A 223,687-nucleotide genomic window follows, 5' to 3' on the forward strand; every position below is an offset into this window, starting at 1 on the left:
CTATCTGTCGGCGCCGCTGTGGTTCATGTTCCTGGCGCTGTCCACTGCGCTGCAGGTGGTGCATACCCTGATGGAACCGCAGTACTTCCTGCAGCCGCGCCAGCTGTTCCCGGTGTGGCCGCAGTGGCGCCCGGAACTGGCGATAGCCTTGTTCTCCACCACCCTGGTGCTGCTGTTCCTGCCTAAGCTGCTCAGCATCGTGCTGATCTGGGCCAAGGGCGCGAAAGAATACGGCGGCGCTTTCCGGTTGCTGATTTCGATGCTGATGGAAATGCTGTTCTCGGTGCTGCTGGCGCCGGTGCGCATGCTGTTCCATACCGTGTTCGTGGTCAGCGCGTTCCTTGGCTGGGAAGTGGTGTGGAATTCACCGCAGCGCGATGACGACGATACCCCCTGGGGCGAAGCGTTCAAACGCCACGGCTCGCAAATGTTGCTGGGCCTGGTGTGGGCCGGCGGCATGGCCTGGCTGGATCTGCGTTTCCTGTGGTGGTTATCGCCGATCGTGTTCTCGCTGATCCTGTCGCCGTTCGTTTCGGTGCTGTCGAGCCGGGCGACCCTGGGCATGAAGAGCAAGCGCGCCAAGCTGTTCTTGATCCCGGAAGAATACTCGCCGCCGCGTGAGCTGCTGGCGACGGAAGAGTATCTGCAGCTTAACCGCGAACGCGCCTTGGCCAACGGTTTTATGCATGCGGTGGTCAACCCGTCCTTCAATGCGCTGTCCGCCGCATTGGCGACGGCGCGCCACCACCTGCGCGCGACGATTGAACGCAACCGCGAAGAGCGGGTGAAGGAAGCGTTGGCGCTGGGGCCGGAGAAACTGGTGAAAGGCAAACGCCTGGAGCTGTTGAGCGACCCGGTGGCGCTGTCGCGCCTGCACCAGCGCGTCTGGCTGCAGCCGGAAGGCGCCGCCTGGCGTGAATATTATCAACGGTTGCCGCATAACCCGCTGGCGCATCCGGTGGGGCAGCGTTAACCGCTGGATCCGCAGTTGCGAAAGGGGATGCGCATGGCGCGTCCCCTTTTTTTCGCCCATTGCTTACGTATCGCCGACCAAGCGCCGGCCTAAAAGCATGCTAAAATCCGCCTGAGGCGTTGTTTATTCCGAACAACCCAGGCAAAGAGTCAATGTGGTGAAGCTCCCTTTTCTCATGCGTTTCCCGTTGCTGGTGGCCGGCGTGATGGCCTTATCCGGCTGCGGCAGCATCGTCAGCCGCACCGTGCCCGGCGCCGGGCACGGCCATCAATATTATCCCGGCGTGCAGTGGGATCTGCGCGATAGCCCGTGGCGTTATATCACGGTGATAGACGTGCCGCTGTCGATGGTGGTGGATACCTTTATGCTGCCGTTTGACGCGCAGCATGGCCCTTATGAATAAGGCACATCAGCGCGTGGCGAACACCACCAATTGGTAATCTTTTTGGCCGCTGCGAAAGGGCGCCAGCGCCGTCATGCCGAGGCCTTGCACATGCGCCGCCAGCGAGTGGGGGTTATCGTCGTCGATAAACAGCGCGCCGGCGTCAAATTCGCCGCAGGTATGCGCCCTGACGGCGGCATACAGCTGCTTCAGCACGCCCTTGCCGCGCCAGGCGCGATCGAGGCACACCGGGCCATACATAAACACCCGCTGCTCGCTGAGCGGCGCGCCGTTGAAAGACAGGCCGGCCAGCGTCGCCAGCATGGCGTCCACCACCGGCGGGCGCGGCCGCGCGTCGGTGGACATCAGGCAGACAAAGCCCGCCAGCCGCTCAGCCGCCGTCGCCACCAGAATGCCCAGCCGCTGATTGATGTGCGCCAGCTGCGCCTCGTCCATGCGCGAGACGATGAATCCCTGCCGCTTTTGGGCGTCGCTGAGGTTCTCCGGCACGTTTTGCGCCTGCAGCTGCAGAATAGCGGGGTAGTCTGCAGGGCGCGCCAGGCGAACGGCTATCGAGGCTTGGCCGCAGGGGCTCACCTTTCGTCCCATTCGTCGGCGGCGGCCTGGCCTTCCTCGGTGTCCAGCGGCGGTTCGAGCTGGAAGTCGCCTTCCTCCCACTCGTACAGGGTGTTTTCATCGATCCATTCGGCGGTGATCTCCACTTCGTCGTAGTCACCGTCAAAAATTGCCTGGGCCGCCGCACCGCTGCGCAGCGTCAGGCACTCAACCGACTCGCCTTCCTCTTCGAAGAATTCCGCCTGCCACATGATGTCGCCTTCCTGCATCACGTATTTTTGCAGGTTGAACTGCTGTGGCACCGGCGGTTCGTCGTCATTGCCGCCTTCGGCGAACTCAATAAACTCTTCGCGTGCCGCTTCGATGGCTTCTTCCAGGGTTGCATACAGGCTCATGTTCGCCTCCGTTAACAATGAGGGGATAGGGCAGTGTCATGTCAAACATCAGCATTAATTGTTGCCTCACTCGCTCAGGATGCAAATTTTTTTGTTGTCCGTTTTGCGACGACGATTGTCCGCTAAACGGGAGAAGGGGGCGGCGGTGCGGGAAATAATGGCTTTATCGTTCAGCTACAGCCAGGAGACTCTCATGTTAATCGACCCTTCCGTCAAATATCGCCCGTTCCCGCCGGTGGCGCTGCCAGATCGGCAATGGCCGGGGCATACTCTGCAGCGGGCGCCGCGCTGGTGTTCCAGCGATTTGCGCGATGGCAATCAGGCGCTGGCGGAGCCGATGGACAATGTCCGCAAGCGCCAGTTTTATCAATTGCTGCTGCAATGCGGCTTTAAAGAGATTGAAGTGGCTTTCCCGTCGGCGTCGCAAACGGATTTCGATTTCGTGCGCGCGCTGATCGACGAACGGCTGATCCCGGACGACGTCAGCATTCAGGTGCTGACCCAGTCGCGTGACGATCTGATCGATCGCACCTTCGAGGCGCTGCAGGGCGCCCCTCGCGCCATCGTGCATCTGTATAACGCCACCGCCCCGATGTTCCGCGACATCGTGTTTCGCCAGGACAAGGCCGCCACCGTGGCGCTGGCGGTGAACGGCGCGCGGCGCATTCGCCAGCTGTGCGAACTGCAGCCGGAAACGGCCTGGACCTTTGAATATTCGCCGGAAACCTTCTGTTTTACCGAGCTGGAGTTCGCGCTGGAAATTTGCGAGGCGGTGGCCGACGTCTGGCAACCCGGGCCGCAGCGGCCGATGATCGTCAACTTGCCGGCGACGGTGGAGGTCAGCACCCCTAATGTGTATGCCGATCAGATCGAATGGTTCTGTCGCCGCTTCAGCCGGCGCAGCCAGGTGACGATCAGCGTGCACCCGCACAACGACCGCGGCACCGGGGTCGCCTGCGCCGAGCTGGCGCTGCTGGCGGGCGCCGATCGGGTGGAAGGCTGCCTGTTCGGCAACGGCGAGCGTACCGGCAATGTCGATCTGGTCACGCTGGCGCTGAATTTGTATACCCAGGGGGTGGCGCCGGGATTGGATTTCAGCCGTTTGAAACAGGTGGTCGAGGTGGTGGAACAGTGCAATCAGCTGCCGGTGCACCCGCGCCATCCTTATGCCGGCGAGCTGGTGTTCACCGCATTTTCCGGATCGCATCAGGATGCTATCAAGAAGGGCTTTCAGGCGCAGCAACAGCGGCGGGACGGGCTGTGGCAGGTGCCGTATTTGCCGCTCGATCCGGCAGACGTCGGCTGCAGCTATGAAGCGGTGATCCGGGTCAACAGCCAGTCAGGCAAAAGCGGCGCCGCCTGGCTGCTGGAGCAAAATCACGGTCTGTCGCTGCCGCGCGGGCTGCAAATCGATTTCAGCAAGGTGGTGCAACAGGCCACCGACGGCAGCGGCAAGGAGATGACCACGGCGGAGGTATGGCGGCTGTTTCGCGACACCTACGGCCTGGTGGACCTGCCGCGGCTGCAGCTGCTGAGCTATCAAACGGAAAGCCATGGCGTAGAGGCTTACAGCTTCAGCGCCCGGGTGCTGCGGCAGGGGGAGCAGTTGCGGCTGCTGGGCGTTGGCAACGGGCTGCTTTCCAGCGCGGTTGACGCGCTGCGCCAGCAGTTTGGCCTGAGTCTGGCGATAGAAGATTATCACGAGCATACGCTGGGGCATCAGAGCAGCAGCCGTGCGGTCACCTATATTCGCTGCACCCTGGCGCACGGCGAAGCGGCCTATGGCGTCGGCATTGACGTCGACTCCGCCAGCGCTTCGCTACAGGCGCTGTTCAACGTTGCCGGTCGCTATCTTGAGGCATCTTGCTGAAGTATTCGCTGGGCGCGACGCCCAGCATACGACGAAACATGGCGCTGAAGGCGCTGGGGCTGTCGTAGCCGAGATCCAGCGCCACCTCCAGCACCGAATGCCCGGCCGCCAGGGCATTCAGCGCCGCCAGCAGCCGGGCGCGGCGCACCCAGTCGCTAAAGCGCAGGCCGGTTTCCCGCTGGAAACGCCGTGACAGGGTACGGCCGCTGACGTTGAGATGAGCAGCGGCCTGCTCCAACGCCCAGGGCTGCGCCAGCGATTGCTGCATATGCCGGCACAGCGCCAGCAGGGGCGCGTCGCGCGGTTCCGGCAAATGCAGCGGCAGGATGGGCAACACCCGTAACTCGTCGAGGATCAGCTCCATCACCCGTTCCTCCCTGCCACCCGGCGGATAGCCCGGTGCAATCTCCATCGAGCAGATAATCAGCTCGCGCAGCAGCGGGGATATCTGCACCACCTGGCACTGCGCCGGCAGATCGGCCCGCGCCAGCGGATCGATAAACAACGTCCTGGCCGCCACCTTGCCGGTAATGCGCAGGCTATGCACCACCTGAGCCGGCAGCCAGACGCCGCGCCCGGGAGGCACCACCCAACTGCCCAGACGGGTATTGACCTGCACCACGCCGCTGAGGCTGTGTATCAACTGCGCGCAGTTATGGTAGTGATCGGGTTCGAAATCACCGTGCAGGTAATCCCTGGCAAGCGGCCGGACCGGCTGATTGGCAGGCAGAAAGTCGTGGTACAACAGCATCTTCAGGCTGCTCCTGCTGGAGAGAACGATAAGGCAGCATGCCATGGCGCATCATTTCGCACCAGCCTGTGGCGCCAGGCGCGCCGCATTTCTTGTCAGGTGATCAGTTTGCGCGGAGTTATAAGCTGTCGCAGCTCTTTTGCCTGGGATTGCCCCGTATGGCAACGCCCCATGGCCTATCCTCAAACGGAGATAATCATGTCGACCGAGAAAGCGGTATTGCGCGTTGCGCGTCCCAGCGATCGCCTGGCGGAGATCGCCGCCATGTATTGCCGGGGGCTGGGGTTCGAGATCCTGGGCGAGTTTGTCGATCATCAGGGTTTTGACGGGGTAATGATAGGCCACCCACAGCATGCCTATCATCTGGAGTTTACCCATCACCGCGGTGTGCAAGTGAGGCAGGCGCCGACGCAGGATCACCTGCTGGTGTTCTATCTGCCGGAAGACGACGCCTGGCAGGCGGGGTGCCGGCGGATGCTGGCGGCGGGTTTTCGCCAGGTTGAGGCCTATAACCCCTATTGGGATCGGCTCGGGCGGACATTCGAAGATCTGGACGGTTACCGGGTGGTGCTGCAGCGTCAGGTATGGCGGCAATAAAAAAGCCGGCGCATCAGGCGCCGGCTGAAAGGTAAAAGCTTCGCGTCGGTCAGGCGCTGGTGGCCGGTTTCTGCTCGCTCTTGGTCTGGGTATTTGCCAGCATGCGGCGCACCGGCACGATCAGGACGATCAGCACGGCGGCGCAGATTAACAGCGCAATTGAGCAGCGGGCGAACAGATCCGGCAGCATGTCCAGCTGGTCAGCCTTGACGTGCCCGCCGATCAGGCCGGCCGCCAGGTTGCCCAACGCGCTGGCGCAGAACCACAGGCCCATCATCTGGCCGCGCATTCTTTCCGGCGCCAGCAGGGTCATGGTCGCCAGGCCGATAGGGCTCAGGCACAGCTCGCCCAGCGTCAGCATCAGAATACTGCCGACCAACCACAGCGGCGATACGCCGGCGCCGCCGTTGCTCAGCACGTTCTGCGCGGCCAGCATCATCAGGCCGAAGCCGGCGGCGGCGAACAGAATGCCGATAACGAATTTGGTGATGCTGCTCAGGCGTACCTTGTTGCGCGCCAGCGCCGGCCATGCCCAGCTGAATACCGGCGCCAGCAGGATGATGAACAGGGCGTTGATCGACTGGAACCACACCGCCGGGATCTCGAAGTCACCGATCATGCGGTTGGTATAGTCGTTGGCGAACAGGTTGAACGAGGTCGGTTTCTGTTCAAACGCCGACCAGAAGAAGGCGGCGGAAATCAGCAGGATAAAGCACACCAGCAGGCGCGCGCGTTCCTTGCGGCTCAGGCCGGCAAACACGAACAGGTAGATGAAGTACAGGGTAACCGACGCGGCGATCACGTACACCAGCACGCTGGCGACTTCGACCGGATTAATGACGATCACGCCCTGTGCGATCAGGGTGATAATCACCGCCACGCCGACCGCCAGCGCCAGTAGCCAGGCGCCAACGCCGTTTTTCTTGGCGACCGGGCTGTTCCAGGTGGAGTCCAGACCCACTTCGCGGTCGTAGCGCTTCATTGCCGGCACCGCAAATACGCGGAAGATCACCAGCGCCACCAGCATCCCGATACCGCCGATGCCGAAGCCCCAGTGCCAGCCGTGCGATTTAATCAGCCAGCCGGAAATCAGCGGCGCAATGAACGAGCCCATGTTGATGCCCATGTAGAACAGCGAGAAGCCGCCGTCACGGCGCGCATCGCCCTTCTTGTACAGGGTACCGACCATCACCGAGATGCAGGTCTTGAACAGGCCGGAGCCGAGCACGATGAACATCAGCCCGATAAAGAACAGGTTGTTGCCCATCACGGCGGACAGGGCGATCGACAGGTGGCCGAGGGCGATCAGGATCGAACCGTACCACACCGCTTTGCGCTGGCCGAGCCAGTTATCCGCCAGCCAGCCGCCCGGCAGCGCGGCCAGGTACATGCTGCCGGCGAAGATGCCGACGATCGCCGAAGCGTTTTCGCGCGCCAGCCCCATGCCGCCGTCATAGACGGTGGCCGCCATAAACAGGATCAGTAACGGTCGAATGCCGTAAAACGAGAATCGCTCCCACATTTCGGTGAAAAACAGCGAGCCAAGCGGATAAGGGTGGCCGAAGAAGGTCCGGCTTTCTTGTTTATTAACAGAGGATTGCATAACGTCTTCCCAATAAAGTGCGCCGCATGGCTGCGGCAGATACTGTGGTATGTATGTGTATTTAAGCAAGGTGATCCACCCAATGCGGATTACCCGACAAAACCTCAGCCGCAGCGCCCGTAAACCGTGGAAAGCGCGCCGGCCATTTTTTCACTTAGCCGATGTTTTACATCTGGCGTGATATTATTTAACCATTTGATAACTGGATGATGGTTTTGTCTAGTCCCTGTATCCCATTTTTTAGATGAAAAGTCGACAAACATCTACTTTCTTGGTTTTTACGTTGGTTATGACAGGAATATGATTGACAGCGGCTTTTATGCGCTAAAGGTTAATTAACCTTTTATAAACAAAGCGTTGTGCTAAGATTTTTCTTAATGGAAGGGGAAGGCGCCGTCCGGCGGGAAGCATTACTAAAAGTAGGGTAAACGGCGCGTTGCCCCGCTCAAGGCAAAAAACTGGCGATAAATTGGGCTATCGCTCTTCCTGCAGGGTGTCTTCACGCGTTCGCGCCGGCCGGCGCTGCAGGCACCACCACGAATACGCGGCATTGAACAACACCACCAGCGCGGTGACGCAGAATACCGCCCGGAAACCGTAGCTGGCGGAGACCGCGGCGCCGAGCAACGGGCCGCTGACGTTGCCGACGTCGCGGAACGATTGGTTATAGCTGAAGATACGCCCGGCGACCTGATTGGTGCAGTTGTATATCAGCAACGTCTGAACCGCCGGCAGCAACGCGCCGTCGGCGGCGCCCAGCAGGAAACGCAATACGCCCAATTGCCAGGGCGTTTGCACGAAGGCCATCGGGATCAGCAGCAGCACCGATACGATCAGCATAAACACCAGGATGCGCTCAGGCCCGATGTGATCGCCCAATTTACCCAGCCGCGGTGCGCTCATCAGCGCCGCCACGCCGGGCACCGACGCGATCAGGCCGCTGATAAACGCCAGGTTGTGAGTGTCGCCGGCCAGGTCACGCACATACAGCGTCAGGATTGGCGCGATAGAACCGGTAGCAACCTGGATAATCAGGGTAGTGACGAACAGGCTGAGGATCAGCTTTGGGCTTTTCAGCGAAGCGAAAACCTGCCGCGCGTGCAGCATGTCTTTTTTCTGTACCGGGGTGAACTGCTCTTTAACGCACAGCAGCGTCAGTACAAAGCAGGCGAACAGCACGGCGGCGGTGATATAGAACACCGGGCGCAGGCCGTACTGGTCGGCCAACAGCCCGCCGATCAGCGGGCCAATCAGCGCGCCGCTGACGCCGCCGGTGGACAGGGTGCCCAGCGCCCAACCGCTGCGATTGCGCGGCACCTGGGTAGCGATCAGCGCGTTGGCGTTGGGGATAAAGCCGCCGAGCAGCCCCAGGACGGCGCGCAAAGCGAGGAACTGCCAGATATTCTGCGCCATGCCCATCAGCGCCATCACGATGGCCATGCCCAGCGCCGAGCGCAGCAGCATCAGTTTGCGGCCGCGCCGGTCCGCCAGCCCGCCCCAGAAGGGCGAGGCAATCGCCGAAAACAGAAAGGTGATGCTGAACACCAGGCCGGACCACATGTTCAGCGCCTGGTGGCCGGTAACGCCCAGCGCCTCCACGTACAGCGGCAGGAACGGCATGATCAGGCTGAAGGCGGCGCCGGTGAGGAAACACCCCAGCCAGGTGACGAAAAGATTGCGTTTCCAGTTAACAGGTTCCGATACCGGGGCCATAAATTACCGTTGCCGAGTGGGTGGCGCGCTTTGCCCGTGGGCGCAAAAGGGGGCAAAAGGGGGCAAAGCGTGAAGGTTAGCCTGATAAGTATGCGCCTTAACGGCGGGGACGGCAATTGCAGAGCGGCGTTTTACGGGGAAATGAAATAAAGTTTTAAAAATAAGTAATTAGCGAAATTCCGCGCTTAACGCGCGGAATTTATGGAATTTTATAATCCAGCCAGGGCGTCGAACCCCTCGGCGGTAGTGGTGGCGCTGAAGTCTGTCACCTCGTAATGCGCCACGGCGTTAAACGGATCTTCGGCCAGAATGGCGTCCAGCCGCGTGCGCTCAATGCCTTTGGCCAGTATCACGCCGCCGGTGCGCGGATTCTTGCGGCCGGAGGCGACGAAGGTGCCCTCCTGAAAATATTTCTTCAGCCAGGCAATGTGCCCCTCGAGGTGGCTGTCGACTTCGGCGATAGGGCGGTGATAGGTCAGGCTTACAATATACATAACGGCTCCCGGGTTAGCGGCAAAGGTTTTAACATCCCACCCTTACCGCCGATACTCAAGCCCCGCTTAGCAAAAAACCCGCCGGCCGGCGGGTTTGGGGTCAGTACAGCGAAGGCTCGCCTTCCGGGCGGGTCTTGAAGCGGCGGTGCAGCCACATGTACTGATCTGGCGCCATCAGGATCTCTTTCTCCACCACCTTGTTCATAAAGGCGGCGGCCTCAAGCTCGTTATCCAGCGGGAAGTTCTCTACCGCCGGCTGCATAATCAGCTCATAGCCCTGGCCTTCCGGCAGGCGGCGCGGGGTGAAAGGAATGATCGCCGGTTTGCCCATCCGCACCAGCACGTAGCTGCCGGTGGTGGTGGCGGCTTTCTCCACGGCGAACAGCGGGGCGAATACGCTGCTGCGCGGGCCATAGTCATGGTCCGGCGCATACCAGATGATGTCACCCTGCTTCAGGGCGCGGATCATGCCTTTCACGTCTTTGCGGTCCAGCATCGATTTGTTGGAACGCATGCGGCCCCAGGTTTGCAGCCAGTCCATCAGCTTGTTGTCGTGCGGGCGATAAACGCCGATACCCGGGTTATGGATGCCAAAGATGCGGGCGCCCAGCTCAAGCGTCAGAAAATGCAGGCCAATCAGCAGCACACCCTGGTGGTTGTCCCGCGCTTTTTGGATGTGCTCCAATCCGCTGACCTTGAACCAGCGCTCAATGCGCCAGTTTGGCCAGAACCAGGCCATGCCGGTTTCAAACAGCCCCATGCCGACGGATTCAAAATTTTTCACCACCAGCGCATCGCGCTCGGCCTGCGGCATGTCGGGGAAACACAGCGTCAGGTTGCGCTGGGCAATGGCCACCCGGCGCTTCAAAAAGCGCATCGAGAACCGCCCGAGCGAGGTGCCTAGCCGGTAGATAATCGGGTAGGGCAGCAATACCAACAGGTAAAGCAAACCGATACCGAACCAGGTGAGCCAGTAGCGCGGATGTAATAAAGAGCGATTGAAAGAGGGAACGTGAGTCATGTTTTCTCAGTTTAAAAGCAATCATTTAACGATAATAACAGAGTCATACGGCGGCCTGGAAATCGGAGGAGTCCAGCTGCGCGCTTCTTTTTCTGCCGTTTATTGTCAGCTATTGTGGCATTTTTCTCGGTAAACGGGAAAATACAGCGCATTAAAATATAATTTTTCGTGATGAATACCGGCCAGGGATTGGCAGCGCTGCCTGGATAGACGGCATTCAACGACAGGATTATGATAGCAGGATAATGATTAGGAGGGGGTCATGTTGGCGTCATGGTCAAGCGCGGGCCTGTTGGTCCTGGGGGCGTTGTTGGGCTGCCTGGGCGCGCATCTGCAATGGAATCCGCTGTTGGCGTTCGCCGGCGGCATGCTGCTGCTCGGCATGGTGATTTCCGGCTTTACCGAATGCGAAGGCGGGCGCTGAACGCCCACCTTGGCCAACCTTAGCGGCTGTTGAACAGGCCTTTCACCACGTGGGGCTCAGAGCGCCAGTACTGCGGCGGAGCATTGACCTTGTCGCCCAGCCTGGCCGCCGCGTGCCACGGCCAGCGCGGGTCATAGAGAATGCCGCGCGCCAGCGCCACCATGTCCGCCTGGCCGGTGGCGATTATCGCCTCCGCCTGCTCCGGCTCGGTAATCAGGCCGACGGCGATGGTTGGCAAGCCGGTCTCTCTTTTGATCGCTTCGGCGAACGGCACCTGGTAATTGGGGCCAACCGGAATTTTTTGCTGAGGCGACATACCGCCGCTGGAGACGTGAATATAGTCGCAGCCCAGTTCTTTCAGCGCTTTGCTCAACTCAATTGACTGCGCCAGATCCCAGCCGCCCGCGACCCAATCGCTGGCGGAAATGCGCACGCCAACCGCCTTGCCGGCCGGAAACGCCGCGCGAACGTCGCTAAAAATTTCCAGCAGCAATCGCATGCGGTTTTGCAACGAACCGCCGTATTGATCGCTGCGCTGATTGGCCAACGGCGAGAGGAATTGATGCAACAGATAGCCGTGCGCGCCATGCAGCTCAATCAGCGCAAAGCCCAGACGGTCGGCGCGCTTCGCCGCCGCGACGAACTGCGCTTTCAACTGGGCTATCTGATCCAGGCTCATCGCCTGCGGCGTTTCGTCATGTTCACCGAACGGCAGCGAAGAGGCGGACAGCGTCTGCCAGCCGCCGTGGGCCGCGCCTAACTGCGCGCCGCCCTCCCAGGGCACCGCGCAGGCGGCTTTGCGCCCTGCATGGGCGAGTTGAATGCCTAGCGGCAGGGTAGCGTGCTTTGTCACGGCCTGAACCACGTTCGCCAGCGCCTGTTCGGTTGCGTCGTCCCACAGGCCGAGATCGTTGGGCGTGATGCGCCCTTCGGGCGAGACGGCGGTCGCTTCGACGATCAGCAGCCCGGCGCCGGACAACGCCAGATGACCGAGGTGGATGCTGTGCCAATCGGTGGCCTTGCCGCCGTCGGCGGAATATTGGCACATCGGCGCGATGACAATGCGGTTGGGCAAGGTGAGCGGCCCCAGGGCTATAGGGGTAAACAGTTGACTCATGGCGTTCTCCTGAACCGTGATAAATCGATAGCGAGCTATCATTAGGCTTATCGGGATTTGTGAGCCCCGTCAAGTTTCCGCCGGCAATGCCGCACGTCCGGCTAATGCTGCACAGCGGATTATTTTCCGGTATGATGTGCGCCGCGCGCGGGCCAAGCGCCTGTGCGCGGTAAAATCAGTCACCTCCGAAAGACAGGAAAGTACACCATGCCAGTGTTACATAACCGAATTTCCAATGAGGAACTGAAGGCGCGCATGCTGGCCGAAACCGAGCCGCGCACCACAGTTTCTTTTTATAAATACTTCAGCATCGACGATCCGCAAGCCTTCCGCGACAGCCTCTATATTCAGTTCGACAAGCTGAAGGTGTTCGGCCGCATTTACGTGGCGAAAGAAGGCATCAACGCGCAGATCAGCGTGCCGCAGAACAATTTCGACGCCTTCAGGACCGCGCTGTTTGCTGCGCATCCGGCGTTGGATCAGGTGCGTTTGAATATTGCGCTGGAAGACGACGGCAAATCCTTCTGGGTGCTGCGCCTGAAGGTGCGCGATCGCATCGTGGCCGACGGCATCGATGATGAAAGCTTTAACCCGGCGAACGTGGGTGAATATCTGCAGGCCGATCGCGTCAATGCGATGATCGACGACCCGGATACGCTGTTTGTCGACATGCGCAACCACTACGAATATGAAGTCGGCCACTTCGAAAATGCCATTGAGGTGCCTTCAGACACCTTCCGCGATCAGCTGCCGATGGCGGTGGAGATGTTGCAGGACAGCAAAGACAAAAACATCGTCATGTACTGCACCGGCGGCATTCGTTGTGAAAAAGCCAGCGCCTACATGCTGCATAACGGCTTTAAAAACGTCTACCACGTGGAAGGCGGGATTATCGAATATGCGCGCAAGGCGAAAGAGCAGGGGCTGCCGCTGAAGTTTGTCGGCAAAAACTTTGTGTTCGATGAGCGTATGGGTGAGCGGATCTCGGATGACGTGATCGCCAACTGCCACCAGTGCGGCGCGCCGTGCGATACCCACACCAACTGCAAGAACGACGGGTGTCACCTGCTGTTTATTCAGTGCCCGAGCTGCGCCGCCAAGTTTGAAGGCTGCTGCAGCGAGATCTGCCGCGAAGAGCTGAAACTGCCGCGCGAAGAGCAGCGTGCGCGCCGCGCCGGCCGCGAGAACGGCATCAAAATCTTCAATAAGTCGAAAGGGCTGCTGCAGACCACGATGCACATTCCGGCACCGGAAGAAGAAGGCCCAGCGGGCTGAGCCTGATGAGAGCGCGGCGAACGCCGCGCTTTTTTATTACTTCTCGCGTACGCCTTCCACGGAGATGATCAGCTCCACGTCCTGAGACGCCGGGCCCAGATCGGTAGTGATACCGAAGTCTTTCAGCTTGATCTTGCCGTTGGCTTCAAAGCCGGCGCGGTAACCGCCCCACGGATCGTTGCCCTGACCAATCAGCTTGGCGTCCAGCGTGACCGGTTTGGTAACGCCGTTCAGCGTCAGGTTGCCGACTACCGCATAGCCTTCACCGTTCTTCTTCACCTCGGTGGATTCAAACTTGGCCTGTTTGTTCTTCTCAACGTTGAGGAATTCTGCGCTGCGCAGGTGTTTATCACGCTCGGCGTGGTTGGTATCGACGCTGGCGGTGTTGATGGTCACTTCCACCTTGTCCTTGGACGGGTCTTTTTCATCGAAGGAGAAGCCGCCGTCAAAGTCTTTGAAGCTGCCGTACAGCCAGCTGTAACCCAGGTGCTGGATGCGGAATTCGATAAAGGCGTGCTGCCCCTGTTTATCAATCTTGTAGTTCGCCGCCAGTGCGGAACCGGCGCTCAGCAGCAGGGCGCCTGCGGTCAGGCCCAATACGGTCTTTTTCAACATAGCAATCTCCATAAATCCAAAGGTTAATCGGCGCTGCTACCCAGCATCCGTTTCAAAGTCACATCACGGTCGACAAAGTGATGTTTAAGCGCGGCCAATCCGTGCAGTATAGAAAGCACTACGACGGCCCAGGCCAGATAAAGATGAATAGCGCCGGCGGTGTCGGCCTGTTCCGCCATGCCGCTGACGGTGGCTGGCACGTCAAACCAGCCGAATACGCTGATCGGCTGGCCGTCGGCGGTGGAGATCAGGTAACCGCTGATCAGAATGCTGAACAGCACCACATACAGCGCCAGGTGAGCCAGAATGGCGCTGACGCGCGTAAAACGGCTATAGCTGGCCAACGGCTTGGGCGGCGGCGAAACGAAGCGCCAAATCACCCGCACCAGCATGACGATGAACAGCAGGGTGCCGATGCTTTTATGGATCTCGGGCGCCTGGTGATACCAGACGTCGTAATAACCCAGCGTCACCATCCACAGACCGAGGGCGAACATGCCGTACACCGTCAACGCCACCAGCCAGTGGATCAACACTGACAGATGGCCGAAGCGGTCGGCGGTATTTTTCCAACGCATCATGTTTCCTTACTTTCTTCATTTTCTGGCAGCAATAGTTAAACATTAGGAAACACAAAATCAATAATAAATTTTACTATGTTACTACTTTAAAATATTGGTCAGCGGTTTTGCTGGAGGCGGGCGGAGTTAGTCAGTTAAATCGTTGGAGTTAGTATTATTCATAAAAAAACGGAATGTTCATTACCTGTTGAAATAACAGCTAATTATTTATTATTGTCAGCTTTTGTCATTTTAGGTAAATACGCTTTCGGCGTTAAGCATAATGCCGGTAGCAGGAGTTATCGGTTATTTCAAGCAGAACGAAAATATATCAGGGCATTTGCCGCAGATGGCTGCGCGCTAATTTGCTGCGGAGCGCCGCCGGAGTGAAGAAGTCTTGCCGCTCCAGGGTTACAGCATAAAGAAGAAATAGACGTCCAGCGCCAACAGTATCAGCCACAGGCAGAGGTACAGCACCAGATGTTCACGCACGTTGTTGACGATCGCCGCCAGTATTCTGTTTAACATGTCCAACCGCCTGAGGATAAGGGCCCCAGATTATAGTCTTTTTGCCGCCGGCTTTAATAGCTCGGCAGCTCGCGGGGAAAACAACGGGCGAAAAAAAGCCCGCTTTGCAGCAGGCTTGCGCTTTATGCCGTCAGCATGGGCTGCGACGTTGTGCCGACCTGCGTGCCTGGCGGGTAGAAGTAGCGCAGCACGTTATAGAGTGAATAGAACTCCAGCCGGTTGCGGGCGTTAATTTTTTCCGTGATATGGCGTTTGTGCACGTAAACCGTGTGCGAGCTGATCTGCAGCTTTTTGGCAATGCGGTAGTTAGGCATTTCCGCCATCCAGTATTTCATCACCGTCAGCTCTTGCGGGCTGAACAGCGAATGTTCAACGCCGGTTTCCACCTGCGGCAGCGGATTTTCCCGCAGAGTGCGGAGCGTGGTGGGCAGAATACTCTTATTGAACAGGAAGGCGTTATCCGAGATGCGCATTGGCGTCTCGCTGTACGGGTACGGGGTATCCAGGTAGATAAAGGATAGCGCCGATTGGCTGGCCGTCATAAACGTCTGCAGCTGCTCGTCATCTTCGCTATAGCGGCACTGGTTGGTCAGATTCACCAGTATGTGGCTTGGCTGGAAGCTGTCGAGTAGCGGCATGGCGTACTCTATGTTCTGGCAGCACTTCACCGTCGTGAAACCATTATCAGCAAAATAGCTGGCGATACCGACCCGGGTGAAGCAGCATTCGTCCACGACAAGCAGTTTCATGGTGACATCCTTGTTGATGGTGCTAAAGCCGATACGGCATATCACCTGTAAAATAGGGCTTACACCGGAGGGGATCAATTCGGAAATTCGACAGGCGAATATAAGAAATTTCCGTCATCACATTTTTTACTTGATATATAAAAGGGTTAGCAGGTTAATTAATTGTAAATCGACATCACAACTGCCCGCCAGGCTGCAAGGTTCGAGGCGGGACCCGCTGAAAGGTTAGCTAAATCGCTTCAGACCGAAGGGGGCGACGTCTACCGGCGGTGCTTTACCTTGGGCGAACAGTGCAGCCACTTCGCCCAGCGCGCTGGCGAATTTGAAACCGTGACCGCTCAGGCCGGTGATGACCATCAGATTATCGCATTCCGGTAGGGTATCGATAATGAAATCTTCGTCTGGACTCATATCATAACTGCATGCTTCACCGTGTAAACATACACCTACACCCGGCAGGAACTGACGCAGGAAATTGAAGACCTCGGTGCCGTCGCTGGCATAGCTGCCAAAAGGCTTCCTCTGCTCCGGCGCATCCATCGGCTGGCCGCCGTCGTGTTTGCCCAACTTGAGGCCGTCGTTATCCGCCGGAAAGCCATAATAGTGCGTGCCGTCCTGCGCTTCGACGGTAAACGCCGGGAAGCGGTTGTTGGTGCTGTAGCGGCCATCCGCCTGATGCCAGGAAAATACCTTGCGCAGCGGCGTGACCGGCATGTGCGGCAGCAGGGCTTTCACCCAGGTTCCCGCCGTCACCACCGCTTTGCGGCCGCAGAAGCGGCCTTCGCCGGTAACCACTTCGACGCCGCCTTCCACGGGTTCCACCGCGCTGACCGGGCAATTGAACAGTTGGCTGCACCCGGCTTCGTTGGTGAGTCTGATCAGGCTGGCCACCGCCTGTTCCGAACGCAGGAAACCGGCGTCCGGCTCAAACACGCCGAGGTAGTCCGCCGGCACATTGAATTCAGGCCAGCGCTGGTTAATTTGCTCGGCGCTGAGGTTCTGCGTGTTCAGGCGAAATTTCTGTGCGCTTTGTTGCGCATTGCCGATGAATTCGGACCGTTGCGGCCCCAGGTTCAGCACGCCGCAGGGTTGAAACAGCTCTTCACCGGTCTTCTGCATCAGCGCGTTCCACAGCGCCTGAGCGCGCAGCGCCAGAGGGACATATTTTTCACCTTCACCATAGGCGTGCCGAATGATGCGAGTGTCGCCGTGGTGACTGCCGTTACGGTGCGGCGGCATGGCGCTATCGATCATCAGTACCTTCAGGCCGGCCTGCGAGGCATAGTAGCCTGCCGCCGCGCCCACTGAACCGCTGCCCACGACAATCAAGTCATATTCCACGTGCCATACCCTCTCTGATAGATGTTGTTTATCGCGTTATGATAAAAGGTTGGGGGCGACAATGCATCCGTTGTGCGGCCTGTAGGCAAAGAAAAAGGCGCCGGAGATGATCGCGGCGCCTCGGGGGTTTTGGCGTGGTGAATTAGTGCTTTCTTCTATCAAGGTCCTGGTAATCCGTAGCTTCAATCTTGGCGATGCCGGCTTCTAATATGTTGATTAATTGCCGTGCGACATCTGTGGTGAGCCAAAGCGTTCTGTCTACTTGGGCTTCTTCGGGCGTTTGGTCTAGTGAAGACAGGTAATGAAGGCGTATCATCATGGCGTCATAAACGTCGACAGTACTGATATCCCAGCCAACAAGCGGATGTGTCTGAATTACTTCATCATTTCTGTCCATAAAGACCCCTTATTGAGTAGTGACTACCTTGAGTAACTAACGAGGATCAATGCGGCTCATCATCATGCGAGCAATTACAGTATACGCATCTGCTTTCATCGTTGGGGGTTTTCCCACCTTTTTTGCAAAATAAATATTTAGTTGAGCAATTATTCAACAGTCTTACCTGCGAATACGGGAATGATTCAGAATCGCTGGCTTATTCAGCCGAGGGGGGACGGCGGGGCGCTATGCAGGCGCTTTTCCAATTCTTCCGCCAAATGGGCAAAATGTTTTTGCGTTTCAGCGTCGCGATTCTGGTTTTGCGACTCCAGCTTCAGGCTGTGGATCAACAGCTGATTGGCTTTGTCATCCAGGCCAAACGCCAGATAAGAGAACGCCACTTCCAGTACGCTCAGACGCCGCTTTTGATCGGCAATCAGCGCCAGCAATTCGCCAAAGGTCATTGCTTCTTCGGTTTTCACCTTGTCCGGGGCCATGCTTACTACCTCCTGTCAAAACATTCAGTACAGACCAGATGCGGATTTATTCCAGACTAAGGGTAATAGATGAACGGGTGGGGCGCCAGAAACAAAAAAGCCGGAGAGCGACCCCCGGCAAAAACAGCATTGCAGTATTATTCCGCGCTGAACCACTCGTCGGCGCTTTCCCAGGTTTCCTGGAGTATTTCTTCGATCAGATCCCGGTCGGTTTTCGCGCCGCCCAGTACCGAAAGCCCGTTGGCGCCGGCATAACGCACCTGAACGCTGGTGCCCGGAAACTGGCGGTTCACCCTTTTGCTCAGTTCACCGGTCAGCGCCTCAATGGCGCCAGACGGCAACGGCTTGGTTTTATCTACAGTGACTTCAACACGCATAATTGCCCCCGAAGCGATTTACTGGTTATTTATACAGTTAACCATCAGCGGGAGCAATAGGCAGCATTAAAAAAAGATTGTCAGTCCTTCAGCGACCAACTCAGGGTTTCGCCGGCCAGGAACGGAATGACAGATTCACCGCCCAGGGCTATCTCTTCCGGCTGGGTAGTTGGCACGCGCTGCAGCTCGATAATCTCTTCATTGACCGGCAGGCCGTAGAAGCGCGGGCCGTTCAGCGAACAGAAGGCTTCCAGATGTTCCAGCGCGCCCAGTTGGTCAAACACGGTGGCGTAGGCCGGTATGGCATTCGGTGCGTTGAAAACGCCGGCGCAGCCGCAGCTGGACTCTTTACGGTGTTTGGCGTGCGGCGCCGAGTCGGTGCCGAGGAAGAAGCGATCCGAACCGCTGGCGACCGCTTTGCGCAGGGCTTCCTGATGAGTATTGCGCTTAAGGATTGGCAAGCAGAACAGGTGTGGGCGAATACCGCCAACCAGCATATGGTTGCGGTTGAACATCAGGTGCTGCGGCGTGATGGTAGCGCCGAGGAAACGATTGCCTTCCTGCACGTACTGAGCCGCCTCTTGGGTGGTGATGTGTTCGAAGACGATTTTCAGCTCCGGAAACTGCCGGCGGATCGGCTCCATGACCTGGTCGATAAAGCGCGCCTCGCGATCGAAGATATCGACGTGAGCGTCAGTCACTTCGCCGTGGATCAGCAGCGGCATGCCGATTTTCTGCATCTGTTCGAACAGCGGGTAAATGCCTTTCACGTCGCTCACGCCATGGCTGGAGTTGGTGGTGGCGTTGGCCGGATACAGTTTGGCGGCGGTAAACACACCTTGTTCAAAGCCGCTGACCAGCTCATTGGCGGAGAGGGAGTTGGTCAGGTAGCAGGTCATCAGCGGGGTGAAGTTATGGCCCTGCGGAACCGCAGCCAAAATGCGCTCGCGGTAGGCGCGCGCGGCGGCCACGGTGGTGATTGGCGGAGCCAGGTTCGGCATCACGATCGCCCGGCCAAACACCTGACTGGTATAGGGCACTACCGTTTTCAGCATCTCGTCGTCACGCAGATGGATATGCCAGTCGTCAGGGCGGCGAATTTTCAGGGCTTGAAGTTGTGCGGTCATGTTGCATGGGCTCCGGCGGTCAGAAAACGTCTAAGTAAAAGCGAATAATGGGGGTTATTCACGCCGGGGTGTAAGGATAAGCGGAAAGCGCGCGCGATGCATCTGTTTGTTGCCGGCAAGTTGAAATCAATCGGCTATCGGGCGCATAGTGGCAGGGACTTTAATCATCCGGGGGAGAAACCACCGGAGAAGGGTCTTTATCATCATCTGGAAAGGGAGAAAGCAATGGAAGTACGCGTTATCGCCACCCTGCAGGCGAAGCCCGAATTTTTGTCCGCCGTCAGCGAGGCGGTGCACGAGATCATCGAACCAAGCCGCCAAGAGTTGGGCAACCTGCAGTACGATCTGCATCGCGATCTGGAAAAACCGGGCACCTTCGTCTTCTTCGAACGTTGGGCCAGCAGTGAGGCGCTTGATAAGCATAGTGCGACCGCGCATTTCCAACGCTTTGTCGGCCAGGTCGATGGCAAGCTGGACGTGCTGGATATCAAGAAGCTGAAGAAAATCGCCTGATCGCCGCGTTTTCAGGCCAGAAAAAACCCGCCGATTGGCGGGTTTTTTTATCGCGAGGTTAACTTACTCGTTGACCGGCTGCGGTTTGGTGGCCGGGGCCGTAGCCTGGTTCACCGCCGCATGGCCGCCGGCTGAGCCTTTACCTTCGAAGTTGAAGGAAGGGCGCTGCCAGTCGCTGTGCTTGCGTTCTTCCGGCACATAGGCCGGTGCAGGAGCTTTGGTCATCGGTGCCGTAGCGATGTGCTTATACAGCACGTTCTGAACGGTTTTCACCGGAACAGGCTGTTGGATCGCCGGAGCGGGTTCGGCAACGACCGGGGCCGCCACCTCTTCTTGCTCTGGGGCCGCTTCAGCTTCCGCTGTAGGCTCAACGGCCACCGGGGTTTCTTCCGCCACTATTTCAGCTTCAACGGCAGGCGCCGCCTCAACCGTCGCAGGCTCTTCCGCCGCTGCGGCCACCGGGGCTTCTTCCACTGGCGCCGGCGCTTCTGCTGCTGCAGGTGCCGCTTCAGCTGCGATGACGGTAGTGTCTTCCTCTACGGCTGCGGTTTCAGCCTCCACTTCCACAACGGTTTCTTCAACCGGCTGGCTGGCAATGACCGGCGCCGCTGGGGCTTCAACCTTGGCCTCAGCCTCTTCCGCTTCAACCGGCAGCTGTTCAGCCGCGGCGGTGATGACCGGCGCTGCGACAGCGACGGCTTCCGGCGCCATCAGGTTATCGGCGGCGATCTCGGCGGCTTCGGCCTGAACGTCTGCCGCTTCTTCCACCTGTGCGCTCTGTGCAACCGGGTAGCTTACCCAGACTTTGCCCGATGCCATTTCCGGTGAAGCGAAAGCCCCGGCCAACGGCATTGGCGACTGCAGCGGGTAACGCTCATCGCGGTAGCGGCGACGGCGCTGGCCGCTGACGCGCAGGTGGCGCGGCGAGCGGCGCGAGCGGCGTGGCATGCCGTTTTCGCCATTAGCGCGGTTTTCACCCTGGGCATCATCTTCCGCCTGGGCGGCAACGCTTTCCGGCAGCAGTTTAACGCTGTCTTCGGCCGCAGCCGGCTTAACGTCTTCGAGCTTGGCGATCGGTGCTTTCGGTGCCAGCAGCTCTTCCGCTGCGCGGTGCAGTTCTTCTTCTGCAGACAGCACGCGAACTTTCTGCGTCAGAGGGCGGCGTTGGCGACGCTGCATGTTCTGCTGCTGACGTTCTTCCTGTTCCTCATCGCTCTCGACGGCAACGTCGGCGCTTTCCAGCGCTTTCACTTCCTGTTGAGCCTGACGTTTCTCTTCCTGGCGGCGACGCTGGCGTTCTGCGCGCTGCTCACGGCGTTGCTGCTGCTCTTCGCGCTGTGCTTTAGCGGCTTCTTCCGACACCGCCTCTTCGACAACCGGCGCATTTTGCTGCTGGTTGCGGCGGTTGCGGCGCTGTTCCTCACGAGACTCGCGGCTTTCGCGGCCTTCGCGGTTGTCGCGCGGCTCGCGATTATCGCGGTTGTCGCGTTCGCCACGGTTGTCACGGCCTTCACCGCGCTCTTTGCGCTCACCGCGTTCCGGGCGATCGTTGCGTTCGCTACGCTCACCGCGCTCGCCGCGTTCTTTACGGCCGGTGCCCTGACGGCGCTGGCCGCGGCGATCCTGACGGCGGTTTTCACCGGTGTTTTCCGCCTTCGGCGCTTCGGCCGGTTTGGCTTCTACGGCGGCAGGCTGCTCTTCAGCGGCGAACAACGACTTCAGGCCACCGAACAGACGGCCCAACAGGCCCGGCTTGGCGGCGACCGGCGCAGCGGCCTTGGCGGCAGAGGCGGCCGGTTTGGCGGCGGCGGGTTCTTCAGACGGCGGCGGCACGTCGGCAGCCAGAGAGAAGGAAGCCAGAGCCGGTTGTTCTGGGCGTTTGCGCTCCATCGGCGCATCTTCCAGCGGTTGAGCCATTTCTTCTTCATGCAGCTTCGGCAGCAGGTAGCTGAGGGTAGGGGTTTCTTCACCTTTGCGCACGCGCAGTACCGAGTAATGCGGGGTCTGCATTTGATCGTTCGGCACGATGACGGCTTTCACGCCACCCTGACGTTTTTCGATCGCGCTGACCGATTCACGTTTTTCGTTCAGCAGGTAAGAGGCAACCTGAACCGGCACGATGGCGTGAACTTCTTTGGTGTTTTCCTTCAGCGCTTCTTCTTCGATCAGACGCAGGATGGACAACGCCAGCGATTCGTTATCACGAATGGTGCCGGTGCCGTTACAGCGCGGGCAGACGTGATGGCTGGATTCGCCCAGCGACGGGCTGAGGCGCTGACGCGACATCTCAAGCAGGCCGAAGCGGGAAATGCGGCCGATCTGAATGCGCGCACGGTCTTGACGCACGGCGTCGCGCAGGCGGTTTTCGACTTCGCGCTGGTGGCGTACCGGGGTCATATCGATAAAGTCGATGACGATCAGGCCGCCGAGGTCGCGCAGGCGCAGCTGACGGGCGATCTCGTCCGCCGCTTCCAGGTTGGTGTTAAACGCCGTTTCTTCGATATCGCCGCCGCGGGTCGCGCGGGCGGAGTTGATGTCGATGGCGGTCAGCGCTTCGGTGCTGTCGATGACAATCGAACCGCCGGAAGGCAGACGCACTTCACGCTGGAAGGCCGATTCGATTTGCGATTCGATCTGGTAATGGCTGAACAGCGGGATTTCACCGCTGTACAATTTGATTTTGCTGCTGAAATCCGGGCGGCCCAGCGCAGCGATGTGCTCTTTGGCCAGATCGAGAACCTTCGGGTTGTCGATCAGGATTTCGCCGATGTCCGGGCGCAGGTAATCGCGGAATGCGCGCACGATAACGTTGCTTTCCTGGTGGATCAGGAACGGAGCAGGGCGGCCTTCGGCGGCTTTCTTGATCGCTTCCCAGTGCTTGAGGCGGAAGGACAGATCCCACTGCAGCGCATCGGCGGATTTACCGACGCCCGCGGTGCGAACGATCAGGCCCATGCCGTCCGGCAGTTGCAGCGAGGAAAGCGCTTCTTTCAGTTCGGTGCGGTCGTCACCCTCGATGCGGCGGGAAATGCCACCGGCGCGCGGGTTGTTCGGCATCAACACCAGGTAACTGCCGGCCAGGCTGATGAAGGTGGTCAAGGCGGCGCCTTTGTTGCCACGTTCTTCTTTGTCTACCTGGACGATGACTTCCTGGCCTTCGCGCAGCACATCTTTGATGTTCGGGCGGCCATGGGAGGAATAGTTACTTGGGAAGTATTCGCGGGCGATTTCTTTAAGAGGGAGGAAACCATGTCGTTCTGCGCCGTAGTCCACGAACGCTGCTTCAAGACTTGGTTCAATGCGGGTGATTTTGCCTTTGTAAATATTCGCTTTTTTCTGTTCATGACCCGGGCTTTCAATGTCCAAATCATACAGCCGCTGTCCATCTACGAGGGCAACACGCAACTCTTCCTGCTGAGTCGCGTTAATCAACATTCTTTTCATCTTAACTTACTCGTTATTTTTACATTATCGACAAAGCTGCGGGCAAAATAACCTCATGGCCGGATTAAAACCGAAAACCCCGTGTCTTCTCGCAAAGCCGTCAACCTCACGGTTGTCGCCTGCATAGGGGCGCATTATCTCGGTAAGCCTGCATTTCTTTGTGAAAGGCAGCGCTTTTGACTTAGGGAATAGCTTCTGATTTACGTCGACAGATCTGATTCCATTTGCCGGCCAAGCTGCAACCCGCAGCCCGCTAATTGTTTGATTTCGCATTACGTCTTACGCCATTGCTGCGTTTTTGCGCGATCAGACAAACTTTATAATTCCACCGTTTTCCCTGTTTAACGAGAATCAACGCGGAAAGTGACTGCATTATTCCACTGCTGATACCGTTATAGCAAGGTGACTTTTCCTTAACTGCGGTAGAAATCGCAAACGTTCAAACCGGCTTGCTGCCTTATTGTCCGCTGGGGTTTCGCCCGCCGTCAGAGAGACAGTTAAGCACAGAAAAAGATGTGGCGCTATTAACGCGCTCTATTTAGAATCCCGCTCCATGAAAACGAACAATCCGGCAGTACAATTAATCACGATTTCTGACGACGAAGCCGGTCAGAGAATCGACAACTTTCTGCTCGCTCGCCTGAAAGGCGTGCCAAAGAGCATGATTTACCGCATCGTGCGCAAAGGCGAGGTGCGGGTCAATAAAGGGCGCATCAAGGCCGAATACAAGCTGGCTGCGGGCGACGTGGTGCGCGTGCCGCCGGTGCGCGTGGCCGAGCGCGAAGAGGCGCCGGTGTCCGCCAAGCTGGACAAGGTGGCCGCGCTGGCCGATTGCATTCTGTATGAAGACGATCACCTGCTGATCCTCAACAAGCCCTCGGGCACCGCAGTGCACGGCGGCAGCGGCCTGAGCTTCGGCGTGATCGAAGGGCTGCGCGCGCTGCGGCCCGAAGCCCGTTTCCTGGAGCTGGTGCACCGCCTGGACCGCGATACCTCCGGCGTATTGTTGGTGGCGAAGAAGCGCTCGGCGCTGCGTTCGCTGCACGAACAGCTGCGGATGAAGGGCATGCAGAAGGATTACCTGGCGCTGGTGCGCGGCCAGTGGCAATCCCACTGCAAGGCGGTGCAGGCGCCGCTGCTGAAAAACATTTTGCAGAGCGGCGAACGCATCGTGCGCGTCAACAGCGAAGGCAAGCCGTCGGAAACGCGCTTCAAGGTGGAAGAGCGCTATGAATTCGCCACGCTGGTCAAGGCCAGCCCGATCACCGGGCGTACCCACCAGATCCGCGTGCATACGCTGCACGCCGGGCACCCGATCGCTTTCGACGATCGCTATGGCGATCGCGAATTCGACCGGCAGCTGGCGGGCACCGGCCTGAAACGCCTGTTCCTGCACGCCGCGGCGCTGCGCTTTGAACATCCGGCCACCGGCGAAACCCTGCGCATCGAAGCGCCGATGGACGAAGAGCTGCGCCATTGCCTGCAGGTGTTGCGCCAGCAGGCAACTCAATAAGCCGGATCACGCCAGCGGGTTGAGGCCTTCCGCCCGCAGCATGTCCAGCAGCGCTATCAGCGGCAGGCCAACCAGCGCGTTCGGGTCGCGGCCTTCCAGCTTTTCAAACAACGCAATGCCCAATCCTTCGCTCTTAAAGCTGCCCGCGCAGTTCAGCGGCTGCTCCAGCCGCACGTAGGCGCCGATCTCCGCCTCGCTCAGCGTGCGGAAATGCACGTGGAACGGTTCGCACAGCGCCTGCAGGTGCCGGCTGCGGCCGTTGTACAGCGCCAGGCCGGTATAAAAGGTGACGGTCTGGCCGCTGGCCCGGCGCAGCTGCGCGCAGGCGCCTTCTGCGCTGTGCGGTTTGCCGGTGATTTTTCCGTCGAGCACGCAGACCTGATCGGAGCCGATAATCAGATGATCGGGGTAGGCGATGGCCAGCGCCTGGGCCTTCGCCGCCGCCAGCCGCAGCACCAGGGCTTCGGCGGTTTCATCGGCCAGCGGGGTTTCATCCACCTCCGGCGCTGCGCAGATAAAGGGCAGGTGCAGCTTTTCCAGCAGCATTTTCCGGTAGGGTGACGTCGAGGCTAACAGCAATCTCTGCATAATTTTTTTCGCAAACCATAGCGTAAATAGGTTGGGCATTTTAAACTGTCGGCCGCTGTGGAAGCGAATATTGGTGAAAGGTGCCGTTTTGCGGCCTTTTTCTTTGACTCTATGTCGTTACAAAGTTAATATGCGCGCCCTATGCAAAAGGTAAAATTACCCTTGACCATTGATGCGGTACGTACCGCTCAGCGTCGCCTGGATTATGCAGGCGTCTATACCCCTGAGCAGGTTACACGTGTCGCCGCCTCCGTGGTCAGTGTGGACAGTGATGTCGATGCGTCGTTGTCGTTTAATATCGATAACCAACGCCTCGCGGTGATAACAGGGCATGCGGACGTCGCGGTAACGCTGATGTGCCAACGCTGTGGCATCCCGTTTGAGCACCATGTTCACACAACATATTGTTTTAGCCCGGTCGTCACTGATGAGCAGGCTGAGGCATTACCGGAAGCGTACGAACCGATCGAAGTCGACGAGTTTGGCGAAGTCGATCTGTTGGCAATGATTGAAGACGAAATTATTCTTTCACTGCCTGTCGTTCCGGTACATGAATCTGAACACTGTGAAGTGTCCGAAGCGGACATGGTATTTGGCAAACTGCCTGCAGAGGCCGAGAAACCGAATCCATTTGCCGTATTAGCCAGTTTAAAGCGTAAGTAATTGAGGAGTAAGGTCCATGGCCGTACAACAGAATAAACCAACCCGTTCCAAACGTGGCATGCGTCGTTCACACGATGCGTTGACCACCACCACTTTGTCTGTAGATGCGACTTCTGGTGAAACTCATCGTCGTCACCACATCACTGCCGACGGTTTCTACCGCGGTCGCAAGGTTATCGGCTAAGTAGCGGTACCTTGACTCGTCTAACCCTGGCGTTAGATGCAATGGGCGGGGACTTCGGTCCCTGCGTCACAGTGCCTGCTTCATTGCAGGCACTGGCCTCTAATTTACAGCTTCATCTCCTGCTGGTCGGCGATCCCGACGCAATCTCCCCCTTACTTGCCAAAGCCGATCCGGTTCTTCTGGAGCGTCTGCAAGTCGTGCCCGCCGAGTCAGTGATTGCCGGCGACGCCAAACCTTCACAAGCGATACGCGCCAGCCGCGGAACCTCCATGCGCATTGCGCTGGAGCTTATCAACGGCGGAAAAGCGCAGGGCTGCGTCAGCGCAGGCAATACCGGCGCTTTGATGGGCCTGGCCAAGCTGTTGATCAAGCCGTTGGAAGGCATTGAGCGCCCGGCGTTGATGACGGTGATACCGAATCAGCAGCGCGGCAAAACCGTGGTGCTGGATTTAGGCGCCAACGTCGAGTGCGACAGCACTATGCTGGTGCAGTTTGCGGTGATGGGCGCGGTGATGGCGGAGGAAGTGGTCGGCATCGCGCAACCCCGTGTGGCGCTGCTGAATATTGGCGAAGAAGAAACCAAAGGCCTGGATAATATCCGCGAAGCGGCCGCCGTGCTGAAAAATACGCCGGCAATCAACTATATCGGCTACCTGGAAGGCAACGATCTGCTTACCGGCAAAACCGATGTGATGGTTTGCGACGGCTTTGTGGGTAACGTCACCCTGAAGACCATGGAAGGTGTGGTAAGAGTGTTCTTATCGCTGCTGAAATCCTCCGGAGACGGCGGCAAGCAGGCGTGGTGGTTGAAATTGTTGGGCCGTTGGCTGCAAAAACGGGTGGTAAAGCGCTTCGGCCACCTGAACCCCGACCAGTATAATGGCGCATGTCTGTTAGGATTGCGCAGCACCGTAATCAAGAGCCACGGCGCTGCAAACCCTCACGCGTTTGCAGTCGCAATCGAACAGGCTGTGCAGGCGGTGCAGCGGCAAGTCCCCGAAAGGATTGCTGCGCGCCTTGAGGCTGTATTACCTAAGAGTGACTGATCGTACATGTATACAAAGATTCTCGGTACGGGGAGTTATTTACCCGTACAAGTGCGCACCAATGCTGATCTGGAAAAAATGGTGGATACCTCTGACGAGTGGATCGTCACGCGTACCGGTATCCGTGAACGCCGTATCGCTGCCGCAGATGAAAACGTAGCGACGATGGGCTTCCATGCGGCTGAAAAAGCGCTGGAAATGGCGGGTGTGGCTAAAGAAGACATCGGGCTGATCGTGGTGGCGACCACCACCTCGACTCACGCGTTCCCAAGCGCCGCTTGCCTGGTGCAGCAGATGCTGGGCATCAAGGACTGTGCGGCGTTCGATCTGGCCGCGGCCTGCGCCGGTTTTACCTACGCGCTCAGCGTAGCCGATCAGTATGTGAAAAACGGCGCGGTGAAGCATGCGCTGGTGATCGGCGCGGACGTGCTCTCGCGCACCCTGGATCCTGAAGATCGCGGCACTATCATCCTGTTTGGCGATGGTGCGGGCGCGGTGCTGTTGGGCGCTTCCGAAGAGCCGGGCATCATGTCGACCCATTTGCACGCCGATGGCAGCTACGGCGGCCTGCTGACCCTGCCGTTCAAAGATCGCCAGGATCAGGACAAGCCGGCCTATGTCACCATGGCGGGCAACGAAGTATTCAAAGTTGCGGTTACCGAACTGGCGCACATCGTTGATGAAACGCTGCAGGCCAACGATATGGACCGCAGCGCGCTGGACTGGCTGGTGCCGCATCAGGCCAACCTGCGCATCATCAGCGCAACGGCGAAAAAATTGGGCATGGGCATGGATAAAGTGGTGGTGACGCTCGACCGTCACGGCAACACCTCAGCGGCCTCTGTCCCGGCAGCGCTCGATGAAGCGGTGCGCGATGGGCGAATTCAGCGCGGCCACCTGGTGCTGCTGGAAGCCTTTGGCGGCGGCTTTACCTGGGGCTCGGCGCTGGTTCGTTTCTGATTTGACAGGAAGAGAAAATGACGCAATTTGCTTTTGTATTCCCAGGCCAGGGGTCTCAGGCCCTTGGCATGCTGGCCGAGCTGGCCGCGCAGTTCCCGATCGTCGAAGAAACCTTCGGCGAAGCTTCCGCCGCCCTGGGTTACGACCTGTGGCAGCTGGTGCAGCAAGGCCCGGCGGAAGAGCTGAACAAAACCTGGCAGACGCAGCCGGCATTGCTGGCCGCCTCCGTGGCTATCTTCCGCGTATGGCAGCAGCAGGGCGGTAAAACCCCGGCGCTGATGGCCGGCCACAGCCTGGGCGAATATTCGGCGCTGGTGTGCGCCGGCGTGCTGGACTTCAAGGCGGCGATCCGCCTGGTTGAGCTGCGCGGCAAGCTGATGCAGGAAGCGGTGCCGGAAGGTACCGGCGCCATGTACGCCATTATCGGCCTGGACAACGCCGCCATCGCCAAAGCCTGCGAAGAGTCGGCCCAGGGCCAGGTGGTTTCTCCGGTCAACTTCAACTCGCCGGGCCAGGTGGTGATCGCCGGCAACAAAGAAGCGGTTGAACGCGCGGGCGCAGCCTGTAAAGCCGCCGGCGCCAAGCGCGCGCTGCCGCTGCCGGTGAGCGTGCCTTCGCACTGTGCGCTGATGAAGCCGGCCGCCGACAAACTGGCCGTGGCGCTGCAAGACGTGACCTTCAGCGCGCCGCAGGTGCCGGTAGTGAATAACGTCGACGTGCGTACCGAAACCGATCCTGAAGCGATCCGCAGCGCGCTGGTGCGTCAGCTGTACAGCCCGGTGCGTTGGACCGAGAGCGTAGAATTTATCGCAGCGCAGGGCGTGACGTCGCTGCTGGAGGTTGGTCCGGGCAAGGTTCTGACCGGCCTGACTAAACGTATTGTTGACACCCTGACGGCGGCGGCGGTAAATGATCCTGCCAGTCTGTCGGCGGCGCTTGAACAATAAGAGGAAAATGATGAGCTTCGAAGGAAAAGTTGTTCTGGTCACCGGCGCAAGCCGCGGTATTGGCCGGGCTATTGCTGAAACGTTTGTGGCACGCGGCGCCAAAGTGATCGGTACCGCCACCAGTGAAAGCGGTGCTGAGGCTATCAGCGGCTATCTGGGCGCAAACGGCAAAGGGTTTATGTTGAACGTTGTTGATGCTCAATCTATCGACAGCGTGCTGGCATCTATTCGTGCTGAATTTGGCGAAATCGACATTTTAGTGAATAATGCCGGTATTACGCGTGATAACCTGCTGATGCGTATGAAGGACGACGAGTGGGCCGATATCCTGGACACCAATCTGACTTCCGTATTCCGTCTGTCAAAAGCGGTAATGCGCGCTATGATGAAAAAGCGGTTTGGCCGTATCATCACCATCGGTTCCGTTGTCGGCACCATGGGGAACGCAGGGCAGGCTAACTACGCGGCGGCTAAAGCCGGTCTGATTGGTTTTAGCAAGTCTTTGGCACGTGAAGTCGCTTCACGTGGCATTACGGTCAACGTCGTGGCACCTGGCTTTATTGAGACGGACATGACACGGGCGTTGACAGATGATCAACGTGCAGGCATTTTGTCATCAGTTCCAGCCAACCGGCTGGGCGATGCTAAAGAAATCGCCAGCGCTGTTGCATTTTTAGCCTCTGATGAGGCTGGCTACATCACCGGTGAAACGTTACATGTCAATGGCGGCATGTACATGATTTAAAAAATGCGAAAACTATTTGCGTTATTTGGGGTAAAAACCGCAAAATAGCGTAAAATCGTGGTTTGACCAGCCGGGATTTAGTTGCATCTTTTTCAACATTTTATACACTACGAAAACCATCGCGAAAGCGAGTTTTGATAGGAAATTTAAGAGTATGAGCACTATCGAAGAACGCGTTAAGAAAATCATTGTTGAGCAACTGGGTGTTAAACAGGAAGAAGTTTTAAATAACGCTTCTTTCGTTGAAGATCTGGGCGCTGATTCTCTTGACACCGTTGAGCTGGTAATGGCACTGGAAGAAGAATTCGACACCGAGATTCCAGACGAAGAAGCTGAGAAAATCACTACTGTTCAGGCAGCTATTGATTTCATCAACGCTAGCCAGCAGTAAGAGAACATATCTAGGCGGTCATTCGACCGCCTAAGTTTTTTCTATCCCTAGTGTCATATTTTTCCCTCCTTGGAGGACAAACGTGTCTAAGCGTCGAGTAGTTGTGACCGGACTGGGCATGTTGTCTCCTGTCGGCAATACGGTAGAGTCCACATGGAACGCTCTTCTTGCCGGTCAGAGTGGCATCAGCCTGATCGACCATTTCGATACCACTGCCTATGCGACCAAGTTTGCAGGCCTGGTAAAGAACTTTAATTCAGAGGATTTCATCTCCCGCAAAGATGCGCGCAAGATGGACGCCTTTATCCAGTACGGTATCGCTGCCGGCATGCAAGCCATGCAGGATGCCGGGCTGGACATCACCGAGGCTAACGCCAGCCGCATTGGCGCCGCTATCGGCTCCGGCATTGGCGGCCTGGGTTTGATTGAAGAAAACCACAGTTCACTGGTTAACGGTGGCCCACGGAAAATCAGTCCGTTCTTCGTGCCATCCACCATAGTGAACATGATTGCAGGCCACCTGACAATCATGTACGGCATGCGTGGCCCAAGCATCTCCATCGCCACCGCCTGTACCTCAGGTGTGCATAACATCGGCCACGCGGCGCGTATCATTGCTTACAATGACGCAGACGTGATGCTGGCCGGCGGGGCAGAGAAAGCCAGCACCCCATTGGGCGTCGGCGGCTTCGGCGCAGCGCGCGCGCTGTCCACCCGCAACGAAAACCCGCAGGCGGCCAGCCGACCTTGGGACAAAGACCGTGACGGTTTCGTGCTGGGCGACGGCGCCGGCATGATGGTGCTGGAAGAGTACGAGCACGCCAAGAAACGCGGCGCGAAGATCTACGCCGAAGTGGTCGGTTTTGGTATGAGCAGCGATGCCTACCACATGACCTCGCCACCGGAAAACGGCGCAGGCGCTGCGCTGGCGATGGAGAACGCCTTGCTTGACGCTGGCGTGACCACGTCACAAATCGGTTACATCAACGCGCACGGCACTTCTACGCCGGCCGGGGATCAGGCCGAAGCGCAGGCGGTGAAATCTGTCTTCGGCAGCGATGCGCAACGCGTGATGGTCAGCTCGACCAAATCGATGACCGGCCACCTGTTGGGCGCGGCGGGCGCGATTGAATCGATCTTCACCGTACTGGCGCTGCGCGATCAGGCGGTACCGCCAACCATCAACCTGGATAACCCGGATGAAGGTTGCGATCTGGACTTCGTGCCACATGAAGCGCGTCAGGTGAGCGACATGCAGTACACGCTGTGTAACTCCTTTGGCTTCGGCGGCACCAACGGTTCCCTGATTTTCCGCAGAGTGTAACTCGCGCTGTGGATAGCTGACGAAAAGCCCGGTTTTTTAACCGGGCTTTTTTACGCCCGCCGTTTGGCCGCCGGTGGGGCTGCGTATCGTCTCGCCGCCTGCTATCCTGCGAGCGTAATGAAATAAGCCGGCAACAGGAGGAAGCATGTACTGGATTAACGGACAACGCCACGATGCGCTGGCGCCGAGCGATCGCGGCCTGCAGTTCGGCGACGGCTGTTTCACCACTGCCCGGGTTATCGACGGTAAAATCGATCTGCTGCCCTGGCACATCGAGCGTTTGCAGCAGGCGGCGCAGCGCCTCATGCTGCCTGCCATCGACTGGGCGGCCTGCGAACAAGAGATGACGCATGCGGCAGAATCTATCCCGCTCGGCGTGGTCAAAGCGATACTGACGCGGGGCAGCGGCGGGCGCGGCTATGGCCCGGCCGGGTGTGAAAACCCCACGCGCATCGTTTCGCGCAGCGGCTATCCGGCGCATTATCTGCAATGGCGCGAGCAGGGCATCAGCCTGGCGCTCAGCCCGGTGCCGTTGGCGCGCAACCCGCTGCTGGCGGGCCTGAAGCACCTTAACCGGCTTGAGCAGGTGCTGATCCGCGCGCATCTTGACCAGACGGCCGCCGACGAGGCGCTGGTGCTTGACACTGCCGGTATGCTGGTGGAATGCTGTGCGGCTAATTTGTTCTGGCGCAAGGGAAAAGCGGTATTTACGCCGGACCTTAGCCAGGCGGGCGTCGCCGGGCTGATGCGGCGGCGGGTGATCGCGTTGTTGGCGGGGACTGAATACCGTCTGCATTACGTCAGCGAACCGCCGGATACGCTGGCCGGCGCCGACGAGGTGCTGGTCAGCAACGCGCTGATGCCGCTGCTGCCGGTCAACGCCGCGCATTTATGGCGCTACCGTTCGCGGCAACTGTATGATTTTTTACGTCCACACTGTTAACCATGGCTGATTGATGAAGAAAAGAAAGCTGAAGATCCTGTCCATTATTGTTGTCCTGGCATTGGCCCTGCTGTTCTGGGGTTACCAGAAGGTCGAACGCTTCGCCGATACGCCGTTGGCCATTCAGCAGGAAACGATATTCAAACTGCCGGCCGGCACCGGGCGCGTGGCGCTGGAAGGGTTGTTGGTGCGCGACAAGCTTATTCGCAACGGCATGTGGTTCCCGCTGTTGCTGCGGATAGAGCCGGAGCTGGCGGAATTCAAGGCCGGCACCTACCGTTTTACCCCGGGCATGACGGTACGCCAGATGCTGAAGCTGCTGGCCAGCGGCAAAGAAGCCCAGTTTAACGCGCGCTTTATCGAAGGCTCGCGCCTGCGCGACTGGCTGCAGGTGCTGCAGCAGTCCAAATATCTGAAACATACCCTGGCGGGCAAGAGCGAGGCGGAGATTGCCGCGGCGCTGGGCATGCCCGAAGGCGCCCACCCGGAAGGGCAGCTGTATCCGGATACCTATCTGTATACCGCCGGCATGAGCGATATCGCCTTGCTGAAGCGCGCGCACCTGCGGATGGAAAAAACGCTGCAGGCCGCCTGGGATGAGCGCGACACCAGCCTGCCGTATAAAACGCCGGAAGAGCTGCTGACCATGGCCTCGATCGTCGAGAAAGAAACCGCGGTGCCGGAAGAGCGCAGCAAGGTGGCCTCGGTGTTTGTCAACCGGCTGCGCATCGGCATGCGCCTGCAGACCGATCCGACGGTGATTTACGGCATGGGTGACAGCTATAATGGCAACATCACCCGCAAGGATCTGGAAACCGCCACGGCCTACAATACCTATGTGATCGCCGGCCTGCCGCCAACGCCGATCGCCATGCCGGGAGAGGCCTCGTTGAAAGCCGCCGCCAATCCGGCCAAGACGCCTTATCTGTATTTTGTCGCCGACGGCAAGGGCGGGCACGCCTTCACCACCAATCTGGCGAGCCATAACCAGGCGGTGCGCGCCTACCGCCAGGTGCTAAAGGAAAAGAATGAAAAGTAAATTCGTGGTTATCGAAGGACTGGAAGGCGCGGGCAAAACCACCGCGCGCGACACCGTGGTCAACGTGCTGCGCGAATATGGCGTCGAGGATATCGTCTTCACCCGCGAGCCGGGCGGCACGCCATTGGCGGAGAAGCTGCGCGATTTGTTCAAGCGGGGCATCGACGGCGAGCTGCCGACCATCAAGGCGGAAGTGCTGATGCTATACGCCGCCCGGGTGCAGCTGGTGGAAACCGTCATCAAGCCGGCGTTGGCGCGCGGCGCCTGGGTGGTCGGCGATCGTCACGATCTGTCGTCACAGGCTTATCAGGGCGGCGGGCGCGGCGTGGATCCGCAGCTGATGACTTCGCTGCGCGATACCGTGCTGGGAAGTTTCCGCCCGGACTTGACGCTTTATCTGGATCTGCCGCCGAGAGTCGGTCTGCAGCGCGCGCGCGCGCGCGGCGAGCTGGACCGCATCGAGCAAGAGGCGCTGCCGTTCTTCGAGCGCACGCGCGAGCGCTATTTGGCGCTGGCGGCGCAGGACGACGCTATCGTTACCCTTGACGCTTCGCAACCGCTGGAGCAGGTAACGGCCGCCATTCGCGCCAGCGTGCGCCAGTGGCTGCAACAGCAGGAAGGCGCGTAATGAACTGGTACCCGTGGTTGAACGGCCCTTATCGCCAATTGGTTGGGCAGTACGCCACCGGCCGCGGCCACCATGCGCTGCTGTTGCATGCCGCCGCCGGCAATGGCGACGATGCGCTGGCCTACGGCCTGAGCCGTTGGCTAATCTGCCAGCGGCGCAACGGTGAAAAGAGCTGCGGCGAATGCCACAGCTGCCGGCTGATGCTGGCGGGCAATCATCCTGATTACCACGTACTGGCGCCGGAAAAGGGTAAAAGCAGCCTGGGGATCGAGCCGATTCGTCAGGTGATTGAAACGCTTTATTCCCACGCCCAACAGGGCGGCGCCAAGGTGATTTGGTTGGCGCAGGCGGAGCTGCTGACCGAAGCGGCGGCCAATGCGCTGCTAAAAACGCTGGAAGAACCGCCGGAGAAAACCTATTTCCTGCTCGGTTGCCGCGAACCGTCACGCCTGTTGGCGACGTTGCGCAGCCGTTGCCTGTACTGGCATCTGGCCAGCCCGGACGAGCAGCTTGGTCTGCAGTGGTTGAACCGCCAAACGCCGGGCGATCCGGTCGACCATCTTACCGCGTTGCGCCTGCATGACGGTGCGCCGATCGCCGCCGAGCGCTTGTTGCAGCCGGAGCGCTGGCAGCAGCGCAGTGCCCTGTGCGCGGCGCTGAGCGCCGCACTGCCGCAGCATGACATGCTGTCGTTGTTGCCGGTGCTGAACCATGAAGACGTCGCTGAACGCCTGCACTGGCTGTGCGCATTGCTGGTGGACGCCATGAAATGGCAGCAGGGCGCACAGGGCTACGCGCTCAATCAGGACCAACAGCCGTTGGTGCATCAGCTGGCCAGCCGGCTGAGCAGCAGCTCGCTGCAGCAAATCGTGCAGCAATGGCTGACCTGCCGCCATCAGCTGCTCAGCGTGGTTGGCGTCAACCGCGAGCTGCTGCTGACCGAACAATTACTGGGCTGGGAGCAGATGTTGGGCGCTGCCGGCTATTCACATCCTCATTCGCTGTAACGTCAAAGAGTTAAAAAATTATGTTGTTAGTCGATTCTCATTGCCACCTTGACGGTCTGGATTATCAAGACCTGCACCAAAACGTCGACGATGCGCTGGCCAAGGCCAAAGCGCGCGATGTCGGTTACGTGCTGGCGGTCGCCACTACGCTGCCGGGCTACCAGGCCATGACCCAGCTGATTGGCGCGCGCGAAGACGTCGCCTTCTCCTGCGGCGTGCATCCGCTGAACATCGAGGAGGGCTACGACTACGCCGAACTGCGCCGCCTGGCGGCGGATGAGCGGGTGGTGGCGCTGGGGGAAACCGGTCTGGATTACTTTTATCAGAAGGACAACCTCGAGCTGCAGCAGGCGTCGTTCCGCGAACATATCCGCATTGGCCGCGATCTGAATAAACCGGTGATCGTGCACACTCGCGATGCGCGTGAAGATACGCTGGCGATCCTCCGCGAGGAGAACGCGCAGGACTGCGGCGGCGTGTTGCACTGTTTTACCGAAGACCGCGCTACCGCCGAGGCGCTGCTGGATCTGGGTTTCTACATTTCTTTCTCCGGTATCCTGACCTTCCGCAATGCCGAACAGCTGCGCGAGGTGGCGCGCTATGTGCCGCTGGATCGCATCCTGGTGGAAACCGACTCGCCTTATCTGGCGCCGGTGCCGCACCGCGGCAAAGAAAACCAACCCGCCTACGTGCGCGATGTGGCTGAATACATGGCGGTATTGAAGGGCGTCAGCCTGGAAAGCCTGGCCGAAGCCACCACCGCCAATTTTTCACGCTTATTTCACATCGAACTCTGATCTTTGGCCTAGGCTTAGCGGGAGTCACCGCGGGCTGAATTTTTTTTAAGCTCGTAATTAATCGATGAAACGCGTAATGTTCCCCGCCGTTTCAGGGAATGTGGCGAGCGTTTTTTCGCCTGTTTTGACAAAAAACAGGCGATTTAAGAAAATTTGCCGCCTTCGTTCATTGAAACGTGATTGCCATCAAACATTGTGCGGGGTATTTATTTTACTCTGCGTAATAAATTCAAGGGGTGCTCAGACACCCTGAATTGCAGGGGTTTTTCTCCCCCCCTTGCAACGCGAACAATCGCGAGAAGTAGCAAAGCATTATTACTCAGGAGCACACTCAACTATGTTCAAGAACGCATTTGCAAACCTGCAAAAAGTAGGTAAATCGCTAATGCTGCCGGTGTCCGTATTGCCTATCGCAGGTATCCTGCTGGGCGTCGGTTCCGCCAACTTTAGCTGGCTACCTGCGGTAGTCTCCCACGTGATGGCGGAAGCGGGCGGGTCTGTTTTCGCCAACATGCCGTTAATCTTCGCGATCGGCGTTGCCCTCGGCTTCACGAATAACGACGGCGTTTCCGCGCTGGCGGCGGTGGTGGCTTACGGCATCATGGTGAAAACCATGGCGGTGGTAGCACCGCTGGTGCTGCATCTGCCTGCCGAAGAGATCGCGGCCAAACACCTGGCGGATACCGGCGTGCTCGGGGGGATTATCTCCGGCGCCATCGCCGCCTACATGTTTAACCGCTTCTTCCGCATTCAGTTGCCGGAATACCTGGGCTTCTTTGCCGGTAAGCGTTTCGTGCCGATCATCTCCGGTCTGGCGGCAATCGTTCTGGGCGTAGTGTTGTCCTTCATCTGGCCGCCGATTGGGACGGCTATCCAGACCTTCTCACAGTGGGCGGCTTATCAGAACCCGGTAGTGGCCTTCGGCATCTACGGCGTGGTTGAGCGTGCGCTGGTGCCGTTCGGTCTGCACCACATCTGGAACGTCCCTTTCCAGATGCAGATTGGCGAGTTCACCAACGCGGCGGGCCAGGTGTTCCACGGCGACATCCCACGCTACATGGCGGGTGACCCGACCGCGGGCAAACTGTCCGGCGGCTTCCTGTTCAAAATGTACGGTCTGCCTGCTGCCGCTATCGCCATCTGGCATTCGGCCAAGCCGGAAAACCGCGCTAAAGTCGGCGGTATCATGATCTCCGCGGCGTTGACCTCGTTCCTGACCGGGATCACCGAACCGATTGAATTCTCCTTCATGTTCGTTGCGCCGATCCTGTATGCGATCCACGCCATCCTGGCCGGCCTGGCATTCCCAATCTGTATCCTGTTGGGCATGCGTGACGGCACCAGCTTCTCGCATGGTTTGATCGACTTTATCGTCCTGAGCGGCAACAGCAGCAAAATCTGGCTGTTCCCTATCGTCGGCATCATCTACGGTCTGGTGTACTACACCATCTTCCGCGTGCTGATCGCCAAGCTGGATCTGAAAACGCCAGGCCGTGAAGACACCGCTTCCGAGCAGGTGGCGCAGGGCGGTTCCGAAATGTCCGCAGCTTTGGTTCAGGCCTTCGGCGGTAAAGAAAACATCACCAACCTGGATGCTTGCATCACCCGTCTGCGCGTCAGCGTGGCCGACGTATCCAAGGTTGACCAGGCTGGCCTGAAGAAACTGGGCGCAGCCGGCGTTGTGGTTGCAGGCTCTGGCGTGCAGGCCATCTTCGGCACCAAATCTGACAACCTGAAAACCGATATGGACGAATACATCCGTAATCATTGATTCAGGCAGGGGAGTTTCAAGGGAGGCGAAAGCCTCCCTTTTTTATGGCCGTGAGGCTACTTCGCGGTAGGCTTTTGCAAGAACTGCTCGAACACCGCCAGGGTGTCGTCAGAGATATGGTGCTCAATCCCCTCGCTGTCCAGTTCTGCCGTTTCCGTCGGCACGCCCAGACAAATCAGCAGATCGACCACAATCCGGTGACGGCGGCGCACCTTCTGCGCCAGCATTTCGCCTTCTTCGGTCAGAAACACCCCGCGGTAGGGGCGTGACTCCACCAGGCCGGCGCTTTTCAGCCGCGCGATGTTTTTAATTGCCGTCGGGTGGGAAACGCCAAAGCGACGAGCGATATCGGTGGTTCTGGCTTCGCGGGTGGTTTGCAGCAGGTCGGCAATCAGCTCGACGTAATCTTCGATCAACGCATTGGACTGCGCTTCACGGGCGCGGGTAAAACGCAGCGCGTGCTCTGCTTCGTCCGGCATGTCGGCGAAGGTGGGGCGTTCGGCGTTATCTGGCGCGCTTGTTACCATGGTGAGGCGTCCTTTAAGCATAAAATCTGTCGGCTCTCGCTTGCGAGAGGTTTGCCCTAAGTTAGTCCAAAGAGCACACATTATCAATTCGATACCCCGCAATCTGGTATTCAGAAATATCTATACACAAAGCCACTTTATTTTGCCTGTTGCATAAAGTGTAGCCGATGCTACATTGCCTGTAGAGCAGGTGGAAAAATAACCAGTAAAAGATTGAGGGTAAATCATGCGAGATGCGGCGACCACCACATCGTTAACCGAACGAACCAACCTGGCTATCGGCGCAGCCCTTGCCGGGCGCAAGCGCGGCGCCTTTACGCCGCTGCTGTTCGCCGGGCCGGCGGTGATTGCTTCTATCGCCTACATGGATCCCGGCAACTTCGCCACCAATATTCAGGCCGGCGCCAAGTACGGCTACAGCCTGCTGTGGGTGGTGGTGATGGCTAACCTGATCGCCATGCTGTTTCAGGCACTGTCGGCCAAGCTCGGCATCGTCACCAATCGCAATCTGGCCGAGATGTGCCGTGACCAGTTTTCGCGTCCGGTGGTGATCGGCATGTGGCTGCTCAGTGAAGTGGCGGCGATGGCTACCGATCTGGCGGAGTTCCTCGGCGGGGCCATCGCGTTGGCGTTGCTGTTCCATATGCCGCTGCTGGCGGGCATGGGCGTGACGGCGGTGATCACCTATGCGCTGCTGATGGTGGAGAAAAAGGGTTTCCGCCCGGTAGAGCTGATGATCGGCGGGCTGGTGGGCGTTATCGCGCTGTGCTACCTGGTTGAAATGTTCATCGTGCCGGTGGATTGGAAAGCGGCGGGTATCGGCATGGTAACGCCGCAGCTGCCGGATGCGCAGGCGCTGACCATTGCGGTCGGCATTATCGGCGCCACCGTGATGCCGCACGCGATTTTTCTGCACTCGGGCCTGACCCAGCATCGCAGCCCGGCAAGCGACAGCGGTGAGCGGCGCAAGCTGCTGCGTTTTTCCAATATCGAAGTGATTATCGCGTTGGCTGTCGCCGGGCTGGTCAACATCGCCATGGTGATCATGGCCTCAAGCGCCTTCCACGCCGGCAACAGCGACGTTGCCGAGATAGGCACCGCCTACCATACCCTGACGCCGCTGTTCGGCGTAGCCGCCGCCGGGATCTTCCTGGCTTCCCTGATCGCCTCCGGCATTTCCAGCTCGGTGGTGGGCACCATGGCGGGGCAGATGATCATGCAGGGCTTTGTCGGTTTCCGCATTCCGGTCTGGGTGCGCCGGCTGGTGACCATGGTGCCGGCGTTTATCGTGGTGGCGATGGGGGTCAACGCCACCGACGCCCTGGTCTACAGCCAGGTGGTGCTGAGCCTGGCGCTGCCGGCGCCGATGATTGCGCTGGTGATGTTCACCCGCCGCCGCGACATCATGGGCGAGTTCGCCAACGGCCGATGGACCAGCCTGGCGGCCATCGTCGGCACCGTGGTCATAGTGCTGCTCAACATGGTGCTGCTGCTGCAAACCTTCGGCGTGGCGATCCCGGGTTTGGGGTGAGCAGGCGGGTGGCTATTGCCCGACCGGTTTACCGGCAAACAGCCGGCTGATGAAATCGACAAACACCCGAATTTTATGGCTTTGATCCCGCAGGCGTGGATAAAGAATGTTGACCGGCGCTCCCGCAGGCGCCCAATCCTGTAATACCAGCTCCAGTTCGCCCGCCTGAAGGTAGTTTTCCAGCGTGCAATCCAACAGGTAAACCAACCCGAGATGATTTTTGGCAACCTCACACAGCGAATGGGAATGATTGAAGCTCAGCAACGGGCTGGGCGGTAGGCGATAACGCTGTTCATCGCGAATGAACTGCCAGTCATCCGCCGCCGTCTCGCCTGAACGAATAAAACCTAACCGCTGATGTTCCAGCAGCTGTTCCGGATGTTCTGGGCGGCCAAAGCGGGCAAAATATTCGGGTGAAGCACAGCACAGGTAGCGTGGCAGAAACAGCTGGCGGCTGACCATGTCCGGTATATTGCCGGCGCCGATGCGGATAAACACGTCGGCGCGATCTTCCGTCGGATTGACCAGCCGATCGCTGACCGAAACGCTGAGCTGGAGCTGCGGATATTGCGCCAGAAATGCCGGCAGCGCGGGGGCGATGTGCATACTGCTGAGCATCGAGGCTATCTCTACCCGCAGTGGGCCGCGCGGTTGTTCAAACTCTCCCGACATATCGTTTTTCAGCCGATCGAACTGTTGCAGTATCTCCTGCGCCGAGCGGTAGCAACGTTCACCTGCGCTGGTCAGGGAGAAGCGTCGGGTAGAGCGTTTGAACAGGGGTTGCTGAAACTGCTTTTCAAGCTGATTGATGCTGTAGGTTACGCTGGCCGGAGAAAGCCCCATCTTGATCGCCGCCTGGCTGAATCCCTTCATTTCCACCACCTGGCAGAAAACCCGCAGGGCATGCAGTTCGTTCATGGTTGGCGACGTCCATTATTTAAATTATTAAAAGAGTATTTTTAAACTTGCCCGCTGTCAATAAAGTCAGCCGTTGGATAAATTAATTTCAGCGTTTTTATTAATTTGGAATCGCCCGCTATTACGATTAATTAAGTAACTTCAATGAAGGGTATTTATATGAAAAAGCTAATCACTATATTGTTATTGTTGGGGCCAGGCTTGCTTGGCCAGGTTTTGGCAGCGGAAAACCATGCGGCACAACAAAGTTACCGGGTTTCTGCAGATGCGGGCGTCGCCGCCGAACAAAAGGCGGTCTATGACCTGATAAACAGCTACCAGACTGCGCTGAATGCCGGCGACACCAAAACTATCCTGTCGCTGTTCGCGAAAGAAAGTTACTCACAATGGAACGATAAGCCGACGGCGGACAGCAACGAGAAACGCCGGCAGCAATATGACGATTTATTTAAGAATGAGAAGTTTGAAACCGAATTCGCCTATGACAGCGTTAGCGTAAACGGCAATATGGCCTACGTTCGCACGCATCATCATCGCGGGGCAACGGTTACCAGAATAAGCGACGGTGCTACCCTGATAGATTTAAATCGTGAGGTGTTTGTATTGGAAAAACATCAGGGAGGATGGAAAATCGTAGTTTATACCTTCAATGCTAATCCGATTCAGGGTGTGAGCTGAGTGATTAAAATAAAGACCGCCGCGGCGGTCCTTATTTTAATAGTCACCACGCAGCGACTAGAGGTTGCCCACGCCGCCGTCCATCTGCAGTTCGGCGCCGACCATAAAGGCGGATTCGTCCGAAGCTAAAAACACCGCCGCCTTGGCCAGCTCCAGTGCGGTGCCCATGCGGCCGATCGGCACCAGCGCGTGGATCTGATCGCGCAGCGCCTGTTCATCGCTGTCCGCCAGGCCCAGCTTGCCGAGCGCCGGGGTTTCGGTCGGGCCTGGGCTCAGGCCGTTGACCCGAATGCCGCGCGGATGCAGCTCGCCGGAAAGCGTTCTGGCCAGCGACAGCAGCCCGGCTTTGCTGGCGGCATAGGCGCTGCTTTGCGGCAGGCCGATATGGGCGCTGACGGACCCGCACAAAATGATCGAAGCCGGGTTGGCCAACAGCGGCAGCAGCGCCTGGATCAGGAAAAACGGTCCTTTAAGGTTGATGTCCATCAGCCGCTGATAGCTCTGCTCGTCCCACTCCTGCAGCGAGCGGTGCGTTACGTCGCCGGCGTTGACGTAGAGCGCATCCAGCCGCGGCCACAGGGCGCCGAGCTGCTGCGCCAGGCTGTGCTGTTGCGCAATCTCGCCGGCGTCGCTGTGCAGCAACAACGCCGCTGGCCCCAGCGCCTTGCCGGCGGCGGCCAGCCCGTTCCGGCTACGGCCGGTGATCGCTACCGTCGCGCCTTCGGCGATAAACTGGCGTGCGGTTTCCAGGCCGATGCCGCTGGTGCCGCCGGTGATCAATGCGTATTTGCCTTTCAGTCGTGACATAACCCGTTCCTCAATGCTGTTGGTAACGCCATTATTTGCGCTATAGTTTCCTTTGCATAGTAGGCACCTTTTGGATACTAAAGACCGAGGCGGGATGAAATGACGATGCAAGCGCCGTTGCCGGCGAAAAATATTTTAGCGCGGCTGCCCAGCGCTGGCGGGCCTTGCCCGATGGTGGATTTTGTCAACCTGATATCGGGTAAGTGGGCGATACCTATCCTCTATAGGATGATACTGATCGACAACCCGGTGCGTTTCAGCGAGCTGCAGCGCGCGGTGGCGCCGATCGCGCAAAAAGAACTGACGCGGCAGCTGCGCCAATTTGAGCAGCGCGGGTTGGTCACGCGCCAGGTGTTCCCCGAAGTGCCGCCGCGGGTGGAGTATCAGATTACGCCGTTGGGTAAAACGCTGCGGCCGACGCTGGATTCCCTGGCCGAATGGATGCGCCTGAACGCGCCGCAGCTGATTGGCGATTAGTCGCCGATGCCCGGCGGATTGATGGTCGAGCTTTCGACCTTTTCATCCTGTTCGCCCCAGCGATCCAGCACCCTGGCGTATTCGCCGCTGACGATCACGCCGTTAATGGCGGCGTTGATGGCCTTCACCAAGCCATTGTCCTTTTTGGTGGTCACCGCTACGTAGGCGACGCTTGGGCCGATGCCGACCATTTTGGTCTTGCCGGTCAACGCCGCTTTGTATGCGCCGGTGGAGTGGGGGCCAAAGAAGGCGTCGGTGCGGCCGGACTGGATGCTCAGGTTGGCGGCGGCGTCGTCGGTGACGTAGATAGGTTGAACAGGGGGCAGGCCGTTCGCGCGGTTCTGCCGATCCCAGCCGAGCAGGATGTTCTCCTGATTGGTGCCGGAGCCGACGATGATGCGCAGCCCGGCGACGTCTTGCGGCCGGTTGATCGCGGTGATTTTGCTGGTGGATTTTACGTAGAAGCCCAGCGTGTCTACCCGATAGGTGGCGAAATCGAATTTGGTTTTACGCAGCTTGGTGACGGCAATATTAAAAATAGCCGCATCATATTTGCCGGAGGTGATGCCCAGGGGCCAATCCTCCCAGGAGGTCGGCACCAGGTTCAGCTCCAGCCCCAGGCTGTCGGCCACCAGCCGCGCGATATCCGGATCGCTGCCGATCAGCGTCTTGTTGTCCTCGGCGAACAGCGCCAGCGGCGGGGAGTTCTCGGAAGCTACCGCCACGGTGAATTTGCCGGGCACGGCAAAATGATATCCCGCCGGGATCAGCGCGGCGGCGGCGGGGTTTTTCGCCGCACGTACCGGCTGCTGGTTGGCCTGCAGGTCGATGGTGGCCTGCGGGGCCGCCAGAGCGCCGCCGCCGTAAAGCAGCGCGCCCAGCGCCAGGGTTCTGAGTTGCATGATGCCCTCTATCCTTTGTTAATCATGGGGTTACTATTGGCGGCGGCCGGGCGCAAGTAAAGCAACAATAGTGGATAACCAAAGTGAAAAAAATCAGATGATTGGCATTGGCGGCGGGCGAGGCTGAGCGATTCTGCATCATTCGACGCGGAAAGTGCGCAATCAGGTTGAAAGCAGTAGAATTTGTCACTCATACTGCGTACAGCAAATTGTGTCGAACAAGGAACGCCAGATGGCCGAAGAAACGATTTTCAGTAAAATTATCCGCCGCGAAATCCCTGCTGATGTGGTTTACCAGGACGAACTGGTCACCGCTTTCCGCGATATCTCACCTCAGGCTCCAACCCACATTTTGATCGTGCCGAACGTGCTGATCCCTACCGTCAATGACGTGAGCGTCGAGCATGAGGCTGCGCTGGGCCGCATGATCACCGCCGCCGCGAAGATTGCCGAACAGGAAGGCGTGGCCGAAGACGGCTACCGCTTGATCATTAACTGCAATCGCCATGCCGGCCAGGAGGTCTATCATATTCATATGCATCTGGTCGGCGGCCGTTCACTGGGCCCGCTGCTGTCACGTTAATCGAGGAAAACCATGCGCTATAGCAAAACCCTGCGTTGTCTGATGGCGCTGGCCTTGCCCGCCGTGTTACTGATGGGCTGCAGTTCGCCGCCCGGCATTGCGGTGAACGAAGGGCAAACGGTAGTGATGGATTCGTCGGTGCTCACCGCGGGCATTTTGGCTGATACCCCCTCGCTTTCCACCGCTTCGGGGCAGATGATGGCCGCCTCGGTGCTCAGCAACAGCCAAACGACGCCGGTGACCGTGCATTACCGCTTCTATTGGTACAACGCGCAGGGGCTGGATATCCGCCCCTTCGAAGAACCGCGAGAGGTTGTCGTCGCCCCGGGGGCGGAGGTCAAGATTTACTCGCTCAACGGCAACCTGGATGCTAAACGCGCGCGTCTGTATCTGTTCTTGTAAGCTCTTGCCTGGTTTGGAGAGGAAAAATGAAAAAGTATATGTGGGTGGCGCTGGCCGCTTTAACCTTAAGCGGATGCTTGTCGCGCCCGTCTGAGCCGGAACAGCCGCAGCCGCCGGTTACCGTCGAGCCTGTTACGCCGCCGCCGACGGTGGAGCAACCGCAACCGCCGACCAGCGAGCCGGTGCCGCAGCCGCCAAAAATCCAGCAGCTTGACTGGCTGGGCAGCGTACAACCGCTGGTGAGTCAGATGTTGAAGGCCGACGGCGTGACCGCCGGCAGCGTGCTGCTGCTGGACAGCGTAAAGAACAACACCAACGGTTCGCTGCAGACGGCGAAGGCGACTTCCGCGCTGCATAAGGCGCTGGCGTCCAATACCACCTTCAGCGTGGTGCCGGAAGCGCAGCTGGCGAGCGCCAGGCAGACGCTGGGCCTGTCTTCGGATGACAGCTTCGGCTCGCGCAGCAAGGCCATTGGCCTGGCGCGTATCGTGAGCGCGCAGTACGTGCTGTACAGCGACGTCAGCGGCGACGTGAAATCGCCAACGCTGGATATGCAACTGATGCTGGTGCAAACCGGTGAAATCGTCTGGTCAGGCAATGGCGCCGTTAAACGCTGAGGCCGGGCTGCGACAATTGATGGAACACAGGCTGCCGGCGGTGAATACCGCCGGTTGTCGTTTCAGCCCGGTGCAGGGGCTGACCGGCGAAAGCTGGCGCATCGACGGTGAGGGCGTTCGGCTGCTGGCGCGCCAGCAAAGCGCCGAAAAATACGCCCTGGGCGTCAGCCGCAAGCGCGAGGCGCGGCTGTTGCGCCGCTGTGGAAAAGGGTTGGGGCCACAGGTTTTAGCGCAAAATAATCAATGGATTATCCTCGAATGGCTTGTAGGTGACGTCGTCACAATTGACGCATTCGAGGCCCTGAATCAGCGCGGTGAACTGGCGGCGATGGTAGCGGCGTTGCACCAACGGCCGCTCAGCGGCTACCGGTTGAACCTGCAGCGCCAGTTCGCCGATTACTGGCAGCGGTTGGACAGACGCCGCCTGACCCCGGCCTGGCTGCGTTGGCAGCGGCATTTTATGCGGGCGGAGCCGCCCGCGCCGCTGCAGCTGGCGCCGCTGCATATGGATATTCACCCGGGCAATCTGATCGCCGGCCCCGCCGGGCTGCGGCTGATCGACTGGGAATATGCCGCAGATGGCGACGTGGCGTTGGATATCGCCGCGCTGTTTCGCAGCAATGGCTGGGCAGGGGCGCAGCAGCGGCGTTTTCTGCAGGACTATGCGCAGCGCGGTTACCCTGACGTGGGCCGCCTGCACGCTCAGGTGCAACGCTGGCTGCCGTGGGTGGACTACCTGATGTTGATGTGGTTCGAGGTACGTTGGCGGCAAAGCGGCAACGCCGAATTTTTACGCTGGGGCGCGGCGCTGCGCCGGCGTTTTTGTTTATCATCCCCATGTTCTGAATGAATATAATGAAGTGAGGTGGCCGTGGGCCCAGTAATGCTAGATGTCGCCAGCTATGAGCTGGATGCCGAAGAACGTGAGATTTTACAGCACCCGCTGGTCGGCGGGCTGATCCTGTTTACCCGTAACTTCCACGACGCGGAACAGCTGCGCGAACTGGTGCGCCAGATCCGCGCGGCATCGCACGATCGGCTGGTCGTGGCGGTGGATCAAGAGGGCGGGCGCGTGCAGCGTTTCCGCGAAGGCTTTACCCGCCTGCCGGCGGCGCAGTCGTTCGCCGCGCTGAACGACGCGCAGGAAGGCGGCCGCCTGGCGCAGGAGGCCGGCTGGCTGATGGCGGCGGAAATGATCGCGCAGGACATCGATATCAGCTTTGCACCGGTGCTGGATATCGGCCACGGCAGCGCCGCGATTGGCGAACGCGCGTTCCACAGCGATCCGCAGCAGGCGCTGGCGATGGCCGAGCGGTTTATCCAGGGCATGCACAGCGCCGGGATGAAAACCACCGGTAAACATTTCCCGGGGCATGGCGCGGTCAGCGCCGACTCGCACAAGGAAACCCCGCGCGATCCGCGGCCGCTGGCGCAGATCCGCGAGCACGACATGGCGATTTTCCGTGAGTTGATCAACCGCCAGTTGCTGGACGCGGTGATGCCGGCGCACGTCATCTATACTGAAGCGGACCCGCGCCCGGCCAGCGGCTCACCCTACTGGCTGAAGCAGATTCTGCGGCAAGAACTGGGCTTTGACGGCGTGATTTTCTCCGACGATCTGTCGATGGAAGGGGCGGCGATCATGGGCAGCTATGCCGAACGCGGCCAGGCGGCGCTGGACGCCGGCTGCGATATGATCCTGGTGTGCAACAATCGCGCCGGTGCGGTGAGCGTGTTGGATAACCTGTCCCCGGTCAAAGCGGAGAAGGTTAAGCGGTTATATCATCGCGGTCAGTTCACCCGTCAGGAGCTGCGCGATTCCGAGCGGTGGCAGCAGGCGCACCGGGCGCTGAGCGCACTGAGCGAACGCTGGGAGGAGCACAAGCAGCGTTTCCAGGGGTGAATCCACAGCGCCGCGACGCGGCGCAGAGCAGAAATGATGAGGGTTTGCGTGCGCAACCCTCAGCTTATTGCGAGGATCCACATGATTATCTATTTGCACGGCTTCGATTCCACCAGCCCCGGCAATCATGAAAAGGTGTTACAGCTGCAGTTCATCGATCCGGACGTGCGTTTTATCAGCTACAGCACCCGGCATCCGCGCCACGACATGCAGCATCTGTTGAAAGAGGTGGACAAGGCGGTGCAGCAGGAGGGGGATAGCCATCCGCTGATCTGCGGGGTGGGGCTCGGTGGCTTCTGGGCCGAGCGTATCGGCTTTTTGTGCGGCATTCGCCAGGCTATCTTCAACCCTAACCTGTACCCCGAAGAGCATATGCACGGCAAGATAGACCGGCCGGAGGAGTATCGCGATATCGCCACCAAGTGCGTCGAGGACTTCCGCGAGAAAAACCGCGATCGTTGCCTGGTGGTGCTGTCGCGCCATGATGAAGTGTTGGACAGCCGGCGCAGCGCTGCGTTGCTGCATCATTATTATGAAATCGTCTGGGATGAGCAGCAGACCCACAAGTTCAAAAACATCTCGCCGCATCTGCAGCGCATCAAGGCGTTCAAGAGCCTGGGTTAACAGTTTTATAACGCCGGCGTGGGCCGCAATTATTGCTTTTATCGGCAATAAACTGCGGCTTTTGTTCGCCATGCGGCAGAATTATGGTGGGCAATCGGCAGAATGCGAAACTGTGACTCAGCGCTAACTATTTGAATCGCAATCCCCAAAAATACCCCCAGTCCACCCTTTAACCAAAAAAATTTGATGTACGTCAATTTTGGTATGACCAAATAACCTCACATGCTATTCTGGCTGCAGACAGCAGGTTTATTTTACGCGAACCCTATGTATTCTAAGGATATTGTTTCTTTACCCTTGGATAACAATTGGTTCACATTTAGGGGGTTATTTTGACAACGCCAAAGAAAAAAATCGTCATTGTCGGCGGCGGCGCCGGCGGCCTGGAGCTGGCGACCAGCCTGGGGCGCAAGCTCGGCCGCAAGAACAAAGCGGAAATCACCTTGGTGGACCGCAACCACAGCCACCTGTGGAAACCGCTGCTGCACGAAGTCGCCACCGGTTCCCTCGACGACGGTGTGGACGCGCTAAGCTATCTGGCGCATGCGCGCAACCATCACTTCAGCTTCCAGCTGGGTTCGCTGACCAACATCAATCGCGAGACGCAAACGCTGCAGCTGGCGCAAATCTGCGACGAGCAGGGCGGCGAACTGGTGCCGGCGCGCGAACTGCCTTACGACATCCTGGTGATGGCGCTGGGCAGCACGTCGAACGACTTTGGTACGCCGGGCGTGAAGGAAAACTGCATCTTCCTGGACAACCCGCATCAGGCGCGCCGTTTCCACAACGAAATGCTTAACCTGTTCCTCAAGTTCTCGGCGCAGCCGGGGCAGAAAGAACGGGTGAACATCGCCATCGTCGGCGGCGGCGCTACCGGCGTTGAGCTGTCGGCAGAGCTGCATAACGCGGTGAAACAGCTGCACAGCTACGGTTTTGAAGGCCTGGACAACAGCGCGCTGAACGTGACGCTGGTCGAAGCCGGTGAACGCATTCTGCCGGCGCTGCCGCCGCGCATTTCCGCCGCGGCGCACCAGGAGCTGAACAAGCTCGGCGTGCGGGTGCTGACCAACACCATGGTCACCAGCGCCGACGCCAAGGGCCTGAACACCAAGGGCGGCGAGTTTATCGACGCCGATCTGATGGTATGGGCGGCCGGCATCAAAGCGCCGGACTTTATGAAGGACATCGGCGGGTTGGAAACCAACCGCATCAACCAACTGGTGGTTGAACCGACCTTGCAGAGCACGCGGGATCCGAACATTTTCGCTATCGGCGACTGCGCCTCCTGCCCGAAAGAGGGCGGCGGTTTTGTGCCGCCGCGCGCTCAGTCGGCGCACCAGATGGCCTCACGCTGCTTCACCAACATTCTGGCGCTGATGAACGGCCAGACGCTGAAGCCTTACGTGTACAAAGACCACGGTTCGCTGGTGTCGCTTTCCCGCTTCAGCACCGTCGGCAGCCTGATGGGCAACCTGATGCGCGGTTCGATGATGGTCGAAGGGCGCATTGCGCGCTTCGTCTACATCTCGCTGTACCGCATGCACCAGGTGGCGCTGCACGGCTATATCAAAACCGGCCTGATGATGCTGGTGGGCGGCATTAACCGGGTGATCCGCCCGCGCCTGAAAATGCACTAAAACGCACTGCGCCACACCAACCCACGCCGGTTCGCCCGCGTGGGTTTTTTATTTCCCGCCTCTGCGAGAATGGCGGCGGTAGCGGCTTTGGCCGGCAGCAAAGGTGGGGCGTATGGGTAAAATTCTTAAGATTCCTCCTAAACAACGGCAGACTGCCCGGTTTCCAGCATTTTTGGTCCCCTTGTCTTATTGCGGGGTTTCGGAACATTGTGCAGACTTTACCTCGTTTACAGACGGCGCGTCGCGCACGCCGTAAACCGGGATGCCACATGCCGCCGATACGCAAAATAATAAGCGTGGTGCAATGTTGGTAGCGTCCCCCGGGATAAAATGCGTGGTAACACTTTCAGGAGGTTTCCTGTGAACAAGTCAATGTTAGCCGGTGTTGGGATTGGTATCGCTGCCGCTCTGGGGATCGCCGCGGTAGCTAGCCTGGACGTCTTTTCTTCCGGCCCGCAGTTCGCGCAGGTTCTGGCCGCAACGCCGATTAAAGAAACCATCAAGACGCCGCGTCAGGAGTGTCGCAACGTCACAGTGACGCACCGTGCGCCGGTGCAGGATGAAAACCGTATCGCCGGTTCGGTGCTGGGCGCGGTAGCCGGCGGTGTGATTGGCCACCAGTTCGGTGGCGGCCGCGGCCGCGATGTCGCCACCGTGGTTGGCGCGTTGGGCGGCGGCTATGCCGGCAACCAGGTGCAGGGCGCGATGCAAAACAACGACGTGCGCACCAGCACGCAGCAGCGTTGCAGAACGGTCTACGACAAGTCGCAGAAAATGCTGGGTTATGACGTGACTTACAAAATCGGCAATCAGCAGGGCAAAATCCGTATGGATCACGATCCCGGCACTCAGATCCCGCTGGATAAAAGCGGCCAACTGGTGCTGAATAAAGCCTGATTGCAGAGCTGAGAATTAAACCCGCGGATAGTGTTAGTTCTGATCGTTTAACCCGGTTAAGCGAGCGGCGTTAACATTAACGCGGGTTTCTGCTTTTTTGTTCCCGGCAAAGCGCGCGCAGCCTAATGTATGCGTGCGATTTCACCGGCCGTAACTTCAAAAATGCCGCCATGTTTGTTATATTATTGTGCAATATGAGCGCGATGTTATGGCGCTGAGCCACATCGGCAAACCCGAGATTTTCGTCTCTTAGAGATAACGACATGTTAGATTTTCGCTTTCCGACAGCGTTGCAAATGGTCCTTAGCGTCGCCGTAGCTGAGAAGCAGGGCGTGCGCTCAACCAGCGCCATCCTCGCAGCCGGTCTGGAAGCCAACCCCAGCTTTATCCGCAAACTGATGGTGCCGTTGACCAAAGACGGCATTATCGTCTCCACCCTGGGCCGTAACGGTTCGATTCACCTCGGCCGCCCGGCGGATCAGATCACCCTGCGCGACATCTATCTGGCGGTGATCGACGACAAACGCATCTGGGCTGCGCGCCCTGAAGTGCCGGCCCGTTGCCTGGTGAGCGCTAACGCCTGCTGGTATTTCAAGTCAGTGGTGAACGAAGCGGAGCAGGCATCGCTCGAGGTGCTGGCGCGCCATACCGTGGCCGATTCGCTGGCCGAACTGGAGCGGGGCGACAAGCGCGCCTGTGCGGAATACGCCGCGGCTCAAGAGGCGGAAGCCGCCGCCAAATAATCTGTGGGCATCGCGCAAAGAAAAAGGTCGGGTATTAACCCGACCTTTTTGCATTTCAGCGGGCGATTACGCCGGCCGTTGCTGTGCTTTGCGCGCAACCATGCGCCGCAACGTGACGTAGAACACCGGCGTCAGGAACAGCCCGAACAGCGTCACGCCCAACATGCCGGAGAACACCGTAATGCCGGTAACGCCGCGCACTTCCGCGCCGGCGCCATGCCCCAGGATCAGCGGTATGGTACCGGCGATAAAGGCGATGGAGGTCATCACTATCGGGCGTAAACGCAGGCGGCAGGCTTCCAGCGCCGCTTCGACGATACCTTTGCCCTGCATTTCCAGCTCGCGGGCGAACTCGACGATCAGGATGGCGTTCTTACAGGCCAACCCCATCAGCACCACCAGCCCAACCTGCACAAACACGTTGTTGTCGCCGCCGGTCAGCCACACGCCGAACAGCGCCGAAAGCATGGTCATCGGCACGATCAGGATCACCGCCAACGGCAGCGTCCAGCTTTCATACAGCGCCGCCAGCGCCAGAAACGCCAGCAGCACCGCCACCGGGAACACCACCAACGCCGCGTTGCCCTGGGTCGACTGCTGGTAGCTCAGATCGGTCCACTGAATGTTCATGCCGTTTGGCAGCAGTTTGCCGGCCATCTGCGTCAGTGCGCTCATCGCCTGTGAAGAGGACAGCACGCGCGGATCGGCATCGCCAATCAGGTCCGCCGCCGGGAAGCCGTTATAGCGGATCACCGGATCGGGGCCGTAGGTGGTGCCGATGCTGACCATGCTGCCGATCGGCACCATTTCGCCTTTATCATTACGGGTGCGCAGGTTGGCGATGTCCTCGACGCTGTCGCGGAACTGGCCGTCGGCCTGCGCCATCACCTTCCAGGTGCGGCCGTAGCGGTTGAAGTCGTTGATGTAGGACGAACCCAGGTAAGTCTGCAGGGTGCTGAACAGCGCGTTGAGCGGCACCCCCTGCGCCTTGGCCTTGTCGCGATCGATCTTTGCATCCAGCTGCGGCACGTTGGCCTGATAAGACGAGATCGGGAACCCCATGCCCGGCGTCTGCATGATGGCGCCAGACAGAGTATTGACTGCCGTTTGCAGCGCACCGTAGCCCAGGCCGGCGCGGTCCTGCACGTACAGCGAGTAACCGGATCCCTGGCCGATGCCGAGGATCGGCGGCGGCATGATCGAGAAGGCGAAGCCTTCCTGGATCTGCGAAATGCGCGCGTTGATCTCGGCGTTGATTTGCGCCGCGCTGCGGGTACGGGTGCTCAGCGATTCCAACGCGAAAAATACCGTGCCGGTATTCGGCGTGTTGGTGAACTGCAGCGCGTTCAGGCCCGGGAAGGCCACCGCATCCGTAACGCCCTCGACGCTCAGGCCGATGGCGCTCATTTTGCGGATCACCGCATCGGTGCGCTCCAGCGACGCGCCTTCCGGCATCTTGACGCCGCCGATCAGGTACAGCTTATCCTGGGTGGGGATAAAGCCGCCCGGCACGGTTTTGAACATCACGCCGGCGGCGCACAGCAGCAGCAGATACACCGCGAATACCGCGCCGCGGCGGCCCAGCACGCGGGAAACTCCGCGCTGGTAGCGCTGGGAGCTGCTGGCGAAGAAGCGGTTGAACGGGCGGAACAACCAGCCGAACAGCCGATCGATCAGGCGCGTCGGCACATCTTTCGGCGCGCCGTGCGGCTTCAGCAGCAGGGCGGCCAGCGCCGGCGACAGGGTCAGCGAGTTGATGGCGGAGATCACCGTCGAAATGGCGATGGTGACGGCGAACTGCTTGTAGAATTGGCCGGTGACGCCGGACAGGAACGCCATCGGCACGAACACCGCGCACAGCACCACGGCGATGGCGATAATCGGCCCGGAGACCTCGCGCATCGCCTGATGCGCCGCCGCCAGCGGCGATAGCCCTTCTTCGATATTGCGTTCGACGTTTTCCACCACCACGATGGCGTCGTCCACCACGATACCGATCGCCAACACCAGTCCGAACAGGCTCAGCGTATTGAGCGAGAACCCGAGCAGGTACAGCGCGGCGAAGGTGCCGACGATGGAAATAGGCACCGCCAGCAGTGGGATGATCGAGGCGCGCCAGGTTTGCAGGAACAGAATCACCACCAGCACCACCAGGATCACCGCTTCGAGCAGGGTATCCACCACTGCGCGGATCGAATCGCGCACGAATACCGTGGGATCATAAGGGGATTTCCAGCTCATGCCGTCCGGGAAACGGGTGGCCAGTTCTGCCATCTTGCCGCGCACTGCATCCGACAGCGCGATGGCGTTGGCGCCCGGCGCCTGGAAAATACCGATGCCTACCGCATCCTTGTTGTTGAGCTGGGCGCGCAGCGCGTAACTGCCGGAGCCCATTTCGATGCGCGCCACGTCGCGCAGCCGCACTATCTCGCCGTTGTCGCCGCTCTTGAGGATGATATCGCCGAACTCCTCCTCGGTCTGCAGGCGGCCCCGCGCGTTGATCGACAGCAGATAATCACTGCGGGTCGGCATAGGTTCGGCGCCCAGCTGGCCGGCGGAAACCTGTACGTTCTGTTCCTGCATGGCGCTGACCACGTCGGAAGCGGTCAGCCCGCGTGCTGCGACTTTGTTCGGATCCAGCCAAATGCGCATCGCATACTCGCCGGCGCCGAAGATCTGCACCTGGCCGACGCCCGGCAGGCGAGCCAGCTCATCCTTGACCTTCAGGGTGGCGTAGTTGCGCAGATACAGCGAATCATACTTGCCGGAAGGCGACACCAGGTGCACCACCAGCGTCAGCGCCGGCGATTGCTTTTGGGTGGTGATGCCCTGGCGGCGCACGTCTTCCGGCAGGCGCGCCTCGGCCTGCGCCACGCGGTTTTGCACCTGCACCTGTGCCTGATCGGGATCGGTGCCCGGGCGGAAGGTCACGGTGGTCACCAGTACGCCGTCGGAACCGGCCACCGATTTCATGTACATCATGTTTTCGACGCCGTTGATCGCTTCTTCCAGCGGCGTGGCCACCGTTTCAGCGATCTCCTTCGGGTTGGCGCCCGGGTATTCGGCGCGCACCTGCACGCTGGGCGGTACCACGTCCGGGTACTCGCTGATGGGCAGCAGCGGGATGGCGATCACCCCACCGACAAAAATCAGGATCGACAGGACCGCGGCGAAAATCGGCCGGTCGATGAAAAAACGGGAAAAGTCCATGGGTCAGGGTTCTCTGCTGGAGGCTTAGTTGAGTGCGGCGGTATTGGCGGCCATGGCGACGGTTTTCGCATCGACCGGCATGCCCGGCATAAATACCTTCTGCATGCCGTCGACGATCACCCGATCGCCCGCAGACAGCCCTTTTTGTACGATGCGCAGCCCTTCGGCCACGCGGCCCACCTGGATATCGCGGCGCTGCGCTTTGCCGTCTTTATCGACGATGTACACGAACTTGCGGTCCTGGTCGGTCATCACCGATTTGTCGTCAATCAACATGGCGTTGAACGCGGCGCTGCCGGGCATCTGTACCCGAGCGAACAACCCCGGCGTGAAGCGGCGCTCGGGATTGTCGAGCAGGGCGCGCATGCGGATGGTGCCGGTACCGGCGTTCAGCTGGTTGTCGGTAAAGTCCACCAGGCCCTGATGCGGATAACCGTCTTCACCCACCAGCCCAACCTTTACCGGCAGCCGGGCAGTGCGTTGGCCTTGTTGCTGGTAGCGCAGGAAGGTGGCTTCGTCCACGTCGAAGTAAACGTAGACCTTGTCGAGCGACACCAGCGTGGTGAGCACGCTGGCGCTGTCGCCGGCGGTCACCAGGTTGCCGGCGGTGATCATCGCGCGGCTGGCGCGGCCATCGATGGGGGCGATTACCCGGGTAAAGTCCAGATTCAACTGCGCCATATCGAGCTGCGCCTGGGCGGCCATGACATTGCTCTGCGCCTGCGCGGCGGAGGAGCGGCGCTGTTCCCATACCTCTCTGGAGATGGCCTGAGAACCTATCAGCTTCTCGGTGCGCGAGGATTCGCTGCGCGCCAATGCGGCCTGATTGCGCGCCAGCACCAGCTGCGCCTGCGCTTGTTCACGGGCGGCGCGGTAGGTGCGATCGTCGATGGTGAACAGCACCTGGCCTTTTTTCACCTCGTCGCCTTCGGTGTAATTGACCCGGTCGATATAGCCGGAAACCCGCGGCCGCAGCTGCACGCTCTGCACCGCTTCGATCCGGCCGTTGAAAGCGTCCCATTGGCTGATCGGTTTGATCACCACATTTGCTGCGCTGACCGCCGGCGGCGGCGGGGCGGCGTTATGGGCCACGCTGTTGTCGCACCCGGCGAGCAGCGCGACCAGCAGCGCCACCCCTGAAAGGCGCTGGCCCAGAACGGCGGCGCGCACGCGGCCGCTGGCGTTGAACAATGAGTTTGGCTGGCTTGGCATTATTTTTATTTCCGATAAGTAAGCGAAGGCAGGCCATACACCCGGCCCTGTTATCCGGGTAACGTCCCTGGCCTGCGTTCGGCGGCAGAGCGGCTGCATCGGTCTTCGTCGCAGCGTTTAGGTTTTGAAACATATTGCTGTCACATTAATGTATCAATATCGGTTACATTAATTGGATGAATTATAGAAGCGGCCATTCATTAAATGCAATAATAAAAATTGCATTTAATGTGAAACTGCTGCAACGTATGTGCATTGGGCAGCGGGCATACCTGCCGGCAAGATGGGAGCGTCACCATGAACACTACGGGTTTTATTACTGATTTGATCGAGTGGATTGACAACAATCTGGAAGAGAAGCTGGATATCAACAGGGTGGCGGACCGCGCAGGCTACTCCAAATGGCACCTGCAGCGCATGTTCAAACGCCAGACCGGCTATGCGTTAGGGGAGTACATCCGCATGCAGAAGCTGAAGGTATCTGCTGAGCGGTTGGCCAACAGCGGCGAGCCGATTGTCAGCGTGGCGATCTCGCTGGGTTTCGATTCGCAACAGTCGTTTAACCGCAGCTTCAAACGCCAGTTCGGCCAAACGCCGGGCGACTGGCGCCGCGCATTGGCGCGGCCGCAGGCGGTAATGGGGCGAACCCATCACTGAGCGGTGGATTGCGGACAACAAAAAAGCCTGAACTTTCGCTCAGGCTTTCTCTTTAAAATATGGCGGTGAGGGAGGGCTTGATTCGCTGCGCTCACCCTGCGGGCCGCCTTTGGCGGTCCAAAACGCAATGCGTTTTGTCGAACCCTGTCGAGGCTTCTCACCCCTCCCGGTCGGTGCGCTATGCAAACGAAAAAGCCTGAACTTTCGCTCAGGCTTTCTCTTTAGAATATGGCGGTGAGGGAGGGCTTGATTCGCTGCGCTCACCCTGCGGGCCGCCTTTGGCGGTCCAAAACGCAATGCGTTTTGTCGAACCCTGTCGAGGCTTCTCACCCCTCCCGGTCGGTGCGCTATGCAAACGAAAAAGCCTGAACTTTCGCTCAGGCTTTCTCTTTAAAATATGGCGGTGAGGGAGGGCTTGATTCGCTGCGCTCACCCTGCGGGCCGCCTTTGGCGGTCCAAAACGCAATGCGTTTTGTCGAACCCTGTCGAGGCTTCTCACCCCTCCCGGTCAGTGCATTATGCAAATGAAAAAGCCTGAACTTTCGCTCAGGCTTTCTCTTTAGAATATGGCGGTGAGGGAGGGGTTCGAACCCTCGATACACTTTCGCGTATACACACTTTCCAGGCGTGCTCCTTCAGCCACTCAGACACCTCACCGTATTTTTCCGTTGCGAACTCATCGCTGCAACGGGGCGCTACTATAGGGAGTGAGGGCGATCCGGTCAAGCATAATTTCTGCGTTTCGCTGCGTCCGCTCAAGCCGTGTTCAGATTGTAGAAAACTGCGGCGTACCGCGCGGTGGCGGCAGAAGAAAGCGATAAAAAACCGGGGGTTCCGCGTGCCGCAAACGACAAAAAAAAGCCTGGACGTGAATCCAGGCTTTCTCTTTAGAATATGGCGGTGAGAGAGGGCTTGATTCGCTGCGCTCACCCTGCGGGCCGCCGTTGGCGGTCCAAAACGCAGTGCGTTTTGTCGAACCCTGTCGAGGCTTCTCACCCCTCTCTTTCGGAGCGTCATGCAAAAAAAAAGCCTGGACGCGGATCCAGGCTTTCTCTTTAGAATATGGCGGTGAGAGAGGGCTTGATTCGCTGCGCTCACCCTGCGGGCCGCCGTTGGCGGTCCAAAACGCAGTGCGTTTTGTCGAACCCTGTCGAGGCTTCTCACCCCTCTCTTTCGGAGCGTCATGCAAAAAAAAAGCCTGGACGCGAATCCAGGCTTTCTCTTTAGAATATGGCGGTGAGAGAGGGGTTCGAACCCTCGATACACTTTCGCGTATACACACTTTCCAGGCGTGCTCCTTCAGCCACTCAGACACCTCACCGTTTTGTCGTCGATAACGCTTTGCGCTGTCGACGGGCGCTAATGTAGGAGAATCTGATCCCAGCGTCAACCCCCTTATGACATTCACATGACCGTTTAGCCAAACTTGCAGCAATTTGCTGATTTACCGAACGATAACCCGCCGTTTATCGCCGGCGGATGAGGGCGTCACGCCGCGCAATCTCATTTCAGGTTAATATTTGAGCGTGAATGCATTGAGTAGCTCAATATATCGCCGGTAAGGTTTTCCTCGCTGGGGTTATATGCATTAATACTGGATTATTAGTCAGATGTGTCGCTAAATGAAAAGGTGTCGGCGCGGCGACTTTGGCAAGGAATATCACATCGCCGCGCAGATTGCCGGGCCATGCGCCGGCGATAACTCAGACAGGGACTGACCTATTAAATAATAATGCCGTAGAGGTTTATTTTGACTCCTTCAGACTCCATGCCGGCGCCCAAGCCGCGCCATGCCATCCCCCCGGGCGCCGGGGCGTTGTTCTTCATCCAGATTTTCGCCACCCTCGGTTTCGCCGTGCTGTATTCCACCTTGGTGCTCTACGCCACCAAGCGGCTGGGGTTCAGCGAAAGCAACGCCAACGCCATGATGGGCGTGTTCGGTGCCTTCAACTATGGTCTGCATATGTTTGGCGGTTACCTCGGCGGCCGCTTCCTGAGCAACCGTAACCTGTTTGTGCTGGGCATGGTGCTGCAGGTGATCGGCTGCGCGCTGATCGCCGTAGCGGGCGTCTGGGGTCTGTACTGGGGGCTGGCGATGTTTCTCACCGGCAGCGGCCTGAACGTTACCTGCATTAATATGATGCTCACCCAGCGTTTCAAACCGGATGACGATCGGCGCGAGTCCGCTTTCCTGTGGAACTACGCCGGCATGAACCTCGGCTTCTTCGTCGGCTTCACCGTGGCCGGCTATTTCCAGTTGAGCGAAAACTACCGCGCGCTGTTCCTGTTTGCCACTTTGGGCAACGCAGCGGCGATTATCGTCGCCGTCAGCCGTTGGCGCATTCTGGTGGACCTCAATACGCCGTTGCACGACGCCAGCCGCGCGCAATACCGTTGGCGCATGTTGGTCGGCCTGGCGGTGCTGGTGGCGCTGGTGCCGATTATTCGTGTGATGCTTACCCACGCCGAATTCAGCGGTCATTTCGTGATTGGCCTCGGTGCGCTGATCTTCCTGATGCTGTGCGCGGTGACGCTGCGCCATCATCCGCGCGGCGAACGCCGCAGAATGACCGCCTACCTGATCCTGGCGCTGGGCGCGTTGGTGTTCTGGACGCTGTATCAGTTAGCGCCGATGGGCCTGATGCTGTTCTCAGAACACAATATCGACCTTAACGTTTACGGCATGCGGGTGGCGCCGCAGTGGCTGCAGAATATCAACACGCTGGTGATCGTGGTGGGCGGCCCGCTGCTGGCCTGGTGGTTCAACCGCCTGCGCGCCCGCGGCTGCAATATCGACATTCCAATGCAGTTTTCCGGTTCGCTGTTCTGCATCGGGCTGGGCATGCTGGTGCTGCCGTTGGGCATCAGCCTGGCCGGCGGCGACGGGCTGGTGGCGTTTAAATGGATCGTTATCAGTTACGTGCTGCAAAGCATCGGCGAGCTGATGCTCTCCCCAATCGGTTACGCGATGATCGGCAAGCTGGCGCCGCCGCGTTATCAGGGCGTGATGATGGGCTGCTGGATGATGGTAACCGGCGTGGCGTCGGTATTGGCAGGCTACGTCTCCGGCCTGATGCCGGAAAACAGCGGCAGCACTCCGCTGCAAACCAACCCGGGCTACAGCGAGGTATTCAGTGCGCTGGGTTGGGGAGCGGCGGGCGTCGGCGTAGTGATGCTGATTTTGATCCCGCTGCTGCGGCGGCTGATCCGGCGCGACGAGCCGGTCGGCGCCTGAATATAGCGCCCTGAACAACAGCCCCACTGGTCGGGGCTGTTTTCATTTTGGGCTTTATCACTTGCATCTGCCGCCGAATCGCGGAAGTCTTGAGGAAAACAGATAAAAAAACAGACGGGAGCAAGCGGTATGAACATCATTTACTACCATCCATTATTCAACGCCCAGGAATGGCTGTCCGGCATCAGGCAGCGCCTGCCGCAGGCCAATATCCGCGAGTGGCAGCCCGGCGACGACGGGGAAGCGGACTACGCGCTGGTGTGGCGCCCGCCACACCAGATGTTGGCCAACCGCCGCCAGCTGAAAGGGGTATTCGCTCTCGGCGCCGGCGTCGACGCCATTCTCGAGCAGGAGCGCCGGCACCCCGGCACGCTGCCGGCCGGCGTGCCGCTGCTGCGCTTGGAAGATACCGGCATGTCGCAGCAAATGCAGGAATATGCCATGAGCTATGTTTTGCGCTATTTCCGCCGCTTCGATGAATACCAACTGTTGCAGCAGCAGCAGGAGTGGCGGCCGCTCGATCCTCACTCACTGGACGAGTTCACCATCGGCATTCTCGGCGCCGGCGTGCTGGGCCAGAGCGTGGCGCGCAAGCTGACGGCATTCGGCTTTCGGGTGCGCTGTTGGAGCCGCAGCGCCAAGCAGATCGACGGCGTGCAGAGCTTTGCCGGCGAGGCGCAGCGCGGGGCCTTCCTAAACGGCGTTAAATTGCTGATCAACCTGTTGCCGAATACGCCGGAAACCGCCGGTATCCTCAATGGCCGCTTGTTCGCGCAGCTGGCGCCGGGCGCTTATCTGATCAACATCGCCCGCGGCGCGCACCTGGTGGAAGACGATCTGCTGCAGGCGCTGGAGCAGGGGCAGCTCAGCGCCGCCACGCTGGACGTGTTCGCCCATGAGCCGCTGCCGCAGAGCCATGCGTTCTGGCGTCATCCGCGTGTCACCATTACCCCGCATATTGCTGCCATCACCTTGCCGCAGCAGGCAATGGATCAGATTGCCGCCAACATTCGCGCGCTGGAGGCAGGGCAGCCGCCGGCGGGCGTCGTCGACCGGCAACTTGGTTACTGATCCTTCAGCCTGCGCGAGGTTACTGCTAAGCTGAAACTATCACCGCGCCCGTTCCGCACTTGCCCGGGCGGGCCGTCAGGAAGGAGAAAGAATGTACCCCGTTGATTTGCACATGCACACCGTCGCCAGCACCCATGCCTACAGCACGCTGCACGATTACATCACCGAAGCCCATCAGAAGGGTATCAAGCTGTTCGCCATCACCGATCATGGGCCGGACATGGCCGATGCGCCGCACTACTGGCACTTTATGAACATGCACGTATGGCCGCGCCTGGTGGACGGCGTGGGGATCCTGCGCGGCATCGAGGCCAACATCAAAAACCTGCAGGGCGACATCGACTGCACCGGCCCGATGCTGAACGCCATCGACGTGATCATCGCCGGTTTCCACGAGCCGGTGTTTGCACCGCAGGATAAGGCCGCCCATACCGAAGCGATGATCGCCGCGATGGCGCAGGGCGATGTGCACATCATCAGCCACCCGGGCAACCCGCGCTATCCGATCGATATCGCCGCCGTGGCCGCCGCAGCCGCTAAATACGAGGTGGCGCTGGAGCTGAACAACTCGTCGTTCACTCACTCGCGCAAGGGCAGCGAAGCCAACTGCCGGGCGATTGCCGCCGCGGTGCGCGATGCCGGCGGCTGGTTGGCACTGGGGTCGGATTCACACATCGCCTTTTCGCTGGGCGGTTTTGAACACTGCGAGCGCATCATCAAAGAGGTTGAATTCCCGCAGGAACGCATTCTCAACGTCAGCCCGCGGCGTCTGTTGGACTTTCTCGAGCGCCGCGGCAAGCCGGCGATTGCGGAATTGGCCGATTTGTGACATCGTCCCGGCAAATTTTCCGGATTGTATAAGGCGTTATCATGAATGAATTTTCCGTCGTTTGCCGCGTGCTGGGTACGCTGTTCTACCGCCAGCCGCAGGATCCGCTGCTGGTGCCGCTGTTCACCCTGATCCAGGAGGGCAAGCTGAAGCAGCACTGGCCGCTGGAGCAGGATGACCTGCTGACCCGTTTGCAGCAGGGCTGCGACGTCAACCAGCTGTCCGGCGACTTCAACGCGATGTTTGTCGGCAGCGAGTGCAGCGTGTCGCCGTTCCGCTCCGACTATGTCGAAGGGGCGAGCGAAGCGGAAGTGCGCACCTTCCTGCAGCAGCGCGGCATGCCGTTGGGCGAGGCGCCGGCCGATCACTTCGGTTCGCTGCTGCTGGCCGCTTCCTGGCTGGAAGACCAGTCGCAGGAAGACGAAGCGCAGGCGCAGACTGCCCTGTTTGACGAGTATCTGCTGCCGTGGTGCGGCCGCTTCCTCGGCAAGGTGGAAGCGCATTCAACCACCGGTTTTTACCGCACGTTGGCGCTGTTGGCTCGCGAAGCCATTCAGGCGATGCGCGACGAACTGGCTGAATACGAACAGGATGAGGGCGAAGAGCCGGGCGAAGAAGCCTGATCCCTTCCTCAATAACGGGCCGTGGCGGCCCGTCATTGCATTCTCCCCGCGCTAAACACAGGTTTGCATCCCCCATACGTAAACTGACAAAAAATCCCCTAATCTGACGCATTATCGGCGATCTGGCTGTGCCTGCGCGCCTCGTTTTCTCACGCAAGGGGTAGATGATGAAAAATAACTGGATGCAGCAGATTCAATCGATGATTGGGCAAAAGGCCGGTTCCGAAGGCATCGGCAAGCTGCTGGCCCCGACCGCGCTCGGTGGCTTGGTTGGCGTGCTGCTGGCGAACAAGTCTTCGCGCAAGCTGGTGGGCAAGTTCGGCAAGAATGCGCTGATCGTCGGCGGCAGCGCGGCGGTTGGGGCGGTGTTGTGGAACAAATACAAGCAGCGCGTCAAGGAAGCCCATCAGGACGAGCCGCAGTTCGGCCTGCAAACCACCCCGGTGGATCTGCGCGCCCGGCGGCTGGTGCAGGCGCTGGTGTTCGCCGCCAAGAGCGACGGCCATATCGATGCGGACGAAAAGCGCGCCATCGATCACAGCCTGGAGCAGTTGCAGGTGGGCGCAGAGGCGCAGGCCTGGGTGCAAGAGGCTATCGACCAGCCGCTGAACCCGGATTTGATCGCCCAGAGCGTAAAAAATGAAGACGAAGCGCTCGAGGTTTATTACCTCAGCTGTATGGTGATCGACGTCGATCACTTTATGGAACGCGGCTATCTCGACGGGCTGGCGCAGTCGCTGAAGATCCCGGCAGACGTCAAGCAGGGTATCGAAAACGACGTCAACGAGAAAAAACGCGAGCTGGCATAGCGCCGCTTGGCAAGCCGGGGGGAATCGTGTCACTCTTGCCTTATCAATGTAAGCGGATGATTTGGCAATGATGACACCCCCTAAGGCGGAAAAACGCCCTTACCCCATCACCATTCACGGCGACACGCGCGTGGACGATTATTACTGGCTGCGCGACGACGAACGCGCAGACCGGCAGGTGCTGGACTACCTGCAGGCGGAAAACGCCTTTACCGATGCAACGCTGAAGCCGCAGCAGGCGCTGCGTGAAACCCTGTATGAAGAAATGGTGGCGCGCATTCCCCAGCAGGAGCATTCGGTTCCTTACGTCAGGCATGGCTTCCGCTACCAGACCCGCTATGAGCCGGGCAACGAATACGCGCTTTATGTGCGCCAGCCGGAGACCGAGAGCGAGCGGTGGGAGACACTGCTCGACGGCAACCAGCGCGCCGAAAAAAGCGAGTTCTATACCCTCGGCGGTTTGGACGTCAGCCCCGATAACCAAAAGCTGGCGGTGGCGGAAGATTTTTTGTCGCGCCGCCAGTACGACATCCGCTTCAAGGATCTGAGCGACGACAGCTGGGCCGATGAAGTGCTGGAAAACACCTCCGGCAGTTTCGAATGGGCCAACGATTCCGCCACGGTGTATTACGTGCGCAAGCACGCCAAAACGCTGTTGCCTTATCAGGTCTATCGCCACCGGGTGGGCACCGATCCGCAACAGGACGAACTGATCTACGAAGAGCAGGACGACACCTTCTACGTCGGGTTGGAAAAGACCACCTCGGAACGTTTTATCCTGATCCACCTCAGCAGCACCACCACCTCGGAAATCCTGCTGCTGGACGCCGACTGCGCCGACAGCCGCCCGCAGATGTTCGTGCCGCGCCGCAAGGATCATGAATACGCTATCGATCATTACCACCGGCATTTCTATATCCGCTCCAACAAAGACGGCAAAAACTTTGGTCTGTACCAGAGCGAACAGGCGGACGAGGCGCAGTGGCAAAGGCTGATCGCTCCGCGCGCAGAGGTGATGCTCGAGGGCTTCAGCCTGTTCCGCGACTGGCTGGTGGTGGAGGAGCGCAGCGAAGGCCTGACCCTGCTGCGCCAGATCCACTGGCAGAGCGGTGAAGAGAAACGCATCGCCTTCGACGACCCGACGTATACCACCTGGCTGGCGTACAACCCGGAGCCGGAAACCGCGCTGCTGCGCTATGGCTATTCGTCGATGACCACCCCGAGCACGCTGTATGAACTCAATTTGGACAGCGGCGAACGGGTGATGCTCAAACAGCAGGAAGTGAAGAATTTCACCCCGGAAAACTACCGCAGCGAGCGGGTGTGGGTGAAAGCGCGCGACGGCGTCGAGGTGCCGGTTTCGCTGGTTTATCGCCAGGACAGTTTCCGGCATGGCGGCAACTCGCTGATGGTCTATGGCTACGGCTCTTACGGCAGCAGCATGGATCCGGCATTCAGCGCCAGCCGCCTGAGCCTGCTGGATCGCGGCTTCGTGTTTGCCCTGGCGCACATTCGCGGCGGCGGTGAGCTGGGCCAGCTGTGGTACGAAGACGGCAAGCTGTTCAACAAGCAAAACACCTTCAACGATTTTATCGACGTGACCGAAACGCTGATTGCGCAGGGCTACGGCGACGCTAAACGGGTATTCGCCATGGGCGGCAGCGCCGGCGGCCTGCTGATGGGGGCGGTGATCAACCAAGCGCCGCAGCTGTACCACGGCGTGGTGGCGCAGGTGCCGTTCGTCGACGTGGTGACCACCATGCTGGACGAGTCGATCCCGCTGACCACCGGCGAGTACGACGAGTGGGGCAACCCGAACGAGCAGGCGTATTACGATTACATCAAGCAGTACAGCCCTTACGATCAAGTGAAGGCGCAAGACTACCCGCATATGCTGGTGACTACCGGGCTGCACGACTCGCAGGTGCAGTATTGGGAACCGGCCAAATGGGTGGCGAAGCTGCGCGAGCTGAAAACCGACGATCGTCAGCTGCTGCTGTATACCGATATGGATTCCGGCCACGGCGGCAAGTCCGGGCGCTTCAAGGCCTATGAGGATATTGCGCTGGAGTACGCCTTCATCCTGGCGCTGGCGGAGTAATGCGGAGCGGGCGGCCGCTCCGCCCGCTGTTTTAACCGATCAGGTAGTATTTCAGCGTGTGTTTCATGTCTGGGCTGAGATCCTCGATGGATTTCAGCATCCAGCGCAGATAGCCGGGATCTTCCTGCGCAATGCGATCGATTTCCTGCCCGCGGTATTTGCCGAATTTGAACTTCTTCAGCAGCACCGGTTGTTCGGTGATCTGCACCATTTGCGCCGGCGTCCAGCCCGAATCTTTCATGATGCGCTGCAGCAGCGCGGCGGTGACGTAACAGTCATACAGCGCGCGGTGTGGGTACAGGGTGGCGTCATCCGGTAACTGCACGTCCAGATCCAGCGCATAGCGCAGATACTGGTTGCCGTATTTGATGTCCGGGTACAGGGTGCGCGCCAGCTTGAGGGTGCAAATCCAGGCGCCGTTCATTTCCGGCAGCACGCCGCGATCGAAGGCCGCGTTGTGCGCAACATAGTAGGGGCTGCCATGGTAGCGGCCGATCGCCACCGCGATGCGCGGCTTGCCTTCCACCATTTTCTCGGTGATGTGATGGATAGCCATCGCCTCGATGCCAATGGGCCGGTCCGGGCTGACCAGATCGCTCATCGGGTTGGCGATGTGCCCGTCGATCAGATCGACGGACGCCACTTCCACCACGCCGCCGTCCAGCCCGCAGGTTTCGGTATCTATTACGCGTAAAGTCATGGTTTCCTCAGAGTTGCCGCAGGCATTCAGCTTAACCGGCGGCAGCGGCCGTGCCAACCCTTGGCGCGCAGAAGGCGATTTCAGGCAATAAAAAACCCGCCTCGGCGGGTTTAACTACGGATGGAAGGACGTTTACTCACCAGAGGGATGCGCTTTTTTGGCGCGTTTATCTGCACGTTTCTCAGCTGGGGTTTTCAACGGCTTCTTCTTCGCATTTTTTTTGCTATCCATTCCCTTACTCATGATGGCCTCTCAGTTACCTATGGTTGGGTGGGTTGCTCACCCATTAACCACCTTAGGCGGGCGGGATGCAAGCAACAAAGCATGAGTTTTGGTTAACGGATTGTTTGCTTGGATAATTTTGTTTTGTTGTGAACGGGTGTCAAAAACCAATATTATGTTATAATATAACAATTAATCAGCCGGAGAGCGCAATGACAGTCATGACGTTACTAAACCCGCAACAGCTGCTGGCGATGCCGGAGTCGGACTATATGAACCCGGAACAGCGGGCATTTTTCCGCCAAATATTGCTGGGCGAACGGCAAAATCTGCTGCTGCATATCGATGCGCTGCGGCAGGATATCGACGGCGGCGAGGCCTCCGGCGACGAAGCGGACAAGGCGGCGCGCGAAGAGGAACTGCGCCTGCTGTTTCGCCAGTTGGATCGGGAAAGCCGCCTGCTGCCGAAGATCGATAGGGCGCTGGCGCGTTTGCAAAATGGCGAATACGGCTACTGCCGGGAAACCGGCGAACCTATTGGCCTGGCGCGGCTGCTGCTGCGGCCGACCGCCGAGCTGAGCATCGAGGCGAAAACCGCGCAGGAAATGCGTGAACCGCATATGCGTAAAGGCGGGTAAGGCATTACGAGCCTGAGGCCGTCAAGAGGCGCGTTCGCGTACCTTAACCGGGGATTTTACGGGCAAGTCGTATTCATTTTGAGCAAACGCGCGCAGAGTTATTGGCGAGCGCTTGAGTTTTCGGGTTTTACCGTTGACCTGGTGGGCCGCTTCGGCTTTGATGAAAGCACGACCCACAGAGAGACGGAAGCGCCATGGAACAATTACGAGGTTTGTACCCGCCGTTAGCAGCATATGACAGCGGTTGGCTGGACACTGGGGATGGCCACCGGATCTACTGGGAGCTGAGCGGCAATCCGAATGGGAAACCGGCGGTATTCATTCATGGAGGGCCGGGCGGTGGCATTTCCCCTTACCATCGTCAACTGTTCGATCCGGAGCGCTACAAAGTGCTGCTGTTCGACCAGCGCGGCTGCGGCCGTTCCAAACCGCACGCTAGCCTGGACAACAACACGACCTGGCATCTGGTGCAGGATATCGAACGCCTGCGCGAAATGGCCGGTGTGGATCAATGGCTGGTGTTCGGCGGCTCTTGGGGGTCCACGCTGGCGCTGGCCTATGCGCAAACCCATCCGCAGCGCGTGAGCGAAATGGTATTGCGCGGCATCTTCACCCTGCGCAAGCAGGAACTGCACTGGTACTATCAGGATGGCGCTTCGCGCTTCTTCCCGGAGAAATGGGAGCGGGTGCTGTCGATTCTGTCCGAAGACGAACGAAAGGACGTGATCGCCGCCTATCGCCGGCGGCTGACCGCGGAAGATCTGCAGGTGCAGCTGGAAGCGGCGAAGCTATGGAGCGTGTGGGAAGGGGAAACCGTGACCCTGTTGCCGAGCGCTGAATCCGCCTCGTTTGGCGAGGATGACTTCGCGCTGGCGTTCGCCCGCATCGAGAATCACTACTTCACCCACCTCGGTTTCCTGGACAGCGACGACCAGCTGCTGCGCGACGTGCCGCTGATCCGCCATATACCGGCGGTGATCATCCACGGCCGTTACGACATGGCCTGCCAGGTGCAAAACGCCTGGGATTTGGCCAAGGCCTGGCCGGAAGCGGAACTGCGTATCGTGGAAGGGGCGGGCCACTCGTTCGACGAGCCCGGCATTCTGCACCAACTGATGCTCGCCACCGACCGGTTCGCCGGCAAGTGATGCCAAAGCCCGCCGCACCGGCGGGCTTTTTATTTGCTGGGTAATTCAAACATCGCCTTCCCGTTTTAGCCGCGCGCGAGTAATAAAATTTCGCACGATAATGTTGGTCTCGGCGCGCCGGGTGGCGAGGGCGATGCGCGTGGTTGGCGCATCTCCCGCGATCTTGCGGTAGACAACCCCAGCGATGGCTACCTGCGACATCGATCCCGGAACCAACGTCACCCCTAAAGCCGCTGCGACAAGATTCAAGGTTGAGGCTATTTGAGGGGCCGTTTGCCCCATGATCGGCTCAATATTCACGGCGCGGAAAGCATTCATGATCGTGTCGAACAGCGTCGGCCCAAGCTGGCGGGGGAACAGCAGTAAAGGATCGTTTGCCAGCTCCGTCAGTGCCACGGCGTCTGAACCGGCATGGGGATGCGATATAGGCAGGGCCACCATCATTGACTCTTCGGAAAGCGGGCTGAGCTGCAGATCATCGAATCCCACCGCTCCGGGCCTGATGAACACGACGTCAAGCGTCCCCGCATGCAGGCTTTCTATAAGGCGAGTCGTATTGGCTTCTTCAAGGCGGAGCACCACCTCGGGATATTTCTGACGAAAAGAGCGTATGGCGTTCGGTACCACCGGGTTAAATGCCGATGATGCGGTAAAACCAATATTCAGCCCGCCGGTTTCGCCGCGCGCAGCCCGCCGTGCGGCCAGGATCCCGCCTTCTGCAAGTGATGGAATAATTTTCACTGCTTCAAGAAACGCCAGGCCGGCGGCGGTCAGCTCTGCGCCATGAGGCACGCGATAAAACAGCATGGCGCCGACTTCTCGCTCAAGCCCTTTAATTTGCTGGCTCAGTGGGGATTGGCCAATGCCGACCTTCACGGCAGCGCGCGTAAAATTTTTTTCCTCTGCAACCGCGAGGAAATAGCGGATATGTCGGAGTTCCATCTCCAGATCTTAAACCACTGAAGAACGCTCGTCCAATGTGTTGGATGTCTGATAAGGCGCGAGCCATAGTGAGGTATCGGAACAACGAGGAGAGGCGACATGGCGATTCAGATGCAGCCCACAGCTTCATGGCTGTTCACGCCGGCAACGCGGCCTGACCGCTTTGCAAAAGCGGCGGAGGCGGGGGCGGATGTGCTGGTTATCGATCTGGAGGATGCTGTCGCTGCTGCGGATAAGGGAAGAGCGCGGCTGGCCGCCTTCGATTATCTGGCCGAAAACAGCGATCCCGGCATAATTCGCGCTTTGCGGATCAATGCTCTCGATACTCAACACGGCGTTTCGGATATGGCGCTTTTGTTATCCGGTACGAACGCCCCTGATTTTTTGGTTCTGCCTAAAGCCGAAAGCGCAGCGCACATTCAGATAGTGGAAAAACTGTTGGCCGAAGCGAAGGTGTCATCCCGGCTGGTCGCGCTGATTGAAAGCGCACGCGGGCTCGCCGCCGTCGAGCAGATTGCTGCGGCCTCCCCACGCCTGTATGGATTGCTGTTTGGCGCAGCCGATATGGCCGCCGATCTCGGCACTGCCATGCAGTGGGAGCCATTGGCCCATGCTCGCGGGAAGTTGATAGCGGCCTGTGCCATGGCGGGTATTGCCGCGATTGATAGCCCCTGGTTTGATATTCAGGATGTTGCAGGTTTGCAGGCTGAGACCGCACGCGCTGTAGCCTTTGGTTTTGTTGCCAAGGCGGCGATCCATCCTTCGCAGATTAAGGTAATCAATACGGCGTTGACGCCTTCCGAAGAAGAGCTTGGCAGGGCGTTGGCCATTCTTGCCGAAAGTAAAAAAGGCGTCGGCGTCCTCGATGGGCTGATGGTTGACGAAGCCATGGCCAGAAAGGCCAAGCGAGTTATTGCGGCCAGGCGCTTTTAACCGATAGCGCAGTGCAGTTCCTCTTAATGACGGGAGATATTCATATGGAAACAAGACTTTTGGCTTATAAGAACCTCGGCGAGCGCCGATTTCGTGAAACATCGGGCCTTTACTGGGAAGACTTCACGCCAGGTGACGTTTACGAGCATCGGCCAGGTCGCACCATCCTGGATACCGACAACGTTTGGTTCACCTTGCTGTCCATGAACGTGCAACAGGTGCATTTCGATCGGGAGTATGCCGAGAAAACCGAATGGAAACAGCTGCTGGTGGACTCAACCTTTACGCTTGCCTTGTTAACCGGGATGAGTGTGCGGACAGTATCAGCCAAAGTGGTCGCTAATCTCGGCTGGGATAAGGTGAAGGCGATGCACCCGGTGTTTGCCGGCGATACGCTTTATGCCGAAAGCACCATCCTGAGTAAGCGGGAAAGCAAAAGCCGGCCTACTCAAGGCATTGTCACCGTATTGACGCGCGGCATAAACCAAAAGGGGGAGGAAGTGATGAGCTTTGAGCGCACGATGTTGGTCTATCGGCGGGGGCACTCGCCCGAAGCGGCGGCGAACTATTAAATCTTGGGCCCGTGCCTTGCAGTTTACAGGGCCTTGCCATCCAGTATCAAACCCGCTTCCCGGAGAGTCATTGCAGATGAACCTTATTCAATCTCACCTATCTCGCGCCAAACCTTTGGAAGGGATGTTAATCGTTTCAATCGAGCAAGCTTTGGCGGCACCGCTGTGCACCAGCCGTTTGGTTGAGATGGGCGCTCGCGTCATTAAAATTGAGCGGTACGAAGGGGATTTCGCGCGCGGCTACGATCAGGCCGTTCACGGCGAGTCATCCTATTTTCTTTGGACTAACCATGGCAAAGAATCCATGGTGCTCGATTTCAAGCAGGCAGATGACGCTGCTTTGCTTGAGGCGATGCTGGCCAAGGCCGATGTTTTCGTTCAGAACCTGGCGCCAGGAGCGCTCGCTCGTGCGGGTTTTGACAGTGAATCATTGCGCCGGCGATACGCGCATTTAATCACTTGCGACATCACGGGATACGGCGAGAATGGCGCAGTCAGCGCCTTGAAGGCATATGACCTGTTGGTGCAATGCGAAAGCGGCCTCGCCGGCATCAGCGGCGCTCCCGAAGGGGCTGGAAGAATTGGCGTGTCTATCTGCGACATTGGCGCAGGAATGAACGCGGCCATCGGCGTGCTGTCCGCCATTGTGCTGCGTGAACGAACGGGGCAGGGATCCGGTATTTCCGTGTCGTTGTTCGACGGCGCCGCCGACTGGATGACGGTTCCTTATTTGCATGAGGTTTACGGGCAGGGAGCGCCAACGCGGCAGGGGTTAAAACATCCATCCATTGCGCCTTACGGTGCATATACCACCAGCGATGGCAAAGACATCGTGATCAGCATCCAGAATCAACGCGAATGGCAGCAATTTTGCGAAACGTTTTTGGAGCAAACGCGCATTGCGGCGGATACGCGGTTCATCTCCAACAGCGAACGCGTTCGTCATCGAGCGGCGCTCGACGAGATCATCAGCCAGACCTTTGCTTCTTTGCCTATGGACCGCGCCATTCAAAGGCTTGCCCAGGCGAATATCGCTTTCGGACAGGTTCGCTCGGTCGCGGAGATGGCGCATCATCCCGCGCTGCGGAAATGGCCGATGGCGGTAGGTGCGGAGGATATTGAAATGGTTGCTCCGCCTGTAAGGGCTCCCTGGGATGAGGAGCGTTTTAAACGGGCACCAACGTTGGGTGAGCATACCCTCAGGTTGCGTCAGGAGTTTCTAGCGGCATCGGTGAAGATTCAAAAGGAGAAATAAGCGCAAGTAAAAATCGTTATTTATTCGGTTATCGCTAAAACAGTATCTCCTTTGGCTGAGTGAATTTCATACCTGAAGAAAATACGGGCTAATATATGCCTTTTTAAGCTATTTGCTGTGGAGCTGATGTTAATCATCTTTATGATATTAACGCTATCCCTGTGGTTGCAGATACGTCGTGCTTGATAAGGATGTAATGAATAAGTGAAGAGGATGAGTTATGTTAAGCATAAACGTCATTGTTTTGATATTCATACTCGCATCAATCGCGTTAGGATACATTTTTAAGATAAACATAGGCGTTATTTCCATTGTATTTTCGTATCTGGCTTGCAACGCAGCAGGGATTTCAGGCAAGGGAGTGGTGTCCCTTTGGCCGCTGGATTTGTTTTTCATTTTACTGTCAGTGACTTTCTTTTATGGCTTTCCTCTTGCTAACGGGACTCTGTCATTGATTGCGGAAAAAATAGTTTATAAAACCCAGAGCAGGCCCTGGGCAATTCCTATTGTATTATACTTTTGCGTGGTCATATTTTCTGGAGTTGGGCCGGGGCACTACGCAGCATTTGCATTTATATCACCATTGGTCATGATAATTTCATCGCAGATAAAAATGCATAAAATGCTAGCGGCTATTATTGTATACAGTGGCGCCTGTGCGGGCGGTTTCAATCCCTTTACGCTGGGTGGCCGCGTAACTCACGCTTTGATTGCGAATGCCGGCTATACGCCAGAAATGGCCATGCGGTACACTATGGCGGTATCGCGCAATACTTTTATTGCCCACACCGTCGTGTTTTTTTTGGCTTACTTCATATTTAAAGGGTACAAAATCAGGCCGTCAGAAAACATGCTCCCGCCAGAGCGTCTGGCGAAAAAACAAAAGATGACACTGCTATTGGTTTGCATCGTATTCATCCTGGTCATAGTTCCGGCGGTTCTGTTGGCCATCGATCCTGCCAATAGCTATATTAAAATGTCAGTTAAATTTCTCGATCCCGCGTTTCTGTCTTTTGTCGGCATCGTTCTTTGTTTGTTATTCAAAGCTGGGAATGAAAGGGATGCGATGAAGAATATCCCATGGGACATCATAATGATGATTTGCGGGCTGGGAATGTTGATAGAGTTGGCGATAAAGCTGGGAACGATGGATATTTTATCTGGTTGGATTAACACGCTAAATGCAGATAAAGATAGCCATTTTATTGTGTACGTTGTGGGTATTATTTCATCCATCATGGCGCTTTTTTCCTCTACGATGGGCGCCGTTATGCCTACGATATATCCTATCATTCCAAAAGTTAACAGCACACATACTGAGTTGTTATTTTCAGTCGTTACCGTATTTGCCACCTTTACGGGATATTCGCCTTTCTCAACCGGGGGAGCGTTGGTGTTGGCCGGGGTAAGCGAAGATAAAGAGAGGAAAAAATTATTCGTTCAATTGATGCTTCTTCCGATAACCACCATTATCCTGGCGATTATATTGGTTACGTGTGGAGTGATTTATTGAAATCAGGGAGTGCTTTCCGCCAAGGGGGCCGTTTTTAGCGTACCCTATCGGCACTGGATCCCTAGGCGGTCAAATTATCAACCGCCATGCCTGATGGGGCTGCCCCTTGCGGAAGTTACTTGGATTTTGGCTCGTACGGCAGGCGTGAATACTTGTGCGATTCGACGCGATAGTGCGCCAGGCGTTCACGGAAATAGTCGCGCAGGTGGGCCGGCTGCTCGCGTTCCACCACTTCCGGGATCACCGGCATGTTATAGCGCTCTTTGAACGCCACGCCAGAGGCGGCGAGATCCACGTTCACCTTGTCCATCTCTTCTTTGGAAAGTTCTGCCAGATTGTAACCCACCTTATGCTCCTTACCGTTGCCGCATTGAATCTGCGCAGAAGGTAATGCACCGGGCGGCGCTTGGCAAGCCCGATGCGCCGATGCAATAGTGACTCTGCTGCTTTAACGGTTATTTAACGCCGCCATGGCAATGTGATTTATTTATTTTCTTAAATAAGAATGATTCGCTTTTTGATTAAATATAAAGATGAAAATAGTTATCATAATAATTTGAATGAATAATTAATTTATATTTAACTTGTTGATATTTATGTTGTTTTTTGCTTGTTTGAATTTAATGTAAATAAGGTGTTTTTATTTTTAATTCATCAGGGCATAATGCGGAAAAATTAAATTCACGACCTGCAAAATAAAAGGAATCATTATGCTGACGCAAGAAATGACCAAGAAGCTGAATGAGCAACTGAACCTGGAGTTCTATTCGGCCAACATGTACCTGCAAATGAGCGCATGGTGCAGCGACAAAGGCTTTGAAGGCGCCGCGGCATTCCTTAAAGAACATTCTCAGGAAGAGATGCAACACATGCAGCGTCTGTTCGACTACCTGAGCGACACTGGTGCTCTGCCCCTGCTGGGCTCCATCGCCGCGCCGCCGGTTGAGTTTGAATCCCTGGCGGACGTGTTCCAGCAGACTTACGAGCACGAGCAGCTGATCACGCGCCAGATCAACGAACTGGCGCACGCCGCCATGACCGCGCATGACTACTCCACTTTCAACTTCCTGCAGTGGTATGTTGCCGAACAGCATGAAGAAGAGAAGCTGTTTAAATCTGTGCTGGACAAGCTGGCGCTGGTGGGCACCAGCGGCAAAGGCCTGTTCTTCATCGACAAAGATCTGAAGAAAATGGGCGCCGCCGGCGAAAACGGCAACGGCCAGGGCTAATCGATTTTTTGAAACCGCGCGTTGGGCTTATTGCCTGGCGCGCGGTTTTTTTATGCCTTGCGTTTATCGCGGTTATACAGCGATACGTGCTGCCCGATCGCAAAATGCCAGTGATGTGCTCGACTTGCCAGGGGACGGTCGTTATCATTTGACCCGATACGCTACAGGGAAGGTAGAAAGTCAAAGCAGCGAGTTAGCTAATTAACTCCGTTCTTCTGTTTACCCGTGGCGCAATCATTTGCGATGGGTTGGGGCCGCTGATACATCGCTTTGGCTGTTGGCCTTAATCCTTATTACCCTCGATCTTTGCTTTTAAGGGATACCACTGTGATCGGTAAAATTCGTTCCTCATATCGCCTGCTTTCCACCGTTTTCGTGCTGTTTGTCGGCCTTTCTTCACAACAGGCGCTGGCGCACGCGCACCTGAAGGTGGAGACACCCGCGGCCAATGCCACCGTCAGCCCGGCGCCAAAAGCGCTGACGCTCAGCTTCTCTGAGGGCATCGAGCCTAACTTCAGCGGCATCAAGATCACCGGCCCGGATAACGCCCCGGTGAAAACCGGCAAACTGAAGCTCGATCCAAACAACAACACCCAGGTTAATCTGCCGATCGAAGCCGAGCTGCGCGCGGGCAAATATAGCGTCAGCTGGCACGTCGTGTCGGTCGACGGCCATAAAACCAAAGGCCAGTACAGCTTCACCGTCAACTAATCGATGAGTCTGGCGACCCTGTTCGTTCTGTGTCGCTTGGTGCACTTTGCGGCGGTGATGCTGATGTTTGGCGTCAGCCTGTTCACCGCCTTATTGTCGCCGCAGCGCCTTTCCCCGTATCTCACCCGTGACATGCGTCCTTTGCTGGTCTCCTGCACCTGGCTCGCCGGGCTTTCCGCCGTGGCGCTGTTGGCCGTTCAGGCCGGGCAAATGGGCGAGGGCTGGGAGGATACCTGGCGGCTGGATGTCTGGTGGGCGGTGCTCGGCACCACCTTCGGCGAAGTGTGGCGCTGGCATCTGGCCTTATCACTGTTGGCGCTGCTGAGCTTGCTGTTGCCGGAACCGCGGCGCGTGCAATCGCTGGTGCTGTGCTCCATGCTGTTGCTGGTGAGCATGGCGTTTATCGGCCATGCGGCGATGCATGGGGGGGCGCTTGGCATACTGCATCGGGCCAACCATGCGCTACATCTGCTGGCCGCCGGTTATTGGTTCGGCAGCCTGCCGCCGCTGCTGGTTTGCCTGCGTTATCTGCAACAACCCCAGTGGCGCCATGACGCCATCACCACCCTGATTCGTTTTTCGCGCTGGGGCCACCTGGCGGTGGCGGTGGTGATTGTTACCGGTGTGGTCAATAGCCTGATCATTCTCGGCAGTTGGCCGTTCGACATGGCTTCGCCTTACCAGCGCTTGCTGCTGATCAAAACCGCGCTGGTGGCGCTGATGGTGATGGTGGCGCTGGCCAACCGTTATGCCATCGTTCCGGCGATGAGCGCTGTACCCAAACTGGCGCAGCGGGGATTGGTGCTGGCCTGCTGTATTGAAGTGGGGCTGGGCGGGGCGGTGCTGTTGTTGGTCAGTTTATTCGCAACCTATGCGCCGGTGTGAGATTACGGCTTGCCGGATGGCGGTAAACTGCGGGAAAATCGAGTCAAATAGCAACCTTAAGGCCATCCTATGAAATCGGCATTACTTGGCATTACGCTGCTGGCAACCGCGACCGGCGCGCTGGCGGCAGACAAACTGGTTAACATCACCAAGCTGGAATACGGCAAACAGTGGGCGTTTACCAAAGAAGAAGTGACGCTGCAGTGCCGCAGCGGCGGCGCGCTGTTTGTGCTCAACAACAGCACCCTGATGCAGTACCCGCTCAACCAGGCCGCTGAGGCGCAGGTGAAAGCCGGGCAGCAGCGCGCTCAGCCGCTGGAGGTGATCCTGCTGGATGACGCCGCCAACCCCGGCCATAAAATGAGCCTGACGCCGTTCCGCGAACGCGCCGAGAAGCTGTGCGCCGAGTAACCGCTTATCTGCCAAGAGCTTGCCGGAAAATATGTTTTATCGGGTAGCGATTCCGTCATGACATCATCGCCTAACCGGCCGGCGGCTGGCAAAAATAGCGCGGTAGGCTACTCTTAAAGTGCACGGCTGAACAAGCCCTGCATTAAATGCCAACTTTTAGCGCACGGCTCTCTCCCAAGAGCCATTTCCCTAGACCGAATATAGGAATCGTATTCGGTCTTTTTTTAACTAGTTGATTTATAAATATAAAATTCTTTCATCTCGAAATTTCTCGAATTTCTCTCGAATTTTGATATTCGGTCTTTTACAGCATTACGTACTCTTTCCCCCTCGTATTAAGGTATTTCAGCGTCATCATCTCTGAAGTATGCCCCAGTAATTTCTGCGCAAATTCCCTTCCTCGGTCTTTCTCATATAACCGCCCGGCCAGGCTACGGATTTCGTGAAATGTCGGCGGGTTTTCCTCAAACTCCAATCCTGAAGCTTTTCGCGCAGCCACAAATTTTTTAGTCAGTCCGTCTGGGTGTAAGGATCCGTCAGGGCTGTTTTTCCTGATACCGGCACTGAGCATGAATTCTGTTGTGCTGACCAGCCGGCAGCGATCGATCACTACGCCCAACTGCAGACCCACGCATTGCAGTTCAAGATCGAGGGGCAGCGAGACCATGGCACCTGTCTTGCCTTGCTCCACCTGAAGGCGGCCGTCTACGACATGGTCAAATCGCATCTGTGTCAAATCTTCGCGCCGTTGCCCGGTGACCAGCGCCAGATCCATTGCCAAAGAAAACCACGGTGGCATCGCATTTGCAGTTTCTCGTATGGAGGTGTATTGCACTAACTCCAACCGCTCACGCTTAACCACCACTTTTGCGGCACGCGTGGGTGTAACGGGGTTATTCTCGATATGTCCTTCCACAATTGCCTCTCTAAAAATGTCAGATAGAACGGAACGCATGGTAGCTGCCATCGTTTGTTTATTTTGGGCAACCCAGAACTCTAGAAATTCAGCAACGTGACGCGTCGTAATTTTTGACAACACCATACTTCCCATTTCTTCGTTTATGGTTGCTATCTGTCCCTTACGGACTTTATAAGTATTCTCGGCCAGCTTTCGACGCTTAAAAATGACATCGTAACGTTCGAGCCATAATTTTAGGGTGTATTCGTGGCTACCCTTTATCTTGTCCAAAAGTAAAACAGGGGAGTAATTTTCTTCAATGTAATGATTGGCCTCGATCGCCTGTGCAATGGCATCTCGGCGTGCTATTTGCCCTAATGATATTTCTTTTTTTGTAACTGGATTACGCCAGTAGAATGAGCGGCAATTTCGGCGATATGTGAGATTTTTTGGTAATTTCATGTCATATCCTCCTTTTCGCCGTGTCATTAATTATTTTCTCCATAAACGCAGCACGTGCTGGTGCGGCGCTTCGCGCTTCTTTTATTTTTTTGCCCAGACGTAGATCATGCGGATCTATGTAAATAGTTCCTGGCGTCAATCGGTATTCCCGCCCGTGTTTTTCGGCCGCTGGATAAAAGTTGCCATTTCTGGCCCAACGCTGCAACGTTTGCAATGTTGGCTTCTTTCCGGGATAGGTCTCATTGCACCATTCCCATAACGTCAGTTTTGTGCTCATTGGTCATACCTCAAACGATACAACCGACCAGCATATTAACGTGCTGGTCGGTATGGTTTTGATTTTTTAAAATCAGTTAGCGAACTTGCAGAGAGCGAGGGCCGGTTTCAAGATGCGCACCTGTGATTTCAGTGCCAGCCAAGATCGCTTTTTTCAGTTCATCTTTTTTCACTTTGCTAACCACTTCTGTATAAGACTCAACGTACTCGTCTGGCAGTAGTTCTTCGTCATCGACAACCAGTGATTGAGAACCTTTGCGGGCGGTGAATGTGTTCATATCAGTTTTAATAGTGTCTGAACCTGACGTGAGCAGGCATTCCAAGATGTATTTTTTAAGTAGGCCAGCCTGGTTCTCCCAACTCTTTTTACGGGTCGCGAGGCGCTTGGACTCTGCATCACAAACATTTGCCTGCCCCTCAAAGCCGCGCACAACGGCTATTGTCGCGTCCAACTTGTCACCGATCATTCCCTCAAGCCCTTCGAGGGTGTCTTTGATCATTTCTGGGGTAAGTTCGCCGTCTTCGGCTAGTGCCTGCAGCTTTTTCATCTCAAATGCTAAATCTATGGTTCTGGTGCTCATGCTTCTTTCTCCTCTTCAAATTTAGCCAGGCATTCCGCTTTAATTTCTTCCAATCGTGTCAGGCGGCTCTCAAGATATTTAACATGCCCGGTATCACCGACGGCTTTGGCACTTTTAATATGAGTGCCAATAACACGCGTCAGTGAAGAACTTATTTTGGTTACCTCATTACTGGTGACAGCACTGCGCATTGTTTCAGTATTAGCTTTGAACCTTTCATCCAATTCCTTGCGGAGTCGAACAGAGTCTTCTGCTTTATCACTGGCATTTTTAATACTGTGCTCATATGCGTTTTCTTGTGAATATTCGGTGTCATCGAACATCCCCAAATAAACGTCAGCGCTAAAGCCGAGTGATGAAAGTGCTTTGGTTGTGGCATCGGTGAGGCTTTTTTTACTTGGCTCATCGTCAACACTCAGACCGAACTTACTGGCATAGAGGTATTTGGTATGGCCATAGGCAATGATCTCCCCACGAACCCCGTTATGGACGTACCAAAGCATGATTTTCATTGTGTGGTTGAGTGACGTCATGATCTTACCGTCGCCATCACGCATGACTTTCTTACCTGTTTCACGGCCAGCACTATCAACCACGGCCTCCATGAGTGGAATGCCGGGGTCAAATCTTTCATCAAGCACATCAACGCCCCAGCCAATACCGAATGGGCCAAAGATCTCTGTAGCTCGCATGTATTGGTAAGTTGGTCGGATGCTGGTGATAGTACGAGTGATATTACCTTTGCCATCAAGCGTGTCTTTTCGCTTGGTTCTGGCTGGATCTGTCCGTTGGACTCGTTTCCAAATGTCGAGATTTTTAGCTGCATCACCTTCTTTAGAAGCAAGTTCTTTTTCCAAGGCTGCGGCGCGGGTTTCGAAATCGTCCGCTGGTACGGTAACGCAAAGTGTAACGCTGCGAGCGTTACTAAAAATGCAGTTGATCGGATCACTTTCATTCGTGGGTTTGCTGATGCGCTTATTCGGGTGGGGTGGTTGGTGGTGGAGGGGGAGACTCTCATATTTCCTAATTTCGAACGCCATAACGGAAATTCTTCAAAGAAACGTGCACTTACAAATGACCGCGTTACAAAAATGCGCGAAATGAAACGCGGTAGTAACTCAGGTGGTAATCACTCATGCCTTGAACCAAGTGCAGGCTTAGGTGGAATAGCTGACCACTTACCGAAAGGAAAAACCACCTGCGTGGAGATTTCCTCGTTGAACAGCAAAGTACTGGAAGAAAAGGGGCACCGTGTTGTTAATGCCGATTTCATCCAGTGGGCTGAGCATGGTGGATGCTTCGATCGGATAGTTATGAACCCTCCATTCAGTGATGGCCGTGCTCTGGCACATGTGAACGCTGCCGCGACTCTCACGAAAGCGGGTAGCCGATTGGTGGCAATTCTTCCTGTAGGGATGAAAGGGAAGGATATATTGCCCGGTTGGGATATTGAATGGTCGGAAGAGATCAGCAATGAGTTTGCTGGAACAAGTATTTCAGTGGTTATTTTGATGGCGGAGAAACTATTATTTTAAATGGCGACTTGAATATCTGATAAAGTAAATAGCTCTTGAAATGCATATTCAAAAATCTGCCGGCTTATAAAGTGCTGACTTGTAATGCTACCTTTTTTAATGTAATTGTTTTTGGTGGAATTTATTCGGTTATCATCCCGACTATTCCACTATCGTGAAAATTTATCATATATAACATTTTATTAAAGGAGTATGGGAATGAAAAACTCAATAACAGACCTAATGAACCATCAGTTCATGATGCTTGAAACGCTAACTGATCCATCCTTGAAGGGTGAAGAACTACAGGAAGCAGTTATGCGTGCTAAAGCAGTATCAGATGTTGCGGGAACTATGATCGCAACTTACCGAGTAGCCCTTGATGCCCAGAGGGCCGTGTATGACGGATATGCCGGCCGGGTACCGAAAGTATTGGGGATTGAAGAATGAGTCAGCAATATACGGATGCTCAGTACTTATTCCTAGATATGCATTGTAAAGGGAAAACATTTAAAGAGATTACAGAGCTATTCAATCATCGATTTGAAACGAATAAAAGCGTTGGCACATTAAGTGGAGTTATTCGTCATCGTGGGTTAAATCGCTATGTTGTCAAAGAGTCTCGATACAGTGACGTGCAATTAACTTTTCTCTTTGTAAACCGTAGCATTGGATGGCCTGCGTTAACTGAACTCTTTAATAAAGAGTTCGGCACAAAGAAATCTGTTCATGCAATCAAGGAGCAGATGGCAGGACGAGGATGGAACCAAAAATGTAGGTCAGGCACCGGAAAAGGGCTGAAATATATTTATGCTAATGGTAAACGGATGCGCCTCGACGTTTACGTGTGGGAGTGTGTCAATGGTCCCCTTCCAATAGGGTATGGAGTTATTCACCTTGATAATGATGTGCAGAATAATCAACTAGATAACCTTCGTGCGGCACCTCTTAGTATCAAGTCTCTTTACGTGCAAGCAGGCTATGCCGATGCACCTAAAGCGCTAGCCCCAGCACTGTATGCGACAGTTATGCTACGTTCGCAAATAGGCAAGATGAAGGGGGGTAAGAAGTAACCAGATACAGGCCCGGGGGATTCCCGGGCATACCCTAGCATTACGAACCGACGATGCATAGGAATGTGATGTTTTCTCACATAGTCACTGTTGCAAATTCATCCATTTGAGGTGACGAAACCTGTTTTTTGTTTGACAAAACCGTTGTTATGGGTGACATTTCAACCGTAGTGCATGACATATTGAGTTTTTGATTTGTCAGTTAACCCTAGGGGCAAGAATGAACATTGACAACGAGGACATCGTAGCCCTCATTGAGGCATCGTTAGATGCTAACTACAGCGAAGTCAGAAGCGTCAGCAATCGAATTGCAAAATCGATTAGTGAGTACGACCTGGACATGGCTAAAAAAATCAAGTCCATACTTCGTAGAAAAGGCGTGCCCTTACGTAGCTCTGGCTATGTTGAAAGTATACCTGTAGACCCAAAATCAAGGATGCCTTTGGTTGAAGAGGTTCAATGGCCAGTTTCACCATTGTTTCTTGATAAAAATGAACAAGATGTTTTTAGTGCATTTATTGAAAGTGTAAAGCATCAGGACAAGCTAATTGAAAATGGCTTATCTAGCCGTTTGAGTCTACTTTTGTCTGGTCCACCTGGAACAGGCAAAACTTTAGTTGCTGGACATATTGCTGCACAATTGAATAAACCTTTATATATGGTTAGGTTGGACTCTGTCATTTCATCATTACTAGGTGATACGGCTAAGAATTTAAGGCAAATCTTTGACTTTGTACCGTCTAAAAACGGGGTGTTGTTCTTAGATGAAGTTGATGCGGTGGCAAAGTTACGTGATGATACGCATGAAGTCGGCGAGCTGAAGCGAGTTGTCAATACATTAATCCAAGGGCTGGATTCATTAGATGATAATGCGGTGGTTATTGCCGCTACTAATCATTCCAGCTTGCTAGATCCTGCTATTTGGCGGCGCTTTCCATTCAAGATAAAGTTTGGTCTGCCTGATATAGATGTTCGCAGTGTATTATGGGACCACTTTTTGTTTCAGGATAACGGTGATGCCAGTACGAATAAAGCACTAGCATCCATATCAAATGGCCTTAGTGGTGCCGATATAGAAAATATAAGTCTGGCTGCTAGAAGGAAAAGTGTTCTTGATAATATTGAGATCAATATACCTTCAGTCATTCAGGCTATAATGAAGAGTGACAATGATAATACAGCACTTCCGAATGTTGGTGGTTTAAATCTCATCGAGAAGAAACGTATGGTGGAGCTTCTTCACCATGAACATAATTTTAGCCAGGCTGATATAGCAAGGTTTTTAAATGTAAGCAGGCAAACCGTATCCGGTTATCTTAAGGAGTGATTTTCTATGGCTAACAATTCAATATCACCATTATTAAACCCTATTGTTTCTTTGCTTAAAGAACCAGTTCCCTCAACAGTTACTGGGGGAGGGAAGAATAGAGCAAGTATTGTTCATTCTCGGTTGGCACTACAAAGGGTTAAGTTAGTTAGTGATCTTGGTAGTATAAAACAGAAAGCCAGTCGAATTGTTAGCCATGCAGGAAAAACACATTTGGTTGTCCGAATGTTTGACGACTCTAATGCACCATCGTGGACTCCCGGTGATATATTTAACATGGGTACACAGAGTCGTATTGTTGCACCATCCTACGATGGCTACTTAGTAGAAATGCCCCTGGCATCAATAGATAACTTGATCACTAAAATCACTAAGGCGAAAAGTATTAGTGAAGAAGTAGATATTTCTAGAGTTGAGTCTGTTAGCGTCTTTGATGGTGTTGATGCTCTAAGAAACAAAGAGATTGGCAGCCTTTTTGATGAATCGCAAAGTAATGGCGTTTTTCAGTTTAACTTATGGCTCCTTCCTTTTTACGATATAAAAGCAAGGGAGTCAGTAATTAATTCGTTGTTGTCGCTATATGATGAGGGTGTCATAGCATTGGGTTTCCCTGAGTTTGACCTTAATAAAGGTAACGATGACTCTGTTAAAATTGTAAAAAGTGGTAAGTTACTCGGCCCATCATTAATTAGTGCTATTAAAAAATATAAACGTGAAGGACATTCCTCATTTTCCATTATTGTGGACAGTGAGGCGGACATGATGAGAATCATAGCTTCTGGGGCGGTCTACAGAGTAGAGCCTGTATCGCATGTAAAAGCGAATGAAGCCCCTCCAGGGGTTGGCGCAGAACCAACACCGCAAAACCTCAAAAATAAAAATTTACCTACAGTTGTTATAGTCGATGGGGGATGCTCTGCACCATCGTATTTACCTTTAAATGTACAATCGGTAAGGCCACTAGTTTCTGATTTTGATGCAGATAAAGCACATGGAAATCAAGTCACGTCATTAGTTTGCCATGGATATGCGTGGAATAATAACTTATCCCTACCTGAAGTTGATTGTAATTTTATCAGCGTCCAAGCAATTAATAAGGTCGGTGTGAAAAGGCAACCTACTGCTGACCAATTTATTACATATTTAAGAAGTGTTGCGGAGGAAACTAAAGGGATTGCAAGTGTATGGAATTTATCTTTTAATGAGTCTAGTCCTACAGCTGCTACCGGTGAAATTAGTTATCTTGGCCATGAAATAGGTAAGATTGCAAGGGAGTATAATATTCTTCCAGTTATTTCAATTGGTAATGTTTCTGCTAATAATAATAGTCGATTATGCCCGCCAGCAGACTGTGAAGCTGCATTGACTGTGAGTGGCCGAGTTGCTAACGGCGAAGGGAAACCTCATGGACCATGTCCTTTGAGTCTGAAAGGCCCAGCCCCCGCTGGAATGAAAAAACCAGAGCTTTCGTGGTTTTCTGACCTTAGAATGATTGGCGGGGTAAGAAGAACCGGTACTAGTTATAGCGCTCCATTAATATCATCAGTTGCAGCGCACACTTTTAAAAACTTAAAAAATCCTACGCCTGATTTGGTTCGAGCTCTACTCATAAATAAAAGTGGAAAAATCGATCATGATTCACATTTAGGGTGGGGGACTCCTTGGGATGACGATTCATTACCCTGGTTGTGTCAGCCTGGCACGGTAACTCTAACGTGGACATCAAAACTTAGAGCTGGATTTGCTTATTATTGGAATGATATACCACTACCCCCTGAAATGATTGTTAATGGTTTGTTGGCTGGTAGTATTTCACTGACTGCAATATTGAATCCTGTTGTTTCTGAAATGGCAGGAGAGAATTACTTTTCTACAAGGCTGGAGTGTGCATTACAAGCTATCGATAAAAATGATGAAAACTCCAAAGTAAAAAACCTTCTAGGAACGATGAGAGAATCGAAAGAAAAGGAAACTTCGTCTCGGAAAGATTTAGCAAAATGGAGTCCCGTGAGACATCATGCGAAAGAATTTAGTAGAACGAACATTGATAATCACTCATTGAGACTCTATGCAAGGATTTATGCACGAGACTTGTATCAATTTGACATGGAGACACATCGTGATTTGGATGAGCAAGAAGTTTCCTTTGTTTTAACATTCAGAAGCGATGATGAAAACTCGGGTATATATAATTCCATGACTCAAAAACTTGGCGCATTTGTTGAGAGTGCTGTGATTAATCAAAACATTGAAGTTAATCTTTAAGGTGGAATTTAAGTCATGTGAGAAAGTTTCTTGTAAAGAGATAAGTTTCTCACATGACTGTTTTTTACAAAATATCAAAAATATTCATTTCTTAATTTTTAAATAATATTTATCCTCAACTGTTGTTTAATATATATCATGGAGGTCAGGCTTAGACTGGACCCTATTATGGGTATTTTTTCTTATAAGAGGTTGTTATGAAGGAAGAATTCACTTATGTGTTACCAGTCGAATTACCTGTAGATGGATGTACCCTCGTTTATACGAAAAATCGAGTAGTCATAGCGGTAGAGGTGCTTAGACCTGACCAGTTTGTTTGTACAATACCCGGATTTATTGAGTTGGCGGAATCAGTAGGATATCGGGTTACACCGCCTAAAATCAGTAATGACTACCTTAGAAATATGTTATAATCAGTAAGTCGGATTGAACACCCGACGCCCTGAATCAGCACTGCTGTGTCATCAATCTGAGGTTAGATATGACACAGTTATCGTTTATTAAAACCCGTCATGACACACTGACTCCGGCCACTGCCGAAGTTAGGGATTTTCTACATAACAAGGTTAAGATCGGCGCAGTGCTATCAGCCGATTTTAAACGCGTACGCAATCCCAGATTCCACCGCAAATACTTTTCACTTTTGAATCTTGGTTTCGAATATTGGACGCCTACCGGCGGCACAATATCCCCTGAAGAGAAAAGCCTTATCCGTGGTTATGTCCGCCATCTTGCTGAGTTTGCCGGTCATGGCGAGACGTTGAATAGTTTGGCAAAAGGCTACCTGCGAAAAGTAGCAGCCCAGCGGGCTGATCGTGTGACGTTGCTCAAATCGTTCGATGCATTTCGTCGGTGGGCAACGATAGAGGCGGGGTACTACACCGAGCAGGTCATGCCGAACGGGGTGATCGTCAGAGAACCCACTTCAATATCTTTTGCCAGTATGGACGATACCGAGTTCGCCGAGCTGTATAAGCAGACACTCAATGTCCTGTGGCAATTCATCCTTAATAAAACTTTCACATCACCGACTGCTGCTGAAAATGCTGCTTCTCAGTTAATGGAGTATGCGGCATGAGCAAATTAACTCAAGAGGCTAAGGGCCGAGATTGCCAAGTTCGTCTCCCCGGTATTTGTAATTTCAACCCAGAAACCACAGTACTTGCACATTTCAAAATACCTGGCACATGTGGCACTGCTATTAAACCACCAGATTCGCAAGGCGCATGGGCTTGCAATGCATGCCACGATGAAATCGATCGCCGTACACGCCATATTGATAAGGAAACCGTTCGCTTGTGCCATGCAGAAGGCGTAATGCGCACACAATATATTTTGATCTCCGAGGGAAAATTATGAGGCTCAAATACGCTCTGACCATCGCAGATCCGAAATCAGCGCAGATTGTTGCATATCAGGCCCGGTCAACAGGAGACAGTCATCTAACTAAAATCGACGTGTTGACTGCATTGGGAATGACTCAAGCACGACATCGGGGTGGGTTATGTTTACTTTATGCCAAATATACTAAAGATGCCGGTGCGGGGAAAACAGCGTTAATGGAGCTAACAAAATATGCACAATCGCAGGCCCGAAAATATGTGGGTAAAATTTCCGGTAGGCGCGGTGGTGTTGTCGTTAGGACATTAGCCATGTTGGCATTGGAGGAGTATTGCCGGACTGCTGATACCCCCGGCGCGAAATGCCGATGCGGTGGTAGTGGGGAAGTTTGCGATCGGAAAGAAACCGAGCGTACAGGCAGGCTGGTGATCATACCCTGCAAAAAATGCCATGGCACTGGGCTGAAACCTATATCCCAAACTCGCGCACATCATTCCATCGTTGCTTTGGTTCCTGGTGTGTCGAGGGCCACGTGGTATCGAGTCTGGTCACGCTATTACGAAGCACTATTGGCGTGGTGTTATTCCCAAGAGTCGATCGCAGAGGCTGAATATCAGCGGATCACCGGCCTGTCTGAATTAAATAAAGAAACCATTGCAAAATGAGAAAATTTGCCCTAAATTGACACCCATAGTGGGAGATTAATACTCTCGACACTGAAATGTTCATTAAACCCGCAGATTAGCGGGTTTTTTTATGGGCATTTGTAAAGATAGGCATTATTCATTGTGTGGTTTTATGTTGCTGTTTTAGAATCCGGCACCTTGGCCCTTTAGCTCAGTTGGTTAGAGCAATCGACTCATAATCGACAGGTCACTGGTTCAAGTCCAGTAAGGGCCACCAACCGCCATTAGCTCAGCAGGAAGAGCAACGACCATTAAGTTGTAGGTACGGGGTTCGAGACCTCGATGGCGGACCAATGCGGGCATCGTATAATGGCTATTACCTCAGCCTTCCAAGCTGATGATGTGGGTTCGATTCCCACTGCCCGCTCCAGAAAAAGCTTTTCAGCCTGCGAAGATGGGATTACCCGGAGTGGCTGGAAAGCGCATCAGAAGGGCGCATTTAGTTTTGATACGCACTATCGAACCCTTTGGTGGGGAGCTTCTAAGTGCGTCCCTCGATGTGAAGTGACTGCTGGGAAAGACCGGCACCCAATCCAAGCCCTGGCATCCGCCGGGGCTTTTTACTTTCTGATACCCGGAGTCGGGCAATGAATAACCAACACCTACCGCCGGGATTCCTGGAGGCTACTTTGCTGTGGATGAAAACTAATGCACCCGCACTTTATGGTTCATTCGCGGCATTCGGCATGGCGACTTTGCTGACATTACGTGATGGCAAATCGTGGCTAGATGCATTTTATGCCGGTGCTATTTGTCTGCTGATTTCCCTTGGCGTAATCAATTCCTTGGAGCTTTTCGGGATGAGTCAAGACAACGCGCTGCTAATTGGAATCGCGATCGGCGGGATCGGCGTGGAACGCTGCCTGGCAATTCTCCGCGCTTTCTCAAGCATGAAAACCAATATTCCGATGGACGAAAAGGATAAATCGAAAAATGACCATTAATTTTCGTTTTAGTAAGCGCAGTGAGGGAAATCTTGAAGGGGTTAATCCTGCGCTAGTGGCCGTTGTGCGTCGATCGCTCGAGCTATCTCCCATTGACTTCGGTATTACGGAAGGACTCCGGAGTCGTGAGCGACAAAAACAAATGGTTGCTGCAGGTGCTAGCCAAACGATGAACAGTCGCCACCTGACCGGCCATGCGGTAGACGTGGTGGTATATCTCGGCAGCAATATCAGTTGGGAATGGAAATATTACGAGCAGATCGCTGCTGCATTTAAACAAGCTGGCAAAGAACTGGGGACGGCGATCGAGTGGGGTGGCGATTGGAAAACCCTGAAAGATGGTCCGCACTTCCAGCTTACCTTCAGAGATTACCCAGCATGAGTGGTTGGCTGAACAGGCTGGCGCAGGGAGGATTGCTGCTGCTGTTAGTGGTAGCAATTTGCCTCGGCGGTTAACCATATTGGTCAGCCCTACAGCCTGCAGCAGGATCAGGTTTGCGAATTAACCCGGGTGGCACTGCGCGATCATGTGTCGCCGGTCAGCCAGATATTGGCGAAGGCGATAAAATTCTTATCCGCTGTTTGCCCTGGGCTGCGTCTGATTGTTTCATACGCTGACAAAGACCAGAATCACCATGGTGGGATATACCAGGCGACAAACTGGATCTACGAAGGATTGTTCGGTGAGGTACGTTGGGCGCCTTCATCATTAAAGGGAAAAAGGTTCATCCCCGAAGTGTTGCTGCTAAGGGTGTGAAGCAAAGCATTGAAGCTGTTCGGCAGTATATGGATCCCAATGCACAAGAATTCAAAACGTCAGGAAAACACAAATACCTGATGCCCCTCGACAAGAAAATGCAAAAAATCCTTATCCCTCGCCATAAGCCCTATCCAAAAAGGACGTAACCATGGATAAGCCGACGCTCGACAAAATCGAAGCATTGGCAGGGCGTGGATTGACGGAGCAGCAGATCGCCGATGCATTGGGGATCGACATTGAAAAAATACGCAGGGATAAAACAGAAATTTCGGCCTACCGTTCGGCAATTCGCCGTGGTAAGGCAAAAGGGATTGCTGACTTATCGAATGCGCTTTTTATCAAAGCCAAGAAAGGCGACACGCGAGCCATGATTTTCTTGCTGGAGCATCTAAAACCGAAAGCGTGAAAAAATTATGAGTAAACCGGATTGGGCGGCAATTGCGCGAGAATACCGTGCCGGCCAGTTGTCGATCCGGGCGCTGGCTGAAAAGTATGGAATAAGTGATACAGCCATTCGCAAAAAGGCTAAAGCAGATAATTGGCCTAAGCCTGACAAAGTTCGCAAAGACGGTTCGCAAAAAGGGAGTGCGAACCTGCGAACCAACACGCTAAAAAAAACACAGCATAAAATTGAATCCCAATTGCCTGAGCAATCTGAACCAGAGAGTGAATTTCAGTTCAATCCATCAGACTACGGGCTTTCAGAGCAGCAGGCGTTATTCGTTCACTGGTTTCTGATTAAAAAAAACCGTGTCGATGCATACCGACAAGCTGGGTACAAATGCCAGGGCAGTAGCGTCTATCCAGCTGCCAGTCAGGTATATCGAAATATTAATGTCCAACGGGCAATTCGGGACGGTTTGGAACGCCAACAAAAACGATATGGGGCTGAGCTGGATGAAATAGTTCACCAACTGGTTTCTATATCTCGGGCGGATCCGAATGACCTCGTTCAATTTCGGCGGGTTAATTGCCGTTATTGCTGGGGTGAAAACCACCTTTATCAGTGGCGAGACATAGGTGAGTTCGATAAGGCTGCGGAGAAAGCATCCAGTGACGGGAAACCTGAACCGGAATATGGAGGCTTGGGATTTGTTGAAAATCTCGATCCTAACCCTGACTGTCCGATTTGTTGTGGAGAGGGTGAGGGCCACACATTCATTTCTGATACGCGAAATCATGTCGGCAGTGATGCTCGCTGGCTCTACGCCGGTATAAAACAGACCCAACACGGAATTCAGGTAATGACAGCAGATCAGGATGCTGCCCGGCGAAACCTGATCCAATTGCTTACTGCTCAACGTGCTGGCGGATCACCGGGTGACCGGCCACCTGCCAATAGCTATACATCCGATGATTACCGTGCTGCCGCTTCGTCACTCGACGATGAATTTGGGGATCTGGACTAATGAGAATACTCGAATGGGAGGATCTCGATTTTCCTGCGCGGGTAGCCTTGAAAGCAAAATCCGAAAAAAGCTTCCTCAATTTTACCCGGTTGCAGTTCGAGCTGCAGAGCGGCCAGCGCATGATGGTCAACTGGCACCATCGCCTGATGGCCTCGAAAATCGACGAACTGATAAAAGGTGAACTACGGCCGCGCAATCTGATCGTCAACATTCCACCTGGTGGCACAAAAACGGAGTTCTTCTCGATACACCTGCCTGCCTACGTGAATATGTTGGTGCAGACCGAGAAGTTACGCCGATTCCGTAATCTGAATATTTCTTTTGCCGATACGCTGGTAAAGCGAAATTCTCGTCGTACTCGCGATCTGATCCTGAGTCGGGAATATCAAGAATTCTGGCCGTGCAGCTTTGGCGTCAACCAAGCGGAAGAATGGGAAATTGTTGATCCGCGTGGCCGTTCGATCGGGCAAACCGTCTCACGCTCCAGTGGCGGACAGATCACCGGTGGTCGTGGTGGTTACGCTGGGCCTGATTTCTCTGGTTTCGTCTGTCTGGATGATTACAACAAACCCGACGACATGTTTTCGGCCTCTCGCCGGGATGCCGCTAATCGCCTGCTGGTGAACACCATTCGTTCACGTCGTGGTGATAAGTCAAAAGACCACCCGACACCGTTCGTCAGCATCCAGCAGCGTCTGCACATGAAAGACGCCACCGGTTTTATGCTGGCCGGCGGCATGGGCATAGATTTTCACCACGTCGCTATCCCGGCATTGGTCAGTGAAGAATTTATCGAGTCACTGGCTGAACCTTGGCGTTCGATGTGCTGGAAACAGGTAAAAAACACCGAAAGCGTGGTAGTGAACGGTGTCCGGTATTGGTCTTACTGGCCGGAAAACGAGTATATCGGCGACCTGCTGAAATTGTGGGAAAGCGATGAATACACGTTTTGGAGCCAGTATATGCAGCGTCCGCGTGCGCTGACCGGTGGCCTGATTGATACAGCCTGGTTCCCGCGTTACGAAACATTGCCGTTACTGACTCACCGCGCCGTTTACGTGGATATGATGCGATGCAGGGGTTTTACGATATGCAGAATACACCGCCGGCCATTGCCGGTCGTAGTGGTGGTTCTGGGCCGGTACCCAACAAGGTGACGCTAAACACCTTTACCCCGAAAGGCCAGCCGTTCACGGCGACCTTCTTCCGGCCAGACTACGTTTCTATTTTTGTACGAGTTGAAATATCCACCAGCACGTTGACTGATGACGATAAACCGAAAATTAAAGAAGCGATCGTGGACTACACCCTGTTGGGTTTTGATGAAACAGCAGGGTTCGCCAAGCTGGGGTTTCGTATTGGTGAGCGCTTGGCTGCTGGTCGGCTATATACCCCGGTGAACTATTTCGTGGCGGGGCATGATTATGTGTCGAATATTCTGATTGGCACAGAGGCTGGCAGCGTGGATAAAGGTGTTATTGCTGTGGCATTCAATCAGCTCGGGGTCTTTGACGTCGGAAACATCGAGGTGATTTATGTTTGACCATAAAGCCAAGGTGCTGTCTCGGGTATATTGGCAATATAAGAACGCCCCAAAGCTGTTGCAGTGGCTGCTGATCCTGCCCGATATCTGCTGGAGAGGGAACGGCGACTATCAGTGTTACCGGGGATGTTTCAGGGAAAAGTGCCAGTAGGGTTGTGAAGGTAGCTGCTGCCCCGGTAGAGTCGGACTTTTTGGCAATCAAAAATAACCTATCCGAGATCGCCGACGCAGGTGAAGCAGCACAAGCCGAATCACAGAAAAATCTTGGCTTGGGGAAACTGGCAACCAAGGATGCGCTAACGGCGGAGGATACAGGTGCGGTGCCTGTGGCCGATAAAACATTACCCTCAGGCACCGACCTGAACGTTGTCACTGAGCCGGGAGAGTACTTCCAGAACGTGACCAGCAATGCCACGTTGGCGCTGAATTATCCTGAGGCGGTGGCTGGTGCATTAAAAGTGTATCGAACCGGGGTGGATGCTGGCGCTTGTCGCCAGGTGTATATGCCGTATAACTCGACTACTGAACACCGGCGTTATGCTTTCGGTGAGCCTCTGGTTTTCTCTGCATGGAAGGCATATTGATGTAATCGTCAGCACTTAATATTGAACGGTCATCATTAAGTGCTATGATTTCATATTGTTATTATTTCACCAGTAACCATTAGGCGTGTGCTTCTTTATTTAATTGACTTTCTCACCTAATGCTCTAATTATAAGCGTAATTGTGCGCCTGACAGGATGTCTTCTGGCGAATTACGCAGCAATATGGAGAATGGTGAGAATGTCATTTAAATTAAAACATTGTGTAATACATGAATTAAAGAAAGAAGCAGGAAAGCAAAAGGTTGAAGTGGATTTGAAAGAGGTAGCGTTACCAAATAACGATGAGTCAGTAGTTAAACTAGTGCAATCATTATGTGAGCTAATAGGGAAGCGAGATAATCAGGCTGCGCGGGGAACTTTTGATGAAGACGATAAAATATATAAGGTTCCATCAGAGTTTCATCGGTATTATGAAAGTAAGTTAGAGGTGGAAAACTTTATAGCATTTACTAAGGTTTGCATGCACGAGTTATCAAAGCAAGCCAAAGATTCTTCCAGGGTTGCTGCGAGCGGAGGGGCAATAGTTTTCTCTCATTATCTTAGTAATAATTCGCATTATTTTCTTGTTACAATGATTAAACAGAAAGATGCATTGCGGTTAAATGCGGATTTAAAACCGGTTGGAACTGTTCAAATCGATTTATTAAAGATTCACCAAGCCGCAAGACTTAATTTTGATAGATATTATAACTATCAAATTGCAGACGAACTCGATAAAACAAATTACCTTGCATTCGTGAGCCCAAAAATTAATCAGGATGCGTCTGGCTACTTTGTTGCAGCATTGGGCTGCACGGATAGCGTACCAACAGCTAGGGCTACTGATGCAGCATTATCAGGAGTTCGGGCGTTTTTTGAGGCTAGTAAAGAATTAGTAGCTTATAAATCACCAGCATATGATGCAGTTTTGCATTATATGAAAGAAAAACCGAAGGGGGAACCAGCTAGGCTTACAGAAATTGAACACATAGTTAGAGGCGTTGTACCAGCGAAATTCAATGCTTACTTGGACAATGTTGTTGATTTTTTAAATAGTGAAGAAATTGGTCTTCCTCATGAATTCGGTATAAATGAATCAGTACTTAATCGTCGCTCTAGAGTTAGAACAAAAACTGATGGGTGGGAGCTGGTCTTTGAGCGAAGAGTTCTTGGTACAACAATCGGTTCTGGTATACAATATTTAAAAGGTGAAGGTAAGTTGATCATTTCTAATTTAGATGATGCTACTATAAAGAAAATAGAAAAGGCACTGGAGGAAAAATAAGTGAGTCAAGAACGAGTGTTCAAAGATTTAATTTCCTTTTATCGAGGGCTTTCACGCCCTCGTTTAGATAATGGGAAATTTATATTTGAAGGCTCTCTTGGTGATAATATTACTCTTCTTAGACTATTGTGGGTTGATGCAGCATCAATGGCAAATTTTTGCATCAAATACCATGGAGGAGAGCGTAGCACTGAATACGATGAGGATTTTCCTGATATAGATGCGCTTGATGCCATCACATTGGAAGTAAAGGTTCCTATTGGTCAGTTTCAATTTAAATCTGGTTTGTCAGAATATCTAGATGGGGCCAATTTTTTTAACTTAGCGGCCATGGAGCCTAATGTTTATCTTGCTAAGGAGGATTATCTTTTTGGTGAGCGGCCGAATTGTATAGATATATCAAAAGTTGTTATCATATCTGAAATGATTGACTGCTTTAAAAAGCTATCTGACTTTCATGATAAAACAGAAGTTAGTGGGCTATTGAAGCTAGTCTTTGTAGATACAACTGCTGAGAATGGGAAGGTAACTCCACCTATTGTTATAGAGCCAAAAATAAAACTGTCACACCTGGAGTTTCCAATATTAGATTTAGTTGTGTTAAATAAAGTATTATCAGAAGATGAAGATAATATTCATGTCGACGAAAAGAAAGCGTTATTTAGGGTCTCAATATTTGAGATTTTAAAAGGGATTGATAATAGCCAGGATAAATTCGATTTTTTGGTAGAGAACTGGAATGAGTTATTGGAGCTTTATAGAGGTAATTTTGAGGCATACATAACAAAGTTCTCCTTCGTCAAACAAAAAAAAGAAGCATCTGAAGTATATATATCCTTATCCTCTAAACTATCGACCACATTATCATCCATATCAGGGAAGTTGTTCGGGTTGCCTATATCGCTAGGTGTATCCTTAGCTGTGTATAAAGCAGAAAGCAAGCTTGAGGCAGGGGTGCTTGTTGCTGGTGTTTTGGTTTCATCATGGTTGATATTTGTTACGGTTTTAGAACAAAGGAATGTTATTTCTGCTATAAAAAGCTCTATTGATGGCATATTTAGCCACACAAAAAGTGATAAAAAAAGTGAGTTGTCGGTTCTTATAAGTAATCAAAAAAGACAATTAACAAAACAGTCGCGTAAGCTCAATAGAGCTATGTGGGTATTCATCTTTATTTCTTGGGTGCCGACGATATCAGCAGCCTACATTTATATTGATAAGTTTTACCCAAACGCCTTTCACAAAATGCATGCTATTGTATCTGCTTTATTCTCATCTTATTTTCAATAAAGATAGTTTCGAATTCCTCTCGAATAAAAACGAATATTATAATAACTGATTGAATCTAAAAGACTCTTTTCGAAGGTGTATCATGCATCAATTTTAATTAAATTCAATTTAAGTCATTGATTATATTGATTTTTTATTTATCCATTCGATTAAAGGAATCGTATTCGGTCTTTTTTTGTTTTGCGGCTGGTTAACAATTACAGAGTATTTCACTGGGCTGGGTGAGGGCTGTTGCGTATAGTTCGAGCAGATTACCCAAAAGGAATTTCCAATGAAAGGACGTATTATTACCGTCGTTTGCCTTTGCATGGCTCTGGCGTCAGCCCGCAGTACCGCACCTTCGCACAAATCTGTCGACGATCTGTTTGCAGGCCTTAACCCGGGTAGTAAGGCCGCCAGTTAGCACAGCAACGCCGTAGAGTACCTGTCCGTCATTATGCAAGCTATTCAATCGCATATGTCGGAGCCTGAGAGATTTTCGGGTAAAACATGCGATCTTAAAATTAATCTGGATAGAGAGGGTAAAGTTACAAGCGTAATCGCTGTTGACGGTGACCCGCTCCTGTGCGAAGCAGGAATAAAGGGCATGAAGGCGGCGGACATCCCCGCACCACCGGATGAACAAACCTACCAAGCATTCAAGGCGTCGATTATCGAGTTTAAACCTTTGTAAGCATTTCAGGGGCGCCTTATTGCTGGCCCCAGGATTATCCTATAAGCGAGTAAAAGCCAAAAGCCCACCCAGGTGGGCTTTTGGCTTTTACTCGCGTTCAGGCGGGGTGTGAGTGGCTGCCATAAATTCAGACATGACGTTGTGTTATGGCCTGCCAACATTTGAGCGTTTGATTCCTGATAGGGAAAGTCGCAATATTATTGTGGCAGACGATTTTAATTTTAGATTAGTGGTGTTTTTGATTTGTCAGTTGGCGGTTTTTACTTTTTTTATTTTTTTTATGAATCTGAAATAAATAACGGCTGTGGGGTGATGGTTTATTGATGCCTGCATCAGTAGCTACGGTTTTTTCCAAAAAAGAGGTGTGTATGGCTAATATTCTTAATTATGAAAATGAAATTGCACGGGCAGGTTTTATCCCCGTTAATTCTTTTGAAAGTGGTTTTACGCTGACATCGTCGAACCAGGCGCTTTATTCAGGTGCGACCAAGGAATACTTTATCTGGAAGGGTTCACTTCCCAAAGTGGTTACGGCGGGGGCAACGCCGGATACGTCCGGCGGCTTTGGCCCGGCGGCCTGGGCGAACGTAAGCTATGCGGCCATAGGTTCAACATCAGGCGCCGCGCTTGTGGGGCGCGGCCAGACAACGTTGGATAATATTCTTTCCGTTGACGTTCGCCAATTTGGTGCCAAAACCCTTTCCGAAGACCCTAACTTTGACTCGCAGCCCGCGTTTCAGGCCGCGATTGAGTATGTTCGCAGCAAAGGGGGCGGGAATATCAGATTTTCGGGCCATTATAAAATTCTCCAGGCGCCGTTTAGCTATATTCTTCCTTTCGATGATGGCACCTATAGCCCCAACTTCACCTCGGGTGAAGAAATTTTGGATCCTGAACCACAGCATACCATTCCCGCCTGCCTGCAGCTGTACTCCCGCTGTATCCTGACTGCCGACGGGGTAGCCACTTCGTCGCTGGATTTTGGCTGGGATGCCGCCAACGATCCCATCACATGGGATCCGAAGGATGGCCCGATCCACAGCTCTCAGCGTATTGGCATCGTAGCCAGGGTTCAAGGCTACGAAAACGGCACCAATACCCGGATGAACACCTTTATCAACCTGGTAGGTGTCGATGGTTTCGACGTTAAAAACGCCTTTATCGGTTTTCTGGCGGATGGCGTAATGTTTAACCAATCGCGTCTGGGGCATATGCAGTGGGTTAACTGCGGTTTTCCGGTGATTATTCAAGGTTCTGACTCGGCAGCCTGGGAAACTCAGTCATTAATAAATAACTATGCGGGGATTATCGTCGGGGGCATGTGGCTCCAGAGGAATAACGTTCAGCTCGGCGGAAAATGGGTTCCCCCCTATAACGGTTTTAATGATATTTACTCTCTGGGGTGGTGTGACTATCTTTCAATCGAAAACCTGACCATGAGCGGCAGAGATTGGAGCGATCGTTCCGAACTGATCGATGAGTTCTTCGATACGTTCTTTTATAAAAGCGCCAACTCTGCACGCAGTGCTGATAACGGCCGTTTGACCAATGCTGATATGAATGGGGATAAATCCGACTATTCATCCGACCCGTGGCGTGGCGTAGCCGGCCGGGCATTCTGTCTGATATCGCGCTACAAGCGGGGTAACTCGGTCGGCAAATTGATTAAACGACTCAAGGTTAACTATAGTCCTCGCGTACCTGTCTGGTCGCCGTATATGGGAACATCCTGGTATGGCTATATCGATTATGCCTTTGCCGAGCAGGTGGGGATTATTAAGCGCGGCGGCGGCACCGGCGACAGCAATAATTTCTATATGTCCGGCAAGGACAAGATCAACACCGATCAGAAAAACCTGCCGGCGACCGCTGTTGAAGGGGCGATTCAGTGCCAGCGGGTGTGTTTGGCCAATACCCCGTACACGGAAGGCGCAACGAGCGCAACGGTGACCAACGATCGCAAGGTTCAAACGATTTGGGTGAGAAACGCCCCGGAATATTTCACACAGCCGAAAACCAGCCAAAATTCGATTGAATATAAGCTCATTATCGACCCTGAGGGCAGAGGGATGATCATGGAGCGAAAATGGCCAGGGCGTTACGAGCTGCAACCTATCGCATTTGATCATGGTGATGGAGATGCAAGCCACCTTTTCAAATATCGGGTAAGGGATAAAACAAAGATTGCGCTCGAATTTAAAAATGGGCTTGGTGGTGTAACTGTGCCATTTACCGATACGGCGGCTTCAATTATCCATATTGGCGGAAGAAGCCGAATATTTATGGAGGGAACCGTCCCAAATGACGTTAGCGGATATACCGGGGAGCTTTCGTTCGAATTTGTCAGGTTGCCGGATCCTCAGCCTCTAACGTATCAGTTTATTCCGTTGCCGGATCCTTTGCCGATGAATTATGGTTCGCCACTTGCGTTTATCAACGTTAATCGGGCCAGCATAGTCAATAAGGTTTATACGGTTGGCACAGCCTCTTTATCTCTGCCTCAGTCAATTCAAGGGGTGCATGTAGCTGGCGGTAAGGGGCGTTTTTTCAAGGATCAAAGCGTTCCGGGTGGCCAAACTTTAAAAGTGAATGAGTTGATCCCAGGTAAAGCATTTTCCGTCGTTATCGAATATAACACGGCATGGTAGACCGGTAATCTGCGCCAGCCGTGGCGTGGCCATTACATCGCCGGGATGGACCCCGGCTATTCATAAGGATATGGCAGGGGCAGAAAAGCGCTGGCGCAGCAGTCAGGACCGATCTCAACACTGCAAAACAAGACCGGAAGAACAGAGCCTTAGCAGCAGAACAACCACGAAGAGAGCAGCTGCTGCGCCAGCAGAGGGAAAGTAGCAGAGGAAATGCCATGAAGCACTTAAAAATGGAAAATGTGGTAATAATCTTATAGTTAACCCTTATCCTCACCGCTGCTTTGTTAGCATCAGCAAGCCTATTCACCACGTTTAATCGTGGGTCGGTACGACAACCACCGCGATGAAATCCTAATTAAGCCCATCCCATTGGAAGAAAACAAGATTGAAAGTTGTTATGTTATATTATAACATTTGATTTTCTGGGATGCTAAAAAGGGTGACATTTTGACGGGTAATATCGGTAAACTTTCATTGGCGCTGGGTGCGCTGTTGGCCAGCGGTTACGCGCTGTCTCATGATCATCATTCGCATGGCAAGCCGATGACGGAAATGGAGCAGCAGGCGGCTGCCGGCGTTTTCGATGATAAGAACGTGAAGGACAGAAACCTGGCGGATTGGGATGGCGTATGGCAGTCGGTCTATCCTTACCTGCAAAATGGCGATCTCGATCCGGTGTTCAAAATGAAAGCGGAAAAAGAGCCGGGCAAAACTTTCGAACAGGTAAAAGAGTATTACCGCAAGGGTTACGCGAGCGACGTAGATACCATTGGCATTGAAAACGGCGTCATGGCGTTTCATCGCGGAGATATGGAGAGCGCCTGTCGTTACGAGTATGCCGGGCACAAGATCCTGACTTACGCCTCCGGCAAAAAAGGCGTTCGCTACCTGTTCGAATGCAAGGATGCCGGCAGCCAGGCGCCTAAATACGTCCAGTTCAGCGATCACCTCATCGCCCCGCGTAAGTCCGCGCATTTCCATATCTTTATAGGGAACACCTCGCAGGAGGCGTTGCTGGCGGAAATGGATAACTGGCCAACCTACTACCCGTTCCAGCTGACGACGGAACAGGTTGTCGACGATATGTTGCATCACTGAAAGTGACATAACTCGCAGAATTGTAGGCGGAAAACGACAAGAGCATTAACTGTTAACCATCTTTCGGAAAAATCCAATATGTTATTTACGTTGTGGTGAATTGCAGCCCTGAGAGGTAAGCCGAAGATAAGCACCGGCCGCCACACCCCCCATCTATCAGCCCTGGCCATTATCTGCCGGGGCTTTTTTATGTGATACGGATCCGCAAGGCTGGAGGCGAGGGGGCAACAGGCTATACGGCGATCGCCCGGCATCGCGCACCCTAAGCGCGGCGGACTCATGAAGATAGAGGGCTTATTCAGCGGCTGGGGAGCCGTGCTGGATCAGCTAGCGGAATATGCCAACCCTCAGCGCAGCAGAACTCCGCCGAATAGCCGATTGGCCCAAAGATAGGTTCCATCGGGAGCCTTAATTATTTTTAAATCTTTCTTCGAAATAAAACTTAAGGAATAAGTGAATCATCCGAACAATGGAGCCAATAACGATCGTTGAGATTAAAAGAACCGAAAGGTTTTTGGGGGCGGCGTAGGCCTGGGTAAACGCCACGCTGGCGCCGCTAAGCAATGACGTTGCCGCCAGCAGGCCGGCTAAATAACAAAAAGCGCGAAAGAGTTGGAACATGCTTTTCACCGTTAAATGAAAGTATAAATTGATGGGGAGCAACTTATGCTTATGAGTTAATCTATTAAAAATAAGCTTATGCAAGCAGTTTGTTTTATCAGGAAAGTGCGGGCGAGTAATTAGTTGTTGTCATAATAAAGTGAAAATAAATTTTGTTATTTGTTTGGTTTATAATGTTGTTCGGAATATTGTTTTACCGTGGAAGGTTAGGTGGGGTTATATTTTCGCTCGCCAGAACTGAGCGGCGCCGCATCGTTATGGTTTTGTTGTCGCTAATTTTGTTACTATGGCGCTATCTTGCAGAACATAGGTGCAGTAGATTGAAAATTAACGCGTTGTTATTGCTCGTATCGGTCGCTCTGGCCGGTTGCAGCCAGGAAGGAGCCTCGATGAAACAGACCGCAAACCAAGATGGCGGCCATACGGAAGTGTTGTTGATCAACAGCGCGCTGGTGGATTGCGTGGGCGTCGCGCCGATGAAATGCATGCAGGTGCGCCATTCCGCGCAGCAGCCGTGGGAACTGTTCTATACCGGTATCGAGGGCTTCACCTTTGAGCCGGGATATCGCTATCGCCTGAAGGTGCAGGTGACCGAGCTGAAAAACGTGCCGGCTGATGCCTCCTCACTGCGCTATACGCTGGTCGAACAGTTGGAAAAACGCAAAGCCTGATCCCGGCCTGGCCCCTTTGGCGGTTAATGCCGGGTTCTCACGTGCCGGCATTCGCCAGGGAAACTGGTCTGCTCACTATGCTTGTTTCGATTCTGCCGCGCGGCTAACTTAAGTATATTGAGAAAATCAGGTATATTAACCTTCGGTTTTTAGCTACCAAGAAAAAATTACTATGATTATCAAACCTAAAATTCGTGGTTTTATCTGCACCACCGCTCATCCGGCAGGCTGTGAAGCCAACGTGCGTGAGCAAATCGCCTACGTGAAATCACGCGGCGAACTGAAAAACGGCCCTAAGAAAGTGCTGGTTATTGGTGCATCCACCGGTTACGGGCTGGCCTCGCGCATCAACGCGGCGTTTGGCAGCGGCGCGGCCACCATCGGCGTATTTTTTGAAAAGCCTGGCAGCGAAGGCAAAACCGGCTCCGCCGGCTGGTACAACTCTGCCGGTTTCGACAAGGCAGCTAAAGAAGAAGGCCTGTACGCGAAAAGCATCAACGGCGACGCGTTCTCCAACGAATGCCGTCAGACCGTTATCGATCTGATCAAACAGGACCTGGGCCAGATCGATCTGGTGGTTTACTCGCTGGCTTCCCCGGTGCGTAAGATGCCGGAAACCGGCGAAGTGGTGCGTTCTGCGCTGAAGCCGATCGGCGAACCCTACAAATCCGTCGCGCTGGACACCAACAAAGACGTGTTGGTTGAAGCGGTTGTTGAGCCGGCCAACGAGCAAGAAATCGCCGATACCGTCAAGGTGATGGGCGGCCAGGATTGGCAGCTGTGGATGGACGCGCTGGATGAAGCCGGCGTGCTGGCCGACAACGTTCAGTCTGTCGCTTACTCCTACATCGGTACCGATCTGACCTGGCCAATCTACTGGCACGGCACCCTGGGCAAGGCGAAAGAAGATCTGGATCGCGCGGCGCAGGCCATCGACCAGAAGCTGAAGGCCAAGGGCGGCGCAGCCTATGTGGCGGTGCTGAAGTCGGTTGTTACCCAGGCTTCTTCGGCAATCCCTGTGATGCCTCTGTACATCTCCATCGTGTTCAAAATCATGAAGGAGCAGGGCATTCACGAAGGCTGCATCGAGCAAATCCAGCGTCTGTTCGCCACCAAGCTGTACAGCGGCAGCGCGCCGGGCACCGATGACAAACACCGTCTGCGTCTGGACGACTGGGAACTGCGCGACGACGTGCAGAACACCTGCCGCGAGATCTGGGCGCAGCTCAACGACGGCAACATCAACGAACTGACCGACTATCAGGGCTATAAGGCGGAATTCCTGCGCCTGTTCGGCTTTGGTCTGCAAGGCGTTGATTACGATGCCGATCTGAGCGGCGAGGCCAAGTTCGAAGTGATCGAGCTGGTCTAAGCGCGTCGAGCGAACAAACAGGGCCGGGTTATCCCGGCCTTTTTTATTGCCTGCTATTTATCTGCCTGCGAAGCGCAAATGTTTATTCCAGGTTAATTGGCGCTCATAGTTATTAACATCGTTGTCTTTTCCCTGCTGCCTGGATAAATAACGGTAATTATTAAACTAAAGAAAGTCATTTTTTATTTACCTATGCCACCGGCTACGGTTATTTTATTTCTTTTAAGGAGAACACTATGACATGGCGTTATTTGGCCCCGATATCGTTAATCTTGTTGAGCGGCTGCAGCGCGATCCAGCCGACGTCGTCTTCGCCCGGCTGGTCGCAGCCTCAGCCTGCAACGCGGGAGCAGCGGCAGCGCATCATGGCGGGCGAATCCGCTTCATCGGTACTCAACGAGGGCAACGCCGGTATTGGCGGCACCTTCGATTGGTCGAAAATATCAGATCGTTAAGCCGCTAAATATATTCTGCCAAATTAATATTCTCGCTGTGCCTATATTGTCGGAAGGTTTACCTTTGCTTCGCTATTCTGCTGTGGCCCGGCTATTTATGGCGTTAACAGACAATCCATTTTTCTTATAGGGAATTGCCGGTTTATCTCGGCGTAATCAAAGGAGTTGCCCATGGCGAAAGACGTGGCCGCGATTTTTCTCTTGCTATTGTTGCCGATGAGCCAAAGCGCCGGTGCGGCGCGCTACGATCGGCGGTGTGAGGGAGTGTCTCCGGTGCTGTTTCAAAAACGACTGAAGGCGCTGGTGCAGGATCTGCGGCAGGAAATGGGCGAAGAAGCGTCCCCGGAGCAGGGCGAAGCGGAAGAGCTGGCGCGGCTGGCGGAGTGTGGTGCTGAGCCTGGAAAAGCGCCCGTCACCGGCGGGCAACGTGCGCCGCGTCCGGAGGAAAAGCCGGCGGCATCGCCGAACGGCTGCTGAGCGAGCCTTTGCACGGATTGAAGTGTTGTATTAAGGAATCATGATGAAAAGGATATTGTTGGCCGGTATGACCCTGTGTTGCTCCTGTTTCGCGCAGGCGCGGGTTGATTTGGAGTATCACGCGCCGCCGCCGCAGGACAGTAACGTCCCCGAGGAGTACCGGAAAAAGCGCGACGAGCTGCGCCACAAAGTGTGGAACGTCGATAATCTGACGCGGGTCAACGAGCAGGTGCTCGCACGGGAGCGGCAGCATGAAGCCGCCGAGGCGAACAAGCGACACCAGCGTCATCTGGAGCAGCAACAAAAGCAGCAGCGTTGCCTGCGGGTGCATTCGAAGGATCCTCACCGCCAGGCGGCCTGTTTTACAGCAATCCCGCCGCCTTGAACGCGCGGGCGTAAATGTCGAGTATCACCTGCTGTTTGCGTTGGTTGTATTGCGCCACATTGTCGGCACCCAGCAACGCGCTTTGTTTCGCTTGCTGATACCGCGCCCGATCGGCGGGATGTTGCCGCAGCCAGTCGCGGAACAGCAGGTGGCGGATGTTTTCCGGGCAATCAGGGCCGAACACGTGCAGGTTAACGCGCGGCTGCATCAGCCGCAGGCAGCGGTGTTGGTGAAAGCTGGGTTCGCGAATGATCAGGTCATATCCCAGCGCCATTAACGCCGGCACGTAGTCCTGTTCCTGAACGGGATCGGCAACGGTGAGATCGATGTCGATGACCGGTTTGGCCGCCAATTCCGGCACCGCCGTCGAACCGACGTGATCGAGCCGCAGCGCGCGATCGCCGAGCGCGCGCTGGATGTCCTGCGCCAACTGCTGATAGCGAACCGGCCAGCCGGCGTCGTATGCGACGATCGTCAGGGCTTCCGGCGGCGGTTTGCCGTGCACCCAGGGATTTTCGTTTGGATCTATGTCGTGGTGGCGGGTTATCGCTTCGGGAGTTGCCACGGCGCCCTCTCTATTTTACGGTGTGCGGCAAAACAGTATGCCGCAAACTGCGATCGTTTACCCGTTTCGCCCGTTTGCAACAGGGCCGGCAGCCGTTCCGGCAGGGCGTCGAGCACCCCCCGCGTTTTGGCCGCCGTGCCGGGCGCAGGCGGGGCATCTGCCCAACGTTGAAATGCCGGATGCGTTTGCGGCGATGCTGCCGGATTTCTTTGATGCCTGAGCGGTCACGCCGGCCGGCAGTGCTCTTTCAGCATGGCGATGGCGTCCGGCTTCAGCTGATACAGATACACCGGCCGGCCGGTGGTGCCGTACAGAATGCGGGTGCTGAGGATGCCGCTCTCCGCCAGGTAGATCAGATATTTACGGCAGGAAACGCGTGAAATGCCGATGGCGTTGGCCAGGTTGTCGGTAGAGAACTCGTTGCTGTGCTGTTGTTCAATCCACTCGCACACCGTGCTCAGAGTGATGCTGGTCAGGCCCTTCGGCAGCTTCTTGCCTTCCTGGCTGTTGGGTTGGCGGCGCAGCAGGCTGTCGACGTCGGCCTGCGAGAACTCGCGCTGCGCCAAAATTTGCGACTGTTGCTGGTAGTTGCTCAGCGCTTCTTTAAAGCGGGTGAACTGGAAAGGTTTGATCAGGTAATCCACCACGCCGTAATGCAGCGCTTTTTGCACCGTGTTCACGTCGCTGGCGGAAGAGATGACTATCACGTCGGTCTTCTCACCCAGTTCGCGCAGGCCGGGCAGCAGATCCAGGCCGTTTTCCTGCTGCATATAGATATCCAGCAGCACCAAATCTATGCTGACGGCGGCGTCGGCCAGCAGGGCGCGCGCCTGGCTCAGCGTGGCTACCGTCGCCTGGCAGTGAAAGCCGCTGACCTGGCTCAGGTAGTATTTGTTCAACTCCGCCACCATCGGGTCGTCATCGACAATCAGTACGTTAATCATGCGTTCAGCTCTTGGCCAGATAGGGAATGTGCACAAAGAACTGGGTCAATTCACCCGGTTCGGATTCGAAATCAATGCTGCCGCCCAGTTTCTCCAGGCGGCTGCGGATCAGCGCCAGGCCGATGCCGCGGCCCGGCCCCTTGGTGGAAAACCCCTGCTCGAAGATGCGTGGGCCGATCGCCGGATCGATGCCCGGGCCATCGTCACTGACGATACAGTGTAAATGATTATCATTGTGATGGAAGCTTAGGTTGATTTCATGGCCTTCGACGCCGTCGATGGCGTCAATGGCGTTTTCGATCAGATTGCCCAGCACGCTGATCAGCACGTGGGTGGTTTCCGCGTCGTCGGTTTCCGGCAGCAGGCTGGTTTCATCGACGGTCAGCTCAATGCCGGCTTCGTGGGCGCGGCTGATTTTGCCGATAAAGAAGCCGGCCACCTCCGGCGAGTGGATCTTGCGCAGCAGCGCGCCGATCTCTTCCTGGTAGTTGCTGGCGGTGTTGATGATGTAGTTTTCCAACTGCTGGTAGGCTTTCATATGCAGCATGCCTAAAATGACGTGCAGCTTGTTCATAAATTCGTGCGACTGCACGCGCAGGGCGTCGGCGTAGTGCGCCATGCCGCTCAGGCGCTGCAGCAGCCGGCTGACCTCGGTTTTATCGCGGAAGGTGGCGATGGCGCCGATCACCTGGCCGTTGACGATCACCGGCACGGTGTTGGTCAGCAACTCGCTGCCGTTGAAGCTGATCTGCCGGTCGCGCAGCGGCTTGCCGCTGGCCAGCACCTCCGCCAGATGCAGCTGGGCAGGCCAGTGTTTGCTGGCGGATTCCAGCATCAGGTTCTCCAGCGGGCCGCTCTGGCGCAGCAGGCGCTTGGCTTCGTCGTTGACGATGGTGATGCGGGATTGATTATCGACCGCGATCACGCCTTCTTTAATTGACTGCAGCATGGCGTTGCGCTGCTCGAACAGGTTGGAGATTTCGTAGGGTTCAAAGCCGAGCATGATGCGCTTGAGCGCCTTGACCAGGAAAAAGGTGCCCAGGCTGCCGACCAGTGCGGCGAAGGCGATGGTCCAGTAGATGATCCAGCGGCTTTCACCCACCACCCGGTGCACTGTGTCCAGGGCGATGCCGAGCGCCACCACGCCGATCTGCCGCTGCTGCGCGTCGTAGACCGGCACGAACACCCGCAGCGCGGGCGCCAACGCGCCGCGATTGGTGGCGCTGTTAACCTGGCCCAGCAGCGCCGGCGCCAGATCGTCGCCGATAAAATGTTGGCCGATTAGCCAGGGCTTGGGGTGTGAATAGCGGATGCCCTGCATATCCACCACCACCACGAACAACAATTCGTTCTTATGGCGCACCCGTTCGGCGAAGCGCTGGACGGCGCCGCCGCGATCCTGGCGTTCCAGCCCGTCGACCACGGTGGAGGAGAGCGCCAGGGTCTCGGCTATCGCTATGGCTTTGTTCCGCAGCTGATCTTGCCCTTCTCGGTTCATTTGCACGAAAAACAGCGCGTAAACCACCAGCAGCACCGAAGCGATGATGGCGGACACCATCAACGTAATGGACGTGCTGAGCTTCAACGGCGCGCGTTGCTTGGGCATGAAGGTTCTCCGAATAACGATTTCACGGCGTAGTGTAGCGGGGATTGGTCGGGGGCGCCGTAACCGGCAGCAGGTTATAACATGCCGCCGGTAAGCGAGGGGGTTATTTTAATTACAAAAGCCGCATTCAGGGTTGGTGATAGATGTCCAGCGCCTGTTGGCCGCTGGCGCCCTGGTGAATGATCGCCATCAGCGCGTTGACCACCTTCGACGGGTTGCCGTGCTGATAAACGTTGCGGCCGTAGACCATGCCCGAAGCGCCCTGGGCCATCAGGGCGGCGGACTTCGCCAGCACCGGGCCCAGCTCGCCTTTGCCGCCGCCGCGCACCAGCGTCGGGCAGCGCGCCGCTTCAACCACGCGGTGAAAATCTTCGACCCGATCGGTCGGGTCGGCCTTGATGATGTCGGCGCCCAGCTCGCGCGCCAACCGCACCAGCGGCACGATCCGTTCCACGTCGCCCAGCGAACCGTAGGCGGCGCCCTGGCCGGCCGGCGCCATCACCAGCGGTTCGATCATCAGCGGCATGGCGTATTTGTCGCAGGCGTGGCGCAGGCGGCCGATGTTTTCCACGCACTGGCGGAAAATGCCCGGCTCGTCGGGAATTTGGTACAAATTGACCACCACCGCGGCGGCGTCCATCTGCAGCGCCGCCAGGATAGGCGCGTCCGGGTTGTGCAGCACCGCCCACATTTCACGGTGGCGCGCGGCGTTGTAGGCGTTGCCGACGTCGGTGCGCATCACCAGCGCCGGTTTCTCGCGCTGCGGCGCGCGCTGCAGCAAATCCGCCTGGCCGTAGTTGACCTGAATGACGTCGGGGCGTGCGGCGATCAGGTTGCCCATCACCCGTTCGATATCTTCCAGCCCGATTAAAAAATCCGGCTCGTTGGCGATGCCGTGATCGATCGCTACGTCCAGACATTTGCCGTTATTAAACAGCCGGTTCATTCGCACCTTACTGCTGAGCTGCATGCCAGTTCCTCCTGAAAAAAGGGATATCTCCAGTATTGCCGAGTAAGCATGGGCATGAAACGCGGAAACCGCAAACTGCGGGCCTGCTCGCAGTTTTATTTCATCGATTGCCGCCGGCTTGCACCGCGCAACGCACCAAAGGACAGGGGGCGCCGGCCCCTTTTGCGCCATTTGTTAGATCCGTGTCATGTTTTTGTTACTTGCCCATTCCAAAACGCATGTTTCGCTTGTTTGAGTTAAAAAGTTTCAATAGTCTAAATTATGAAATAAACATTTAATAATGACGGAATGACCTAAGTTCTCCATAAAAATGCTTGTTTCAAGATGTTGTTTTTAATCTATTTTGAGATATCGATCAAAATTTCACACACTGTCTGATTACGGCGAAAAAACGATAATTCCGCCGTATCAAAGGGATAACATCGAGCGAATTGTTGTTTGAATGTAAAAAATATTTTTCATTAGCTGTCAAATCAACAGACCTCTTCATTCTAACGATTAAAGGGTACAGAACATGAAGCTGAAGAAACTGATCGTCACCTCGGTATTGATGTGCATGCTGCCAGCCAGCGTCCTGGCGAAAGATATCAAGATCGGCGTTTCCATGGCCTATTTCGATGACAACTTCCTCACCATCCTGCGCCAGTCGATGCAAAACAAAATGAAGGCCGACGGCAACGTCAGCGGGCAGTTCGAGGATGCTAAGGGTGATATTGCCCAGCAGATCCAACAGATTGAAAACTTCGTCAGCCAGGGCGTTGACGCCATCATTCTGAACCCGGTGGATACCCAGGGCGTCAAACCGATGATCAAGCTGGCCGAACAGGCCAAGATCCCGTTGGTGTTCGTCAATCGCAAACCTGAAGTGACGCTGCCGGCGGGCATGGCCTATGTGGGGTCCGACTCCAAGCTGGCCGGCAAGCTGCAGATGGAAGAGTTGGCGAAGCTGATGAACGGCAAGGGCAACGTGATGATCCTGATGGGCGAGCTGTCCAGCGAAGCCACCCGCGACCGCACGCGCGGTGTGGAAGAGGTGGCGGCCAAATATCCGGGCATCAAGATTATCGACAAACAGACCGCCAAGTTCTTCCGCAAAGAGGCGGTGGATGTCACCACCGACTGGATCCTGTCCGGGCAGCAGATCGACGCCATCGCCTCCAATAACGACGAAATGGCCATTGGCGCCATTCTGGCGCTCAAGCAGGCCAAAAAATCCGGCGTGCTGGTGGCCGGGGTCGACGGCACCCCCGACGCGCTGGAGTTCATCAAGAAGGGCGATCTGGCGCTGAGCGTGTTCCAGGACGCCAAAGGCCAGGGCGAAGGCGCGGTGCAGGCCGCCATTCAGCTGGTGCAAGGCCAGAAGGTGGAAAGCAACGTGCTGATCCCGTATCAGCTGATCACCAAGGCCAACTATCAGGAATTCGCCGACAAGAACAGAAAGTAAGCGTTAAGGCATGCCGCGTTTGCCGGCAGACAACGGCAGATGCGGCATGGAGCGTTGATGAGTGCGGAGGTTATCTGTATGTACCCTTATGTTCTTGAGGCCGAAGGCATCAGTAAGCAGTTTCCCGGCGTCAAAGCGCTGGATAAGGTCTCGATAAAAATCAAGCCAGGCAGCGTGCATGCGTTGATGGGGGAAAACGGCGCGGGCAAATCGACGCTGATGAAATGCCTCATCGGTATCTATCACCCGGATGAAGGCTCGATCAAAATAAAAGGCCAGCCGGTGACCTTCAGCGACACGCTGCAGGCGCTGCATTCGGGCATTTCGATGATCCATCAGGAGCTTAACCTGGTGCCCTACATGACGGTGGCGGAAAACATCTGGCTGGGGCGCGAGCCGGCCAGGCTCGGCTTCGTCAACCACGATGCGTTGAATCAGCAAACCCGCGAGCTGCTGACGCGGTTGAACATCAAGCTGAAACCGGAAACCCTGGTCGGCGATTTGAGCATCGCCAATCAGCAAATGGTGGAGATCGCCAAGGCGGTGTCCTACAACGCCGACGTGCTGATCATGGATGAGCCGACCTCGGCGCTGACCGAGGGCGAGGTGGTGCATCTGTTCGCCATCATTCGTGAACTGCGTGAGCAGGGCAAAGGCATCATCTACATCAGTCACAAGATGGACGAGATCTTCGCCATCACCGATGAGGTGAGCATTTTCCGCGACGGCACCTTTATCGCCTGCGACAAAACCGAAAATCTGACCAAGCAGTCGCTGATCACCATGATGGTGGGGCGCGAACTGACGCAGATGTTCCCCAAATTCAACAATAACATCGGCGAAGAAGTGCTGCGGGTGGAAGGGTTGCGCCGCAGCGATTGGTTCCACGACGTTTCTTTCAGCGTCAAGCGCGGTGAAATTTTGGGCGTCGCCGGGCTGGTGGGCGCTGGGCGCAGCGAAGTGATGGAAAGCCTGTTCGGCATGCACCCGGCGGACGGTGGCGAGATCTTTATCGAAGGCAAAGCGGTGAAGGTAGATTCGCCAGCCAAGGCAATCGAAAACGGGCTGGCGTTCCTGACCGAAGACCGCAAGAAATCCGGGCTGTTCCTGGTGCTGTCGGTGGTCGAGAACATGAGCATCGTCAACCTGTCGGAATATATCGGCAAGAACGGCTTCGTCAGCCACGTGCAGATGGCCAAGGACTGCATGGAGCAAATCAAGAAGCTCAATATCAAAACCCCTACCATGGACCAGATCATCAACAACCTCAGCGGCGGCAACCAACAGAAGGTGCTGATTGCCCGCTGGCTGCTGGCGCAGCCGAAAATCCTGATCCTCGACGAACCGACGCGCGGCATCGACGTAGGGGCCAAGGCGGAGATTTATCGCCTGATCAGCGAACTGGCCAACCGCGGTGTGGCCATCATTTTGGTTTCGTCCGAACTGCCGGAAATTCTCGGCATGAGCGACCGGGTTATGGTGATGCACGGCGGCCGCATCACCGGCATTTTGGACAAAGATGACGCGGACCAGGAAAAGATCCTGGCGCTGGCCTCTGAATAACGAAAGGTGAACACCATGAGTAACGTAAAGATTGAAAAACCGCTCACCTCCGATTCGGCGGGCAAGGGAGCGCCGTTTTCCTGCCTGAGCGGCAAGATGCCGAAGGACACCGGCATTTTCATCGTGATGATCGGCATTGCGCTGATCTTCGAAATTCTCGGCTGGTACATTCGCGATCAGTCCTTCCTGATGAACCCGAACCGCCTGCTGCTGATCGTGCTGCAGGTGGCGATTATCGGCATCATCGCGGTGGGGGTGACCCAGGTCATCATCACCACCGGCATAGATCTGTCTTCCGGCTCGCTGATAGCCTTAACCGCGGTGGTGGCGGCCAGCCTGGCGCAGACCTCCGACAGCATTTCGCCGATGTACCCGGCGCTGCTGGATCTGCCGGCGGCAATCCCGATCGGTGCCGGCATCGGGGTGGGCATCGTCTGCGGCTTCGTGAACGGCTTCCTGATCACCCGCACCGGCATTCCGCCGTTTATCGCCACGCTGGGCATGATGGTGTCGGCGCGCGGCCTGGCGCAGTACTACACCAAAGGCAACCCGGTCAGCTTCCTGTCGGACGGTTTCACCTCGATCGGCCAGGGCGCGATGCCGGTGATCATTTTCCTGGTGATTGCGGTGATCTTCCATATCGCGCTGAAGCACACCCGCTATGGCAAATACATCTACGCCATCGGCGGCAACATGACCTCGGCCCGGGTGTCCGGCATCAACGTCAACAAGTACCTGGTGACGGTCTATACCATCGCCGGCGGTTTGGCGGGGCTGGCGGGGGTGGTGCTGGCGGCGCGCGTCAGCAGCGGCCAGTCGAGCATGGGGATGTCCTATGAGCTGGACGCCATCGCCGCGGCGGTGATCGGCGGCAGCAGCCTGATGGGCGGCGTCGGGCGCATTACCGGCACGCTGATCGGCGCTGTGATCCTCGGGCTTATCAAGAGCGGCTTTACCTTTATCGGCGTCGACTCTTACATTCAGGACATTATCAAAGGCGTGATTATCGTGGCCGCGGTGGCTATCGATATGCGGCGCAACCGCAAGAAACACTGATTGCCGTGAATTGCCGCCGGGGCTGCTTGCCCGGCGGTTTTTTTTTTACCTCGGGGAAATCATCATGAAACACGTTAAAAAAATACTCCTGATCGCCGCGCTGAGCTGCTCCACTTCGGTATTGGCGGAAACCATCGGCGTGTCTATGGCCTATTTTGATCAGAATTTCCTGACCATCATCCGCCACTCGATCGACAAAGAGGCCCAGGCGCGCGGCATCAAGGTGCAGTTTGAAGATGCCCGCGGCGACGTTGGCCGGCAGACCGATCAGGTACAAAACTTTATCAGCGCCGGCGTGGATGCGATCATCGTCGATCCGGTTAACTCGGCCGGCACGCCCGCCATTACCAAGATGGTCAAAGACGCGGGCATTCCTTTGGTATACGTGAACCGCACGCCGGGGGACACCACGCTGCCGCCGGGCGTGGTGTTTGTCGGCTCCGATGAGAAGGAATCCGGCACTTTACAAATGGAGGAACTGGCGCGGCTGGCCAACTATCAGGGCAATGTGGCGGTGATGATCGGCAACCTGACAGACGCCGGCGCGCTGCAGCGCACCAAAGACGTTGAACAGGTGGTGGCCAAGTACCCGAAAATGAAGGTGGTGCAAAAGCAGAGCGCCAACTATTCGCGCAGCGAAGGCATGGATCTGATGATGAACTGGATCACCAACGGCGAAGCTATCGACATTGTCGCCGCCAATAACGACGAAATGGCGATAGGCGCGATTATGGCGCTGCAGCAGGCCGGCAAAAAAGACGGCAAGGTGCTGATCGGCGGCATCGACGCCACGCCGGACGGTCTGAAGGCGTTGGCCTCCGGCAGGATGCAGGTAACGGTATTCCAGGATGCCGTCGGCCAGGGCAAGGCTTCGGTCGACGTGGCGCAGCGGATGATCAAGGGCGAAAAACCGGAGCCTTATTACTGGATCCCATTCGAACTGGTAACGCCGGCCAATATGCAAAAGTATGCGGCGAAGCAGTGAGGGGGAAAGGGCGCTGCGTGGCAGCGCCCTGGCTGAAATGAATCACCAGCCTTTTACCGCGTCGCCCTTGTAGATTTCGGCGGCGCTGGCGGCCACCTCATCGGTTTGATAGGCCTTGACCAGGTTCTTCACCTTGTCGCTGTCCTGATTGTCGATGCGGCTGGCGAAGATGTTGACGTACGGCGAATTTTTATCCTCGACGAACAGCCCGTCCTTGGCCGGTGACAGGCCGATCTGGCTGGAATAGTTGGTGTTGATGATCGCCAGCGTTACCTGTTTGTCATCCAGCGCGCGCGGCAGCTGCGGCGCTTCAATCTCGACGATCTTCAGCTTCTTCGGGTTACTGACGATATCCAATGCGGTCGGCAGCAGCCCAACGCCGTCCTTCAGCGTAATCAGCCCCTGTTTTTGCAACAGCAGCAGTGAGCGGCCGAGGTTGGTCGGATCGTTGGGCACCGCCACCTGCGCGCCGTCCGGCAGCTGGCTGAGCGAGCCGATTTTTTTCGAATAGCCGGCAATCGGGTAAACGAAGGTGTTGCCGACCGCCGCCAGCTTATAGCCGCGTTCTTGCATCTGTTTGTCCAGATAGGGCTTGTGCTGGAAAGCGTTGATATCGAGATCGCCGTTGTTCAGCGCTTCGTTGGGCAATACGTAATCGTTGAAGGTCACCACCTCCACGTCCAGATCGTATTTCTGTTTGGCGACCTTTTGCACCACCGCCCACAGCGACTGATCGATGCCGGCGCTGATGCCGACCTTGATGTGATGTTCATCCTGCGCCGCAGGCCCGCAGGCGGCAAGCAGCAGGGCGCTGGCGGCGGTAAGGGCCACGGCGATTTTTTTTAGCGTAAACGTCATCTTCCCAGAGTCCTTGTCAACATTGCCTGCTGGATATGGCAGGCAGAATAGTGGCAGTGACTCTAGGTAATCGGCTGGATAAAATAAAATACTGATTCACTATGATTAATAGCGATTCGCTATGAGCGGGCGCACCGAAAGCTGCCGTTTGGGGCGCTTTGTGCCCTGGGCTGCAGTTTATTTTGACGGCGGATCGGCAGGCTTATTATGATAGCCGCAGGCCCACGAGGGCAGACCGGGTTATGAACGAGGGACAGATAATGCAATTGAACACTTGGAGCAAGGCACTGCTGCCGCTGGTGGTGTTAGCCTGCGTGACGGCGACTCAGGCCAATGCGGCGGAAGGCGACGTCGGCCCGATCCCTAAAGATCTGCTGGGCAACTGGCGCGTCAGCAAAATAGTGCCGACGCAGACCGCAGGTTGTTGGGATCAGCAGCAGGCGCAAAGCCTGATCGGCGGCAAAATCAACTATAAGGCAGACGGCTTCAGCTGGAACGGCACCGCGCTGAAAAGCGAAGGCGCCACCGTCAGCACCGTAGAGGCGCAGGAGTTTGTCGAAGACAACTCCGGCAGCAGCTCATATATCGACTTCCCGACGCTGGGCATCAGCACGCCGTCGGTGCAGCGAGTGGCGATTCAACACCCTGACGCCACCATTCAAGGCATTACCGATCAGGGCACCGACGGCGTGCCCGGCGACAACGTGTTGGTGAAGGATCACAACACCCTGATCCTGTCGCTGTGCAACGTCTGGTTTGAAGTGCAGCGCGAGCGCTGATGCTGCAAGCGGCCCCGGCGACGGGGCCTCTCCTCGCCATAATCTCCCGCCTGGCCCCCCGTTTGTGAACTAAAATTAAGCATAAGGATATCGCCCTGAAAGGGTATCTGAGCCTCGGCTCATTACCGAGTCCACGACAGGAGGCGCTATGTGCTACAAACATATTGTGGTCGCCACGGATCTGAGCGATGACGGCAAACGGCTGGTGGAGAAAGGCGCGCTGCTGGCCGAAGCGCTGCAGGCCAAACTCTCGCTGATCTATGTCGATGTGCATTACGATACCTACCATGCGGCGATCGGCTTCTCGGAGCGAAGCTACGACGGCGTGCCGCTGGAAGAGAAAATCAAAAAAGAGCTGGAACCCACCACGCAAAACGTCAATTACCCGATCGCGGAAGTGATTATCGGGCGCGGCGGCTTTGTGGTTGAGCTGGAGGCTGCGGTGGCCGAAAAGGGCATCGATCTGCTGGTGTTCGGCCACCATCATGACCTGTGGAGCAATCTGTTTTCCTCCACCCGCAACGCCATCAACCAGTTGAATATCGACGTGCTGGTGATCCCAATCCGGCAGTGATCCCCAAGCCGCGCAGCGCCGCGGCTTTTTATTTGCACATTGCATAAGCATGTACTAATCCAGCCGCTGGGCGGCTTCCAGGGCCAGGCATCGGATATTTTAATTCACGCCGAAGAGATGAAACGCACCAGGCATACCGCGATCGGCCCGTATGCCGAACACTGCGGCCGCAGCCACGAAGAGCATGACAACCGGCTATCGGGGACGCGAGCCGTTAACGTCGATTTTTCATGGTTAACCGAGAAATGCCGCAAAAGGTTACTGGTCAAAGCTGGATAAACCACTGGCTTCCAGCTGGCGGATGGCCGCCGCCCAGTGTTTTTGCGTGATCTCATCCGTGCCGCTGCTAAAACGTACAGACTGCGCCTTGACCTTTTCGATAGCGGCCGACGGCGCGTAGTGCAAATTGTCCCGCCCGCCGGCGAGCGCCGCCACCTGAATGTTGCAGGCGCGCTCCAAGCCGTGCAGCTCTCGGAACGCGTGCTCGATGCTTACGCCACCGGCCAGCAAACCGTGGTTGCGCAAAATCATCACGTTGCTGTGGCCCAGATCGTTAACCAACCGTTCCTGCTCATCCAGATCAAGCGCAACGCCTTCGTATTCGTGATAGGTAATACGCGAATAATAAGCCAGCGCATGTTGCGACAGCGGCAACAGACCGTCTTTTTGCGCCGATACCGCCGCGCCGTCTTTGGTGTGGGTATGCAGCACGGCTTTCAGATCGGGCCGGGCGCGGTGTATGGCGCTGTGGATCACAAAGCCGGCCTGGTTGATGCCAAGCCCGGTCGGGTCGGCGAGAATATTGCCGTCCAAATCGATTTTCACCAGGTTGGAGGCGGTGATTTCACTGAACAACAGCCCGTAGGCGTTAATCAGGAAGTGTTCTTCCGCGCCCGGCACGCGCACCGAGAAATGGGTATAAATATGATCGGTCCAGTTATACAGGGCCGCCAACTGATAGGCGGCGGCCAGCTTGACGCGCTCCTGCCACTCTTCCTGGCTGACGCCGTTTTTTACCTCGCCGGTATTGGCGGTAGGAATAGACATCAAAGACATAACAACTCCCGTTAATGGTGGTTCGATAAGTGTTGGCAGCGATGGGCAGTAAAGCTACCAATCGATCTCCTGGCCCAGGATTTTCAAAATGTCCTGCCGGTGTTTAATCAGAAGCGGGGCGTCCCGGTGGCGCGGGTAGGCGAGCGGCACGGCAAACTGCGCCAGAATTCGGCTCGGCCGCGGCGACAGCACAATCACCCGGTCGCACAACAGCAGCGCTTCTTCAATGTCGTGGGTGACCAGCAGGCTGCTATAGCCCTGGCTTTGCCAGAGGTTAATCAATTCGCGCTGCATACTGATACGGGTCAGCGAATCCAGTTTTCCCAGCGGCTCATCGAGCAACAGCAGGCGCGGTTCGTTGAGCAGCGCGCGCGCCAGCGCGGCGCGCTGGGCCATCCCGCCGGATAGCTGCTTCGGGTAGGCGTTGGCGAACTCGTTGAGGCCGATACGGTTAATCAGGTCGTCGGCCTGCCGTTCCTGGCCGCTCAGCCCCTGCGCCTGCGGCCCGATCAGCACGTTCTGCCGCACCGTCCGCCATGGGTAGAGCGTGGGATCCTGGAAAACCAGAATGCGCTCGGGGCTGGGGGCGCCGAGTGGGCGGCCGTCGGCAAGCAGCTGGCCGGTCTGCAACGGTTCCAGCCCGGCCAACAGGCGTAGCAGCGTGGATTTCCCGCAGCCGGAAGGGCCGAGCAGGGCGACGCTTTCACCGGGGGCAATGCTCAGGCTGATGTTATCCAGCACGGCGATTTCCCGTTTCCCCAGGATGAAGCTGTGGCTGACGTTTCGCACGTCAATCGCCATGCCTGTGGCTTTTATCTGAGCCTGCGCGGCTTGCGCTACCATTTCATCACTCCTTTTTGCCAACCGAGCAGCCGATCGCGTATGAAAAACAGCAGGCTGATCAGCCCCGAACACAGAAAGGCCATCACAATCAGCGCCGCGTACATATTGGGATAGGCAGCCCAGCCCTGCGCCCACTGCAGATAAAAACCGATGCCGGCTTTAACCCCAACCATCTCCGCGACGATCAGCACGGAGAAAGACGCCCCCAACCCCATGAACAGGCCGACAAACACGCTGGGCAGGGCGGCGGGGATCGCCACGTGGAAAATCAAAAAGCGCTGACTGGCGCCCAGGGTGCGCGCCACGTCGTAATAGGCCTTATCGATGTTGGCCACGCCCGACCAGGTGAGAACGGTAACCGGGAACCAGGTCGCCAGAGCGATCAGAAACACGCTGGCGCCAAAGCTGCTGGGAAAGATAAACAGGCACAGCGGCAGCAAGGCGGTCGAAGGCACCGGCCCGAGGATGCGGAGTATCGGGTGCACCCAATAGCCAATGCGCTGCGACCAGCCGATCGCCACGCCGCTGACAAAGCCGGTCAGGGTGCCGATCGCTACCCCCAGCAACAATAACGATAGCGAGTGATACAGGCTGTTCAGCAGGCGCGGCCAGTCGCTGAGGTAAACCTCAATCAGCGCCTGCGGCGGGGCGAAGAACGGCACCGGCAGCACCCCGGTTTTCGCCGTGAGCAGTTGCCACAGGCTGAAAAACAGCGGCAGCGCGATCAGCCATTGCCCGGCGCGCTGCAGGCGCTGCGCGCGGCCGTTCCAGCGCCGATAGCTTAGCGCCAGGGCCAGCAACGCCACCCCCAGCGCCAGTTGCAGATAAGCCCAGGCCTGGCTGTATGGCCACTGGCGGTTGGCGTCAGGCCAATAGGTGGTGAAAAGCCCGGCCGCCAGCCACGCCGCGGCGGCAAGCAGGCCGGTGAGCCAGATCCGTTCGCCGGCGGTTTTTTCACCTTTTATGGTGCGATCAAGCAAATACGTTGGCATAGATGCTCTCCGCAAACTGGTGGGCATCGGTACTGGGTTTAATCACCTGTACCAGCTGTAAATCGCTGACGTATTGGGTAAGTTCTTTGACGAAGGCTTCCCCAACGGCATGATGCCCGTGGGCCTGGCCATGGATAATGCCGGCCACTTCTTTGACGTTGGTGTTTAACGCGTGGGCCATAAAGGCTTCGGCAACGCTTTCCGGGTGTTCTGCCGCATAGCTGTGGGCATCCAGCAGCGCCTGGGTTAACGCCGCCGCTGCGGCTTTGTGTTTGCGGGCCAGCGACCCGCTGACGCCAACCACGCAGCAACTGAGGTTGGCGTATTCCCCGGTCATATTGCTTGCCAGCAGTTGGTATTTTCCGGTCTCCAATAAGCGGTAGCTAAAGGGTTCGCTGCCGCTGATGGCGGCAATTTCCTGCTTATCCAACGCGACGCTCAATAAATCGGCGGGATAAACCTTCCATTGCACATCGGCTATCGGGTCTACGCCATGGCGTTTGAGCAGAATGGCAAAAAAGTTCTTGTCCGGGCCGGCCATATCGGTCACGCCGATGGTTTGTCCTTTCAGCTTGTCCAGGCTGGTAAAGGGCGCATTTTTGGCGGTCAGCAGATTCAGGCAGCCGCCGTGGGTGCCGGCGGTGAGCTTGACGTCAAAGCCTTGCTCCAGCGCCTTCAGCCAGCGCAGGGCCATGCCTATGCCTGCATCGGCTTTGCCGGTGGCGATCGCTTCCAGCAGCAGATCGGTCGAGTTGCCGAAGTTGACAAATTCTACGTCCAAATTGTACTTGCTGAAAAAGCGCTGCTGCTCCGCCACGGTGACGGGGGCAATACATACCGCGCTCTGGTTGATGGCGAGTTTCAACTTGTAAGGTTCGGGCAGGCGCAGTGCGTTGCCGCTATCCTGATGCATGCTTGCCATATCATGGGCGAACAGCTTCGACGATATGCCGGCCAAGGCGGGGGCCGCCAGCAGGCTGCCACTCAGTCGGAGAAATCTGCGGCGTGAATAATGAGTAATGGGTTTCATGGCTGACCTTCCTGTTGTGTCTGCGCCAACGGTGGCACGCTAAAGCCATTATCAAAGGTATGGGTAACGTCGAGTGGTTGCCGGATCAAACCGTTGGCCTGATAAAAATCAGCCGTGGCCTGCTGTTGGCGCACGGTTGTCTCATCAATTTGCTGCCAACGCAGTTGGCGGCTGGCGAACTGTTCGCGCGCAATATCGGGCGGGAATCTAATGATTTTCCCCAGCGTGTTCCCGTAGCTGTCGAGATTGGCATAGGCCCAGCGCTCCGCTTTTGCCAGGCGGTTCAGGTAATCCTGCAGCGCCTGGCGTTTCGCGCTATCGGCGAGCGTTGCATCCGTGGCCGCCAGGAAGGTATTTCCCGGCAGCAGGCCGGTGCCGCTGACCAGCACATGGCCTTGCCCGGTTTTAACCAGTTGGGTGGTATAAGGTTCCCAGGCGGCCCAGGCGTCGACCGAGCCGCTAAGCAGCGCGACCTTGGCATCCACCGGCCCCAAAAAGACCCACTGTACGTCCGCCGCGCTCAGGCCGGCTTGCTTCAGCGCCTTCAACGCCACAAAGTGGCCGATAGAACCTTTGCCGGTGGCGATGCGTTTACCTTTCAGATCCTGGCCGCTTTTCAGCGGCGAGTGTTCGCCCACCAGCACCGCGGTGCCTGCCGGGTTGCTTTTATCCACCGCTACCGCTTTAACCGGCGCGCCCTGCGCGAGAGCAAACAATAATGGAGCATCGCCAATAATGCCGACATCAACTGCGCCGGCGTTCAATGCTTCGGCAAGCGGTGCGGCGGCGGGGAACTCGGCCCATTTGATGTCGTAAGGCAGGTTGGCGAGTTCGTTGGCCGCTTCCATTTGTGAACGCATACCGCCTTTTTGATCGGCAATATGCAGGGTGATACGTGCGTCGGCGAACGACGCCTGGCTTGCCAGGCCGAGCAGCAACAGGGCGCCCAGGGTGTGTTTAATACGCAACATGCTGATTATCGTCCTATGGTTTTAACGCAGCTTTTCCGGCGTTGATCCATGCGCTGTCGTTTTGTGGGGTATGTATCCGGCCGCAGAGTACGTTACGGTAGTGGCGCTCCAGCGGGTTATGGCGCGTCAGGCCGTGGTTGCCGCTCTGCGTTAGCGCCTTTTCCACTGCCGCTATCGCATTTTCGGTGATGGTCACTTTTGCCAGGTTGGCTTGTTCAGTGCTGAATGCCCGCGCCGCCGCCTGGCGCAGCAGGCTTTGATTGACCAGCAGCAAGCCGTCGATTTGCCCAAGGTTTTCCTGCACGCGGGCCAGGCTGGCTAACGGGGCGCCAAGACTGGCCGGCACCCGTTGCCGCAGCCAGGCGATCAGCCAGCGGCGCGCCGCCTGCGCGACGCCGTCATAGACGGCCGGCAGCAGGGCGGCATGCGCATTAGCGGCGGCCTGGATCTGCGCCGTATCCGGCGCCGGGGGCCGATCGGCCGGATAAATCTCCACCGCATGGGACAGCGGTACCGGCACGTCTTGTAGTATCACCTCATGGCTGCCGGTGGCGCGCATGCCCAGATGATCCCAGCTGCGTTTGATGGTGATGCCCGGGCTATCGCGCGGAACCAGCCAGGTGCCCACCTGCGGGTTGTCATCATCGCTGCGAGCCCAGATTGCCAGCCAGCTCAGCCCTTCAATTCCGGTGGTATAGAGCTTATGGCCGTTGAGCCGCCAGCCGGCGGAAGTGCGGGCCGCTACGGTGTGGGGCAAACCGCCGCGCGCAGGGGAACCCAGTTCCGGCTCTACCCGCAGGCTGTTGATTAAGGCCCCGCTCTGCACTGCGCTGCGGCTGACTGCGCCGCGCAGCGATTCTGGCCAACTGGCGTTGGAGGCCAGGCGCAGGTGGTGCAGGTACTGCATGCAGACGATCAGTGCCGTTGACGGCTCGCCCTGTGCGATGGCGCTGACCACCTGCTGCAAAGTGGACAGGTTGGCTTCGGCGCCGCCATAACGCTGCTCGCAGGCCAGGCTCAGCAGCCCATATTCATGCAGCAAGGCCAGATTGGCGTGCGGGAATTCGCCGCTGCGATCCAGCGCCGCCGCCTGCTGCGCCAGTTGCTCGGTGATCTGCTCAAGCGGCGGCTGCATGTGCCGTCGCCGCGCAAGCAGGCGGGTAGACTGGACAGAATTCATACGTAGTGCCTCTCCCGTTACCCATCAGGCGCTGTGTTTGGCATCGCGCTGGGCGATTTTGGCACGGGCGATCGGCAACAGTTCTTTACCGTATTCCTGAGCGTCGTTGAGGGGATCAAAGCCGCGGATCAGGAAGTTGCGCACGCCCAGATCGTAGTAATCAAGCAGGGCATCGGCCACCTGCTCCGGCGTACCCACCAGCGCAGTGGAATTGTGCCCGCCGCCGACCAATCTGGCGATGCCGGTCCACAGACGTTTATCCACCACATCGCCTTGCGCCACGGTTTGCAGCAGGCGTTGAGCGCCCACGCTGTTGGGCTTGTTCCTATGGCCAACGTCGGTTTGCGCGGCATGTTCAGTGGCGACATGCAGGATCTCTTTGGCTTTTTCCCAAGCCTGCGTTTCGGTGGCGGCAATAATCGGTCGGAATGATACGCTAAAGTCGATTTGGCGCAGGTGTTTGGCCGCTTCGGCCCGCACGCGCTGGATGGTTTCCCGGGTTTGCGCCAGCGATTCGCCCCACAGGGCAAACACATTGGCATGCTTGCCGGCTACGGCAATCGCCGCGTCGGATGAACCGCCGAAGAAAATCGGGATATGAGGCTGTTGCAGCGGTTTTATTGCCGAAAAGGCCTGTTCGACCTGATAGAAGTCATTATGGGCGTCGAACGGCCGTTCCTGGGTCCAGACCTGGCGCACGATCTCCAAAAATGCCTCGGTGCGGGCATAGCGCCGATCGTGGTCGAGATAGTCGCCGTCGCGGCGCTGTTCTGCGTCGTTCCCGCCGCTAATGATATGCACCGCCAGGCGCCCGCCCAACAGGTGTTCCAGGGTGGCTAATTTACGCGCCGCCAAGGTCGGCGAGACGAAGCCTGGCCGGTGCGCCAGTAAGAAGTTGATTTTTTGAGTGGATAGCCCAGCCAGCGCCGTGACTAAAAATCCGTCGGGTTGATCGGACCAATGCCCGACCAGCAGGCGGTCGAAACCGGCGGCTTCGTGGGTTTGCGCAAAGCGCACAATGTAATCGCGATCAAATATTGGGCCAGCCGGTGGGATGATTTCCGAAGACAGACGGTGCCCGATCATGCCTAAAAATTGGACGCTCATTAGAACTCCTTGTCAGGAATCGTGATAGGGTCTGACTGCCGGCCAAATGTCTGGCGATAAGCAGCAAGGTGTTTATACCCTATACGCGATGTTCTAATGATTTAAATGCATTTTTATCATATCTTAATATGCATAAAGTTAATTATTTGGCTAACTCCTTATCATTCATTGGCTTAAATGCTAAGCCCCCGAACGATCTTTTCGGCAAAAAAGGTGGTGGGCCTTTGCAGGTTGCCCAGCCCCGGGCTGCTGACCTGCCACAGTTGAACTTTTGGCCGGAAATCGCTCAGCTCAACAATCGCGATGTCGTCTTGATGCGGGCTGTGCGTTAGCGCTGCCTTCGGCACCAACCCGAGCCCGAGTCCCTGGGCCACCAGGCTGATTTGCAACTGGGTGCCGGTGGTTTCCACATTGATTTTCAGCCCCAATCCCTGCGCCTGCAGATCGCGGTTTAACCCGGCGCGCAGGCCGCAGCCATCAGGGTTTAATACCCAGCCATAATGAGCGCAACCGCTGAGCCGGGCGGTGTGGATGCGAAGACGTTGGCCGGCGATCACGACAACCTCTAATGGGCACAGTGCCTTCGTCACCAGGCTGTCATCGAAGGTTTGCTGCGCCGGCCCCATGGCGAGCAGGCTGTCCAGCTCAACGTTTTCCAGGCGTTTGATCAACTGCCCGCCCCAACCGCAGGTTACCTGCGGGCGCAACTGCGGGTAATGCTCACCCAAGGCAATGAGCGCCGGAAGCAGGGCTATCTCGCTCAGGCTTTGCGGAACCCCCAGACGCAGCGGGCCGCTGGGTTCCGCATCCTGATTAAGCAAACTTTCCAACCGCTTGGTTTCGCGCTTGATAGTCAGGCACTGTTCATAGACGCGGTGACCGATGGCCGTCAGTTTAAGTGGCTTGGTTTGGCGATCCAGCAACGTGGCGCCCAGGCTCTGTTCAAAGCTTTGCAGGCGGCGGGTTATGGCGGATTGGCTAATGCCAAGGTATTCCGCGGCCTGGTTAAGCGAAGCGAATTGCACCACCGCTAGCAGGGCGTCAATATCATCTGTACGCATGGAAATTCTCTTTATGTGTATTCTGCATTTTAGTTTATTACAAAAATGCATTTAAATAATAAAAAGTTCTTTGTTAGCGTGATAAGCAGTCTTTCAGACAGGAATGCTTATGACAACGCCCTTACGCTTAGACCGTTTACGTCAGTTCATCGAGCGACTGGCCCAATTGCATCAGCAGCCGCTGGGTGAGGCGGCGCGGCTCGATAACGCGGCGCAATTGCTTGCCGAATTGGTCGGCAGGGATGACTGGCTGGCTGAGGAGTACTCTCGCCCACACCCTGAACATTATCAGCAGTACCTGCTGCACGTTGATTCCGCCCAGCGTTTTTCCATCGTCAGCTTCGTTTGGGGGCCGGGGCAGGTCACGCCGATCCATGATCACCGCGTGTGGGGGCTGATTGGCATGCTGCGCGGTGCTGAAATCAACCAGCGTTACCAGCTTGACGGCCAGGGCGTGCCCCGGCCTGAAGGTGACGCCGAGCGGTTAACCGCCGGGCAGGTAGCGAAACTGTCCGAACAGGACGGCGATATTCACCAGGTCAGCAATGCGTTTAACGATCGCGTGTCAATCAGCATTCATGTGTATGGCGGCAATATCGGCGCCGTTAAGCGTGCTGTGTATGGCGAAAGTGGTGCGGTGAAGCCCTTTATCTCCGGTTATTCCAATACTCAATTGCCTAATATTTGGGACCTTTCTAAGGAAGTGTAACTATGCCTGCCTTTGTTTACCGTGATTTTTCCACCCTGCGAGCCGCGCTGTTGGCCCGCCAGGAGTTGGCGCTGATCGATGTGCGTGAAGAAGCCGAATTTGCTGAAAGCCACCCGCTGTTCGCCGTGAACATTCCGCTGAGCAAGCTGGAGCTGGAAGCCTACCGGCGCATTCCGCGCCGCAGTACCCCTATTACCGTCTATGACAACGGCGATGGGCGGGCTGAACAGGCGGCACGGCGGCTACGGCAGTTCGGCTATGGGGATGTCGCTCTGCTGACTGGCGGCCTGGCGGGTTGGCAAGCCGGCGGCGGCGAGCTTTTCCAGGACGTAAATACGCCGAGCAAGGCCTTTGGCGAATTGGTGGAAAGCCGTAGGCATACGCCATCGCTGACTGCGCAGCAGGTTAAGGCGCTGATCGATCGGCATGCCGATGTGGTGATCGTCGATGCACGCCGTTTTGATGAATACCAAACCATGAGTATCCCCACCAGCACCAGCGTGCCGGGGGCGGAGCTGGTGCTGCGGATCAACGCGCTGGCGCCGGATCCCAATACGCAGGTGATAGTTAACTGCGCCGGGCGTACGCGCAGCATTATCGGTACCCAGTCGTTAATCAACGCCGGCATCAGCAACCCGGTGGCGGCGCTGCGCAACGGTACAATCGGCTGGGGGCTGGCGGGGTTTGCGCTGGAAAATCAACGGCAGCGGCGCTACACCGAGAATGTGGACAACCTGGCGCAGGCGCAGCAACGGGCGCGGCGAGTGGCGGACGCGGCCGGCGTACGGCGCATTGACCGCGAGACGCTTGGGTTGTGGCAGCAGGATGCGGCGCGCACCACCTATCTGTTTGACGTGCGCAGCCCCGAGGAGTACCGCGCCGGGCATGTGTCGGGCAGTTGCAGTGCGCCCGGCGGGCAACTGGTGCAGGAAACGGATCACTATGCCAGCGTGCGCGGCGCCCGCGTGGTGCTGGTGGATGACGACGGCGTGCGTGCCAATATGAGCGCTTCCTGGCTGGCGCAGATGGGCTGGGATGCGGCGGTACTCGATGGGCTGGAGGACGCCGACTTTACCGAGCGGGGCGATCCGGCGGCGCAGCTACCGCCGCCGCCGCCGGCCGATGAAGTCACCCCGGCGCAGTTGGCCGCACTGTTGGGCCAGGAAGGCACGGTGCTGCTGGATTTCACCACCAGCGCCAACTATGTGGCGCGCCATATTCCCGGCGCGCATTGGGTCCTCCGTTCACAGTTGCCGTTGGCGCTGGAAAACCTGCCGCCGGCAAAATGCTATGTGCTGACCTGCGGCAGTAGCCAGCTGGCGCGCTATGCGGTGCCGGAAGTGGCCGCGCTGACCGGCAAGCCGGTGCAACTGCTTGCCGGCGGTACCCTGGCGTGGATGGCTGAAAATCGGCCGTTGGAAAAGGGCGAAGGGCGGTTGGCCGCGCCGCGCATTGACCGTTATCGCCGCCCGTACGAAGGCACGGACAATCCGCGTGAAGCGATGCAAGCCTACCTGGACTGGGAGTTCGGGTTGGTAGAACAGCTTGAGCGTGATGCAACCCATGGCTTTACCGTGCTTTGAATCATCAGACAATACGCATAACCATCACCGGCAAAGAGGGAAAGTATGGCGCATTTTTCTGTACTACTTAGGGGCGTGGGGCTGAGCGCCATGTTATTAACGGCGTCGCTGGCACAGGGGGCGATCGGCGATGCCAAACTGGTACTGGGCGATCAAGCCCGTGGGCTGCGTAGCCTGGTAGAGGCTGCCGGCGTGATGAAGGATGCGCCCTATCAGTATCAATGGGCCAATTTCCAGGGGGCGGCGCCGTTGTTTGAAGCGCAGCGCGCAGCCGCTGTAGATACTGCCTATGCCGGGGATTTGCCGGTATTAATGGCGGCGGCGGGCGGGGTGGATTTTAAGCTGATTCAGACCAACGTCGGCTATGGCCAGTCTAACGGGATTATTGTGCCGAAGGATTCGCCGTTGCACAGCGTTCAGCAGCTGAAAGGGCAAACGGTGGTGGTTTCCTCAGCGCGCGGCAGCATCTCGCAAAACTTACTGTACGCGGCGTTGCAGGAGGCTGGGCTGAAGCGGGAAGATGTGAAGATTCAGTTCGTCATGCCCACCGATGCCAGCGCAGCGTTCAGCACTGGCAAGGTGGCGGCTTGGGCGGTTTTTGATCCCTATTTGGGCGTTGCGGAACAAAGCGGCGCGCGCCTGCTGCGCGATGGTCGGGGATTAACCCCATCGCTCGGCTTCTTGACCGCCACTACGTCCTCGTTGGCCGATCCGGACAAGCGAGCGGCCATCAAAGACTTTGCCGAACGCATCGCCAGGGCGCGGCAGTGGGCGATCGATCATCCGCAGGAATACGCCAGGGTATACGCGCAGCTGACGCGTTTGCCGCTGGAAACCGCCCGACAGATTGCGGATCGAACGTCAAAGGGCGCGCATAGCGTCAATCAGCAGGACATTAATGTGTTGCAGCCAGTGGCGGATCTGTTTTATCAGTTAAAGATACTGCCGAATCAGGTGAATGTTAATAACTTGATCGATAAGGATTTTATTCTGGCGAAATGAATACTGCACCGGTTTAGATGGTGGCGGTGGCCCTGTCGAGCGATCCCGAAGATATCTATAAAACCGACGCAAAGGGCAAGGCGCTACATGCTGATGCCGGCTACGAGCAAACCATTGCCATGGCGAAGAAGTTCGGCTTGAAGCCGCCTATGCTTTAAGAGACGGCAGGGAAGCGTTCCGAGCCTATTACCATTCATAAAAAATCCACGCCGAGGCGTGGATTTTTAACCGCAAGAACAACCGTCGCGATTAGACGTTGAACAAGAAGTTCATCACGTCGCCGTCTTTGACGATGTAGTCCTTACCTTCTGAACGCATCTTGCCGGCTTCTTTGGCGCCTTGCTCACCCTTGTAGGTGATGAAGTCTTCATAGGCGATGGTTTGCGCGCGGATAAAGCCTTTCTCGAAGTCGGTGTGGATCTTGCCTGCCGCCTGCGGCGCGGTAGCGCCAACCGGGATGGTCCAGGCGCGCACTTCCTTGACGCCGGCGGTGAAGTAGGTTTGCAGGTTAAGCAGTTCGTAACCGGCGCGGATCACCCGGTTCAGGCCCGGCTCTTCCAGGCCCAGCTCGGCCATAAATTCGGCGCGGTCTTCATCTTCCAGTTCGGCGATGTCGGACTCCACCGCGGCGCATACCGCAACCACTACTGAGCCTTCACCGGCGGCGATTTCACGCACTTTATCCAGGTACGGATTGTTCTCGAAGCCGTCTTCGTTAACGTTGGCGATGTACATGGTCGGTTTCAGCGTCAGGAAGCTCAGGTATTTGATCGCCGCCTTGTCTTCTTCGCTCAGATCCAGCGCGCGCAGCATGCCGGCATTTTCCAGCTGCGGCAGGCATTTTTCCAGCGCGGCCAGCTCGGCTTTCGCGTCTTTGTCGCCGCCTTTGGCTTTCTTCTGCACGCGGTGGATAGCGCGTTCACAGGTGTCCAGATCAGACAGCGCCAGCTCGGTGTTGATCACCTCGATGTCGTCAGCCGGATCGACCTTGTTGTTGACGTGGATGATGTTGTCGTTTTCGAAGCAGCGCACCACGTGGCCGATAGCTTCGGTTTCACGGATGTTGGTCAGGAACTGGTTGCCCAGGCCTTCGCCTTTGGAAGCGCCTTTCACCAGGCCGGCGATGTCGACGAATTCCATGGTGGTTGGCAGAATGCGCTGTGGCTTGACGATTTCGGCCAGCTTATCCAGACGCGGATCGGGCATCGGCACCACACCGGTGTTCGGTTCAATGGTGCAGAACGGGAAGTTGGCTGCTTCGATGCCCGCTTTGGTCAACGCGTTGAACAGGGTGGATTTGCCTACGTTAGGCAGGCCGACGATACCGCATTTGAATCCCATGTTGTAATCACCTTAAATATCTTAACTATCAGCCGGTTAGGTTTAACAGGCTGCATAAAGGGCAAAATAATGCCGCCATTATACACGTAATGCGCGTTTATCTCGATCTGACTTGCTGGGGCGGCAGAAGCAAACTGCCGGCGGCCGGTTTTTGATTGAGATTTGGATCACATTTACACATACTGACACTTCCGATTACCCGACAGGAAACGCGCCGGATGTATTTCTTGCCCAGTCCACCCTGAGTGCTCCCCGCCCGATCGTTCGCCGCGCCTTGCGGCCCTCGCTCCCGTTCTGCTCTGCGGGGAGACGTTTTCATCTGTCGGAAGTGAATAATCCATGTTTAACCTGAGCAATATCAGGATCGCGGACGTTAAGAATGAAGTCCTGGCGGGCTTTGTGGTGGCGGTCTCGATGATCCCCGAGGCGGTCGGTTTTTCGCTGGTCGCCGGGCTTTCGCCGATCGTCGGTTTGCATACCGCGTTTATCATCGGCCTGGTGACCGCGCTGTTCGGCGGCAAGCCGGGCATGGTGTCCGGCGCGGCCGGCTCGATTGTGGTGGTGTTGATGAGCCTGGCGGCGCAGTACGGCATGGGCTACGTGCTGTGGGCGACCATTTTTGCCGGCGCCATTCAAATTTTGATTGGCGTATTCCGCCTGGGCAAGTTTATCCGGCTGGTGCCGCTGCCGGCAATCCACGGCTTCGTCAACGGCTTGGCTATCGTCATCATGCTGGCGCAGCTGCATATGATCGCCGGGCAGGGGCCGTTGATGTACGGCCTGGTGGCGCTGGCTATTCTGGTGGTGCTGCTGTTCCCGCGCCTGACCAAGGTCATTCCCTCTTCGCTGGCGGCGTTGCTGGTGGTGTCGGCGTTGGCGATCGGTTTTAATCTGCACACGCTGCGGGTCGGTGACCTGGCGGACATCTCCGGCTCGCTGCCGCACTTTAGCCTGCCGGTGGCGCCGTTCAATCTGGAGATGCTGAAGGTGGTGCTGCCCTATGCGGTGGTGATCGCCCTGGTCGGCCTGATTGAATCGCTATTGACCATGACGGTGCTCGATGAAATGGGCGGCAAAAAGGGCAACGGCAACCGCGAAAGCATCGCACAGGGCGCCGGCAATGCGATTTGCGGCCTGTTCGGCTGCTTTGCCGGCTGCGCGATGATCGGCCAGTCGATCATTAACTTTACCTCGGGCGGACGCGGGCGTATTTCCGGCGCTGTCGGCGCCGTGCTGCTGATCCTGTTCGTGGTCAGCCTGTCTCGTTACATCGGCCTGCTGCCGGTGGCGGCGCTGGCGGGGGTGATGCTGGTGGTATGCTACAACACCTTTGAGTGGAGCTCGCTGCGCCGTCTGCGCCGCATGCCGAAGGCCGATGCGCTGGTGATGGTGATCGTCACCCTGATCACCATTTTCACCGATCTGGCGGTGGCGGTGATCGGCGGGGTGATTATCTCGGCGCTGGTGTTTGCCTGGCAGCAGGCGCGCATCCGGGTGCGCCAGCGGCAGGTGACGGACGATGTGGCGGTGTATCAGCTCGAAGGCCCGCTGTTCTTCGGCTCCACCGCAGCGTTCGCCGAGCTGTTCGAACCGAACGACGATCCGCAGAATGTGGTGCTGGATTTCGCCGGCACCCGGGTGATGGATTCCAGCGGCGTGGAGGCGATCGACAAGCTGACGGCGCGTTATCTGGCGGCGGGGAAAAGCATTCGTCTGCGCCACCTGAGCGGCGACTGCGTGCGTTTGTTAAAGCGGGCCGGGCCGTTCTGCAGCCATGAACTGGACGATCCCGCTTACTACGTTGCGGAAGAGGGCTACGATACCGACGACCGGCGAGTGGCGGAAGAGACTTTCAATACCCGCACCTAGCGGCAAGCAGCGGGCGCCACGCCCGCTGCGGCAAGACTCAGGCCTGCGCCTTGAAGCTGTGCAGGCGCTGAACGGTTTTTTCCAGCCCGTCTTTCATCAGCATTTCGGTGCAGCGCAGCGATTCGTCTATCGCTTCATCAATCATCTTCTGTTCGCCGGCCGGCGGTTTGCCGAGCACGAAGCCCACCACCTTGTTCTTATCGCCCGGATGGCCGATGCCGATGCGCAGGCGGTAGAAGTTCGGGTTGTTGCCAAATTTGTTCTGAATGTCCTTCAGGCCGTTGTGGCCGCCGTTGCCGCCACCGAGTTTGATCTTGGCCACGCCCGGCGGCAGATCTAGCTCGTCATGCGCCACCAGAATTTCGTTCGGCTCGATGCGATAGAAGTTGGCCATCGCCAGCACCGCTTTGCCGCTCAGGTTCATAAAGGTGGTCGGCACCAGCAGGCGCACGTCGTTGCCCGCCAGGTTCAGCCGCGCGGTATAGCCGAAGAATTTGCTCTCTTCCTTCAATTGCTGGTTGTGGCGCTGGGCCAGTAAATCGACGTACCAGGCGCCGGCGTTGTGCCGCGTCTGGGCATATTCCGCACCCGGATTCGCCAGGCCGACTATCAATTTAATACTGCTCACTGGGAGATTCGCTATGGTCGAGATAAGGGAAAGGGCAATAGTCTACCTGCCGGGGCCAGGAATGACAAAACTCTGATGCCGTATCGGCGTCCTGCGGGAAAAGATAATTAATTCATTAGATGAATAATTCAATTTGTTCGCTAACTGTCAGTGCGACGTTAAGAAGTGTCAATCTTTCTTTACCATTTGTGATCGCCTCCGCAATCCCCTCGACCGGGCAAGGGCTATACTTAACTTATCAAAGTGGGCTAACAGGTTGCAGCGTTATCCCGGTTGGCACATGGCACTATGGAGGTGGCATATGAAACGTAGAAACGCGGACAGAATGGGCAACTTTTTTATGGGGCTGGGGCTGGTCGTGATGATCGGTGGGGTTGGATACTCCATTATTGCTGAAGTATCCCAGTTCAATCTACCCCAGCTTTTCGCGCACGGCGCAATCATGAGCATCTTCGTCGGCGCGCTGTTGTGGCTGGTAGGCGCACGTATCGGCGGGCGCGAGCAGGTGGCGGATCGCTACTGGTGGGTAAAACACTTTGATAAACGCGGCCGAAACGACCAACATCGTTCGTCGCATTGATTAAAAAATCAGAAGGGACACGGCGTTACGGCAAGGGAGAACTGCCGCGTAACCAGGTCTGAGGTTATGTTTGACTACGAGTAGAAAACCCGTTGTTGCTCACGCACCAACGGGTTTTTCTTTATCTGCTGCCTGGCACAGGCTCCTTTCCGGTGCGGCAGGGCGCCGTACCGGAAAGAACGCGGATCAATGCTCGAACATTGCAGAGATCGACTCTTCGTTGCTGATGCGGCGGATGGCTTCAGCCAGCATGCCGGACAGCGTCAGAGTACGTACGTTTTTCAGTGCCTTGATTTCAGGCGACAACGGAATGGTGTCGCAGACGATCACTTCATCAATCACCGAGTTCTTGATGTTGTCCACGGCGTTACCGGAGAAGATCGGGTGCGTCGCGTAGGCAAATACGCGCTTGGCACCGCGTTCTTTCAACGCTTCAGCCGCTTTACACAAGGTACCGCCGGTGTCGATCATATCGTCGACCAGCACGCAGTCACGGCCCGCCACGTCACCGATGATGTGCATCACCTGAGAAACGTTCGCGCGCGGGCGGCGTTTATCGATGATGGCCATATCGGTATCGTTCAGCAGTTTGGCGATAGCGCGGGCGCGCACTACGCCGCCGATGTCCGGAGAAACCACGATTGGGTTCACCAGATTCTGTTGCAGCATGTCTTCCAGCAGGATCGGGCTACCGAACACGTTATCTACCGGAACATCGAAGAAGCCTTGGATCTGCTCAGCATGCAGATCCACCGTCAATACGCGGTCAACCCCTACGCTGGAGAGGAAATCGGCAACCACCTTGGCCGTGATGGGCACACGTGCAGAGCGCACGCGGCGATCCTGGCGGGCATAGCCGAAGTAAGGGATAACTGCGGTAATACGTCCTGCGGAGGCGCGACGCAGGGCATCAACCATAACAACCAGTTCCATCAGGTTGTCGTTGGTCGGTGCACAGGTGGACTGGATGATGAAAATATCACCGCCGCGTACATTTTCGTTGATTTGCACGCTCACTTCGCCGTCGCTAAAACGACCTACAGCGGCGTCACCAAGGCTGGTGTACAAACGGTTGGCAATACGTTGTGCTAGTTCCGGGGTGGCGTTACCAGCAAAAAGCTTCATATCAGGCACGAGAAGAACCTCAGGCTTGCGTCCAGAGAAGATATTGTCATACGGCCTTCGCCAAAGGGCAGTTGGCGACGCCGACGCAATATACATACGGGTATGTAAAACTAAATTGAGACGCAGGCAGCGCAGGGATAACAGGGCCAGGTGTGCATGACCCTGCGCAGCGAAACGTTGAGCTACGACTCAAACTGCCCGGAACGGATACGATGTAGTGGGGAGACGTTAACGCCACGCGCGACAAAACCGCACAACCACTCCGGGGCTTGATTTAACACCTGACGGGCGGCGATTTCTGTGTCGAATTCAGCAAACACACAAGCACCTGTGCCAGTCAGGCGTGACGGGGCGTATTCTAACAGCCATGAAAGAAGCTGTTCAACCTCGCGAAAACGTTTTCTTGCGATCGGTTCGCAATCATTTGCGTAAGGAGCCTGTAACAGCTCACTTAAGGAGCGAACCGGGGTATCTCTTTTTAATTCCGCGTCGCCAAATATCACCGGCGTAGGGATGCCGACGCCGGGATGCGCCACCAGATACCACTTTTCCTGCGGATTGGCCGGCTGCAAACGTTCGCCGATGCCTTCGGCGAAGGCCGCATGGCCGCGCACGAACACCGGCACGTCGGCGCCGAGGCTCAGCCCCAGCTCCGCCAGCTGGTCATCGCTCAGCCCGCAGCGCCAGAGCGCGTTCAGCGCCACCAGCACGGTGGCGGCGTTGGAGGAACCGCCGCCCAGCCCGCCGCCCATCGGCAGGCGTTTATCGATGCTGATGTCGGCGCCGCGCGGCGCGGTGGCCAAAGCGTGGCGGTCGCAATGCCGCTGCAGCAGGCGTGCGGCGCGCACGATCAGGTTCTGCTCGTCCGGCACGCCGTCCACCGGGGTGAGCAGGCGAATGCTGTCGTCCTGCCGCGGATCGATGGTCAGGGTGTCGCCGTAGTCCAGGAACTGGAATAGCGTCTGCAACAGGTGATAACCGTCCGCCCGGCGGCCGGTGATGTACAAAAACAGGTTGAGCTTGGCGGGAGAGGGCCACTGGCGAATCATTTGAGCGTCCAGTTATCCATTTTCAGCTTGATGCGCTGGTCGCCCTGTTTCAGCTCCAGGCGGTTCGGCAGTTCAGGTTTGGTATCGCTATCGTAGCTTTGGTAATCCACCGCCCAGGTCTGGCCGCCCTGCTGATAGGTCAGCTTGTTCAGGCGATATTGATCATCCAGCGCGAAGTCATTGGCTTCGCCCGGCAGGCCGAGCATCCACTGGCGCAGGTTGTCCAGCGGGATCGCCATGCCGGTCAGCTTGCGGATCATCTCTTCGGCGTTGTCGCTGACGTAGCGCTTGCCCTGATTGTCGGTCAGCTGCACCACGTTTTGCTGCACGTTCAGGTCAAGCTCGGTGCTGCCCAGCGGATTGGTCAGCAGCAGGCGATAGCGTTCCGGCGAATACTGCTGCCAGAAGAAGCGTGCGTAGACCTTTTTTTGGTCAGACAAATAGGCGAAGGAGCCGCGGGTCTGGTATTGGCTGAGCTGCTGCACCGCCTGCTCGTGGGCGCGCCACTGCGGCGAGGTCGGGCTGGTGGCCGGGCCGGTCGGCCTGGTAGTGGTACAGGCGGCCAGCACCAGGCTGGCCAGCGGGATCAGACGAAGCAAACTAACTTTGCGGATTGGCATAACTTTCTCTTGTCCTTTTGTCCTTGCGGGCATGCGCGGCGAAACCCGTTTTCAGCGTTCACGCTAGCGGGGTAACGCGTCAACGTCAACACACCCCCTTGCTGAGCATCAGCGTTTTTTGAAGTGATAACAGGCACTTTTGCCGCTGGCGGCTGAGCTTTCGGTTGCCATTAAGATTAACACAATCGTCCGTTCGTGCTGCGCCGGCCGTGAGAATATCTTCGGCCGCGGGGTATGCCGGCATTGCGCCAAAATAGCATTAATTAGCAATTTATTTAATGTTTAATTAACTCGATCATGAATGATTACGCAGTTTTATGCGGATTTCGATGGTTATTGATTAGATTTATTTATGTAAATCTTTAAAAGATGTCTATGCTGATAAAGCCAGAAAGATGGCAGGGATAACCTGCTGCCATTCTCGATGCCACGCAGGCGATGCGGGCATTTCACCCTACGCATAATGAAAATAAGGTATTTCGTATGAAAAAGCGTTTTTCACTGCTGACAGGCGTGCTGTTGGCATTAACAATGCCGGCGCATGCCGCCGAGAATGCCGAGCCGAAGGCGATCGGGCCAAAGCACGGCGCTACCTTGATTCCCAAGGCGCGTCAGGTAATTTGTGAACATGACGGCGGGTACAACCATCCGGATGATGGCTCGAAAATTCCGAATGCGGCCTGCAGAAATGCCTTCTTGTACAAAGCGGAGACTATTCCTATTTGGGAACGCCGCCAGATGTTTACCGAATGGCCCGCTTATTCGCAAAACCTGCAAGGCACCCAGCATCCGTCAGACAAGGTCCCTGATGGCCAGCTGTGTTCGGCGGGCATTGCCAAATTTGAAGGCATCGACCAGCCGCACGCCGACTGGCAGGTGAGCAGCGTCGCGGTAAAAGACGGCCAGGCAACGCTGTACTTCGATGCCACCCAGGTGCATGAGCCGAGCAAGTGGACGGTATCGCTCGCCAGGCCGAGCTTCAATGCCGCCACGGATAAGTTGAAGTGGAGCGATCTGACCCCGCTTGAGGTGACTAAAGTGATAGTGCCGCCGCCGGCCAAAGGCAACCATGTCAAATATGCCGGCGTCTATCAGATTGAAGTCAAGATCCCGGCCGATCGTGCCGACGGGAAGCAAACGCTGCTGTATGTGCAGTGGGAACGGGAAGACCCGGCGAGAGAAACCTTTTTCAGCTGCAGCGACGTAAAGTTCAACGGGTTATCCGCAGCTAAATAAGCCGCGGCGGCCCACAGGCGCCGGCGCAGCATGCCGGCGCCATAGCCGGCGGCGCAGAGGCCCCCGCATACTATTTAGCCGGCCATAATCCTTTAATCGGGATAACTTATCGACGAATACCGTGCGTATCGTCGCGTTTCAAACTAAAATTTAGTGTGCTTATTGATCTGGATATAATTTAACTTTTTGAATTTATTATTATTCATTGATTGGCCTCGCCTATATCAGCGATTGAACGGAAGATGCGGTTGTTACTTTTATTGATCCCGCGCATCAAGTAGAATGCCGTTCAACGAGAACCCGTACCAACAGAAGTATTACTCGAAGCAATGACCCTGCTGGCGTTAGGTATTAATCACAAAACCGCTCCGGTTTCTCTGCGTGAAAGGGTGACCTTCTCCCCAGAGTCTATCGATCAGGCGCTTTCCAGCTTGCTCCAACAGCCGTTGGTGCAGGGCGGCGTGGTGTTGTCTACCTGCAACCGCACCGAGCTGTATCTCAGCGTCGAGCAACAGGAACATATTCACGAACAGCTGGTCGCCTGGCTGTGTGAATACCACCAACTGCGCCCGGAAGAAGTGAGAAAAAGCCTGTACTGGCACCACGGCAACGACGCGGTCAGCCATCTGATGCGGGTGGCCAGCGGGCTGGATTCGCTGGTGCTGGGCGAACCCCAAATTCTCGGCCAGGTGAAAAAAGCCTTCGCCGAATCCCAACGCGGCCAGTCGCTTTCCGGCGAACTTGAGCGCCTGTTCCAGAAATCCTTCTCCGTCGCCAAGCGGGTGCGCACCGAAACCGACATCGGCGCCAGCGCGGTATCAGTGGCTTTCGCCGCCTGTACGCTGGCGCGGCAAATTTTTGAATCGCTGGCGGATCTGAACGTGCTGTTGGTCGGCGCCGGTGAAACCATCGAGCTGGTCGCGCGCCATCTGCGCGAGCACAAAGTGCGGCATATGATCATCGCCAACCGCACCCGCGAACGCGCACAGCTGCTGGCGGAAGAAGTGGGCGCGGAAGTGATTACCCTGCCGGAGATCGACGAACGCCTGGCGGACGCCGACATTATCATCAGTTCTACCGCCAGCCCGCTGCCGATTATCGGTAAAGGGATGGTGGAGCGGGCGCTGAAAGCGCGCCGCAATCAGCCGATGCTGCTGGTGGATATCGCCGTCCCGCGCGATATCGAACCTGAGGTCGGCAAGCTGGCCAACGCCTACCTGTACAGCGTGGACGATCTGCACGCCATTATTCAGAATAACCTGGCGCAGCGCAAAGCTGCTGCGGTGCAGGCGGAATCGATCGTGCAGCAGGAAAGCACCAACTTTATGGCCTGGCTGCGTTCGCAGGGTGCGGTGGAAACCATTCGCGATTACCGTTCGCAGGCCGACCAGATCCGTGCGGAAATGGAAGCCAAAGCGATGGCCGCCATTGCGCAGGGCGCCAACGTGGAGCAGGTTATCCACGAGCTGGCCCACAAACTGACCAACCGCCTTATTCATGCCCCTACCAAATCCCTCCAGCAGGCCGCCGGCGATGGCGACGTGGAGCGGTTGCAATTATTACGCGACAGCCTCGGGCTGGATCAGCATTAGTTTTCTCTTATTAACAGGGTTTAATACCACGCATGAAGCCTTCTATTGTTGCCAAACTGGAAGCGTTACAAGAGCGCCATGAAGAAGTGCAGGCGCTGCTCGGCGATGCCGGCGTTATCGCCGAACAGGATCGGTTCCGCGCGCTGTCGCGAGAGTATGCGCAGTTGACCGACGTCAGCCGTTGCTTCCTGGAGTGGCGCCAGGTGCAGGAAGACCTGGCGACGGCGGAAATGATGCTGGACGATCCGGAAATGCGCGAAATGGCGCAGGAAGAGCTGAAGCAGGCCAGGGCGGCGGCGGAAGAGCTGGAGCAGCAGCTGCAGGTGCTGTTGCTGCCGAAAGATCCCGACGACGAGCGCGGCTGTTTCCTGGAAGTGCGCGCCGGCACCGGCGGCGATGAGGCGGCGATCTTCGCCGGCGATCTGTTCCGCATGTACAGCCGCTATGCCGAGACCCGCCGCTGGCGCATCGAGGTGATGAGCGCCAACGAAGGCGAGCACGGCGGTTACAAAGAGGTGATCGCCAAAGTTTCCGGCGACGGCGTTTACGGCCAGCTGAAGTTCGAGTCCGGCGGCCACCGCGTGCAGCGGGTGCCGGAAACCGAATCGCAGGGGCGTATCCACACTTCCGCCTGCACCGTCGCGGTGATGCCGGAAGTGCCTGAGGCCGAAATGCCGGAAATTAACGCCGGCGATCTGAAAATAGACACCTTCCGCTCCTCCGGTGCGGGCGGCCAGCACGTCAACACCACCGACTCGGCGATCCGCATCACCCACCTGCCGACCGGCATCGTGGTGGAGTGCCAGGACGAGCGTTCGCAACACAAGAACAAAGCCAAGGCGATGTCGGTGCTGGGCGCGCGCATTCGCGCCGCCGAGATGGCCAAGCGGCAACAGGCGGAGGCCTCTACCCGCCGCAACCTGCTCGGCAGCGGCGATCGCTCCGATCGCAACCGCACCTACAACTTCCCGCAGGGCCGCGTGACCGATCACCGCATCAACCTGACGTTATACCGCCTGGACGAAGTGATGGAAGGCAAACTGGACATGCTGATCCAGCCGATCGTGCAGGAATATCAGGCCGACCAGCTCGCCGCGCTGTCCGCAGAGCTTGAGTAATGGACTATCAAGGCTGGCTGAAGGCCGCGGCCGCCAGGCTGACGCACAGCGACAGCGCCCGGCGCGATGCGGAAATCTTGCTGGGTTTCGTCACCGGCCGCGCCAGAACTTTTCTGATGGCGTTTGGCGAAACCTTGCTGACGCCGCCGCAGCAACAACAGCTGGAGACGCTGCTGGCGCGCCGCGAGCGCGGTGAACCGGTGGCCTATCTGGTCGGCGAACGCGAGTTCTGGTCGCTGCCGCTGTCGGTGTCACCCGCGACGCTTATCCCGCGTCCCGACACCGAATGCCTGGTGGAACTGGCGTTGGAGCGTTTACCGGCGCAGCCTTGCCGCATGCTCGATCTCGGCACCGGCACCGGCGCCATCGCGCTGGCGTTGGCCAGCGAGCGGCCGGCCTGCGCGGTTACCGGCGTCGATCTTCACCCCGAGGCCGTGGCGCTGGCGCAGCACAACGCGCAGAAGCTGAACATCGGCAACGCCCAATTTTTGCAGGGCAGCTGGTTCGCGCCGCTGGCCGGCCAGACCTTCGCCTTAATCGTCAGCAATCCTCCCTATATCGACGCCGCCGATCCGCATCTGGCGCAGGGCGACGTGCGCTTCGAACCGGGCAGCGCATTGGTGGCGGCAGATCGGGGGCTGGCGGATTTGGCCGCCATCGTGCGCCAGGCGCCGCAATATTTGCAGCCGCAGGGCTGGCTGCTGCTGGAGCATGGCTGGCAGCAGGGCAACAGCGTGCGCGAGCTGCTGCAGGCCGCCGGGTTCAGCGCCGTGGCCACTCACCGCGACTACGGCGGCAACGATCGCGTCACTCTGGGCCAATGGCCGCAATAACAGAAAACCAATAATAACGAAGCGCAGGCAATTTTAAGGAAGCACTATGACTGCATACACCGCGTTGAAACAATTCCATTTGCTGACGGTCGCCATCAGTATTACCTTGTTTGTGCTGCGTTTCTTTTGGCAGTGGCGCAAGTCGGCCATCATGAACCAGCGCTGGGTCAAGATAGCGCCGCACCTCAACGACACGCTGCTGTTCGTCAGCGGTATTGCGCTGGTGGCGACATTCGGGCTTTATCCGTTGCTGGGTATGGACTCGTGGCTGACCGAGAAGCTGTTTGGCGTTATTATCTATATCCTGCTTGGCTACGTCGCACTGGGCAAGAAGACCAAAAGCCGGAAACTGCGCGTAACGGCGTTCGTTCTGGCGTTGGGCTGTCTGTACCTGATCATTAAACTTGCCACGACGAAAATACCGTTTCTGATGGGATACCTATGAGTAGCATTGCTGATTTTGCATTTAACACTTCGCCACTGAGCGAAGGCGTGATCCTGGTGTCGCAGTCGGTGCGGCGCGATTTCCCGGCGGCCGAGGTTGAGCGCAAGCTGCAGCAGCTGGTCGACGACGCGCGTGCGGCGATGCCTGACAGCCTCACTCAGGAACAGCAACTGGACGCACTCATCGAGCTGTTCTTCAAAACCTGGGGTTTTGGCGGCGCCAGCGGCGTTTACCGCCTGTCCGACGCTATCTGGCTGGACAAAGTGCTGGAAGGGCGCCAGGGCACCCCGGTGTCGCTGGGCACCATTTTTCTGCATATCGCCCATCAGTTGGATCTGCCGCTGATGCCGGTGATTTTCCCCACCCAGCTGATCCTGCGCGCCGACTGGCTGGACGACGAGATGTGGTTGATTAACCCACTGAACGGCGAGACGCTGAACGAGCACCAGCTGGAAGTGTGGATCAAAGGCAACCTGGGGCTGGGCGCCGAGCTGGAAGACGACGATCTCGACGAATCAGAGAACGTGATGGTGGTGCGCAAGATGCTGGACACCCTGAAGGCCGCCCTGATGGAAGAAAAACAGATGGAGATGGCGCTGCGCGCCAGCGAAACCGTGCTGTGCTTCGATCCGGACGACCCGTACGAGATCCGCGATCGCGGGCTGATTTACGCCCAGCTGGAGTGCAACCATATCGCCATTTCCGATCTCAACTATTTTGTCGAGCAGTGTCCTGAAGATCCGGTCAGCGAAGTGATCAAAGTACAGATCCACTCGATTGAACCGAAACAGGTCACGCTGCATTAATTTATTCGATTTACTCAACAAAGGCGAAAGCATGAAACAGAAAGTAGTCAGCATTGGCGACATCAACGTAGCGAACGATCTGCCGTTTGTGCTGTTCGGCGGTATGAACGTGCTGGAATCTCGCGATCTGGCGATGAGCATCTGCGAACACTACGTCACCGTGACGCAAAAACTGGGCATTCCTTACGTTTTCAAAGCCTCTTTTGACAAAGCCAACCGTTCGTCCATCCATTCGTACCGCGGCCCGGGCCTGGAAGAAGGGATGAAGATTTTCGAAGAAATCAAAAAAACCTTCGGCGTGAAAATCATCACCGACGTGCACGAAGCGGCGCAGGCGCAGCCGGTGTCTGAAGTGGTCGACGTGATCCAGCTGCCGGCGTTCCTGGCGCGCCAGACCGATTTGGTGGAAGCGATGGCGAAAACCGGCGCGGTGATCAACGTGAAGAAGCCGCAGTTCGTCAGCCCTGGCCAAATGGGCAACATCGTCGACAAGTTCAAGGAAGGCGGCAACGACCAGGTGATCCTGTGCGATCGCGGCAGCAACTTTGGCTATGACAACCTGGTGGTCGACATGCTGGGCATCAACGTGATGAAGAACGTGACCGGCGGCCATCCGGTGATTTTCGACGTGACTCACGCGCTGCAGACCCGCGATCCGTTCGGCGCCGCATCCGGCGGCCGTCGCGCCCAGGTGGCGGAGCTGGCGCGCGCCGGCATGGCGGTCGGTCTGGCCGGCCTGTTCATCGAAGCTCACCCTGAGCCAAACAGCGCCAAGTGCGACGGCCCGTCCGCGCTGCCGCTGGACAAGCTGGAGCCGTTCCTGGTGCAGATGAAAGCCATCGACGACCTGGTGAAAAGCTTCCCGGAGCTGGACACCAGCAACTAAGCGTTATCGCTGCCATCAAAAAGCCCGACGCGTCGGGCTTTTTGTTTTTTAGCTTTCCAGCGCCGCCAACGCCTCCGGCAGCGTCGGATAGAAGTGCAGCTTCCCCTCGATCGGCTGCACCCGCGCCCGCGCCAGGGTTTTCAGCGGTTGGAACGGAATATCCGTGATCGCCAGCCGCTTACCGGCCGGCAGCTCATCGATAAAACGCTGCAGGGCGCTCAGCCCACCGGCGTCCAATACCGGCACCGCATCCCACTGCAGCACGATCACCTGATACCCTTCGCTGCGCGCCAGCAACTCGGTAAAGATGCGTTCGGCGGCGGCGAAGAACAGCGGTCCGTTGACCCGCAGCACCAGGCGGCCGTGCCCGGCGCTCAGTTCGCTCAACCGGGTCATGCGGGCGATGCGCCGCATAAACAGCAGCGAGGCCAGCACTATGCCGACGGTAATGGCGATCACCATATCGAACAGCACCGTCAGCGACATGCACAGCAGCATCACCAGAATGTCGTCTTTTGGCGCCCGGCGCAGCAGATACGCCACCTTATGCGCCTCGCTCATGTTCCAGGCCACCATCAGCAGCAGCGAAGCCATCGCCGCCAGCGGCAGATAAGACAGCCAGGGCGCCAGCACCAGCAGCGCCAACAGCACCAGCAACGCATGGATGACGGCGGACACCGGCGAAGTGGCGCCGGCGCGCACGTTGGCGGCGGAACGAGCGATGGCGGCGGTGGCGGTGATGCCGCCAAAGAACGGCGCGATGATATTGCCGGCCCCCTGGCCGATCAGTTCGGTGTTGGAGTGGTGTTTCTTGCCGGTCATGCCGTCGAGCACTACCGCGCACAGCAAGGATTCAATCGCCCCCAGCATCGCCATCGAGAATGCCGCCGGCAGCAGGGCGGAGAGGGTATGCCAACTGAGGGAGAACGGCTTGCCGTCGCCGCCCGGCAGCTCCCAGGGCAGCACCAGCTGCGGCAGGATCGGCGGAATGCCCTGGCCGCGGCTGCCGTCGGCCAGCAGATAGCTGAAGCGGGAGCCGATGGTCGCCACCTGGTGGTCGAACAGCGCCAGCACGCCCATCAGCGCGGTGCCTGCCAGCAGCGCCGGCAGGTGGCCCGGCACCCGCAGGCCGAGCTTCGGCCAGAAAATCAGGATCGATAGCGTGACCGCGCCGATCAGCGTGTCGCCGATATCCAGCGTCGGCAACGCCTGCAGCAGTGCGAGCAGTTTGCCGACGTAGTTCTCCGGCTCCTGCGCCAGCTGCAGGCCGAAGAAGTCTTTGATCTGCATGGTGGCGATGGTGATGGCGATGCCGGAGGTAAAACCGAGCGTCACCGACAGCGGGATGTATTCAATCAGCCGGCCAAAGCGCGCCAGCCCCATAATCACCAGGAACAGCCCCGAAAGCAGCGTGGCGGTCAACAGCCCGGCCAGGCCGAACTGCTGCGATACCGGGTAGAGGATCACCACAAAGGCGGCGGTAGGGCCGGAAACGCTGTAACGCGAGCCGCCGCTGACGGCGATGACGATGCCGGCGACGGCCGCGGTGTACAGCCCATACTGCGGCGGTACGCCGCTGGCGATCGCTAATGCCATCGCCAGCGGAATGGCGATGATGCCGACCGTGACGCCGGCGATGGCGTCTTTCAGCAGGCGTTGCAGGCTGTAAGGCTCCCGCCAGCAGGCGTCTATCAGCGCGCTGAATGGGCGAATTCTGTTGATTTCGTGCGTTTTCATCTAAGTTGCTAACCAAATCTTTAAAAGAGAAAGGAATGGCGGGCCAGATGAGGTCCGTCTCGTAACGTTAACGGATACCATACGCCCTTTGTATGGCGGATTACCAGACCTGCATCAATTTGGCGTGGAAAAGGCGAGTGTTGCGGTTTTGCGATCGGGTGAGATTGATTTTATCCAGCATGGCCGCGCATCCGGCGGCCATGAGGAAAGGGTAATTCTGTTTTTTGGCGCTTAGTGCACCGCAGGTAAGGATAGTCCGAGAAATGCCGCCAGGGTGCTGACCAGCAGATGATGATCTTCCAGCTGCGGCGCGCCGGAAATACTGACGCTGCCCACGCAGCCGGCGCCGCTCAGGTTGAGCGGGAAGGCACCGCCGTGCACCGAATAGTCGCGTACGTTCAGGCCGTATCGTTCTTCCAGCGTGGTTTGCCGCTGCTGCAGCCGCAGGCCGACGGCATAAGAGCTCTTGTGAAAATGGTTCACCACATTGCGTTTGCGTCGCACCCAGTCGGCGATATCCGGCGTGGCGCCGGGCATGGCGTAATAAAACAGCGTTTGCCCAGCCAGCTGGATTTCGATGGCGATCGACAAATGACGCTGTTCCGCGGCGGCCTTCAACGCCGCGCCCAGCTCCCAGGCGGTGGTGTGGTCAAAGTGGCTAAAGGTCAACGCCGCTTCCTGTTCGCTCAGCGCACGCAAATCATCATCTATGGTCATGATATTCCCCTTGGTTTTGCCTGCGGACAGAGTAGCCCGAACGGAAAATTCGGCATAGACGGCTTGGCGATAAGATAGAACGCTCGGGGGGGCGGAGAGATGCAGATACCCCGGCGCGGAGGCCGGGGAAAGAGGGTCAAACCGCCAATGTGTGTTCGCGGAAGGCGCTCAGCAGGTCTTCGATGAACTTCAGCCGCTTCTGGCGATCGGTCAGATCGAGCATAAACTTCAGCTTGCTGGGCCCGTCGAGGCGATAAACCTGCGGGTTGCCCTGCAGCAGACCGATCAGGTAGCTCGGATCGACGCGATTTTTCTCGCCGAACTCGATAAATCCGCCCCGTTCGTTACCTTCAATGCGTTTGATGCCCAGCTTCTGCGCGTGCTGGCGCAGCGCCGCGCCGTGCAGCAGGTTGCGCGCCGCGTCCGGCAGCAGGCCGAAGCGATCGATCAGCTCCACCTTCAGCTCCTCCAGCTCGCCGTCGTTTTTTGCGCTGGCGATGCGCTTATAGAACGACAGACGGGTATTGACGTCTGGAATGAAGTCGTCCGGCAGCAGGGCCGGCATGCGCAGCTCTACCTCGGTCTGGCTGTTGGTGAGGTCTTCCAGCGACGGCTCGCGGCCGTTTTTCAGCGCGTCGACCGCGCTTTCCAGCAGCTCCATATACAATGAGAAACCGACGGTGGTCATCTGGCCGCTCTGGTCTTCCCCCAGCAGCTCGCCGGCGCCGCGGATCTCCAGATCGTGGGTGGCCAGCGCGAAGCCGGCGCCCAGGTCTTCCAGCGAAGCGATGGCCTCCAGCCGCTTGTGGGCGTCGGTGCTCATGGCCTTGGGATTCGGCGTCAGCAAATAGGCGTAGGCCTGATGGTGCGAACGGCCAACGCGGCCGCGCAGCTGGTGCAGCTGCGCCAGCCCGAAGCGGTCGGCGCGCTCGATGATAATGGTGTTGGCGCTGGGAATATCGATGCCGGTTTCGATAATGGTAGTGCAGACCAGCACGTTGAAGCGCTGGTGATGGAAGTCGTTCATCACCCGTTCCAGATCGCGCTCGCGCATCTGCCCGTGGCCGATGGCGATGCGGGCTTCCGGCACCAGCTCCGCCAGCCTCTGTGCCGCCTTCTCGATGTTTTCCACGTCGTTGTACAGATAGTAAACCTGCCCGCCGCGCAACACCTCGCGCAGGATCGCTTCGCGCACCACCAGGCTGTCGTATTCGCGCACGAAGGTCTTCACCGCCAGACGGCGCGCCGGCGGGGTGGCGATGATCGACAGGTCGCGCATGCCGCTCATCGCCATGTTCAGCGTGCGCGGGATGGGGGTGGCGGTCAGCGTCAGGATGTCCACGTCGGCGCGCATCGCCTTGATGCGTTCTTTGTGGCGCACGCCGAAGCGGTGTTCTTCATCGACGATCAACAGCCCCAGATCCTTCCAGCGCAGATCGCTCTGCAGCAGCTTGTGGGTGCCGATGATGATGTCCACTTTGCCGTCGACGGCCTCGTCCAGCACCTGTTGCTGTTCTTTGGCGCTGCGGAAGCGCGACATCATTTCGATGCGCACCGGCCAGGTGGCGAAACGATCGCGGAAGTTGTCGAAGTGCTGCTGCGCCAGCAGGGTGGTCGGCACCAGCACCGCCACCTGCTTGCCGTTTTCCACCGCCAGGAAGGCGGCGCGCATCGCCACTTCGGTTTTGCCGAAGCCGACGTCGCCGCACACCAGGCGATCCATAGCCAGCGGTTGGCACATGTCGCTCAGCACGGCGTTGATCGCCTGCTCCTGATCGGGGGTGGTCTCGAACGGGAAGGTCTGACAGAACAGCTGATACTGCTCGCGGTCGTGCTTAAAGGCGAAGCCGGTTTTGGCGGCGCGCTGGGCATAGATGTCCAGCAGTTCGGCCGCCACGTCGCGTACCCGTTCGGCGGCTTTTTGCCGCGCGCGGCTCCAGGCGTCGCCGCCCAGCTTGTGCAGCGGGGCGTTTTCGTCCGCGCCGCCGGCGTAGCGGCTGATCAGGTGCAGCGAAGACACCGGCACGTACAGTTTGTCTTCACCGGCGTAGGACAGGATCAGGTATTCGGCCTTGATGCCGCCGGCTTCCAGCGTGGTCAGGCCGACATAGCGCCCGACGCCGTGCTCCAGATGCACCACCGGCTGGCCGGGATGCAGTTCCGCCAGGTTGCGGATCAGGGTATCGGTGTTGATGGTGCGGCGGTTGTCCTGGCGGCGACGGCTGACGCGTTCGCCCAGCAGATCGCTTTCGCAGATCAGCGCGCGGTTGCGCATGCCGTCGAGGAAGCCGCGCTCGGAGGCGCCGACCATCATGTAACGGCCGGCCGGCTGCGCCTGATCCAGATGGTGGATCAGCGAGGTGCCGAGCTTGATGCGGCCGAGCAGATCCTGCAGCGTTTCGCGCCGCCCCTCGCTCTCGACCGAGAAAATCACGCTGCCGTCGAAGCCTTCGATAAAGCGGCGCAGGTTGTCCAGCGGCGCCTTGTTCTGCGCCTGCACCGCCAGATCCGGCAGGGTGCGGTAGTCCAGATTGGTGTTGCCGGCCTTGGCCGGCAGATCTTCGGTTTTCAACGCCATGCGCGGCCAGGCTTTCAGCTCGCCGAACAGCGCATCGACGCGCAGCCACAGGGTGTCCGGCGCCAGCAGCGGGCGCATCGGATCGACGCGGCGGTTTTCGTAGCGCTGGTTGACGTCCAGCCAGAAACGCTCGGCGGCGCTCTCCAGGTTGCCGGTGTTGACGATCAGGGTGTTGGCCGGCAGGTAGCTGAACAGCGACGGCAGCGGCTGGCTGAAGAACAGCGGCTGCCAGTATTCGATGCCGGCCGGCCAGGCGCCTTTGCTGACCTGCTGATAAATGTGTTCGGCGTCGCGGCGCACCTCAAACTGCTCGCGCCACTGGCTGCGGAACAGCTCGATGGCGTTTTTGTCGGTCGGGAATTCATGGGCCGGCAACAGGTTGATGGCTTCCACTTCGTTCAGCGTGCGCTGGGTGTCGACGTCGAAGGTGCGCAGGCTGTCGATCTCGTCATCGAAGAAGTCGATGCGGTAGGGCTCTTCGCTGCCCATCGGGTACAGATCGAGCAGCGCGCCACGGGTGGCGAACTCGCCGTGCGCCATCACCTGATCGACGCTGCGGTAGCCGGCCTGTTCCAGCTGGGCGCGCAGTTTGTCGCGCGACAGGCGCTGGCCCTTTTTCATCACCAGCGCGTGGCCGTGCAGGAATTCGTGCGGGCAAACGCGCTGCATCAGGGTGTTGACCGGCAAAATTATTACGCCGCGCACCATGGTCGGCAGGTGATACAGGCTCGACAAACGGGCGGAGATGATTTCCTGATGCGGCGAGAAGCTGTCGTACGGCAGGGTTTCCCAGTCGGACAGCGTGGTCACCATCTGATCGGTGAACTGCTGGATTTCGTCGCGCAGCCGCAGGGCATTCTGCATGTCCGGGGCAATCAGCATTACCGGCCCGTTATGGCGTTCGACGATCTCGGCGCACTCCACGGCGCAGGCCGAGCCGGTCAACTGGCCTAGCTGGCGCAGGTCGCCCGCGCGTTCAGGCAGGGAATAACGGGGGGATGAGGAACGGTTACGGCTATCGGAAGTGCTCATTCAGGTATCTTTAATCAATGTGTTAGAGTTCGCCCCGGCACAAATAACAAGCGCCTTTATCCCGGTTATAGTAGCCCAGCGGCCGCCAAACTGACACAGATAAAAGCGCTACACCTTGATTTTTAGCCTGATATTAACGACGTTAATTTTCGCCGGCCAGAGCCAGGTACTGCCCGATCTTGTCTACGTCGACATTGCCGCCGCTGACGATGACGCCGACCTTTTTACCGCGTAAATCGAGCAGGGCGTTCATCGCCGCCGCGGCCGCCAGGCAACCGGTCGGTTCGACTACCATTTTCATCCGTTCCATAAAGAAGCGCATTTGCCGACACAGCTGCGCGTCGCTCACCGTCAGGATGCCTTCGACGTAATCTTGAATAATCGGGAAGGTCAGCCGCCCGACCTGCTGGGTTTGCGCGCCGTCGGCGAGGGTTTTCGGCACTGGGATGCGCACCGGTTCGCCGCGCAAAAAGGCTTGCTGCACGTCGTTGCCCGCCTCAGGTTCTACGCCATACACGCGGCACCCCGGCGACCAGTGCCGCGCCGCCACCGCGCTGCCGGCCAGCAGCCCACCGCCGCCGGTACACACCAGCAGCACGTCCAACGGCCCTGCGTCTTCGAACAGCTCTTTGGCCGCGGTGCCCTGGCCGGCGATCACCTGCGGGTAATCATAGGGCGGCACCAGCGTCAGGCCCTGTTCGGCGGCCAGGCGTTGGGTGATTTCCTCGCGATCTTCACGGTGGCGCTGGTAGATAACCACGTTAGCCCCATAGCCCCGCGTTGCCGCCAGCTTGGCCGCCGGGGCGTCGTGGGGCATCACGATGGTGGCGTTAACCCCCAGCTCGCGCGCCGCCAGCGCCATCGCCTGCGCATGGTTGCCGGAAGAGAAGGCGATCACCCCGGCACGCCGCTGCGCCTCGCTCAGTTGGGCGATGGCGTTATAGGCGCCGCGGAATTTGAAGGCGCCGACGCGCTGGAAATTCTCGCATTTGAAGAACAGCTCGGCGCCGACAATATGATCCGCCTGACGCGAGGTCATCACCGGGGTACGAACGGCATGCCCGGCAATAACCTCGGCGGCGGTGGAAATATCTGCGGCGGTGATGCAATGGAGCGTTGAACTCATAACAACCTCACGAGGGTGAAGGAGGCATTGATTGCCACGAATTTTTAATTTACTCTTTGTAAAGTTATTGTCAAATGGTTAACTTAATGAGCGATCTCAGGCAGGAAAATGCGCTGTTGCTGCGCGAAGCGGAAAAAATTGTCCAGGCGCTGGGCGCGATGTTCGCCCCAGGGTGCGAGGTGGTGCTGCACGACCTGACCCAGCCGGATCACGCCATTGTCGCCATCGCCAATAACCTGTCCAATCGCCGCATCGGCGACGCCGCGACGGAAATGGGGCTGGAGCGCATCGCTTCGCCGGAGTTCCCCGACGTGGTGCAGAACTACGCCAGCGCCTTCCCGGACGGCCGCCCGGCCAAAAGCACCTCCATCGGCCTGCGCAACAGCCAAGGCGCCTTTGTGGCGGCGATTTGCCTCAATCTGGATGTCTCTATCTTCAACAGCGTCACCGCTATCCTGCAACAGCTGACGGCGGTGGTACAAAGCGCGCCGCAGGCGGTTGAGGGCGTTCGTTCGCTGTCGGACATCGCGGCGGTGATCAACGCTTTTGCCGCTTCGCATGCCACCCAACCGCGCGCGCTGTCTTCAGAACAGCGTTTTCTGGTGATCCAACAGCTGAAGCAGCAGGGGTATCTGCAGCTGCGCGGCGCGGCCACCATGGCGGCCGAAGCGCTGGGCATTTCACGGGTGTCGGTCTACAACCTGCTCAAACGCGATGCCGGGTGAGGCGGCGCCCGGCGCAATAAAAGGCCGCCGGGTGTTCCCTAAACGGGGGAGAGCCTTTATTATCCAAGACTACTTCGCTTAAGCTACGGCAACAAAACGGATTTCATGTATCAACCTGTCGCGTTATTCATTGGCCTGCGCTACATGCGCGGGCGGGCTTCAGACCGCTTCGGGCGGTTTGTTTCCTGGCTTTCCACCATCGGCATCACGCTGGGGGTGATGGCGTTGGTCACCGTGCTTTCGGTGATGAACGGTTTTGAAAAGGATCTGGAGAACAACATTCTCGGCCTGATGCCGCAGGCGCTGATCACCGCCAGGCAGGGGTCGGTCAATCCTCAGCAACTGCCGGCCTCGGCCGTTCAGGGGCTGAAGGGCGTCAGCCGCGTCGCGCCGCTGACCACCGGCGACGTGGTGCTGCAAAGCGCCCGCAGCGTGGCGGTTGGCGTGATGCTCGGCGTTAACCCGGACGAAGCCGATCCGCTGTCCCCTTATCTGGTCAACGTCAAACAGCAGCAGCTGCAGCCGGGCCAGTACAACCTCATCATCGGCGAGCAGCTGGCGGGGCAGCTCGGCGTCAAGCGCGGCGATTCGCTGCGCCTGATGGTGCCCAGCGCCAGCCAGTTCACGCCGATGGGCCGCATTCCCAGCCAGCGCCTGTTCACCATCGCCGGCACCTTCCACGCCAACAGCGAGGTCGACGGCTATCAACTGTTGGTCAATCAGCAGGATGCTTCGCGCCTGATGCGCTATCCGGCCGGCAACGTCACCGGCTGGCGGCTGTTCCTGCAGCAGCCGCTGGCGGTCGACACGCTCAGCCAGCAAACCCTGCCGCAGGGCACCGAGTGGAAAGACTGGCGCGAGCGCAAGGGGGAGCTGTTCCAGGCGGTGCGCATGGAGAAAAACATGATGGGGCTGCTGCTGAGCCTGATCGTGGCGGTGGCCGCGTTCAACATCATCACCTCGCTCGGCCTGTTGGTGATGGAGAAGCAGGGCGAGGTCGCCATTCTGCAAACCCAGGGCCTGACCCGCCGGCAGATCATGTCGGTGTTCATGGTGCAGGGCGCCAGCGCCGGCATCATAGGTTCGCTGCTCGGCACGCTGCTCGGCGTGCTGCTGGCCACCAATCTGAATAACCTGATGCCGATCCTCGGCGCATTGATCGACGGCGCTTCGCTGCCGGTGGCGGTCGACCCGCTGCAGGTGACGGTCATCGCCGTGGTGGCGATGGCGGTGTCCCTGTTGTCCACGCTTTACCCTTCATGGCGCGCTGCCGCCGTACAACCCGCTGAGGCCTTACGTTATGAGTAACCATCTTTTGCTGCAGTGCGACAACCTGTGCAAAACCTATCAGGAAGGCAATCTGCATACCGACGTGCTGCGCAATGTCAGCTTTGCCATGCAGCCGGGCGAGATGATGGCGATCGTCGGCAGCTCGGGTTCCGGTAAAAGCACCCTGTTGCACCTGCTGGGCGGGCTGGATTCGCCAACCTCCGGCGAGGTTGTCTTCAAGGGGCAGTCGCTGAACGGGATGTCGTCGGCGGCCAAGGCCGAGCTGCGCAACCGCCAGCTGGGCTTTATCTACCAGTTCCACCACCTGCTGCCGGACTTTACCGCGCTGGAGAACGCCGCCATGCCGCTGCTGATCGGCGGCGCAAAGCCGGCGCTGGCGCAGGAAAAAGCCATGGAAATGTTGGCGGCGGTCGGGCTGGAGAAGCGCAGCAAGCACCGCCCCTCCGAGCTGTCGGGCGGCGAGCGTCAGCGGGTGGCGATCGCCCGTGCGCTGGTCAACAGCCCGTCGCTGGTGCTGGCGGATGAACCGACCGGCAACCTGGACAAACGCACCGCAGACAGCATCTTCGATCTGCTGGGCGAACTGAATGTGCGCCAGGGCACCGCCTTCCTGGTGGTGACTCACGATCTGCAGCTGGCCAAGCGTTTGAGCCGCCAGTTGGAAATGGCCGACGGCCATCTGCAGGCGCAGCTGACCCTGATGGGGGCCGAGTAATGGCGGGAGCCTCACTTTCCTTTCTGACGGCCCTGCGTTTTAGCCGCGGCCGCAAACGCGGCGGCATGGTGTCGTTGATTTCGGTGATCTCCACCATCGGCATTGCGCTGGGGGTGGCGGTCCTGATCGTCGGCCTGAGCGCGATGAACGGTTTTGAACGCGAGTTGAAAAACCGCATTCTGGCGGTGGTGCCGCACGGCGAGATCGAACCGGTGAAGCAGCCGTTTAACGGCTGGCCTTCGATTCTGCAGAGGGTGGAAAAGGTGCCGGGCATTATGGCCGCGGCGCCTTACATCAACTTTACCGGGCTGATGGAAAACGGCGCGCAGCTGCGCGCGGTGCAGGTCAAAGGGGTTAACCCGCAGCAGGAAAGCCAGCTCAGTGCGCTGCCGCAGTACGTTCAGGGCGACGCCTGGGCCAACTTCAGGGCCGGCGAACAGCAGGTGATCCTCGGCAAGGGGGTGGCCGACGCGCTGGGCGTTAAGCAAGGCGCCTATGTCACGGTCATGATCCCCAACAGCGACCCGGAAATGAAGCTGCTGCAGCCGAAGCGCATTCGTCTGCACGTGACCGGCATTCTGCAGCTCAGCGGCCAGTTGGATCACAGCCTGGCGCTGGTGCCGCTGGCCGATGCGCAGCAGTATCTCGATATGGGTGACAGCGTCACAGGCATCGCCATCAAGGTGAGCGACGTGTTCGCCGCCAACAAGCTGGTGCGCGACGCCGGCGAAGTAACCAATTCCTACGTTTACATCAAAAGCTGGATCGGCACCTACGGCTACATGTACCGCGACATTCAGATGATCCGCGCCATCATGTACCTGGCGATGGTGCTGGTGATCGGCGTGGCCTGTTTCAACATCGTTTCCACCCTGGTGATGGCGGTGAAGGACAAGAGCGGCGATATCGCGGTGCTGCGCACTCTGGGGGCCAAAGACGGCTTTATCCGCGCCATCTTCATTTGGTACGGTCTGTTGGCCGGGCTGGTGGGCAGCCTCAGCGGCGTGGTAGTCGGGGTGATCGCCTCGCTGCAGTTGACCAACATCATCAAGGGCATCGAAAAACTGCTCGGGCATTCATTCCTGTCGGGCGACATTTACTTTATCGACTTCCTGCCTTCCGAGCTGCACTGGCTGGACGTGGCGATTGTGCTGGCGACCGCCATCGTGCTTAGCCTGTTGGCCAGCTGGTATCCGGCCAGGCGCGCCAGCCGCATCGATCCGGCGCGGGTGTTGAGCGGACAATAATCAAATCGGGGAGGCAGAGATGCCGCCCCATTTTTTTAGCCTGAGGGTGGGTTATGTACTACGGTTTCGATATGGGCGGCACCAAGATTGAGCTGGGCGTGTTTGACGAAAACCTGCAGCGCATCTGGCAGAAACGGGTGCCGACGCCGCGCGAGGATTATTCGCAGCTGCTGGCGACGCTGCGCGATCTGACTCTTGAAGCGGATGCCCGTTGCGGCCGGCGCGGCAGCGTGGGCATCGGCATTCCCGGCTTGCCCAACGACGACGACGGCACGCTGTTTACCGCCAACGTGCCGGCGGCGATGGGGCAGCCGTTGCCGCGCGACCTGGCCGCACTGATCGGCAGAGAAGTGCGGGTAGACAACGACGCCAACTGTTTTGCGCTGTCGGAAGCCTGGGACGACGAGTTTCGCCGCTATCCGACGGTGCTGGGCATTATCCTCGGCACCGGCGTGGGCGGCGGGCTGATCGTCAACGGCAAGACGCTGACCGGGCGTAACTATATCGCCGGCGAGTTCGGCCATTTTCGCCTGCCGGTGGACGCTCTCGAAGTGCTGGGACGTGACATACCTCGCGTTGCCTGCGGTTGCGGCCACCAGGGTTGCATAGAAAACTACATTTCGGGCCGCGGTTTTGAGTGGATGTACGCGCACTTTTACGGGCAACGCTTGCCCGCCACGCAGATTATTGCGCATTATCAGGCAGGTGAGCCGCAGGCGGTGGCTCACGTCGAACGCTTTATGGACGTACTGGCGATTTGCCTGGGCAATTTGCTGACCATTCTGGATCCGCACCTGGTGGTGATCGGCGGCGGGCTGTCGAATTTTGACGCTATCTATCGCGAACTGCCGCAGCGCCTGCCGGCGCACCTGCTGCGGGTGGCCAAGCCGCCGCGGATTGAAAAGGCGCGCTATGGCGATGCCGGCGGCGTACGCGGGGCGGCGTTCCTCAATTTGGTACGCCCGAGCTAATTGGCGTTGCGGGCATGCGGTTTGCCTCGCTAAGGCAGCCAACAATGCGGCAAGGTCAAGCAAGAAGGGCAGTTGGTTAAGGACAAGTAAGGAGAGAGTTAATGCACACTCGCCATCGGCTGTGTCAGTTTCGCAAGAGTAAGCATGTGCTGCATCAGCGCTTTCGTTCACGCATTTTTCACCGTGACACCATGGCGGCGGCCGAGCTGAAAAAGCCGTTTGTCGTGGTGTTGACCGGGGCCGGCATCTCGGCTGAGTCGGGCATCCGCACCTTCCGCGCCGCGGACGGGCTGTGGGAAGAGCACCAGGTCGAAGACGTCGCCACGCCGGAAGGTTATCAGCGCGATCCGGCGTTGGTGCAGGAATTTTACAATGCGCGCCGCCGCCAACTGCAAACGGCGGAGATAGCGCCCAACGCCGCACACCGTGCGCTGGCGGATCTGGAAGAGTGGCTGGGGGACAACTTCCTGCTGGTCACGCAGAATATCGATAACCTGCATGAACGCGCCGGCAGCAAGCGGGTGCTGCACATGCACGGTGAGCTGTTGAAGGTGCGCTGCACCAGCTCCGGCCAGGTGTTCGACTGGCCGGAAGACCTCAGCGTCGACGACCGCTGCCATTGCTGCCAGTTCCCGGCGCCGCTGCGCCCGCACGTGGTGTGGTTCGGCGAAATGCCACTGGGCATGGACGACATTTATCAGGCATTGGCCAAGGCCGACTTTTTCGTCGCCATCGGCACTTCCGGCCACGTTTATCCGGCGGCCGGCTTTGTGCATGAGGCGCGGTTGGGCGGGGCGTACGCCATGGAGCTGAACCTGGAGCCGAGCCAGGTGGAGAGCCAGTTCGACGAGAAACACTACGGCCCGGCCAGCGAGGTGGTGCCGCGCTTCGTGCACAAATTCCTGGTGGGCAAGGTGGCGCGGGCGGACCAACCCTAACTGAATAGCGGGGCGCAACCTTCTGCGCCCCGCTATTCAGCCGGTTAGCGGCCGGCTTTCAGCTTCTGGAAGTAGCTTTCATACAGCGTGCTGGCGTCGCCGACGTCGTTTTGCCATTCACCGTTGTTGATCACCGACTCGTCTGGATACAGCGATTTGTCGTTGGCGATCTCTGGCGACAGCAGCTTTTTCGCCGCCAGGTTAGGCGTTGGATAACCGATAGTTTCCGCCACCTGCACCGCAATTTCCGGCCGCAGCAGGAAGTCGATCAGCTTCAGCGCGCCTTCGACGTTCTGCGCGTTGGCCGGAATGGCCAGGCTGTCCATCCAGAAAATTCCGCCTTCTTTGGGCCAAACGATCTCCAATGGCGTACCGGCCTGGCGCGCCACGAAGGCCGAGCCGTTCCACACCATCCCCACGTTGACCTCCCCCTCCATAAACGGGTTGCCCGGGTTATCGGAGTTGAAGGCCAGCACGTTCGGCATCAGCTTCTGCAGCTCGTGATAGGCGGCTTCGATCTGTTTGGGGTCGGTAGTGTTGCCCGAGTAGCCCAGCTTGCGCAGCGCCATTTGGAACACTTCGCGTGCGTCGTCGGTCAGCAGCAGCCGCCCCTTGTACTGCGGCTGCCACAGATCGGCCCAGGCGGTGACCGTGGCCGGCTCCAGCGCGTCGCTGTTGACGCCGATGGCCGTTGCGCCCCAGATATAGGGAATGGAATAGTCGTTGTTGGGATCGAAAGGCTTGTTCAGCAGGTTAGGATCCAGATCCTTGAAGTGGCTGAGCTTGCTTTTGTCGATCTTTTGCAGCATGCCTTCCTTGCTCATCTTGGCGATGAAATAGGTGGAGGGCACCACCAGATCGTACGCGCCGTCCTTATAGGTCTTCAGCTTGGCGTACATGCTTTCGTTGGATTCGTAGGTGGAGTAAATCACCTTGATGCCGGTTTCTTTGGTGAACTGCTCCAGCAGCCCCGGCGGAACGTATTCAGTCCAGTTATAGAAGTACAGTGTCTTGCCGTCAGAGGCGTTTGCAGAGCACATGCCCAGCGCCATCATCCCGGCTGCGAGCAGATGTGACCACTTTTTCATGCAGCGTTTCCTTCAGCAGTATTGAGCCGATCCCGTATGCGCCGCCGCCTGCAGCGGTGCGCCATACCCCAGAGAGAAGCCATTATAGGTGCCGTGGCCGGGTGGGTAAAGGCGGTTATCCCGTTGGCAAATCAGCGTTTTACTGACTGACAGCGCGTCACAGTTTTATCGCTGCCTGCTGGACAGCCGCGCACGCGCGTGAGAAACATAATCTTAGTGAATAAGCAGGGGGTAGCGGTGAATTTCAAACAGGTGTTCAGCCAGGCGGATCTCAGCAAGACGGACCTGGCTATTCTCAACTGTATTCTCGATAACCCGGACGCCTGCATCGACGACGGCATCCGCGCGGTGTCCGCTCGCTGCTACAGTTCGCCGTCCACCCTGGTGCGTTTGGCCAAGAAGCTGGGCTTCCGCGGTTATCTGGAGCTGGTGTATTTCATCAAATTCAACCTGGCGATGGCGCCGGCCTATCTGGCGGAGCGGCAGGGGCCTGCGGCGGTCAGCGCGCAGCAGCAGGCGCAGTTTCTCGACCTGCTCGACCAGGGTAAGGTTCTGATCCACGGCAGCGGCTTCTCGCAGCTGGTGGCGCAATACATGTACAATAAGTTTATGACGCTGGGCATCGACAGCTACCTGTCGCTGTGGCCGGATTTCGACATTCTCGATCGAGAAACGCGCTTTCCTTTCAATATGGTGATCGTGATTTCAAAGTCGGGCAACAGCGGCTCGGCGCTGAGCTGGGGGGAAGCGGTGAAGCGCAACAATATTCGCCTGGCGGCGTTCTGCGGCGACGGCGACAGCCCGCTGGCGCAGCAGGCCGACATGCGCTTTGTTTATGAAGATCGGCAAAAATATGACCATGATATTTATTATCCCAATCCGTTCTTCGGCCATTGCCTGCTCGGATTTGAAAACCTGATCAAGGCCTGGTTTGAACGGCGCAGCCGCTGAAAGCCGCGCCGTTGCCGCTAGCGCCAGTGTTCGGCATATTGCCGGTGGGCCTGCAAATACTCCTCCACCAGCGTTTTCGCCAGCGAATAGGAGTTCACCAGCGGGTGCACCATCAGCGCCTTGATGGCCTTTTGGCGATCGCCGGTTAAAATCGCCGCCACCGCCAGCCGTTCATACTCCTTCACCCGGGCGATCAGGTTCTTTTGGGTATCGGGGATGTCGCGCATTTTCACCGGATGGATCCCGGCGCTGCTCAGTTCACAGCTGATTTCAATCACGTCCTCCGGATGCAGAAAATCCAGCGTGTCGTTGTTCTGCATCGAGACGACGACGCGTTTTTGCTGGCCGCTGTTCACCGCTTCCAGGATGTCGATCGCCACGCCGGCGTAGCCGCCGCTGTCCGGCTGTTCGATAAACTGCTGCAGCGTCAGCATTTCACGCTCTTTCACCTTGCCCTGGCTGGATTCACGCTGCATATACGAGTTCTCGCGCGCCAGATAATGGCCGAAATAGACGCTGAAGGCCTGTTCCAACTGGCGGGGAATATCCAGCTGCGCCAGGCTTGCCAGCATCTGTCGGTTGATGGCGGCAATCTGCTCGCCACGGGTTTCTCCGGCGCTGACGATGGCGGCGATCGCCTGCTCGCGGTAGTAGTAGTAATACAGATACTCGTTGAGCATCAGGTTATCCGACAGCGCCACCAGCTCCGGCGAGAAATATTTCATGCAGGTGTCGCGGTACAGGCGCGGATCCGCCAGCAGCCTGTCGGTCACCGGTTCGCCATTCACCCGCGCATTGCGGAACCAGGACAGATGATTCAGGCCGAAGCAATCGATGCTCAACTCCGTTTCGCGGCAGCCCAGCAGCTCGGCCAGTTCGCGGATAAACTCGCTGGGCGCATCGCAGATGCCGTATACCCGGCGCTTGAAGCCGGATTTGATGATAGCCTCGGTGACCATGCCGGAGGGGTTGGTGAAGTTGAACAGCACCGCGTCCGGCGACGACAGCTGCTCAATCAGGCGGCAGTATTCGACGATTGCCGGGATCGAGCGCATCGCCATGGCGAAGCCGCCGGCGCCGGTGGTTTCCTGCCCCAGCACCTGGTGGTTGAGCGCAATGCGTTCGTCATGGATGCGTCCTTCCTCACCGCCGATGCGCAGGGTGGTGATGATATAATCGGCGCCGCTCAGTGCCTGGCGCGCGTCGCTGGTCAGGCTGAAGGCGATATCGCTGCGGATGCGCTGGAACACGCCCTGGGCGATGGCGCCGTAAATCGCCAGCTTGTGCTGGTCGGTGTCCATAAACACCACTTCGGTGACGCCGATGCGGTGAGCGTTATAGGCGATGGATTTTGCCAGGAACGGCGAGCGCACGCCGCCGCCGCCCAATACGGTAAGTTTCATTCGATATCTCCCATTAATCATTTCACAGTGCGGCCAAATACTTCTCAACCTGATTTTTAACCTTGCCGACGGTGACGCCATAAATAACCTGCACCTCACGCCGATTTTTCACCACCCCTTTGGCGCCGGTGCTTTTTAATGCCGCTTCGTCTACCTGTTGCAGATCTTTTAATTCCACCCGCAGCCGGGTAAAGCAGTTATCGACGGAAATAATATTGTCCTTGCCGCCGAGGGCGCGAATAATAATGCCGCTCAGTTCATTCGGTTGATTCTTGCTGTTCTGATAATCCTGTTTGGAATACAGTTTGACGTCGTCCTGGTCTTCACGGCCCGGCGTTTTCAAATCGAGTTTCAGCACCAGAGTTTTGAACACCAGGTAATAGACCGCGAATTGCACCAGGCCAATCACCACGTACAGCGGCCAGCGGGTAAGGGCGACCGGCAGCGGCAGGTTATACACCAAAAACTCGATCAGGCCGCTGGCGCCCCAGGGGCGAACCTCGAGCAGGTTGCAGGCCACCTGCGACAGCGCGGTCAGCACCGCGTGGATCACCCACAGCAGCGGTGAGATAAACAGGAAGGTGAATTCGATAGGTTCGGTGATGCCCACCAGAATTGAAGTGGTGATGGCGGGGATCAGGATCGCCTTGGCCAGCGTTTTTTTCTCCGGTTTGGCGGTGCGGTAGAACGCCAGCGCCGCGCCCGACAGGCCGAAGATAGTCACCATACCCTGTTGCGAGAAGCGCAGCGCCTCGTTCATCAGCGGTGAGATGCCCGGATCACGCATATAGGCCAGGAAGATCGCCTGCGAGCCGGAGACGGTGTGGCCATCCTGCACAATGGAACCGCCGATGCTGGTGAGCTGGAACGGCGACCAGATAAAGTGGTGCAGCCCGGTGGGAATAAGGAATTTCTCGAAGAAGCCGTAAACGAACACCCCGAGCGAACCGGAGCTTTTCATAAAGCCGGTCAGCGAGATCAGGCCGTGCGAAATGGCCGGCCACAGGTAGCTGAAGGCGATGGCGTATAACAGGATCACCGGCGTCATGGCGATCAGCACCAGCTTGGCGCCGCCGTATACCGAGAACACGCCGCCCAGCTCGACGTTGCACAGGCGGTTATGCACCCAGGCGATGGTGACGCCGAGGATCAGGCCGAGGAAGATGCCCATGTCCACCACGGTGAAGCCCAGCAGCTCGGTCTGCCCGGTGCCGTAATATTCACCGTTGATTTTTTGCGCCACGTGGCCGCTGAGCTGCAGATAGGAGGCGTTAGCGCCGAGAAACATGATAAAGCACATTACCGCCACCAGCGCCGCTTCGCTTTTTTTATCTTTGGCTAATCCGTAGGTAATGCCGATGCAGAAAATCAGGCCGAGATTGCCGAATAATGGCCAGAAGGTATCGCCGATCATTTTTCCGACATGAAAAATTCCGGAATTTTCATTAATCAACGTGGGGTTGGTGAGAATAGAACTTAATGCCAGTATCAGGCCGATAACCGGCAGGAAAAATATCGGCCCCATCATGGCTTTGGAAAAAAGCTGCAGCTTGTTTAAGATATTATCAATAATACCTTTCATGGCAGTTCCTTTTTTATATTTTAGTGGATACGACGTTGCTGATCATGCTCCCTGAAAGATGAAAGAGATAATGGCGAACCCTGCCCTGGTTCAGTTATAGGGGGAAAGATCCGGCGAAGCAATTGGCGAGAGGAAATAGGCACCGGTGCTCAATGAATGACAACCGGTGCCGGCCGTGAGGGGGATCACGAAAGGGCGCCGCAGCGCCCAGCGGCGTTAGCCGGCTTTGGGGCTGCGATCGCGCATGATCCACTGGCTGGCGATCACCAGCACCAGCGACAGCAACAGCAGTATGGTGGCCAGGGCATTGACCTCCGGCGATACGCCGACCTTCACCATCGAATAGATCTTCAGCGGCAGGATCTCGTAGCTGGGGCCGGTGACGAACGAAGACACCACCACGTCGTCCATCGACAGCGTGAAGCTCAGCAGCCAGCCGGCCGCCACCGCCGGCATCGCCAGCGGCAGGACTATCTTGCGCAGGATGGTGACCTCGCCGGCGCCGAGATCGCGCGCCGCCTCCAGCATCTTCACGTCGAAGCCTTTCAGCCGCGAATAGACGGTGACCACCACGAACGGCAGGCAGAAGGTGATGTGCGAGAACAGCAGCGACCAAAAGCCGAGCGAGATCCCCAGCAGCATAAACAGCACCAGCAGGGAAATGGCCATCACGATATCCGGCGACATCATCACCACAAACAGCATACCGCTGACGAACGGCTTGCCGCGGAAGCGGTAGCGATACAGCGCCACCGCGGTCAGCGAGCCAATCAGCGTGGCGAAGGTGGCGGACAGCACCGCCATGGTCAGCGAATGGCCCGCGGCCTGCAGCAGGCTGTCGTTGTTGAACAGCATGCCGTACCAGTGAGCGGTGAACCCCTGCCAGCTGATGCCAAAGCGCGAGGCATTGAAGGAGTTGACGATCAGAATGACGATCGGGATATACAGGTAAGCGTATACCAGCGTCATAAAGCCGCCGCGCAGCAAGCGTCCGATCATGCCAGATCCTCCTTCTTGTTCAGCAGCCGGGCGGCACGGTAGTAGACCAGCAGCAGCAGCCCCATCACCAACGTCAGGCAGATGCTGGTGGCGGCGCCGAACGGCCAGTCGCGAATATTGAGGAACTGGCTTTTGATCACGTTGCCGATCAGCAGGTTCTTGGCGCCGCCCATCAGATCGGCGACGAAGAACAGCCCCATGGCCGGCAGCATCACCAGCAGGCAGCCGGCGATTATGCCCGGCATGGTCAGCGGCACAATGATGCGGATGAAGGTCTGCAGCTTGCCGGCGCCCAGATCGCGCGCCGCTTCCAGGCAGGACTTGTCGAGTTTTTCGATGCTGGAATAAAGCGGCATCACCATAAACGGCAGCAGGATGTAGACCAGCCCCAGGATCACCGCCTCTGAGGTGTACATGATGCGCAGCGGCTTGTCGATCAGCCCAATCCACAGCAGCGCGTCGTTGAGGTAGCCGCGGGTGCTGAGGAACAGCTTCAGGCCGTAGATGCGGATCAGCGAGTTGGTCCAGAAGGGCACAATCAGCAGAAACAGCAGCAGCGGGCGCAGCTTCTGCGGCAGGCGCGCCAGGATGAAGGCGAAAGGATAACCGATCGCCAGGCAGCACAGGGTGGCTGTCAGCGCCATGTTCAACGAGTGCAGCAGCACCTGGGCGTACAGCGGGTCGAACAGCCGGCTGTAGTTGTCCAGCGTGAACACCATTTGCACCAGGTTGGCGTCGTCGCGTGTCAGGAAGCTGGTGCCGATGATCATCAGGTTCGGCATAAACACGAACAGCAGCAGCCAGACCACCACGCCGACGATCACCGTATTCTGGAATACCTTACGCGATTTCTTCATCGGCCAGCACCACCTCCCAACTTTCGACCCAGGTCACCGCCATTTTCTGGTTCAGCGAGTGATCGACGTCCGGATCGTCTTCGTTGAAAAACTCGCTGACCATTACCGTCTTGCCGTTTTCCAACTCGACCACCGACTCCAGCGTCATGCCTTTGTAGTTGCGTTCGCGCACATAGCCGATCAGGCCGTCCGGCTGCTCGCCGTCGTTCACTTCCTCAACCCGCAGGTCTTCCGGCCGCAGCAGCACTTTCAGCCGCTGGCCCGCGTCGACCGGCAGCTCGGCATAGATATCGCACTCGCGGCCTTCAACGTCGGCGCGCACCCGCTGCGGATCGAGGCGCTGCAGCACCACGGCGTCGAAGATGTTGATCTCGCCGATAAAACTGGCGACGAACAGGTTCTTCGGCTCTTCGTAGATTTCACGCGGCGTGCCGTCCTGCTCGATGCGGCCTTCGCGCATCACCACAATGCGGTCCGACATGCTCAGCGCCTCTTCCTGATCGTGGGTGACGAACACGAAGGTGATGCCCAGCTTGCGTTGCAACGCCTTCAGCTCGTTCTGCATCTGCTTGCGCAGCTTGTAGTCCAGCGCCGACAGCGATTCGTCCAGCAGCAGCACCTTCGGTTTGTTGACTACCGCGCGGGCGATGGCCACCCGCTGCTGCTGGCCGCCGGAAAGCTGGCCGGGGCGGCGTTGGGCGAACTGATCCAACTGCACCATGCGCAACGCCTCTTCGACGCGCGGCGTCAGTTCGGCGGTCGGGATTTTCTGCATGCGCAGGCCGAAGGCGACGTTTTCAAACACCGTCATGTGGGGGAACAGAGCATAGCTCTGGAAAACGGTGTTGACGTGGCGCTGCTCGGCGGGGATAGCGGTGATGTCCTGGCCGTCGAGCAGGATGCGCCCCCGATCGGCGTCCTCCAGACCGGCTATCAGGCGCAGCGCGGTGGTTTTGCCACAGCCGGAAGGGCCGAGAATGGTGAGGAATTCGCCGTGGTTAATCGTCAGATTAAGATCGGCAATGATGGTTTTGCCGTCGAACCCCTTGCTCAGGGCATGCAGTTCAACGAGGGGTGTCAGAGAAGGTTTCTCAGTCATTTATAGTGTCACTCTATCCCGTGGGCTAATGCAGATAGAACCGCAACTGGAAAAGACTGCCGGAGCTCGCGGGGCTAACCCGTTGATCGAATGAAGCTCAAAACCAGCTGCGCCAATGGAAATTTTTAGAGCGCGCATGATAGACGCTGAATGCGTGAATTGAAAGCCAATCAGGCCCAGATGCTGCGTTTTTCATCATGATAGCGACAAATGACCCTCGTATGACAGCCTAATCAACCGCAGAAACCATCACGGACTTTAATGACTTTCGTTAAATCTGGTTAAAAATGACCTGACTCAATATTTGATCCGGATCGGTTCCGCATAATGAAACGCGATATTCTGAGGGCCGCAACCATGGATAAACTACTTGATCGCTTTTTTAACTACGTCTCTTTCGACACCCAATCTAAAGCGAACGTCAAGCATGTGCCGAGTACCGACGGGCAGCTGAAGCTGGCGCGTGCGCTGCAACAGGAAATGATCGAACTGGGATTTGAGCGGGTATCGCTCAGCGAGCATGGCTGCGTGATGGGCACCTGGCCGGGCAACGTTGCCTGGCCGGTGCCGGCGATCGGTTTTATCGCCCATCTGGATACTTCGCCTGATTTCAGCGGCAAGCACGTTAACCCGCAAATCGTCGAAAATTATCGCGGCGGCGACATTGCGCTGGGCATTGGCGACGAAGTGCTGTCGCCGGTGATGTTCCCGATCTTGCATCAGATGCTGGGCCAGACGCTGATCACCGCCGACGGCAAAACGCTGCTCGGCGCCGACGACAAGGCCGGCATCGCCGAGATCCTCACCGCCATGGTGCGCCTGCGCCAGCGCAAGATCCCGCACGGCGACATTCGCGTGGCCTTTACGCCGGACGAAGAGGTGGGCAAAGGCGCGCAGCTGTTCGACGTGGCGGCGTTCGACGCCGAGTGGGCTTATACCGTGGACGGCGGCGGCGTGGGCGAGCTGGAATGCGAAAATTTCAACGCCGCCTCGGTAACGGTGAAAATCGTCGGCAACGGCGTTCACCCCGGCAGCGCCAAGGGGGTAATGGTCAACGCGCTGTCGCTGGCCACCCGCATTCACCAGGCGCTGCCCGCCGACCAGGCACCGGAAACCACCGAAGGATATCAGGGTTTTTATCACCTGAGCAGCATCAAGGGGCAGGTGGAGCGTGCCGAAATGCACTACATTCTGCGCGATTTTGAACGAGAAGGGTTTGAGGCGCGCAAACGCAAGATGCTGGAGGTGGCCCGCCAGGCAGGCCAGGGCCTGCCGCGTGATTGCTATATCGAAGTGACCATCGAAGACAGCTATTACAATATGCGCGAGCAGGTGGCGGAACACCCGCACGTGATTGCGCTGGCGCAGCAGGCGATGCGCGATTGCGACATCGAGCCGGTGATGAAACCGATCCGCGGCGGCACCGACGGCGCGCAGCTGTCGTTCCGCGGGCTGCCGTGCCCGAACCTGTTTACCGGCGGCTATAACTACCACGGCAAGCACGAGTTTATCACGCTGGAGGGCATGGAACAGGCGGTGGCGGTGATCATGCGTATCGCCGCGCTGACCGCGGAGCGGGCCAGGTAACGGGTGGTTGCAATCGGCATAATTGCTTGCCGCAACAATGCGTTGCTCATAATGTGGATAAGCGATTTTTACCCATAAAGGAAGCGCCCCATGAGTAGCGAATACCGTATCGACAGCCAAAGCCTCGGGCAGTTCGTTCAGGCTATCTGGCGCCAGGCCGGCAGCACGGCGCGCGAAGCCGAGCTGGTGGCGGAGCATTTGGTTGCGGCCAACCTGGCCGGGCACGACTCTCACGGCGTGGGTATGATCCCCAGCTATATGGCCTCGCTGGCGGAAGGGCAGCTGCAGCTCAATCAGCATGCTGAAGTGGTGCGCGACGCCGGGGCGGTATTGACCCTTAACGGCGGCGGCGGTTTCGGCCAGGTGGTGGCCAGCGAAGCGATGGCGCAGGGCATTGAACGCGCCGGGCAGCTGGGGCTGGCGGCGGTGGCGTTGCACAACGCGCATCATATCGGCCGCATCGGCCATTGGGCCGAACAGTGCGCGCGCGCCGGGTTTGTTTCCATTCACTTCGTCAACGTGGTGGGCGATCCCATGGTGGCGCCGTTCGGCGGCAGCGATCGCCGTTTCGGCACCAATCCGTTTTGCGCCATTTTCCCGCGGCCGGGCCAGGCGCCGCTGCTGCTGGATTTCGCCACCAGCGGCATCGCCTTCGGCAAAACCCGCGTGGCTTACAATAAAGGGCTGAACGTCGCGCCGGGCTATCTGATTGACCAGCGTGGCCAGCCAACCACCGAACCCAGGGTGATGCACGAACCGCCGTTCGGTTCGCTGCTACCGTTTGGCGCGCATAAGGGCTATGCGCTGGCGGCGATGTGCGAAATCCTCGGCGGCGCGCTGTCCGGCGGCCGCACTACCCATAACGCGACCTTAAAGGCCGGCAGCGAGGCGATCTTCAACTGCATGACCACCCTGATCCTCAATCCGCAGGCTTTCGACGCGCCGGCGATGCAGGCTGAGGCCGAGGCGTTTATCGACTGGGTCAAGGCTTCGCCGCCAAGCGACGGCCAGCCGATTGCGGTGCCGGGCGAATGGGAGCAGGCCAACCGTGCGGCGCGGCTCGCGCAGGGTATCCCGGTGGACGCCAATACCTGGCGGCAGATTTGCGCCGCCGCGCAGCAGGCCGGCATGGCGGATGCCGAGCTGGAGGGGTATCGGGCGCAGGCACGGCAGGCGTAAAAATCTGCTGACTGTTATCGACTAGTCCAGATCCTCTCACCTAAGGATCGCCGTTATGCAAGAGCCTCAGGGATGCCGCTAACGCGGGTTTCTCCTGAGGCTGCTGTTCTGGCATATCTCAAATCCACCTGCATTTTGTATCAGCCGCCACACAACCGGCAATTTCGAGCATCGGTTGCTTCCTGGGTGCCTCAGAAGTAATTTACTGTGCATGCATACAGTGTTATTTCGTATGTTATCACGGGTTTTACAGCATCGCAGATGAGCGTTCCTGCTCTTGCTCGTCAGGCTTGCCGGGAGGATCTGGCGCTGTAAACCGCCACAAAACAGGACGTAGAGAGGGTAACAATCATGGCAGAGGAAAAGAAAAGCGCGCAGGTACTTAACGGCGTCAATGACGACATCACCGAGCTCAAATCGCTCACCAGGCTGCGCAAGCGTGTCGTCAGCGACGGTGAAATCGTCTCCACATCGGCTAACGGCTTCCGCCTGGCCACCGGCAAAACCGGCGTGATGCTGCGTAACGACGGTCAGAACTTTTATATGATGACCACGCCTGAAGGCCAGGCTCAGGACGGTTCGTGGAACGCCTTGCGTCCTTTCGTCTTCAACCTCGCTTCTGGCAGGGTCGGGTTGCTCAATGGCGTTGATATCTCTGGCGGTGCGATGGTCTCGCATAATGCCGGCATTTCTACGGCCACGACCGGCCCGGCGCAGCTTATCAACGGACAAATTTATAACTCCGCACCGGTGCATAGCGATTTCACCAGCGGTAACGTCACCACGACCATGCTGATGGGCACCCGTGTTATTCCCGGAAAAGATAATTTTGGGTTGATTTCTTACCGAGACTGGCAGGGAAATTGGAACGAACTCCAGGTCAGAGCCAATGCCGAGCTTTCGGTGGGGCAATTAACCAAGCGCAATCCCGATGGATGGATTTCAGCACAGGGCAACAAAAGTGTTGATAGCAATACCGGGCGTGTCACCAATGGGTTGCATCTGCAAGGCCACCAGGACCGGTATGTCAGCGTATACCACCATGAAATCGTCGGCTCTCATCACAAGCTCGTCTTCCGCGTCGCTAACACCGGGGCAGACGGCTGGTTCGCTTTCCATAACGACGGTAACGCTTTTGCCAACGGCGCCTGGCATAGCAGTTCCGATGCCCGCATGAAAACCGACATCGAAAAAATTGATGGCGCATTGGAAAAATTAACCAAAATAAGCGGTTACACCTACCTCAAACAGGGCATTCCCGAAGCCGGGGTGATTGCCCAGGAAGTGGAAGGCGTCTTGCCACAGTCGGTGATGCAAACCGAATTGAAGCTGAAAGACGGCAGCGAACTGAAAGATGCCCGCAGCATCAATATCAATGGGGTGGTGGCGCTGCTGGTCGAGGCGCTTAAGGAAGAGCGAGAGGCCCGGCTTGAAGTCGAGTCCCGGTTGGCCGTGTTGGAAAAAATATTCCCAGCAAATGACGATAATAAACCGACGATTTATTAAACCTCTCTGAATCGGAAATTAAAGCGCGAATTTAAAATCGCGGGGATTTCCCTGCGTATCGACGCCTATTCGATAGGTAATAATAATTTCTGGTAAAATTATCATATGAAGGAATCAATAATATGCCACAGGAACTGAATGGCCATGGCCCGACGGCCGGCGATCCGATGGGCGGAACCGGCGCTAACCTTAATGAACGACCCGATAGCGCTACGCCAGGTGGCTCGAACGGTAATGGCGGGCGCGACAGCGGTAATGACAATTCTCAATCGGCCGCATTTCAACGCCAGATGACCGCCGTGCTGAATGATCCGGCGATTAAAAACATGCTGGCGGATTTGCAAAAGCGAGCTCTGCGCATTAGTCCATCGGCGAAAGTCGAATTAGTCAGTGTAGATGCCCGCGGTAAGTTGAGTATAAGCCTTTCGGGTATGCGTCGTGAGCAGTCTCTCGCCGTAGAGATGGCTTTTCAGTCAGTGCGACCGCAAATAGAAAGAGATTTAATATTTTCATTTACCGCCAGCGAGGGCACAGTAAATGAAAATACGTTTTATTTAGGAAAGATTGAAACCGGCTACCGACTCGGTGATTACGAGCGAGGACCCAGCGGTAACAATGGTGATGCCAATACGGTGGCTGAAAACAACGTCACGTTTAGTGCTTATTCCTCTGTTCTGCAAGGGAAGATACCACCGGGCTATTGGCTGGATAACAATAAAGTCATGACTGAGGTTGTGATTGAATATGAGATTAACGGTGGGGGGAAAGGAGACAGTCGGACGGGGTACCGAAAAACCACAGTAGAAGTTCCTTCGCTCACCCGTGCTTACCAACAGTGGCAACAGATGCTCAGAGACGTCGCTGAGGAGCAACGTAAAGCCGAAGAGGCCCGCAAAGCTGAGGAAGCCCGCAAGGCAGAAGAGGCCCGTAAAGCCGAGGAGGCCCGCAAAGCTGAGGAAGCCCGCAAGGCAGAAGAGGCCCGTAAAGCCGAAGAGGCTCGTAAGGCCGAAGAAGCCCGCAAGGCCGAGCAAGCCCGCAAGGCAGAAGAGGCCAGAAAAGCCCTGTTTGCCAAGGCGGGTATTTTGGACGCCCCGGCTTACACGCCTGAAAAGGCGAAAGCGGCCACTGCGGCGCTGGCTGCTACAGGTGCCATGGTACTCAACCGCGCCCCAGCGATGCTACAGATGTCGACGGCTGCACAAGGTGTTATGACGACATCGAGCGAACTGGCCGGCTGGGTATCGAGTGCGTTGTGGCGGGGGGCAACTGAAGTTGGCAGTATACGTTCCGGCACCGTGGTCGCTGCAGGGTCGGTTCTGGGGGCCTTTGCTCTCGGTTTCTACCCAACTGAAGCCGGAGCGGGCAGTGGCCAGGTTCCAGGGCGTGACGTCAATCTGTTTGCCCTTCAGGCGAGCCTGGCGGCGGCAGGCACAACGACAATCCAGCCCGGAATGGCCACGGTCGATTTGCCGGTGCGCGGATTTATCACTACTGACGATGACGGCAAGCAGAGCGTCAACTTTGTCCGGACGGGCGTTGGCGGCGTATCGCCGAGCGTGCCGGTATTCAGACCGGTTCGTGACGAGCAAACGGGGCTGGATAAAATCACGCTGCCCGCGATGGCGGGCGTGCCGGCCAGGACGATCCTGATCAATCCGGTGCCGAGCGGGCCGGCCGCGCCGACGCATACCGGCAACGGTTCACCGGTGCCCAGCACCCCGGTACATACCGGCACCGGCGTCAGGCAGGCGGACAGCATCGTGGTCACCACCTTCCCGGCGGATGTGGTGCAGGAGCTGCAAGATTTTATCTTGTGGCAACCGGATGCGCTGGAAACCGGGGTTGAAGCTATCTATGTGATGGCCAGTGATCCGTTGGACTCGGGGCGTTTTACTCGTCAGCAACTGGATAAAAAGTACAAGCACGCTAGTGATTTTGGTGTTGCGGACACCAGGAAAAACAGAGAGACTCTGACTAAATATCGCGATGCGCTCGAGGCTCATTTGAAAGATAAGGATACGGTAGAAAAAGGGACTTATAGACGAGAGAAAGGATCTAAGGTGTTTTTCAACTCAAAGACAAATAATGTCGTTGCGCTTGATAAGAATGGGGTATTTATATCTGGGTGGCATTTAACCCCAGGAACACCACAGTATAATAGCTATATAAGTACAGGGGTTTTATAATGAGTATGAAATTAATAGAAATAGCAAGGGATCTTGTAAGCTCAAAGTTAACTGCCGATGATTTTGAGTTGCAGTTCTTTACAATATGGAGGGAGGAAAGCGACTCAGGACAGCTAGCGAAGGATAGCCAGCATGTTGGCGAATGCGCGTCAGAGCTTTTTATTCTTGCTGACTGTTATACATCACAGTCGAATCGTAGAGAAAGTGAACTAGACGCTGATGGATTAAAAAAGGAAGTGAAAGACACTCTAGAGCGTTTCCATCTTCTTTGATTTTTAATTCTAAGATTAGCGACATACGCTAAGCAGTTTTTTATTGATAGTGTTTTCATCTCCGAATGGAGGATGGATCCAAAAGAATAAAATGGAAATATATATTTTGTTTCGGGGGAGTGGAATGATATTTATTGAGCTTGAGAAGAAATTCGTGGAAAAATAATAAGCGCGGAGGGTTTTTCTGAGGGCGTTACGATAGGGTGACGTAAATTATATGGTTATGAAGAAAAGATAAGCAGGTTGATAAATGCAGCGTGTGGGGTATTCTTGCAGACTGTTATAATCCTGTTTCTGATCGATCAGAGTCTGAACTGGACAGAGTGGAGTTAAAGAAAGAAGTAGTGGCTGTTCTTAATAAATTTAATTTTATCTGAGTATGGGTTTAACGAGTAGTAAAAATAGTTATCCATTTTTTTATTGAAAATAACACTTGTGTCCAATAGACGTGAGTCTATTGGGCATTTTCTTTTTCGTAACGATGATAAGGAAGTGAAGAGCTAATTTAATAACGGTTACTCGGCTGCCCTTCAAGGTCCGGCGCCAGGCAGGCGGACAGCATCGTGGTCACCACCTTCCCGGCGGATGCACTGGAAACCGGGGTTGAAGCTATCTATGTGATGGTGCGCAGTCCGAGATATACTCCGGGTAAAGTGAGCGGCGAAGGACAGCAAGTGGGGGACAGCTGGTTGAATAATAAAAAATCATAGGCGCATTCTTTTTGTGGATAAATTGCTGTCTTGGTAGAAACGTATTGCTGCGCTGTAGAGGCGTTGCCAGCTTTTTGCCCACCCTAAAAAAACGGCCCGCATTAGCGGGCCGTTATGCATGTTCAACAAAGGCTATAGCCCCGGCAACTTAGTCGTTAAAGTACCAGTAGCCGCTGTTGACCAGCGCGGTGAGCAGCGCCAGGAACGAGGGATCGTCCACCGCGTCGCCCAGCAGGGCGGCGTCGACGCTGAAGTGCTGGCACAGCGCGTCTGCGGCCTGCAGATGTTCGGTGTCGATCAGTTCGCCGTTGACGAAGCACTGGTCGCCGACGCGCAGCACGCGCAGGCCGCCAAGGCGCTGTAGCGCTTCGCCTTGCTGCAGCAGCTCGTAAATTTCACCGGCCTGGTATGGCGGTTCCGGCGGCGCGACGTCCAGCTCGTGGCGCGACTGGGAGATAAACTCGCCGAACCAGTGCTGGAAGTGCTGCGGCTGCTGCACCAGATCCAACATCATCTGGCGCAGGGCGTCGACCTCTTGCGGCAGCACTTCGGCCGGATGCTCGCGCAGCTTGATGTCCGGGTCGCTGTAGCGCTTGCTGCCCAGCTCGCGCGCCAGCACGTAGTCGGCGAAGCCACTCACCAGCTCGCGGCCGTTCGGCGCGCGGAAGCCCACCGAGTAGTTCAGCGCGTTTTCCAGCGCGTAGCCTTCGTGCGGGAAGCCCGGCGGGATATACAGGATATCGCCCGGTTCCATTTCTTCGTCGATGATGGCGTCGAAGGGTTCCACCTGCAGCAGGTCCGGATGCGGGCTGTGCTGCTTCATCGGCAGCTTTTCGCCCACGCGCCAGCGACGGCGGCCGGTGCCCTGAATAATAAAGACGTCGTACTGGTCCAGGTGCGGGCCAACGCCGCCGCCCGGCACCGAGAAGGAGATCATCAGGTCGTCCATCCGCCAGTCCGGCAGTTGCCGGAACGGGCGCATCAGCGCGCTGGAAGGCTCATGCCAGTGATCCACCGCCTGCACCAGCAGCGACCAGTTATTTTCGCCAAGGTGGTCAAAGCTCTCGAAGGGGCCGTGCGCAACCTGCCAGCGGCCGTCCTGGTGGCTGACCAGGCGGCTGTCCACTTCGTTTTCCATCGCCAGCCCGGCCAGCTCATCCGGGGAGATCGGATCGATAAAGTTTTTGAAGCCGCGCTTCAGAATCACCGGACGCTTTTGCCAATAGCGTTGCAAAAAATCGTTCCAGTCCAGATCTAATTGATAATCCATGTTCTATTCCAGGAGAGAGGAGTGAGCCTGAGTGCGATTATACTCGTCATGCTTCAAACTGCATCTTTGTTGGCTACGTTTGCTCAGCCGAATCACTGACTTCAGCAGGCTCATCGGGCTTGCTCGCTTGCCGCCGCAATGCAATTCGAATCATGTAGAGTATATAGCTGAGGTTTGGCCCCGTGGATCGGGGCCTGAACGACAGAATTCACTCGTTGTGATGGGGGTCGTGTTGGCGGGCGAAGGTCACCTGCATGCGCGCGCCGCCGAGCGGGCTGTCGCTGATGGTGATCTGGCCGTCGTACTGCTCGATGATTTCCGCCGCCACCGATAGCCCAAGGCCCTGGCCGGGGCGCAGCGTATCGACGCGTTGGCCGCGCTGGAAGATCAGCGCACGCTTGCTTTCCGGGATGCCAGGGCCGTCGTCGTCGATGACGATGGTCAGGTATTTATCGGAGTGCAGCGAAGTGATTTCCACGAACTCCAGGCAGTATTTGCAGGCGTTTTCCAACACGTTGCCCATCACTTCCATAAAGTCGTTCTTCTCGCCCATAAAGGTCACTTCCGGCGAGATGTCCAACGTCATCACCACGCCTTTGCGCTGATAAACCTTGTTCAGCGCCACCGTCAGGCCGTCGAGCAGCGCGGGCACCGAGTGGATCTCGCGCGTCAGCACCGTTTGCCCCGAGTTGATGCTGGCCCGGTGCAGGTAATAACCGATCTGTTGCGAGATGCGGCCGATCTGATCCAGCATGATTGGCTCGGCCTCTTCGATGGTGGTCTGCTTGCCGGAACGCAGCGAACGCAGGGTGGTCTGCAATACCGCCAGCGGCGTTTTCAGGCTGTGGGTGAGGTCCGAAAGCGTGGTGCGGTACTTGGTGTAGCGCTGGCGTTCATTGCGCACCAAAATATTCAGGTTACGCACCAGCCCGCGCAGCTCGCTGGGGGGATTTTCGTCCAGCTGTTCTCGCTCGCCGTTTTCCAATTCGCCGACCTGATTGACCAGCGCCTTGATCGGCCGCAGGCTCCAATAGGCCGCCAGCCACAGCAGCGGCACCACCAGCAGCAGGTTGGCCAACAACACATAGCTGAACCATTCCCATACGACGTCCGAGCGCTGCAGCTCCTGCGGAATGGTGTCGACCACCACGATGGTCAGCGCCGGCAGGCGCGCCGTAGCGGCATAGGTGTTGACCGCCACCGAGTGGGTCAGCGCATTTTGATCGGTGTCGTCATAGTCTTTCAACTGGTCCTGGGCCTTGGGGTTGTTGCCCAGCACTTCGCTACTGATGCGGGTGTCGGTGTCGATCTCGTAGAAGCCGGACTCTTCGAGCCACTCCTTGTTGATCAGCTTCTCCAGCTCCGGCACCTTGCGCTGGCTCCACAACAGATTGCCTTTATCGTCGTAGATGAACACCAGGGTAGGGAAATTGAGATCGATATCGGGGGGAATGGCGATGGTGAGGCGGTTGTCTTTCCACTGCGCCAGGCTAAAGAAGAGATTGCTTTCACCGCGCAGCAGGCGGAACGCGGTTTTATCGAAGCTGACGATATAGCCCACCACCGCCACCAGGCCATAAGACAGCGACAACGCCAGGATCACCCCGGCGGTCGCCATCAGGAAGCGGGCGCGCAGCGAAAACGGCTTTTTATCCTTGTTGAACATGGCGTTCATTTCGCGTCAAAACGATAACCCTGCCCGCGCACCGTGGTGATCACTTCCTGCGGATATTCCGCCTGCAGTTTTTTACGCAGGCGCCCCATCAACACGTCGATAGTGTGGCTTTCGCGCAGCTCGGCGTCCGGATACAGCTGCAGCATCAGAGAATCTTTGCTGACCACTTTGCCGGCGTTGCGGATCAGCGTCTCGATAATGGTGTATTCAAAGGCGGTCAATTTAATCTGTTGCTCGTTCACGCTCAGTTCGCGGCGCGACAGGTCTATCTGGAACGGCGGCAGCACGATAACCTGCGAGGCCAGGCCGCTGTTGCGGCGCATCAGCGCCTGCATGCGGGCGATCACTTCTTCCAGATGGAACGGTTTGGTGACATAGTCGTCGGCGCCGGCTTCCAGCACCGCCACTTTGTCCTGCCAGCTTTCGCGTGCGGTCAGCACCAGGATCGGCAGCTTCATCTGGTGCGCGCGCCAGCGGCGGATCAGGCTCAGGCCGTCTTCGCCCGGCAGGCCGAGATCGACAATCGCGATATCCGGCGCGTGCTCTTGCAGGAAGTAATCGGCTTCCTTGGCGTCTTCTGCGGCATCAACCTGATGGCCCATTTCGCGCATTTGAACGGAAAGGTGGTGGCGCAGCAACCCATTATCTTCAACAACCAGTACTCGCATGGCGGACTCCTGTGGCTATGCGGGTGAACATCCTGTCACCCACGCTATAAAGGTAACACGCTTTCCGGCGTGCCGAGGGATAACGCGCGGCCACCTTATCATTCAAAATCAATGCTGACGTTATGGTAGGTATAACCCGCTCGGGCCGCAAGGGAACCGGAAAATAAGCGCTATCAATTTGTGTTCGCACTTATTATCGGCAATGGCTGGTAAACGCTGAATAAACAACGGCGGGGCAAAGCTAAACGAAACATAAACGCTATTGGCCTCGGCCGGTGGCATATGACAGGCGACGTGACGGCTTGCCGGTGGGCGCCGGCGTGAAATAAGGTACCATAGCGGCACCGCACTCCACCGCAGGATCCCATGAACAACAGCAAATCCGCCGACGCCGAGCAGGCGATACAGCGTGAATTTACCGCACATGTGCAGCGTGGCATGACGCTGAAGGGCGCGTTGCATCAGGCGCTCAGGCAGCTGGTGGCGGCGGGTGCGCTGCCCTGCTTGGCCAGGCTGCCGCCCAGCCGCGGGCTGGCGCTGCGGCTTGGGGTGTCGCGCGATACCGTTGAACAAACCTATGCGCGCCTGGAGGCCGAGGGCTATATCGCGCGTGCGGTTGGCCGCGGCAGCTTTATCTGCTATCAGCCCAATCCGTTGATCGGCCGCGAGCTGCTGGCGGCGGGCGGCGCAACCGAGGCATTGCTGACGGAGCGGGAGCTGAGCGAGCACGGGCGGGCTCTGCTGACCGTGAGCCACGCGCCGCATATCGATCGCAGCCTTTCACTCACTCCCTCGCTGCCCGATCTGCGGGTATTCCCCATCGACAGCTGGCTGCAGCTGGAAAAGCAGGCGGTCAGGCAGCATGGCGAACGGATGCTCGGCTATGTTGCGGCGCAGGGGCTGCCGGAGCTGAGAAGCGAAATCGCCGGCTATTTGCAGCGGGAGCGCGGGGTAACAGCGACGGCGGAACAGGTGATCGTGGTAACCAGCTCACAGCAGGCGCTGTCGCTGTGCACCCAGGTGCTGTTCAATCCCGGCGAGACGGTTTTCGTCGAGGAGCCGGGCTACCAGGGCGCCAAAAAGCTGGTGCAGTCGGCGGGCGTGATCGCCCGGCCGATCGCCGTCGATAGCGCCGGCCTGGAGGTGGAGCGGCTGATCAACGCGCCCGGCGGCGGGCGGGGCGTTTACATCACGCCTTCGCACCACTATCCGCTGGGGCATTCGCTCAGCCTCGAACGCCGGCTGCGGCTGCTGGACTGGGCGCAGCGCGAAAGGGCCTGGATCATCGAAGACGACTACGACGCCGAATTCAACTACGACCGCCAGACCAAGGCCGCGTTGCAGGGGCTGGATAACGGCCGGCGCACGCTGTATATCGGCACCTTCAGTAAAACGCTGTTCCCGGGCCTGCGCCTGGGTTTTATGATTGCCCCGCCGCCGCTAATCAAACCGCTGGTCGCCGCCAAACAGTTTCAGGACGGCTACACCTCCGCACTGGCGCAAATGACGCTGTTCAGCTTCCTGCACGGCGGTTTTTACGCCGAGCATCTCAGGAACATGCGTGCGCTTTATCAGGCCCGGCTGGCCATTTTGCATGCCGCAGTGCATCAACATCTCGGTGAATGGACGCAGCCGGTATTGCCGCAGGGCGGGTTGCAGCTGGTGTGCCCGCTGGCGGACGCGGCAACGGAGCGGCGGCTGGTGCAGGCGGCTGCAGCGCAGCAGATAAAGGTCTACGGGCTGGCGGACTTTTACACCGACCTGCCGCAACAGGGGGCGCTGGTGCTGGGGTTTTCCGCCTATACGCCGGATGAAATCGTGCAATTCGTCAGCAAGCTGGCGCGCATTTTCAGCGCCTTGCCGGCCGGTTAAAATTGGTCTGCTCACCCTGGCTGATTGGTCTGTACACCAGCGCCCGGCGCCGGTGTATGCTGCAGGTATCGGTTATTTCCCTAATGGAAATAATATCTTACTACCCGCGAGGCGCCATGTTCCCATCAAATACCGAAGTAACCATTCGCAGAATTACCGCCGACGATAAGCCCCAATGGTTGGCGCTGTGGCAGGGATATCTGCATTTTTACCGTGCGGACATCGCGCCGCAGGTGAGCGAGCTGACCTTTGAACGGCTGGGCAACGACCAGCAGGTGTATGGCCTGGTGGCGGAAGGGCCGGATGGCCAACTGCTGGGGCTGATGAACCTGGTTTTCCATCCGTCCACCTGGAGTGCGTCTGGCTACTGCTACATCGAAGATCTCTACGTATCGCCGCTGGCGCGGGGCAAAAAAGTGTCTGAAAAATTATTCGAGCAGGCCTACCGGTTGGCTGAAACGCGCGGCAGCGACCGGGTGTACTGGATGACGCAGGAATACAACGCGCCGGCGCGGTCGCTGTACGACAAGATAGGCAGAAGAAGTTCGTTTATCGTTTATACCCGTTAACCCTACTCACCGGAGCAGGCTATGACGTTTAATCAATTCGGCCAGCCGGTGGGTGAACCCCTGCCGGATTGGCAGCCGGCGCGCCGCCCGGGCAGCGTTACGCTTAACGGCCGCTTCTGCCGCCTGGAGCCGCTCGATCCGCAGCGGCATCATGCGGCGCTATTCGCCGCTTTCCGGCAGGCGCCGGATGGACGCGACTGGACCTATCTGTCGATCGAACGGCCGGATAACCCGGCCCAGATGCTGCAACACCTGAACAATCTGCAGGCCAATGGCGCGCTGGTAAACCTGACGGTCTTCGACGGCGCCAGCGGTGAACCCGTGGGTACGGTGGCCTTTATGCGCATCGACGAGGCCAATGGGGTGCTGGAGATTGGGCACGTCAGCTGGTCGCCGGCGATGAAGCGGCGTTCGAGCGCCACCGAAGCCATTGCGTTGATGTTGCGCCATGCCTTCGATGAGCTGGGCTATCGCCGCTGCGAATGGAAATGCGATAGCCACAATGCACCCTCCAGGCAGGCCGCGCTGCGCTTTGGCTTCAACTACGAGGGCCGTTTCCGCTATGCGGCGATAGCCAAGGGGCGCAGCCGCGACACCGACTGGTTCGCCATAACCCAGGATCGCTGGCCGGCAATCGGCGCGGCCTTCGAACGTTGGCTAAGGGCGGATAACTTCGACGCGCAAGGGCGGCAGAAACGGCGGCTGCAGGCGTTGAGAAACTAACAAAAAGGCGGCCCGCAGGCTAACACCGTTCACTTAAGATGTTTTGAGTGAACGGGATACTGGGTTTTTGAGATTCGAACGGTCCTCTTTTTGGGCCGTTTTCTCTTTTCTGGCAGGATAAATTGCTTCACATTCTCCCGCATTTTCTTCAGCTTCGTCGGGATCGTCCCTGGTTTACTCAGTGAACACCAGATGAGTTCATCCTGGATCAGTCTCATCGCCATCACGAAGCTTATCCGCAGTGGCGGCACTTTTGCTTCCCGTGCTATCTGACTCATCTCCATTCTGACCAGATTATAGGCCGTCAACAGACCCCAGATTTCCTGGTAAATCCCGCTCACTTTCTGGCTGCGCAGCAACGTCGCTGTGCTCAGCTGGAACTGTTTCAGCTCTCCGTAGCCATTTTCTATGCTCCACCGCTCCTGATACACATAACGCAGCGAGTCTGCCGGATACAGCTCCGGCTCGCTCAAAGAGCTGATAAAACCTTTGTAATGGCCTGATTCATCTTCACATTCTATTAGCCGGGCCTGCCAGTATTCAGGCAGCGAGCTGTCCTGTTTTCGGGCCTGCGGTGAGACCTGCATCTCCACCAGATGGTCTCCTTCTCCGAACGTTTCCACTACACGGTATTTCGTGTTTCCCTTCAGGGGAACCAGCCAGTGCGCATCGTTCTGTCTGCGTTGCCAGTTAATCAGTAACTCTGCGGATAAATAGCAGCGGTCAAACAGCGTCAGGCTTTTCGCCTGCGGCGATAATTGCTTCGCGTAACTGACTTCGCCGGTATTTGCCGGCCCGAATTTCACGTCATGGATCAACCGGCTGCGCAGCGACATCATGGCGCACAGCCTGACCATCGGGTACTCAGTGTGTCTGTCCGGACGATGCTTTATGTACTCAAAATGGTCTGCAAGTTCGGGCGTATCGGGTGTGCGAAAAAGGGTGCCATCAACGGCGAACAGCCGCAGTCCGTGCCAGAGGTCATCCTTATCTTCCTGTTGAGTCCAGTGGCTGGCCGTCAGGGTGAAGAGCTCCCGAAGCGGTTCATCGCTCAACCGCTGGCGTGCCTGGGCAATGGAGCTGGCAGCGAGAGTCTCACCTTCCTGCGAACTCAGGACGAGGTCGAGTTTTGTCACAACGTCCGTGATGGAGCGGTCGCGGTACAGGCCCATGCCCACAATCAGCCAGACCACGAGTTCTGCGGGGAGTTTACGTTTACGGATACTGGCTTTATTCGTGGAATCAAGGACCTGAGAAATCCACTCAAGGGGAATGGCACGCTGAAAACAGGAAAGTGAAACGGGTTCAGCCCAGGTCTGGGTATCGTCAAGCCAGGTTGAAAGCATAAAAAAGCCCCATCAGAGAATTGATGAGGCTATTGTCGTCTACCCACCGGATCGTTCAACCGATCATTTTGCTTAACCGATCGGTGTTAGCCCGCAGGCCGCCTTTTTATCGGGCAGAGAAGGCTTATTTCAACTCGTCTACCATGGTGGCGGCGCGGCCGATGTAATTCGCCGGCGTCATCGCCTTCAGACGGGTTTTCTCTTCTTCCGGCAGTTCAAGGCCATCGATAAACGCCTGCATGCCGGCGGCATCCACGCGCTTGCCGCGGGTCAGCTCTTTCAGCTTCTCGTACGGCTTCTCGATGCCGTAGCGGCGCATCACGGTCTGGATCGGCTCGGCCAGCACTTCCCAGTTGTGATCCAGCTCGTCCAGCAGGTGCGCCTGGTTCACTTCCAGCTTGCCGATGCCTTTCATGGTCGCCTGATAGGCGATCAGCGCGTAGCCCAGGCCGACGCCCAGGTTGCGCAGCACGGTGGAGTCGGTCAGGTCGCGCTGCCAGCGGGAAACCGGCAGTTTGCCGGCCAGGTGGCCCAGCACCGCGTTGGCCAGGCCCAGGTTGCCTTCGGAGTTTTCGAAGTCGATCGGGTTGACCTTGTGCGGCATGGTGGACGAACCGATCTCACCGGCGATGGTCTTCTGCTTGAAGTGGTTCAGGGCGATGTAGCCCCAAATATCGCGGTCGAAGTCGATCAGGATGGTATTGAAACGCGCCACGCAGTCGAACAATTCGGCGATGTAGTCGTGCGGTTCAATTTGAGTGGTGTACGGGTTCCAGGTGATGCCCAGCGAAGTGACGAAGGTTTCGCTGAACTGATGCCAGTCCACTTCCGGGTAAGCGACGATGTGGGCGTTGTAGTTGCCGACCGCGCCGTTGATTTTACCCATGATCTCCACGCGTTCCAGTTGGCGGAACTGGCGCTCCATACGGTAGGCCACGTTGGCGAACTCTTTGCCGACGGTAGACGGGGTGGCCGGCTGGCCGTGGGTGCGCGACAGCAGCGGGATGTCGCGATATTCCAGCGCCAGGCCCTTGATGGCGTCGATGATTTTGCGCCAGTAAGGCAGCACCACGTCCTGACGTGCGGTTTGCAGCATCAGCGCGTGCGACAGGTTGTTGATGTCTTCCGAGGTGCAGGCGAAGTGAATGAATTCGGACACCGCGTGCAGGGCAGGGATCGCCGCCACTTTTTCCTTCAGGAAATACTCAACCGCTTTTACGTCGTGGTTGGTGGTGCGCTCGATGGTCTTGATGCGTTGCGCGTCTTCTTCGCTGAATTCCGCGACGATTTTGTCGAGGAAAGCGTTTGCGTCGGCGTCAAAAGCGGGAACTTCCTTGATTTCTGCGCAGGCGGCCAGTTTTTGCAGCCAACGTACTTCAACCTGCACGCGGAATTTCAGCAGACCGTATTCGCTGAAAATGGTGCGCAGTGCGCTGACTTTATCACCGTAGCGTCCATCAACGGGTGAGACGGCGGTCAGTGAGGATAATTCCATCGGTAGCAACTCCTGGGATCTATTAACAATGAGCAACGATATTTTGCGCCTGCTTGAGCAGACGATTACGGGAAAACATTAACTGCAGGCGGCTGCCGCCGACCTGTTGCCACAGCACCGCGGCGCGGATGCCCGCCAGCAGGGTGGCGCGCACCTTGGCCTGCACCTGCGGATTCTGCAGGATAGCCGGCGAGCCGGTCACCTGAATGCGCGGCCCGAGCGGGCTGACCACGTCGACATAAATGCCGGCCAGCGCGCTGATGATGGTGTCTGACTCGAGATCGAAATGCGCCAGCTGGCGCTCAAGCTGGCCGAGGCGTTCGGCAAGCGTATTCATCGCCTGCTTGTTGGCGTTGAGCTTGCGCTCCAGCACCATCAGGCTGATGGTGTAACGGGTCAGTTCGGCGCCCGGCCCTTTATTGTTGGCGTTGAGCACGCCCAGCAGCGTCTCGAGGCCGACCTTCAGCTTGTTCTCTTCACCGCCGAACACCGCCAGCGTGGAGGGCGGGTCCATTTGCAGCAGGCTGTTCAACGAGGTATGAAGGGCCTCGCGGTCGCATTGCCCTTCGTGCGCCAACTGCTGGACCAGTCGCGCCGCCTGGCTGATCCCAGCCATCGCCAGCGTGATGTCATAATAATTCTTCGCCAAGATTGCTCCTGTAAACGCTGTTAACGGTACATGGCTTACTGCGTAAAGTTGTGTGTATCGAAAGGGTAACGGCGGCGGCCGCGGATCGGCGACGATCGGGCGTGGCAGTGACAACGACGACAACGAATGTTACAGATCATGCCACAAAATCGGGGCTAAACCCAGCGTCTAATACACCCGCGGCGGGGCGGATTCGCCGTGTGGCGCAGAACTGCGCAAACATGCAGCGAAAATCGCCGGAGTGGGAGGGTGAACTTATTGTTGCGGCAATGAATAAAGTTTCCCGGCGGCATCTATACTGCCAACGTGAGCCCTCAAATAAAGACTTCTCTATGCATGTAAAAAACAAGCAGCCGCTGCCGGCGGTGACGCTGGCGGCTATCGGCGTGGTGTATGGCGACATCGGCACCAGCCCGCTGTATACCCTGCGCGAGTGTTTGACCGCGGAAGAAGGCATCACCATGACGCCCGCGTCGATTTACGGCTTTTTGTCGCTGATTTTCTGGCTGCTGACGTTGGTGGTTTCAGTCAAATACATTTGTTTCGTGATGCGCGCCGACAGCGGCGGTGAAGGCGGCATTCTCACGCTGATGTCGCTGGCGGTGCGGCGGCTGGACTCGCGCTGGCTGCCGGCGGCGATATTTATCGGCCTGGTGGGCGCCAGCTTTTTCTATGGCGACGGGGTGATCACCCCGGCCATTTCGGTGATCTCGGCCATTGAAGGGCTGCAGATTATCGCGCCTGAGCTGGACCGCTTTATCATCCCGCTGTCGCTGTTGGTGCTGGCCGCGCTGTTCGCGATCCAAAAACGCGGTACCGGCAGCGTCGGCAAACTGTTCGCGCCGGCGATGGTTGTTTGGTTTGTGACGCTGGCGCTGTTGGGCATCGGCGGCATTCTGCGGCACCCGCAAGTGTTGCAGGCGCTCAACCCCTATTGGGCGCTGAATTTCTTTATGGAATACAAGGGGGTGTCGTTTTTTGCGCTCGGCATGGTGGTGCTGTCGGTGACCGGCGCCGAGGCGCTGTACGCCGATATGGGGCACTTCGGCAAAAAACCGATACGCCTCGCCTGGTTTACCCTGGTGGCGCCGTCGCTGGTGCTGAACTATTTTGGCCAGGGGGCGCTGCTGCTGGTCAATCCGGCGGCGATCAATAACCCGTTCTTCCTGTTGGCGCCGGGCTGGGCGTTGATCCCGCTGTTGGTGATCGCCACGCTGGCGACGGTGATCGCGTCGCAGGCGGTGATCTCCGGCGTATTTTCCATCACGCGGCAGGCGGTGCGCCTGGGATACCTGCCGCCGATGCGCATTATCTATACCTCCGATCAGGAGTCCGGGCAGATTTATATTCCGGTGGTCAACTGGCTGCTGTTCGCCGCCGTGCTGATCGTGATTATCAGCTTTAAACACTCCAGCAACCTGGCCTCGGCCTACGGGATTGTCGTGACCGGCACCATGCTGCTGTCTTCTGTCCTGCTGAGTATCGTCGCGGTGAAAAACTGGGGCTGGCCGCGCTACTGGGGCCTGGCGATGCTGCTGGTGATGATGGCGATCGACATTCCGCTGTTCAGCGCCAATTTGATTAAGCTGCTGTCCGGCGGCTGGCTGCCGGTGGCGCTGGGGTTGGCGATTTTGCTGGTCATGCTCACCTGGAAGACCGAGCGTTCGCGCCTGATCCGCCGGCTGCGCGACGACCAGGAAGGCCTGACCGCGCTGATTGAATCGCTGGAGAAAGCGCCGCCGAAGCGGGTGCCCGGCACGGCGGTATTTATGGAGCGCACGCCTCATGCGGTGCCGTTGGTGTTGCTGCATAACCTGAAGCACAACAAGGTATTGCATGAACGGATAGTGCTGTTGACCATCACCACCCTCGACATGCCCTATGTGCACAACGTGCAGCGGGTGACCATCGAGCGGCTGTCGTCGAGCTTCTGGCGGGTGGTGGCCAACTACGGCTGGCGCGAGACGCCCAACGTCACGGATATCCTTTACCGCTGCGGGCTGGAGGGGATGAGCTTCACCATGAATGAAACCTCGTTCTTCATGTCGCGCGATACGCTGGTATTGGGCAAACGGCCCTGGTATCTGCGCATTCGCGGCAAGGTGTTTCAGCTGCTGCAGCGCAATGCGCTGCGCGCGCCGGATCTGTTTGAGATCCCGCCCAATCGGGTGATTGAGCTGGGCGCGCAGGTCGAGTTCTGAATAAAAAAGGCGCTGCAGTGATGAACTGCCGCGCCTTCAGCCTGAGATGGGGCGATTACTGCAGACGCTGCTCGATAATGCCGCCGCCGAGGCAGATTTCACCCTGATAGAATACCGCGGACTGGCCCGGCGTCACCGCGGCGACCGGTTCGTCGAAACGCACTTCGATGCGTTGGTCGTCGATCGGCGTAACGGTGCAGGGGATGTCCTGCTGGCGATAACGGGTCTTCACCGTGCAGCGGAACGGCCCGCCGAGCGGCAGACGGTCAACCCAGTGCAGCTGCTGCGCAATCAGGCCGACCGACATCAGGCGCGGATGGTCGTGCCCCTGCGCCACCACCAGCACGTTGTTGGCCACGTCTTTATCCACCACGTACCACGGATCTTCGCTGCTGTCTTTCATGCCGCCGATGCCCAGCCCCTTGCGCTGGCCCAGGGTGTGATACATCAGCCCCTGATGCTCGCCGAGGGTCTGGCCGTCGACGCTGACGATCGGGCCAGGCTGTGCCGGCAGGTAGCGGCCGAGGAAGTCGCGGAACTTGCGTTCGCCGATAAAGCAGATGCCGGTGGAGTCTTTCTTCTTGGCGGTGACCAGCTCCAGCTGTTCGGCGATGCGGCGCACCTCCGGTTTTTCCAGCTCGCCGACCGGGAACAGGCTTTGCGCTACCTGCTCGTGCCCCAGGGTGTACAGGAAGTAGCTCTGGTCTTTATTGCCGTCGACGCCGCGCAGCAGGCGGCTTTTGCCGTCTACGTCCTGGCGGCGCACGTAGTGGCCGGTGGCGATAAAGTCCGCCCCCAGGTCTTCTGCGGCGAATTCCAGGAAGGCTTTGAATTTGATTTCTTTATTGCACAGGATGTCCGGGTTCGGCGTGCGGCCGGCCTTATACTCTTCAAGGAACAGCTCAAACACGTTGTCCCAGTATTCCGCCGCGAAGTTCACCGTATGCAGTTCGATACCCAGCTTGTCGCATACCGCCTGCGCGTCGGCCAGATCGGTCGCGGCGGAGCAGTATTCTTCGTCGTCGTCTTCTTCCCAGTTCTTCATAAACAGCCCAGCGACCTGATAGCCCTGTTGCTGTAACAGATAGGCAGTAACGGAGGAGTCGACGCCGCCGGACATTCCGACGATTACTTTTTTCTGGCTGTTGTCTGACATGGGATTCTCACGAGCTTGAACACGAACCGTGCTGATAAAAACAAGCGCAGGATTTTATCACGTTGGGCCAGCCCGCGCACTGCTCTTATTGTGCTGAGGTTCAGAACGGCCAGGCATAGCTGCCGACCAGCGACAGCGGGTAGCGCTCCGGCTGCTGATAGCTGCGGATACTTTCCGCCACCAGCCCGGAACGCAGGTTGGGCGCCTGCAAAATCTCTTCGGCGCTCAGCCACAGGCAACGGTCGATGTCGCTGTCGTGCGGCTCGGTCGGCAACGGTTGTGCCAGTTCGATCGCGAAGCAAAAGCGCAGGAAGGGCGTGCGGTCCGGCGCGATCCACTGGTGCAGCCGCAGGAACGACTGCGGCGCGGCGCGGATGCCGGTCTCTTCCCACAGCTCGCGCTCGGCGGCCTGCACCAGCGTTTCGTCGGCCTCAAGGTGGCCGGCCGGCTGGTTCCACAGGGCTTTGTTATTGATGGTCTCTTCGACGATCAGGAATTTGCCGGCGGCGTGCACCACGCAGGCGACGGTGACGTGCGGTTTGAACATAGCGGCCCCTTACAGCGGTTTGTCGATGCGTTGGTAGATGTCATCCAGCTCGGCAATGCGGGTTTTGTAGCTCTGCGACAGGCAATTGGCGTCGCTGCCGCACAGCTTGCGCTGCTCCAGCCAGCTTTGCTGGCGATCCTGCATCGCGCCGCGGGCGCCCATGGCGAACAGGCCGCGCAGGAATTGGTATTTGGTGACCATTTCCACGTCCTTGTCGCTCAGCGAACGGCTGGCGCAAACCGCTTTTTCATCGGCGTTGACCGCTTTGGCGCAGTCGAAGCTGGCGGCCTGCGCCGCAGAGGCCGACAGCAGGCCGGTAAATACTAGCGCGGTTAATGCTTTTTTCATGACGGCTCCTTGCAGACTACAGGGAATCAAGGGTTTTCCATTCACCGGGTTGCAGTTCACCCAATGAAAGATTACCCATACTGTAGCGAATCAGGCGCAGGGTAGGGAACCCGATATGCGCAGTCATGCGACGCACCTGGCGATTTCGCCCTTCGAACAGGGTGATCTTCAGCCAGGCGGTGGGGATGGATTTGCGCTCGCGAATTGGCGGGTTGCGCGGCCACAGCCACTGCGGCTCGGCCACCAGCTCCACCCCGGCGGGCAAGGTGGGGCCGTCTTTCAGCGTGACGCCGCTGCGCAGTGGCGCCAGATCGCTTTCCTGCGGCGCGCCTTCCACCTGCACGAAGTACACCTTGCCGGTGCGTTTGCCCGGCTGGGTGAGCTGCGCCTGCAGCTTGCCGTCGTTGGTCAGCACCAGCAGCCCTTCGCTGTCGCGGTCCAGACGCCCTGCGGCGTAAACGTCGGTAAAGGGAATGAACGCTTTCAGCGTGGCGCGGCCGGCTTCATCGGTAAACTGCGGCAGCACGTCGAAAGGTTTGTTGAATAACACCACCCGGCGCGGCCCCTTGGCTGCAGGCGCTTTGGCGGCGGCGGGCTTGCTGAATCGTTTAACTTTGTGATTTGTAACAGGGAATTTTTTCATAACGGTTGAGATTACGGATGATAGGCGCATTATAACCGAATCCGTTTCGGATTGGCGCGGAGCGAATATTCAAGTAGTATCTACACGCATCTTACAAAGCATTAACAAAAATTGCGCTTGAAGGAGAGGTTGATGGAAAGCAAAGTAGTTGTTCCGGCAGAAGGTAAAAAGATTACGGTTGATGCCCAGGGTAAACTGGTTGTTCCGAATAACCCGATCATTCCGTTTATCGAAGGCGACGGCATTGGCGTCGACGTTACCCCTGCTATGATTCACGTGGTTGATGCGGCTGTGAAAAAGGCCTACCACGGCGAACGTAAAATCTCCTGGATGGAAATCTATACCGGCGAAAAATCCACGCACGTATACGGTAAAGACGTATGGCTGCCGGACGAAACTTTGGATCTGATCCGTGACTACCGCGTCGCCATCAAAGGCCCGCTGACTACCCCGGTCGGCGGCGGTATCCGCTCCCTGAACGTGGCCCTGCGCCAGCAGCTGGACCTGTATGTGTGTCTGCGCCCGGTGCGTTATTACCAGGGCACCCCAAGCCCGGTTAAACAGCCAGAGCTGACCGACATGGTGATCTTCCGCGAAAACGCCGAAGACATCTACGCCGGCATCGAGTGGAAAGCCGGTTCTGCGGAAGCAGACAAGGTAATCAAATTCCTGCGCGACGAAATGGGCGTGAAGAAAATCCGCTTCCCAGAGCAGTGCGGTATCGGCGTTAAGCCATGCTCCGAAGAAGGGACCAAGCGTCTGGTGCGTGCGGCGATCGAATACGCCATCACTAACGACCGCGACTCCGTAACCCTGGTTCACAAAGGCAACATCATGAAGTTCACCGAAGGTGCCTTCAAGGATTGGGGCTATGAGCTGGCGCGCGAAGAGTTCGGCGGCGAGCCGATCGACGGCGGCCCATGGCTGAAGATCAAGAACCCGAACACCGGTAAAGAGATCGTGGTTAAAGACGTGATCGCCGACGCCTTCCTGCAGCAAATCCTGCTGCGCCCGGCGGAATACGACGTGATCGCCTGTATGAACCTGAACGGCGACTACATCTCCGACGCCCTGGCGGCCCAGGTTGGCGGCATCGGCATCGCGCCGGGCGCCAACATCGGTTCCGACTGCGCGCTGTTCGAAGCAACCCACGGCACCGCGCCGAAGTACGCCGGCCAGGACAAAGTGAACCCAGGCTCGATCATCCTGTCCGCAGAGATGATGCTGCGCCACATGGGCTGGTTCGAAGCGGCTGACCTGATCGTTAAGGGCATGGAAGGCGCCATCGCCGCCAAGACCGTGACCTATGACTTCGAACGCCTGATGGATGGCGCCAAGCTGCTGAAATGTTCAGAGTTTGGCGACGCTATTGTTAAACACATGTAATGGTGTGAGCGTTTGAATGAGAACGGGAGCCTTAGGGCTCCCTTTTTTTATTCAATATCATATATCGGCGTGAGCGTTCTTTGGCTCGCCATTTTAGTTGATTTGCTTACTGGGAATAATCCATAAGGAAAGGGATATGAAAGTAACCTATTTAGGATGTAAAACCGGCGTCTCCCCATGGTGGTTGATCGTTGCTGCGCTGACGTTAACGGGAGGGGCCAAAGCCGCTTCCACCAGTAAAGCCGATCCGATGAACCAAGAGGCCGACGATCTTTTTGCTTCTCTCGAAGGCAAAACGGTTCCCGCTCCCGGCACTGAAGAGAATGATTACGCAGCTCAGCTGCGATCCGCTATTGAAAACCATTTAAAAGATGCCGATGCTTATGCCGGTAAACGTTGCGCCCTGAAAATTACGCTGGCTCCTGACGGGCTATTGTTAGGTGTACAGGCTCGAGAGGGGGATCCGGCTCTTTGCCGCGCCGCTGTGCAGGCGATTACCCATGCCCGGCTTCCCAAGCCCCCGACGCCCGCTGTTTATAATGCCTTTAAAAGTAGCCTGTTGGAGATTCGCCCAGTAGGGGCTAAATAACAGAATGGTTGCGGCTATATAAAAAATACCGGAGTCTGAAATGAGGGTTCGCGCCGCCACAGAGGCAGATATCGCGGCTTTGACCGCCATTGACAGCGTCGCATCCGACGATGCGCTTCGCCGTGCTCAAATCCAGGCATGGTGCGCTTCGGGCGCTTGCTACCTGGTCGAAAGTGAAGGGCAGGTAATGGCCTATGGCGTGCTGAACGACCATTTCTTCGGTTGCGGGTTTATTGAAATGCTGATGGTGGCCGAGGGCTGCAGGCGCCAGGGGATAGGCGCCGGGCTGGTCGCCGAGTTGGCGCTCCTTTGCCCGCAGGCCAAGCTGTTTACCTCAACCAATCGCTCTAATTTGGCGATGCGAAAACTATTGCTGGACGCCGGTTTCATTGAGAGCGGTTATATCGAAAATCTTGATGAAAACGATCCGGAGTTGGTGTTTTTCATCCGGCCACGTTAATAAAGCCGAACTTTCACTTCCTGCTGCTGCAAAACGGTGCTGACATAGCCATAGGCGCAGTAAAACGCCAGCAGCGCGCTCACCAGCACCATGAGGGAGGCTTTGAATTTAACGTCGCCGTCTCTCGACAGCCGATAGGCGCAATAGATAAAGGTCAGCAAACAGAGCAGGGTGAAGGCGATTGCCAGGGTGGCTATAAGATAATAATGACGAAAAAAGGTCTTCCATGTGCGTGTAGCAATATCGGCCCAGCATAGCACCGTTGGGCGAGGCCGCAAAAGCCAGGGGGCCAGATTTGGCCCCCTGCAATCAAAGGTTCAACCCGGGTTAGCTGGCGTCGGGATGATTTTTTCCTTCCTCGATAAACTCTTCGTCGATCTCGTCGGTGGTTTCCTTGCTGTCGCGGCCGGACAGGATATTCCAGCAGGCGATGAACAGCGCGGCGATCAGCGGGCCAATGACAAAGCCGTTGATGCCGTAGATTTCCATGCCGCCCAGGGTGGAGATCAGGATCAGGTAGTCCGGCATTTTGGTGTCTTTGCCGACCAACAGCGGGCGCAGGATGTTATCCACCAGCCCGATAATCACCACGAAGAAGCCCACCAGGAACAGGCCTTTCCACAGCATGCCGGTGGCGAAGAAATAGATGGCGGCCGGCACCCAGATAATCGCCGAACCCACGGCGGGAATGATCGACAGGAAGGCCATCAATGCGCCCCACAGCAGGCTGCCGTCGATGCCGGTAATGTAAAACGCCAGGCCGCCGAGCGCGCCCTGCACCAGCGCCACCACCACGGTGCCTTTGACCGTGGCGCGGGAAACGGCGGCGAATTTCACGAACAGGTGGTGTTTCACGTGTTCGGACAGCGGCAGGGCCTCTAGCGCCAGGTTGACCAGGTATGGCCCATCTTTCAGCAGGAAGAACAGCAGGTAGAGCATTACGCCAAAGCCGACGGCGAAGTTGAAGGTGCCCTTGCCGATCAGGAATACGCTGCCGGCCAGGTATTGCCCGCCTTTCAACGCCACCTCGGAAAGCTGTTTCTGGATATCAGCCGCGTTGTCGAGCTTATGTTCGGCCAGGAAATGCTGCGCCCAGCCGGGCAGATGGCGCATAAAGTCGGCCAGCATCGTCGGCAGCTGCGTATCGTTATTCTGCAGCTTGGTGTAGATGACGTTGAACTCCATCGCCAGTGAAGAGGCGATGATCGCCAACGGCGTAAATACTATCAGGCAGATAACGCCAACCGTCAGCAGCGACACCAGCCCATTTTTTTCACCGAAGTATTGTTTAAGCTTTTTCTTCAACGGGTGGAAAATCACCGCCAGAATGATGGCCCACAGCACCGAGGAGTAGTAGGGCCCCAACACGTCCAGAAAAGCGGCGGTCACGATAAAAAGGATCAGAATAAAAAATCCCTTCGAAATACCTTTAGACATCATACTCATCCCTCAAATGATAAATTCGCCAGCCATGGGCGCTGACTGAAAACAACCCTATCATTACCGCCGTTTAACCGGTAGCGGATTTTTAGCGTGCCGAACCCTGGCTTTCGCCCGGGCCGGGAGGGCAGGCAAAGAGGGGAAAGGCAGTCAATGATTAATAAAATTTATTGATTTTGTTTCATTTTGTGAAGCGCGCTTGATGATGGGCGATGCGTTGCCTAAGTTTGAAGTGGATCACATTTCACTACAAACTGAAGGGAAAGGCAGATGGCTGAACACAAGCGGATTAGGGTAATTGAGAAGATGGCGTTGATCGCTTTTGCCGGATTGGTGCTTTATCTGGCGGCAACCGGCGCATTGTCGTTATCGGGCCTGGATCACCACTGGCCGTATCCGTCCAGATAAGCGTAATTTCCATACCTGCATGCGGTACGGATCCGGCGCCAGCTCGCGGCTGAGGCTGGATCCGTAAAGCCTGAGTCAGGGGCGCAGCCTATCGCCGGCCGGTTTTTAAAAGGAGCGCCAACGTCGTGGCCAATGCGGCGGCGGCCAACAGCAGCCCGGCGGGGGCGGTCCAACCGGCATAGGCGACGATGGCGCTCAGCACCAGTGGGCCGATGACCTGCCCAAGATAGTTGCCCTGCATTACCAGCCCCAGGCTCAGCGGGACCAGGCTGGGTTCCGGCGTGGCGGCCGGCGTGGCCGCCAGCAGGGTCGCGGGCAGCATGCCGCTGATGGCGCAAAACAGGAAGCACAGCGGGATCAGCAGCGCGACCGGCGTGGCGCTAAGGAAAATGCCCACCCCGGACAGCCCCATCATCAGGCTGGTGGCGGCCAGCAACGAACGGGCGGGGATGCCGCGCGACAGCAGCAGGCCGGCGCTAAGGTTGCCGATGATATTCGCCGCCACTATCACCGCACTGACGCTGCCCGCCGCCGCGAGCGAAAGCCCGACGCGCTGCATCAGGAATATCGGCAGGAAAGACATCACCGCAAAGAACTGCAGATTATAGGCAGTAAAGATCAGCGCCAGCAGCAGCGGCTGTCGTGCGCGCAGCAGATCGGTCAGCGCGCGGCGCAGCTGCAGAGGAACGGCAGACGAAAAGGCCGCTGGGTTGCGGGTAGTGAGTGGCAGCAGCAGCGCGCTCAACAGCGTCAACGCGCCGCCGGCGAACCAACTCTGCTGCCAACTGCCGAGGTGCGGGCCGAAAAATAACGACAGTGCGATGCCTGCCGGCATGAAGGTGCTCCAGATACCGAACACCAGATTGCGCTGTTGCGGTTCAACCAGCCGGTTGAGCACCGCGGGTGAAGCGACAACCACGATCACAAAGCCAATTCCCTCGATAAAGCGCGTGGCGATCAGCCCGGCGAAATCGTGCAGCGCGGCGCCGGCGAAGCTGGCAACGCTGATGACCAGCAGGCCGAGCAGCAGCAGGCGCCGGTCGCCCCAGCGGCGTACCAGCAGGCCGGCGGCAATGCCGCCGAACACGCCGATAAACGGGAAGGCCGAAATAACCCAACTCAGTGACTCCAAAGAGCGGCCGAATTCGCGCTGCAGCTCCGGCAGGGCGATGGTCGCTTTGCCGACGTGCAGCGCGGCTGAAATGCCGGCAAGCAAGACGTTGGCGACCGCAATCCATTGGGTGGCGGGGGCGCTGGGGGCAGCCTCCAGGGCTGCGGGTTTGATGGCTGACATAAAAATCTCCAGGGGCGGTAAAGGCCCGACTATGCGCTGGCGCGTTGGTTTCGGCAGTTCAATTATTGCTCTGCATCGTTGCGAAAGCGCACATTTCGGGCTTTTTCGCTAGCGGAGGCGTTAGAGACGGTGCGCGGCCGATCCCGATCATTGAAGATGCGCGTCTGGTCAGATAAAACTGTTGGCCTAAAAGGAGAAATGCATGTACAGCGATAACGAGAAAAAGTTTTATATCATCCTGAACCGCAACCACGAAACCGCGACCCTGTTCAACGCCGCCTGCCACCTGACGGCGGGTATCACCGATCTGATTGAACAGCGAGAATTCCATCATTATCCCAGCAGTATCGACGGCATCAGCGCCAATATGAGCCACTATCCTGTTGTGATCCTGCAGGCTAAAAATAGCAGCCAGCTCAGCAGTCTGATCCTGAAATGCCGCGAAGAGCGGGTGCTGTTCAACTTTTTCACCACCACCATGCTGTCGCATTCGGCCGAGCAGCAGATTGCCGACACCGCCAATAGCGAGTATGACCAGCTGGACTTTGTGGCGGTCGCTCTGTACGGCGAAACCGAACAGCTAAAGCCGTTGACCAAAAAGTTCTCGGTCTATCGCTGAGCAGTAGCGTACTGCGATCTGTCACCTTAAAAAATTTGGGGTTTTATGTTAAGTTGGCTGCTGACGTCATCACAAGGAGAAAACGATGTTAGAACAATATTATCCGGCAAATATGGGGTCCAAACCGGTCACGGACGAACAGCATAAACGATTAGTGGCGGTACAGGCGGCGCTGGAGTTGATCAAGGCCACCTTGTCCGACACCAACGACGGCAACGGCGTAGATTTCCAACTGAAGGCGGCCGAAAAGCACATTGGCCCGATGGCCGACGCCATTCAGGAAGCGTTGAAATAACCGCCTGTCTTGAATAACGACCGTCCGAATTCGGGCGGTTAGTGAGATGGTCCCCCCCACCCTGTGAGCGGTACGCTGACAGGGTGGGGGGGCCATAGATTTTATGGCGGTTTTACTGGCCGGGCAGGATTACTGTGATTTTTTCATTAGTGCATTGCCTTTTTCCCGGCTAGTGCCGTTTTCAGCGCCAACCTATTATGCAGGTCCGGTTAATCACCAGGTTTCCTGCCATGTTCCAGAACACCGCATCATCAGTAGCATCACTGTGTCTTGGCGCCGCTATGTGTCTGGCAGCCGCTGCGCCGGCGCAAGGCGCGCAGACGATCACCTTCGTTCCCGATGTCGCCGGGGGATACCCTGAGAGCATCGCCTGGAATGAACGCGCCGGGGCGTTTCTGGTTTCGTCGCTGCGCGGCGGGCAGCTTGGCCTGGTTTTTGAAGACGGGCGCTATCGGCGTTTCGCCGCCGGCCGCCCGCAAATCACCACCTCCGGCATTGTCGTTGATGCGGCGCGCAACCGCGTGCTGGTCTGCAATGAAGACGTCGGCATTGCGCTGAAAACGTCCCCCGGCACGCGCAACCGCATCGCACAGGTGCTGGAATTCGCTCTCGATACCGGCGTGCTGCAACGGGTGTATGATCTCTCGCCGTTGAGCAAAGGGCCGACGCTCGCCAACGATCTGGCCATAGATCCGCAGGGCAATGTTTACGTCACCGACAGCTTCCAGCCGCAAATTTATAAAATCGACCGGGCAACCGGCGCGGCTTCGATACTGGTGCGCTCCGAGCGGCTGATGCCCGCCAAGGCCGGTGCGGCATCGGGTGCTCAGCCCTATCTCAACGGCATCGTTTACCATCCGGGCGGCTATTTGATCGTCGGTGACTATTCTCGCGGCCTGCTGTGGAAGGTGGCGCTGGATGGAACGCGCAAGCTAAGCGAGATCGCGCTGCCGCTGCCGCTGAAAGGGCCGGACGGTTTGCGCCTCAAAAGCCCCGACACTCTGGTGGTGGTGCAGTCGTTCCCGGGGGCGGATGGCAAGATGTCGGGGGATGTGACGCTGCTCTCTTCATCCGACGGCTGGGCCAGCGCCCGCATCGCCGCAGTCGCTACGCCGCCGGGGCTGGACGGGCCGACCGCCGCGGCTATCAAGGACGGTGAGGTTTGGGTGGTTAATTCCCGCTACCCGCAGCTGTTTGCCGACAGCGCCAAGGCGGATGGCACGCGGGAGTTTAGCCTCGTCAAAGTGGCGTTTGCCGAGAGCGGCAATGCCGCCGGGGCTCGCTGAAGCCAAGGAGCTCGCCGAACGCTCGCGGGGTTTCCTGCGCAGCCGTGATGTGCCTATAATACGCCGGTGACTGTATAAATAAACAGGGTGTATAATGGGCCTGGCGCTAAAGAGTGAGAAAATCGATCGCAACCGCTTTACCGGCGAAAAAATCGAGAACGGCAGCTTTATTAACTGTGATTTTTCGGGCGCCGATTTGACCGGCACCGAGTTTATCGGCTGCCAGTTTTACGATCGCGACAGCCGGCTGGGCGGTAATTTCAGCCGTGCGCTGTTGAAAGACGCCAGTTTTAAAAGCTGCGATCTGTCGATGGCCGATTTCAGAAACGCCAGCGCGCTGGGGATCGAAATTCGTGAATGCCGGGCGCAGGGCGCGGACTTTCGCGGCGCCAGCTTCATGAATATGATCACCAGCCGTACCTGGTTCTGCAGCGCTTACATCACCAAAAGCAACCTGAGCTACGCCAACTTTTCCAAGGTGGTGCTTGAGAAGTGCTAGCTGTGGGAAAACCGCTGGAATGGGGCGCAGATCCTCGGCGCCAGCTTCAGCGGTTCCGACATGTCTGGCGGTGAATTCTCCGGCTTCGACTGGCGTGCGGCTAACGTGACCCAGTGCGACCTGAGCAATTCCGAACTGGGTGAGCTGGATCTGCGCCATACCGATCTGCAGGGCGTGAAGCTGGACAGCTACCAGGCTGCCCAACTGATGGAACGGCTGGGGATTGCGATTATCGGCTGAGGAGCTGTCTGATGCCCAGGCCGATAATCAGCGCGCCGCAGGCGCGATCGATCCAGGCTTTACTGCGCCGGTAGGCGCTGGCGATGGGCGCGTGCGACAGCACCAGCGCCACCAGGCCATACCACAGGCTGGCGATCACCGCGACCTCCAGCAGCATGGCGGCGAAGGTGGGCATGGAGATATGCGCCGGCGCTGCCGACGAAAACACCGCGGCGTAAAAGGCGACCGATTTGGGGTTGGCTATGTTGGTGGCGACCCCCTGCAAGAACGCCGATCTGAAGCCGGCGTTCACCCCGCACGCCGCGCCGGCAACGCCTGAGCCGGGGGCTGCATGGGCGATCAGCCGATAACCGAACCAAATCAGATAACCGGCGCCGGCCACTTTTACCGCCAGCGCCAGCCAGGGGAACAAGGCGAAAACCATACCGACGCCGAGCAGGGCGCTGCTCGCCCAGAACAGGTTGACCAATACGATGCCCGCCACCAGGGCGAAAGCCTCGCTGCGGCGCGCGGAAACGGCTTTGTGCGCAACGGCGACAAAGTTGGGGCCGGGGATCACCACGCCGACGATATAGACGGTGAAAACGGCGAGCACGGCTGACATATCGATCATCGGTTAACTGCCTGTCAGAAGGGGGGAACTCTAGTTCTATAATGAATCGCCGGTGTGATCCAGCAGTGCGGAAACTTTTTTACCGGCCCGTAGCGGCAGGCGCCAGCGGCCTAAGGCGGTAATAAATTTATGAGCCTTATGAATATAATTTAAAATATGCCTTGCTTAAATAATTCAGCTGTGTGTAAATAGCGTCATCGGTTTGTAGTACAGACCTTATGAAAGCAGTTTTAGTAAAGCAGTTCTCAGTATTAGCGATATCCCTCAGATACCTCTTCTCCCGCGAATTTTCTTCTCTAGTGCCCCATAAGTTTCCAATAAAAACAGACCTCTATCGCCATATGGCGTCGCAAAAATATAAAGGGAATATCTCTATGTCTAATAAAATGACTGGTTTGGTAAAATGGTTTGATGCAGGTAAAGGCTTTGGCTTTATTACCCCGGCAGACGGCAGCAAAGACGTGTTCGTACACTTCTCCGCTATTCAGAGCAACGATTTCAAAACGCTGGACGAAGGCCAACAGGTTGAGTTCACTATCGAAAATGGCATGAAGGGGCCTTCTGCCGGCAACGTGGTCGCGTTATAATTTTCGGCCGAGGTACGATTTCTTACGACAGCGATGATGGTTTAAGCCGGAGCAGTTAAGAAATGAAATCCTCAGCCTGAATAAACTCCGGGTTCGCCCGGAGTATTTGTCAATACGTCATTAGCTCAGCAGGAAGAGCGGCAGCGAAATTATCCGTTGGCGGACTGGGGTTCGATTCCTCGATGACGTTCCAATAATTAATTATTATTGGCAACAGAAAAACAGATTGTCGCATAAATAATAATGCCGATTTTCAGTCTATTTTTCTGTTGTGAAAAAGTTGTGCTTAGGCTGCGTAACGTTGGAGTGTTGGATGGACGCTTACGCCATAACATGACAGCCGGGAAAGTAACCGGCAAACATTGATAACCCCGGCATGGCGCCGGGGTTTTTTTATGTCTGCTCTCTCAGCGTTGAGAATCCAGCAGCTCGTTGTTTTTCACTACGTCCTGCGCTTTCATATAGCTTTCAATCAGCAACTGATAGGCCGGGAAGATTTTGGTGTATACCTCAGCCCATTGCTGCGCATCATCGCGGTTCCAGCTGCCTTGCAGCTCTGAGGCGACGCCGGCGGTATCGATAGGCACCACGCCGGCCTGCACCACGCGCGCCAGGGTGATTTCTTGCGCCATTTTGGAATAGGTGCCGGAGGCATCGATCACCGCGAAGACCTTATAGCCTTCGGCGACCGCGCTGATGGACGGGAAGGCCATGCATACGCTGGTGATGGTGCCGGCGATAATCAGGGTCTTGCGGCCGGTGGCTTTTACCGCCGCCACGAACTCCGGGTTGTCCCAGGCGTTGATCTCGCCTTTGCGGGCGACGTACTGTGCATGCGGCGCATTCTGGTGGATTTCCGGGATCAGCGGGCCATTGGGGCCCTGCGGCACCGAGGCGGTGGTGATCACCGGCAGTTTGCTCAGCGTGGCGATGCTGGCCAATGCGCCGGCGCGGGCGCGCAGCTCGGTCATTGGCATGTCGGCGACGGTCTGGAACAGACCGCTCTGGTGATCAATCAACAGCAATACGGCGTCATTGACATCAATAACAGGACGTTGACCGTTAAAGTTTTCTGGAGCGCTCATGGTTTTTTCCTTCTGTAGTCGGATGGTGATATGAAAATTAATGTTGAATAACCAGATGGTTAATCTCATTTCGTGCTCTTAGTTTAGGCACTTGGCGGAATTGCACTAGAGGGTGAAGGTGGGATTAATCGTTCCATAAATAGAACGATATTGAGCGACAGGCGAGCATCCCAACGCTGAACTAAAATTAAACTGCATAAGAAGCATGCGGAAAGCCCGGCAGGGAGCGCCATTCTGTTCACTAGCTCGATGCGGAGGGCAGTCGTCATGGCTTATCAACATATCGTTGTCGCAACCGATCTCAGCGAAGACGCCGAGTTCCTGCTGGGCAAGGGCGCCAGGCTGGCCGCCGCGCTCAATGCCAAACTTTCCCTGATCTATATCGATATCCACCGCACCGGTTATTACGCCGAACTGGGGGTGGGTGAATATAACTACACCGATCGCACCTTTTCGGAGCGGGTCAAGAACATACTCAATGCGATCCGCGGTCAGTCGTCCTACCCGGTGGAAGAGGCGATCGTCAGCCGCGGTGAACTGACGGCAGAGCTGAACCGGGCGGCTAAGGAGAAAGGGTTTGATCTGATTGTCTTCGGCCATCACCACGATGTCTGGAGCCGGCTGATGTCTTCGGCGCGCCAGGCGATCAACGATCTGAATGTCGATCTGCTGGTGATCCCCATCGACAAAAAATAGCGCAGCCCCTCGCCCGGCGAGGGGTTTCTATCGTGTCTCATGCCCAATAGCCCCCATCGAAATAGTCACTCTGGTAAATTTTATTATATCCATCAATAATTTGGCTTAATTCCGAGAATGCTTGCCCCAGCGCATTGAAATGGCTCCTGATACCTCTTTTTGGTTAACAAACCGCACGTTTTGACTGGCCTGGCGCCGCCGGGAGTTTTATCCTCGGGCAATGAGGATTTGTATGATTTATATAAATACGTTCACATGGAGGAGGTCTCATGCGTTTTGACAATAAAGTGGTGGTCATCACCGGTGCGGGTAATGGCATGGGGGAAGCGGCGGCGCGGCGGTTTTCCGCCGAGGGCGCCATCGTGGTATTGGCCGACTGGGCCAGGGAAGCGGTGGACAAGGTGGCCGCTTCGCTGCCGCAGGGCCGGGCGCTGGCGGTGCATATCGACGTTTCCGACCCGGTTGCGGTCGAGAAGATGATGAATGAAGTGGTGGAGAAACTGGGCCGTATCGACGTGTTGCTGAACAACGCCGGCGTACACGTGGCGGGCAGCGTGCTGGAAACCAGCGTCGCCGACTGGCGGCGCATCGCCGGGGTCGATATCGACGGCGTGGTGTTCTGCTCCAAGTTCGCCTTGCCGTACCTGTTGAAAACCAAAGGCTGCATCGTCAATACGGCGTCGGTTTCCGGCCTGGGCGGCGACTGGGGCGCGGCTTATTACTGTGCGGCGAAGGGGGCGGTGGTCAACCTGACGCGCGCCATGGCGCTGGATCACGGCGGCGACGGCGTGCGCGTCAACTCGGTGTGTCCGAGCCTGGTGAAAACCAACATGACCAACGGCTGGCCGCAGGAGATCCGCGACAAGTTCAACGAACGCATTGCGCTGGGCCGCGCGGCGGAGCCGGAAGAAGTGGCGGCGGTGATGGCGTTCCTGGCCAGCGATGACGCCAGCTTTATCAACGGCGCCAACATCCCGGTCGACGGCGGGGCGACCGCCTCGGACGGTCAGCCGAAAATCGTTTAGGCGTTAGCCATTGGGCCCGGCATCGCCGGGCCTTTTTGATCACACCCCAATGCGATCGCGCAGCGTATAATACGCGGCGCCGATGGCGGTGAACGGGATCTGCAGGTTGCGCCCGCCGAAGAACGGCAAATGCGGCAGCCTGGCGAAGGCGTCGAAGCGCTCCGCGTCGCCGCGCATCAGTTCCGCAATCAGCTTGCCCGCCAGATGGGTGCAGGTCACGCCGTGGCCGCTGTAACCCTGCATGTAATAGACGTTATTCTCCAGGCGGCCGAACTGCGGCATGCGCGACAGCGTCAGCAGGAAGTTGCCGGTCCAGCGATAGTCGATGCGCACCCCCTTCAACTGCGGGAAGGTTTTCAGCAGCTTTGGCCGGATCAGGTTGTCGATGTCGTCCGGGTCGCGTGCGCCATAGACCACGCCGCCGCCGTAAAGCAGCCGGTTATCGCCGGTAATGCGGTAATAATCCAGCAGATAGTTGCAGTCTTCGACGCAGTAGTTTTGCGGGATCAGCGCCTGCGTCACCTCTGGCGCCAGCGGCTCGGTGGCGACCACCTGAGTGCCGCACGGCATGCTGCGCTTCGCCAGGCGCGGCTCCAGCTTGTCCCCCAGATAGGCGTTGCCGGCGACAATCACGTAGCGTGCCTTCACCTGGCCGCCGGCGGTGCTGACGATAGCCGGTTCGCCGTGGCGGATGTCGGTCACCGCCGATTGTTCGAAGATGCGGCCGCCCTGCAGGCGAATCGCCTCAGCCTCGCCGAGCGCCAGATTGAGCGGGTGGATGTGGCCGCCGCTGTGGTCCAGCAGCGCGCCGACGTAGCGATCGCTGGCGATCTCCTGGCGCACCCGGTCGGCATCCAGCAGTTCGAGCTGGGTGTTGCCGTAACGTTCCCAGTTCTGCTTCTGCTCGATCAGCGCGTGGTACTGCTTGTTATTCAGCGCGGCGAAGATGCCGCCGGGGCGGTAGTCGCATTCGATGGCGTATCGCTTGATACGGCTGCGAATGATCTCTGCGCCCTCAAACATCATGCTGCCGAGCACCCGGGCGCTTTCCGGCCCGTAGCGTTGCTCAATTACGTCGATGTCGCGGCTGTAGGAGTTAACCAGCTGGCCGCCGTTGCGGCCGCTGGCGCCAAAGCCGATGCGTGCGGATTCCAGCACCACCACGTCATAACCGGCCTCTACCAGAAACAGCGCCGAAGACAGGCCGGTGTAACCGCCGCCGACCACGCAGACGTCGCATTCGATAGACTCATTCAGCTGTGGGTAAGGCTGATGGTCGTTGGCCGAGGCCGCATAATAGCTTTTTACGTGTTCAGTCATGATGAGGCCCTTATTCCAGCGAGATCCAGGTGGTTTTCAGTTCTGTGAACTTATCCAGCGCGTGCAGCGACTTATCGCGGCCGTTGCCGCTCTGCTTGTACCCGCCGAACGGCACGGTCATGTCGCCGTCGTTGTAGTTGTTGACGAATACCGTGCCGGCTTTCAAGCCCCGCGCCATGCGGTGGGCGCGGCTCAGATCGCGGGTCCAGACCGCGGCGCCCAGGCCGTAATCGCTGTCGTTGGCCAGCTGCAGCGCCTGCTGTTCGCCGCTGAAGGTGGTCACCGCCAGCACCGGGCCGAAGATTTCGTCGCGCGCTACGCTCATGGCGTTATCCACCCCGGTGAGAATGGTCGGGCCGAGGTAGCCGGCGTGATCGCCCTGCGGGTGCCGACGGCCGTCGAGGAACAGCGAGGCGCCCTGGCTCAGCCCCTGGTCGATATAGCCCGCCACTTTCTCGCAGTGGCCGCTGTCGATCAGCGTGCCCATTACCGTGGCCGGATCGAGCGGGTCGCCCGGGGTAAATGCCGCCGCATGCTTGCGCAGCGCCTGCAGAAAATCTTGCTGAATACTTTCTTCCACCAGCAGGCGGGTACCGGCGATGCACACCTGGCCCTGGTTGTAGAAAATGCCTGCCGCAGCGCTTTGCGCGGCTTTGTCCAGGTCCGGGCAATCGGCGAAGACGATATTGGCGCTTTTTCCGCCGGCCTCCAGCCAGACGCGTTTCATATTGGATTCGCCGGCGTACTTCATCAGTTGCTTGGCAACCAGCGTGGAACCGGTGAAGGTGAGCGCGTCGACGTCGTTGTGCAGCGCCAGCGCCTTGCCGGCGTCGTGGCCGTAGCCGGGGACCACGTTCAGTACGCCGTCCGGCAGCCCGGCCTGCTGCGCCAGCTTGCCGAGCAGCAGGGCGCTCAGCGGCGATTTTTCAGACGGTTTGAGGACCAGGCTGTTGCCGGCGGCCAGCGCCGGGCCGAGCTTCCAGCAGGCCAGCAGCAGCGGGAAGTTCCAGGGAACGATGGCGCCGACCACGCCGATTGGCTCACGTTCGATCAACGCCAGCGCGTCGCGGCCGGTAGGGGCGATTTCGCCGTACACCTTATCGATCGCTTCGGCGTACCAGCGGATGCAGCGGATAGCGCCCGGCACGTCGTCGCGCAGGCTGTGGCGGATAGGCTTGCCGGTATCCAGCGTTTCCAGCAGCGCCAGCTCTTCATGGTGCTGTTCCATCAGTGCGGCGAAGCGCAGCAGGGTGGCTTTACGCTGCGCCGGGGCCGCCTGTGACCAGTCGCCGCGCTCGAACGCGCCGCGCGCCGCGCTGACCGCCAAATCGATATCGACGCCGCTGCCGCGCGCCACCAGCGCCAGCTGGCGCCGGCCGGCGGGATCGTCCACGGCAAAGCTTTCCCCTTCGGCGGCCGGCTGATAGCGGCCATTAATAAACAGTCGGTTCTCAATGTGCAGGGCTTGCGCCCGATGTTGCCAATACTGCAGGTGGTGGAAATCCATACCTAGCTCCGTTGATCAGAATGTCGTCGGCGTATGGGCGCTGATAATCCGGCAAATCCGCGCCGACGTGTTGCTGAAACTGTGGGGAATGCCGGTGTTGATGGCGTAGCTCTGCCCGGCCAGCAGGTGATAAACCTGCCCGTTGACCTGCAGCACCACTTCGCCTTCCAGCAGCGTGCCTATTTCTTCCCCCTGGTGTTTGATGCGCTCGCCGGTGGTGGTGCCCGGCTCATAGGTTTCTATCATCATCGCCAGGGTGCGGTTGGGATCGCCGTTGTGGATAAGCTTCATTGACACCCCCTGGCTGCCAATTTCGATCAGGTCTTCGTGATCGATGACGATTTGCGGCTCCGCCGGCTTATCCGGCTCGGCAAAAAACGCCGACAGCGACAGGCCGTAGACCGTCAGCAGCTTTTGCAGCGTACTGATGGCCGGGCTGACCTTATCCTGCTCGATGGTGCTGATGGCGCTGTGGGTCAATCCAGACAGTTCGGCTACCCGGCGCTGCGACAGCCCTAACTGCTGGCGGATCTGCGACAGACGTTTTCCCGGCGCCAAGCTGACATCGCTCATGGGCGTTTTTCCTTTTGATAGTTCCGGCAAGCGGTGATGAAACCATCAAACAACAGGCGCGACAGGGCGTACTCTTCGCTGTTCCACTCCGGGTGCCACTGCACGCCGAGCGCGAAAGGCCGATCGCGCACGCTGATGGCCTCCACCAGCCCGTCGGCGGCATGGGCCTCGATGCGGATCTCCGGGCCGAGGCTTTTGGCGCCCTGGCCGTGCAATGAGTTCACCCAGAATCTGTTGCAATCCGGTATCAGGTCCGAAAGGAGCCCCCCTTCCTGCACGATGACTTCGTGGGCGGGGGCGTATTGCTGTTCCAGCGGCAGGTCGTGGTCTTCACGGTGTTCAAGCAGCTCGGGCAGTTCGTACAGCCGGCGGTGCAGGGTGCCTTGGGTGGCGACCACCATTTCCTGCATGCCGCGGCAAATGGCGAAAAGGGGAATGCGCCTGTCGAGCGCGTGGCGGATTAGCGCCAGGCTCAATTCATCTCGCCCAGGATCGGCGTCAGGCTCATCGCCGTTTTCACCATAAAGGTGCGGCTGCACATTGCTGGGGCTGCCCGGCAGCAGAATGCCGTCGAGCTGCTCCAGCAGTTCCGCCAGCAGTTCCGGCTCGGCCAGCGCGTGCGGCAAGGCGATTGGCAGCCCGCCGGCGGCGATCGCGGCATTCAGGTACTTTTCTTGCAAGGTCTGTGTGAGGTGTCCGTTTAACCTGTACCTGCACATCACCACGCCGATGACTGGTCTGTTAAATATATTGCCCATGCTATCCCCTTGGTATGTTCGAAATTATGAACGATAAGCTTCTACACTGCCGTTTTCGTTCAATATTCTATAAATCTAGCAGTGGAATGGGCAATATTCAAACCAAAAGTAACACTTGCAAAACAAAATTGTTTCATCTACGTTTCATTTGTGGACATTATATTGAGCAAGATGGTCAATAAACATCGACGACAGACAAAACACAAACGGCGGGTGAATCATGCAGACCAACATCGTAGAAGTGGAAAACTTTGTTCAACACAATGAAGAAAGACGAAGTAGCGCGTTCCAGCGCGAAGTGAACAAGTATCTGGAACGTTATCCGTTAACCCAGCACGTCGACGTTCTGCTGACCGATCTCAACGGCAGCTTCCGCGGCAAACGCATTCCGGTCGGCGGCCTGAACAAGCTGGAAAAGGGCTGCTACTTCCCGGCGTCGGTGTTTGCGATGGATATTCTCGGCAACGTGGTGGAAGAGGCGGGGCTGGGGCAAGAATTGGGCGAACCGGACCATATTTGCGTCCCGGTGCTGGGCACCCTGACGCCGTCGGCGGCCGACCCGCAATATATCGCGCAGGTGCTGCTCACCATGCTGGATGAAGATGGCACTCCCTTTGACGTTGAACCGCGCAATGTGCTGAACCGAGTGTGGCAGCGTTTGCGTCAGCGCGGGTTATCCCCCGTGGTAGCGGTAGAGCTGGAGTTTTATCTCATCGACCGCCAGCGCGACACGGAGGGCTATCTGCAACCGCCGTGCGCGCCGGGCACCCAGGAACGCAACACCCAGAGCCAGGTGTATTCCGTCGATAACCTGAACCACTTCGCCGACGTGCTGAGCGAAATCGACGAGTTGGCGCGCCTGCAGGGCATTCCGGCGGACGGCGCGGTGGCGGAGGCCTCGCCCGGCCAGTTCGAAGTCAACCTGCATCATACCGACAACGTGCTGGAAGCCTGCGATCATGCGCTGGCGCTGAAGCGCTTGGTGCGCATGGTGGCCGAAAACCACAACATGCAGGCTACCTTTATGGCCAAACCCTACGAGGAGCACGCCGGCAGCGGCATGCACGTGCACATCAGCATGCTGGACGGGCAGGGCAGCAACGTGTTCGCCGACGACGACGGCGAAGACTCCACGCTGCTGAAACAGGCGCTGGCGGGCATGATCGCCTTGATGCCGTCTTCCATGGCGCTGTTGGCGCCGAACGTCAACGCCTACCGCCGTTTCCAGCCGGGCATGTATGTGCCGACCCAGGCCTCGTGGGGGCACAATAACCGCACCGTGGCGCTGCGGATCCCCTGCGGCGACCGCGACAGCCATCGCGTGGAGTATCGCGTGGCCGGCGCCGACGCCAACCCGTATCTGGTGATGGCCACTATTCTGGCCGGCATTGTCTACGGGCTGGAAACGCCGCTGCCGCTACAGGAACCGGTCACCGGCAACGGGCTGGAGCAGGATGGGCTGCCGTTCCCTATCCGCCAGAGCGACGCGCTGTATGAGTTCGAACACCAGCCGGTGCTGAAGGCGCTGCTGGGGGAAAGGTTCAGCCACGTCTATCTGGCCTGCAAGACCGATGAGCTGGTGCAGTTTGAGCGCCTGATCACCGAAACCGAAATTGAGTGGATGCTGAAAAACGCCTGATCCGCTCAACCCCGCTACTTCCGCGCGCGTCCAGCGTATTTCGCCGGCTATCCTGTGGCCAGCGAGGCTGCGCGCAGCGGTACAGAATTTCTTCCATCTGGGCGTACAGGACGCCAGCGAGGAAATAACCATGATTGTTCAACCCGAATGCACAGGCGTACGCCTGTGCCGCAGCGCCCTGATTTCACATCGCTCATCCCGCCGCCTGAGCAGCAGTATCCCCGCGGCCTCTCTGAATGACGTTAAACGGTTAACAGCAGAGGACCAAGAGGGGAACTGCCATGACGATTAAAGCCATCGAATGCGATCAGGCGGGCAAACCGCAGCTGCGTAAATCCTTGAAGCTGTGGCAGGTGGTGATGATGGGCCTGGCCTATCTGACGCCGATGACGGTGTTTGATACCTTCGGCATCGTCTCCGGCCTGACCGACGGCCACGTGCCGGCGTCTTATTTGCTGGCGCTGGCCGGCGTGCTGTTCACCGCCATCAGCTACGGCAAACTGGTGCGCCAGTTCCCAACCGCCGGCTCCGCCTATACCTATGCGCAAAAGGCCATCAACCCGCACGTCGGCTTTTTGGTGGGCTGGTCCTCGCTGCTGGATTATCTGTTCCTGCCGATGATCAATACCCTGCTGGCGAAGATTTATCTGACCGCACTGTTCCCCGAAGTGCCCCCCTGGGTCTGGGTAGTGGGCTTCGTGATCATCATCACCGCCATCAACCTGAAGAGCGTCAACCTGGTGGCCAATTTCAACACGCTGTTCGTGCTGGCCCAGGTGGCGATCATCGTGGTGTTCATCTTTCTGGTGGTGCGCGGCCTGCACAGCGGGGAGGGGCTGGGTACGGTGTGGAGCCTGCAACCGTTCATCAGCGAAAACGCGCATCTGTTGCCGATCATTACCGGCGCCACCATCCTGTGCTTCTCGTTCCTCGGCTTTGATGCGGTGACCACGCTGTGCGAAGAGACGCCCGACGCCGCCAGAGTGATCCCGCGCGCCATCTTTCTCACCGCGCTGTACGGCGGGGTGATCTTCATCAGCGTTTCGTTCTTTATTCAGCTGTTTTTCCCCACCATTCAGCGCTTCCATCAGCCCGATGCGGCGCTGCCGGAGATTGCGCTGTACGTGGGCGGCAAGCTGTTCCAATCGATCTTCCTGTGCGTTACGTTTATCAACACGCTGGCGTCGGGCCTGGCGTCGCACGCCAGCGTATCGCGCCTGCTGTACGTGATGGGGCGCGACAACGTGTTTCCGGAAAAATTCTTCGGCTATATCCATCCCAAATGGCGCACCCCAGCGCTGAACGTGTTGCTGGTGGGGTTGGTGGCGCTGTCGGCGCTGTCTTTCGATCTGGTTACCGCCACCGCATTGATCAACTTCGGCGCGCTGGTGGCCTTTACCTTTGTTAACCTGTCGGTGATCAGCCACTTCTTTATCCGCGAAGGGCGCAACAAGAGCTGGAAGGACCGTTTCAACTTCCTGTTCCTGCCGCTGGTCGGCGCGCTGACGGTGGGGGTGCTGTGGCTCAACCTGGAGAAAAGCTCGCTCACCATGGGGCTGATTTGGGCGATGCTGGGTTTCGGTTACCTGGCCTATCTTACTCGCCGCTTCCGCCAACCGCCGCCGCAGCTGGAGCGCCAGCCGCAGCAATAAATCATCCGGGCGGGATCTTCCCGCCTTTCTTTTTCCCCTTCCCGGCAGTAGAGTGAAAATCCTGATAAAAAATAACCTTTTGGATGTGGTTTATGGCTTCTTTGCCCAGCCGCAACAGGGCGACGCTGTTCGGCCTGCTGGCTATCCTGCTGTGGAGCAGCGTCGTGGGGCTGATCCGCAGCGTCAGCGAAGGCCTGGGGCCGATCGGCGGCGCGGCGATGATCTACAGCGTCAGCGCGGCGTTTTTGTTGCTGGCGCTCGGTTTGCCGAAGCTGCGCCGTTTCCCTCGGCCTTATCTGATCGTCGGCAGCCTGCTGTTCGTCAGCTACGAGATTTGTCTGTCGCTGTCGCTGGGCTATGCCAGCAGCCGCCTGCAGGCGATCGAAGTGGGGATGATCAACTACCTGTGGCCCTGTTTCACCGTGCTGATGGCGTTGGCGTTCAACGGGCAGAAGGCCAAATGGTGGCTGCTCCCCGGCCTGCTGCTGTCGCTGTTCGGCATTGGTTGGATCATGAGCGGCGAGGGCGGCTGGTCGCCGGCGCAGATGCTGGCCAATGTGCACAGCAATCCGCTCAGCTATGGCCTGGCCTTCAGCGGCGCGGTGATTTGGGCGCTGTATTGCAACCTGACCAAGAAAATCGCTCAGGGCAGCAACGGCGTGGTGCTGTTTATCACGCTGACCGCGCTGGCGCTGTGGTTGAAATACGCCTTCAGCACGGAAAGCGGTATGCAGTTCACGCCGGGCGTTACCCTGACGCTGCTGTGCGCCGGCGTGGCGATGGGCGCCGGCTATGCCGCCTGGAACGTCGGCATCCTGCACGGCAATATGACGCTGTTGGCCACCGTTTCCTACTTTACCCCGGTGCTGTCGGCGGTGTTCGCCGCCGCGGTGCTGCATACGGCGTTGACCCTCAACTTTTGGCAAGGGGTGGTGATGGTTACGCTGGGCTCGCTGATCTGCTGGCGGGCAACCCGTGGAAATTAACGGAAATTCTCCGTTGCCGCCGCAATGTTGAACTAGAATTTAACTAGCAATGATGCCTGAAGGAACGACGACGATGAGAAGCGATATTCAATTTATCCAGCAACCTGAGATTGACGTGCATCACTATGAGCGCGGTGATACCGTGCGCCTGACCACAGCGAATTTGCAGCATGAATATCAGCTGGACGTTTACATTTTACGCCGCGACGACAAGCTGATTTACGGTTCGGTGGTCGCGGCGGCGCCCAAAACCGACATTCCGGTCGCCGGCTGGGAAGTCAAAAACGGCGAAGAAGTGGTATTCCGCCAGGAGAATATCGCCAAAGCGATACCGGCGGTGAACTAAGCGCTTTCCCCGAGCCTTGCGCTGTTTCCTCATGCAGGGCTTTTGCTGAAAATTTTTTTGTTATTCACTATAATCAACCGTTAAATTCGCTTTACGGCTATTTTTTATATCGGCAAATGATAAAAAATATCATTTGCTATTAGAAAAATCCGAAAGTTGTTGGTAGCATCATGGGAATGATGTGGCTCCAAATAGGGATATTATTGTTATGACTCACCCTGCGGATATCGCACGCGTTTTTATCGGCTGCGACCCTAATGACTGCGATCTGGAACAGATGATGGTTCTGGAGTACAGCTTGCGTAAACATGCTTCGATACCCGTTCAGATCGTATGGATGCAGCTATCGCGCGATCCCGCCAGCTTCTGGTTCTCGGACGGCGAAGGTGAAGGCTGGACGACCGAATGTTGGGCAACGCCATTTTCCGCGTTTCGTTGGGGCATCCCCGCTTTTTGCAATTTCCAGGGGCGCGCTTTTTATTCTGATGCGGACGTGCTGTATCTCAGTGATATCGCTGAAATTTGGCATCATCCGATGGAAGAGGGCACCGCTATACTGGCCGCGGGTACCGGTAAGGATTTGCGCCTGGGTGAAATGCTGTGGGATTGCGAAGCGGGTGCGCGTTTCTTGCCGCCGCTCGAACAGCTGCGCGGCGATCGCCTGGGCCATAAAAAAATGCAGCAATTCTTTGAACAGCACCCCGAATTTGTCGCACCACTGAAGCCGGAGTACAGCAACCTGGATGGCGATGATCTGCCGCTGGAATCGTTGAAAGCGCTGCACTATTCAGATATGGGGAGCCAGTTCTCTCACCGTTACTCGTTGCCGCGGCTAAAAGCGGAAAATCGTCAGCACTGGTTTGACGGTAAGATTTATGGCCACTACCGTGACGATCTGCGGGAGCTGTTCGAACAGTATTATCATGAAGCGTTACAGGCCGGTTATACCCTGGAGCAGTATCGCAACGTGCTGCCGTACGGCTGCTTTAACAAGCAGTCTCAGGAAAAGTATGACGGCAACCCGATCACTCGCAAGAAAAAGCCATTCCTGCAGCGCATGTTGGGCGGGCTTCTAGGTTAACATCACCGTCTTCCTGCTGACCTGAATTTTTCGATAGCCGGCGGCGCAATAGCACGCCAGCGAATAACGCACGCCGCTACAATCCATCGCTTGTCGTTGCCCTTTGCTGTGCCGAGCCGACATTTTGCGTTTTGTCGTTGCCATTAATCACTTGATTACAATTGGCACAGAAACTGCTTTAAAAATCATCGTGCATGACAAAAATCACAACGATCGTGAATTTGCATGAAACATAATTTGACAAATGTGAACGCAATCGATTACCTATTCGCGAAATGCATAACTGGATCACAGATTCTTACAGTCAGTGATTTCTATAATGCGCGCGTCGCCCGAGTTTGTTCGTGAAGGCAACGCCAGGTGTCGTCAGACTCATTGTCATCTTTTCTAACGGGCAGGAAATGGCCCTTTAAAGCATGTGGTAATAAAATGAAAAAAATAGCTCTCGCAGCAGGTGTCCTGCTCGCCGCGTCTTACAGCGCATCATCAATGGCTGATAGCAAAGACAGTCAATACGTCTCCGACTGGTGGCATCAGAGCGTCAACGTGGTGGGCAGCTATCACACCCGCTTCGGACCGCAGCTGAACAACGATCTGTATCTGGAATACGAAGCCTTCGCCAAGAAAGACTGGTTCGATTTCTATGGTTACGTCGACGTGCCGAAGTTCTTCGGCGTGGGTAACACCCCGGATCGCGGCATCTGGGACAAAGGGTCGCCGATGTTTATGGAGATCGAACCGCGCTTCTCCATCGACAAGCTGACCGGCACCGATCTGAGCTTCGGTCCGTTCAAAGAGTGGTACTTCGCCAACAACTACATCTATGATCTGGGCCACAACGCCGACGGCCGCCAAAACACCTGGTTCATGGGGCTGGGCACCGATATCGACACCGGCCTGCCGATGAGCCTGTCGTTGAACATCTATGCCAAATACCAGTGGGAAAACTATCAGGCTGCCAACGAAAACAGCTGGGACGGTTACCGCTTCAAGGTGAAATATTTCGTGCCGTTGACCCAGCTGTGGGGCGGCAACCTGAGCTATATCGGCTTCACCAACTTTGACTTCGGTTCCGATCTGGGCAAAGACAGCAACTGGACCGACGGCACCGGCAAGCAGGTGCGCACCAGCAACTCGATCGCCTCCAGCCACATTCTGGCGCTGAACTACGATCACTGGCATTACTCGTTCGTGGCGCGTTATTTCCATAACGGCGGCCAGTGGCAAGACGGCGCGGATATCGGCACGCCGCAGGGCCCAATCAAATCTACCGGCTGGGGCTATTACATCGTTGCCGGTTATAACTTCTGATTTTCCGTGGTATCAGAAACAGAAAACCCCGCTTTGGCGGGGTTTATTTTTGTCATCATTGCACTTGTTCAACGGGTAAATGCTTCACCGGCATAAATAGCCGGCCTTTGATCACGTGGCATTCATTATCTATCCAACTGATGATCTGTTCCCGGCTTACGCCTTCTGATTGCGCGTAGCGAAGAAGATCGCCGTTAAAGTGTTGCGTGATGTATTCCATGAGGGTCATTTGCATATCTTTTGCTCCTGAACGCCCACCCGTTGCCAGCCTGGCCACCGTGGGAGGTTGAGGTTTCTCAGACAGCGAATTTAAAGTATTGGCAACCAAATCTCAACATAAAGCACCAGTTTGGTGCAAAAGAACGCAAGAAAAAAGAATCCCGCACGTAAAGGCGGGAAGCATTCAGTATTATCACTGTGAATGATAAGAATAAGATTTGAGGCGCAACGAAAAAGAGCACGCTAACTCTTTTTTATTACCACTCCACGCTACCGGATCGCTTATTTTGCTGCAAGAAAAATCCGAGTGGAAATTCGGGATTTTCGAATAGTTTTGCACTGAGGCCATCTTGTGCCGGTGAGCCGCCGGCGGCCGAGATCCAAAGAACTCGGAGTTTTCCTCAAGCTTTATGTGGAGAACAGTGCCTATAGTGAATGCAATCACCCACGCAGGAAATACAACATGAGCAAGCGTCGTACAACTCTAACGGTTTTGGCGTTGATTGCATCTCTGGGATTGTCATCCGCTCCGGCATTGGCCGATAAGGGCGGCAACGGCCACGGCAACAATGGTAATCATGGCAACAATGGTAATCATGGCAACCATGGTGACCATGACAAAGGCAATAAAGCCAAAGGCGGCGAGCAGGATCTGGTTTCCGTCAGCATTTCACGCGATCGCGCCCGCTCGCTGGCGCACAACTACGGCCTGACCGGTTACCGTTCGCTGCCGCCGGGCATCGCCAAAAATCTGGCGCGCGGCAAGCCGCTGCCACCGGGCATCGCCAAGAAAATGGTGCCGTCGTCAATGTTGCGCGATTTGCCGCATTACCCGGGTTACGAATGGCGCATCGCCGGCGACGATCTGGTGCTGGTGGCGCTCAGTACCGCCATTGTGGCCTCGGTCATCAACGGCGTGTTTAACTGACGCCCAGGGTGAAAAGTAAGCCTCGCTTCGGCGGGGCTTTTTTATTTGCCTGAGAAGGGGCGAACGTGATGAACTCGGTGCTTTATCCATTAAGGGCGAAGGGGAGCGTTATGTTCAGGGCGTTACTGATAGCCTGTTGTCTGACCAGCTTACCGGCGTTGGCCGACAGCGCCGTCGCGATAGGCGACCTGGTGAACCAGCGGCTGTCGTTGATGAAAGACGTCGCCGGCTATAAGGCACAGCAGCATTTGCCGATTGAGGATGCAGCGCAGGAGGCCCGGGTACTGGCCGACAGCCAGGCGGAGGCGGGGCGCCTGGGGCTGGAGCCGGCGTCGGTGCGGCCGTTTATTGCGGCGCAGATGGATGCCGCCAAGGCGATTCAGTATCGCTATCGCGCGGATTGGCTGGCGTCACCGGAGAAAGGGTGGCGGCCGCGTGCCCTGGAGAGCGTGCGGCCGCAGATCGCCAGGCTGAGCAGCCGTATCCTGCAGCTGCTGGCTAAACGCCTGCAGGCCGGGCCGCTGACCGAAGCGGAGCGGGGCGCCTTTCAGCAAGCGCTGAACCAGACCAATCTTGGCGAGGCGGACAAACGACGCCTGTTTGACGCTTTGCTGGCGGTCAAAACTGACAAGGCCGGCTGAAGGCTAGTCGCGGTCGACGCTGCTGCGCCTGAAGGTCAGCACCCGGCTGCGATTGGCGATTAAATCCACGCTGTAGCCTCTGAAATAGAGGCAAAAGCGTTTCAACCAGGGGCCGTCGTTGCTTTCCACCAGCATGCGGCCGTTCCCCAGGGGGAGCAGCCTGCCGGTTTGCGCCGCCGGGCCGACGCCGATATGCACCCGATCGCCGCAAATTTCAAAGGCGGTGCGATACTGCGGGTGATACCACAGCCCCTGCGCGTGCTTCAGGCAGTCGCCGTTAGGCGTCACCGGCCGGAAGCTGCGCGCGACGTGGCCCACTTCACCTTCCACCGCTTCGCCGGTCCATTTCAAGCGGATCGGCATATGGGCGGACAACGACTCCGCATAGCCGTCGGCGGCCTGATACAAGGGTTCGCCGATCCCCAGGTAGGCCAGGTTGCCGTCTTTCACTTCCAACCAGTAGGGTTCCGCTACGGTGGCGTAAACGCCATCGGGGATGGCGTTGCTGCGCTGCGGCAGTGGCTCATCCAGCAGTGCCGCCATCACCCGTAACGCCATGTCGAAGCTGTCGCAGTCTTCGCGGTTGGCCACCAGCGCCACGCCGGCCTGCCGATCCTGGCTCAGCAAAAAATAGGTTTTGTAGCCGGCATGCGAACCGCCGTGCCCCAGCAGGGAGTGCCGCCCGAGCTGCGTGTGCGCCAGCCCTAAGCCGTAAGCGCTGAGCTGGCCCTGGTTGAGACGGCGCGGCGCGCTGAGCAGCGCCAGTACGCCGCGGCCCGGCCCCCGATCGGCCAGCAATGCCTGCAACCAGCGGGTGAGCGCGTTGGCGCTGCCGGTCAGGCTGCCGGAAGCCGACAGGTGCAGACCTGCGCTGGCCAGTTGCCAGCCTTGCGGAGCGCGCCAATAACCCGGCGCCAGATTGGGCACCACGTCGAACCAGCTCTCCGGCGCCCGCAGCTGCAGCTGCAGCGGTTGAGCGATGTGTTGTTGCACCAGCCGATCGAAATCATGGCCCTGGGCCTTCAGCGCCGCTTCGACCAGCCGGTAACCGGTGTTGGTGTAAGTGATCTCGCTGCCGGCCGGGTAGTTCAGCTTTTCCAGCCCTTCGATAAATTGCATCACCGGCTGAGCGTCGCTGACGGTATGCAGCGAAATCCCCAACAGGCCCAGCGTTTCGCGCACGTCGGGCAGCCCGCTGGTCATGTCCAGCGCCTGGCCGACGGTGACCTCGGCCAGCTCGGGCTGCAGGCCGGGCAGCAATTCGCCGAGGCGTTGATCCAGCCTGATGGCGCTGCCGGTGGCGCTCAGCGCCAGGGCGGCGAAGATATGCTTGGTGACAGAGGCGTAGCGCACCACGCTGTCGGCGGTGAAGGAGCTATTTTGCGCCAGATCGGCCAGGCCGGCGCAGGCTGTCGCCTGGGTTTGCCCGGCGTCGAACAGGGTTATCGCCCCGCCGGGTTCACCCTGGCCTTGCCATCCGGCCAGCAATTGTTCGGCAACGGCGCTTGCGGCGCGCCAGTTTAGCGGGGTTTCAGACATAGTGGCCTCCAGAGTGCGTGAACGAAATGGCCTTGCCGGCCTTATCTCCTGGCCGCCGTCGACAGGCGAAGGCGTTCGGGGTTTTCGGCAGATTGTGGCGCAGTGCGCAATTCGTGGGCCGCTGTTTTGTGCGCAGTTCGGACCAGATACGGGGTTTCACTCAAAATTTTGATGCAGAGCGCAAATTGTCGTTTCGATCGTGGATTGCGGGGGGAGCGAAGCAGGCGCCGGGAACGACGCCTGCACAGGCGTTAACGCAGCTGGGCTGCGCCCGCCAACAGGTTTTCGATCATTTGCTTCAGCAGGCGCTGCAGCGAGGCGGCACGCTCCGGCGCGAAGGCGAAGGGGTACCGTTCGGACATGTAGTTCACCTGCGCCAGCTCCAGCTGGATCGCATGCTGGCGTTCCTGTGGCTGGCCGTAGGCGCGGGTGATGTAACCGCCCTTGAAGCGGCCGTTCAGCACGTGGGTGTACTCTTGTTGCTGTTCACAGCAGCTGACCAGGCGGTCGCTCAGCGCCGGGGCGCAGCTTTCACCGCCGTTGGTGCCAAGGTTAAGGTCCGGCAGCTTGCCGTCGAACAGCCGCGGGATCACCGAAGCGATGGAGTGCGCGTCAAACAGCAACGCGTAGCCGTGCCTGGCCTTGATGCGCGCCAGCTCATCCTGCAGCTGCCGGTGATAGGGCTGCCAGATCTGTTGCAGATAGCCGGCGCGCTCTTCAGCGGAAGGCGCTTTGCCCGGCAGGAAGCTCGGACGGCCGTCGAACAGCACGTCGGGATACAGGCCGGTGGTGGCGGTGGTGTAGAGCGGTTTGTCGTCCGCCGGGCGGTTCAGATCGATGACAAAGCGCGAATAGTTGCCGACCAGCACGCTGGCCCCCATCGCCCGGGCAAAGTCATACAGCTGCGGAATGTGCCAGTCGGTATCCGGCAGCGGGCGCGCGTCGTCGGTCAGGCCGGCTTCTACCGCCGGCGTCAGCCGGGTGCCGGCATGCGGGATGCTGATCAGCAGCGGCAGGCTGCCGGCCTGGAAACTAAAGGGATCGCGAATGGTCATTTACGTACTTCTCCTCGGAAAATCACCGTACAGGGCAGTTGACCGCCCAGCCAATAAGCCAGCTCAGCCGGCCGCGACAGCGGCCAATGAACAAAATCCGCAACCTTGCCGGCCTCCAGCGTGCCGTGGCTGTGCTGTAGCCCCAACGCTTTGGCGGCATGGGTGGTAACGCCCGCCAGCGCTTCTTCCGGCGTCAGGCGGAACAGCGTGCAGGCCATGTTGATCATCAGGCGCAGCGACAGCGCCTGCGAGGTGCCCGGGTTGGCGTCGCTGGCGATGGCCATCGCCACGCCGTGCTTGCGGAAGAGGTCAACCGGCGGGCATTGGGTTTCGCGCAGCAGGTAGTAAGCGCCGGGCAGCAATACCGCCACGGTGCCGGCGTCGCCCATGGCGCGCGCGTCCTGTTCGGTGGCGTATTCAAGGTGATCGGCGGAAAGCGCGTGATGCCTGGCCGCCAGCGCGCTGCCGCCGAGGGCGGAGAGCTGTTCGGCGTGCAGCTTGACCGGCAACCCGGCGGCTTCGGCGGCGGCGAACACCCGCTCAACCTGCGCCGGAGAAAACGCCAGATGTTCGCAGAAGGCGTCAACCGCGTCCGCCAGCCCGGCGGCGGCGGCCTGCGGAATGATGGTGTCGCACACCAGATCGATATAGTCGTCGGCGCGGTTGGCGTATTCCGGCGGCAGCGCGTGGGCCGCCAGGCAGGTGGTTTTCACCTCGACCGGCAACAGCTCGCCGAGCTTGCGCGCCACCCGCAGCATTTTCAGTTCGCTTTCCGGGCTCAGGCCGTAGCCGGACTTGATCTCCACGCAGGTTACGCCTTCCGCCAGCAGCGGCCGCAGGCGGAACAGCGCCTGCTCCAGCAGCAGCGCTTCGTCGGCGTCGCGGGTGGCCTTGACGGTGGAGATGATGCCGCCGCCCTGAGCGGCGATGTCGGCGTAGCTTACGCCGTTCAGGCGCTGTTCGAACTCGCCGCTGCGGTTGCCGCCGAACACCAGATGGGTATGGCAGTCCACGAAGCCCGGGGTGATGATGCCGCCGTCGAATTTCACCGTTTCATCGGCGATCAGCGTGGGCGGCAACGCCGCATATTCGCCAACCCAGACAATCTTGCCGTCGCGCACGGCGATCGCGCCGTCGCTGAGGGTGTGATACTTGCCGTCGCGCATGGTGACGATATCGGCCCCGTGCCACAGGCTGTCGCAGTGAATCTCAGACGTCATTGCTTTCCTCCGCCGGAGCCGCAGCTCCCACATGGTTGTATATACAATTAAAAACAACCTAGCGCATTCATCGGGATGTCACAAGAGGGGGGAGGCAATTTGTTATCGGGATGTGATCGAAAGCGGTGCCAGCGGGCGCCGGGAGGCGCCCGTACAGGGCTTAGACGTCGGTGGTGAAGCGGCCGAACAGCTGATAGCGGCTGCCGGGGTAGAGTAAGCGCGCCGAGGTGACCACGGTTTTACCGGACCAGGTGCGGCGATGGATCAGCAGGCCGGGTTCGTGATCTTCCAGCTGCAGCAGTTCGCGTTCGCGCCGCGTCGGCACCACCGCCTCGACGATGTGTTCGCCGGCGGTCAGCGGGGCGGCCTGCGTCAGATAGGTATAGGGCGTGACGCGGTCGAAATCCTGTTGCATGTAGTCCGGTGCGATCAGCGGGTTGACGCAGCGGTCTTCCACCTGCACCGGCACATCGTTTTCGTAGTGCACGATCTGCGAATAAAACAGCTGTTGGCCGGGCTGGATGCCCAGCGCCGTGGCTTCTTCTTCGCTGGCGGCGCGCGCCTTCAGCTCGAGGATCTTGCTGCTGTGGCGATGCCCGCGCGCGGCGATTTCATCGGCGATGTTATGCACCTCCAGCAGCGCGGTGTGCGCCTTGGCTTCGGCGACGAAGGTGCCGACGCCCTGCATGCGGATCAGGAAGCCTTCGCTGGTCAGCTCGCGCAGTGCGCGGTTGATGGTCATGCGGCTGACGCCCAGCTCCGCCACCAGTTCGCTTTCCGAAGGTACGCGTTGGTGCGGCTGCCAGTGGCCCGCGCGGATTTGGTTTACGATCGCTTGCTTGACCCGTTGGTAGATCGGGGCGGGGGTATCGCTCATTGCAGCAGCCAGCTGTAACAGGGTCTGTTGATCAACCACGACGTTAACCTCGTCAAATAAAAAAATAATAACACCAGTTTACTGTTGATGTCGGCGTATGTATATGTATATACAACTAGGGGCCGCCGCGCCAGATTTATGCCGGCGGCCGCAAAAATTCCTGGATGCGCATCATCGTTGCGCGTTATTCGCCGTTACACCAACAGTGGAATACTGCCATGCCTGCTTATTTTGCCTCACGCGCTTTGCTCCCTGAGGGCTGGGCGCACAACGTCCGCCTTGATGTTGATGCGCGCGGTTACCTGACCGACGTCACCGCCGGCGCCGAACCCGAAGGGTGCGTCCGACTGCACGGCGATGCGGTGCCGGGCATGCCGAACCTGCACTCCCACGCTTTCCAGCGTGCGATGGCCGGGCTGGCGGAAGTGGCCGGCAACCCGCAGGACAGTTTCTGGACCTGGCGCGATCTGATGTATCGGCTGGTGCAGCGGCTGACGCCGGAGCAGGTAGAGGTGGTCGCCCGCCAACTGTATATCGAAATGCTCAAGGGAGGATATACCCAGGTCGCCGAGTTCCATTATCTGCACCACGGCGCCGACGGCAACCCTTACGCCGACCGCGGCGAAATGACCGGCCGCCTCAGCCAGGCGGCGCAGCAGGCCGGCATCGGCATGACCCTGCTGCCGGTGCTGTACAGCTACGCGGGCTTTGGCGCGCAGCCGGCTCAGGCGGGGCAGCGGCGCTTTATTCAGGACGCGGACAGCTATCTGCAGCAACAGCAGGTGATTGCGCGCCAGTTGGCGGATCAACCGCTGCAGAACCAGGGGCTGTGTTTCCACTCGCTGCGCGCGGTGGAGCTGAGCCAGATGCAACAAATTTTGCAGGCGTCGGACACCCGCCTGCCGGTGCACATTCACATCGCCGAACAGCAGAAAGAGGTGAACGACTGCCTGGCCTGGAGCGGCCAGCGGCCGGTGGCCTGGCTGTATGAGCACCTGCCGGTGGATCAGCGCTGGTGCCTGGTGCACGCCACCCATCTGGATCGCGAAGAGCTGGAAGCGCTGGCGCACAGCAAAGCGGTGGCCGGCCTGTGCCCGACCACCGAAGCCAACCTCGGCGACGGCATCTTCCCCGGCGACGCTTTCCTGCACCATCAAGGGCGTTGGGGAATAGGTTCAGACAGCCACGTTTCGCTCAACGTAGTGGAAGAGCTGCGCTGGTTCGAATACGGCCAGCGGCTGCGCGATCAGCGCCGCAACCGCCTGACCACGCCGGAACAGCCGGCGGTGGCGGACGTGCTGTACCACCAGGCGCTGCAGGGCGGCGCCCAGGCGTGCGGCGCGCCAATCGGCCGGCTGCAAAGCGGTTATCGCGCCGACTGGCTGGTGCTGGACGGCGACGACCCTTATCTGGCCGCCGCGCCGGACGCCTCGATCCTCAACCGTTGGCTGTTCGCCGGCGGTAAAGAACAGATCCGTGACGTGTTCGTCGGTGGGCGCCAGGTGATAGAGCAGGGGCGGCACGCGCTGCAGCAGCAGAGCAGCGCCGAGTTCCTGCAGGTGTTGAAAACCTTCCAGCAGGAGGCGTGATGAGCCTGACCCGTTTTGACTTCGCCGCGTTGCCGGTCAGCCCGTGGCGCAACGGCGGCGGCGAAACCCGCGAGATCGCCTGCTGGCCGCCGGGCGCGCAGGAGTTCGAGTGGCGCGCCAGCATCGCCACCATCGCCCAGGATGGGCCATTTTCCGCCTTTGCCGGCATCGATCGGTCGATTACCCTGCTGGAGGGCGACGGCGTGCGCCTGTTCAGCGCCGGGCATATCGATCACGCGTTGGCGCGGGTTGGCGAACCCTTCGCCTTTTCCGGCGATGTGGCGCTTAACGCCACCTTGCTGGGGGGCGAAAGCCAGGATTTCAATATTATGACCCGGCGCGGCCGCCGGGCCGCCGAGGTGCGGCGCGTGGCGCAGCAGGTTGTGCTGCCGGCCGGGCATGCCGGCGTGCTGTACGTGCTGAGCGGCGAGTGGTCTTTGCCGGGCGGCGTGACGCTGGGCGCGCGGCAGGGCGGCTGGTGGCCGGAAGATACCTTCAGCGGTGCCCTGAAGCCGTTGCGGCAAGATAGCGCTATTTTGTGGGCTGACATCACGGCCGCTAAAGCGGAGTAGAGTCAGAGGCCCGGTTATGGGATTATTCGTCTTTCCCATTGCTAAACGAGAGAAAGACGGATGGCCTCGCTGAAAGACGTCGCAAAACTTGCCGGGGTATCATTGATGACGGTTTCCCGCGCCATCAATGAGCCCGGCAAGCTGCGGTCGGAGACCTACCAACGCGTCAAACGGGCGATCGATCAGCTCGGCTACGTGCCCGATCTGTCGGCGCAGCGTATCCGCGGCGACAGCAATCGGGTGCAGACGCTGGGTGTACTGGCGCTGGATACCGCCACCACGCCGTTCTCGGTTGAAATGCTTCTGTCGATTGAAAAAACCGCGCGCGAACACGGCTGGAACAGCCTGGTGGTCAACCTGTTCGCCGACGACAGCGCCGAACAGACCGTCGATCTGCTGCTGGCGCATCGTCCAGACGGGGTGATCTTCACCACCATGGGGCTACGGCAGGTCAACCTGCCGGCCAGGTTGCTGGATAAAAAGCTGGTGCTGGCCAACTGCATCAGCCCGGAACATCAGATTGCCAGCTATATTCCCGACGATGAACAGGGGCAGTACCACGCAGCGCGCGCGCTGATCGCCAAAGGCTATCGCGCGCCGCTGTGCATTCACCTGCCCGAAAGCACGCTGGCCGCAGGGCTGCGCCGCCGCGGGCTGGAACGGGCCTGGCGCGAGTCGGGCGGCGAATTGCCCCAGCTGCGGCAGTATCATCTCGATCTGAGCGGCGGCGACGAAGGCTACCGCGACTGCGTGGCCCTGGTGGAACGGCATTTCTCCGCCGGCCGGCGCGATTGCGACGTGGTGGTGTGCGGCAATGACCGGGTGGCGTTTCTGGTGTATCAGCTGTTGTTGGCGCAGGGGTGGAAAATACCGCAGCAGGTGGCGGTATTGGGGTATGACAATATGGTCGGCATCGGCGAGTTGTTCCTGCCGCCGCTGACCACGGTGCAGTTGCCGCATTACGAACTGGGCCGCCAGGCGGCGCTGCACCTGATTGAACAACGGGAACACCGCGACCAGGTAAAGTTGCCTTGTCCGCTGCTGGAGCGTGGTTCACTGTAGCTGGCAGGGCGCATGGCGTCGCGCCCCGCCTAGCTTAGGCCCAGATGCTCTCCAGCCGCCATCCTTCCATATCGCCAAACTGCGCCTGGCCGCCTTCGGCAAACAGGCTGAGGTCACATCGGCCGTCGGCCGGGTAGATGCGGCTGGTCAGGCAGGCTTCGCCCTGATTGACGAACACTTCCAGCGATGAACGGTCGATGAATAACCGCAGCGGCAGCCGCTCCCCCGCCGGCAGCGCGACGCTGCGGCAGCCGCACAGCCCCGGCTCCTCGCTGAATCGCTCCAATACCAAGCGGTGCGCCTGATTGTCGACGTACAGCCGCGCTGCGCCGCCGATCGCCACGCCATAGCGTTCGGCGTCGCTGCCGGCCAGATCCAGGGTTATCTGCAGCTCCTGCAGCGCTTCGGCCAGCGGCCGCCGTTGATTGCGCAGCTTGAGCGGGATAAGCGTTCGGTGTTCGCGCCGCAGCGCCGTCAGTTCGCGCGCCGGATTCATCCGCACGCCGCCGTCTGCGCCCAGCGTCAGCTCGCGCGGCAGGGTGAGGGCGCCTGCCCAGCGATGCGCCTTGCTCGGCATCGGCGATTCCCACATGTCCATCCAGGCGAACAGCAGGCGACGGCCGTCGGCGGCGGTGAAGGTTTGCGGCGCATAGAAGTCGTGGCCGGCATCCAGTTCGCAGAAGGGCCGGGTCGGCGTGAAATCATGGCCCGGCCGCCAGTGGCCGACCAGGTAGCCGCTTTGAAAACGGTTGCGGTTGCGGTAACCCTGCGCCGCCAGGCCCTGCGGCGAGAACAGCAGCAGGTGTTTCTCGCCCAGTGGGAAGAAGTCCGGGCACTCCCACATATAGCCCTGATGCAGCGCCTGAGCGCCGCCCAACAGGCGATCGAAGCGCCAGTCGCGCAGATCGGCCGAGCGATACAGCCGCGCCTGCCCCAGGCCATTTTCCTTGGCGCCGACCACCATCCACCATTCGCCGTCTTCGCGCCAGACTTTCGGATCGCGGAAATGCTGAATGCCGTTCGGCGGCGTCAGCACCGGCCCGTGTTTGACGAAGTGCACGCCGTCTTCGCTGGTGGCCAGGCACTGCACTTCGCGCACCCGATCATCATCGCCGGCCTTGCCCAGCCAGACGTGGCCGGTGTAGATCAGCGTCAGCACGCCGTCGTCGTCCACCGCGCAGCCGGAGAAGCAGCCGTCTTTGTCGTAGTCTTCGCCGGGCGCGAGGGCGATCGGCTGGTGCTGCCAGTGCGCCAAATCGCGGCTGGTGGCGTGGCCCCAATGCATCGGCCCCCAGTTCTCGTCGTAAGGATGATGCTGGTAGAACGCGTGATAAACGCCGTCAATGCAGATCAGGCCGTTGGGATCGTTGATCCAGCCGGCGGACGGCGCCAGATGAAACTGCGGGTAGTAATCGTCCCGGCGCTCGGCGCGCAGGGCTTCGACCGCATGGTCGGCTTGAGCTAAGGCATTTTTCATTGAACAGACTCACTTGATTTTATTGCGGATTGAAAGTGCGGCGTCCTGGTGGCGTTCTCGCCGCGCAGCAGGAAGCAAGAGATCAGCGTGGTGGCGGCCACCGCGCAGCCCATCAGCAGATAGGTGTCGGCGAAGCCGATGCGGTCATAGCCGTAACCCGCCAGCGGCGACAGGAAGCTGGCCATCACCTGGGTGATGAACTGGAAACCCACCAGATACAGCGTGGAAGACAGGCGGCTGTCGAAGCGGGTAGCGATGTACTTGAAGATGGCGATCAGCAGGATCGGCAACTCTATCGCGTGCAGCAGCTTCATGGCCGAGATAGTCAGCGCGCCGCTGACCAGCCCGGAGCCGAACATGCGCAGCGCCATCACGCCGCCCGCCAGCAGCAGGCCTCGCTTGGCGCCGATGCGGTTGACCAGCAGCGGCGCCAGGAACATGCCGCCGGCCTCGAGGAACACCTGCAGCGAATTGAGGAAGCCGTACATTTCGTTGCCCTGAGCGCGGGAACTGAACTGTGAGGCGAAGTAGACCGAGAACTGCTGGTCGAACACGTTATAGACGCTGATACCGAGCACGAACACCACCAGCGCCCAGAATCCCGGCATGCGCAGCAGCGCCAGCGCGTCCTGCAGCTTCAGATTTTCCGGCTTGCCGAACGCCAGGCCGGCCATGGCGTTGGGTTTCAGTTCGCGCACCTGGCTGAGCAGCAACAGAAACACCGCCGCCGAAGCGGAAGCCAGCCAGAAGTTGATGTTGGGATTGATATTGAAGATAAAACCGGCCAGGAAGGTGGCGCAGGCCCAACCCAGCGAGCCCCACATGCGGGCGCGGCCGAATTCGAAGCCGCTGATGCGGCTGACGCGCTCGGTATAGGACTCCAGCGCGCCGATGCCGGCAAAGAAGGTGGCGCCGATAAACAGCCCGCCCGCCAGCGCGCCAAGCGGCAGGCTGTGCGCCAGCAGCGGGGCGTAGAGGTAAATGAAGAACGGGCCGGTCAGCAGCAGCATCACCCCGAGAAACTGCAGCAGGTGTTTGCGCAGCCCGAGTTTATCCTGAATAAACCCGTAAAGCGGCTGCGCGCACAGCGCCACCAGCGAGATGGCGGAGAAAATCAGCCCGGTCTCCGCGCCTTTCAGGCCGATCTTTTGGTTGAGCCACAGCGAGATCAGAGAAAAACTGGACGACCAGGTGAAAAAGAAGAAGAACAGCAGGCCGCTGAGCAGCACATAATATTTTTTGGTTTCGCGGTTCATAGTAAGGCCCTGATGGAGGAGAGTGGCTCATTGTTAACGTTAACCTTCAGCCTGATAAAGCACCCCGGTATGGCGATTGAGATGTTAATCACAAAAGTTAACGTTAACATTTTTGCTTTGTGATCGGCGTCACAGGATGCCGTGGGGCGGCGGGGCGCCCCGGGCGATTAACGCTCGTTCAGCGAACGCAAATGATCGTCGCGGCGCAGGGTCATCAGCGCGAACAGGCTGACCACCGAGGTGGCGACTACGTAGTAGGCCGGGATGTCGATGTTGCCGGTCTGCTTGATCAAACCGGTGATAATCAGGCCCGCCGAACCGGAAAATACCGCGTTGGACAACGAATAAGCCAGGCCCAGGCCGGTATAACGCACCCGGGTCGGGAACATTTCCGCCAGCATCGCCGGGCCGGGGCCGGCCAGCAGCCCGACGACGGCGCCGGCGGTCAGTACCGCGATGCCCTTGGTTACCAGTGAGCCCTGAGTGTCCTGCAGCAGGTGCAGCAGCGGGAAGGTGAACAGGATCACCGCAATCACCGCCGTCAGCATCACCGTCTTGCGCCCCAGCTTATCGCTGACGATGCCGGCCGGCAGAATGGTCAGGGCGAAGCCGACGTTGGCCAGCACCGTGGCCACCAGCGCCTGCTGGAAGGTGGCGTGCAGCGACGTTTGCAGATAAGAAGGCATCACCACCAGGAAGGTGTAACCGGCGGCGGACCAGCCCATCATGCGGCCGATGCCGAGCACGATGGTCTTCAGCACGCTGCCCAGCGTGACTTCCGCCGCAGGGGCGCCCGGCGCATCCTTTTGCTGAGCCTGCCGGAAGGTTGGCGTCTCCTGCAGCTTCAGCCGCAGCCACAGCGCCACGGCGCCCATCGGCAGCGCCAGCAGGAAGGGAATGCGCCAGCCCCAGTCATGCAGCTGTTCCTGGGTCAGCAACGCGGCCAGCAGCGCCACCAGGCCGGCGCCGGCCAACAGCCCCAACGCCACGGTCAGCGATTGCCAGGCGCCGAACAACCCGCGTTTGCCCCTGGGCGCAAATTCGGTCATCAGCGAGACCGCGCCGCCGAACTCTCCGCCGGCGAACAACCCCTGGAACATGCGCAGCAGGGTCAGCAACAGCGGGGCGGCGGCGCCGATCGAGGCATAGGTCGGCATCACGCCGATCAGCGCGGTGGCCAGGGTCATCAGCAGCAGCACGGCGATCAGCGTGGGGCGCCGGCCGATACGATCGCCGATGCGGCCAAAGATCACCGCGCCGATAGGGCGGCAGAAAAACGCCAGCGCGAAGGCGGCGTAGGTCAGGATCAGACTGGTGATTTCGCTTTCACCCTGCAGGGTGAAGAAGTTGGCGGCGATAACGGTGGCGAGAAAGCCGTAAACGCCGAACTCATACCACTCGATAAAGTTGCCGACTGAACCGGCCAGCAACGCCTGCCGCGACTGGCGTGCGTCTATAGTGTGTTGGTCCATCCCCGTTCCCATGCATTCGAATTATTGTCAGTCAGTTCTAAATTCATATGACAAAACAATCAATTATTTTCAACGGGAAGTGTGAAGGGCGATAGCGGCATCAGACGATGCCGTCGATTTTCCACCCGTGGGGGCAACCGTTGGCGAAGGCGGTGGGGCGCGGCACCGGCAGGTCGCTTTGATCGAAACTGCCGGTGGCCAGCGCGATGGTCGGCTCATCATCTTATTACCAGAGTAAAGGCGCCGCCTCACGACCATTTTCGGCGTAGTACAACGACGGCAGGAACTGCGCCAGATAGCTGAATTCGTTATAGCAGTGGCGCATCAGATTAAAGCCAATCTCGTCCGACAGCTCGTCATGCGCGTTTGCGCAGGATTTACCCAGCAGAAAGCGGCTGCGCAGCACGCAGCCGTAAGGCGTGTCGCGTGCCAAATGCAGCATTTCACCGTCGCGGGGATCGCCGTTGTCGTCCAGCGCCACCTGCTCGCCGAAGCCTATACGGGCGCAAATGGCGGCAGATAGCGCCTGACTGTCGCGCGCCTGTTGCAGCGGTTGGGTGGCAAAAAAATCTTCGGCGGCGTGAAATTTGAGCCGGGCCGGTACCGGCGGCAGCTCCGCCAGCCATTCAACCGCGTCGATGCTGGCGCCAATGTAACTTTCGCCTTTTTTCCAGCGCCGGTCCCAGCCGCGGTGCTCAACGTGATCGTGCGGATGCCACCAGCGAATGTGCTGGGTGGTCTCAAAAAAGGTAAACCACCAGTCCAGCATGCGGCCCTTGCAGCCGTGCAGATCGGTGCGGATCGCCACGGTCAGCAAACCGTCGGTGCTGCGCGTTAGACCCATCTCCAGCCGCAGCGGTTCCGGTTTAAGCAACGCGTTGATATCATTAACGCCCCAGGGAAGCATCAGCGATTGATGTGTCATGGCGGTCATCCTTATAAATTTGGAAACGGTATTTGTTTCTTAATTAAGACTATGCCGGTATGCTGTCTCTGTCAACGATTTCGAGGAACCATCATGGCAAATGAAAGTGATGCAGAACCGCGCTCGCGTGGAAGACCTTCGGCCCCGGAGGCGGAGCTGCGCGCGGCGGCGGTTGAGGCTACTCTGGCGCTGTTGCTGACGCAGGGTTATGCCGCCACCACTGTGGACGCGGTGGCGAAGCGGGCCGGCATGGCCAAGAAGACCCTGTACCGATTTGCCGAAAATCGCGATGCGTTGGTGATGCAGGCGATAGCCAGTTGGACCGACGCTTTTCAGCCTGCATTTGAACAGGATGCGCAGCGGGCAGCAGAGGTGCAGCCACTGCTTGAGCAGGGCCTGCGCGCGATTGCGCGTCACGTGCTGAGCGTACAGGCGGTGGGGGTATTTCGCCTGTTGCAGAGCGAGTTTCCTGGGCGGGAGGCGTTGCTGGCGGCCTATCAGCGTAACGGCATTGAACGCGGTCGGGGCATTGTGACGGACTGGTTGCAACGTCAGCGACAACGAGGGTGGCTGCGCGAGTTGGACTGCGCGCAGACCAGCGATCTGCTGTTGGCGATGGTGATGGCCGAACCCTTGCGCCAGATGGCGCTTGGACTGTTGCCGCCGGGCAGCGACATCGACACTCGCATCGCGGCGGCATTGGCGCTGGTGCTGCCGGGGTTGGTGCGGGGTTAAGGGGGCGGGCCCCATTGTTGTGGCTTTAGTTGAAGTATGACATGTTCATTATTAATGTCGTCTCACTATTTTTGGCCTGGAAAATGAATAACTCTCACCAATTTAAACAAGGCGACCTGTTTGCCCTGACCGTTTTTCTTGCCGTCGCCACGCATCGCAGTTTTCATGCGGCGGCGGTTGAACTGGAGGTGACGCCCTCGGCGGTTAGCCACTGCGTGAAAAACCTGGAGCGGCGCCTCGACGTCCGGCTGTTTAATCGCACGACGCGCAGCGTATCGTTGACAGATGCCGGGGAGCAACTGGCCGCCAAATTGCGCCCCGCGCTATTCTCCATCACCCAGGCGTTGCAAGAGGTCGATGATTTTCGCGAAACGCCCAGCGGCACGGTGCGAATCAACGCCAGCGAAGGCGCCGTTCGCCTGGTGCTGCGCCCGTTGCTGGCGCGCTTCCTGGCCGCCTATCCGCAGGTTCACCTGGATATCGTCTGCGACGGCAAACTCAGCGATATCGTCGCCGAGGGGTTCGACGCCGGGATCCGCCTGGCCGACGCCGTGCCGCAGGATATGGTGGCCATACGGGTCAGCGAGCCGGTGCGCTTTGCCGCCATCGCCGCGCCCGAGTATTTCGCCGCGTACGGCCGCCCGACGGCGCCGCAGGATCTGCTGCGCCACAACTGCATCCGCTTTCGTTTTGACAGCGGAGCCATTTATCGCTGGGAGTTCGAGCGGCATGGCGTCGCCGAATCGGTCAACGTCACCGGCTCGCTAACCTTGACCGACCAGCCATTGATGGTCGACGCCGCCATCGACGGTATCGGCATCGCCTTTGTGCCCGATCACCTGGCCGATGAAGCGCTGCGGGACGGGCGCCTCGAGCGCGTGCTGGACGAATGGTGCCCGGCCTACCCAGGGCTATGCCTGTATTACTCCGGCCACCGCCACGTATCAAGCGCTTTGAAAGCGCTGATAGGCTGTATTCGCGAAGTGCAAACCCGCTAGTCGCGCCTTCCATTGATGAACGCCGTTCACTTTAACAGTGAAGCCGGGCCGCATTGTTGTGGCCATGGCGCTGCTTTAGGCTTGGCAGACAAGGTGCTGAGCTT

At 57.6% G+C, this 223,687-nt stretch carries 225 protein-coding genes, 5 tRNA genes, 5 other RNA genes and 4 pseudogenes (1 of these 239 running past the window's edge); 143 read left to right on the plus strand and 96 right to left on the minus strand.

Translation table 11 applies throughout. The features are described 5' to 3' along the window. Window positions 1-973 carry the end of a glucans biosynthesis glucosyltransferase MdoH gene (mdoH, locus tag KHA73_RS09375; protein WP_234590491.1) on the plus strand. 1,589 nt of this gene lie to the left of the window's left edge, so only the last 973 of its 2,562 coding nucleotides appear in the window; its start codon lies off the left edge, out of view; the stop codon is at window positions 971-973. 175 nt (window positions 974-1,148) lie between these two features. Beyond that, on the plus strand, window positions 1,149-1,376 hold the full coding sequence (locus tag KHA73_RS09380; protein WP_234591234.1) for a YceK/YidQ family lipoprotein: 228 nt from the start codon (window positions 1,149-1,151) through the stop codon (window positions 1,374-1,376). A 6-nt stretch (window positions 1,377-1,382) separates the two neighbouring features. On the opposite strand, the gene KHA73_RS09385 is transcribed toward KHA73_RS09380, so the two are convergent. Further along, on the minus strand, window positions 1,383-1,928 hold the full coding sequence (locus KHA73_RS09385; protein WP_234591236.1) for a GNAT family N-acetyltransferase: 546 nt from the start codon (window positions 1,926-1,928) through the stop codon (window positions 1,383-1,385). A gap of 20 nt (window positions 1,929-1,948) precedes the next feature. Continuing rightward, the gene (locus KHA73_RS09390) at window positions 1,949-2,326 is read right to left on the minus strand and encodes a MysB family protein (RefSeq protein ID WP_234590492.1); all 378 of its coding nucleotides are present in this window, start codon (window positions 2,324-2,326) and stop codon (window positions 1,949-1,951) included. A gap of 193 nt (window positions 2,327-2,519) precedes the next feature. Here KHA73_RS09390 and leuA point away from each other — a divergent pair, with 193 nt between their 5' ends. Beyond that, window positions 2,520-4,196, plus strand: a complete 1,677-nt coding sequence (leuA, locus tag KHA73_RS09395) for a 2-isopropylmalate synthase (RefSeq protein ID WP_234590493.1) — start codon at window positions 2,520-2,522, stop codon at window positions 4,194-4,196. On the opposite strand, the gene KHA73_RS09400 is transcribed toward leuA, so the two are convergent. After that, window positions 4,159-4,947 carry an AraC family transcriptional regulator gene (locus tag KHA73_RS09400; protein WP_234590494.1) on the minus strand — a complete coding sequence of 263 codons (789 nt, stop codon included), beginning with the start codon at window positions 4,945-4,947 and terminating at the stop codon, window positions 4,159-4,161. The genes leuA and KHA73_RS09400 overlap by 38 nt on opposite strands. Before the next feature lie 198 nt (window positions 4,948-5,145). Between KHA73_RS09400 and KHA73_RS09405 the strand changes: the two genes are divergently transcribed. Continuing rightward, entirely contained in the window at window positions 5,146-5,544 is a 399-nt protein-coding gene (locus tag KHA73_RS09405) for a VOC family protein (protein WP_234590496.1), read from the plus strand. Between the two features lie 49 nt (window positions 5,545-5,593). Here the strand turns inward: KHA73_RS09405 and KHA73_RS09410 are convergent, their stop codons facing one another. The 4 genes from KHA73_RS09410 to KHA73_RS09425 all read right to left on the minus strand — a co-directional run bounded on the left by KHA73_RS09410 (window position 5,594) and on the right by KHA73_RS09425 (window position 10,375). After that, window positions 5,594-7,147, minus strand: a complete 1,554-nt coding sequence (locus KHA73_RS09410; protein ID WP_234590497.1) for a peptide MFS transporter — start codon at window positions 7,145-7,147, stop codon at window positions 5,594-5,596. Window positions 7,148-7,621: 474 nt separating this feature from the next. Continuing rightward, window positions 7,622-8,860 (minus strand): multidrug efflux MFS transporter MdtG, encoded by a 1,239-nt coding sequence (gene mdtG / locus KHA73_RS09415; protein WP_234590499.1) that lies wholly within the window; start codon window positions 8,858-8,860, stop codon window positions 7,622-7,624. Between the two features lie 209 nt (window positions 8,861-9,069). Then, complete coding sequence (locus tag KHA73_RS09420) at window positions 9,070-9,354, minus strand: YciI family protein (protein ID WP_234590501.1); 285 nt, start codon at window positions 9,352-9,354, stop codon at window positions 9,070-9,072. Window positions 9,355-9,454: 100 nt separating this feature from the next. Next, on the minus strand, window positions 9,455-10,375 hold the full coding sequence (locus KHA73_RS09425) for a Kdo(2)-lipid IV(A) acyltransferase (RefSeq protein WP_234590502.1): 921 nt from the start codon (window positions 10,373-10,375) through the stop codon (window positions 9,455-9,457). A 262-nt stretch (window positions 10,376-10,637) separates the two neighbouring features. Between KHA73_RS09425 and KHA73_RS09430 the strand changes: the two genes are divergently transcribed. After that, window positions 10,638-10,799 (plus strand): histidine kinase, encoded by a 162-nt coding sequence (locus KHA73_RS09430; RefSeq protein WP_234590504.1) that lies wholly within the window; start codon window positions 10,638-10,640, stop codon window positions 10,797-10,799. Window positions 10,800-10,818: 19 nt separating this feature from the next. On the opposite strand, the gene KHA73_RS09435 is transcribed toward KHA73_RS09430, so the two are convergent. Continuing rightward, a complete protein-coding gene (locus KHA73_RS09435; protein WP_234590505.1) occupies window positions 10,819-11,916 on the minus strand; it encodes an NADH:flavin oxidoreductase/NADH oxidase in 1,098 nt (365 codons plus the stop codon). A gap of 207 nt (window positions 11,917-12,123) precedes the next feature. Here KHA73_RS09435 and trhO point away from each other — a divergent pair, with 207 nt between their 5' ends. Further along, window positions 12,124-13,191, plus strand: coding sequence for an oxygen-dependent tRNA uridine(34) hydroxylase TrhO (gene trhO, locus KHA73_RS09440; RefSeq protein WP_234590506.1), 1,068 nt, complete (start codon window positions 12,124-12,126; stop codon window positions 13,189-13,191). A 36-nt stretch (window positions 13,192-13,227) separates the two neighbouring features. On the opposite strand, the gene KHA73_RS09445 is transcribed toward trhO, so the two are convergent. The 9 genes from KHA73_RS09445 to pyrC form a co-directional block, all read right to left on the minus strand. After that, entirely contained in the window at window positions 13,228-13,806 is a 579-nt protein-coding gene (locus KHA73_RS09445) for a YceI family protein (protein WP_234590507.1), read from the minus strand. 23 nt (window positions 13,807-13,829) lie between these two features. Then, window positions 13,830-14,384, minus strand: coding sequence for a cytochrome b (locus tag KHA73_RS09450; RefSeq protein ID WP_234590508.1), 555 nt, complete (start codon window positions 14,382-14,384; stop codon window positions 13,830-13,832). 393 nt (window positions 14,385-14,777) lie between these two features. After that, window positions 14,778-14,894 carry a DUF2770 family protein gene (locus tag KHA73_RS09455; RefSeq protein ID WP_234590509.1) on the minus strand — a complete coding sequence of 39 codons (117 nt, stop codon included), beginning with the start codon at window positions 14,892-14,894 and terminating at the stop codon, window positions 14,778-14,780. 122 nt (window positions 14,895-15,016) lie between these two features. Beyond that, window positions 15,017-15,643, minus strand: a complete 627-nt coding sequence (locus KHA73_RS09460) for a LuxR C-terminal-related transcriptional regulator (RefSeq protein ID WP_234590510.1) — start codon at window positions 15,641-15,643, stop codon at window positions 15,017-15,019. Window positions 15,644-15,868: 225 nt separating this feature from the next. Continuing rightward, window positions 15,869-16,984 (minus strand): N-methyl-L-tryptophan oxidase, encoded by a 1,116-nt coding sequence (gene solA / locus KHA73_RS09465; RefSeq protein ID WP_234590511.1) that lies wholly within the window; start codon window positions 16,982-16,984, stop codon window positions 15,869-15,871. Window positions 16,985-17,126: 142 nt separating this feature from the next. Next, on the minus strand, window positions 17,127-17,381 hold the full coding sequence (gene bssS, locus KHA73_RS09470; RefSeq protein ID WP_004927812.1) for a biofilm formation regulator BssS: 255 nt from the start codon (window positions 17,379-17,381) through the stop codon (window positions 17,127-17,129). 203 nt (window positions 17,382-17,584) lie between these two features. Then, window positions 17,585-17,860, minus strand: a complete 276-nt coding sequence (locus KHA73_RS09475; RefSeq protein ID WP_234590512.1) for a hypothetical protein — start codon at window positions 17,858-17,860, stop codon at window positions 17,585-17,587. Between the two features lie 137 nt (window positions 17,861-17,997). Beyond that, a complete protein-coding gene (gene dinI, locus KHA73_RS09480; protein WP_234590513.1) occupies window positions 17,998-18,237 on the minus strand; it encodes a DNA damage-inducible protein I in 240 nt (79 codons plus the stop codon). Window positions 18,238-18,317: 80 nt separating this feature from the next. After that, entirely contained in the window at window positions 18,318-19,364 is a 1,047-nt protein-coding gene (gene pyrC, locus KHA73_RS09485; RefSeq protein ID WP_234590514.1) for a dihydroorotase, read from the minus strand. Window positions 19,365-19,589: 225 nt separating this feature from the next. Here pyrC and KHA73_RS09490 point away from each other — a divergent pair, with 225 nt between their 5' ends. Beyond that, window positions 19,590-19,877 (plus strand): putative quinol monooxygenase, encoded by a 288-nt coding sequence (locus KHA73_RS09490; protein WP_234590516.1) that lies wholly within the window; start codon window positions 19,590-19,592, stop codon window positions 19,875-19,877. 63 nt (window positions 19,878-19,940) lie between these two features. Here the strand turns inward: KHA73_RS09490 and rne are convergent, their stop codons facing one another. After that, window positions 19,941-23,321, minus strand: a complete 3,381-nt coding sequence (rne, locus tag KHA73_RS09495; protein WP_234590517.1) for a ribonuclease E — start codon at window positions 23,319-23,321, stop codon at window positions 19,941-19,943. 553 nt (window positions 23,322-23,874) lie between these two features. On the opposite strand from rne, the gene rluC reads away from it, so the two are divergent. Beyond that, window positions 23,875-24,834 carry a 23S rRNA pseudouridine(955/2504/2580) synthase RluC gene (gene rluC, locus KHA73_RS09500; protein WP_234590518.1) on the plus strand — a complete coding sequence of 320 codons (960 nt, stop codon included), beginning with the start codon at window positions 23,875-23,877 and terminating at the stop codon, window positions 24,832-24,834. A 6-nt stretch (window positions 24,835-24,840) separates the two neighbouring features. Here the strand turns inward: rluC and KHA73_RS09505 are convergent, their stop codons facing one another. Further along, entirely contained in the window at window positions 24,841-25,422 is a 582-nt protein-coding gene (locus tag KHA73_RS09505) for a Maf family protein (RefSeq protein WP_234590519.1), read from the minus strand. A gap of 141 nt (window positions 25,423-25,563) precedes the next feature. Between KHA73_RS09505 and yceD the strand changes: the two genes are divergently transcribed. The 14 genes from yceD (at window position 25,564) to ptsG (ending at window position 37,867) form a co-directional block, all read left to right on the plus strand. Then, on the plus strand, window positions 25,564-26,085 hold the full coding sequence (yceD, locus tag KHA73_RS09510) for a 23S rRNA accumulation protein YceD (RefSeq protein ID WP_234590520.1): 522 nt from the start codon (window positions 25,564-25,566) through the stop codon (window positions 26,083-26,085). Between the two features lie 16 nt (window positions 26,086-26,101). Beyond that, the gene (rpmF, locus tag KHA73_RS09515) at window positions 26,102-26,269 is read left to right on the plus strand and encodes a 50S ribosomal protein L32 (protein WP_004943042.1); all 168 of its coding nucleotides are present in this window, start codon (window positions 26,102-26,104) and stop codon (window positions 26,267-26,269) included. 11 nt (window positions 26,270-26,280) lie between these two features. Continuing rightward, window positions 26,281-27,315, plus strand: a complete 1,035-nt coding sequence (gene plsX, locus KHA73_RS09520; RefSeq protein ID WP_234590521.1) for a phosphate acyltransferase PlsX — start codon at window positions 26,281-26,283, stop codon at window positions 27,313-27,315. Between the two features lie 6 nt (window positions 27,316-27,321). Beyond that, complete coding sequence (locus tag KHA73_RS09525; protein WP_234590522.1) at window positions 27,322-28,275, plus strand: beta-ketoacyl-ACP synthase III; 954 nt, start codon at window positions 27,322-27,324, stop codon at window positions 28,273-28,275. 17 nt (window positions 28,276-28,292) lie between these two features. Further along, window positions 28,293-29,222, plus strand: a complete 930-nt coding sequence (gene fabD / locus KHA73_RS09530) for an ACP S-malonyltransferase (protein ID WP_234590523.1) — start codon at window positions 28,293-28,295, stop codon at window positions 29,220-29,222. Between the two features lie 10 nt (window positions 29,223-29,232). Beyond that, window positions 29,233-29,967 carry a 3-oxoacyl-ACP reductase FabG gene (gene fabG, locus KHA73_RS09535; RefSeq protein ID WP_234591238.1) on the plus strand — a complete coding sequence of 245 codons (735 nt, stop codon included), beginning with the start codon at window positions 29,233-29,235 and terminating at the stop codon, window positions 29,965-29,967. A 154-nt stretch (window positions 29,968-30,121) separates the two neighbouring features. Then, on the plus strand, window positions 30,122-30,358 hold the full coding sequence (gene acpP, locus KHA73_RS09540) for an acyl carrier protein (protein WP_004719003.1): 237 nt from the start codon (window positions 30,122-30,124) through the stop codon (window positions 30,356-30,358). Between the two features lie 82 nt (window positions 30,359-30,440). Continuing rightward, window positions 30,441-31,682, plus strand: a complete 1,242-nt coding sequence (gene fabF / locus KHA73_RS09545) for a beta-ketoacyl-ACP synthase II (RefSeq protein ID WP_234590524.1) — start codon at window positions 30,441-30,443, stop codon at window positions 31,680-31,682. Between the two features lie 145 nt (window positions 31,683-31,827). After that, complete coding sequence (gene pabC / locus KHA73_RS09550; RefSeq protein ID WP_234590525.1) at window positions 31,828-32,625, plus strand: aminodeoxychorismate lyase; 798 nt, start codon at window positions 31,828-31,830, stop codon at window positions 32,623-32,625. 13 nt (window positions 32,626-32,638) lie between these two features. Beyond that, window positions 32,639-33,664 carry an endolytic transglycosylase MltG gene (gene mltG / locus KHA73_RS09555; RefSeq protein ID WP_234590526.1) on the plus strand — a complete coding sequence of 342 codons (1,026 nt, stop codon included), beginning with the start codon at window positions 32,639-32,641 and terminating at the stop codon, window positions 33,662-33,664. After that, window positions 33,654-34,292 (plus strand): dTMP kinase, encoded by a 639-nt coding sequence (gene tmk, locus KHA73_RS09560; RefSeq protein ID WP_234590527.1) that lies wholly within the window; start codon window positions 33,654-33,656, stop codon window positions 34,290-34,292. The genes mltG and tmk overlap by 11 nt, the downstream gene beginning before the upstream one ends. Then, window positions 34,292-35,299, plus strand: a complete 1,008-nt coding sequence (gene holB, locus KHA73_RS09565) for a DNA polymerase III subunit delta' (protein WP_234590529.1) — start codon at window positions 34,292-34,294, stop codon at window positions 35,297-35,299. The genes tmk and holB overlap by 1 nt, the downstream gene beginning before the upstream one ends. A 20-nt stretch (window positions 35,300-35,319) precedes the next feature. Then, on the plus strand, window positions 35,320-36,096 hold the full coding sequence (locus tag KHA73_RS09570; RefSeq protein WP_234590531.1) for a metal-dependent hydrolase: 777 nt from the start codon (window positions 35,320-35,322) through the stop codon (window positions 36,094-36,096). Window positions 36,097-36,433: 337 nt separating this feature from the next. Next, the gene (gene ptsG / locus KHA73_RS09575) at window positions 36,434-37,867 is read left to right on the plus strand and encodes a PTS glucose transporter subunit IIBC (protein ID WP_234590532.1); all 1,434 of its coding nucleotides are present in this window, start codon (window positions 36,434-36,436) and stop codon (window positions 37,865-37,867) included. Window positions 37,868-37,923: 56 nt separating this feature from the next. Here the strand turns inward: ptsG and mntR are convergent, their stop codons facing one another. Then, the gene (gene mntR / locus KHA73_RS09580) at window positions 37,924-38,394 is read right to left on the minus strand and encodes a manganese-binding transcriptional regulator MntR (RefSeq protein ID WP_234590534.1); all 471 of its coding nucleotides are present in this window, start codon (window positions 38,392-38,394) and stop codon (window positions 37,924-37,926) included. 226 nt (window positions 38,395-38,620) lie between these two features. On the opposite strand from mntR, the gene KHA73_RS09585 reads away from it, so the two are divergent. Beyond that, window positions 38,621-39,925, plus strand: coding sequence for an Nramp family divalent metal transporter (locus tag KHA73_RS09585; protein ID WP_234590535.1), 1,305 nt, complete (start codon window positions 38,621-38,623; stop codon window positions 39,923-39,925). 12 nt (window positions 39,926-39,937) lie between these two features. On the opposite strand, the gene KHA73_RS09590 is transcribed toward KHA73_RS09585, so the two are convergent. Continuing rightward, a complete protein-coding gene (locus tag KHA73_RS09590; RefSeq protein WP_234590537.1) occupies window positions 39,938-40,843 on the minus strand; it encodes a LysR family transcriptional regulator in 906 nt (301 codons plus the stop codon). Between the two features lie 159 nt (window positions 40,844-41,002). On the opposite strand from KHA73_RS09590, the gene KHA73_RS09595 reads away from it, so the two are divergent. After that, the gene (locus KHA73_RS09595) at window positions 41,003-41,521 is read left to right on the plus strand and encodes a YybH family protein (RefSeq protein WP_234590538.1); all 519 of its coding nucleotides are present in this window, start codon (window positions 41,003-41,005) and stop codon (window positions 41,519-41,521) included. A gap of 57 nt (window positions 41,522-41,578) precedes the next feature. On the opposite strand, the gene KHA73_RS09600 is transcribed toward KHA73_RS09595, so the two are convergent. Next, on the minus strand, window positions 41,579-42,328 hold the full coding sequence (locus KHA73_RS09600) for an SDR family oxidoreductase (protein WP_234590540.1): 750 nt from the start codon (window positions 42,326-42,328) through the stop codon (window positions 41,579-41,581). A gap of 99 nt (window positions 42,329-42,427) precedes the next feature. Between KHA73_RS09600 and KHA73_RS09605 the strand changes: the two genes are divergently transcribed. Further along, entirely contained in the window at window positions 42,428-42,805 is a 378-nt protein-coding gene (locus KHA73_RS09605) for a winged helix-turn-helix transcriptional regulator (protein ID WP_234590541.1), read from the plus strand. Here KHA73_RS09605 and KHA73_RS09610 read toward each other — a convergent pair. Further along, window positions 42,802-43,707: a transporter substrate-binding domain-containing protein gene (locus tag KHA73_RS09610; RefSeq protein ID WP_234590543.1), complete on the minus strand. Its 906-nt coding sequence runs from the start codon at window positions 43,705-43,707 to the stop codon at window positions 42,802-42,804. The genes KHA73_RS09605 and KHA73_RS09610 overlap by 4 nt on opposite strands. A 232-nt stretch (window positions 43,708-43,939) precedes the next feature. Here KHA73_RS09610 and hinT point away from each other — a divergent pair, with 232 nt between their 5' ends. The 9 genes from hinT to KHA73_RS09655 all read left to right on the plus strand — a co-directional run bounded on the left by hinT (window position 43,940) and on the right by KHA73_RS09655 (window position 51,113). Next, on the plus strand, window positions 43,940-44,290 hold the full coding sequence (hinT, locus tag KHA73_RS09615; protein WP_234590545.1) for a purine nucleoside phosphoramidase: 351 nt from the start codon (window positions 43,940-43,942) through the stop codon (window positions 44,288-44,290). A gap of 12 nt (window positions 44,291-44,302) precedes the next feature. After that, entirely contained in the window at window positions 44,303-44,692 is a 390-nt protein-coding gene (locus tag KHA73_RS09620; protein ID WP_234590546.1) for a YcfL family protein, read from the plus strand. 26 nt (window positions 44,693-44,718) lie between these two features. Next, window positions 44,719-45,309, plus strand: a complete 591-nt coding sequence (gene lpoB / locus KHA73_RS09625; RefSeq protein ID WP_234590547.1) for a penicillin-binding protein activator LpoB — start codon at window positions 44,719-44,721, stop codon at window positions 45,307-45,309. Then, window positions 45,290-46,159 carry a thiamine kinase gene (gene thiK, locus KHA73_RS09630; protein WP_234590548.1) on the plus strand — a complete coding sequence of 290 codons (870 nt, stop codon included), beginning with the start codon at window positions 45,290-45,292 and terminating at the stop codon, window positions 46,157-46,159. Before lpoB ends, thiK begins: the two co-directional genes overlap by 20 nt. A gap of 33 nt (window positions 46,160-46,192) precedes the next feature. Then, entirely contained in the window at window positions 46,193-47,212 is a 1,020-nt protein-coding gene (gene nagZ / locus KHA73_RS09635) for a beta-N-acetylhexosaminidase (protein WP_234590549.1), read from the plus strand. 81 nt (window positions 47,213-47,293) lie between these two features. Continuing rightward, entirely contained in the window at window positions 47,294-47,836 is a 543-nt protein-coding gene (ycfP, locus tag KHA73_RS09640) for an alpha/beta hydrolase YcfP (protein ID WP_234590550.1), read from the plus strand. A 332-nt stretch (window positions 47,837-48,168) separates the two neighbouring features. Further along, entirely contained in the window at window positions 48,169-49,473 is a 1,305-nt protein-coding gene (locus tag KHA73_RS09645) for an NAD(P)/FAD-dependent oxidoreductase (RefSeq protein WP_234590551.1), read from the plus strand. A gap of 360 nt (window positions 49,474-49,833) precedes the next feature. Next, window positions 49,834-50,370, plus strand: coding sequence for a glycine zipper 2TM domain-containing protein (locus KHA73_RS09650; protein ID WP_167387242.1), 537 nt, complete (start codon window positions 49,834-49,836; stop codon window positions 50,368-50,370). A 263-nt stretch (window positions 50,371-50,633) separates the two neighbouring features. Beyond that, complete coding sequence (locus KHA73_RS09655; protein WP_234590552.1) at window positions 50,634-51,113, plus strand: RrF2 family transcriptional regulator; 480 nt, start codon at window positions 50,634-50,636, stop codon at window positions 51,111-51,113. A gap of 66 nt (window positions 51,114-51,179) precedes the next feature. Here KHA73_RS09655 and sdeB read toward each other — a convergent pair whose 3' ends face one another. Further along, window positions 51,180-54,323, minus strand: coding sequence for a multidrug efflux RND transporter permease subunit SdeB (sdeB, locus tag KHA73_RS09660; RefSeq protein ID WP_234590553.1), 3,144 nt, complete (start codon window positions 54,321-54,323; stop codon window positions 51,180-51,182). A gap of 24 nt (window positions 54,324-54,347) precedes the next feature. Continuing rightward, on the minus strand, window positions 54,348-55,535 hold the full coding sequence (locus KHA73_RS09665; RefSeq protein ID WP_234590554.1) for an efflux RND transporter periplasmic adaptor subunit: 1,188 nt from the start codon (window positions 55,533-55,535) through the stop codon (window positions 54,348-54,350). Window positions 55,536-55,832: 297 nt separating this feature from the next. Between KHA73_RS09665 and KHA73_RS09670 the strand changes: the two genes are divergently transcribed. After that, the gene (locus KHA73_RS09670) at window positions 55,833-56,192 is read left to right on the plus strand and encodes a helix-turn-helix domain-containing protein (protein WP_234590555.1); all 360 of its coding nucleotides are present in this window, start codon (window positions 55,833-55,835) and stop codon (window positions 56,190-56,192) included. 60 nt (window positions 56,193-56,252) lie between these two features. Here the strand turns inward: KHA73_RS09670 and KHA73_RS09675 are convergent. The 7 genes from KHA73_RS09675 to KHA73_RS09705 form a co-directional block, all read right to left on the minus strand. Then, a non-coding RNA gene (locus KHA73_RS09675) (RtT sRNA) lies at window positions 56,253-56,374 on the minus strand. Window positions 56,375-56,421: 47 nt separating this feature from the next. Then, window positions 56,422-56,543: non-coding RNA, RtT sRNA (locus KHA73_RS09680), on the minus strand. A 47-nt stretch (window positions 56,544-56,590) separates the two neighbouring features. Further along, window positions 56,591-56,712: non-coding RNA, RtT sRNA (locus KHA73_RS09685), on the minus strand. 47 nt (window positions 56,713-56,759) lie between these two features. Continuing rightward, window positions 56,760-56,849 (minus strand) — tRNA-Ser (locus KHA73_RS09690). A 238-nt stretch (window positions 56,850-57,087) separates the two neighbouring features. After that, window positions 57,088-57,209, minus strand: a non-coding RNA gene (locus KHA73_RS09695) — RtT sRNA. Between the two features lie 46 nt (window positions 57,210-57,255). After that, window positions 57,256-57,377: non-coding RNA, RtT sRNA (locus KHA73_RS09700), on the minus strand. A gap of 46 nt (window positions 57,378-57,423) precedes the next feature. Next, window positions 57,424-57,513 (minus strand) — tRNA-Ser (locus tag KHA73_RS09705). Window positions 57,514-57,960: 447 nt separating this feature from the next. On the opposite strand from KHA73_RS09705, the gene KHA73_RS09710 reads away from it, so the two are divergent. From KHA73_RS09710 to KHA73_RS09735, 6 genes are all read left to right on the plus strand, one after another. Next, window positions 57,961-59,427 (plus strand): peptide MFS transporter, encoded by a 1,467-nt coding sequence (locus tag KHA73_RS09710; RefSeq protein ID WP_234591239.1) that lies wholly within the window; start codon window positions 57,961-57,963, stop codon window positions 59,425-59,427. Between the two features lie 129 nt (window positions 59,428-59,556). Continuing rightward, entirely contained in the window at window positions 59,557-60,498 is a 942-nt protein-coding gene (gene ghrA, locus KHA73_RS09715) for a glyoxylate/hydroxypyruvate reductase GhrA (RefSeq protein WP_234590556.1), read from the plus strand. 91 nt (window positions 60,499-60,589) lie between these two features. Continuing rightward, window positions 60,590-61,327 carry a phosphatase gene (locus KHA73_RS09720; RefSeq protein ID WP_234590557.1) on the plus strand — a complete coding sequence of 246 codons (738 nt, stop codon included), beginning with the start codon at window positions 60,590-60,592 and terminating at the stop codon, window positions 61,325-61,327. 41 nt (window positions 61,328-61,368) lie between these two features. Beyond that, the gene (locus KHA73_RS09725; RefSeq protein ID WP_234590558.1) at window positions 61,369-61,950 is read left to right on the plus strand and encodes a TorD/DmsD family molecular chaperone; all 582 of its coding nucleotides are present in this window, start codon (window positions 61,369-61,371) and stop codon (window positions 61,948-61,950) included. 167 nt (window positions 61,951-62,117) lie between these two features. Next, on the plus strand, window positions 62,118-62,759 hold the full coding sequence (locus KHA73_RS09730) for a tellurite resistance TerB family protein (protein WP_234590560.1): 642 nt from the start codon (window positions 62,118-62,120) through the stop codon (window positions 62,757-62,759). 67 nt (window positions 62,760-62,826) lie between these two features. Next, window positions 62,827-64,860 (plus strand): S9 family peptidase, encoded by a 2,034-nt coding sequence (locus KHA73_RS09735; RefSeq protein ID WP_234590562.1) that lies wholly within the window; start codon window positions 62,827-62,829, stop codon window positions 64,858-64,860. A gap of 31 nt (window positions 64,861-64,891) precedes the next feature. On the opposite strand, the gene exoX is transcribed toward KHA73_RS09735, so the two are convergent. Next, on the minus strand, window positions 64,892-65,560 hold the full coding sequence (gene exoX, locus KHA73_RS09740) for an exodeoxyribonuclease X (RefSeq protein ID WP_234590564.1): 669 nt from the start codon (window positions 65,558-65,560) through the stop codon (window positions 64,892-64,894). A gap of 434 nt (window positions 65,561-65,994) precedes the next feature. Here exoX and dksA point away from each other — a divergent pair, with 434 nt between their 5' ends. Both dksA and pip read left to right on the plus strand, forming a co-directional pair. Beyond that, window positions 65,995-66,420: an RNA polymerase-binding protein DksA gene (dksA, locus tag KHA73_RS09745; RefSeq protein ID WP_234590566.1), complete on the plus strand. Its 426-nt coding sequence runs from the start codon at window positions 65,995-65,997 to the stop codon at window positions 66,418-66,420. A 194-nt stretch (window positions 66,421-66,614) separates the two neighbouring features. Next, entirely contained in the window at window positions 66,615-67,568 is a 954-nt protein-coding gene (pip, locus tag KHA73_RS09750; RefSeq protein ID WP_234590568.1) for a prolyl aminopeptidase, read from the plus strand. Between the two features lie 45 nt (window positions 67,569-67,613). On the opposite strand, the gene KHA73_RS09755 is transcribed toward pip, so the two are convergent. Next, window positions 67,614-68,510: a LysR family transcriptional regulator gene (locus KHA73_RS09755; protein ID WP_234590570.1), complete on the minus strand. Its 897-nt coding sequence runs from the start codon at window positions 68,508-68,510 to the stop codon at window positions 67,614-67,616. A gap of 99 nt (window positions 68,511-68,609) precedes the next feature. On the opposite strand from KHA73_RS09755, the gene ripC reads away from it, so the two are divergent. The 4 genes from ripC (at window position 68,610) to KHA73_RS09775 (ending at window position 72,783) form a co-directional block, all read left to right on the plus strand. Continuing rightward, a complete protein-coding gene (gene ripC, locus KHA73_RS09760) occupies window positions 68,610-69,443 on the plus strand; it encodes an itaconate degradation C-C-lyase RipC (protein ID WP_234590572.1) in 834 nt (277 codons plus the stop codon). Window positions 69,444-69,487: 44 nt separating this feature from the next. Beyond that, window positions 69,488-70,015: a (R)-specific enoyl-CoA hydratase RipB/Ich gene (ripB, locus tag KHA73_RS09765; protein ID WP_234590573.1), complete on the plus strand. Its 528-nt coding sequence runs from the start codon at window positions 69,488-69,490 to the stop codon at window positions 70,013-70,015. 76 nt (window positions 70,016-70,091) lie between these two features. Continuing rightward, window positions 70,092-71,270 carry a CaiB/BaiF CoA transferase family protein gene (locus tag KHA73_RS09770; RefSeq protein ID WP_234590575.1) on the plus strand — a complete coding sequence of 393 codons (1,179 nt, stop codon included), beginning with the start codon at window positions 70,092-70,094 and terminating at the stop codon, window positions 71,268-71,270. Window positions 71,271-71,490: 220 nt separating this feature from the next. Beyond that, complete coding sequence (locus KHA73_RS09775) at window positions 71,491-72,783, plus strand: SLC13 family permease (RefSeq protein ID WP_234590576.1); 1,293 nt, start codon at window positions 71,491-71,493, stop codon at window positions 72,781-72,783. Between the two features lie 115 nt (window positions 72,784-72,898). Here KHA73_RS09775 and KHA73_RS09780 read toward each other — a convergent pair whose 3' ends face one another. Further along, the gene (locus KHA73_RS09780; RefSeq protein WP_234590577.1) at window positions 72,899-73,129 is read right to left on the minus strand and encodes a DNA polymerase III subunit theta; all 231 of its coding nucleotides are present in this window, start codon (window positions 73,127-73,129) and stop codon (window positions 72,899-72,901) included. 364 nt (window positions 73,130-73,493) lie between these two features. Here KHA73_RS09780 and ftnA point away from each other — a divergent pair, with 364 nt between their 5' ends. The 4 genes from ftnA to KHA73_RS09800 all read left to right on the plus strand — a co-directional run bounded on the left by ftnA (window position 73,494) and on the right by KHA73_RS09800 (window position 76,019). Continuing rightward, the gene (gene ftnA / locus KHA73_RS09785; protein ID WP_234590578.1) at window positions 73,494-74,012 is read left to right on the plus strand and encodes a non-heme ferritin; all 519 of its coding nucleotides are present in this window, start codon (window positions 73,494-73,496) and stop codon (window positions 74,010-74,012) included. Window positions 74,013-74,339: 327 nt separating this feature from the next. Then, window positions 74,340-74,723 carry a CopC domain-containing protein YobA gene (gene yobA, locus KHA73_RS09790; protein ID WP_234590579.1) on the plus strand — a complete coding sequence of 128 codons (384 nt, stop codon included), beginning with the start codon at window positions 74,340-74,342 and terminating at the stop codon, window positions 74,721-74,723. A gap of 3 nt (window positions 74,724-74,726) precedes the next feature. Beyond that, a complete protein-coding gene (gene copD, locus KHA73_RS09795; protein ID WP_234590580.1) occupies window positions 74,727-75,608 on the plus strand; it encodes a copper homeostasis membrane protein CopD in 882 nt (293 codons plus the stop codon). A 69-nt stretch (window positions 75,609-75,677) separates the two neighbouring features. Further along, on the plus strand, window positions 75,678-76,019 hold the full coding sequence (locus KHA73_RS09800; RefSeq protein WP_234590581.1) for a YebY family protein: 342 nt from the start codon (window positions 75,678-75,680) through the stop codon (window positions 76,017-76,019). Window positions 76,020-76,323: 304 nt separating this feature from the next. Here the strand turns inward: KHA73_RS09800 and KHA73_RS09805 are convergent, their stop codons facing one another. The 4 genes from KHA73_RS09805 to KHA73_RS09820 all read right to left on the minus strand — a co-directional run bounded on the left by KHA73_RS09805 (window position 76,324) and on the right by KHA73_RS09820 (window position 79,093). Beyond that, a complete protein-coding gene (locus KHA73_RS09805) occupies window positions 76,324-77,406 on the minus strand; it encodes a tyrosine-type recombinase/integrase (RefSeq protein ID WP_234590582.1) in 1,083 nt (360 codons plus the stop codon). Continuing rightward, complete coding sequence (locus KHA73_RS09810; RefSeq protein ID WP_234590583.1) at window positions 77,381-77,656, minus strand: excisionase; 276 nt, start codon at window positions 77,654-77,656, stop codon at window positions 77,381-77,383. Before KHA73_RS09810 ends, KHA73_RS09805 begins: the two co-directional genes overlap by 26 nt. Before the next feature lie 76 nt (window positions 77,657-77,732). Next, window positions 77,733-78,236, minus strand: coding sequence for a siphovirus Gp157 family protein (locus KHA73_RS09815; protein WP_234590584.1), 504 nt, complete (start codon window positions 78,234-78,236; stop codon window positions 77,733-77,735). Then, on the minus strand, window positions 78,233-79,093 hold the full coding sequence (locus tag KHA73_RS09820) for a hypothetical protein (RefSeq protein WP_234590585.1): 861 nt from the start codon (window positions 79,091-79,093) through the stop codon (window positions 78,233-78,235). The genes KHA73_RS09815 and KHA73_RS09820 overlap by 4 nt, the downstream gene beginning before the upstream one ends. A 36-nt stretch (window positions 79,094-79,129) precedes the next feature. Here KHA73_RS09820 and KHA73_RS09825 point away from each other — a divergent pair. From KHA73_RS09825 to zinT, 26 genes and pseudogenes are all read left to right on the plus strand, one after another. Continuing rightward, a pseudogene (locus tag KHA73_RS09825) lies at window positions 79,130-79,357 on the plus strand (endopeptidase); the annotation flags it as partial. Window positions 79,358-79,453: 96 nt separating this feature from the next. Next, a complete protein-coding gene (locus KHA73_RS09830) occupies window positions 79,454-79,771 on the plus strand; it encodes a hypothetical protein (protein ID WP_234591393.1) in 318 nt (105 codons plus the stop codon). A gap of 198 nt (window positions 79,772-79,969) precedes the next feature. Beyond that, entirely contained in the window at window positions 79,970-80,200 is a 231-nt protein-coding gene (locus KHA73_RS09835; protein ID WP_234590586.1) for a hypothetical protein, read from the plus strand. After that, entirely contained in the window at window positions 80,197-80,823 is a 627-nt protein-coding gene (locus KHA73_RS09840; protein WP_234590587.1) for an HNH endonuclease, read from the plus strand. Before KHA73_RS09835 ends, KHA73_RS09840 begins: the two co-directional genes overlap by 4 nt. Before the next feature lie 220 nt (window positions 80,824-81,043). Further along, window positions 81,044-82,150, plus strand: a complete 1,107-nt coding sequence (locus KHA73_RS09845) for an ATP-binding protein (RefSeq protein ID WP_234590588.1) — start codon at window positions 81,044-81,046, stop codon at window positions 82,148-82,150. A 6-nt stretch (window positions 82,151-82,156) separates the two neighbouring features. Next, window positions 82,157-84,415 (plus strand): S8 family serine peptidase, encoded by a 2,259-nt coding sequence (locus KHA73_RS09850; RefSeq protein WP_234590589.1) that lies wholly within the window; start codon window positions 82,157-82,159, stop codon window positions 84,413-84,415. A 481-nt stretch (window positions 84,416-84,896) separates the two neighbouring features. Then, window positions 84,897-85,493: a DUF1367 family protein gene (locus KHA73_RS09855; RefSeq protein WP_234590590.1), complete on the plus strand. Its 597-nt coding sequence runs from the start codon at window positions 84,897-84,899 to the stop codon at window positions 85,491-85,493. Next, window positions 85,490-85,774 carry a DUF1364 domain-containing protein gene (locus KHA73_RS09860; protein WP_234590592.1) on the plus strand — a complete coding sequence of 95 codons (285 nt, stop codon included), beginning with the start codon at window positions 85,490-85,492 and terminating at the stop codon, window positions 85,772-85,774. Before KHA73_RS09855 ends, KHA73_RS09860 begins: the two co-directional genes overlap by 4 nt. Next, window positions 85,771-86,421 carry an antitermination protein Q gene (locus KHA73_RS09865; protein WP_234590594.1) on the plus strand — a complete coding sequence of 217 codons (651 nt, stop codon included), beginning with the start codon at window positions 85,771-85,773 and terminating at the stop codon, window positions 86,419-86,421. The genes KHA73_RS09860 and KHA73_RS09865 overlap by 4 nt, the downstream gene beginning before the upstream one ends. Before the next feature lie 161 nt (window positions 86,422-86,582). Further along, window positions 86,583-86,659, plus strand: a tRNA-Ile gene (locus tag KHA73_RS09870). A gap of 1 nt (window position 86,660) precedes the next feature. Continuing rightward, window positions 86,661-86,735: transfer RNA gene (locus KHA73_RS09875), tRNA-OTHER, on the plus strand. Between the two features lie 2 nt (window positions 86,736-86,737). Continuing rightward, window positions 86,738-86,812 (plus strand) — tRNA-Gly (locus tag KHA73_RS09880). A gap of 217 nt (window positions 86,813-87,029) precedes the next feature. Then, on the plus strand, window positions 87,030-87,386 hold the full coding sequence (locus KHA73_RS09885) for a phage holin family protein (protein ID WP_234590596.1): 357 nt from the start codon (window positions 87,030-87,032) through the stop codon (window positions 87,384-87,386). Next, entirely contained in the window at window positions 87,376-87,768 is a 393-nt protein-coding gene (locus KHA73_RS09890) for a M15 family metallopeptidase (RefSeq protein WP_234590597.1), read from the plus strand. Before KHA73_RS09885 ends, KHA73_RS09890 begins: the two co-directional genes overlap by 11 nt. A gap of 147 nt (window positions 87,769-87,915) precedes the next feature. After that, on the plus strand, window positions 87,916-88,143 hold the full coding sequence (locus tag KHA73_RS24715) for a Mom family adenine methylcarbamoylation protein (protein WP_449441465.1): 228 nt from the start codon (window positions 87,916-87,918) through the stop codon (window positions 88,141-88,143). Further along, window positions 88,140-88,292, plus strand: a complete 153-nt coding sequence (locus KHA73_RS24720; protein ID WP_449441464.1) for a hypothetical protein — start codon at window positions 88,140-88,142, stop codon at window positions 88,290-88,292. The genes KHA73_RS24715 and KHA73_RS24720 overlap by 4 nt, the downstream gene beginning before the upstream one ends. 2 nt (window positions 88,293-88,294) lie before the next feature. Continuing rightward, a complete protein-coding gene (locus tag KHA73_RS09895; protein WP_234590599.1) occupies window positions 88,295-88,552 on the plus strand; it encodes a hypothetical protein in 258 nt (85 codons plus the stop codon). Between the two features lie 7 nt (window positions 88,553-88,559). After that, window positions 88,560-89,555, plus strand: a complete 996-nt coding sequence (locus KHA73_RS09900; protein ID WP_234590600.1) for a terminase small subunit — start codon at window positions 88,560-88,562, stop codon at window positions 89,553-89,555. Beyond that, window positions 89,555-90,619 (plus strand): annotated as a pseudogene (locus KHA73_RS09905) (terminase); the annotation flags it as partial. The gene KHA73_RS09900 and the pseudogene KHA73_RS09905, both read left to right, overlap by 1 nt. A 26-nt stretch (window positions 90,620-90,645) precedes the next feature. Further along, complete coding sequence (locus KHA73_RS09910; RefSeq protein WP_234590602.1) at window positions 90,646-91,098, plus strand: hypothetical protein; 453 nt, start codon at window positions 90,646-90,648, stop codon at window positions 91,096-91,098. A gap of 191 nt (window positions 91,099-91,289) precedes the next feature. Next, entirely contained in the window at window positions 91,290-91,682 is a 393-nt protein-coding gene (locus KHA73_RS09915; protein WP_234590603.1) for a pyocin knob domain-containing protein, read from the plus strand. Window positions 91,683-91,881: 199 nt separating this feature from the next. Then, window positions 91,882-92,967 (plus strand): nucleoid-associated protein, encoded by a 1,086-nt coding sequence (locus KHA73_RS09920; protein ID WP_234590605.1) that lies wholly within the window; start codon window positions 91,882-91,884, stop codon window positions 92,965-92,967. After that, on the plus strand, window positions 92,968-94,257 hold the full coding sequence (locus KHA73_RS09925; RefSeq protein WP_234590606.1) for a hypothetical protein: 1,290 nt from the start codon (window positions 92,968-92,970) through the stop codon (window positions 94,255-94,257). Between the two features lie 424 nt (window positions 94,258-94,681). Then, window positions 94,682-94,930 carry a cell envelope integrity protein TolA gene (gene tolA / locus KHA73_RS09930; RefSeq protein ID WP_261081456.1) on the plus strand — a complete coding sequence of 83 codons (249 nt, stop codon included), beginning with the start codon at window positions 94,682-94,684 and terminating at the stop codon, window positions 94,928-94,930. A 368-nt stretch (window positions 94,931-95,298) separates the two neighbouring features. After that, a complete protein-coding gene (locus KHA73_RS09935; RefSeq protein WP_234590609.1) occupies window positions 95,299-97,578 on the plus strand; it encodes a tail fiber/spike domain-containing protein in 2,280 nt (759 codons plus the stop codon). 450 nt (window positions 97,579-98,028) lie between these two features. Next, window positions 98,029-98,679: a metal-binding protein ZinT gene (gene zinT, locus KHA73_RS09940; protein WP_234590611.1), complete on the plus strand. Its 651-nt coding sequence runs from the start codon at window positions 98,029-98,031 to the stop codon at window positions 98,677-98,679. A gap of 408 nt (window positions 98,680-99,087) precedes the next feature. On the opposite strand, the gene KHA73_RS09945 is transcribed toward zinT, so the two are convergent. Continuing rightward, window positions 99,088-99,300: a hypothetical protein gene (locus KHA73_RS09945; RefSeq protein ID WP_234590613.1), complete on the minus strand. Its 213-nt coding sequence runs from the start codon at window positions 99,298-99,300 to the stop codon at window positions 99,088-99,090. Window positions 99,301-99,620: 320 nt separating this feature from the next. Here KHA73_RS09945 and KHA73_RS09950 point away from each other — a divergent pair, with 320 nt between their 5' ends. The 5 genes from KHA73_RS09950 to KHA73_RS09970 all read left to right on the plus strand — a co-directional run bounded on the left by KHA73_RS09950 (window position 99,621) and on the right by KHA73_RS09970 (window position 102,660). Further along, on the plus strand, window positions 99,621-99,971 hold the full coding sequence (locus KHA73_RS09950; protein ID WP_234590614.1) for a DUF4377 domain-containing protein: 351 nt from the start codon (window positions 99,621-99,623) through the stop codon (window positions 99,969-99,971). A gap of 172 nt (window positions 99,972-100,143) precedes the next feature. Then, window positions 100,144-101,343, plus strand: a complete 1,200-nt coding sequence (fabV, locus tag KHA73_RS09955; protein ID WP_234590615.1) for an enoyl-ACP reductase FabV — start codon at window positions 100,144-100,146, stop codon at window positions 101,341-101,343. A gap of 236 nt (window positions 101,344-101,579) precedes the next feature. Next, window positions 101,580-101,798 (plus strand): YdgH/BhsA/McbA family protein, encoded by a 219-nt coding sequence (locus KHA73_RS09960; protein WP_234590616.1) that lies wholly within the window; start codon window positions 101,580-101,582, stop codon window positions 101,796-101,798. 171 nt (window positions 101,799-101,969) lie between these two features. Beyond that, window positions 101,970-102,275, plus strand: a complete 306-nt coding sequence (locus KHA73_RS09965; RefSeq protein WP_234590617.1) for a hypothetical protein — start codon at window positions 101,970-101,972, stop codon at window positions 102,273-102,275. Window positions 102,276-102,318: 43 nt separating this feature from the next. After that, on the plus strand, window positions 102,319-102,660 hold the full coding sequence (locus KHA73_RS09970) for a hypothetical protein (protein WP_234590618.1): 342 nt from the start codon (window positions 102,319-102,321) through the stop codon (window positions 102,658-102,660). On the opposite strand, the gene KHA73_RS09975 is transcribed toward KHA73_RS09970, so the two are convergent. The 4 genes from KHA73_RS09975 to KHA73_RS09990 form a co-directional block, all read right to left on the minus strand. After that, window positions 102,638-103,225, minus strand: coding sequence for a GrpB family protein (locus tag KHA73_RS09975; RefSeq protein ID WP_234590619.1), 588 nt, complete (start codon window positions 103,223-103,225; stop codon window positions 102,638-102,640). The genes KHA73_RS09970 and KHA73_RS09975 overlap by 23 nt on opposite strands. A 224-nt stretch (window positions 103,226-103,449) precedes the next feature. After that, window positions 103,450-104,169: a two-component system response regulator DcuR gene (dcuR, locus tag KHA73_RS09980; protein ID WP_234590620.1), complete on the minus strand. Its 720-nt coding sequence runs from the start codon at window positions 104,167-104,169 to the stop codon at window positions 103,450-103,452. A 4-nt stretch (window positions 104,170-104,173) separates the two neighbouring features. Next, a complete protein-coding gene (locus tag KHA73_RS09985) occupies window positions 104,174-105,775 on the minus strand; it encodes a sensor histidine kinase (protein ID WP_234590621.1) in 1,602 nt (533 codons plus the stop codon). Between the two features lie 127 nt (window positions 105,776-105,902). Next, window positions 105,903-106,745, minus strand: coding sequence for a class I fructose-bisphosphate aldolase (locus tag KHA73_RS09990; RefSeq protein ID WP_234590622.1), 843 nt, complete (start codon window positions 106,743-106,745; stop codon window positions 105,903-105,905). Window positions 106,746-107,259: 514 nt separating this feature from the next. Here KHA73_RS09990 and KHA73_RS09995 point away from each other — a divergent pair. From KHA73_RS09995 to KHA73_RS10010, 4 genes are all read left to right on the plus strand, one after another. Continuing rightward, window positions 107,260-108,189, plus strand: a complete 930-nt coding sequence (locus tag KHA73_RS09995) for a sugar ABC transporter substrate-binding protein (RefSeq protein ID WP_234590623.1) — start codon at window positions 107,260-107,262, stop codon at window positions 108,187-108,189. A 78-nt stretch (window positions 108,190-108,267) separates the two neighbouring features. Beyond that, entirely contained in the window at window positions 108,268-109,752 is a 1,485-nt protein-coding gene (locus KHA73_RS10000) for a sugar ABC transporter ATP-binding protein (RefSeq protein WP_234590624.1), read from the plus strand. A 15-nt stretch (window positions 109,753-109,767) separates the two neighbouring features. Continuing rightward, on the plus strand, window positions 109,768-110,808 hold the full coding sequence (locus tag KHA73_RS10005) for an ABC transporter permease (protein ID WP_234590626.1): 1,041 nt from the start codon (window positions 109,768-109,770) through the stop codon (window positions 110,806-110,808). Between the two features lie 64 nt (window positions 110,809-110,872). Beyond that, window positions 110,873-111,793 (plus strand): sugar ABC transporter substrate-binding protein, encoded by a 921-nt coding sequence (locus KHA73_RS10010; RefSeq protein ID WP_234590627.1) that lies wholly within the window; start codon window positions 110,873-110,875, stop codon window positions 111,791-111,793. A 42-nt stretch (window positions 111,794-111,835) separates the two neighbouring features. On the opposite strand, the gene metQ is transcribed toward KHA73_RS10010, so the two are convergent. Further along, the gene (metQ, locus tag KHA73_RS10015; RefSeq protein WP_234590628.1) at window positions 111,836-112,651 is read right to left on the minus strand and encodes a methionine ABC transporter substrate-binding lipoprotein MetQ; all 816 of its coding nucleotides are present in this window, start codon (window positions 112,649-112,651) and stop codon (window positions 111,836-111,838) included. Between the two features lie 260 nt (window positions 112,652-112,911). Between metQ and KHA73_RS10020 the strand changes: the two genes are divergently transcribed. From KHA73_RS10020 to KHA73_RS24655, 3 genes are all read left to right on the plus strand, one after another. Beyond that, window positions 112,912-113,430, plus strand: coding sequence for a hypothetical protein (locus KHA73_RS10020; protein WP_234590629.1), 519 nt, complete (start codon window positions 112,912-112,914; stop codon window positions 113,428-113,430). A 148-nt stretch (window positions 113,431-113,578) separates the two neighbouring features. Further along, window positions 113,579-114,004, plus strand: a complete 426-nt coding sequence (locus tag KHA73_RS10025) for a universal stress protein (RefSeq protein WP_234590630.1) — start codon at window positions 113,579-113,581, stop codon at window positions 114,002-114,004. Between the two features lie 39 nt (window positions 114,005-114,043). Next, window positions 114,044-114,283 carry an ATP-dependent Clp protease proteolytic subunit gene (locus KHA73_RS24655; RefSeq protein ID WP_234590631.1) on the plus strand — a complete coding sequence of 80 codons (240 nt, stop codon included), beginning with the start codon at window positions 114,044-114,046 and terminating at the stop codon, window positions 114,281-114,283. Here KHA73_RS24655 and KHA73_RS10035 read toward each other — a convergent pair. The 8 genes from KHA73_RS10035 to KHA73_RS10070 all read right to left on the minus strand — a co-directional run bounded on the left by KHA73_RS10035 (window position 114,263) and on the right by KHA73_RS10070 (window position 122,244). Then, complete coding sequence (locus KHA73_RS10035; protein WP_234590632.1) at window positions 114,263-115,060, minus strand: class II aldolase/adducin family protein; 798 nt, start codon at window positions 115,058-115,060, stop codon at window positions 114,263-114,265. The genes KHA73_RS24655 and KHA73_RS10035 overlap by 21 nt on opposite strands. Window positions 115,061-115,114: 54 nt before the next feature. Then, window positions 115,115-115,861, minus strand: a complete 747-nt coding sequence (locus tag KHA73_RS10040) for an ABC transporter ATP-binding protein (protein ID WP_380738305.1) — start codon at window positions 115,859-115,861, stop codon at window positions 115,115-115,117. 35 nt (window positions 115,862-115,896) lie between these two features. Then, entirely contained in the window at window positions 115,897-116,895 is a 999-nt protein-coding gene (locus tag KHA73_RS10045; protein ID WP_234590634.1) for an ABC transporter permease, read from the minus strand. Further along, window positions 116,876-117,925, minus strand: a complete 1,050-nt coding sequence (locus KHA73_RS10050; RefSeq protein ID WP_234590635.1) for an ABC transporter substrate-binding protein — start codon at window positions 117,923-117,925, stop codon at window positions 116,876-116,878. The genes KHA73_RS10045 and KHA73_RS10050 overlap by 20 nt, the downstream gene beginning before the upstream one ends. Beyond that, the gene (locus KHA73_RS10055; RefSeq protein WP_234590636.1) at window positions 117,922-118,896 is read right to left on the minus strand and encodes an ABC transporter substrate-binding protein; all 975 of its coding nucleotides are present in this window, start codon (window positions 118,894-118,896) and stop codon (window positions 117,922-117,924) included. Before KHA73_RS10055 ends, KHA73_RS10050 begins: the two co-directional genes overlap by 4 nt. Window positions 118,897-118,909: 13 nt before the next feature. Beyond that, window positions 118,910-120,076 (minus strand): acyl-CoA dehydrogenase family protein, encoded by a 1,167-nt coding sequence (locus tag KHA73_RS10060; protein ID WP_380737984.1) that lies wholly within the window; start codon window positions 120,074-120,076, stop codon window positions 118,910-118,912. A gap of 24 nt (window positions 120,077-120,100) precedes the next feature. Next, on the minus strand, window positions 120,101-121,183 hold the full coding sequence (locus tag KHA73_RS10065; protein WP_234590637.1) for an LLM class flavin-dependent oxidoreductase: 1,083 nt from the start codon (window positions 121,181-121,183) through the stop codon (window positions 120,101-120,103). A 173-nt stretch (window positions 121,184-121,356) separates the two neighbouring features. Further along, entirely contained in the window at window positions 121,357-122,244 is an 888-nt protein-coding gene (locus tag KHA73_RS10070) for a LysR family transcriptional regulator (protein WP_234590638.1), read from the minus strand. A gap of 109 nt (window positions 122,245-122,353) precedes the next feature. On the opposite strand from KHA73_RS10070, the gene KHA73_RS10075 reads away from it, so the two are divergent. The 4 genes from KHA73_RS10075 (at window position 122,354) to KHA73_RS10090 (ending at window position 125,696) form a co-directional block, all read left to right on the plus strand. Then, entirely contained in the window at window positions 122,354-122,953 is a 600-nt protein-coding gene (locus KHA73_RS10075; RefSeq protein WP_234590639.1) for a cysteine dioxygenase family protein, read from the plus strand. A 2-nt stretch (window positions 122,954-122,955) separates the two neighbouring features. Then, complete coding sequence (locus KHA73_RS10080; RefSeq protein ID WP_234590640.1) at window positions 122,956-124,536, plus strand: rhodanese homology domain-containing protein; 1,581 nt, start codon at window positions 122,956-122,958, stop codon at window positions 124,534-124,536. 90 nt (window positions 124,537-124,626) lie between these two features. Continuing rightward, on the plus strand, window positions 124,627-125,538 hold the full coding sequence (locus KHA73_RS10085; RefSeq protein ID WP_234590641.1) for an ABC transporter substrate-binding protein: 912 nt from the start codon (window positions 124,627-124,629) through the stop codon (window positions 125,536-125,538). 20 nt (window positions 125,539-125,558) lie between these two features. Beyond that, window positions 125,559-125,696, plus strand: coding sequence for a hypothetical protein (locus tag KHA73_RS10090; protein WP_234590642.1), 138 nt, complete (start codon window positions 125,559-125,561; stop codon window positions 125,694-125,696). 91 nt (window positions 125,697-125,787) lie between these two features. Here the strand turns inward: KHA73_RS10090 and ychF are convergent, their stop codons facing one another. Beyond that, window positions 125,788-126,879 carry a redox-regulated ATPase YchF gene (ychF, locus tag KHA73_RS10095; protein WP_234590643.1) on the minus strand — a complete coding sequence of 364 codons (1,092 nt, stop codon included), beginning with the start codon at window positions 126,877-126,879 and terminating at the stop codon, window positions 125,788-125,790. Between the two features lie 339 nt (window positions 126,880-127,218). On the opposite strand from ychF, the gene KHA73_RS10100 reads away from it, so the two are divergent. After that, on the plus strand, window positions 127,219-128,748 hold the full coding sequence (locus tag KHA73_RS10100; protein WP_234590644.1) for a SulP family inorganic anion transporter: 1,530 nt from the start codon (window positions 127,219-127,221) through the stop codon (window positions 128,746-128,748). A 37-nt stretch (window positions 128,749-128,785) separates the two neighbouring features. Here KHA73_RS10100 and pth read toward each other — a convergent pair whose 3' ends face one another. Then, window positions 128,786-129,376, minus strand: coding sequence for an aminoacyl-tRNA hydrolase (gene pth, locus KHA73_RS10105; protein WP_028128042.1), 591 nt, complete (start codon window positions 129,374-129,376; stop codon window positions 128,786-128,788). Window positions 129,377-129,677: 301 nt separating this feature from the next. On the opposite strand from pth, the gene ychH reads away from it, so the two are divergent. Further along, window positions 129,678-129,956 (plus strand): stress-induced protein YchH, encoded by a 279-nt coding sequence (gene ychH, locus KHA73_RS10110; protein ID WP_234590645.1) that lies wholly within the window; start codon window positions 129,678-129,680, stop codon window positions 129,954-129,956. Between the two features lie 186 nt (window positions 129,957-130,142). Here the strand turns inward: ychH and prs are convergent, their stop codons facing one another. The 3 genes from prs to lolB form a co-directional block, all read right to left on the minus strand. After that, window positions 130,143-131,090, minus strand: coding sequence for a ribose-phosphate diphosphokinase (prs, locus tag KHA73_RS10115; RefSeq protein ID WP_039992027.1), 948 nt, complete (start codon window positions 131,088-131,090; stop codon window positions 130,143-130,145). A gap of 173 nt (window positions 131,091-131,263) precedes the next feature. Beyond that, a complete protein-coding gene (ispE, locus tag KHA73_RS10120; protein WP_234590646.1) occupies window positions 131,264-132,130 on the minus strand; it encodes a 4-(cytidine 5'-diphospho)-2-C-methyl-D-erythritol kinase in 867 nt (288 codons plus the stop codon). Then, on the minus strand, window positions 132,127-132,750 hold the full coding sequence (lolB, locus tag KHA73_RS10125; RefSeq protein WP_234590647.1) for a lipoprotein insertase outer membrane protein LolB: 624 nt from the start codon (window positions 132,748-132,750) through the stop codon (window positions 132,127-132,129). Before lolB ends, ispE begins: the two co-directional genes overlap by 4 nt. A gap of 483 nt (window positions 132,751-133,233) precedes the next feature. On the opposite strand from lolB, the gene KHA73_RS10130 reads away from it, so the two are divergent. From KHA73_RS10130 to kdsA, 7 genes are all read left to right on the plus strand, one after another. Continuing rightward, window positions 133,234-133,986 (plus strand): lytic polysaccharide monooxygenase, encoded by a 753-nt coding sequence (locus tag KHA73_RS10130; RefSeq protein WP_234590648.1) that lies wholly within the window; start codon window positions 133,234-133,236, stop codon window positions 133,984-133,986. 329 nt (window positions 133,987-134,315) lie between these two features. Continuing rightward, on the plus strand, window positions 134,316-135,578 hold the full coding sequence (hemA, locus tag KHA73_RS10135) for a glutamyl-tRNA reductase (protein WP_234590649.1): 1,263 nt from the start codon (window positions 134,316-134,318) through the stop codon (window positions 135,576-135,578). A gap of 32 nt (window positions 135,579-135,610) precedes the next feature. Next, a complete protein-coding gene (prfA, locus tag KHA73_RS10140; protein WP_234590651.1) occupies window positions 135,611-136,696 on the plus strand; it encodes a peptide chain release factor 1 in 1,086 nt (361 codons plus the stop codon). Next, on the plus strand, window positions 136,696-137,529 hold the full coding sequence (gene prmC, locus KHA73_RS10145) for a peptide chain release factor N(5)-glutamine methyltransferase (RefSeq protein WP_234590652.1): 834 nt from the start codon (window positions 136,696-136,698) through the stop codon (window positions 137,527-137,529). Before prfA ends, prmC begins: the two co-directional genes overlap by 1 nt. A gap of 46 nt (window positions 137,530-137,575) precedes the next feature. Continuing rightward, a complete protein-coding gene (locus tag KHA73_RS10150; RefSeq protein WP_234590653.1) occupies window positions 137,576-137,974 on the plus strand; it encodes a SirB2 family protein in 399 nt (132 codons plus the stop codon). Continuing rightward, entirely contained in the window at window positions 137,971-138,780 is an 810-nt protein-coding gene (sirB1, locus tag KHA73_RS10155; RefSeq protein WP_234590655.1) for an invasion regulator SirB1, read from the plus strand. The genes KHA73_RS10150 and sirB1 overlap by 4 nt, the downstream gene beginning before the upstream one ends. 31 nt (window positions 138,781-138,811) lie before the next feature. Beyond that, window positions 138,812-139,666, plus strand: a complete 855-nt coding sequence (kdsA, locus tag KHA73_RS10160; RefSeq protein ID WP_061799135.1) for a 3-deoxy-8-phosphooctulonate synthase — start codon at window positions 138,812-138,814, stop codon at window positions 139,664-139,666. Between the two features lie 48 nt (window positions 139,667-139,714). On the opposite strand, the gene dauA is transcribed toward kdsA, so the two are convergent. The 4 genes from dauA to KHA73_RS10180 all read right to left on the minus strand — a co-directional run bounded on the left by dauA (window position 139,715) and on the right by KHA73_RS10180 (window position 146,856). Further along, window positions 139,715-141,403: a C4-dicarboxylic acid transporter DauA gene (gene dauA / locus KHA73_RS10165; RefSeq protein WP_234590656.1), complete on the minus strand. Its 1,689-nt coding sequence runs from the start codon at window positions 141,401-141,403 to the stop codon at window positions 139,715-139,717. 231 nt (window positions 141,404-141,634) lie between these two features. Then, window positions 141,635-142,120 (minus strand): heme-degrading domain-containing protein, encoded by a 486-nt coding sequence (locus KHA73_RS10170; protein ID WP_234590657.1) that lies wholly within the window; start codon window positions 142,118-142,120, stop codon window positions 141,635-141,637. Between the two features lie 136 nt (window positions 142,121-142,256). Further along, window positions 142,257-145,730, minus strand: coding sequence for a transcription-repair coupling factor (gene mfd / locus KHA73_RS10175; protein WP_234590658.1), 3,474 nt, complete (start codon window positions 145,728-145,730; stop codon window positions 142,257-142,259). Between the two features lie 142 nt (window positions 145,731-145,872). Then, entirely contained in the window at window positions 145,873-146,856 is a 984-nt protein-coding gene (locus KHA73_RS10180) for a threo-3-hydroxy-L-aspartate ammonia-lyase (RefSeq protein ID WP_234590659.1), read from the minus strand. A gap of 86 nt (window positions 146,857-146,942) precedes the next feature. On the opposite strand from KHA73_RS10180, the gene KHA73_RS10185 reads away from it, so the two are divergent. From KHA73_RS10185 to cobB, 6 genes are all read left to right on the plus strand, one after another. Then, window positions 146,943-147,581 carry a helix-turn-helix transcriptional regulator gene (locus KHA73_RS10185; RefSeq protein WP_234590660.1) on the plus strand — a complete coding sequence of 213 codons (639 nt, stop codon included), beginning with the start codon at window positions 146,943-146,945 and terminating at the stop codon, window positions 147,579-147,581. Between the two features lie 105 nt (window positions 147,582-147,686). Next, the gene (lolC, locus tag KHA73_RS10190) at window positions 147,687-148,889 is read left to right on the plus strand and encodes a lipoprotein-releasing ABC transporter permease subunit LolC (protein ID WP_234590661.1); all 1,203 of its coding nucleotides are present in this window, start codon (window positions 147,687-147,689) and stop codon (window positions 148,887-148,889) included. Continuing rightward, complete coding sequence (gene lolD, locus KHA73_RS10195; protein WP_234590662.1) at window positions 148,882-149,586, plus strand: lipoprotein-releasing ABC transporter ATP-binding protein LolD; 705 nt, start codon at window positions 148,882-148,884, stop codon at window positions 149,584-149,586. Before lolC ends, lolD begins: the two co-directional genes overlap by 8 nt. Beyond that, window positions 149,586-150,833 carry a lipoprotein-releasing ABC transporter permease subunit LolE gene (gene lolE, locus KHA73_RS10200; protein WP_234590663.1) on the plus strand — a complete coding sequence of 416 codons (1,248 nt, stop codon included), beginning with the start codon at window positions 149,586-149,588 and terminating at the stop codon, window positions 150,831-150,833. The genes lolD and lolE overlap by 1 nt, the downstream gene beginning before the upstream one ends. A gap of 53 nt (window positions 150,834-150,886) precedes the next feature. Beyond that, on the plus strand, window positions 150,887-151,804 hold the full coding sequence (gene nagK, locus KHA73_RS10205) for an N-acetylglucosamine kinase (RefSeq protein ID WP_234590664.1): 918 nt from the start codon (window positions 150,887-150,889) through the stop codon (window positions 151,802-151,804). Between the two features lie 101 nt (window positions 151,805-151,905). Continuing rightward, window positions 151,906-152,742 (plus strand): Sir2 family NAD+-dependent deacetylase, encoded by an 837-nt coding sequence (gene cobB, locus KHA73_RS10210; protein ID WP_234590665.1) that lies wholly within the window; start codon window positions 151,906-151,908, stop codon window positions 152,740-152,742. Between the two features lie 44 nt (window positions 152,743-152,786). Here the strand turns inward: cobB and potD are convergent, their stop codons facing one another. Beyond that, the gene (potD, locus tag KHA73_RS10215; RefSeq protein WP_234590666.1) at window positions 152,787-153,830 is read right to left on the minus strand and encodes a spermidine/putrescine ABC transporter substrate-binding protein PotD; all 1,044 of its coding nucleotides are present in this window, start codon (window positions 153,828-153,830) and stop codon (window positions 152,787-152,789) included. Between the two features lie 237 nt (window positions 153,831-154,067). Here potD and KHA73_RS10220 point away from each other — a divergent pair, with 237 nt between their 5' ends. After that, window positions 154,068-154,781: a MurR/RpiR family transcriptional regulator gene (locus tag KHA73_RS10220; RefSeq protein ID WP_234590667.1), complete on the plus strand. Its 714-nt coding sequence runs from the start codon at window positions 154,068-154,070 to the stop codon at window positions 154,779-154,781. Window positions 154,782-154,798: 17 nt separating this feature from the next. Here the strand turns inward: KHA73_RS10220 and KHA73_RS10225 are convergent, their stop codons facing one another. The 5 genes from KHA73_RS10225 to potA form a co-directional block, all read right to left on the minus strand. Continuing rightward, window positions 154,799-156,184 (minus strand): family 4 glycosyl hydrolase, encoded by a 1,386-nt coding sequence (locus KHA73_RS10225; protein WP_234590668.1) that lies wholly within the window; start codon window positions 156,182-156,184, stop codon window positions 154,799-154,801. A 22-nt stretch (window positions 156,185-156,206) separates the two neighbouring features. Further along, a complete protein-coding gene (locus KHA73_RS10230) occupies window positions 156,207-157,766 on the minus strand; it encodes a PTS transporter subunit EIIC (protein WP_234590670.1) in 1,560 nt (519 codons plus the stop codon). A 216-nt stretch (window positions 157,767-157,982) separates the two neighbouring features. Continuing rightward, a complete protein-coding gene (gene potC, locus KHA73_RS10235) occupies window positions 157,983-158,765 on the minus strand; it encodes a spermidine/putrescine ABC transporter permease PotC (RefSeq protein ID WP_234590672.1) in 783 nt (260 codons plus the stop codon). Continuing rightward, the gene (potB, locus tag KHA73_RS10240) at window positions 158,762-159,622 is read right to left on the minus strand and encodes a spermidine/putrescine ABC transporter permease PotB (protein WP_234590674.1); all 861 of its coding nucleotides are present in this window, start codon (window positions 159,620-159,622) and stop codon (window positions 158,762-158,764) included. The genes potC and potB overlap by 4 nt, the downstream gene beginning before the upstream one ends. After that, window positions 159,606-160,721, minus strand: a complete 1,116-nt coding sequence (gene potA / locus KHA73_RS10245; RefSeq protein WP_234590676.1) for a spermidine/putrescine ABC transporter ATP-binding protein PotA — start codon at window positions 160,719-160,721, stop codon at window positions 159,606-159,608. Before potA ends, potB begins: the two co-directional genes overlap by 17 nt. A gap of 357 nt (window positions 160,722-161,078) precedes the next feature. On the opposite strand from potA, the gene pepT reads away from it, so the two are divergent. The 5 genes from pepT to KHA73_RS10270 all read left to right on the plus strand — a co-directional run bounded on the left by pepT (window position 161,079) and on the right by KHA73_RS10270 (window position 167,451). Further along, a complete protein-coding gene (gene pepT / locus KHA73_RS10250) occupies window positions 161,079-162,308 on the plus strand; it encodes a peptidase T (RefSeq protein WP_234590678.1) in 1,230 nt (409 codons plus the stop codon). Between the two features lie 90 nt (window positions 162,309-162,398). Beyond that, window positions 162,399-163,487 carry a malate/lactate/ureidoglycolate dehydrogenase gene (locus KHA73_RS10255; RefSeq protein ID WP_234590679.1) on the plus strand — a complete coding sequence of 363 codons (1,089 nt, stop codon included), beginning with the start codon at window positions 162,399-162,401 and terminating at the stop codon, window positions 163,485-163,487. Between the two features lie 351 nt (window positions 163,488-163,838). Next, window positions 163,839-164,993 carry a tail fiber domain-containing protein gene (locus tag KHA73_RS10260; protein WP_234590681.1) on the plus strand — a complete coding sequence of 385 codons (1,155 nt, stop codon included), beginning with the start codon at window positions 163,839-163,841 and terminating at the stop codon, window positions 164,991-164,993. A gap of 122 nt (window positions 164,994-165,115) precedes the next feature. After that, entirely contained in the window at window positions 165,116-167,179 is a 2,064-nt protein-coding gene (locus tag KHA73_RS10265; protein WP_234590683.1) for an S-type pyocin domain-containing protein, read from the plus strand. Then, the gene (locus tag KHA73_RS10270) at window positions 167,179-167,451 is read left to right on the plus strand and encodes a colicin immunity domain-containing protein (RefSeq protein ID WP_234590685.1); all 273 of its coding nucleotides are present in this window, start codon (window positions 167,179-167,181) and stop codon (window positions 167,449-167,451) included. Before KHA73_RS10265 ends, KHA73_RS10270 begins: the two co-directional genes overlap by 1 nt. A gap of 858 nt (window positions 167,452-168,309) precedes the next feature. Here KHA73_RS10270 and KHA73_RS10280 read toward each other — a convergent pair. The 3 genes from KHA73_RS10280 to phoP all read right to left on the minus strand — a co-directional run bounded on the left by KHA73_RS10280 (window position 168,310) and on the right by phoP (window position 171,774). After that, window positions 168,310-169,431, minus strand: coding sequence for a ribosomal protein uL16 3-hydroxylase (locus tag KHA73_RS10280; RefSeq protein WP_234590688.1), 1,122 nt, complete (start codon window positions 169,429-169,431; stop codon window positions 168,310-168,312). A 208-nt stretch (window positions 169,432-169,639) separates the two neighbouring features. Further along, on the minus strand, window positions 169,640-171,097 hold the full coding sequence (phoQ, locus tag KHA73_RS10285; protein WP_234590690.1) for a two-component system sensor histidine kinase PhoQ: 1,458 nt from the start codon (window positions 171,095-171,097) through the stop codon (window positions 169,640-169,642). A gap of 5 nt (window positions 171,098-171,102) precedes the next feature. Further along, entirely contained in the window at window positions 171,103-171,774 is a 672-nt protein-coding gene (gene phoP, locus KHA73_RS10290) for a two-component system response regulator PhoP (protein ID WP_020826469.1), read from the minus strand. Between the two features lie 366 nt (window positions 171,775-172,140). Here phoP and pdxR point away from each other — a divergent pair, with 366 nt between their 5' ends. The 3 genes from pdxR to KHA73_RS10305 all read left to right on the plus strand — a co-directional run bounded on the left by pdxR (window position 172,141) and on the right by KHA73_RS10305 (window position 174,938). Then, complete coding sequence (gene pdxR, locus KHA73_RS10295; protein WP_234590692.1) at window positions 172,141-173,646, plus strand: MocR-like pyridoxine biosynthesis transcription factor PdxR; 1,506 nt, start codon at window positions 172,141-172,143, stop codon at window positions 173,644-173,646. A 116-nt stretch (window positions 173,647-173,762) separates the two neighbouring features. Then, window positions 173,763-174,215, plus strand: a complete 453-nt coding sequence (locus tag KHA73_RS10300; protein ID WP_234590693.1) for a GNAT family N-acetyltransferase — start codon at window positions 173,763-173,765, stop codon at window positions 174,213-174,215. A 21-nt stretch (window positions 174,216-174,236) separates the two neighbouring features. Further along, a complete protein-coding gene (locus tag KHA73_RS10305) occupies window positions 174,237-174,938 on the plus strand; it encodes a GNAT family N-acetyltransferase (RefSeq protein WP_234590695.1) in 702 nt (233 codons plus the stop codon). A gap of 29 nt (window positions 174,939-174,967) precedes the next feature. On the opposite strand, the gene KHA73_RS10310 is transcribed toward KHA73_RS10305, so the two are convergent. The 3 genes from KHA73_RS10310 to hflD form a co-directional block, all read right to left on the minus strand. Then, on the minus strand, window positions 174,968-176,284 hold the full coding sequence (locus KHA73_RS10310; RefSeq protein WP_234584928.1) for an IS4 family transposase: 1,317 nt from the start codon (window positions 176,282-176,284) through the stop codon (window positions 174,968-174,970). A gap of 124 nt (window positions 176,285-176,408) precedes the next feature. Beyond that, window positions 176,409-177,779, minus strand: a complete 1,371-nt coding sequence (gene purB, locus KHA73_RS10315; RefSeq protein WP_234590696.1) for an adenylosuccinate lyase — start codon at window positions 177,777-177,779, stop codon at window positions 176,409-176,411. Between the two features lie 22 nt (window positions 177,780-177,801). Then, window positions 177,802-178,428 carry a high frequency lysogenization protein HflD gene (gene hflD / locus KHA73_RS10320; RefSeq protein ID WP_234590697.1) on the minus strand — a complete coding sequence of 209 codons (627 nt, stop codon included), beginning with the start codon at window positions 178,426-178,428 and terminating at the stop codon, window positions 177,802-177,804. 332 nt (window positions 178,429-178,760) lie between these two features. Here hflD and kup point away from each other — a divergent pair, with 332 nt between their 5' ends. Further along, the gene (kup, locus tag KHA73_RS10325; protein WP_234590698.1) at window positions 178,761-180,629 is read left to right on the plus strand and encodes a low affinity potassium transporter Kup; all 1,869 of its coding nucleotides are present in this window, start codon (window positions 178,761-178,763) and stop codon (window positions 180,627-180,629) included. A 55-nt stretch (window positions 180,630-180,684) separates the two neighbouring features. Here the strand turns inward: kup and mnmA are convergent, their stop codons facing one another. From mnmA to rluE, 4 genes are all read right to left on the minus strand, one after another. Beyond that, window positions 180,685-181,785 (minus strand): tRNA 2-thiouridine(34) synthase MnmA, encoded by a 1,101-nt coding sequence (mnmA, locus tag KHA73_RS10330; protein ID WP_234590699.1) that lies wholly within the window; start codon window positions 181,783-181,785, stop codon window positions 180,685-180,687. Window positions 181,786-181,885: 100 nt separating this feature from the next. Continuing rightward, entirely contained in the window at window positions 181,886-182,332 is a 447-nt protein-coding gene (locus tag KHA73_RS10335) for an NUDIX hydrolase (RefSeq protein WP_234590700.1), read from the minus strand. Window positions 182,333-182,341: 9 nt separating this feature from the next. Beyond that, window positions 182,342-182,680 (minus strand): lysozyme inhibitor LprI family protein, encoded by a 339-nt coding sequence (locus tag KHA73_RS10340; RefSeq protein WP_234590701.1) that lies wholly within the window; start codon window positions 182,678-182,680, stop codon window positions 182,342-182,344. A 16-nt stretch (window positions 182,681-182,696) separates the two neighbouring features. Further along, complete coding sequence (rluE, locus tag KHA73_RS10345; RefSeq protein ID WP_234590702.1) at window positions 182,697-183,323, minus strand: 23S rRNA pseudouridine(2457) synthase RluE; 627 nt, start codon at window positions 183,321-183,323, stop codon at window positions 182,697-182,699. Window positions 183,324-183,455: 132 nt separating this feature from the next. Here rluE and icd point away from each other — a divergent pair, with 132 nt between their 5' ends. The 3 genes from icd (at window position 183,456) to KHA73_RS10360 (ending at window position 185,758) form a co-directional block, all read left to right on the plus strand. Continuing rightward, on the plus strand, window positions 183,456-184,709 hold the full coding sequence (gene icd, locus KHA73_RS10350; RefSeq protein ID WP_234590703.1) for an NADP-dependent isocitrate dehydrogenase: 1,254 nt from the start codon (window positions 183,456-183,458) through the stop codon (window positions 184,707-184,709). 136 nt (window positions 184,710-184,845) lie between these two features. Then, entirely contained in the window at window positions 184,846-185,298 is a 453-nt protein-coding gene (gene tolA / locus KHA73_RS10355) for a cell envelope integrity protein TolA (RefSeq protein ID WP_234590704.1), read from the plus strand. Window positions 185,299-185,338: 40 nt separating this feature from the next. After that, window positions 185,339-185,758: a GNAT family N-acetyltransferase gene (locus tag KHA73_RS10360; protein ID WP_234590705.1), complete on the plus strand. Its 420-nt coding sequence runs from the start codon at window positions 185,339-185,341 to the stop codon at window positions 185,756-185,758. Here the strand turns inward: KHA73_RS10360 and KHA73_RS10365 are convergent. Together KHA73_RS10365 and KHA73_RS10370 are read right to left on the minus strand one after the other, a co-directional pair. Beyond that, window positions 185,755-185,919 carry a hypothetical protein gene (locus tag KHA73_RS10365; protein WP_234590706.1) on the minus strand — a complete coding sequence of 55 codons (165 nt, stop codon included), beginning with the start codon at window positions 185,917-185,919 and terminating at the stop codon, window positions 185,755-185,757. The genes KHA73_RS10360 and KHA73_RS10365 overlap by 4 nt on opposite strands. A gap of 166 nt (window positions 185,920-186,085) precedes the next feature. Further along, a complete protein-coding gene (locus KHA73_RS10370) occupies window positions 186,086-187,198 on the minus strand; it encodes an AI-2E family transporter (protein WP_234590707.1) in 1,113 nt (370 codons plus the stop codon). A 270-nt stretch (window positions 187,199-187,468) separates the two neighbouring features. Between KHA73_RS10370 and KHA73_RS10375 the strand changes: the two genes are divergently transcribed. Beyond that, entirely contained in the window at window positions 187,469-187,606 is a 138-nt protein-coding gene (locus KHA73_RS10375) for a hypothetical protein (RefSeq protein WP_234590708.1), read from the plus strand. An 88-nt stretch (window positions 187,607-187,694) separates the two neighbouring features. On the opposite strand, the gene KHA73_RS10380 is transcribed toward KHA73_RS10375, so the two are convergent. Next, entirely contained in the window at window positions 187,695-188,900 is a 1,206-nt protein-coding gene (locus KHA73_RS10380) for an MFS transporter (protein WP_234590709.1), read from the minus strand. Between the two features lie 202 nt (window positions 188,901-189,102). On the opposite strand from KHA73_RS10380, the gene KHA73_RS10385 reads away from it, so the two are divergent. From KHA73_RS10385 to KHA73_RS10400, 4 genes and pseudogenes are all read left to right on the plus strand, one after another. After that, window positions 189,103-189,519: a DUF2000 domain-containing protein gene (locus KHA73_RS10385; RefSeq protein WP_234590710.1), complete on the plus strand. Its 417-nt coding sequence runs from the start codon at window positions 189,103-189,105 to the stop codon at window positions 189,517-189,519. A gap of 85 nt (window positions 189,520-189,604) precedes the next feature. Further along, window positions 189,605-189,814 (plus strand): hypothetical protein, encoded by a 210-nt coding sequence (locus KHA73_RS10390; protein ID WP_234590711.1) that lies wholly within the window; start codon window positions 189,605-189,607, stop codon window positions 189,812-189,814. Between the two features lie 281 nt (window positions 189,815-190,095). Beyond that, complete coding sequence (locus KHA73_RS10395) at window positions 190,096-191,100, plus strand: gluconolaconase (RefSeq protein WP_234590712.1); 1,005 nt, start codon at window positions 190,096-190,098, stop codon at window positions 191,098-191,100. A 94-nt stretch (window positions 191,101-191,194) separates the two neighbouring features. After that, window positions 191,195-191,839: pseudogene (locus tag KHA73_RS10400) on the plus strand (Qnr family pentapeptide repeat protein). Here the strand turns inward: KHA73_RS10400 and KHA73_RS10405 are convergent. Further along, a complete protein-coding gene (locus KHA73_RS10405; protein WP_234590713.1) occupies window positions 191,829-192,452 on the minus strand; it encodes a LysE family translocator in 624 nt (207 codons plus the stop codon). The pseudogene KHA73_RS10400 and the gene KHA73_RS10405 overlap by 11 nt on opposite strands. 374 nt (window positions 192,453-192,826) lie before the next feature. Between KHA73_RS10405 and cspE the strand changes: the two genes are divergently transcribed. Both cspE and KHA73_RS10415 read left to right on the plus strand, forming a co-directional pair. Beyond that, complete coding sequence (gene cspE / locus KHA73_RS10410) at window positions 192,827-193,039, plus strand: transcription antiterminator/RNA stability regulator CspE (protein ID WP_148876050.1); 213 nt, start codon at window positions 192,827-192,829, stop codon at window positions 193,037-193,039. 114 nt (window positions 193,040-193,153) lie between these two features. Beyond that, window positions 193,154-193,232, plus strand: a pseudogene (locus KHA73_RS10415). 214 nt (window positions 193,233-193,446) lie between these two features. On the opposite strand, the gene KHA73_RS10420 reads toward KHA73_RS10415, so the two are convergent. Then, complete coding sequence (locus KHA73_RS10420) at window positions 193,447-194,124, minus strand: hydrolase (protein ID WP_234590715.1); 678 nt, start codon at window positions 194,122-194,124, stop codon at window positions 193,447-193,449. Between the two features lie 267 nt (window positions 194,125-194,391). Between KHA73_RS10420 and KHA73_RS10425 the strand changes: the two genes are divergently transcribed. Both KHA73_RS10425 and KHA73_RS10430 read left to right on the plus strand, forming a co-directional pair. Further along, window positions 194,392-194,820 (plus strand): universal stress protein, encoded by a 429-nt coding sequence (locus KHA73_RS10425; protein ID WP_234590716.1) that lies wholly within the window; start codon window positions 194,392-194,394, stop codon window positions 194,818-194,820. Window positions 194,821-195,089: 269 nt separating this feature from the next. Then, the gene (locus KHA73_RS10430; protein WP_234590718.1) at window positions 195,090-195,845 is read left to right on the plus strand and encodes an SDR family NAD(P)-dependent oxidoreductase; all 756 of its coding nucleotides are present in this window, start codon (window positions 195,090-195,092) and stop codon (window positions 195,843-195,845) included. Between the two features lie 39 nt (window positions 195,846-195,884). Here the strand turns inward: KHA73_RS10430 and KHA73_RS10435 are convergent, their stop codons facing one another. From KHA73_RS10435 to puuD, 4 genes are read right to left on the minus strand one after another with little or no spacing between them, the layout of a single operon-like run. After that, window positions 195,885-197,165 carry an NAD(P)/FAD-dependent oxidoreductase gene (locus KHA73_RS10435; RefSeq protein WP_234590720.1) on the minus strand — a complete coding sequence of 427 codons (1,281 nt, stop codon included), beginning with the start codon at window positions 197,163-197,165 and terminating at the stop codon, window positions 195,885-195,887. Window positions 197,166-197,175: 10 nt separating this feature from the next. Beyond that, on the minus strand, window positions 197,176-198,672 hold the full coding sequence (puuC, locus tag KHA73_RS10440) for an aldehyde dehydrogenase PuuC (protein ID WP_234590722.1): 1,497 nt from the start codon (window positions 198,670-198,672) through the stop codon (window positions 197,176-197,178). Window positions 198,673-198,687: 15 nt separating this feature from the next. Then, on the minus strand, window positions 198,688-199,245 hold the full coding sequence (puuR, locus tag KHA73_RS10445; protein WP_234590724.1) for an HTH-type transcriptional regulator PuuR: 558 nt from the start codon (window positions 199,243-199,245) through the stop codon (window positions 198,688-198,690). Beyond that, window positions 199,242-200,003, minus strand: coding sequence for a gamma-glutamyl-gamma-aminobutyrate hydrolase (puuD, locus tag KHA73_RS10450; protein ID WP_234590725.1), 762 nt, complete (start codon window positions 200,001-200,003; stop codon window positions 199,242-199,244). Before puuD ends, puuR begins: the two co-directional genes overlap by 4 nt. A 220-nt stretch (window positions 200,004-200,223) precedes the next feature. Here puuD and KHA73_RS10455 point away from each other — a divergent pair, with 220 nt between their 5' ends. From KHA73_RS10455 to KHA73_RS10480, 6 genes are all read left to right on the plus strand, one after another. Then, the gene (locus KHA73_RS10455; protein ID WP_234590726.1) at window positions 200,224-201,642 is read left to right on the plus strand and encodes a glutamine synthetase family protein; all 1,419 of its coding nucleotides are present in this window, start codon (window positions 200,224-200,226) and stop codon (window positions 201,640-201,642) included. Window positions 201,643-201,923: 281 nt separating this feature from the next. Beyond that, window positions 201,924-203,294: an APC family permease gene (locus KHA73_RS10460; protein WP_234590727.1), complete on the plus strand. Its 1,371-nt coding sequence runs from the start codon at window positions 201,924-201,926 to the stop codon at window positions 203,292-203,294. A gap of 92 nt (window positions 203,295-203,386) precedes the next feature. Then, entirely contained in the window at window positions 203,387-204,280 is an 894-nt protein-coding gene (gene yddG, locus KHA73_RS10465; protein WP_234590728.1) for an aromatic amino acid DMT transporter YddG, read from the plus strand. A 73-nt stretch (window positions 204,281-204,353) separates the two neighbouring features. Continuing rightward, window positions 204,354-204,626 (plus strand): hypothetical protein, encoded by a 273-nt coding sequence (locus KHA73_RS10470; RefSeq protein WP_234590730.1) that lies wholly within the window; start codon window positions 204,354-204,356, stop codon window positions 204,624-204,626. A gap of 208 nt (window positions 204,627-204,834) precedes the next feature. After that, entirely contained in the window at window positions 204,835-205,707 is an 873-nt protein-coding gene (locus KHA73_RS10475; RefSeq protein WP_234590732.1) for a glycosyl transferase, read from the plus strand. A gap of 429 nt (window positions 205,708-206,136) precedes the next feature. Beyond that, window positions 206,137-207,018: a nucleoside-specific channel-forming protein Tsx gene (locus KHA73_RS10480; protein WP_234590733.1), complete on the plus strand. Its 882-nt coding sequence runs from the start codon at window positions 206,137-206,139 to the stop codon at window positions 207,016-207,018. Window positions 207,019-207,073: 55 nt separating this feature from the next. On the opposite strand, the gene KHA73_RS10485 is transcribed toward KHA73_RS10480, so the two are convergent. Next, window positions 207,074-207,253, minus strand: a complete 180-nt coding sequence (locus KHA73_RS10485) for a hypothetical protein (RefSeq protein ID WP_234590734.1) — start codon at window positions 207,251-207,253, stop codon at window positions 207,074-207,076. A gap of 447 nt (window positions 207,254-207,700) precedes the next feature. Here KHA73_RS10485 and KHA73_RS10490 point away from each other — a divergent pair, with 447 nt between their 5' ends. Together KHA73_RS10490 and KHA73_RS10495 are read left to right on the plus strand one after the other, a co-directional pair. Continuing rightward, on the plus strand, window positions 207,701-208,165 hold the full coding sequence (locus tag KHA73_RS10490; RefSeq protein WP_234590735.1) for an anti-virulence regulator CigR family protein: 465 nt from the start codon (window positions 207,701-207,703) through the stop codon (window positions 208,163-208,165). Between the two features lie 110 nt (window positions 208,166-208,275). Continuing rightward, a complete protein-coding gene (locus KHA73_RS10495; protein WP_234590736.1) occupies window positions 208,276-208,806 on the plus strand; it encodes a chorismate mutase in 531 nt (176 codons plus the stop codon). Window positions 208,807-208,809: 3 nt separating this feature from the next. Here the strand turns inward: KHA73_RS10495 and KHA73_RS10500 are convergent, their stop codons facing one another. From KHA73_RS10500 to hutC, 4 genes are all read right to left on the minus strand, one after another. Continuing rightward, window positions 208,810-210,345: a serine hydrolase domain-containing protein gene (locus tag KHA73_RS10500; RefSeq protein ID WP_234590737.1), complete on the minus strand. Its 1,536-nt coding sequence runs from the start codon at window positions 210,343-210,345 to the stop codon at window positions 208,810-208,812. Window positions 210,346-210,596: 251 nt separating this feature from the next. Beyond that, the gene (hutG, locus tag KHA73_RS10505; RefSeq protein WP_234590738.1) at window positions 210,597-211,400 is read right to left on the minus strand and encodes an N-formylglutamate deformylase; all 804 of its coding nucleotides are present in this window, start codon (window positions 211,398-211,400) and stop codon (window positions 210,597-210,599) included. After that, window positions 211,397-212,620 (minus strand): imidazolonepropionase, encoded by a 1,224-nt coding sequence (gene hutI, locus KHA73_RS10510; protein ID WP_234590739.1) that lies wholly within the window; start codon window positions 212,618-212,620, stop codon window positions 211,397-211,399. The genes hutG and hutI overlap by 4 nt, the downstream gene beginning before the upstream one ends. A 160-nt stretch (window positions 212,621-212,780) precedes the next feature. After that, window positions 212,781-213,497 (minus strand): histidine utilization repressor, encoded by a 717-nt coding sequence (gene hutC / locus KHA73_RS10515; protein ID WP_380740658.1) that lies wholly within the window; start codon window positions 213,495-213,497, stop codon window positions 212,781-212,783. A gap of 218 nt (window positions 213,498-213,715) precedes the next feature. Between hutC and KHA73_RS10520 the strand changes: the two genes are divergently transcribed. Genes KHA73_RS10520 through KHA73_RS10530 form a run of 3 tightly spaced genes read left to right on the plus strand, consistent with a single transcriptional unit; the run spans window position 213,716 to window position 216,720 of the window. Then, window positions 213,716-215,086 (plus strand): formimidoylglutamate deiminase, encoded by a 1,371-nt coding sequence (locus KHA73_RS10520; protein ID WP_234590741.1) that lies wholly within the window; start codon window positions 213,716-213,718, stop codon window positions 215,084-215,086. After that, window positions 215,086-215,658, plus strand: a complete 573-nt coding sequence (locus KHA73_RS10525) for a HutD/Ves family protein (protein ID WP_234590742.1) — start codon at window positions 215,086-215,088, stop codon at window positions 215,656-215,658. The genes KHA73_RS10520 and KHA73_RS10525 overlap by 1 nt, the downstream gene beginning before the upstream one ends. Window positions 215,659-215,718: 60 nt before the next feature. Continuing rightward, entirely contained in the window at window positions 215,719-216,720 is a 1,002-nt protein-coding gene (locus KHA73_RS10530) for a LacI family DNA-binding transcriptional regulator (protein WP_234590743.1), read from the plus strand. A 34-nt stretch (window positions 216,721-216,754) separates the two neighbouring features. Here KHA73_RS10530 and KHA73_RS10535 read toward each other — a convergent pair whose 3' ends face one another. From KHA73_RS10535 to KHA73_RS10550, 4 genes are all read right to left on the minus strand, one after another. Continuing rightward, window positions 216,755-218,197 (minus strand): glycoside hydrolase family 32 protein, encoded by a 1,443-nt coding sequence (locus KHA73_RS10535; protein WP_234590744.1) that lies wholly within the window; start codon window positions 218,195-218,197, stop codon window positions 216,755-216,757. After that, complete coding sequence (locus tag KHA73_RS10540; RefSeq protein WP_234590745.1) at window positions 218,194-219,453, minus strand: MFS transporter; 1,260 nt, start codon at window positions 219,451-219,453, stop codon at window positions 218,194-218,196. The genes KHA73_RS10535 and KHA73_RS10540 overlap by 4 nt, the downstream gene beginning before the upstream one ends. A 167-nt stretch (window positions 219,454-219,620) precedes the next feature. After that, window positions 219,621-220,925 (minus strand): MFS transporter, encoded by a 1,305-nt coding sequence (locus KHA73_RS10545; protein ID WP_234590747.1) that lies wholly within the window; start codon window positions 220,923-220,925, stop codon window positions 219,621-219,623. A gap of 226 nt (window positions 220,926-221,151) precedes the next feature. Continuing rightward, window positions 221,152-221,850 carry a DAPG hydrolase family protein gene (locus tag KHA73_RS10550; RefSeq protein ID WP_234590748.1) on the minus strand — a complete coding sequence of 233 codons (699 nt, stop codon included), beginning with the start codon at window positions 221,848-221,850 and terminating at the stop codon, window positions 221,152-221,154. Between the two features lie 93 nt (window positions 221,851-221,943). On the opposite strand from KHA73_RS10550, the gene KHA73_RS10555 reads away from it, so the two are divergent. Both KHA73_RS10555 and KHA73_RS10560 read left to right on the plus strand, forming a co-directional pair. After that, window positions 221,944-222,585 (plus strand): TetR/AcrR family transcriptional regulator, encoded by a 642-nt coding sequence (locus tag KHA73_RS10555; RefSeq protein ID WP_234590750.1) that lies wholly within the window; start codon window positions 221,944-221,946, stop codon window positions 222,583-222,585. 83 nt (window positions 222,586-222,668) lie between these two features. After that, the gene (locus tag KHA73_RS10560) at window positions 222,669-223,583 is read left to right on the plus strand and encodes a LysR family transcriptional regulator (RefSeq protein WP_234590752.1); all 915 of its coding nucleotides are present in this window, start codon (window positions 222,669-222,671) and stop codon (window positions 223,581-223,583) included. Window positions 223,584-223,687: the final 104 nt, after the last annotated feature.

This window comes from Serratia entomophila (genome assembly GCF_021462285.1).
GTDB classification, from domain to species: domain Bacteria; phylum Pseudomonadota; class Gammaproteobacteria; order Enterobacterales; family Enterobacteriaceae; genus Serratia; species Serratia entomophila.

Excerpts from the sequence above, each read along its gene's own strand:
- KHA73_RS09380 (WP_234591234.1), top strand. The coding sequence starts at position 1,149 with ATGCGTTTCCCGTTGCTGGTGGCCGGCGTGATGGCCTTATCCGGCTGC.
- KHA73_RS09390 (WP_234590492.1), bottom strand. The coding sequence starts at position 2,326 with ATGAGCCTGTATGCAACCCTGGAAGAAGCCATCGAAGCGGCACGCGAA.
- leuA (WP_234590493.1), top strand. The coding sequence starts at position 2,520 with ATGTTAATCGACCCTTCCGTCAAATATCGCCCGTTCCCGCCGGTGGCG.
- KHA73_RS09400 (WP_234590494.1), bottom strand. The coding sequence starts at position 4,947 with ATGCTGTTGTACCACGACTTTCTGCCTGCCAATCAGCCGGTCCGGCCG.
- KHA73_RS09405 (WP_234590496.1), top strand. The coding sequence starts at position 5,146 with ATGTCGACCGAGAAAGCGGTATTGCGCGTTGCGCGTCCCAGCGATCGC.
- KHA73_RS09410 (WP_234590497.1), bottom strand. The coding sequence starts at position 7,147 with ATGCAATCCTCTGTTAATAAACAAGAAAGCCGGACCTTCTTCGGCCAC.
- mdtG (WP_234590499.1), bottom strand. The coding sequence starts at position 8,860 with ATGGCCCCGGTATCGGAACCTGTTAACTGGAAACGCAATCTTTTCGTC.
- KHA73_RS09420 (WP_234590501.1), bottom strand. The coding sequence starts at position 9,354 with ATGTATATTGTAAGCCTGACCTATCACCGCCCTATCGCCGAAGTCGAC.
- KHA73_RS09425 (WP_234590502.1), bottom strand. The coding sequence starts at position 10,375 with ATGACTCACGTTCCCTCTTTCAATCGCTCTTTATTACATCCGCGCTAC.
- KHA73_RS09430 (WP_234590504.1), top strand. The coding sequence starts at position 10,638 with ATGTTGGCGTCATGGTCAAGCGCGGGCCTGTTGGTCCTGGGGGCGTTG.
- KHA73_RS09435 (WP_234590505.1), bottom strand. The coding sequence starts at position 11,916 with ATGAGTCAACTGTTTACCCCTATAGCCCTGGGGCCGCTCACCTTGCCC.
- trhO (WP_234590506.1), top strand. The coding sequence starts at position 12,124 with ATGCCAGTGTTACATAACCGAATTTCCAATGAGGAACTGAAGGCGCGC.
- KHA73_RS09445 (WP_234590507.1), bottom strand. The coding sequence starts at position 13,806 with ATGTTGAAAAAGACCGTATTGGGCCTGACCGCAGGCGCCCTGCTGCTG.
- KHA73_RS09450 (WP_234590508.1), bottom strand. The coding sequence starts at position 14,384 with ATGCGTTGGAAAAATACCGCCGACCGCTTCGGCCATCTGTCAGTGTTG.
- KHA73_RS09455 (WP_234590509.1), bottom strand. The coding sequence starts at position 14,894 with ATGTTAAACAGAATACTGGCGGCGATCGTCAACAACGTGCGTGAACAT.
- KHA73_RS09460 (WP_234590510.1), bottom strand. The coding sequence starts at position 15,643 with ATGAAACTGCTTGTCGTGGACGAATGCTGCTTCACCCGGGTCGGTATC.
- bssS (WP_004927812.1), bottom strand. The coding sequence starts at position 17,381 with ATGGACAGAAATGATGAAGTAATTCAGACACATCCGCTTGTTGGCTGG.
- KHA73_RS09475 (WP_234590512.1), bottom strand. The coding sequence starts at position 17,860 with ATGGCCCCGGACAAGGTGAAAACCGAAGAAGCAATGACCTTTGGCGAA.
- dinI (WP_234590513.1), bottom strand. The coding sequence starts at position 18,237 with ATGCGTGTTGAAGTCACTGTAGATAAAACCAAGCCGTTGCCGTCTGGC.
- pyrC (WP_234590514.1), bottom strand. The coding sequence starts at position 19,364 with ATGACCGCACAACTTCAAGCCCTGAAAATTCGCCGCCCTGACGACTGG.
- KHA73_RS09490 (WP_234590516.1), top strand. The coding sequence starts at position 19,590 with ATGGAAGTACGCGTTATCGCCACCCTGCAGGCGAAGCCCGAATTTTTG.
- rne (WP_234590517.1), bottom strand. The coding sequence starts at position 23,321 with ATGAAAAGAATGTTGATTAACGCGACTCAGCAGGAAGAGTTGCGTGTT.
- rluC (WP_234590518.1), top strand. The coding sequence starts at position 23,875 with ATGAAAACGAACAATCCGGCAGTACAATTAATCACGATTTCTGACGAC.
- KHA73_RS09505 (WP_234590519.1), bottom strand. The coding sequence starts at position 25,422 with ATGCAGAGATTGCTGTTAGCCTCGACGTCACCCTACCGGAAAATGCTG.
- yceD (WP_234590520.1), top strand. The coding sequence starts at position 25,564 with ATGCAAAAGGTAAAATTACCCTTGACCATTGATGCGGTACGTACCGCT.
- rpmF (WP_004943042.1), top strand. The coding sequence starts at position 26,102 with ATGGCCGTACAACAGAATAAACCAACCCGTTCCAAACGTGGCATGCGT.
- KHA73_RS09525 (WP_234590522.1), top strand. The coding sequence starts at position 27,322 with ATGTATACAAAGATTCTCGGTACGGGGAGTTATTTACCCGTACAAGTG.
- fabD (WP_234590523.1), top strand. The coding sequence starts at position 28,293 with ATGACGCAATTTGCTTTTGTATTCCCAGGCCAGGGGTCTCAGGCCCTT.
- fabG (WP_234591238.1), top strand. The coding sequence starts at position 29,233 with ATGAGCTTCGAAGGAAAAGTTGTTCTGGTCACCGGCGCAAGCCGCGGT.
- acpP (WP_004719003.1), top strand. The coding sequence starts at position 30,122 with ATGAGCACTATCGAAGAACGCGTTAAGAAAATCATTGTTGAGCAACTG.
- pabC (WP_234590525.1), top strand. The coding sequence starts at position 31,828 with ATGTACTGGATTAACGGACAACGCCACGATGCGCTGGCGCCGAGCGAT.
- mltG (WP_234590526.1), top strand. The coding sequence starts at position 32,639 with ATGAAGAAAAGAAAGCTGAAGATCCTGTCCATTATTGTTGTCCTGGCA.
- tmk (WP_234590527.1), top strand. The coding sequence starts at position 33,654 with ATGAAAAGTAAATTCGTGGTTATCGAAGGACTGGAAGGCGCGGGCAAA.
- holB (WP_234590529.1), top strand. The coding sequence starts at position 34,292 with ATGAACTGGTACCCGTGGTTGAACGGCCCTTATCGCCAATTGGTTGGG.
- KHA73_RS09570 (WP_234590531.1), top strand. The coding sequence starts at position 35,320 with ATGTTGTTAGTCGATTCTCATTGCCACCTTGACGGTCTGGATTATCAA.
- ptsG (WP_234590532.1), top strand. The coding sequence starts at position 36,434 with ATGTTCAAGAACGCATTTGCAAACCTGCAAAAAGTAGGTAAATCGCTA.
- mntR (WP_234590534.1), bottom strand. The coding sequence starts at position 38,394 with ATGGTAACAAGCGCGCCAGATAACGCCGAACGCCCCACCTTCGCCGAC.
- KHA73_RS09585 (WP_234590535.1), top strand. The coding sequence starts at position 38,621 with ATGCGAGATGCGGCGACCACCACATCGTTAACCGAACGAACCAACCTG.
- KHA73_RS09590 (WP_234590537.1), bottom strand. The coding sequence starts at position 40,843 with ATGAACGAACTGCATGCCCTGCGGGTTTTCTGCCAGGTGGTGGAAATG.
- KHA73_RS09595 (WP_234590538.1), top strand. The coding sequence starts at position 41,003 with ATGAAAAAGCTAATCACTATATTGTTATTGTTGGGGCCAGGCTTGCTT.
- KHA73_RS09600 (WP_234590540.1), bottom strand. The coding sequence starts at position 42,328 with ATGTCACGACTGAAAGGCAAATACGCATTGATCACCGGCGGCACCAGC.
- KHA73_RS09605 (WP_234590541.1), top strand. The coding sequence starts at position 42,428 with ATGACGATGCAAGCGCCGTTGCCGGCGAAAAATATTTTAGCGCGGCTG.
- KHA73_RS09610 (WP_234590543.1), bottom strand. The coding sequence starts at position 43,707 with ATGCAACTCAGAACCCTGGCGCTGGGCGCGCTGCTTTACGGCGGCGGC.
- hinT (WP_234590545.1), top strand. The coding sequence starts at position 43,940 with ATGGCCGAAGAAACGATTTTCAGTAAAATTATCCGCCGCGAAATCCCT.
- KHA73_RS09620 (WP_234590546.1), top strand. The coding sequence starts at position 44,303 with ATGCGCTATAGCAAAACCCTGCGTTGTCTGATGGCGCTGGCCTTGCCC.
- lpoB (WP_234590547.1), top strand. The coding sequence starts at position 44,719 with ATGAAAAAGTATATGTGGGTGGCGCTGGCCGCTTTAACCTTAAGCGGA.
- thiK (WP_234590548.1), top strand. The coding sequence starts at position 45,290 with ATGGCGCCGTTAAACGCTGAGGCCGGGCTGCGACAATTGATGGAACAC.
- nagZ (WP_234590549.1), top strand. The coding sequence starts at position 46,193 with ATGCTAGATGTCGCCAGCTATGAGCTGGATGCCGAAGAACGTGAGATT.
- ycfP (WP_234590550.1), top strand. The coding sequence starts at position 47,294 with ATGATTATCTATTTGCACGGCTTCGATTCCACCAGCCCCGGCAATCAT.
- KHA73_RS09655 (WP_234590552.1), top strand. The coding sequence starts at position 50,634 with ATGTTAGATTTTCGCTTTCCGACAGCGTTGCAAATGGTCCTTAGCGTC.
- sdeB (WP_234590553.1), bottom strand. The coding sequence starts at position 54,323 with ATGGACTTTTCCCGTTTTTTCATCGACCGGCCGATTTTCGCCGCGGTC.
- KHA73_RS09665 (WP_234590554.1), bottom strand. The coding sequence starts at position 55,535 with ATGCCAAGCCAGCCAAACTCATTGTTCAACGCCAGCGGCCGCGTGCGC.
- KHA73_RS09670 (WP_234590555.1), top strand. The coding sequence starts at position 55,833 with ATGAACACTACGGGTTTTATTACTGATTTGATCGAGTGGATTGACAAC.
- KHA73_RS09710 (WP_234591239.1), top strand. The coding sequence starts at position 57,961 with ATGCCGGCGCCCAAGCCGCGCCATGCCATCCCCCCGGGCGCCGGGGCG.
- ghrA (WP_234590556.1), top strand. The coding sequence starts at position 59,557 with ATGAACATCATTTACTACCATCCATTATTCAACGCCCAGGAATGGCTG.
- KHA73_RS09720 (WP_234590557.1), top strand. The coding sequence starts at position 60,590 with ATGTACCCCGTTGATTTGCACATGCACACCGTCGCCAGCACCCATGCC.
- KHA73_RS09725 (WP_234590558.1), top strand. The coding sequence starts at position 61,369 with ATGAATGAATTTTCCGTCGTTTGCCGCGTGCTGGGTACGCTGTTCTAC.
- KHA73_RS09730 (WP_234590560.1), top strand. The coding sequence starts at position 62,118 with ATGAAAAATAACTGGATGCAGCAGATTCAATCGATGATTGGGCAAAAG.
- KHA73_RS09735 (WP_234590562.1), top strand. The coding sequence starts at position 62,827 with ATGATGACACCCCCTAAGGCGGAAAAACGCCCTTACCCCATCACCATT.
- exoX (WP_234590564.1), bottom strand. The coding sequence starts at position 65,560 with ATGACTTTACGCGTAATAGATACCGAAACCTGCGGGCTGGACGGCGGC.
- dksA (WP_234590566.1), top strand. The coding sequence starts at position 65,995 with ATGACAGTCATGACGTTACTAAACCCGCAACAGCTGCTGGCGATGCCG.
- pip (WP_234590568.1), top strand. The coding sequence starts at position 66,615 with ATGGAACAATTACGAGGTTTGTACCCGCCGTTAGCAGCATATGACAGC.
- KHA73_RS09755 (WP_234590570.1), bottom strand. The coding sequence starts at position 68,510 with ATGGAACTCCGACATATCCGCTATTTCCTCGCGGTTGCAGAGGAAAAA.
- ripC (WP_234590572.1), top strand. The coding sequence starts at position 68,610 with ATGGCGATTCAGATGCAGCCCACAGCTTCATGGCTGTTCACGCCGGCA.
- ripB (WP_234590573.1), top strand. The coding sequence starts at position 69,488 with ATGGAAACAAGACTTTTGGCTTATAAGAACCTCGGCGAGCGCCGATTT.
- KHA73_RS09770 (WP_234590575.1), top strand. The coding sequence starts at position 70,092 with ATGAACCTTATTCAATCTCACCTATCTCGCGCCAAACCTTTGGAAGGG.
- KHA73_RS09775 (WP_234590576.1), top strand. The coding sequence starts at position 71,491 with ATGTTAAGCATAAACGTCATTGTTTTGATATTCATACTCGCATCAATC.
- ftnA (WP_234590578.1), top strand. The coding sequence starts at position 73,494 with ATGCTGACGCAAGAAATGACCAAGAAGCTGAATGAGCAACTGAACCTG.
- copD (WP_234590580.1), top strand. The coding sequence starts at position 74,727 with ATGAGTCTGGCGACCCTGTTCGTTCTGTGTCGCTTGGTGCACTTTGCG.
- KHA73_RS09800 (WP_234590581.1), top strand. The coding sequence starts at position 75,678 with ATGAAATCGGCATTACTTGGCATTACGCTGCTGGCAACCGCGACCGGC.
- KHA73_RS09805 (WP_234590582.1), bottom strand. The coding sequence starts at position 77,406 with ATGACACGGCGAAAAGGAGGATATGACATGAAATTACCAAAAAATCTC.
- KHA73_RS09810 (WP_234590583.1), bottom strand. The coding sequence starts at position 77,656 with ATGAGCACAAAACTGACGTTATGGGAATGGTGCAATGAGACCTATCCC.
- KHA73_RS09815 (WP_234590584.1), bottom strand. The coding sequence starts at position 78,236 with ATGAGCACCAGAACCATAGATTTAGCATTTGAGATGAAAAAGCTGCAG.
- KHA73_RS09835 (WP_234590586.1), top strand. The coding sequence starts at position 79,970 with ATGAAAAACTCAATAACAGACCTAATGAACCATCAGTTCATGATGCTT.
- KHA73_RS09840 (WP_234590587.1), top strand. The coding sequence starts at position 80,197 with ATGAGTCAGCAATATACGGATGCTCAGTACTTATTCCTAGATATGCAT.
- KHA73_RS09845 (WP_234590588.1), top strand. The coding sequence starts at position 81,044 with ATGAACATTGACAACGAGGACATCGTAGCCCTCATTGAGGCATCGTTA.
- KHA73_RS09850 (WP_234590589.1), top strand. The coding sequence starts at position 82,157 with ATGGCTAACAATTCAATATCACCATTATTAAACCCTATTGTTTCTTTG.
- KHA73_RS09855 (WP_234590590.1), top strand. The coding sequence starts at position 84,897 with ATGACACAGTTATCGTTTATTAAAACCCGTCATGACACACTGACTCCG.
- KHA73_RS09860 (WP_234590592.1), top strand. The coding sequence starts at position 85,490 with ATGAGCAAATTAACTCAAGAGGCTAAGGGCCGAGATTGCCAAGTTCGT.
- KHA73_RS09865 (WP_234590594.1), top strand. The coding sequence starts at position 85,771 with ATGAGGCTCAAATACGCTCTGACCATCGCAGATCCGAAATCAGCGCAG.
- KHA73_RS09885 (WP_234590596.1), top strand. The coding sequence starts at position 87,030 with ATGAATAACCAACACCTACCGCCGGGATTCCTGGAGGCTACTTTGCTG.
- KHA73_RS09890 (WP_234590597.1), top strand. The coding sequence starts at position 87,376 with ATGACCATTAATTTTCGTTTTAGTAAGCGCAGTGAGGGAAATCTTGAA.
- KHA73_RS09895 (WP_234590599.1), top strand. The coding sequence starts at position 88,295 with ATGGATAAGCCGACGCTCGACAAAATCGAAGCATTGGCAGGGCGTGGA.
- KHA73_RS09900 (WP_234590600.1), top strand. The coding sequence starts at position 88,560 with ATGAGTAAACCGGATTGGGCGGCAATTGCGCGAGAATACCGTGCCGGC.
- KHA73_RS09910 (WP_234590602.1), top strand. The coding sequence starts at position 90,646 with ATGCAGAATACACCGCCGGCCATTGCCGGTCGTAGTGGTGGTTCTGGG.
- KHA73_RS09920 (WP_234590605.1), top strand. The coding sequence starts at position 91,882 with ATGTCATTTAAATTAAAACATTGTGTAATACATGAATTAAAGAAAGAA.
- KHA73_RS09935 (WP_234590609.1), top strand. The coding sequence starts at position 95,299 with ATGGCTAATATTCTTAATTATGAAAATGAAATTGCACGGGCAGGTTTT.
- KHA73_RS09945 (WP_234590613.1), bottom strand. The coding sequence starts at position 99,300 with ATGTTCCAACTCTTTCGCGCTTTTTGTTATTTAGCCGGCCTGCTGGCG.
- fabV (WP_234590615.1), top strand. The coding sequence starts at position 100,144 with ATGATTATCAAACCTAAAATTCGTGGTTTTATCTGCACCACCGCTCAT.
- KHA73_RS09960 (WP_234590616.1), top strand. The coding sequence starts at position 101,580 with ATGACATGGCGTTATTTGGCCCCGATATCGTTAATCTTGTTGAGCGGC.
- KHA73_RS09965 (WP_234590617.1), top strand. The coding sequence starts at position 101,970 with ATGGCGAAAGACGTGGCCGCGATTTTTCTCTTGCTATTGTTGCCGATG.
- KHA73_RS09970 (WP_234590618.1), top strand. The coding sequence starts at position 102,319 with ATGAAAAGGATATTGTTGGCCGGTATGACCCTGTGTTGCTCCTGTTTC.
- dcuR (WP_234590620.1), bottom strand. The coding sequence starts at position 104,169 with ATGATTAACGTACTGATTGTCGATGACGACCCGATGGTGGCGGAGTTG.
- KHA73_RS09985 (WP_234590621.1), bottom strand. The coding sequence starts at position 105,775 with ATGCCCAAGCAACGCGCGCCGTTGAAGCTCAGCACGTCCATTACGTTG.
- KHA73_RS09990 (WP_234590622.1), bottom strand. The coding sequence starts at position 106,745 with ATGCAGCTCAGCAGTAAGGTGCGAATGAACCGGCTGTTTAATAACGGC.
- KHA73_RS09995 (WP_234590623.1), top strand. The coding sequence starts at position 107,260 with ATGAAGCTGAAGAAACTGATCGTCACCTCGGTATTGATGTGCATGCTG.
- KHA73_RS10000 (WP_234590624.1), top strand. The coding sequence starts at position 108,268 with ATGTACCCTTATGTTCTTGAGGCCGAAGGCATCAGTAAGCAGTTTCCC.
- KHA73_RS10005 (WP_234590626.1), top strand. The coding sequence starts at position 109,768 with ATGAGTAACGTAAAGATTGAAAAACCGCTCACCTCCGATTCGGCGGGC.
- KHA73_RS10010 (WP_234590627.1), top strand. The coding sequence starts at position 110,873 with ATGAAACACGTTAAAAAAATACTCCTGATCGCCGCGCTGAGCTGCTCC.
- metQ (WP_234590628.1), bottom strand. The coding sequence starts at position 112,651 with ATGACGTTTACGCTAAAAAAAATCGCCGTGGCCCTTACCGCCGCCAGC.
- KHA73_RS10020 (WP_234590629.1), top strand. The coding sequence starts at position 112,912 with ATGCAATTGAACACTTGGAGCAAGGCACTGCTGCCGCTGGTGGTGTTA.
- KHA73_RS10025 (WP_234590630.1), top strand. The coding sequence starts at position 113,579 with ATGTGCTACAAACATATTGTGGTCGCCACGGATCTGAGCGATGACGGC.
- KHA73_RS10035 (WP_234590632.1), bottom strand. The coding sequence starts at position 115,060 with ATGTCTTTGATGTCTATTCCTACCGCCAATACCGGCGAGGTAAAAAAC.
- KHA73_RS10040 (WP_380738305.1), bottom strand. The coding sequence starts at position 115,861 with ATGGCGATTGACGTGCGAAACGTCAGCCACAGCTTCATCCTGGGGAAA.
- KHA73_RS10045 (WP_234590634.1), bottom strand. The coding sequence starts at position 116,895 with ATGCCAACGTATTTGCTTGATCGCACCATAAAAGGTGAAAAAACCGCC.
- KHA73_RS10050 (WP_234590635.1), bottom strand. The coding sequence starts at position 117,925 with ATGAAACCCATTACTCATTATTCACGCCGCAGATTTCTCCGACTGAGT.
- KHA73_RS10055 (WP_234590636.1), bottom strand. The coding sequence starts at position 118,896 with ATGTTGCGTATTAAACACACCCTGGGCGCCCTGTTGCTGCTCGGCCTG.
- KHA73_RS10060 (WP_380737984.1), bottom strand. The coding sequence starts at position 120,076 with ATGAATTCTGTCCAGTCTACCCGCCTGCTTGCGCGGCGACGGCACATG.
- KHA73_RS10065 (WP_234590637.1), bottom strand. The coding sequence starts at position 121,183 with ATGAGCGTCCAATTTTTAGGCATGATCGGGCACCGTCTGTCTTCGGAA.
- KHA73_RS10070 (WP_234590638.1), bottom strand. The coding sequence starts at position 122,244 with ATGCGTACAGATGATATTGACGCCCTGCTAGCGGTGGTGCAATTCGCT.
- KHA73_RS10075 (WP_234590639.1), top strand. The coding sequence starts at position 122,354 with ATGACAACGCCCTTACGCTTAGACCGTTTACGTCAGTTCATCGAGCGA.
- KHA73_RS10080 (WP_234590640.1), top strand. The coding sequence starts at position 122,956 with ATGCCTGCCTTTGTTTACCGTGATTTTTCCACCCTGCGAGCCGCGCTG.
- KHA73_RS10085 (WP_234590641.1), top strand. The coding sequence starts at position 124,627 with ATGTTATTAACGGCGTCGCTGGCACAGGGGGCGATCGGCGATGCCAAA.
- ychF (WP_234590643.1), bottom strand. The coding sequence starts at position 126,879 with ATGGGATTCAAATGCGGTATCGTCGGCCTGCCTAACGTAGGCAAATCC.
- KHA73_RS10100 (WP_234590644.1), top strand. The coding sequence starts at position 127,219 with ATGTTTAACCTGAGCAATATCAGGATCGCGGACGTTAAGAATGAAGTC.
- ychH (WP_234590645.1), top strand. The coding sequence starts at position 129,678 with ATGAAACGTAGAAACGCGGACAGAATGGGCAACTTTTTTATGGGGCTG.
- ispE (WP_234590646.1), bottom strand. The coding sequence starts at position 132,130 with ATGATTCGCCAGTGGCCCTCTCCCGCCAAGCTCAACCTGTTTTTGTAC.
- lolB (WP_234590647.1), bottom strand. The coding sequence starts at position 132,750 with ATGCCAATCCGCAAAGTTAGTTTGCTTCGTCTGATCCCGCTGGCCAGC.
- KHA73_RS10130 (WP_234590648.1), top strand. The coding sequence starts at position 133,234 with ATGAAAAAGCGTTTTTCACTGCTGACAGGCGTGCTGTTGGCATTAACA.
- hemA (WP_234590649.1), top strand. The coding sequence starts at position 134,316 with ATGACCCTGCTGGCGTTAGGTATTAATCACAAAACCGCTCCGGTTTCT.
- prfA (WP_234590651.1), top strand. The coding sequence starts at position 135,611 with ATGAAGCCTTCTATTGTTGCCAAACTGGAAGCGTTACAAGAGCGCCAT.
- prmC (WP_234590652.1), top strand. The coding sequence starts at position 136,696 with ATGGACTATCAAGGCTGGCTGAAGGCCGCGGCCGCCAGGCTGACGCAC.
- KHA73_RS10150 (WP_234590653.1), top strand. The coding sequence starts at position 137,576 with ATGACTGCATACACCGCGTTGAAACAATTCCATTTGCTGACGGTCGCC.
- sirB1 (WP_234590655.1), top strand. The coding sequence starts at position 137,971 with ATGAGTAGCATTGCTGATTTTGCATTTAACACTTCGCCACTGAGCGAA.
- kdsA (WP_061799135.1), top strand. The coding sequence starts at position 138,812 with ATGAAACAGAAAGTAGTCAGCATTGGCGACATCAACGTAGCGAACGAT.
- dauA (WP_234590656.1), bottom strand. The coding sequence starts at position 141,403 with ATGAAAACGCACGAAATCAACAGAATTCGCCCATTCAGCGCGCTGATA.
- KHA73_RS10170 (WP_234590657.1), bottom strand. The coding sequence starts at position 142,120 with ATGACCATAGATGATGATTTGCGTGCGCTGAGCGAACAGGAAGCGGCG.
- mfd (WP_234590658.1), bottom strand. The coding sequence starts at position 145,730 with ATGAGCACTTCCGATAGCCGTAACCGTTCCTCATCCCCCCGTTATTCC.
- KHA73_RS10180 (WP_234590659.1), bottom strand. The coding sequence starts at position 146,856 with ATGAGTTCAACGCTCCATTGCATCACCGCCGCAGATATTTCCACCGCC.
- KHA73_RS10185 (WP_234590660.1), top strand. The coding sequence starts at position 146,943 with ATGAGCGATCTCAGGCAGGAAAATGCGCTGTTGCTGCGCGAAGCGGAA.
- lolC (WP_234590661.1), top strand. The coding sequence starts at position 147,687 with ATGTATCAACCTGTCGCGTTATTCATTGGCCTGCGCTACATGCGCGGG.
- lolD (WP_234590662.1), top strand. The coding sequence starts at position 148,882 with ATGAGTAACCATCTTTTGCTGCAGTGCGACAACCTGTGCAAAACCTAT.
- lolE (WP_234590663.1), top strand. The coding sequence starts at position 149,586 with ATGGCGGGAGCCTCACTTTCCTTTCTGACGGCCCTGCGTTTTAGCCGC.
- nagK (WP_234590664.1), top strand. The coding sequence starts at position 150,887 with ATGTACTACGGTTTCGATATGGGCGGCACCAAGATTGAGCTGGGCGTG.
- cobB (WP_234590665.1), top strand. The coding sequence starts at position 151,906 with ATGCACACTCGCCATCGGCTGTGTCAGTTTCGCAAGAGTAAGCATGTG.
- potD (WP_234590666.1), bottom strand. The coding sequence starts at position 153,830 with ATGAAAAAGTGGTCACATCTGCTCGCAGCCGGGATGATGGCGCTGGGC.
- KHA73_RS10225 (WP_234590668.1), bottom strand. The coding sequence starts at position 156,184 with ATGAAACTTACCGTATTGGGCGGCGGCGGCGTGCGCTCGCCGTTCCTG.
- KHA73_RS10230 (WP_234590670.1), bottom strand. The coding sequence starts at position 157,766 with ATGAAAGGTATTATTGATAATATCTTAAACAAGCTGCAGCTTTTTTCC.
- potC (WP_234590672.1), bottom strand. The coding sequence starts at position 158,765 with ATGATCGGACGCTTGCTGCGCGGCGGCTTTATGACGCTGGTATACGCT.
- potB (WP_234590674.1), bottom strand. The coding sequence starts at position 159,622 with ATGAAGAAATCGCGTAAGGTATTCCAGAATACGGTGATCGTCGGCGTG.
- potA (WP_234590676.1), bottom strand. The coding sequence starts at position 160,721 with ATGACTGAGAAACCTTCTCTGACACCCCTCGTTGAACTGCATGCCCTG.
- pepT (WP_234590678.1), top strand. The coding sequence starts at position 161,079 with ATGGATAAACTACTTGATCGCTTTTTTAACTACGTCTCTTTCGACACC.
- KHA73_RS10255 (WP_234590679.1), top strand. The coding sequence starts at position 162,399 with ATGAGTAGCGAATACCGTATCGACAGCCAAAGCCTCGGGCAGTTCGTT.
- KHA73_RS10260 (WP_234590681.1), top strand. The coding sequence starts at position 163,839 with ATGGCAGAGGAAAAGAAAAGCGCGCAGGTACTTAACGGCGTCAATGAC.
- KHA73_RS10265 (WP_234590683.1), top strand. The coding sequence starts at position 165,116 with ATGCCACAGGAACTGAATGGCCATGGCCCGACGGCCGGCGATCCGATG.
- KHA73_RS10270 (WP_234590685.1), top strand. The coding sequence starts at position 167,179 with ATGAGTATGAAATTAATAGAAATAGCAAGGGATCTTGTAAGCTCAAAG.
- KHA73_RS10280 (WP_234590688.1), bottom strand. The coding sequence starts at position 169,431 with ATGGATTATCAATTAGATCTGGACTGGAACGATTTTTTGCAACGCTAT.
- phoQ (WP_234590690.1), bottom strand. The coding sequence starts at position 171,097 with ATGTTCAACAAGGATAAAAAGCCGTTTTCGCTGCGCGCCCGCTTCCTG.
- phoP (WP_020826469.1), bottom strand. The coding sequence starts at position 171,774 with ATGCGAGTACTGGTTGTTGAAGATAATGGGTTGCTGCGCCACCACCTT.
- pdxR (WP_234590692.1), top strand. The coding sequence starts at position 172,141 with ATGAACAACAGCAAATCCGCCGACGCCGAGCAGGCGATACAGCGTGAA.
- KHA73_RS10300 (WP_234590693.1), top strand. The coding sequence starts at position 173,763 with ATGTTCCCATCAAATACCGAAGTAACCATTCGCAGAATTACCGCCGAC.
- KHA73_RS10305 (WP_234590695.1), top strand. The coding sequence starts at position 174,237 with ATGACGTTTAATCAATTCGGCCAGCCGGTGGGTGAACCCCTGCCGGAT.
- KHA73_RS10310 (WP_234584928.1), bottom strand. The coding sequence starts at position 176,284 with ATGCTTTCAACCTGGCTTGACGATACCCAGACCTGGGCTGAACCCGTT.
- purB (WP_234590696.1), bottom strand. The coding sequence starts at position 177,779 with ATGGAATTATCCTCACTGACCGCCGTCTCACCCGTTGATGGACGCTAC.
- kup (WP_234590698.1), top strand. The coding sequence starts at position 178,761 with ATGCATGTAAAAAACAAGCAGCCGCTGCCGGCGGTGACGCTGGCGGCT.
- mnmA (WP_234590699.1), bottom strand. The coding sequence starts at position 181,785 with ATGTCAGACAACAGCCAGAAAAAAGTAATCGTCGGAATGTCCGGCGGC.
- KHA73_RS10335 (WP_234590700.1), bottom strand. The coding sequence starts at position 182,332 with ATGTTCAAACCGCACGTCACCGTCGCCTGCGTGGTGCACGCCGCCGGC.
- KHA73_RS10340 (WP_234590701.1), bottom strand. The coding sequence starts at position 182,680 with ATGAAAAAAGCATTAACCGCGCTAGTATTTACCGGCCTGCTGTCGGCC.
- rluE (WP_234590702.1), bottom strand. The coding sequence starts at position 183,323 with ATGAAAAAATTCCCTGTTACAAATCACAAAGTTAAACGATTCAGCAAG.
- icd (WP_234590703.1), top strand. The coding sequence starts at position 183,456 with ATGGAAAGCAAAGTAGTTGTTCCGGCAGAAGGTAAAAAGATTACGGTT.
- tolA (WP_234590704.1), top strand. The coding sequence starts at position 184,846 with ATGAAAGTAACCTATTTAGGATGTAAAACCGGCGTCTCCCCATGGTGG.
- KHA73_RS10360 (WP_234590705.1), top strand. The coding sequence starts at position 185,339 with ATGAGGGTTCGCGCCGCCACAGAGGCAGATATCGCGGCTTTGACCGCC.
- KHA73_RS10370 (WP_234590707.1), bottom strand. The coding sequence starts at position 187,198 with ATGATGTCTAAAGGTATTTCGAAGGGATTTTTTATTCTGATCCTTTTT.
- KHA73_RS10375 (WP_234590708.1), top strand. The coding sequence starts at position 187,469 with ATGGCTGAACACAAGCGGATTAGGGTAATTGAGAAGATGGCGTTGATC.
- KHA73_RS10380 (WP_234590709.1), bottom strand. The coding sequence starts at position 188,900 with ATGTCAGCCATCAAACCCGCAGCCCTGGAGGCTGCCCCCAGCGCCCCC.
- KHA73_RS10385 (WP_234590710.1), top strand. The coding sequence starts at position 189,103 with ATGTACAGCGATAACGAGAAAAAGTTTTATATCATCCTGAACCGCAAC.
- KHA73_RS10390 (WP_234590711.1), top strand. The coding sequence starts at position 189,605 with ATGTTAGAACAATATTATCCGGCAAATATGGGGTCCAAACCGGTCACG.
- KHA73_RS10395 (WP_234590712.1), top strand. The coding sequence starts at position 190,096 with ATGTGTCTGGCAGCCGCTGCGCCGGCGCAAGGCGCGCAGACGATCACC.
- KHA73_RS10405 (WP_234590713.1), bottom strand. The coding sequence starts at position 192,452 with ATGATCGATATGTCAGCCGTGCTCGCCGTTTTCACCGTCTATATCGTC.
- cspE (WP_148876050.1), top strand. The coding sequence starts at position 192,827 with ATGTCTAATAAAATGACTGGTTTGGTAAAATGGTTTGATGCAGGTAAA.
- KHA73_RS10420 (WP_234590715.1), bottom strand. The coding sequence starts at position 194,124 with ATGAGCGCTCCAGAAAACTTTAACGGTCAACGTCCTGTTATTGATGTC.
- KHA73_RS10425 (WP_234590716.1), top strand. The coding sequence starts at position 194,392 with ATGGCTTATCAACATATCGTTGTCGCAACCGATCTCAGCGAAGACGCC.
- KHA73_RS10430 (WP_234590718.1), top strand. The coding sequence starts at position 195,090 with ATGCGTTTTGACAATAAAGTGGTGGTCATCACCGGTGCGGGTAATGGC.
- KHA73_RS10435 (WP_234590720.1), bottom strand. The coding sequence starts at position 197,165 with ATGACTGAACACGTAAAAAGCTATTATGCGGCCTCGGCCAACGACCAT.
- puuC (WP_234590722.1), bottom strand. The coding sequence starts at position 198,672 with ATGGATTTCCACCACCTGCAGTATTGGCAACATCGGGCGCAAGCCCTG.
- puuR (WP_234590724.1), bottom strand. The coding sequence starts at position 199,245 with ATGAGCGATGTCAGCTTGGCGCCGGGAAAACGTCTGTCGCAGATCCGC.
- puuD (WP_234590725.1), bottom strand. The coding sequence starts at position 200,003 with ATGGGCAATATATTTAACAGACCAGTCATCGGCGTGGTGATGTGCAGG.
- KHA73_RS10455 (WP_234590726.1), top strand. The coding sequence starts at position 200,224 with ATGCAGACCAACATCGTAGAAGTGGAAAACTTTGTTCAACACAATGAA.
- KHA73_RS10460 (WP_234590727.1), top strand. The coding sequence starts at position 201,924 with ATGACGATTAAAGCCATCGAATGCGATCAGGCGGGCAAACCGCAGCTG.
- yddG (WP_234590728.1), top strand. The coding sequence starts at position 203,387 with ATGGCTTCTTTGCCCAGCCGCAACAGGGCGACGCTGTTCGGCCTGCTG.
- KHA73_RS10470 (WP_234590730.1), top strand. The coding sequence starts at position 204,354 with ATGAGAAGCGATATTCAATTTATCCAGCAACCTGAGATTGACGTGCAT.
- KHA73_RS10475 (WP_234590732.1), top strand. The coding sequence starts at position 204,835 with ATGACTCACCCTGCGGATATCGCACGCGTTTTTATCGGCTGCGACCCT.
- KHA73_RS10480 (WP_234590733.1), top strand. The coding sequence starts at position 206,137 with ATGAAAAAAATAGCTCTCGCAGCAGGTGTCCTGCTCGCCGCGTCTTAC.
- KHA73_RS10485 (WP_234590734.1), bottom strand. The coding sequence starts at position 207,253 with ATGCAAATGACCCTCATGGAATACATCACGCAACACTTTAACGGCGAT.
- KHA73_RS10490 (WP_234590735.1), top strand. The coding sequence starts at position 207,701 with ATGAGCAAGCGTCGTACAACTCTAACGGTTTTGGCGTTGATTGCATCT.
- KHA73_RS10495 (WP_234590736.1), top strand. The coding sequence starts at position 208,276 with ATGTTCAGGGCGTTACTGATAGCCTGTTGTCTGACCAGCTTACCGGCG.
- KHA73_RS10500 (WP_234590737.1), bottom strand. The coding sequence starts at position 210,345 with ATGTCTGAAACCCCGCTAAACTGGCGCGCCGCAAGCGCCGTTGCCGAA.
- hutG (WP_234590738.1), bottom strand. The coding sequence starts at position 211,400 with ATGACCATTCGCGATCCCTTTAGTTTCCAGGCCGGCAGCCTGCCGCTG.
- hutI (WP_234590739.1), bottom strand. The coding sequence starts at position 212,620 with ATGACGTCTGAGATTCACTGCGACAGCCTGTGGCACGGGGCCGATATC.
- hutC (WP_380740658.1), bottom strand. The coding sequence starts at position 213,497 with ATGAGCGATACCCCCGCCCCGATCTACCAACGGGTCAAGCAAGCGATC.
- KHA73_RS10520 (WP_234590741.1), top strand. The coding sequence starts at position 213,716 with ATGCCTGCTTATTTTGCCTCACGCGCTTTGCTCCCTGAGGGCTGGGCG.
- KHA73_RS10525 (WP_234590742.1), top strand. The coding sequence starts at position 215,086 with ATGAGCCTGACCCGTTTTGACTTCGCCGCGTTGCCGGTCAGCCCGTGG.
- KHA73_RS10530 (WP_234590743.1), top strand. The coding sequence starts at position 215,719 with ATGGCCTCGCTGAAAGACGTCGCAAAACTTGCCGGGGTATCATTGATG.
- KHA73_RS10535 (WP_234590744.1), bottom strand. The coding sequence starts at position 218,197 with ATGAAAAATGCCTTAGCTCAAGCCGACCATGCGGTCGAAGCCCTGCGC.
- KHA73_RS10540 (WP_234590745.1), bottom strand. The coding sequence starts at position 219,453 with ATGAACCGCGAAACCAAAAAATATTATGTGCTGCTCAGCGGCCTGCTG.
- KHA73_RS10545 (WP_234590747.1), bottom strand. The coding sequence starts at position 220,925 with ATGGACCAACACACTATAGACGCACGCCAGTCGCGGCAGGCGTTGCTG.
- KHA73_RS10550 (WP_234590748.1), bottom strand. The coding sequence starts at position 221,850 with ATGACACATCAATCGCTGATGCTTCCCTGGGGCGTTAATGATATCAAC.
- KHA73_RS10555 (WP_234590750.1), top strand. The coding sequence starts at position 221,944 with ATGGCAAATGAAAGTGATGCAGAACCGCGCTCGCGTGGAAGACCTTCG.
- KHA73_RS10560 (WP_234590752.1), top strand. The coding sequence starts at position 222,669 with ATGAATAACTCTCACCAATTTAAACAAGGCGACCTGTTTGCCCTGACC.